Below are 225,589 nucleotides of genomic sequence, written 5' to 3' on the forward strand. Positions count from 1 at the left end.
GGGGTGTTGTGGGTGGCCACCGGGCCGTCCCGCCGGCCCCGGGGGGGGGGGCGCCCCCGTGGGGGGGGCGGGCCCGCGGGCCGCGGCCGCCGCCCACGGCTCGGGTTCCGCCGCCGGTCAGGGCACCCAGTGGTTGCCGGTCACCGTGATCATGACCTGGAGCTGGATGCTGGCCGAGTAGTAGCTGCTCGCGTCGATCGGGGTGCCGAGCATCTTGTTCCAGAGCGCGTCGAGCCAGGACTGGCTGCCGGAGTCCGTCATCGCCGCCACCGCGAACGGGGCGAAGAAGGCGGCCTCGCTGCCGCTGGAGATCTGCGTGCCGTTCAGCTTGTAGCCGATGGCGATCTTGCCCGGGTCGCCGCCGGTCTTGCTCCTGATCCAGGAGTTGAGCTTCCTGGCCGAGGCGAGCGACTTGGCGTCGCCGCTGGTCACGGCGTCGTCGGCGATGCGCCACGGGGTGCGGCAGGCGTTCCACCAGTACTGGCCGTCGTTCGGGTCCTCCAGCACCTGGCCGGGGGCCGGCTTGGCGGTGGTGTTGGTGTTGACCACGAAGTCCGGCAGCAGGCCGGTGGCCGAGGCGTAGTTGTTCTGGAGAGTGGTGATCAGGTTCTGGTGGGCGGTCCTGATCGTGTCCCAGGCGCTGTTGCCGGTCGCCTTCCTGAAGGCCCTGAAGTGGTCGACCATCCAGTCGGAGGTGCGGGTGATGTAGTAGTACTGGTCGCCCGAGCTGCTCCAGTCGCCCAGCTTGAGCAGGTTCGTGGACGGGTTGATCTCGTCCTTCTTGATGGCGTTGATGTGCTTGATCGCCAGGTCGAGGTAGTTGTACGTGCCCGCGCTGCCCCACTGCCGGTGGGCCAGGAGCAGGCCGTAGGCGACGTCCATGTCGCCGTCGGTGGCGCCGTCGCTGCCGTCGACGCTCTTGCAGGCGGTGTCCTGCTCGGCGGCCAGCAGGTCGGGGTTGATGGACGACGGGTGGGCGAGCATCCACTTGACCATGCCGTCGAAGATCTTCTTGGCGTCGGGGTCGGCCCCGGCCATGGTCGCGACGATCACCATGCCGTAGCCCTGGGCCTCGGCCACGTACGGGTGGTCGGCGTCCGGGGAGATGACCTCGTACCAGCCGTTCCCGCAGTTCTGCCGGACGAAGGCGGCCTTCCACCGCTTGTAGTAGTCGACCACCCGCGCGTCCAGCGTGGCCTGGTCGCCGGAGGGACGCAGCATGCCCGCCGCGTACGGGATGGTGTGGCTGCCGAAGGGCACCGCGGGACCGCCCCCGCTGCCGGGCTGGGTGGTCGCCGTGACGGCGCCGCCGGCCGCCGACTGGTTGCCCGCCGCGTCGCGCGCCTTGACCGTGTAGCTGTAGGCGGTGGCGGGGGTCAGGCCGGTGTCGGTGTACGTGGTGCCCGCCACGGTGGTCACCAGGGTCGAGCCCCGGTAGACGAGGTAGCCGGTGACGCCCACGTTGTCGGTGGCTGCGTCCCAGGCCAGGGAGACGCTGGTGGAGGTGGTGCCGGTCGCGCGCAGGTTGCCCGGGACGGAGGGCGGGGTGGTGTCGGTCCCGCCGCCGCCGCCGCTGCCGTAGACCTCCAGCTCGTAGAGCGAGTAGCCGTACGTCGTGCCGCGGGCGGTGCCGTACATGCGCACGTACCGGCCGCTGCCGCTGACCGTCAGGTCGTCGGTCGCGCCGTTGCCGGAGGTGGTGGAGTAGACGTCGGTCCAGGTGGCGCCGTCCGGCGAGGTCTGGATCTTGTACGACTTGCCGTAGGCCGCCTCCCAGCTCAGCTTCACCCTGGAGACGTTGTACGTGTCGCCGAGGTCGACCCTGATCCATTCGGGGTCGTGGCCCTCGACGCTGGCCCAGCGGGTGGAGGCGTTGCCGTCCACCGCCTTGGCCGCCTCGAAACCGCTGCCCTCGACCGAGGAGGCGGTGACCGGTTTGCCGCCCGACAGGAGCGTGTCGGCGCTGGAACCGGCCGCGGCGGTGGCCGGCGGCGCCAGGGGCGCGGCCGCCATCAGGGCCGCGACCAGGGCCGTGACGAGCAGCGACGACCGCCGGGGTCGCCGCTCAGGACGTCTGATCATGCGTTGATCCTTCGGATAGGGGGTGCCATAGGGCCATCCGCAGGTGGACCGTGATCGGTGAGCAGGCGTTAGGAAACTTTCCTAACGCTCATAGCGGACGGTAAACAAGAACACCCTCATCCGCAACCCTTCCCCTCAAACCAACCCAGCCGTTCACCTCCCCGACACGAACACACCACCAAAAACCAGACAAACCCCACACCTGGACGGGACCTGCCTTCAGAAACCGCGGGGGACGGCGGAGACGGGCCACTCCCGCCGGGTGGCGATCTCGGGGTAGCGGAACCCTTCCGCCAGCCCCTCAGCGACGCTCTGCGGGGCGGCCTGCCTCCGGACATCGCCCCCGCCCTGATGCACGCCGGCGTCGTCCTCCACACCCGAACGGCCGACGTCCCGGCCGCACCAGAGGCGGCGGGGGCCGGTATGACTCGCGCCCCGGCCGCACAAGGGCGGCAGGCGGCCCGGTACGACTCCCGACCCGGCCGCACAAGGAGCGGCGGGCGGGCCGGTACGGTTCGCGCGGCGGCCGTGACCGCCCGGACGCATGCGCCGCCCGGACGGCGCGTGCGTCCGGGCGGCGGTGGCGTCAGAGGCGTTCGAGGAGCTTGCGGAGCTGGGCCACCTCGGCCTGCTGCGTGCTCTCGATGGCCTTGGCCAGCTCCTTGGCCTGCGGGTTCACCCCGCTCGTCTGCTCGGTACGGGCCATCTCGATCGCCCCCTCGTGATGGGCGATCATCTGCTCGGCGAAGAGCCGGTCGAAGGCGGCCCCCTTGGCCCCGCCGAGCTTCTTCATGTCCTCGGCGGACATGATCCCGGGCATGTCATGCCCCATGCCCCCGGACGGGACGGGCTTGCCCCACTCGGTCAGCCAGCCCTTCATGGTCTGGATCTCCGGGTCCTGGGCGGCCTTGATGTCGGCCGCGAGCTTCTTGATCTCGGGGTCCTTCGCCCGCTGCGGGGCGAGGTCGGCCATCTCGACCGCCTGCTGGTGGTGCGGGATCATCATCTGGGCGAACATGACGTCCGCGTCGTTGAACGACTGCTGCGACGGCTGCGCACCGCCGCTCTCGGTGGCGCTCTCGGTGGCGCCGGCGGTCGCGGCCCCGGGCGCGGCGGCCGTGGAGGCGGTGTCGTTCGCGCCGCACGCGGTGAGCAGGACGAGCGCGCCTGCGGCGGCGGCGAGGCCGATCTTACGGTTGACGGACATGCTGATGTGCTCTCTCGTTCGCTGGAACTGCGGGTAGGCCGATGCGCGCGGATCGCCGTCGAGGGCGTCCGGGCGAAGGGCCGGCCTATATGCGCAGGATCGAGAGACGAGCCAGCCGCAGGGACGTCGGTCGCGGCGGCGGCCGTGCGACCGGCCGGAAGGCCGGGCCCGGACCGGCGCCGCCGACGGCCCGCCGCCGCACCCCGGCCCACAGGGCCAGCAGCACCACGACGAGCAGCGAGGTCAGGACGGCCAGGCACACCCCGGCCGGATCGAGCCCCGGCATCTCATGGCCGGGCGCGAGCCCCGCCAGGGCGGCGACCGGGGCGACCGGGGCGACGGGCAGCTCGTGAGCGACCGCCAGGCCGTGCCGGGCGTTCGCCATGTCGTGCCGGGCGTTCACATGGCCGAGCGTGTGCATCCCGCACACGCCGAGGGCGAGGACGACGAGCAGGAGTGCACGCGCACCCCGCCGCAGGATCCCCACCGGCCCTCCCCCGTCGCTCCGGCTCTTACGAACGTGCAGGATACGGGAGCCGCCCACCTCCAGCAACCTGAACCCGGTACGGGTATCGGAGGCCTAGGGGACCAAGACCGCCGTTCCCCAAGTGCCGGCGGCGGAGAGCTTCAGCGTGTCAGAAGAACTGGCCGAGGCGGAACGGACGTACCACGAGCGGGACCTCGGACCGGCTGATGACCTTGACCTTCCTGAAGCCGGTCAGCCAGTCGGCGGTCACCTTGACGCATTTCAGGCGCACCTCGTGCTCGCCCGGCGGCGCGTACCGGGAGATGACGACGCCCTTCTTGCCGAACCCCATCCCGCCCAGCCCGATCCCCACCTCGCGGAACATCCGCCACGACCCCTTGACGGGGAACGCCGTGGACCCGACGACGGCGTGGTTGGCCTGGCTGGGGCAGTGGATGAGCAGCCGGATGGCGTCGTTCTGGTGCGGCGCCGCCGGCGAGACCCGGAAGGACGTGAGCTTCTTCCAGGACGTGTCCCCGTCCGGCCCGGTGGCCGCCGCGGCGATGGCGGCGGGTCCCGCGGCGACGACCGCGACGGCGACCGCTGCCGCCCATGTGATCGACCGCATCGTTCCCCTCACGCTGAGTGACCAGATGCTTCCCATTCTGGCCACTTCGCCCCAGCGAGGAAGGACGCCACGCCGGGCACGGCGAACGGGCGGCTCGCCGTGCCGGGGGTCACCGCGCGGTACGGCCCGCGCCCCCCGAACCGACGGTCCGGGGGCGGGGCGCGGTCAGGAGCCCTGGTGCAGGCGGGCGATGCCGCGTTCGATGGCCTCGATGATCCGCGGACGCAGCTCGGCGGCGCTGATGATCGCGTCCACCGAGCCCACCTCGACCGCGCGCTGGATGTTGTGCACCCGGTCGAACTCCGCGGCCACTTCGCCCAGCTTCTCCGCCCGTACGGCCGGCTGGACCTCGGCCAGGCGGGCGTTGAGCGCGGCCCGCTCGGCGCCGCTGGCCGCCGCGACCTGCCGCTGCAGCTCGCTCACGCGCGGGTCGGTCGCGGTGCGGTTGTTCACCTCGCCGGAGAAGACCACCGCCGCGGCCGGGGCGCCGCCGAGCACCGAGGCGAACGAGCCCTCCAGCGCCAGCACGGTCATGTTCGGGTTGAGCGCCTTGGAGAACACCACGAACGCGCCGCCGTGGTAGCGGGAGATGACGCAGAACACGATCGGCCCGTCGAAGTTGACGATCGCCCGGCCGATCTCCGCGCCGTACTCCAGCTGGAGCTTGCGCATCGACTCGGGCGAGCCGTCGAAGCCGGACAGGTTCGCCAGCACCACCAGCGGCCGGTTGCCGGAGGCCGCGTTGATCGCCCGCGCGGTCTTCTTCGACGAGCGCGGGAACAACGTGCCGGCCGTGTACGAGTCGGGCCCGTCCGCGGGCGGGAAGCCGCGCCGCGGCACCGGCCGTGACTCGATGCCGATCAGGCAGACCGGCCGGCCGCCGATGTGCACGTCCTGGACGGCCGAGGTGTCGGCGTCGGCCATGCCCGCCCAGCGTTCCAGCACCGGGTGGTCCTGGTCGGACAGGGCCCGCATCACGGTGCGGATGTCGAACGGCTTCTTCCGGTCGGGGTTGTGCTCGGCGGAGAAGATCTGGCCGACGGTGGTGAAGTCGCTGCCCGCCACGGCGTGCGGGTAGTCGCGGACGTCCCGGTCGGCCGGGTCGGCGGTCGGGGCCCGCCGGGGGCCGTTCTCGCCGGGCACGACGTAGGTGTGGTCGTAGTGGGCCATCAGCACGTCGCGGGCGGCCGGCAGGTCGGGCGCCCAGTACTGGGCCTGGCCGTTGGGCCCCATGACGCGGTCGTAGCCGCCGATGCCGAAGTTGTCCTCGGCCGACACGCCGCCGGAGAAGTCGAGGGACTGCTTGCCGGTGAGCACCATCGCCGAGTCGGGGGTCATCACCAGGATGCCCTTGGTGTGCATGAGCATCGTCGCCTCGGCGTTCCAGTACGGCTGCGCCCCCACGGTGATCCCCGCGACCACGATGTTGATCTCGCCGCCGGCCTGGGTGAAGGTGACGATGCGCTTGAGCGCCGCCGCCACCCAGTCCATGTTCTCGGTGCCCGAGGTCATCGAGATCCGGGCGCCGGCCGACAGCGCGAACCACTCCAGGGGCACGCGCATGCGCTCGGCCAGGTCGAGCGCGGCGATCACCCGCGAGCACTCCGGCTCCGACAGCGCGCCCAGCGCCTTGGTCGGGTCGCCGAGCAGCACCACCCGGGTGACGCCTTCGGGGTGGCGGGCGGTCGGCGTGGTGACCACGCCGGCCACGATCGCCGCGGAGTTGTTGCCCTTGGGCCGGTCGACCGGGACGAGCACGCCGTCGGCGTCGAGGTCGTGCTCGACGAAGCGGCCCTGCGGGCCGGCGAGCAGGCCGGTCAGCTCGTAGGGGTAGGCGTTGCCGCGCCGGGCGGCGCGCAGCACCTTCTGGCGGTAGTCGTCGAGCGGCTGGACCGGCTCGTCGGACGGCTTGCCGACGTGCAGGCTGGCGCCGTGGCCGGGGCCGAGGGTGATGCGCACGGCGACCTCGCTCAGCTCGCCCGAGGGGGTGCGCTGGCGGGCCACGAACTGGACCTCCTCCAGCCCGGCGCCCGCCGTGGTCGGCAGGATGCGCTGGACCAGCATGTTGAGCTCGTCGGTGGTCAGCTCGGTCGAGGGCCAGACGTACATCATGATGCGGTTGGTGTCGAAGCGCTTGTTCTGGGGGCGCTGGGCCTGGATGTTGCGGATCGCGTCGAGGCCGGCGTTGAGTGCGTCCTCGACGGCGGGCAGCGCGACCAGGCGGCCGTCGGCCTCGCGCAGCGGCGTCAGGTCGCGGACCTGGCCCATGGCGATGAGCCGCTCGTCGGCCGGGTTGCTCTTGGCGACGGCCTTGAACAGGTAGAGCTCCTCGTCGACCGAGGGCAGCCGGGTGAGGTCGAACTCCTGGAGCCGGTGCAGTTGCAGGCGCTGGGCGATCTGCGGGTGCAGGCCGCGGATCAGACGGTCCTCGGCGAAGCCCGCGCCGTCGGGGCGGAAGGTGAAGTGGTGGTGCATGACCGCGCCGCTGGTGCCCAGGACGGTGGTGGTGATCCGCCGTACGCCCGCGATCTGCGGGCGCCCGGCCAGGACCTGCCCGAGCCGTACGGCCATCTCCTCGGCGTCGGGCTGGTCGTCCCAGGTGAGGTAGAGGTCGGCGACGAGCCCGCGCCCACCCACCCCCTCGGCCAGCGCGCCGACGGCGTCGATGGCGTCGGGCAGGGCGGCGATGTCGACGGCGGTGGTGACCAGGCGGGTCACGCCGCGCGGGCCGGAGTGCTCGGCGGTGACGAACCGGCAGCCCGCCCTGTCGAGGGTGGCGACCTGCGACAGCCCGCGGTTGCCGTAGTAGCGGCGGGTCAGGACCTCCAGCAGCGGCGCGAGGTCGCGTTCCGGCCGGCCGATGCGCTGGCCGAGCAGCCGGACGAGCGGCTCGGAGCTGGCCACCATGGCCTGGATGCGCTCGGCGCGGTCGGGCGCGTCGGGGTCGCGGTCGAGGTGGCGCAGCTCGTCGCGGACGGCGGCGTAGACCTTGGCGCGGTTGCGGCGCAGCAGCGGCTGGGCGAACCAGCGGAACACGACGCCGCGGGCCAGGTCGGCGACCACGGGGAAGCGCACCTGCGTGGCCTCGACCAGGTGCTCCAGGGCGAGCCCGGCCCGCTCGCCGAGCGGCTCGCGCGGCGGCGCCCCGGCCAGCCAGGCGCGCAGCAGCTCCGACACGACGGCGACGCCGGCGGTCATCCGCTGCTGGGCCAGGAAGATCCGGAAGACCGCGGCCTCCAGCTCCGGGGTGCGGTCGAGCTCCTCGACGCCGTAGTGCCTGAGCATGCGCCGCAGCTTGGCCTGGAACGCCTCCGGCAGGCCGGCGCGCTCGACGTCGAGGCTCTGCAGGTAGCTGTGGAAGTACTCGCGCGGGCTGTGCACCGGGCTGCCCGGCTCGACGTCGAGCTCGCCGCCCGGCTTGTTGCGGCTCAGCTCGGACAGGTCGGCGAAGACGGTGAGCAGGTCGAGCTCGCCCTCGATCACGCGGTCGTCCAGCTCGGCCCGCGCGGCCAGGTAGCCCGACAACATGCGGGCGCGCTCGTGGCGGTCGGCGTCGAAGCCGAGCAGCAGCTCGCGCAGGTCCTGGACGCCGCGCTCGGCCTGTTCGGCGGCGGAGGCCCGCGGCGGGGCGGCGGGCAGGTCGATCTCGGCGGCGCCCGTCGAGGCGGCGGCCTGCTCGGCCTCGGCGCCGGCGAGGGGTTCCAGGCGCATCAGCGGCGCGCCGGCCTCGACCTGGCTGCCGACCGAGACGCCGCACTCGCGGACGCGGGCGCGGAACGGCGCGCGCAGCACCGTCTCCATCTTCATGCTCTCCAGCACCAGGATCGGCGCGCCCGCCTCGACCTCGTCGCCGGCCGACAGGGGCGTCGCCACCACCAGCGCGGGGGCGGGCGAGCGGACGACGCCGCCCTCGTCACGGCTGATGCGGTGGGTGACGCCGTCGACCTCGACCAGGTGGATCGGGCCGTGGGTGGCCGACATCAGGCGGAAGCGGCGGCCGTTGACGGTGATGCGGCCGGCGTGCTCGTCGAAGCGGTCGATCTCGACGTCGAGCGGGTGGGAGCGGTCGCCGTCGGAGATGCCGACGCGGAAGCGCCGCTGCCCGGCCCTGGCCACCGTGAGCCGGTAGCCGGCGCCGCGGAGCTTGAGGGTCAGCGGGCGGCCGGTCTCGTGCTGCACCTGCGGGCGCCCGCCGTGGGCGGTGGCCAGCAGCCGGTTGCGGCTGACCTCCTCCTCGTCCTGGTACGCCTCGATCGCGGCGGCGGCCAGGGCGACCGCGGAGTGGCGGTGGCTGACCAGGCGGCCCTCGGCGCGTACGCGGTCGATCCAGCCGGTGTCGGCGACGGCGTCGATCACCTCGGGCTGGTCGAGCAGGTCGAGCACGAAGCTCTTGTTGGTGGCGCCGCCCTCGATGATCACGGTGGTGGCGGCCATCGCGCGGCGCAGGCGGGCCAGGGCCTGCTCGCGGTCGCGGCCGTAGGCGATGATCTTGGCGATCATCGAGTCGAAGTCGGCGGGGATGGTGTCGCCCTCGCTGACGCCGGTGTCGACGCGGATGCCGGGCCCGGCGGGCAGCACCAGGCGGGCGATCCGGCCCGGCGCGGGGGCGAAGTCGCGGTCGGGGTCCTCGGCGTTGAGCCGGGCCTCCACGGCGTGGCCGCTCTCGGCCGGCCGGGGGCCGTCCAGGCGACCGCCGGCGGCGACGTGCAGCTGCAGCCGGACCAGGTCGGTGCCGGTGGTCAGCTCGGTGATCGGGTGCTCGACCTGGAGCCGGGTGTTGACCTCCAGGAAGGCGAACATCTTGTCGCCTGGGTGGTAGAGGAACTCGACGGTGCAGGCGCCGCGGTAGCCGACGGCCACGGCGAGCCGGGCGGCCGACGCCTTCAGCTCGTCGGCCTGGTCGCCGGTCAGGACCGGGGAGGCGGACTCCTCGATGATCTTCTGGTTGCGCCGCTGCACCGAGCAGTCGCGCACGCCCAGCGCCCACGCGGTGCCCTGCCCGTCGGCGATGACCTGCACCTCGACGTGGCGGGCGCCGGTGACCAGGCGCTCCAGGAAGACCACGCCAGAGCCGAACGCGCGCTCGGCCTCCTGGCTGGTGCGCTCGTAGGCGTCGGCCAGCTCGTCGGCCGAGGCGACCATGCGGATGCCGCGCCCGCCGCCGCCCGCGGTCGCCTTGAGCATCAGGGGGTAGCCGATCTCGTCGCCGGCGCGCAGGGCGTCGGCGAGCGTGGCCACCTCGCCGCGGCTCCACGGCGCGACGGGGACGCCGACCTCCTCGGCGATGAGCTTGGCGCCGATCTTGTCGCCGAGCCGGCGCATCGCCTCCGCGCTCGGCCCGACGAAGGTGACGCCGATCTTCTCGCACAGCTCGGCGAAGGCCGGGTCCTCGGCGACGAAGCCCCAGCCGACCCACGCGGCGTCGGCCCCGGTCTCGATCAGCGCCCGCTCCAGCACGGCGTGGTCGAGGTACGGGCGCGCGGAGGCGGGCCCCAGCGGGTAGGCGACGTCCGCCTCGCGGACGAAGGTCGCGTCGCGGTCGGCGTCGGTGTAGAGCGCGATCGTCTCGATCCGCTTGCCGGTCTCCGCCGAAAGATCCCGGACGGCGTGGATGAGCCGCATCGCGGCCTCTCCGCGGTTGACGATGGCGACACGATTGAACACCGGTTGAGCCTCCCACGTACCCCGTACAAGTAGGCGAAGTCCGGGGTCGTCCCGGAGCCTCGCCTGTCACTGTCTCTACCGTGCTCGATCACCGCCGCGTGCACCAATGTCCGCATAGTGCACGCCGGGGCTCCTGCTTTGTGCAGATCCCACAAAAACGGGCCCCGCCACAGGGTTCGAGCGCCGGTTCCCGTGGCAGCCTGCCACAAGCCGTCACGGTACCGACGACTGTACCGGCGACCCGGGTCACGCCTGCGCAGCCCTCGCCCGCCGAGCCGCCGGCCCAGGACGGAACGTCCATGTATGTGGCAGAGTGCGGGCAACTACAAGATCGAAAGGTGCGTGCCTTGGCCGTCCCCCTCGCCGCCTCCCTCGCCGCCCTGACGCTGGCCTCCTCGCTCACCTCGCCGTCCGCGGCCCAGCCCGCCGCCCAGCCCGCCGCCCAGCCCGCCGCCCAGCCCGCCGCACTGCCCGCCTGCCCCCTGATCTTCGGGCACGGCGGCTACCCGACCGGCGCCAACGCCTGGGAGCGGGACCAGGTGCGCCAGCCCAACAACCCCACCGCCGTGAAGCGTTACAAGGGCTGGGGCGCCTCCGGCGTCGAGGCCGACCTCCAGCTCACCAAGGACGGCACCAAGGCCGTCATGTGGCACAACACCTCGACCTGGGGCCTGTCGGGCACGAAGAAGAACATCACCGAGATCTGGTGGGCGGCGGGCGACACCGCGCTCAAGGGCCGGACCATCGTGCGCGGCCTGTTCAAGGGCGAGACCGTCTACACCTTCCGCGAGTGGCTGGCCGCGATGAGGTCGGCCGGCATGATCGGGCTGGTCGAGATCAAGCCCGAGGCCCGCCAGTCGCTGCTCAGCTCGAACGCCACGATCAAGGCGCAGGCGTGGAACGAGGTGCTCGGGCCGGTCAAGGAGAACCACCAGTCGCAGGAGATCATCCTGTACTCCCACGACAGCGCGATCGCCGCCGAGCTCAGGAGCCGCGTGACCGCCGCGGGCCTGAGCCAGGTGCTGACCGGCGGCCCGATCTGGCCGGAGGTGACCAAGTGGGAGGAGCCGCCGCCCTCCTGGACCCTGAACGAGAACGCGTGGAAGTCGGCGCTGGCGAGCGGGGCCAAGCGGGTGGCCACCGACTACACGCCGGAGTTCAGCGCGTGGCTGAAGGGCAAGTGCCAGTGACCGCGTCCTGAGGACGCGGGCGAGGTTCGGGCCGGGCGGCGGCGCGCCCCCGAGGGACGCGTCCGCCGCCCACGCCGCCCCGGGCGCACCGTGGCGCCGGGTCAGTCCGTGGCGCCGGTCAGTCCGTGCAGCCGGTCAGTCCGTGGCGCCGGCCAGGCCGTGCAGCCGGGTCAGGCCGTGGTGCCGGTCAGTCCGTGGTGAGGGCGTCGAGCAGGTCGCCCACCTTGGCGTCGGGCACCGACCTGGCGACTTCGGCGAGCGCGACGATCCCGACGAGCCGGTGCCCGTCGATGACCGGCAGGCGCCGCACGCGGTGGCCGGCCATGGTGCGCAGGATCTCGCGGGCGTCGTCGTCGGCGCCGATGGTGACGGCCTCGCCCTGGGCCAGCTCGCCCGCCCGGCACTGAGCCGGGTCCTTGCCCGCGGCCAGCACCTTCACCACGATGTCGCGGTCGGTGAGCATGCCCTTCAGCCGGTCGTCGGAGCCGCAGATGGGCAGCGACCCGACGTCCATGCGGGCCATCTTCTCGGCGGCCACCAGCACGGACTCCTCGGCGCTCACGCACTCCGCGTGCGGGGTCATGATCTCTCGTGCGGTCGGCACGATGTTCCTCCTCGTCTCGGGGTTCCGCCCGACTGCCCGCCGCCCGGCGGCCGAAACCGGTCGCTAGCGCGGCTGGGCGTCCGGGCCGGGGGCGGGGAGCGGGAGGCGCAGGGCGAAGCAGGGGCCGTCCGGGGTGTCCTCGATCTCCAGGTCGCCCTGGTGGGCGCGGGCGATGGCGCGGGAGATGGCCAGGCCGAGCCCGCTGCCCCCGGGGTCGCGCCGGCGTCCCTCCGACAGGCGGACGAAGGGGTCGAACACCCGCTCGCGGTCGTCGGGCGCGACGCCCGCGCCGTCGTCGCGGACCGTGACCACCGCCTGGCCGTCTCTGCGCTCCACCCGGACCTCGACCACCGTGCGGGTGTGCCGCTGGGCGTTGACCAGCAGGTTCGTCAGCACCTCGCCGAGCTGCACGCGGTTGCCGAGCACCTGGAGGTCCTCCTCGACGTGCACGCGGATCAGCAGCCCCGCCCGCCGGCTCGCGACCTCCTCGCGGACCAGCTCGCCGAGCCGCACCGGCTCCCGGTCGTGCGGGGAGGCCGTGCGGACGCGGGCCAGCAGCAACATCTCCTCGATGATCGCCTGGAACCGGTCGGCGGTGGACAGGGCGTCGCTCAGGGCGGCGCGGGGGTCCACGTCGGGATAGGTCAGCGCCTCCTCCAGCCGGGCGCGCAGGCCGGTCAGCGGCGTGCGCAGCTCGTGGGAGACCATGGAGGAGAAGTTGCGCTGCTGCTCGACCGCCTCCTCCAGGCGGGCCAGCGTCCTGTTGGCGGTGCGCGCGAGCTCGGCGACCGCGTCGCCGCCGGGCGGCTCGGGCACCCGCTTGCTCAGGTCGGTGACGGTGATCTCGGCCATCCTGGCCCGCATCGCCTCGACCGGCCGCAGCGTGCGCCCGATGAGGAACGCGGCGATCCAGGTCAGCAACGCGCTGACGGCCAGGCCCCCGGCGACGATGATCAGCTCCAGGCGGTGGGTGGACAGCAGCGGCGGCTCCACCCGGGCGGCGTAGACGACGTGGGACGCGCCGTGCCACAGCAGCCGCTCCTCCTGCGGCGAGGGCCGGGTGGCGGTGAACATCAGGCACTCGTCCCCCCGGCAGGCCACGCCGTGCCGGATGCGGTCGTCGGAGGGCGGCCAGAGCGTGCTGATGGGCGGCCTGCCCCGCGCGGCCCGGTTGGCCGCGACCACCTGCCCGCGGGCGTCCACGAGCTGGATGAGGTCGACGTACGAGGTGGTGACCGGGGGCGGGAAGGTGGTGCCCATCGAGCCGATCCACTCGGTGGTGGCCCGCTGGGTGTCGGCGAAGACGTCCTGCCGCATCCTGTCGCGGATCAGCAGGTCGAGGGCGACGCCGATCGCCGCGCAGACGATGAGCGACAACACGGCGGTCGCCAGGATGAGACGCGCCTGGACCGAGAGCCGAAGCGGCCGCAGGGCCCCCACCCCCTCACCGGTCTCGCCCGGGACTCCTGCCGCCCACATGCTCTCAACCCGGCTCTCATGGCACGCCCAAGGAGCGGCAATGACCGCGTCGGCGGCGATACGCAGTTCAGCAATTGCTCCCACAATGGCCAGGGATATACGCCAATAACCGATTTACCGTGACTTATACCGACCGTCAGGGCCGTCAATACAAATGCCCGATTTGTTTCATGGCGGTGGCCGCGACTCCTGCTGTACGATCGCCATTCGTGGCAGCGGGGCTTTCCGGTGGCGCCGAACGGTTCGGGGGTTCGGGCGATTCGGGCCCGCGTCCGGCCGTGCGCGCGCCGCGATTCTGCCCTTGCCCGGCCGGGAATCGCGTCGCCCGGCCAAGGAATCGCGCCGGCCAGTCAGGAGAGAGCATCGTGAAGATCGCACACGCCGCCGCCGCGCTGGCCCTCGTCGCCGGCCTCGCGGCCTGCGGCGGCGGCGCCGCCCCCACCCCCACCAGCGGCTCCGGAGGCTCCGGCGGGCTGGAGAAGACACAGCTCCTCGTCGGCGTGGTGCCGGTGCCGTCGGCGGCGCCGCTGTTCATCGCCGAGAAACGCGGTTTCTTCAAGGCCGAGGGCCTGACGGTCAAGACCGAGATCATCCAAGCACCTCAGGCGGTCATGCCGAAAATACTCAACGGCAGCATGGACGCGTTCCTGACCTCCTACGTCTCGCTGCTGTCCATCAACGATTCCGGCGCGGCCAAGCTCAAACTGTTCCAGCACAGCCAGGAGTCGGCCCCCGGAATCGCGGGCGTCGTCGTGCCCAAGGGGTCGCCGGTCAGATCCGCCACCGACCTCAAGGGCAAGACGGTCGCGGTCAACGTGCTCAAGGCGCTCGGCCAGACGGTCACCAACGCCCACCTCCAGCAGGCCGGGCTCGCCCCCGACGCCGTCAAGTACGTGGCGATGCCGTTCAACGAGCAGCTCGGCGCGCTGGCCTCGGGCAAGGTCGACGCCGCCTGGCTGGTCGAGCCGTTCCTGACCGCCGCCAAGAAGGCGGGCGGCACCGAGGTGATCGACACCATGTCGGGCCCGACCGCGGGCATCCCGATCGACGGCTGGGGCGTGTCCGAGTCCTGGCTGGCCGCCAACCCCCGCACCGCCGCCGCCTTCCACCGCGCCCTGGCCAAGGCCCAGGCCGTCGCCGCCGCCGACCGCAAGGCGATCGACGAGGTCATCCCGACGTACACGCAGATCGACGCGGCGAGCGCGGCGGCCATGAAGCTCGGCGTCTTCTCGATGGAGCCGCCCCGGGACGGCTTCCAGAAGCTGGCCGACCTGCTCGTCGGCTACGGCTACCTGAAGAGCAGGCCCGACGTCGGCACGCAGATCGCGACCGGCCTGGAATGATCACGCGGGGCGGGCGGCTGGTCCTCGGGGCGGCGGGGGTCGCCGGGGCGCTGGTCCTGACCGAGGCCGCGGGCCGGGCCGGGCTGATCGACCCCGGGGTGCTGCCGTACGCCTCCGACGTCCTGGCCGCCGCGGCCGGGCTGGCGGCCGACGGCGCCTTCCACGCGCAGGTGCTGGCCACGCTGGGCGCCTGCGCGGCCGGCCTGCTGATCGCGATCGCGGTGGCGGTGCCGGCCGGGCTGCTGCTCGGCACGGTGCCGGTGGTGGAGCGCTCGGCGCGGCCGCTGGTGGAGTTCCTGCGGCCGATCCCGTCGGTGTCGCTGATCCCTCTGGCCATGTTCCTGTTCCCGGACAGCGCCGACGCCAAGACCTCGCTGATCGTCTACACCTGCTGCTGGCCGCTGCTCGTCAACACCATGTACGGCCTGTCCGACGTCGACCCGCAGGCCAAGGAGACGCTGCGCAGCTTCGGCTTCGGCCCGCTGGCGGTCGTGCTGCGGGTCTCGCTGCCGAGCGCCGCGCCGTTCGTCGCCACCGGCGTGCGCATCTCCGTCGGGGTCACCCTCATCGTCGCCGTCAGCGTGGAGCTGATCGCGGGCGGCGACGGCATCGGCACGTTCCTGCTCCAGGCCGGCAGCGCCAACCACGTCGACCGGGTGCTGGCCGGCACGCTGTGGGCGGGCCTGCTCGGGCTGGCGGCCAACCTGCTGGTCACCACGGCCGAGCGGCGGCTGTTCCGCTGGCACCACGCCCGCGCGCAGGTCGCGGCGTGACCCGGCCGGGGCCGGGTGGGGCCGCGACGACCGTCCGGCGGTGGGCGCGCCGCCACTGGCTGCTGCCCGTGGTGGCGGCGTCGTGGGAGCTGGTCGCCCGGCGGGCGGCGGCCGTCTACTTCCCGCCGCCCAGCACGATCCTGGCGCGGCTGCGCGAGATGTGGTTCTCCGGCTCGCCGGGCCGGCTGTTCCTGACCGACGAGGCGGTCGCCGACCTGCTGCCCAGCCTCGGGCGGCTGGTGGCGGGCTGGGCGCTGGCCGCGCTGGCGGGGGTGGCGCTGGGCCTGGCCCTGGGCCGCCTGGAGTGGCTGGCGGCGCTGGCCGAGCCGCTGCTGCACCTCGGCCGCTCGGTGCCGCCCGCGGCGCTGCTGCCGGTGTTCCTGCTGCTGTTCAAGATCGGCACTCCGATGCAGCTCGCCTCGATCGTGTACGGGGTCGTGTGGCCCGTGCTGATCAACTCGATGGACGGCGGCCGCCACGTCGACCGCGGCTACCTCGACACCGGCCGGGTCTTCCGCCTGTCGGCGGCCACCCGCCTGTTCCACGTCGTCCTGCCCGCGGCCGCGCCGAAGATCCTGGCCGGGCTGCGGCTCAGCGTGTCGCTGGCGCTGATCATGATGGTGATCTCCGAGCTGTACGGCAGCAGCGAGGGCATCGGCCACCGTCTGCTGGAGGCGCAGAGCCAGTTCGACATCCCGGCCATGTGGGCCGGGATCGTGCTGCTGGGCGTGCTCGGCGTGGCGCTCAACTCGATCTTCCTGGCGGCCGAGCGCAGGCTGCTGCGCCGCTACGCCCGCGCCTGACGTTCAGCCCCGGCCGTGCAGGCGTTCGATGATCTCGCGCTGCCGGGCGACGTGGAAGCCGCGGTCCGGGGCGGCGTCCAGGTCGGCGGGCCGTTCGACGTCGTGCGCGGCGTACTCGCGCGCCCACAGCCCGGTCTTGACCCGGCTGGGCAGGTTCGCCATGCCGGGCCGGCGGCGGGCGCGGCGCAGCGCGGCCAGGTCCAGCTCGGCGGCGGCGACCAGCGTCTCCCCCGGCCCGGCCTGGGCCAGCGCCCGGCCCTCGTGGTCGATCACCTCCGAGCCCCCGTTGACCGAGTCGCCCGGGATCGCGATGCCGGACAGCCCGGCGGTGTTGGCCGAGACGACGAAGGCCAGGTTCTCCAGCGCGCGGGCGCGGCGGGCGACGGCCTTGGGGGTCAGGGCGGGCGAGTACGCCTCGGAGGTCGGGTTGCAGAACACCTCCGCGCCGCGCAGCGCCAGCGCCCTGGCCAGCTCGGGCACCAGGATCTCCTCCGAGGCGAGCGCGGCCAGGTTGCCGATCTCGGTGCGCGCGACCGGCAGCACGCCGTCGAGGCCGTACCGGTCGAGGTAGCGTTCCCACACGTCGTACGGCGTGGGTGTGAACAGCGAGTGCAGCCGCCGGTAGCGCAGTACCGCCTCGCCCGCCGGGGAGAGGATCACGCACGCCTGGAAGTACAGGCCGGGGAAGTGCTCGTCGCGCTCGTAGGCGTTGACGCACAGGAACACGTCCTCGTCGGCGGCGATCGCGGCCAGCGCCCGGTACTCGGGCCCGTCCACGTCGAGGGCGGCCTTCTCGCGCCACTCGGCCGGGCCCTGCCCGGCGGGGAAGCCGGTCAGGACGTACTCCGGCAGCACCACCAGCCGCAGGGCGGGGCCGAGCCACGCCTTGCTGCCGCCGACGCGCTCCGCCACGCGCCCGACGGCGGCGGCCAGGTCGGCGCGGTCGGTGACGGCCCTCGCCGCCACCTGGAGCGCCAGCGCGGTGTAGGCGGTCATGTCAGGCGGTCCTGCGCTCGTCGATCAGCGTGCGCCGGACGCACTCGCCGTTCCTGATCCACTGCCAGGTGCGGCTGCGGGAGTCGCCGTCCGGGCTCAGCACGATCAGCTCGAACAGCCGAAGGTCGTCGCCTTCGGCCTTGAAGCGCCAGGTCAGGTAGATGGTGCTGTCGTCGAGCTCCCAGAACTGGCCGGTCAGCCGATCGGTGTCGAACGCGCACCGGCCGCCGCCCAGGTACGTGCCGGGGAACTCGTGCACCTCGGTGCGGCCGTCGTCCCAGCGGTAGCGGTTGGTCTGGTGGTAGCCGGTGTCGTCGACGATCGCGCAGGTCATCTCGACGTGGTGGCGGTCGATCACGGCGCCGTCCTTGTCGACGTGCACGTACTCGCCGGCCCACTCGCCCTCGTGGCGGGCCAGCAGCGGCATCTCGGCACGCAGTCCCATGCTCTATCCTTCCCTGGGGTGCCACCACGGGTCGGCGGCCCCGGACCGGTTGATCAGGTACGCCCTGCGGCGCAGGAACCGGCCGATCGAGGCGGCGCCCATGCGCGAGCCGCCGAGCCCCGACAGGCCGAAGGAGTTCTTCTCACCCTCGTGGACGAGCGCGGTCAGCGCGGCGTCGTTGACGCTGACCGCGCCGGCGTTCAGCCGGGCCGCGACGGCCAGCGCCTCCTTCTCGGTGGCGGCGAACACGGCGGCCGACAGCCCGTACGCGCTGTCGTTGGCCAGCTCCACCGCCTCCTCCGCCCCGGACACGGCCATGACCGGCAGCACCGGCCCGAACGTCTCCTCCGTCATGACCAGCATGTCGTGCCGCACCCGCGACAGCACGGTGGGACGGCACCACAACCCGCCGCCGTGCCGCTCGATCGCGCCGCCCGTGTGGGTCAGCGCGCCCTTGGCGGCGGCGTCGGCCAGGTGGGCCGCGATCACGCCGGCCTGCGCGGGGTCGATGATCGGCCCGATGGGGCCGCCCTCGCAGGTCAGCCGGGTCCGCGCGGCCCGGTCGGCGAGCAGGCCGAGGAACGTGTCGTACGCGCCGCGCTCGACGTAGACGCGTTCGACGGACTGGCAGGACTGCCCGGCGTTGGCCGTGCCGCCCCACAGGACAGCCTCGGCCGCCCGTTCCAGGTCGGCGCCCGCCAGCACGATCGCCGGATCCTTGCCGCCCAGCTCCAGGTGGGCGGGGACGAACGCGCGCGCCGCGGCCTCGGCCACCCGGCGGCCGGTCGGCACGCTGCCGGTGAACACGACGGTGTCCACCAGGCCGACGAGCCGTTCGCCGGTCTCGGCGGCCCCCTCGACCAGCCGCAGCGGCAGCTCGGCGGGGACCAGCCGCATCAGCGGCTCGATGAAGCGCGGCGTCACCTCGCTCGGCTTGACCAGCACCGCGCAGCCGGCCGCCAGCGCGGGCACCGCGTCGATCAGGGCGAGCAGCAGCGGGAAGTTCCAGGGGCTGATCACCCCGGCCAGCTCGTACGGCACCGCGTCGCCGCCCACCGCGATCCCCGGCAGCGCGGCCGGCCGTTCGGGCGGAGGCGCGAGCAGGGCGGGGGCCTGGCGCGCCCAGCGTTCGGCGAGCCCGGCGGTGAGCTGCCGTTCCAGCCTGGACTCGGCCTCCCGGCCCGTGTCGGCCATCAGCGCGGCCAGCAGCTCGTCGTCGGCCGCCAGCGCCCGGCCGAACGCGGCCAGCACCTCGCCCCGGTCGGCGGCCCGGTCGGGGGCCCGCCAGTCGGGGGCCATCGCGCGCAGCCCGGCCGCGATCTCCGCCAGCCGATCGGGGCCGACGGGCGCGAGCGGCCGCTCGGCGCGCCCGGTGAGCGGGTTCCTGACGACGTGCCCGGTCGAAGGCGTCACGAGGCCCATTCTGAACACGTTGACCGTCGCGGTGTCCAGCCGTACGCTACCCCGAATGATCTTCGATGCCGGGGAGCTGCTGCGGGTACGCGCGGCGCTGCGCGCGGCCGGCTGCGCGGTGTGGATCGCCGGCGGCTGGGGCGTCGACGCCCTCGTCGGCCGGGCCACCCGCGACCACCACGACCTCGATCTGCTGCACCGGGCCGAGCAGGAGCCGCGCGTGATCGGGGCGCTGGAGGCGCTCGGCTACACCGAGCGGGACGGCGCGGTGCCCGGCCGTCCGGCCCGTTTCGTCATGGCCGACGACCTCGGCCGCGAGCTCGACCTGCATCCGCTCCGCTTCGCCGCGGACGGCTCGGCCGTGCAGGACCTCGACGACCGGGGCGGCGCGCTCTTCTACCCGGCGGCCGCCTTCACCTCGGGCACCGTCGCCGGGCGGCGCGTGCCGTGCCTGTCGGCGGCCCAGCAGCTCGCCTTCCACCAGGGGTACGAGCCGAGGGAACGCGACCTGCACGACCTGGCGCTTCTGCGGTCGCTGCCCGAGGCCACCGGCGGCTGAGCCGGTCAGCCGGGCCGGTCAGCCGGACCGGTCAGCCCTGGAGCAGCGCCGCGATCGTGGCCAGCAGCGCGATCGGCCCCATGACGGCCACCGTCACCACGGTCGCGCTGCGGCCGGGCAGCAGGCGGGCCAGCACGCGCGCGGCCCTGCGCCGCGCGGGCCCCGCGCCGGGCAGCACGAACAGCCCCAGCGTGAACGCGCCGGCGGCCAGGGCCTCGGCGTGGCTGGTGCTCGATCCGGCCGCCTCCAGCAGGCCGGCCACGCCCAGGCCGCAGGCCAGCGACAGGAGCAGGTTGCCCATGGCCACGAGCGCGGCGCGGGCCGGCGTCGGCCGCTCCTCGGACAGGAAGTGGTCGGCGACGCGCAGCGCCAGCGAGAGCGCCACCGCCAGCAGGCCGCCGACGACCGGCGTGACGACGGTCGTGGCCGACAGCGTCACCAGCGCCAGCACGCCGACGAACGCGCTGCTGGTCACGAACCGCCGCAGGTCGAACGGCTCGGCGGGGGCGGCGGGCGCCGGGGCGGGCCGCGGGCGTTCCCACTGCCGGTCCGCGTGGACGGTGGGGGCGGGCGGCGCCGGCTGCTCGTGGTGGCCGCGCGGCGCGTACTCCACCGGCGGCAGCAGGGCGGAGACGGCGTCCATGGTGAGCGTGCTGGCGCCGGGCCGTTCGGGCGGGAGCGGACGGCCGCCGGGGTCGAGCGCCCCGGCCTGCCGCAGCAGCTCCCGGGCGACGGGCCGGGCCGCCGGATCGACGCGCAGCGCGCCGGCCAGCCAGCCGCGCAGCCACGCGGGCGCCTCGTCGAGCCGCGCCCGTCCCTCCATGGTGTTGAAGCAGACGGCCTCGAACGACCCGGTGCCGAACGGCGGCAGCCCGGTGGCGGCGAAGAACACCGTCGAGGCCAGCGCGTGCACGTCGGCCGCCGGGGTGACCTGCGAGGCCCGGATGATCTCCGGCGCCAGGTAGCCGGGCGTGCCGACGAACATGCCCGACTGCGTCAGCCGGGCCGCGTCGACCAGGTGGGCGATGCCGAAGTCGATGACCAGCGGCTCGCCGCCGACCAGCATGACGTTGGCCGGTTTGAGGTCGCGGTGGATCACCCCGGCCACGTGGATGTCGACCAGCGCCTGGCACAGCCCCTGCGCGAGCCTGACGACCGCGTGGGGCTCCAGGGGGCCGTCGGTCAGGACGGCCTGCTCCAGCGTGCGCCCGTCGGCGAAGCGCGTCACGACGTAGGGCCGGTGGGCGTCGAACTCGGCGTCGACGACCTCGGCGACGTACCGGCTGCGCACCCGGCGCATGGTCTCCACCTCGCGCACCAGGCGGTCGCGCGCCTTGAGGTCGGCGGCGACGTGCGGATGCAGCACCTTGATCGCGACCTGGCGACCCGCGCCGTCGAGACCGAGGTGGGCGACCCCCATGCCGCCCTCGCCGATCTTCCTGATCACCCGGTAAGGGCCGAGATGCTCCTGCGTCTGAGCACTCATCCTCGACGTCATCCTCCGTGTTCCCCCGTTGTTCCCCCGCTGGCCGTGCACCGGCGCGCGGCGAGGAACATTCTCCCGCAGCGCACCCCCCGAGATGCACAGTAAGCGAAGATCGACCGAAGTGCGGCGATATGGAAGGCGGTAGGGAATCAGAGCCAGCCGCGGGCGGCCGCCTCCGCGCCCGCCTGGAAGCGGCTGGTCACGCCGAGGCTCTCCACCACGGCGGCGATCTTGCGGGTGGCCGTCCTGGGGCTGACGCCGAGATGGCGGCCGATGGCCTCGTCCTTGAGCCCGGCGTTGAGCAGGCGCAGCACGAGCAGGTCCGCCTCCGCCGGGCGTTCCTGCGCCGCCTGCGGCAGCCCGGCCAGCGGCCGGCCGCGCTCCCAGTAGACGTCGAACAGCTCGACCAGGGCGTCCAGCAGCCGCGAGGGGTGCAGCAGGGCGATGTTGTCGTAGACGCCGTCCACCAGCGGGAACAGGCCGATCCTGCGGTCGGCGATGCGCAGCTTGAACGGCAGGTGCGCGACGAACCGGGACCGCTCGCCCTCCTCGGCCAGCCGGATCAACGTCTCCAGGCGGCCGGGCCGGTCCAGGGACTCGGCGCAGTAGACCACCCGGATGTCCACGCCGCGCGCCAGCAGTTGCCGGGTGCCCTCCAGCTCCGACTCGTTGGTGTCGTGGGAGTCGTCGGGGCGGCCCACGTACGGCGGGCGGTCGAAGCCGAGCAGTTCCACGCCGACCGTCCGCTGCAACTCGGTGATCACCCGCTTGACGGCCTCCTCGCCGGCCAGCACCTCCACGACGCCGGCGGGCCCGGAGCCCATCCGGCCGGAGTGGTAGAGCTGGGCGAAGTCCGACACGACCGTCCGGACCGCCGCGAGCCGCGCCTCGGTCTCCAGGCGCCGGCGGTCCACCAGCCACTCGATCGCCGCCTCCGGCGGCACGGCCTCGTACCGGCCGGGTCCGGTGCGGCGCAGCAGCCCGGCGTCGGCCAGGCGGGCCAGCCCGGCGCGCACCCGGGCGGGGCCGGTCTCCAGCGCGGCCGCGGCCTCGGCCGTGCGCAGGCCGGGTCCGCGCAGCAGCAGCCGGTAGAGCCGCTCGTCGAAGTCCGACAGGCCCACCGCGCCGAGCACAGAGCCGTCCGCCACAAAGCACCTTCCGAAAATGTCGTTTTTGGTCACGTGGCCGAAAATGTCAGCACTATATCTCGACACTGATCTCCACTGGACGCTTGACTCCAAGGCGGCCCTCCGGTGATCCTCCCCGGACGGGTGACCAGGCTCGTCCCCCTTGAGGAGCAATGTCCCGCAACACCCGCGTTCACCGCGCACTGGCACTGGCCGCCGCGCTGGCGGTCACCGCCGCCGTCCCGGCTTTGGCCGGGCCCGCAGTGGCCTCCACACTGGCAGCCGCCCCGCCCGCCGCCCCCTCCCCCTACGTCATCACCCTGACCGAGTCGCCTCTGGCCACCTACGACGGCGGCGTCACCGGCATCGCGCCCACCAAGGGCGGCAAGGGCAGGAAGGTGGACACCACCAGCCCCCACGCCAGGCGCTACCGCGACCGCCTGACCACCCGGCAGGACGAGGTGGCCCGCAGCGTCGGCGCGTCCGCCACCGCCCACCACGTGGTCGCCTCCAACAGCTTCACCGCCGACCTCACCCCCGCCCAGGCCCTGCGCCTGCACGCCACCCGGGGCGTGCTCTCGGTCACCCCGGACGTCCTGCACAAGGCCCTGGACGACCGGAACTCCACCGACTTCCTGCGCCTGTCCGGCGACCGCGGCCTGTGGGCCGCCCTCGGCGGCACGGGCAAGGCGGGCAAGGGCGTGGTCGTCGGCGTCGTCGACACCGGCATCTGGCCGGAGAACCCGTCCTTCGCCGGCCCCGCCCTCGGCACGGAGCCGCCCGCCGGCGCCGACCCGTACCGCCCCTATCTCAAGGACGGGGCCACGGTCATGCAAAAGGCCGACGGCTCCACGTTCACCGGTCTCTGCCAGACCGGCGAGCGCTTCACCGCCGACCTGTGCAACGGCAAGCTGATCAGCGCCCGCTACTTCGGCGAGCAGTGGCTGCGGCAGACCCCGCCGCAGCAGCGCGACGACTTCGCCTCGCCGCGCGACGCCCAGGGCCACGGCTCGCACACCGCCGGGACCGCGGCGGGCGACCACGGCGTCCCGGCCGCCGCGAACGGCATCGACTTCGGCACGGTCTCCGGCGTCGCGCCGGGCGCGGCGATCGCCGTCTACAAGGCGCTGTGGCAGGGCAAGGACGGCGGCACGACGGGCGGCTTCAGCTCCGACCTGATCGCGGCCATCGACCAGGCGGTGGCCGACGGCGTGGACGTGATCAACTACTCGATCGGCAGCGCGATGTCGGAATCGCCCGCCGACGACCCGATCCAGCTCGCCTTCCTGGCCGCCGCCCAGGCCGGCGTCTTCGTCGCCACCGCCGGCGGCAACTCCGGCCCCGACGCCTCCACGCTGGACAACACCGCGCCCTGGACGACGACCGTCGCCGCCGGCACGATCGCGCCCCGCCGGGGCGAGGTCCGGCTCGGCGACGGCGCCGCCTACCGGGGCATCAGCACCTCGGTCGTCGCGCCGCTCGGCCCCGTGCCGCTGGTGACCGCCGCGTCGGTGAAGGCGGGCCAGGCGGCCGACGCCGACGCCGAGGTGTGCGCGGCCGGCGCGCTCGACCCGGCCAAGGCCGCCGGGAAGATCGTCTACTGCGCGCGCGGGACGACGGCCCGCGTGGAGAAGTCGGCCGAGGTCAGGCGGGCCGGCGGCGTGGGCATGGTGCTGGGCAACCCGACCCCCCAGTCCACCGACGCCGACCTGCACGCCGTGCCGACCGTGCACGTGGACGCGCCCGACGCCGGGAGGATCGCGGCGTACGCGGCCACGCCGGGCGCGACGGCCACCCTGCTCCCCGCCCCCTCCGACGGCGTGGCCTACCCCGAGGTGACCAGCTTCTCCTCGCGCGGCCCCGCCCTGTCCGCCAAGGGCGACCTGCTGAAGCCGGACGTCACCGCCCCCGGCGCGGCGATCCTGGCCGCCGTGGCGCCGCCGGGCAACGACGGCAAGGACTTCGACTTCTACTCCGGCACCTCGATGGCCACCCCGCACATCGCCGGCCTGGCCGCCCTCTACCTCGGCCGGCATCCCCAGCTGTCGCCGATGGCGATCAAGTCGGCCATGATGACCACCGCCTACGACACCAGGACCCCGGACGTCTTCGCCCAGGGCGCCGGGCACGTGGACCCGTCCCGCATGTTCACCCCCGGCCTGGTCTACGACGCCGGGCCGAAGGACTGGTACGGGTTCCTGGAGGGCCTCGGCGTCGCCACCGGCACCGGCGTCGCGCCGCTGGCCGCCTCCGACCTGAACTACCCGACGATCGCGGTGGCCGAGCTGTTCGGCTCGCGCACGGTCACCCGCCGGGTGACGGCGCTCACGCCGGGCGTCTACCACGCCTCGATCGAGGTGCCCGGGTTCAGGGCGAAGGTCAAGCCGTCCACGCTGGTGTTCAAGGAGGCCGGCCAGGCCAAGGAGTTCACCGTCACGCTGGAGACGCTGCCCGAGGCCACCGGCGACACCGCCACCGGCCGGCTCACCTGGACCGGGGCGGGCATCAGCGTGCGCAGCGCGATCGTGGCCACGCCGCTGAGCGCCAAGGCGCCCGCCGAGGTGCGCGGCGCGGGCGCGGCCGGCTCCCTGTCCTTCGAGGTGACGCCGGGGCTGAAGAAGTTCCAGGTCACCCCGTACGGGCCGGTCTCGGGGGCCGAGACGCCCGGCACGGTCGGCCAGGACGAGGTGTGGGGCCGCGAGATCCCGATCACGGTGCCCGAGGGCGCCAGGGCCGCCGCCTTCCGGATCAAGGCGGTGAACCCGGAGGCCCAGGTGGGCGGCCTGCTCGTCTACGAGGGCCCCGGCGGCCGCGAGTTCGAGACATGGCTGTCCAGCCCGGACGGCGACCACCGCGCCGCGCTGTCCCGCCCGCGGCCCGGCAGGCACACCCTGATCGTGCTCAGCCTCGGTGACCTGCCGGGGACGACGTCCACGGCGTTCACCACCCAGGCCGACATCGTGGAGGCGGGCCACGCGCGCGGCGCGCTCACCGTGACGCCGGCCCGCCCGAAGGTGACCGCCGGCACGCCGGTCACGCTGACCGCGTCCTGGACGGGCGCGACGCAGCGCGTCAACACCGGCTACGTCGAGTACCCCAACGGCGCCGGGACGATCGTCACGATCAACTAGCCGCCCGCCGCTCCGGCCGCCACGGGAGAACCCGTCCGAACCGGACGAGTTCCCCGTAGTGGCCGGGGTCCACCGGGCCGAGGGCCAGGTCGAGCAGCGGGACGGCGGCCTGCTCCGGCGAAGGCGCGCCGCTGACGTCCCACCACAGGCCGGACGTCGGCGTGTTGATCATCCCGGGGCAGACGGCGGCCAGCAGGATCCCGCGGCGGGCGTCGTCCTCCCGCCGTTGTCCGGCCAGCGCCCGCACCGCGGCGACCTGCCAGACCTTGGACGGGATGTTGACGAAGCCCGGCCAGGACTGGGCGCGGGCGCTGCCGTCCCTGACCGCGTCGCGCCAGGCGGCCACCTGCGCGTCCACCTCCTCCAGGCTGGTCAGCCCGTCGAAGCGGTCGTGCAGGACGGGGGCCAGGTGGTGCAGCGTGCCCAGCGAGCTGCCGACCACCAGGAACCTGCCGCCGTCCCGGACCAGCGGGGCGAAGGCGCGCAGGAGCCGGGTGGTGCCGAAGTTGTTCACCTCGGTGTAGGCGTCGATGAGGGCGCGCATGTCGTCGTCCGGGCCGACGCGCATGACGGCGTTGCCCGCGACGACGTCCACGCCGCCGTGCCGCTCGCGCAGCAGGCCGGCGAGCTCGGCGGCGGCCCGCGGGTCGGCCACGTCGAGCAGCTCGCCGCGGACCCGGGCGCCGGTCGCCGGCATCGCCGCCGCGGCCTCGGCCACGCGGGCGGCGTCGCGCCCGGTGAGGTAGACGGTGTCGTCCGGCGTCATCCGGCGGGCCAGCCCTTCGACGAGGGCCAGCCCGAGCCCCTGCGTCGCGCCGGTCACCAGGGCGACCTTCGGGGTGGTGCTCATTGTCGCTCCTTCGAGAAGTGCTTGTGCGGGCCGGTGCGCGCTCCCGGCACCGGTCAGGTTAGGAGCGACCGGAGGCATTCGGGTAGCGAAAGTTCCTCAAGTCCGGTATGCGTGATCGTCATGGCCTTCACCGACGCGTCGCTCACCGCCCTGCGGGTCTTCCGGGAGGTCGCCGAGCGGGGCACGCTCACCGCGGCGGCCACCGCCCTCGGCTACACGCAGTCCGCCGTGTCCCGGCAGATCGCCGCGCTCGAACGCGCCGCCGGGGCCCGCCTGCTGGAGCGGCGGCACGACGGCGTGCGCCTGACCGCGGCCGGACGACTCGTGCTGCGCCGCGCCGCGGCCGTCGTGGACGAGGTCGACGCCGCGGCCAGGGAGCTGGCCGGGCTGCCCGGCGAGCCGGCGACCGTCCGGCTCGGCTGGTTCGCGGCGGCGGGGGCCGCGCTGGTGCCCCGCGCGCTGGCCGAGCTGCGCCGCACGCGTCCGTCCCTCGCGGTCACCGGGCGGGAGGACGGCAGCTCGGCCCTGGTCCGCGCGTTGCGGGCCGGCACGCTGGACCTGGCCCTGCTCAGCTCGGCCCCGCCGTTCCGCGCCCCGGACGCCGAGACGCCGCCGCTGGAGATCGAGATCCTCACCGAGCGTGGCCTGCGGGTGGCCGTCCCCGCCGGGCACCCGCTGGCCCGGGGCGAGTACGTGGACGTCGCCGACCTGCACGGCCGTCCCTGGATCGCCAGCCCGGCCGCCCCGGCGGGCGAGAGCCCCACCCTGGGCGTGTGGCCGGGCCTGGACGAGCGGCCGGAGACGGTGTTCGTCGTCCGCGACTGGCTGGCCAAGCTCGCCCTGGTGGCGGCCGGCTGCGGGCTGACCACGGTGCCGGCGTCGATGGGCCCGGCCGTGCCGGAGGGCGTACGGGTGCTGCCGGTGCGGGGCGGGCCGCGCGAGCAGCGGCGGCTGCTGCTGGCCCGCCTCCCCGGCCCCGTCCCCGGGCCGGTCGCGGACCTGGCGGGCGCGCTGCGCGCCGCCGCCGTCGGCTCCTGAGGCGGCCACCGGTTATGGTGTGGCCTGTGATCCGTGCCGTGGTGGTTGATGTCGACGACACCCTGTGCCTCACCGAGGCCGCGTGCTTCGAGCTGGAGAACGAGGTCCTGGGGCGGCTCGGCCACGGGCCCATGTCCAGGGCGGTGCACGTGGCGACCTGGGGCCGGTCGCTGCACGAGGCCATGCCGCTGCGCTCGCCCGGTCTCGACGTGGCCGCCTACCTGCCCCTGCATCACGCCGTGCTGCGCGAGTACGTGGCGGCCGGGCTGGTCGACGTCGTCCCGGGGGAGAACCTGCGCGCGATCGACGAGCTCAACGCGGCCGGGCGCGCGGTCATGCTGCTGACCTCGCGCGACGAGGCCGAGATGGAGCACCTGATGGCGCCGGGCCACGCGCTCGACGGCCGGATCGCGGCCGTCTACCACGCCGGCAACACCCGCTTCGGCAAGCCCGACCCGCGCGCCTTCGACGAACTGCTGGCCGCCACCGGCCTGGCCCCCGACGAGTGCCTCTACGTGGGCGACTCCCCCACCGACGCGGCGGCGGCCACCGGCGCGGGCCTGCGGTTCGTCGCCTGCATGCAGAGCGGGCTGCGCCGGCCCGCCGACTTCGCCCCGCACCCGGTCGACGCCTTCATCGACGCCTTCCCCGACCTGACCGGCACCGTCGCCCTGCTGGAGGAGGCCGCCCGCGGCCCGCTGACGACGGCCCTCGACTAGCGCGTCCCGGCGTCTGGACAAGGGGGCCGGGGTGGCGTAGAGCCGAGGGTATGAGCGCCTCGGAACTGCCGAACGACGAGCTGCGCGCCGCCGTCGCCGCGCGCCGGGAGCTGGGTCCCGACTACGAGCAGGCCCTGGTGGACTCGTTCCTGGAGCGGGTCGGCCACGAGATCGACCGGAAGGTCGAGGAGCGGCTCGCCCAGCGCGCCCCTCAGGACGGCGGCCACCGCGGGATGTCCGCGGGCCTGGCCTACTTCTCGGTGATCTTCGGTGTGGGCGGGACGATCGCGCTGGTGGGCCAGCCGGACGGGCTGATCGCCGCGATCGTCATGCTGGTCGCCCTCACCGTGATCAACGTGGCCGTCGCCCTGCGCGAGCGCCGCCGCTGAGCGCGCGGGTCAGCCGCGCCGCCGGATCCTCAGCACGTTGTCGACGCGGACGGCCGGCGTGCCGCCCGGGGCGGTCTGGGCGCGTTCGAACTCCTCGGCCCGCAGCACCTCCCACTCCCCCTCGGCCAGCTCCAGAGCGTCCAGCACCTGTTGCGGGGTGGGCAGCTCGACGCGGGCTTCGGGCTCCCACGGCGGGGGGCCGGCGTGCCCGAGCACCAGGAGCTGACCGCCGGGCGCGACGGCCGCGGCGGCGGCGCGCAGGACCTTCTCGCGCGACAGCTCGGCGGGCGAGTGCAGGTAGCTCGCGGTGACCAGGTCGTACTCGCCCTCGGGGAAGGACTCGGCCAGGTCGTGACGCTGCCAGTCGACGCGCTCGGCCACGCCCGCCTCCGCGGCATGGGCGGCGGCGCGGGCCAGGGCCACGCCGGAGATGTCGGCGGCGGTGACCCGCCAGCCGCGGCGGGCCAGCCACACGGCGTCGGCGCCCTCGCCGCAGCCCAGTTCCAGCGCGGTGCCGGGTGCCAGGTCCGCGACCTCCTCGACCAGGCGCGCGTTGGGGTTGCCGCTCCAGATCCGTTCGGACTGCCCGTAGCGGTCGTCCCAGAACTGTTCGCCGGAGACCGGCGCGCCGGCGGCGGCCGCCACCGCGCGGCGGGTCTCCTCCTCGATCAGGTCGGCGTTGATCGCCGCCGCCGCCTTCACTCCCGCGGCGGCGGCGCCGATGACGTTCTCGCCGAGGTTGGCCACGTTCCCGGCCACCCACACGCCGGGGACGCCGGTCGCGCCGGCCGGGTCGGCGGGCACGTGGACGCCCATGACGTGCCCGTTCATGAGCTGCTCGGCCGTCTCGACGCCGAGCCCGGCCAGCAGGGCCGAGCGGGCGGTGAAGCGCGGCGCGACCACGAAGGCCCGGCACGGGACGACGTCGCCGTTCTCCAGGGTGACGCCGGTGAGCGGGCCGGAGTCCGGCGACAGGCCGGCGACCCGCCCTTCGACGACGGTGACGCCGCGCGCGGCCAGCCTGGCCCGGTCCTCCTCGCCGAGCGGCGGGGCGGTGTGCGTGAAGAGCGTCACGTCGTCGCTCCACTGCCGCCACAGCAGCGCCTGGTGGGCGGCGATCGAGCCGGCGGCCAGCACGCCGATCGGCTGGTCGCGTACCTCCCACCCGTGGCAGTACGGGCAGTGCAGCACCTCCCGCCCCCACCGCTCGGCCACGCCGGGCAGGTCGGGCAGCTCGTCCACCAGGCCCGTGGTGACCAGCAGCCGGTCCGCCACGACCGCGGACCCGTCGGCCAGGCGCACGCGGAAACCGCCGGCGTCCAGGCGTTCGGCCGCCACGACGGAGCCGGTGACGAGCTCGCCGCCGTACCCGGTCACCTCGGCGCGGCCGGCGGCCAGCAGGTCGAGCGGCGGGGTGCCCTCCCGGCCCAGGTAGGTGTGCACGCCGCCGGCCGGGGCGTTGCGCGGCCGGCCCTCGTCGATCACCAGCACCCGGCGGCGGGCCCGGCTCAGGGTCAGGGCGCCGCTGAGCCCGGCGGCCCCGCCGCCGACGACCACCACGTCGTACTTGTCGTCCATCGCGTTCCTCCAGAGATGTGCCGATGGCACACTGTGCGTCCCGCGCGACGCGGTTGACAAATGTCGTTGCCGAAATGGCAAGCTGGACCGCATGGACGAGACACCGGATCTCGACGAGGTCCTGCGCGCGGTGGGGCCGCGGCTGCGGGCGTTGCGGCAGCGGCGGGGTGTGACGCTGGCCCAGCTCGCCGAGGCCACGGGCATCTCGGTCAGCACGCTGTCGCGGCTGGAGTCGGGCGGCCGCCGGCCCACGCTGGAGCTGCTGCTGTCGCTGGCGCGCGCCCACCAGGTGCCGCTGGACGAGCTCATCGACGTGCCGCCGACCGGCGATCCGCGGGTGCACCTGCGGCCGGTGTCGCGGCACGGCATGACGTACATCCCGCTGAGCCGGCGTCCGGGCGGGATCCAGGCGTACAAGCACATCTACCCGCCGGGCTGGCCGCACGGCGAGTACGAGCAGCGGGCCCACGAGGGCTACGAGTGGCTCTACGTCCTGTCCGGGCGGCTGCGCCTGCTGCTCGGCGAGCACGACGTGCTGCTGACGGCGGGCGAGGTGGCCGAGTTCGACACCCGCGTGCCGCACGCGTTCGCCAATCCCGGCCCCGAGCCCACGGAGGTGCTCGCCCTGTTCGGGCGGCAGGGCGAGCGCATGCACGTGCGCGCCCGCCCCACCGCCGGATGAGCCGCCGCCCGACGAGCCACCGCCCGACGAGCCGCCGCTCGGGACGTGCCGGTCAGGAGGTGCCGAAGCCGTCCAGCTGCTCGCGCTCCTCCGGGGTGGCGAGCTCCTGGAAGACGGTGATGTGCAGGCCGCCGGGCGCGTCGAGGCGGGCGTTGAGCGACTGCCAGGGGGTGAGCGTGGGCGGGGCCACCTCGTCCGCGCCGGCCGACACCAGGCGGGCGGTGGTCGCACGGGAGTCGTCCACCTCGAAGGCGACCCGGAGCTTGGGCGCCACCTGCCGGCCCACCTCGACGTCGTCGATCATCTTCTTCTGGGCGGGGTTCGCGATCTCCAGGGTGGCCCGGCCCGCGTCGAGGATGGCCACGCGGGCGCCGTCGCCGGAGGAGTAGGCGGCCTCCTCGGGCAGGCCGAGCACGTCGCGGTAGAAGGTCAGCGCCGCCTCGTAGTCCTCCGCCTCGACGACCAGCCGGAGCTGTCGGACGGCCGGGGCGTCGGGGTGGTCGTTCATGGGTTCTCCTCATCGGATGCGGACGATCACCCCCGCCAACCCGCGCCGCGGCCGGTACATTCCCTTTCCTGGCTCGTTCAGGCCGCGGTCAGGGCCTTGACCAGGTCGTCGAGGACGACGCCGGCGGCCAGCGGGGCGCCGCGGGTGCTCCAGACGGAGCCGTTCACCGGCACGACGTGCCCCGCCCTGACCGCTTTCAGCTCCTTGAACGCGGGCGTCCGCCGCACCTCGTCGAGCGTCTTCTCGCCGTCGGTGGTCAGCGTGGAGACGAACAGCCATTCGCCGTCGATGTCCGACAGCGCCTCCAGGCTGAGCGGCATGGAGTGGGCGGTGCCGTCCTTGTCCTGGGCGGCGGGACGGGTCAGGCCCAGGTCGGTGGCGACAAAACCGGCGAACTGCCGCTTCTCCATCCAGCTCGGGCCCTGCGGGTTCCAGCGCACGATGCTCACCTCGGCCGGCCTGATCCTGGCCTTGGCCGCGGCGACGCGGGCGTCGTAGTCGGCCATGACCTTCCTGGCCGCGTCCAGCTTGTTGAGCGCGTTGCCGACGCCCATGAACGACAGCTTCCAGTCGTCGGCGGGGGCCATCGTGACCACGGTGGCCGGGGTGACCTTGCGGAGCTGGTCGAGCACCTGCTGGTCCTGGAGGTCGCCGGCGAGGATGAGGTCCGGACGGGCCTCGACGACCTTGTCGATGACCGGCTGCAGCAGGTTGCCCACGACCGGGATGCCCTTCACCTTGTCGGCCAGGTAGGCCGGCGGCGTGTCGATGCCCTGGCCGTTGGTGATGCCCACCGGGGTCACGCCGAGGGCCAGGACGGCGTCCAGGTCCTCCTGGGTGAGGGTGACCACGCGCTTGGGCTCGGCCGGGACCTTGATCAGGGTGCCGGTGGCGTCCTTGACCTCCCGGACGGCCGGCGCCGCGGCGGCGGACGCGCCCGGCGCGGCGGGTGCGGAGGACGCGCCCGGCGCGGCGGGTGCGGAGGACGCGCCGCACGCCACGGCGGTCAGGACGGCGGCGGCGGCGACGAGCAGTCCGCCGACCCTGCGGAGAGGGGCCATACGAGCTCCCGAGCTAAGAAATGAGGTAAGCCTTACCTTTTTTAGGTTAGCCTTACCTTATGTTTACGCAAGTCCGGGCCTTCGGACTGGGCGCCGCCGCGCTGCTGGCCCTGTGCGCGGCGTCCATGCTCACCGGCGCGGGCCGGGTCGCCCCCGGGCAGGTCCTCGACCACCTGCTCGGCGGCGGCGGGGACGACCACCTGCGCATGGTGGTGGACACACTGCGCCTGCCCCGGACGCTGGCCGCCCTCGTCGTCGGCGCCGCGCTCGGGGTCTCGGGCATGCTGCTGCAGTCGGTCACCCGCAACCCGCTGGCCGAGACCGGGCTGCTCGGCGTGAACGCGGGCGCCGCCCTCGGCGTGGTGACCGGGATCGTCACCGCCGGGGCGCAGACCGGGGGCGCGTACCTGGGATGGGCGCTCGGCGGCGCGCTGCCGGCCACCGGGGTCGTGCTCGCGATCGGGGCCCGGCTCTCGCCGCTGAAGCTGGTGCTGGCCGGGGCCGCCCTGTCGGCCACGCTCACCGGGATCACCACGGCCGTGCTGGTGGCCGACCCGGTCACGTTCGACCAGTACCGGTTCTGGATCCTCGGCTCGCTGGCCGGGATCCCCATGGACCGGGTGCTGGCGATCGCGCCGGCGGTCGCGGCGGGGCTGGTCATGGCGGCCGTAGCGGCCCGGCCGCTGGCGGCGCTGGCGCTCGGCGACGACCTGGCCGTCGCGCTCGGGCACCGGCCGGGGCGCACGCGGCTGTGGGTGACGATGGCGGTGACGCTGCTCAGCGCCGCGGCGGTCGCGGTGGCCGGCCCGATCGGCTTCCTCGGCCTGCTGGCCGGTTACCTGTCCAGGTCCCTGGGCGGGGGGCGGGTGGGGCCGCGGATCGTGCTGTCCGGGCTGGCCGGGGCGGTGGTGCTGCTGGGGGCCGACGTGCTGGCCCGGGTGGTCATGCGGCCGTACGAGGCGCCCGTGGCGCTGCTGGTCGCCGTGCTGGGGGCGCCGGTGCTCGTCGTGGTGGCCCGGTCGCGGGCGGTGGCCGCCGGGCCCGGTGACCTGGTCCCGTCCCGCGCGCCGCGGCGGCGGCCCGCCCGCGGGGCAGCGCGGGCGGGTGGGCCTTCGCCTTCCGACGCGCGCGTCGTGCGGGGGCGGGGCTGGTCGGTGCTGGTGCCCGTACGGTCCTCCGTGGCGGCGGCGGTGTTGCTGGCGGTCACCGCGGTGGCCGTCGTGGCGGCGGTGGCGGCCGGGCAGTCGGGCATGACGGCCGGGCAGGCGCTGAGTGCCCTGGCGGGCGCGGGCGAGGGCGGGCACGTGCTGCTCGTCCAGGAGATCAGGCTGCCGCGGGTGGTGGCGGGGCTGGTGGCCGGGGCGGCGCTCGGGCTGTCCGGCTGCCTGACCCAGGCGCTGGCCCGCAACCGGCTGGCCACCCCCGACATGCTCGGCATCAACCAGGGCGCGGTCATCGCCATCATGGTCGCCGGGATGGCGTCCGCCTCGGGCACGCTGTTCGCCCACTGGTGGATCGGTCCCGTGGGCGCGCTGGCCGCCGCCGTGGCGGTGTTCGCCGTCTCGGGCGGCGTCGGCCGGCAGGGTTACCGGTTCATCGTGACGGGGCTGGCGCTGACCACGCTGGCCGGCGCGCTCACCCAGTCGCTGCTGGCCTGGCAGGGGCTCGGCTCGGCCACGGCCGTGCACTCCTGGAGCGTGGGCAGCCTGGCCGGGCGCGGCTACTCCGTCGCCCTGCCCGTGGCCGCCGGGCTGGCGGTGCTGGTCCCGGCCGCGCTCGCGCTGGCCCGCCGGGTGGCGGTGCTGCGCTTCGACGAGGACGTCAGCGCCGGGCTCGGCGTCGATCCGGGCCGGACCAGGATCGCCCTGCTGGCGCTCGCCGTCGTACTGGCCGGGCTGGCGGCGGGCGTGGCCGGGCCCGTCGCGTTCGTGGCCCTGGCCGCGCCCGTCGTCGCCGCCCGGCTGGCAGGACCGGCCCGGTTGCCCCTGGTCGGCGCGCCGCTCACCGGGGCGGCGCTGGTCGTGATCGCCGACACGGCCGGACGCGTGGCCGCCGACGGCGCCGAGATCCCCGTGGGCGTCGTGACCAGCATCCTGGGCGGCCCCTTCCTGCTGTGGACCCTGCTGTCGGACCGGAGGCCGTGACATGACACCCGTTACCACCCCGATCGTCGAGCCCGCCGGCACGTCCGGCCGGTGCAAGGTGACGTTCCTCTGGCGGCCCAGGTCGCGCCACGAGCAGGCGGTCGTGCTGATCAACACGATGACCGACCGCGACCGGCACGCGGGCGACATCAGCAGACATGTCATGACCCGCCGTCCGGGCAGCGACCTGCTCCACCTGACCTACGAGCTCGACGCCGACCTGCGGGCCGGCTACCAGATCCTGCCCTGCGACCGGCTGCCGGGCACCGACCGGGACTCCTGGCTCCAGGTCATGCGCACGGCCGTGCCGGATCCGGGCAACCCGCTCACCGTGCCCGGCCCGCCGGACCGGCGTCCCTCATCGTTGCTGGAGCTGCCGCAGGCGCCGCCGCAGCCGTACCGGGAGCGCCGGCCGGGCGTGCCGCGCGGCCGGGTCGGCCAGGCGCGGTCGGGCGGGCGGCGGGTGTGGGTCTACACGCCGCCCGGCCCGGCCGCCGGTCCCCTTCCCGTCGTGGTGCTGCTGGACGGCGAGGTGTGGGCCGGGCGCGTCGCGCCCACCCTGGACAATCTGGTGAACGAGGGCCGCCTCCCGCCGCTCGTCGTGCTGATGCCCGACTCGGTGGACCGGCCGGCCCGGCTGCGGGAGCTGGCCTGCCACGAGCCGTTCGTCCGCTACCTGGCCGACGACCTGCTGCCGTGGGCGGAGCGCACGTGGCGGGCGACCAGCGACCCGGGGCTGACCGTGATCGCGGGGCAGAGCCTCGGCGGGCTGACCGCCTCCTACGCCGCGCTCCTCGCGCCCGGACGGTTCGGCAACGTCCTGTCGCAGTCGGGGTCGTACTGGTGGCCCGACGAGGATCCGGAACGGCTGACCCGCCGGTACGCCGCCGTCCCGAGGCTGCCGGTGCGCTTCCACGTCGAGGCCGGCCGGCTGGAGTGGATGCTGCTGGAGGAGAACCGCCGCTTCGCCGGCACCCTCGCCGCCCAGGGGTACGAGGTGAGCTACACCGAGTACAACGGCGGCCACGACCCGGCCTGCTGGCTCGGCGGCCTGGCCGACGGCCTCACCGACCTCGCGGCGGGCTGGCTGTGAACGTCAGGGACGCGATCCGCCGCCGCGCCGAGGCCCACGCCCCCGAGCTGGTCGCGCTCAGCCACCGGATCCACGCCCACCCCGAGACCGCGTTCGAGGAGCACCGGGCGGCCTCCTGGACCGCGGGCCTGCTCGAAGCGGGCGGGTTCGCGGTGACGGCGGGCGCGGGCGGCCTGCCGACGGCCTTCTCCGCCTCTCTCGGCAGCGGCCCGCTGACCGTGGCCTTCTGCGCCGAGTACGACGCGCTGCCCGGCCTCGGCCACGCCTGCGGCCACAACGTGATCGCCGCCGCCTCGGCCGGCGCGGGCCTGGCGCTGGCCCCGTTCGCCGACGAGCTGGGGCTGACCGTGAAGGTCGTCGGCACCCCGGCCGAGGAACGCGGCGGCGGCAAGGCGCTGCTGCTGGAGGCGGGGGTGTTCGACGGCGTGGACGCCGCCATGATGGTGCATCCCGGGCCGTTCGAGACCGTCCGGTTCCGCTCGTTCGCGCTCGGCACCCTGGACGCCGAGTACACCGGACGGGCCGCGCACGCGACCCTCGCCCCGCACGAGGGCCGCAACGCGGCCGACGCGGTGACGCTGGCCCAGGTGGCGATCGGCCTGCTGCGCCAGCAGCTCCCGCGCGACCTGCGCGTGCACGGCGTGGTCACCTCGGCGGGCGAGGCCCCCAACGTCATCCCGGCCAGGTCCACGGCCTCCTACGAGATCAGGGCCGCCGCCGCGCGGGACCTGGCGGGGCTGCGGGCGCGGGTGGAGTCCTGCTTCCGCGGCGCGGCGACGGCGACCGGCTGCGAGCTGCGGCTGACCCGGCCGGAGCCCGACTACCTGGACTTCCGCGACGACGCCGCCCTGGCCCGTCTGTACGCGGCCAACGCCGCCGCGCTGGGCCGCCCGGGGCCGGTGGAGCGTGAGCCGTTCGCGGTGACGGACATGGGGAACGTGTCGCACGTCGTGCCCGCCGTCCACCCCATGCTGGACATCGGGGCGGGCGGGGCCGCGCCGCACGAGCCGGGGTTCGCGGCCGCGGCGGCGGCCCCGGCGGCCGACCGCGCGCTGGTGGAGGCGGCCGTCCTGCTCGCACTGACAGCCGCCGACCTGGCGCTCACCCCGTAGCCCCGGACGTCCCGCACGATCGCAGACCTGGCGCTCACCCGGTAGTCGCGCGGCACCCGCACGGTCGCCGACCTGGCGCTCACCCCGTAGCCCCGGCCGGCCGCCGGCTTGGTGCTCAGCCGGTGGGTTCGGCCTTGCGCGCGGTGACCGCGGCGGGCCGGAGCAGCGCCGCGGTGCCGCAGGCGGCCAGCAGGAACGCCGCGGCGGCCAGCAGTGCGGCGCGGTACCCGGCCAGGGCCGCGGCCGCGGCGCACACGCCGACGCCGAGCCCGCCGCCGAGCATGCGCAGCGACTGGAACAGGGTCATGGCCCGGCCCATCACCTGCGGCCCGACCGTCGTGAACGCCGACACCTGCACCGCCGTCACAGCCTGCCCGAGCACCAGGCCCACGGCGAACATGACGGCCCGCAGCGTCCAGGGGCCCGGCTCGGCCAGCGCGAGGAACGCGAACAGCGCCGCGCCGCCGAGCAGCCCGGCCGCCACCACCCGCCGCTCGCCCCAGCGGGCGCAGGCGCGGTCCACCAGGAACCCGGCGGCCATGAGCCCCAGCGCCTCGGGGAAGACGACGAGACCGGCGTCGGTGGCCGTGGCCGCCAGCGCGTCCTGGTACATCAGGGGGAAGGCGAACAGCATGCCGAGCAGCCCGGCGGCCGACAGCGTGGCGGTGGCCGCGCCGCGCAGGAAACCGCGGTCGGCCAGCAGCACGTCGCGCACGTCCAGCCATCCGCCCCCCGTGCTCCCGCCCGTGCCCTTGGACCTCCCGCCGCCCGTGCCCCCGCCCGTCCCGCCGCCCGTCCCGCCGCCCGTGCCGGGGGCGGGCCGCGGCGCGGCGGCGCCGGTGAGCAGGGCCGCCGCGCCGAGCGGCAGGTTGACCAGGAACGCCCAGCGCCACGAGAGCGTGTCGGCCAGCAGGCCGCCGAGCACCGGACCGAGCGCGGGCGCGAGCGCGGTCGGCACCACGATGTGCCGGGACAGCCGCATGCGCTCCTCGGGGGCGTAGGCGGCGAACAACATGGCCATCCCGGCGGGCGTCAGGACGCCGCCCGCCGCTCCCTGCAGCACCCGGAAGCACACCAGCGACCCCAGGTCCCACGACAGCGCGCACAGCCCGGAGGCCGCCGTGAACGCGGCGAGCGCGGCCAGGAAGACGCGCGACGCGCCGTACCGGTCGCACAGCCAGCCGGCGACCGGCATGGCGATCGCGAGGCTGGCCAGGAACGCCGACTCCACGGCGTTCGCCGCGGCGGGCGGCACGCCGAGGTCGGCCGCGACGGCGAACAGCGCCGGGTTGACGATCGTCGCGTCCAGGCCGCTCACGCACATCGCCGTGACGTAGGCGGCCAGTACGCGGCCCCTCACCGGCGCAGGCTGCGGGGGCGCAGGTCGGTCCAGGACGCCTGGACGTAGGCCAGGCAGGCGGCCCGGCCGTCCGGCCCGAAGCGCACCGACCAGCCGTCGGGGACGGCGGCGAAGGAGGGCCACAGGGAGTGCTGGTCCTCGTCGTTGGCCAGGACGAGGAACTGCCCGTCCGGGTCGTCGAAGGGGTTCACGGGGTGTGCTCCTGGGTCGCGGGGGCGGCGCCACGGGGGCCGGGGCCGCCTGGTCGGTCGATTCCGTCGAGGTGGTCGAGATGATCGAGGCGGTCGAGGTGGTCGAGGCGGGCGGCGACGATCGCGGCGATCTCGGCGATCGGGCCCGGCTGTGTCATGTCCTTGTGGCTGCAGGCCACGTCGTGCGTCTCGATCGTGCCGCCGACGTGCGGGCGCCAGGCGTCCGCGGTCAGGGTGTCGTCCACCGTGTCGACGGTGGCGCGGAAGAACAGCACGTCGCCGTCGAAGCGGCGGGTGTCGAGGGCGCGGACGAGGCGGTTGGTGTTGAGGTAGAGGTCCTTCAGCTCGGCCAGCGTCCCGGCCGGCAGCCCGGCCAGGGGGCTGGACTCGCGGCGCAGGATCTCCGCCACCCGCTCCAGCGTGAGGGCGGCGTCGGGGGCGAAGCCGGCCATCGTGAGCAGCGCCTCCAGCGCCTCGGCCTCGTCGGACGGCGGCAGGTCGCGCATGCCCTCGGCGGGGTAGGCGTCCAGGACGGCCAGCAGCGCGACCTCCTGCCCGGCCAGCCGGAGCTGCACGGCCATCTCCTGGGCGATGATCCCGCCGGTGGACCAGCCCAGCAGGTGGTAGGGGCCGCGCGGGCGCACCAGCCTGAGCTGGGCCACGTAGTCGGCGGCCAGGCGGCGCAGCGAGGTGGGCAGGTGGTCGCGGCGGGCCTGCAGCCCGTAGATCGGGCGGTCCCGGACGTGCCGGAGGAGGCCGCCGTAGCACCAGCTCAGCCCGCCCGCCGGGTGCACGCAGAACAGCGGCGGGCGGGAGCCGGACTCGCGCAGCGGCAGCAGCGTCCGCAGCGGGTCGGTGCGCGCGCCGCCCTGTGCCAGGGCGGTGAGCGCGGCGGCGGTCGGCGCCTCGAACAGCGCGCCGACGGACACCTCGGCGCCGAACACCTCCTTGACCCTGGCCACCAGCCGGACCGCGAGCAGGGAGTGGCCGCCGAGGTCGAAGAAGCCGTCGTCCACGCCGACCCGGGGCAGGCCGAGCACCTCGGCGAACAGCGCGCACATCGCCTCCTCGCGCGGCCCGTCCGGCAGCCGGCCGCCGCCGGTGGGGACCTCGGGGGCGGGCAGGGCGGCGCGGTCGAGCTTGCCGTTCACGGTGAGCGGCAGCGCGGGCACCCGGACGACGGCGGCCGGCACCATGTAGCCGGGCAGCACCCGCGCCACGAACGCCCGCACCTCCCCCACGTCGGCGTCCGCGGCGAAGGCGGGCCCCTCGGAAGCGGGCCCCTCGGAAGCGGGCCCCTCGGAGGTGAATCCCTCGGAGGCGGTTCCGGCGGGGGCGGTTCCGGCGGGGGCGGTTGCGGCGGGGGCGGTTGCGGCGGGGGCGGTTGCGGCGGGTGGGACGATGTAGGCGGTGAGGCGCTGGTCGCCGGGGCGGTCCTCGCGGACGATCACGGCGGCCTGGGCGACCGACGGGTGCCGCAGCAGGGCCGCCTCGACCTCGCCCGGCTCGATGCGGAAGCCGCGCACCTTGACCTGCTGGTCGGCGCGGCCCGCGTAGTCGAGCGTGCCGTCGGCGCGCCATCTGGCCAGGTCGCCGGAGCGGTACATGCGGGTGCCGGGCCGTCCGAAGGGGTCGGCGACGAACCGTTCGGCGGTAAGACCGGGCCGGCCGAGGTAGCCGCGGGCGAGGCCGTCCCCGGCGACGTACAGCTCGCCGACCACGCCGGGAGGCACCGGCCGCAGGCGGTCGTCCAGGACGTAGACCCGCAGGTCCGGGATGCCGCGCCCGATCGGGCTGCCGTGCTGCTCGCCGGGCGGCAGCACGTGATGGGTGACGTGCACGGTCGTCTCGGTGATGCCGTACATGTTGACCAGCCGCGGCCCGGCCGGGCGGCGGGCCCGCCAGGGGGCGAGGCGGGCGGGCTCCAGCGCCTCGCCGCCGAAGATCACGTACCGCAGGGCCAGGTCGCGGCCGTCGTCGGCGGCGATGAGCTGGTAGAACGCCGACGGCGTCTGGTTGAGCACGGTGACCCGCTCGCGTTCCAGCAGGGCGAGCAGGTCGCCCGGGGACCGGCTGGTCTCGTACGGCACCACGACCAGGCGGCCGCCGTACAGCAGGGCGCCCCACAACTCCCACACCGAGAAGTCGAAGGCGTAGGAGTGGAACAGCGTCCACACGTCGCCGGGGCCGAACCCGAACCACGCGTCGGTGGCCGACAGCAGCCGGACGACGTTGTGGTGGGTGACGACCACGCCCTTGGGCCGCCCGGTGGAGCCGCTGGTGTAGATGACGTACGCGGCGTCCCCCGGACGCAGGTCGCGCTCCGGGTCGTGGTCCAGCCAGTCGCCGAGGTCGCCCAGCCAGGACGCGTCCACGACGCACACCGGCCCGGCGTCGGCGATCATGTGGTCGGTCCTGGCGGCCGGGTGGGACGGGTCGAGCGGCAGGTAGGCCGCGCCCGTCTTGACCACCGCGAGCAGCGCCGCCACCAGGTCGGGCGAGCGGGGCAGCGACAGCGCGACGACGGCGCCGGGCCGGGCGCCGTGGGCGATGAGCTTGTGCGCCAGCCGGTTGGCGCGCGCGTTCAGCTCGGCGTACGTCCAGGTGTCCACGGCGACGGCGTCCGGGGTGCGGCGGGCCTGGGCCTCGAAGAGGCCGGGCAGGGTGCCGCCGGGCTCGCTGACCAGGTCGCCGTTCCACTCCTCGACCAGGGTGCGGCGTTCGGCGGCGTCGAGCAGGTCGTACGAGCCGAGCGGCCGGTCCGGATCGGCCACCGCCTGTTCCAGCAGGCGGGTCAGCCGGCCGGCGAGGGCGCGGGCGGTGGCCCGGTCGAACAGGTCGCGGTTGTACTCCAGGAACCCCGCGCCGGACGGGCCGACGTTCAGGGTCAGGTCGAACTTCGCCGTCCCGGTGTGGACGACCTCGACGCCGGGCGGTTCGGCGGCGTCCTGGTGGACGAGCATGACCTGGAACAGCGGGTGCCGGTCGCGCGACCTGGGCGGGTTGAGCGCCTCGACGAGCCGGTCGAAGGGCAGCTCGGCGTGGTCGAACGCGGTCAGGTCGGCGGCCTTGACCCGGTCCAGCAACTCGGCGAACGACGGGTCGCCCGAGGTGTCGGCGCGCAGCACGAGGGTGTTGACGTAGAAGCCGACGCTGCCGTCCAGGGCGCTGTGGCCGCGGCCGGCGACGGGCGTGCCGATCGGGATGTCGGTGCCCGCGCCGAGCCGGGTGAGCAGGGCGGCCAGGGCGGCGTGCAGCACCATGAAGACGCTGGCGCGGGCGCGGCGGGCCAGCGCCTCGACCTCGGCCATGAGGGCGGGCCGGAACGTCACGGGGACCGTGCCGCCCGCGCCGCCCAGCACGGCGGGCCGTGGCCGGTCGAAGGGCAGGTCGAGCCGGTCCGGCAGGCCGGCCAGCGTGGCCCGCCAGTGTTCCAGGCCGGTCAGGGGCAGGTCGCGCTGCCACAGCGTGTAGTCGGCGTACTGGACGGGCGGCGGCCCGAACGCCGGCGCCTGTCCGCTCCGGCGGGCCTCGTAGGCCGCCCTCAGGTCCCCGACCAGCGGCCCCGCCGACCAGCCGTCGCCCGCGATGTGGTGCAGGACGAGCATCAGCACGTGCTCGTCGCGCCCGAGCCGCAGCAGGTGGGCGCGGAAGGGCGGCTCGGCGGCCAGGTCGAAGCCGCGGCGGGCGATCCGGCGCATGGCCGCGGCGGGCTCGGCCGGCTGCCAGACGGGCATCGGGACGCTGTGCCGGTCCAGGACCCGCTGGCAGGGGACGCCGTCGCGTTCGGGGAAGACCGTGCGCAGGATCTCGTGCCGGGCCACGACGTCGTCGAGCGCGGCCCGCAGCGCGGCGCGGTCCACGTCGCCGCCGAGCCGCAGCGCCAGCGGGATGTTGTACGTCGGGCTGGGCCCCTCCATCCGGTACAGGAACCAGAGCCTGGCCTGCGCGGACGACAGCGGCACCGGGTCGGGCCGCATCGCCGCCGGCCCGGTCCGCGGGGACGGGAACAGGGGCGGCCGGGGGGCGGCGGTGACGCCGAGCCGGGCCGCGAGCCCGGCCGGGGTGGGGGCGTCGAACACGGTCCTGATCGGCACGGCGGCGCCGAAGGTCTCCCTGATGCGCACGGTGAGGCGGGCGGCCAGCAGCGAGTGGCCGCCCAGGTCGAAGAAGCCGTCCTCGGGGCCCGCCGCCGGGAGGTTCAGCACCTCGGCGAACAGCGCGCACATGGTCTCCTCGGCGGCGTTCGCGGGCCCGCGGCCGGTGGCGGCCCTGGCCTCGGGGGCGGGGAGGGCGGCCCGGTCGAGCTTGCCGTTGGGCGTACGGGGCAGCGCCTCCAGGGTGACGACCTGGGCGGGCGTCATCCCGGCAGGCAACCGCGCGGCCGCGAACCGCAGCAGCTCCGCGCCGGTCGGGAGGTCCGCGCCGGGTGGGCTGGGGATGACGTAGGCGACCAGGCGGCCGGAGTGGGCGGCGACCGCGGCCGCGGCCACCGACGGGTGCTCCTCCAGCACCGCCTCGACCTCGGCCGGCTCGATCCGCACGCCGCGTACCTTGACCTGGTCGTCGGCCCGGCCCAGCAGCTCCAGCCGTCCGGGGGAGGCCCAGCGGGCGCGGTCGCCCGTCCGGTACAGCCGTGACCCGCCGGGACCGGCGACGAACCGCTCGGCCGTCAGGTCGGGACGCCCGAGGTAGCCGCGGGCCAGCCCCTCCCCCGCCAGGTACAGCTCGCCGACGGCGCCCGGCGGCGCCGGTTGCAGCGCGTCGTCGAGCACGTGCGCCGACGAGCCCGCGGTGGGCCCTTCCGAGCCGTCGCCGAGCCAGGTGTAGGCGTCCACGGTGGCCTCGGTGGGGCCGTAGTGGTTGACGGCGAACGTGCGCTCGCGCAGCGCCCGCCACAGCGGGCCGGGCACGGCCTCGCCGCCGACCACGACGACGCGCGGCGGCTCGGCCAGCAGGCCGGGCAGCTCCTTCAGGTGGGAGGGGGTCAGGTCCAGGTAGTCGACGCCGTGCTCGCGGACGTAGGCGGTCAGGGCCTCGGGGTCGCGGTAGCGGTCGTCGCCGAGCAGGTGCAGCTCGTGGCCGCCGATCATCCACAGCAGCGGGTCCAGCGAGGCGTCGAACGAGAACGACGCGGTGTGCGCGACGCGCAGCCGCCCGCCGTCCGGGAACAGGCGCTCGCGGTGGGAGTCCAGGAGGGCGGCGAGCCCGCCGTGGGTGCCCACGACGCCCTTGGGCCGGCCGGTGGAGCCGGAGGTGTAGATGACGTACGCGGCGTCGCCCGGCCCGGGGAGAGGCAGCGGATCCGGCGTGCCGGAGGCGTCCCCGGCCCAGCCTGGGGCGTCCCCCGCCCAACCTGGGGCGTTCCCGGCCCAGCCGGGGGTGAGCACGACGGACGGGGCGGCGTCGGCCAGCATGAGGGCGCGCCGCTCCGCCGGGTAGGAGGGGTCCACCGGCAGGAAGGCCGCGCCGCTGCGCAGCACCGCCAGCAGCGCCACCACCAGCTCGGCCGAGCGCGGCAGGACGACGGCCACGACCCGCTCCGGGCCCGCGCCGCCGGCGGCCAGCCGCCGGGCCAGCCGGTCCACCCGCGCGCCCAGCTCCTCGTAGGTGAGCCTGTCGCCGTCGCACACCAGGGCCGTCTCGGCGGGCGTCAGCCGGACGCGTTCCAGGAAGGCGTCCACCACGGTCCGCCCAGCGGTCCGCCCAGCGGTCTGGCCGTCTGTCCGCCCGGCGGTCCGGCCGTCCGTGCGGCCGTCCGTGCGGCCGTCGGCCCGCCTGGTGGCGCGACCGGTGGCGGGGCCGGTGGCGCGACGGGTGGCGTGGCGGGTGGCGTGGCCGGTTCGTGGTGGGGCTTCGGGGGGAAGGGCCGCGCGGTCGTCGGCGGTGAGGAGGGGGAGGCGGCCGAGCGGGGTGTCCGGGGAGGCGCCGGTCAGGGTGGTGAGGAAGCCGGCCAGGCGTCGGGTGTGGGCGGCCAGCGCGGCCTGGTCGTAGCGGGCGGCGTTGCCGTCGAGTTCCAGGGTGAGGCGGTCGCCGTCGGGCAGCAGGGCCACGGCCAGGTCGTCCACCGGTCCGGCGGCCAGGTTGGTGACGGTGCCGGTCGCGTTGCCGAACTTCGTCTCGGCCGGGAACGGCTTGATGTTGAGCAGCGGGCCGAACAGGGCCCGCGACGTCCCGCCGAGTCCCAGGTCGCGGCGCAGGTCCTCGATGCGGTAGCGGCCGTGGCGGCGGGCCTCGGCGATCCGGCGGGCGGCCTGCCCGACCAGGTCGCCGACCGTGCGCGCGGGCCGTACGTCGAGCCGGACCGGCAGCACGTTGACCGTCAGGCACGGCACGCGGACGGCGGCCCCGGTGCGGTTCATCAGCGGCAGCCCGACCAGCACGTCGGTGCCGCCGGTGAGCCGTCCCACGTAGCAGGCCAGGCCGGCGGCGGCGACGTCGGCCCAGGTGGCGCGGGCGGCGCGGGCCAGGGCGTCCCACCGGGGCAGGGACGGCAGGACGGCGCGCCGCCGTACGACCTCACGGGCCGACAAGGGGGGCGTCCCGGCGAGCCCGGCGACCTCGCGGGCCGACAAGGCGGGCGTCCCGGCGAGCCCGGCGGGCTCGGGGGCGCCGGCCAGCCGCTCCAGCCAGTACGCCCGGTCGCCGGCCCGCCGTTCCGAGGCCAGGTACGCCTCCTCCTCGGCCAGCAGCGCCGCCATCGACCCGAACGGCCCCGCCCCCGGCGCCAGCCCGTCGGCCAGCGCCGTGTAGATGTCGGCGGTCCGGCCGACCAGCATCGACAGGGCGTAGGCGTCGATGAGGATGTGGTGGGCCCGCAGGTACCAGACGTGGTGGTCGCCGGCCAGGCGCAGCAGCGCGTGCCGCGACAGGGGGCCGGTGACGACGTCCACGGGCGCGGCCAGGTCGGCCCGCATCCAGGCGTCGGCCGCGGCCTCAGGGTCGGGCTCGCCGCGCAGGTCCAGCACGGTCAGGCAGCCGCGCAGCGAGTCGTAGTCGGGCAGGTACTGGGCCGGTTCGGCGGTGAAGCGCACGCGCAGCGGCTCGGCCTCGGCCAGGCAGCGTTCCAGCGCCCGCGCGAAGAGGGCCGGGTCGAGCGGGCCGCGCAGGTCGATGCGGTCCGCGGCGTTGTAGACGGGGTTGGCGGGGTCCAGGCGCTGGGCGAGCCAGATCCCGGCCTGGGCGCCCGTGAGCGGCATGGTCTGCAGGGTCACGCGGGCCGCTCCTCGGGAACGCGGGGACGGGTCGGGACGGCGGTCACGTGAGCAGCTCCGCCCAGGCCGCGATGGTGGGCCGGTCCACGAGGTCGGGGAAGCCGATGTCGCGGCCCTCCCGCTTCCACGCCTCGATGAGCGTCATCACCCTGATGGAGTCCAGGCCGGCGTCCAGCAGGTCGTCGTGCGGGCCGAGCTCGGCGGGCTCGACGTACAGCAGGCCGGCGATCTGGGCGCGCAGGCGCTCCTCGGCCTCAGACACCGGCCACCGCCCCCGACAGGGCGCGGCTGACGCGGGTGGTCGTGGTGGTGACGGCGCACCGCTCGGCGGCGTAAGTGAGGGCCATCTCGTGGTGCTGCCGGGAGAAGTCGGCGACGGCGTCGGCGACGACGAACGCCTGCACGTCCCGCATGAACGCCTCACAGGCGGTCATCAGCACGCCGATGTGGGCGTACACCCCGCAGATGACGAGCTGGTCGCGACCCTGCCCGGCCATCAGCTCGGCGAGCCCGGTGCGCTGGTAGGCGCTGTAGCGCCACTTGGTGAGCAGCACGTCGCCGTCGCCGGGCGCCAGTTCGTCGGCGATCGCGGCCTCGCGCGGGTCGGCGCCGATGCCGGTGCCCCAGAAGTCCAGCAGCAGGCCGCGCTGCTCGGCGCTCTGGGCGCCGGGCTGGGCGGAGTAGACGACGGGCACGCCCAGCTCGGCGCACCGCTCGCGCAGCGCCAGCACGTTGGCCATCAGCTCGACCATCGGCGAGCGGCCGGGGGTGAAGGCGCGCAGGAAGTAGTTCTGCATGTCGTGCACGAGCAGCACGGCCCGGCGCGGGTCGGGCCGCCAGTCCACCCGGTTGGCCGGGAGCTCGGACGGCATGGCGTACGGTTCGATCCTGGGGATCGGCATGTCATGTCCTTTCGCGGAGGTGGCGCTTGCTGACCTTGCCGACCGCGGTCTGCGGGAAGGCGTCGACGAACTCGAACCGGTCAGGGATCTTGAAGACGGCGATGCCGCGCCCGCGCAGGAACGCGCGCAGCTCGGCCCCGCTGGGCGGGTCGCCGCGGCAGATGACGTAGGCGCAGGCCCGCTCCCCCAGGTAGGGATCGGGCACGGCGACCACGCTGGCGTCGTGGACCGCCGGGTGGGCCAGCAGGTGGTTCTCGACCTCCTCGCCCGAGATCTTCTCGCCGCCCCGGTTGATCTGGTCCTTGGCGCGTCCCTCGACGACCAGGTGGCCGGTGGGGGTGCGGCGGACGATGTCGCCGGTGCGGTAGAAGCCGTCGTCGGTGAAGGCGGTCCTGTTGTGCTCCTCGGCCCGCCAGTAGCCGCGGATGGTGTACGGGCCGCGGGTCAGCAGGTGGCCCTGGTCGCTGTCGCGGCCGTCGTCGTCCAGGACGCGGATCTCGTCGTCGGGCGAGATGGGACGGCCCTGGGTGGCGACGATGGTCTCCTCGTCGTCGTCCAGGCGGGTGTAGTTGACCAGGCCCTCGGCCATGCCGAACACCTGCTGGAGCGTGCAGCCGAGCTCGGGCCGCACCCGCTTGGCCGCCTCCCGGCCGAACTTGGCGCCGCCGACCTGGAGCACCTCCAGGCTGGACAGGTCGTGGCCGGTGGTGGCGGCGGCGTCCAGCCAGACCAGGGCGAGCGGCGGGACGAGCGCCGCGATCGTGACGCGCTCGCGCTCGACGAGCGGGAAGCAGGTGCCGGGGCTGGGGTCGGGGGCCAGCACGGACGCGGCCCCGGCGCTCAGCGCCCCGAACACGCCGGGCGAGCTCATCGGGAAGTTGTGCGCGGCGGGCAGCGCGCACAGGTAGACGCTGTCCGGCCGCAGCGCGCAGATCTCGGCGCTGGCGCGGAAGCTGTAGATGTAGTCGTCGTGGGTGCGCGGGATGAGCTTGGGCAGGCCGGTGCTACCGCCGGACAGCTGCAAGAAGGCGACGTCGCCGGGCGCGGGGCGGTGTGGGCCGCTCTCGCTCGGGTCGCCTTCGTCCGGGTCGGTCTCGGGGAGCTCGCCGAGGACGTGCGCGGGCGTGCCGGGGGCGTAGGCCCGGTGCTCGTCGTCGGGGCAGATGTAGGCGGCGGCCTCGGTGAAGGAGCAGAAGTAGGAGATCTCGGCCGAGCGGTGGCCGGGCAGCGCGAACACCGGCCAGGCGCCGATCCGGAACAGCGCGAAGCACACCTGGTGGAACTCGGGCACGTTGGGGAGCTGGACCACGACGCGGTCGCCGCGGCGGATGCCGCTCGCGCGCAGCCCGGCGGCCAGGCGATCGGCGCGCTCGTCCAGGTCGCGGAAGGTCCAGCGGGCGGTGGGCGAGATCAGGGCGGGGCGGGGGCCGTACGCGGCGGCCAGGTCGCGCAGCAGGCCGCCGAACGTCTCGCCGCGCCAGTAGCCGGCCGCCCGGTACCGCGCGGCCTCCTCCTCAGGCCAGTGCATCGGAGACCCCCAGGGCGCGCAGCATGGTGCGGAACTTGGCGGCGGTCTCGGCCAGCTCGGCCTCGGGGTCGGAGCCGGTGACGATGCCGGCGCCGGCGTACAGGCGCAGGGTGTGCTCGGCCACCTCGGCGCAGCGGATCGCCACGGCCCATTCGCCGTCGCCGGCGGCGTCGGTCCAGCCGGCCAGCCCGGCGTAGAAGCCGCGGTCGAACGGCTCCAGCTCCTCGATCATCCGCCGCGCCCCGGACTCGGGCGTGCCGCAGACGGCGGGCGTCGGATGCAGGGCGGCGGCCAGCGCGAGCACGCGGGTGTCGGGGTCGCGCAGCGTGCCGGTGACGCGGGTGGACAGGTGCCACATGGTCTCGGTAGAGGTCAGCTCGGGTGTGACGGGCACCTGGAGGCCCGCGCAGTACGGCGCGAGCGCGTCCGCGACCGCCTCCACGACCAGCCGGTGCTCGCGCAGGTCCTTGGCGGAGGCGGCCAGCGCGGCGGCCCTGCGCCGGTCCTCGGCGGGGTCGGCGCAGCGGGCCGCCGAGCCGGCCAGCGGGTTGCTGACCACCGCGCGCCCATGGCGGGAGACCAGCAGCTCGGGGCTGGCGCCGGTGAGCGTGCGGCCGCCGGGCAGCGGCGCGGCGAAGGAGTAGCCGTGCCCGAGCAGCGGGCGCAGCAGCCCCGGCAGGTCGATCGGCTCGTCCGAGCGCAGCTCCACGGTCCTGGCGAGCACCACCTTGGCCAGGCCGCCGCGCTCCAGCTCGGCCAGCGCCCTGCGCACCGCGGCGGCGTACGCGGCCGGCTCGGGCACCCGCCTGCTCCACCAGCCGCCGCTGACCAGCGGGGCGGCGCCCGGCGGCAGCGGCGGCGACCAGGTCTCGGACTCGGGCAGGATCAGGTGGGCCGTGCCGTCGAAGCCGATGGCCCCGGCTGCCGGGCCGTCCACCCTGCCGGCCAGCGTGGCCAGGTCGCCGGCGGCGACGCCGCGCACCCCGCGGGTGAGCAGCGTGCCGCGGGCGGAGGCGAACAGCACCGACTCCGCGCGGTCGTAGCCCGCGAGCGGATCCGCCGCGGTTGTCAGCAGATGCAAGGGAGGTCCAATCTCGATCGGTCCAATCTCGGTCGGTCCATCGGGTTCGGCCCCATGCCGGGCGGTCCGGGCTCGGACGCCGCGGGCTCACGGGGGGGCGGGCTCGGGAGGGGTCAGGCGTGGAGGGTGGCGCCGCCGTCCACGAGGAGGTCGTGCATGGTGATGTGCCTGGCGCGGGCCGAGCAGAGAAACAGCACCGCGTCGGCCACGTCGGCCGGGTCGGCCACCCGGCCGAGCGGGATGCCGACGCGGAAGGCGGCCGGGTCGCCGTGCAGGGTGGCCGACAGCGCCTCGTCGGGGTCGGCGCCGTCCCACAGGGCGCGCAGCATGGCGGTGTCGGTCGAGCCGGGTGAGACGACATTGCACCTGATGCCGTGCCTGGCGACCTCCAGGCCGAGGCAGCGGGTGAACATCCGGGCCGCCGCCTTGGAGGCGGCGTAGGCGGCCATGCCGACGCGCGGCACGCCGGCCGCGTTGGAGCCGACGGTGACGATCACGCCCCGCCGCCGCGGCGTCATGCGGCGGGCGACGGCGCGGGAGACGTGGAAGACGCCGTCGGCGTTGACGGCGAAGCTCTGCCTCCAGTGGTCGTCGCCGGTGCCGTCCACCTCGCCGGGCAGCAGCACGCCGGCGGTGTTGACGAGGATCGCGATCGGGCCGAGGTCCCGCTCGACCGCCGCGACGACGCGCTCGACGTCGTGCGGGTCGCGCACGTCCACGCGGTACGGCCGCCCGTCGCCGCCGGTCACCGGTCGCAGGTCGGCCGCGGCGACCACGGCCCCGGCCCCGGCCAGGGCGGCGCAGACGGCCGCCCCGATGCCGCGGGCCGCGCCGGTCACCAAGGCGATCCCGCCGTCGATCCCGTCCATTGCGGCACGTCCTCCCCGAATGCTTTAGTTAGGTAAGCCTTGCCTAATTTGAAGGCAAAGAGACGGTCTGTCAAGACCGCCGTCCGGACCCGGCGAGGGCCGTCGGGAAAGCCGCGTGAGGAGCGAGATCGGGGATGTCACCGCAGGTCGGAGACGCGAAACGGCGGCGGGGGGGGGGGGGGGGGGGGGGGGCCCCCCCCCCCCGGGGGGGGGGGGGGGGGGGGGGCGGGCGGGGGGGGGGGGGGGGGGGGCCGGGGGGGGGGGGTGGGGGGGGGGTCCCCCCCCCCCCCCCCCCCCGCGCGGGGGGGGGGGGGGGGGGGGGGGCCCCCCCCCCCCCCCCCCGCCGGTGCGAGCAGGTGGTCTCAGGCCGGCGCAGGCTGGCGCAGGGTCGGGTAGTCGGTGTAGCCGGTGTGGTCGCCGCCGTACCAGTGCTCGATGCGGACGGGGTTGAGCGCGGCCCCGGCGGCCAGCCTCTCGGGCAGGTCGGGGTTGGCCAGGAAGGCCCGTCCGAGCGACACCAGGTCGGCGCCCGCGTCGAGCAGCCGTTCCGCCTCGCGCCGGCCGCCGTCGGCGGGCAGCGGGCCCGGCCAGGGCTGGGCCGGGTTGGCGATCAGCGCGCCCGGCCAGGCGGCGCGCAGCCGCCGGTAGAGCGGCTGGTCCGGCTTGGCCCACACCAGGTGCAGGTAGGCCAGCCCGAGGCCGGACAGCTCCTCGACGAGCGCCGGGTAGAGCACGTCGGTGTCGCTCTCGCTCATCCCCTGCCCGGGGAACCCGGGCGACAGCCGCAGGCCGACCCGTTCCGGCCCGACGGCGGCGGCGACCGCGCGCACCACCTCGACGACGAGACCCGCGAGCTGGTGGCCGAGCTCTGCCGCCGCCTCGACGGCCTGCCGCTCGCGCTCGAACTGGCCGCGACCCGGGTCCGCGGGCTCGGCGTACGGGAGCTGGCGGTGCGGCTGGAGGACAGGTTCGCGCTGCTCACCCGCGGACGCCGCGGCGCGCCGGAGCGGCAGCGGACGCTGCGCGCGGTGATCGACTGGAGCTGGGAGCTGCTCAGCACGCCCGAACGCGTCGTGCTGCGCCGCCTGGCCGTCCACCGCGACGGCTGCACGCTGGAGGCCGCCGAGGCGGTGTGCCCGGGTGACGGCGTGGTCGCCGAGGAGGTCCTCGACCTGGTCACCAGGCTGGTCGACCGCTCGCTCGCCGTGATGACCGACGGCCCCGCGGGCCCCCGGTACGGGTTGCTGGAGTCGGTCGCCGCGTACGCCGCCGAACGTCTGGGCGAGGCCGACGACCTCGGCGAGGCGCGCGGCCGGCACCTGCGCTACTACACGGACCTGGCCGAGCGCGCCGAGCCCGAGCTGCGCGGCCCCGGCCAGCGGGAGTGGCTGGCCCGGCTCGACGCCGAGGCCGCCAACCTGCGCGCGGCGCTGGAGACGGCGGTCGGGACCGGCGACGCCGTCCTGGCCGGGCGCCTGGCCGCCGCCCTGTCGTGGTGGTGGTTGCTGCGCGGCCGGCTGCACGAGGGCCGCCGCAGCCTGGCGCGGGTGTGCGCCCTGGCCCCCGGGTCGGCCGGCGCGCAGGTGGCCCACGCGGCGTTCCGGCTGCTGACCGGGGAGCGCCCCGGCCCGGCGTCCTGCGACGTTCCCGCCCCGGACGGCGCGGCCGTGCCGGGACATCTGGCCTGGCTGTACGCCTACGCCCTGTTCAACGCCGGCGACCCCGGCACGGGCGCGCTCGACGTGGCTGCCGCGTCCGGCGACCGGTGGACCACCGCCGCCACGCTGGCCCTGCGCGCCACGCACGCGATGCTCCGCGACGACCTGGCCGGAGCCGACCGGGACGCCCGCCGCGGCGCGGAGCTGTTCCGCGAGCTCGGCGACCGCTGGGGCGAGCTGCAGACCGTGCCGCCGCTGTCGTCCGTCGCCGAGATCAAGGGCGATCACGCCGAGGCGGCCCGGCTCCAGGAGGAGGGTCTGCGCATCGCCGAGGAGCTGGGCCTGGCGGGCGAGCTGTCGGTCCGCCACTCCGGGCTCGGCCGCCTGGCGCTGCTGGCCGGCGACTGGGACCGCGCCCGCGACCTGCACGAGCGCGCACGGGACCTGGCCGCGCGGCAGGGCCACCTCTACGGCGAGGTGCACGCGGTGATGGGCCTGGCCCTGGGCGCCCGGCGGTCCGGGGATCTCGACGCCGCCGAGTCCTTCCTGGCCCGCCTGCGCGACGTCTATCCCTCCTCACCCGCGGGCGCGCACCTGGTCCACGCCGAGCTGGGGTTCGTGGCCGAGCTGCGCGGCGATCACGAGTCGGCCGCGGCGAGCCACCGGCGCGGCCTGGAGATCGCCCGCTCGACCGGTGAGCCCCGGACCCTGGCGCTCTCCCTGGAGGGTCTGGCCGGAGCGGCGGCGCTGGCCGGGGCGGCGGAACGGGCCGCGCTGCTGCTCGGCGCGGCCGACGGGTTGCGCGGCAGCGTGGGCGCCCCGCTGCCGGCCGCCGAACGCGGCGACGTGGAGCGGATCACCGCGTCCGCCGTCGCCGTGCTGGGCCGGGACGCCTTCGCCGCGACGTTCCTGCACGGCACAAACAACTTTCTTGACATCGCCGAAAATGCCGGGTCGAACTTTTCATGAGTCCTGCTCGGGCCGATGCGATCTCATGTGCCGGAACATAACGCCAGGTCAGCAGCGCGCCTGAGGTGGCCGCGCCCCTTCCTTGAGCTATTACTCCCGGTCAAAAAATCAGTATGACAGCCCCTTGCCCTCCTTGGGGATTTTGTTCATATTTGCGGGCAAGTCACCCCACCCTCAGGAGGCTCCAGTGAGCATCCATGGCTTACGGATCCGGCGCGCCGCACTGATCGTCGCCACCGCCGGACTCCTCACCGGCGCGGTCACGGGCGTACCCGCCCAGGCATCGCCCGCGCCGGCCCAGCCCGCCGCCGACCCGGCCGCCGCCGCGGCCAGGCTGGAGGGGCAGCTCGGCGCCCGCACCGCCGGCTCCTACTTCGACCAGGCACAGGGCAAGATGGTGGTCACCACCACCGATCCGGCCGACGCCGAGGCCATCACCGCCTCGGGCGCCGTGCCGCGGGTCGTGTCCCGCAGCGGCCCCGCGCTCGACGCCATCATGTCCTTCCTCGACCGCACGGCCGCCGTCCCCGGCACCGCGTGGGCCGTCGACCCGGCCTCCAACCAGGTCGTCGTCTGGGTGGACAGCACCGTCGCGAGCAGCGCGCGCACCAAGGTCCAGATCGCGGTCCAGCAGGCCAACACCCAGGCGGCCGCCGCGCAGGGCCAGAGCGCCGAGGCGGCCACGCCCGCGGTGCGCGTCGAGAACGAGCCCGGCAGGTTCAGCCTCTTCATCCAGGGCGGCGACGCGATCTACGGCGGCCAGTACCGCTGCTCGCTGGGCTTCAACGTGGTCAGCGGTTCGACCTACTACTTCCTGACCGCCGGCCACTGCGGCAACATCGCCTCCACGTGGTACGCCAACTCCGCGAAGACCACGACCCTGGGCAACACGACGGGATCCAGCTTCCCGGGCAACGACTACGCCATCGTCAAGTACACCAACACCAGCATCGCCCACCCGGGCGGCGTGGACCTCTACAGCGGCTCGCGTGACATCACCAGCGCGGGCAACGCCTACGTCGGCCAGTCCGTGCAGCGCAGCGGCAGCACGACGCACGTGCACAGCGGCTCGGTGACGGCGCTCAACGCCACCGTGAACTACGCCGAGGGCACCGTACGCCAGATGATCAAGACCAACGTGTGCGCCGAGGGCGGCGACAGCGGCGGCGCGCTGTTCTCCGGCGGCGTCGCGCTCGGCCTGACCTCCGGCGGCAGCGGCAACTGCTCCAGCGGCGGGACGACGTTCTTCCAGCCGGTCACCGAGGCGCTGAGCGCCTACGGGGTGAACGTCTTCTGATCGGCCGCTGACAGCGGGTGAGCCGATCTCTGTGCGGGCCGCGTGCAGGCGCGGCCCGCACGTTCGCGTAAAAGAACCTATACAAAACAGACAAAACGCCCTAATGTGGGCATCGCCCCAGTCGGCAACGACTGGGGCGCCAAACTTCCTCCGCCGGCGCGCGCGACGACCGCCATGGCGCCCTCTTCCCGGACAATTCCCCCTCCGGCCGCCGTCCGACCCCCTCCATTACTGGTCGTAACGACTGTGTTACTGTCCGCGTTATGAACACATCGGCCACTGAGCGGCAGATCGAAATTCTCTGGCCCACCATCGGCGTATCGGTCACAGCAGACCTTGACGGACGCAACCGCGACCTCGCCGACGCGTTGTGGCGGACCCTGCCCTACCGCAGCCTGCAAGGCCACGCCCTCGTGGCGGGCCACCACCTCTACCATCTGGCCCCGATGCCCGAGTTGCTGCACGTCCCGGGCGTCCACAAGATCGACCGGCGGATCGCGCCCGACGGATCGGTGTTCTGCTCCCGTCTCCAGCACCTCGGCATCAAGTACGGCCCGCTGAGCGAGCCCATGCCCGCCACGCCCATCGGCACCGTCCGCGAGGAGGACCTCGACGCGCTCGCCGAGGCCGGGAAGGCGGTGTGGCAGTCGGTGTACTCCGGCGGCGAGCCCGTGATCGTCGAGGTGCGCAGGGCCGGCGACGGCGGCGGCCACCAGCTGCGCCGTCCGACGGCCCGGCACACCGAGGCCGAGCAGCTCCTCGCCGAGCTGCACGACGAGATCGAGCGCATCTGGCTCGACCCGCCCCAGGAGCTGGTCGACCTGCACGAGGGCCGGATCGCCTCGGGCGCGGGCAGCTTCGGCACCACGCTGACCACGATGCTGTTCGTCAACGGCGAGACCCGCCCGCTGGGCTACTGCTGCTACTCCGGCCTGGTCAGGGCCGCCCAGCAGCAGCAGCTCCCGCTGGAGTTCCTGCAGCAGATGGCGCGCATCATGGCCGCCACCCCGGCCGAGTTCCTCGGCTACTGCGGGCTGAACAAGCTGCACCAGTTCACCGAGCGCGCGCTGGAGGTCGCCGACCAGCTCCAGGACCGCGAGGACTTCGTCGCGCTCATGAGCCACATGGCCCTGTACGTCAACTGCCTGGGCGCCTGGAACCTCCAGCTCTTCCCGTGGCAGGTCGACGAGCACCTGCGCGCGGACGGCTCGGTGGCCCCGATCTCCCGCTCGATGCTGGCTCCCTTCCAGAGCGGGACGGTGGCCCCGGCATGAGCCAGGCCGACCGGGCCGAGGTGGTGGTCATCGGCGGCGGCGTGATCGGCCTGTCGATCGCGGCCCACCTGGCCGAGGCGGGGGTCGAGACCGTCGTCCTGGAACGCGACGACCTGGCCTCCGGCGCCTCGCGGGCCACCGCGGACGTGCTGCGCGCCTACTTCTCCGGCGACCCGGTCAGCTCCGCCATGGCGGTGCGCAGCCTGTCGGCCTACCAGTCGTTCCCGCGCTGGCCCGGCGCCGAGCTGCCGATGCGGCAGGTGGGCTACCTCGTGCTGTTCACCGAACGGGAGCAGGTGAACAGGTTCGAGGCCGAGCTGCCGGCGCAGCGGGCCGCGGGCGTGGACGTGTCACTGATCGGCGCGGAGGAGGCCCGGCGGCTCAACCCGCTGGTCGAGGAGCCGTCGCTGCTGGCGGCCGCGTGGTCGCCGCAGGCGTTCGTGAGCGACACGGCCGCCATCGTGGAGGCGTACGCGGAGGGCGCGGCGCGGGCGGGGGCCTCGCTGCGCACCGGCTGCCCGGTCACCGCCGTCGATCCGGCCACCGGACGGGTCGAGACCGCGGACGGCACGCTCACCGCGCAGGCGATCGTGTGCGCGGCCGGCGCCTGGTCGGGCTGGATCGCCTCGGCGGCGGGCGTGGACCTGCCGCTGACCGGGCCGGCGGTGCAGGAACTGCTCACCACCGGCCCGCTCCCCGACGTGCCGGACATGCCGGTCACCCTGCACGCCGCCAGCGGGCTGCTGATCCGCCGGCGCGGCGACCGGATCCTGATCGGCATGGGCAACCCCGGCACCGACCGGGACGCCTGGTTCGTCAAGGCCAGGGCCCAGCTCGCCACCACGTACCCGGACCTGGACCTGTCCGGGCTGGAGACGGCGGTGCGCGGCCCCAGGGACGCCAGCCCCGACCGGTCGGCCTTCATCGGCCGGCTGCCCGGATCGCCGGCGTTCCTGTACGCCACCGGGTTCTCCGGCCACGGGCTGTGCAACGCCCCGGCGGCCGGGGAGCTGGTCCGTGACCTGTACCTGGGCCACGACGCGGCGGACGCGTTCGGCTTCGACCCGATCGAGCTGTCGGCCGGGTCGCGGCGACGCTCGCGCTGACACCGCGCCCGGACTCGTGCCGCCCGCGCCGGCGCCGCATCCTTTCCGTGATCGAGGCGTGGCGTTGCCGCGGGTTGGCACGGCAGCGGGTACGACCGGCACCGGGGGAGGCAACGATGACCACGAATCCGTACGCCACGGCGCCCGTCGGCTACGCGGCCGAGCCGACGGCCGCGCCGTACTCGATCGTCGAGCTCATGCCCGGCGCCCGCAACCTGGTGCACTACCTGCGGGTGGCGCCGGGCGAGCGGGTGCTGGTGCTGGCCGAGCACACCGTCGACCCGGTGGTCGTCCAGGCCATCGCGGCCGCGGCGGCCTACCGGGACGCCGACGTGCACATCCTGTCGGTGGCGCCGTTCAGCCCGGGCGGCTGGGACAGCGGGGCCGGGCACCACGTCGAGCGGGCGGCGGTCGGGGCGTCCGACGTCGTCATCGCCTGCACCTGGTGGGGCGAGGTGCACACCGCGCCGCTGTTCTTCGACGAGATCGCGGCGCTGCCGGTCAGGTTCGCGTCCCTGCACATGAGCGCCACGGCGGGCGCGCTGCTCACCGGCGCGCGCCTGCCCAACGAGGTCTTCTACGCCCTGGCGCACCGCACGCTGGAGAAGCTGGCCGCGACCACCAGGATCCGGGTCACCTCGACGGCCGGCACGGACCTGACGCTGTCCGGGCTGACCCTCATGCCGGACGCCGAGCCGCCGGGCCCCGGCCAGTGGCGGCCCTTCCCGTACGGCGGCGTCAACTTCTGGCCCGCCGACACCGAGGGCGTGCTCGTCGTCGAGGACTGCACGGTGACCGGCGTGCCCGAGGAGCCGCTGAGCGTCCACCTGGCCGGCAACGTCGTGCAGAAGATCGAGGGCGGGACGGCCGCCGACCGGCTGCGCCGCTTCTCCCCCGGCGGCTTCTACCTGCGGCACGCCCTGATCGGGCTGAACCCGAAGGTGCGGGTGGCCGGCGGCAGCCAGTTCGAGCGGGAGAAGCACGCCGGCGCGTTCTACTGCGGGCTCGACGCGCTCACCGACGGCGTGGCCGTCACCACCGCGCCCGGCTTCGCCCACTGCGACTGCCAGGTCGACCGGCCCACCCTGTACGCCGACGACGAGCCGCTCGTCCTCGACGGCCGGCTGCTGCTGCTCGACGACCCCGAGATCCGCCGGGTGGCCGAACGCTTCGGGCCGCCGGACGTGATCCTCGACGACAACCCGGTCATGGTCCTCCCCCGCCGCTACAGCGGGGCGACGTCGAGCCGATGACCGCCCGACCGCACCAGACAGACAGGATGACCATGGAACCCGAGTTCGTCCTCGACCCGGCCACCCTCGACCTGCACGACAGCGACGAGCGGCTGCGCCGGGCCGGCCCGCTCGTCCCGGTCCGGGTGGAGGGGGTGCTGGCCTGGGCCGCCACCAGCCACGCCACGCTGGAGGCGGTGCTGTCGCACCCGGCGATGACGCGCGACATCCGCTACTGGGACCCGAAGGCCCGCGCCGCGGCCCCTCAGGGCACGTCGCTGATGCGGCTCGTCACCGACGCGTCCATGCTCAACGCCGACGGCGAGGACCACCGGCGGCTGCGCGGCCCGCTGGTCAAGCTGTTCAGCGCGCGCCAGGTGCAGCGGATGGAGCCGTGGATCACCTCCATCGTCGGCGACCTGCTGGAGGACCTGGCGGCCCGGCCCCCGGGCGAGCCGGTCGACCTGCGCGCCGAGTACGCCTACCCGCTGCCGTTGCGCGTCATCGTCGAGATGCTGGGCGTGCCCGACTCCCACCGCGAGCGCCTGCGCGCGCTCACCGACGAGGTGGTGCAGCTCGACCAGAGCCCGCCGGACAGCCCGGAGGGTCGCAGGGCGCTGTTCGAGCTGGTCGGGGAGATCATCGAGGTGCGGCGCGGCACGCCCGGCGAGGACCTGACGAGCGAGCTGATCGCGCTGCACGCCCAGGGCCGGCTGGACGACGCCGAGCTGCGGGACACCGTGCAGGTGCTGCTGATCGCCGGCCACGTCACGACGATCAACCTCATCGCGCACGCCGTGCGCGCCCTGCTGGGCCGGCCCGAGCAGCTCGAACTGCTGCGCTCGGGGGCCGTGCCGTGGAGCGCGGCGGTGGAGGAGGCGCTGCGCTGGGAGTCGCCCAACGCCTACTTCCCGATGCGCTACGCCATGGAGGACCTGGAGATCGAGGGCGTCCGGCTGCGGGCCGGCGAGGCGGTGCTGGCCTGCTTCTCCGCCGCCGGGCGCGACCCCGAGCGGTTCGGCGAGAACGCCGCCGACTTCGACGTGACCAGGCCGGCCGTGCCGCATCTGGCGTTCGGGCACGGGCCGCACTTCTGCCTGGGCGCGCCGCTGGCCCGGCTGCAGGCCGAGGTGGCGCTGCCGGCCCTGTTCGCGACGTTCCCCGGCATCCGGGCCGCCGGGCCGCTGGACGACCTGCCCCGGCTCACCTCGCTGCTGGACAACGGCGTGCGCGCGCTGCCGGTGCTGCTCGGCCCGCGCGCCACCGGCTGAGCTCCGCCGGTTTCTCCGTGCGTGCGGATCTTCATGGGCTGCCTTCTCGGAGATTGCCGCATGTGAACGGGTCCGTTGCGACGTCCGCGCCGGGCGTTCTTTGCTGAATATCCGGGTTCGGAAACCAGGATCGACCTCCAGGGGTATTCATGCAGACGCCCATCGCCCCCATCGGCGCGCACGGCATGCTCGTGTTCCTGTTGCAGATCGGAGTGCTGCTCGGCCTGGCCCTGGGGCTCGGGGCGCTGGCGGCCCGGTTCCGGCTGCCCGCCGTGGTGGGCGAGCTGTTCGCCGGGGTCGTGCTCGGGCCGTCGATCCTGGCGCACGTCGCGCCGGACCTCCAGCGCTGGCTCTTCCCCGCCGACCCCGGCCAGTTCCACCTGCTGGACGCCGTCGGGCAGGTAGGCGTGCTGCTGCTGGTCGGGCTGACCGGCATCCACATGGACCTGAACCTGGTGCGCCGGCGGGCGGCCACCGCGGCCGGGATCAGCGTGGGCGGCCTGGTCATCCCGCTCGGGCTCGGCATCGCCACCGGGTTCCTGCTGCCCCGGATGATCGTCCCCGACGGCACCGACGCGACCGTGTTCGCGCTGTTCATGGGCGTGGCGATGTGCGTGAGCGCGATCCCCGTGCTGGCCAAGACGCTGATGGACATGCGGCTGCTGCACCGCAACATCGGCCAGCTCACGCTCACCGCCGGCATGATCGACGACGCGTTCGGCTGGTTCATGCTCTCGATCGTCAGCGCCATGGCCGTCAACGCGGTCAGCACCGGCACCGTGCTCACCTCGCTGGCCTACCTGGTGGCCATCGTCGTGGTGGCCCTGACCGTCGGGCGTCCGCTGGTGCGCGGCGCGATGCGGCTGGCGGCCCGGTCGCCCGAGGCGGGCCCGACGGTCGGCATGGCGATCATGCTGATCGTGCTGGCCTCGGCGGGGACGCACGCGCTCGGCCTGGAGTCGGTCTTCGGCGCGTTCGTGATGGGCATGCTCATCGGCGGCGCGGGACGGGTGGACCCGGCCCGGCTGGCGCCGCTGCGCACGGTGACGCTGTACGGCTTCGCCCCTGTCTTCTTCGCCACCGCCGGGCTGCGGATGGACCTGACGGCGCTGACCCGCCCGCCGGTGCTGCTGGCCGGGCTCGCGGTGCTGGCCGTCGCGATCGTCGGCAAGTTCGTCGGCGCGTACGCCGGCGCCCGGCTGAGCCGGCTCAACCGCTGGGAGGCGCTGGCCCTGGGCGCCGGGCTCAACGCGCGCGGCGTGATCGAGGTCGTGGTGGCCATGGTCGGCCTGCGGCTGGGCATCCTCAGCGTCGAGGCGTACACGCTGGTGGTGCTGGTCGCGATCGTCACCTCGCTGATGACGCCGCCCATCCTGCGCGCGGCGATGGCCCGGGTCGAGCAGACCGCCGACGAGGAGATCCGCGAGACGGCCCACCGCGCCTGGACCACCACGGCGAGCTGACGGGGACGACGACTCGCACGGCACGCTCTAAGGTTGCCCCATGTCCGAAATGCCGTCGCGGGTGGAGCTGCACCCGCTCACCCCCTCCGACCAGGACGAGTTCTGCTCGCTCGTCCGGGCCAGCGCCGAACTGCACCGGCCGTGGATGCAACTGCCCTCGACCGCCGAGGAGTTCCGGACCTGGATGCGCCGCTTCGACGACGGCCTCAACCTGGGCTTCCTGATCCGCGTCCGGGAGAGCGGCGCCGCGGCGGGCACGGTCAACATCAACTCGATCATCCGGGGCCGCTACCAGGGAGCGTCCCTCGGCTACGCGGCCTTCGCCCCGTCCGCCGGGCGCGGCTACATGACCGACGGGCTCACCCTCGCCCTGCGGCACGCGTTCGGCGACCTGCGGCTGCACCGCCTGGAGGCCAACATCCAGCCGGCGAACAAGGCGTCCCTGGCCCTGGCCCGGCGGCTGGGCTTCCGTTACGAGGGGCTGTCGCCCGACTACCTCTACATCGACGGCGCCTGGCGCGACCACGAACGCTGGTCCGTCACCGCGCCGAGCCCCTGGCGGCCCGATCCCTCCCTGCCGGAGGTCTGATCGTCTCAAGCGGGCGTCAGGGCGACGGCACCACCCGCGTGGCCGTCACGAGGTCGTGCAGGGCGGCCCGGTCGCGGCGGGTCAGCACCAGCACGACCGAGGCCCCGGCCAGGGCGTACGCCGCGACCAGAAGGGGCATGGCGACGGCCGGCTCCGGCTCGCGGACCAGCCGGGAGACCGCCATGTGAGCGCACTGCCACGGAAGCAGCTTCACCAGGGCGCGCGCCACGATCCGCGCCACGCCGGGCCGCCCCCCGCCGGCCAGGGCCACGACGAGGCCCGCCCGCCGCTTGCCCCACGCGGCCTGCCGCCGCCCCGCCTCCCCCATGACCAGGTACGCCCCGACGGGCAGCACGCTCAGCGCGGTGATCAGCAGGTCGGTGCCCAGGGCGCCGAGCCCGCCGAACCCCGCTCCCGCGCGGCTCAGCGGGACGAACACCGCGGCCAGCGCCGTCAGCCAGGCGGCGATCACGAGATAGTCCCAGCCGGCCGCCACCAGCCTCGGACGTAACGCCGCCCGGCCGCCGCGCGTCCGCTCCCGCTCGTTCAGCAACGCGTCGCCTCCATGACCCGCACACACAAGGGAGCCTGATCCTCGCACGGCGGCGACCAGGCGGAGGACGAGGGGGGCACCCCTCGAATCTATGCCGACCGACACAGGCTCTATCGTTCAACATCGACACTGCCGACGGGCACAGGCCCGCGGGAAGGAGATGGTCAGCGGTGACGATGACGACCGCAGGCAGGGTACGCGGGACCGACGAGCACGGCATCGCCGTCTTCAGGGGCATCCCGTTCGCGAAGAGCCCCTTCGGATCGCTCAGGATGGCCGCCCCGGCGCCCGCCGACCCCTGGGACGGCACCCGTGACGCCACCGGTTTCGGCCCCCGGCCGCCGCAGCAGGCGGTGGCGCCCGGGATGCCGGCGTGGAGCTCCGCCGGCGGGCTCGACTGCCTCACCGTCAACGTGTGGTCGCCCGACCCCGGCGGGTCGGGCCTGCCGGTGATGGTGTGGATCTACGGCGGCGCGTACCTCACCGGCTCGTCCGACCTGCCGGAGTTCGACGGGCGGACGCTGGCGGGCGAGGGCGTGGTCGTGGTCTCGTTCAACTACCGGATCGGCATGGAGGGCTTCGGCCAGATCGACGGCGCGCCGCCGAACCGGGGGCTGCTCGACCAGGTCGCGGCGTTGCGCTGGGTCCAGGAGAACATCGCCGCGTTCGGCGGCGACCCGGGAAACGTCACGATCTTCGGCGAGTCGGCCGGCGCGGGCTCGGTCGCCTGCCTGCTGACGATGCCCTCGGCGGCCGGCCTGTTCCGGCGCGCGATCGCGCAGAGCGTGCCCGGCCTGTTCCTCACCCCCGAGCGGGCCGCCCGCGTCACGGCGGCCGTCGTCGAGCGGCTGGGGGGCGCGGCGCCGACCGAGAGCGCGCCGGAGGAGCTGCTCGCGGCGGGGAGCGCGGTGGCCGCCGAGGACTTCACGGCCTTCCCGGGACGATGGGGACGGCTGGCGTTCGCGTCGGTCCCGTTCATGCCGGTCGTGGACGGCGAGATCCTGCCCTCGCCGCCGTGGCCGGCCCTGGCCGGGGGCGCCGCCCGGGACGTCGACCTGATCGTGGGCTTCACCAGGGACGAGTTCGACCTCTTCCTGTCGATGGACCCGCGGCCGGAGGCCGAGCTGCCCGCCCGGCTCGACGCGGCCCTCGCGGCGCTCGCCCCGCCCGGCGCGGATGCGGCCTACCGCGCCGCCCTGCCCGGGGCGTCCGCGCGGCGGTTGTACGGCACGCTCATGTCCGACTGGCTGTTCAGGATGCCGAGCGCGCTGCTGGCCGACGCGCATCGCGGGCGGACCTTCGCCTACGAGCTGGCCTGGTCGCCCACCCCGCTGGGCGCCTGCCACGGCCTGGACGTGCCGCTGACCTTCGGCACCCTGGACACGCCGCTGGCCGCGATGCTGACCGGCGGCGTCCCGGAGGCCGAGGCGCTCTCGCGGCAGTTCCGCACCGCCTGGACCCGGTTCGCGGCCACGGGCGACCCCGGCTGGCCCGGCCACGAACCGGAGAAGGCCGTCACCCACGTCTTCGACGTGCGCTCCTCGGACGTGGCCGACCCCGAGGCGTCGTCCAGGGCGCTCTGGTCCGCCGCCGGCATCGCCGTCATCGACTGAACGACGCCCCGGCCCGGCGCCTCAGGCACTCCCGCCGGCGCCGGGCCCGCGGCCGTTCTCGCTGATGGCCGCGTTCACCAGGGCACGCGCGGCCCAGCGGACGGCCTCCTGTTCTGCCTCGGCGTCCAGGCCGCGGACGTCACGCAGGGCGATCTGCGCCTCCCAGCCGACCACGACGGTCAGGGCCGAGATCAGCCGCTGGAACGCCTCCTCGCTCAGGGTGGCGCGCAGCGGCGCGCAGGCCTGCTCCAGCCAGCCCACCCGCCGCTGGGTACGGCGCGGGGCAGGCGCCCCCGGCGAGCCGCCCCCCGGCAGGTCGACGGTCAGGCGGATCAGCCGCCGCCCGAGGGGCAGCGATTGCGGGGAGTGCTCCAGCAGCGTCCGGATGAGGGCGTCGACGCGGGCGGCGGGGTCGCCGGCCAGCGCGGGGTCGGCCAGCGCCTGCTCGACCGGCGGATCGTTGATCGCACCCGCGGTCGCGTCGATCAGCAGGTGGTCCAGGGTCGGGAAGTACATGTAGACCGTGCGGCGGGACACGTCGGCGGCGGCCGCGACCTCGTCGATGGACGGGGTCGCGCCCCCCGCGCTCAGCCGGATCGCCGCGTCGATGATCGCCTTACGGGTGCGGCGCCGCTGCGCTTCGCGTCCGCCGCCGCGGACCGGATCGTCACTGGTCATGATGCCGCCTGTCACTCCTTGGGCCGCCGGTCAGATTCGGCGTGCGGCCGTGTTGACGACCACTCGCGACCTGAGTATATCTATGTGCAGTCGCTGCACGGCAGTGCAATCAGTGCACAACAGGGAAAAGATTCCGGCGCGATGTCCCGTGCCCGGCAACCAGCAACGGAAGAACAGAAGGTCATCATGAGCAAGATCTGGTTCGTCACCGGCTCGTCCCGCGGCCTGGGCCGCGAGTTCGTCGAGGCCGCGCTCTCCCGCGGCGACAGGGTGGCCGCCACCGCGCGCCGCGTCGACGGCCTCCAGGACCTGGTGACGGCCTACGGCGAGGCGATACTCCCGCTGGCGATGGACGTCACGGACAGGGCAGCCGTCGCCGAGGCGGTGCGGCGGACCGTCGACCACTTCGGCCGCCTGGACGTCGTCGTCAACAACGCCGGGTACGCCCAGGTCGGCGCGGTCGAGGAGCTGACCGAGCAGGAACTGCGCGACCAACTGGAGACCAACCTGTTCGGCGCGGTGTGGGTGGTCCAGGCCGTCCTGCCCCACCTGCGCGCCCAGGGCAGCGGCCACATCATCCAGCTGTCCTCGGCCGCCGGGCTCATCGCCGTTCCGCTCGGCGGCGCCTACCACGCCTCCAAGTGGGCCCTGGAAGGGCTGAACGAGGCGCTCGCCGGCGAGGTCGCCGAGTTCGGCGTCAAGGTGACCATCGTCGAGCCCGGCGGCTTCGCCACCCGGAACGGCAAGAACCCCGACCCGCTCGCCAACGGTCACCTGGCCACGCCGGACCCGGCCTACGACGGCCTGCGCCGGCGCCTGGCCTCGATGACGGGCAAGCAGCCGGCCGGCGACCCCTCGGCCGCCGCCCGGGCTCTGCTCAAGCTCGTCGACGCCGAGAACCCGCCCCTGCGCGTGCTGTTCGGCCAGGGCTTCTACCCGATGGTCCGGCAGGCGTACGCCGACCGGCTCAGGCTGTGGGACGACTGGCAGGACCTGTCCGCCGAGGCCCACGGCCTGCCGGACGCCGCCGCGAGCGACGCCGGCGCGGTCCGGGCCGCGAGCTCCTGACCCGGTCCGCGCGGGCCGGGTCAGCCGGTGACGTACGTGATGGAGCCGGTCCAGCGGTTGGCCGCGTCCCGGTAGACCTGGAACAGCCCGGTGTCGAAGTACGGGGAGATGCCGGTGTCGTACCGCCCGTCGGCGTCGGTGTCGGCGACGCTGATCGTCAGGCCGGTCAGGTGGCCGGCGCGGGTCTCGGCGTCGTACCCGGTCACCCACGCCGCCCCGGGCGAGGCCGTGAACGGCGAGTCCACGCCGACGGGCCGGTCCGCGCGCAGGCCGGAGGGCTTGACCGCGAACGTCGGCCCGGTCGAGCGTTCGAGGCTCCGGCCCGTATATGGGCCGGAGCCGTCGGGGTGCGGCCCGGAGGGGTGGCCGAAGACGTCGGCCGCGGGCGGGAGCGGCTGGTTGGCCGCGACCCCGAGGCCGCCGACGTTGTCGCCGAGGCGGCCGACGGTGGTCAGCGTGTCCGGGGCGGACAGGACGACGCCGCTGTAGACGGTGGCGAAGGCGTAGTCGCGGTCGAAGTCGTGCAGGTCCTCGAAGTCGTAGTGGGTGATGCCCTGCTTGCCGACGTACAGGCCGTAGGGGGTGGCGCCGTCGGAGTAGGCGGGGACGAAGACCCACTTGCCGAGCGCGCCCATCGGGGCCTCGACGTCGAGCACGCAGTGGCCCGCGGTGGCCACCAGGTTGCGGTAGGCCGACTGCACCGAGGTGCCGGTGCACCAGTGGGGCAGGCCGTCGCTGCCGATGAAGAACACCTTGCCGGACGTCACGACCTCGTCGCCGGGCGGCGGGTTCTCGGCCCCGATCGGCGGGGTGCTGACCGCGGGCCCGTCCGGGACGACGCCGGTGGACAGGCGTTCGCCCCCCATCGCCGCGGCCAGCACGGTGTACGGCGTGGCGGCCCGCAGGTTGGCGGCGTCGTCGGCGAGCCAGAACCCGGCCACCTCCCTGGCCTTGTCCACGGCGGTGGCCAGCGGGACCGTCGCGACGGTGGCCGCCCGCGCGGGCCCGGCCACGACAACGGGGGTCAGCAGGCTCAGCGCGGCGGCTGACGCGATCATTGCACGCCTCAAGGACATCTCTCCGTCCGGTCTGGCCGGCCGGACGGCCCGGCCGGCGAACACCAAGATCGTAAGCACGGCCGACGACGGAAGCCCACAAGTTTTAGATCACATGTTCGAAACGGTGGGGCGGGCAGAAACACGCGTGGCCCACCACCCGGAGGTGATGGGCCACGTCGGAGGGAAGCCGCGCGGGTCAGGACCGCTTGCGGCCCACCGCGCACAGGTGGTAGTCGCCGTCGATCGGGGACGGGTCGGTGTCGGGGTCGGGACGCCACTCGCGGGTGTTGACGACGCCCGGCTCCAGGAGGTCGAAGCCGTCCAGCATGGAGGCGAACACCGACCGCCTGCGGGCCGTGAACGGCGAGGTCGCGTTGCGGTAGACGGCGCTGACGTCGTCGGCCTTGCTGGGCATGGTGTCGGGGGCGACGTGCGTCAGCACGATGTGGCTGCCCGCGGGCAGCAGGTCGCGGTACCGGTGGACGATGCCCACCGGGTCCTCGGCGTCGGTGACGAAGTGCAGCAGCGAGACCACCAGCAGCGCGATCGGCCGGGAGAAGTCCAGCACCTCCGCCGCCCGCTCCATGACGGCCTCCGGCCGCCGCAGGTCGCCCTCCTGGACGGTGACGTCGGGCGAGTGGCCGAGCAGGGCGCGGGAGTGGGTGAGCACGACCGAGTCGTTGTCCACGTAGACGATCTTCGCGCCCTCGATCACCTCGTGCACGTGGCCCGCGGTCGGCAGCCCCGACCCGATGTCGAGGAACTGGTCGACGCCCGCCTGCCGCAGGTGGCGCACGGCGCGCTGCAGGAAGGCCCGGCTGTTGCGGGCGTCGCCCCTGATCTCGGGGATGATCGACAGCACCTTCTCCGCGGCGGCCCGGTCGGACGCGAAGTTGTCCTTCCCGCCGAGGTAGTAGTCGTACATCCGCGCCACGTTGGGCACCGCGGCGCTGACGCCCGGCGGGACTCGGTCACTCATCATGTGCCAAACCTAGACGATCTAGGGCTGGCGTTGGGATGATCTCTGCCATGTTAGGTCTCGACCCCGCGACGGGGATCAGCAGGACCAACCTCTGGGCATGCATGGGGCTCGGGCTCCTCGGCACGGCGGTCATCACGTTCCTGCCGGCCGCCCAGCCGTACCTGCTCACCGACGCGCTGGGGCTGTCCGGCGACGACCTGGGCCGCACGACCGGCTACCTCCAGGTCGCCGCGGAGGCGGCGCTCATCCTGAGCCTGGCCTGGTACGGCGCGCTCGCCGACCGGATCGGCCGGCGACCGGTCGCCGTGGCGGGGCTGCTGCTGTGCGCCCTGGGCGCGGCGCTCTACCCGTTCGCGGGCAACGTCGCCGTCCTGGTCGCCCTGCGGGTCGTGTTCGCCCTGGGGATCGCCGCCCTGAACGTCACCATGTCGGCGATCACCGCCGACTACGTGCGCGACCGCGCGCGCGGCAAGGCCTACGGCTGGCTCGGCCTGTTCAGCGGCATCGGCGCGGTGATCGCGGTGCTGGTGCTGGTACGCCTGCCGAACATGCTGGAGGGCGGCGGCATGGCCCCGGCCACGGCGGCCAAGGTGGGCTTCCTGGTGGTCGCCGGGCTGGTGCTGCTGGGCGCGCTGGCCCTGCGCGGCACGCTGGCCCCCGGCCTGGCCACGTCCGTCGAGCCGCTCGCCGGGCACTCGGCCGGGCAGCGGGCCGGTGAGCGGGCCGGGCTGGGCCGGCTGGTCGTCGAGGGCGTGCGGCTGGCCCGCGACCCCGGCGTGGCGCTGTCGTACGCGGCGTCCTTCGTGGCCAGGGCCGACCTGGCGCTGGTGGCGAGCTTCCTGTCGTTGTGGATCGTGGACTACGCCAAGGCCGTGCGCGGCATGTCCGCCACCGAGTCCCTGGCCAAGAGCGGCGCGATCGTGGGCATCGCATACATGGTGATCGTGGTGGGCGCGCCGCTGTTCGGCTGGCTCGGCGACCGGATGCGGCGGCAGGACGTGGTGATCCTGGCCCAGGCGCTGGCCGGGGCCGCGTACCTGTCGACGCTGCTGGTCAGCGACCCGCTCGGGCCGGGGATGATGCTGGTGGCGGCGGCCGTCGGGCTGGGCGAGATCGGCGTCATCACCACGGCGGGCCCGCTGCTGGCCCAGCAGGTGCCGGCCCGCTACCGGGGCTCCAGCTTCGGCGTCCAGACGCTCTGCGGCGCGATCGGCATCTTCGTCATCTCCGGCGTCGGCGGCTGGCTCTACGACCTGTGGCGGCCCGCGGCCCCCTTCGCGCTGGCGGGCGCGTGCGGCCTGCTGGTCGCCCTGTTCGGCCTGGCCGTCCGCCACCGCGTGACCCCCGTCCCCGAGGCGGAACCCAGCCGTACGGCCTGACCGGAGAACGAGGGCGCCCCGTCAAGGAGGCGCCCTCGTCGCGGGTCAGGCGACCAGCCGGCGGTCGGCCGCCCGGACCGTCTCCCGGACGACGCGGCAGATGCCGGCGATGTGCCCGGCGTCCACCGTGGGACCGGTCGGCAGGGACAGGACGCGGGCGGCCAGGCCCTCGGCGCGGGGCAGGGGCAGCGGGAAGTGCCTGCCCGGGTCCGACCGGTACGGCTCCACCTGGTGGCAGATCGGGGAGAAGTAGCGGCGCGCGTGCACGTTCTCCACGAGCAGCGCCTCCAGCACCGCGTCCCGCGAGACGCCGGCGACGGCCTCGTCCACCTCGATGACGAGGTACTGGAAGTTGGCCCGTTCGCCGGGCGCCTGGCCGCGCACCACGACGCCCGGCAGCCCGGCGAGCAGCTCCTCGTAGACCCGCTGGTTGCGCCGGTTGGCCTCGACGATCGTGTCGATGGCCTCCAGCGAGGTCAGCCCCATGGCCGCGTGGAACTCGCTCATCCGGGCCACCGTGCCGGCCCCGGAGATCTGCCCGGCCGCGTCGATGCCCTGGTTGCGCAGCTCCCTGACCCGCGCGGCCAGGTCGTCGTCGTCGGTGACGATCGCGCCGCCCTCGACGCTGTTGACGAACTTGGTGGCGTGGAAGCTGAAGATCTCGGCGTCCCCGGACGTCCCGATCGGCCTGCCCCGGTAGGTGCAGCCGAGCGCGTGCGCCGCGTCGAACAGCAGGACGAGCCCGTGCGCGCGGGCCAGGCGCTCCAGGGCGTCCACGTCGCACGGGTAGCCGAAGACGTGCACGCCGAGGATGCCCCGGGTGCGCGGGCCGATCAGGCGCTCGACGTGGTCGGGGTCGGCGTTGCCGGTGATCTCGTCGGAGTCGCAGAAGACCGGGACGATGCCGATCCACTCCAGCGCGTGGGCGGTGGCCACCCACGTGAAGGAGGGGACGATCACCTCGTCGCCCGGCCGCAGCCCGGCGGCCCTGGCCGCGATCTGGATGCCGGTGGTGGCGTTGCAGGTCGCCACCGCGTGCCGCGCGCCGGTCAGGTCGGCCAGGCGCGCCTCGAACTCGCGCACCAGCGGGCCGTTGTTGGTCAGCCAGAGCCGGTCGAGCACGCCGCCGAGCCGTTCCAGCAGGCGCGCCCGCTCCCCCGCGTTCGGCCGCCCGACGACGAGGGGCTCACCGAAGGCCATCGCCGGCCTCCTCGCGCACGCCGACGAACAGCCCGGGGCTGTTGGGCCGGCCGTCGGCCAGCTTGAACGCGGGCCGGAACTCGGCCCGGCAGCCCGCCTTGGCGAACGCCTCCAGGTACTGGTCGCAGGTGAACAGGCTGGAGTACAGGACCTCGGCGAACTCCTTGAAACCCGAGGCGTCGGCGACCCTGAACCGCACCTCCAGCCGGCTCTTGCCGCCCTCCCTGCGCGAGTGCGTCATGCGGGAGATGACGAGCCCCTCCTCCACCAGCGTGTGGCCGCCGACGTGCCCGTCCAGGAAGTTCTCCGGGAAGTACCAGGGCTCGACGACGAGGACGCCGCCGGGCGCCAGGTGGGCCGCCATCCGGCCGACGGCCTCCACCAGCTCGTCGTAGGAGCCCAGCTCGCCGACGGCGTTGCCCATGCAGGTCACGGCGTCGAAGGTGCGTCCGAGGTCGAAGGTGCGCATGTCGCCGGCGTGCAGCGGCACGCCGGGCAGCCGCCGTCCGGCGACCTCCCGCATGTCGGGCGACAGCTCGACCCCCTCGACGTGGTCGAAGAGCTTGGCGAAGGTCTCCAGGTGCGCGCCGGTGCCGCAGGCGACGTCGAGCAGCGAGGCCGCGTGCGGCGACCGTTCCCTGATGATCCGGTCGAGCTCCCGGGCCTCGCCCTCGAAGCTCTTGCCGCGGCTGCGGAAGACGCGGTCGTAGTACTCGGCGTGGTCGGATCCGTATTCCATGCAGATCTCCTTCAGGCCACCGCCGGGACGGGCTCGGCCGTCACGACCCTCGGCTGCGGGATGGGGATGATGAACTTGCCGCCGCGGCGCAGGAAGTCCTGCTCCTTGGAGATGATCTCGTCGGCGTAGTTCCAGGCGAGCAGCAGGTAGTAGTCGGGCTGCTGGTCGCGGGCCTGCTCGGGCGAGCGGCACGGGATGCGGGTGCCGGGCAGCAGCCGTCCGTGCTTGAGGCTGGTGGTGTCGCTGCAGAAGCGCACCTCGGCCGGGCCGAGCTCGCAGAACTGCAGCAGGGTGGTGCCCTTGGACGGCGCGCCGTACCCGGCGACGGTCAGGCCGCGCCCGGCCAGGTCGCGCACGAGGTCGCCGATCTGCTTGATCACCTGGTGGGCGCGCTCGGCGAAGGCCAGGTAGGCCTCGTCGGAGTCGAGGCCGCTCTGCCGCTCCAGCGACAGCAGCCGGTTCACGGAGGGGCGGGCGGGGTGGGCCGAGCCCTCCCTGGCGGCGAAGACGACGATCGAGCCGCCGTGCACGGCCGCCCGCTCGACGTCCACGATGCGCAGGCCGTGCCGCGCGAACAGATGGCTCAGCGTGGTGACCGAGTAGTACGACAGGTGCTCGTGGTAGATCGTGTCGAACTGGTTCTCCTCCAGCAGGTCCAGCAGGTACGGGACCTCGATCGCGACCAGCCCGTCGGGGGCCAGCACGGCGGTGGCGCCGTCCAGCACGTTGTGCACGTCGTCGATGTGGGCGAAGCACTGGCGGCCGAGCACCAGCTTGGCCTCGCCCTGCTCGGCGTGGATGCGGCGGCCCTGGTCGGCGCCGAAGAACTCGGGCAGCGTGCGCACGCCGCGGGCGTTGGCGATCTCGGCCAGGTTCTCGGCCGGGTCCACGCCGACGACCCGCTGCCCCTGCTCCTGGAACAGCGCGAGCTGCAGGCCGACGTTGCTGCCCAGCTCGACGACCAGCTCGCCCGGCGCGAGCCCGGCCCGGCGGGTGCACCAGCCGACGATGCGCCGCATGTGGCCGGTCATCTGGTCGGACTCGGAGGTGACGTACACATAGTGCCGGAACAGCACGTCGGGCCTGATCACGTGCCGGATGGCCATCAGCCGGCAGTTGCGGCACACGATGACGTCCACGGGGTAGGCGGGCTCCTCGGCCGGGAGGTCGGCGGGGTCGAGGAAACCGTTGGCCAGCGGCACGGACCCGAAGGAGGTGACCTCCAGCCAGTCGTCGCGCCCGCAGACCCGGCACGTGTCAAGACGTCGGACAATGTCCTGCATGGCTTCTCCTCATGATCTTCAGTGGGCGGCCACGGCGAGCTCGCGGTGCTTGAGCGGTTCCCACCAGGACCGGTTGTCCCGGTACCAGGCGACGGTCGCGGCCAGCCCGGTCTCGAAGTCGACCGACGGCTCGTAGCCCAGCTCCCGCTCGATCTTGGAGATGTCGAGGGAGTAGCGCAGGTCGTGCCCCGGCCGGTCGGGGACGTGCTCGACCATGTCCCAGCCCGCGCCGCACGCCTCCAGCAGGCGGGCGGTCAGCTCCAGGTTGCTCAGCTCGCTGCCGCCGCCGATGTGGTAGACCTCGCCGGCCCGGCCGCGGTCGAGGACCATCCGGATGGCCCGGCAGTGGTCGGAGACGTGCAGCCAGTCGCGCCGGTTGCCGCCGTCGCCGTACAGGGGCACCCGGCGGCCTTCGAGCAGGTTGGTGACGAACAGCGGGATGACCTTCTCGGGGAACTGGTAGTGGCCGTAGTTGTTGGTGCAGCGGGTGATCACGACGTCCAGGCCGAGCGTGCGGTGGAAGGCCAGCGCGAGCAGGTCCGAGCCGGCCTTGGAGGCCGCGTACGGCACGTTCGGCGCGAGCGGCGTCTCCTCGGTCCACGAGCCCTCGGCGATGGAGCCGTACACCTCGTCGGTGGAGACGTGCACGAAGCGGCCGACGCCGTGCCGCAGGGCCGCCTCCAGCAGGGTCTGGGTGCCCAGCACGTTGGAGCGCACGAAGCCGGTCGCGCTGACGATCGACCGGTCGACGTGCGTCTCGGCGGCGAAGTGCACGATCGCGTCCTGCCCGGCCACCACCTCGTCGGCCACGAGCGGGTCGGCGGTGTCGCCCTGCACGAAGCGCAGCCCCGGGTGGCCGGCCACCGGGTCGAGGTTCTCCAGGTTGCCGGAATAGGTGAGCTTGTCCAGGACGGTGACCCGCGTGCCCGGCGAGTCGCGCAACGTGGCTCTGACGAACTCCGAGCCGATGAAACCGGCGCCGCCGGTGACCAGGATCCGCAACTGTCCGCCTCCTGTCTGAGGGGTCGACGGCTACCGGGCGGCGGCGGTCAGCCGCTCCAGCTCCGCGACGATGTCGGTCGGGCTCGGCGTGGCCAGCCAGTCCTCGTGGATGGCGGCCGCGCCCTTGGTGAACGAGGGGTCCTTCAGCACGCGCAGCAGCTCGTCGCGGATCTCGGCCGCGGACTGCGTCTGGTGGTTGATCCGCACGCCGGCGCCGCGCGTGGTGACGTACCGGGAGGTTCGGGTCGAGGTGAGCTGTTTCTGGCACTGGAGCTGCCAGTCGATGCCGCCCTCGACGGGGGTGCCGACGAGCCGGTTGTGCTCGTCGGTGTCGCAGACGACCTGCGGCACGTTCATGGCCGAGGCGGCCGCGAAGGTGCCGATCGAGCCGTGGTGGATGATCGCCGAGCAGGTCGGCAGGAGCTGGTCGAGCGGCACGTAGTCGAACACGCGCACGTTGGCGGGCAGCGGGCGGTCCAGGTCGAGCAGCTGGTTGGCGTCCAGGGTGGCGACGACCTCGGCGTCCAGGCCGTCCACGGCCTCCATCAGCTTGGCGGTGCGCCCCCAGTCGCCCTTGAAGAACGTGCGCATCGACACGCCCAGCGAGATCGCCACCCGCGGCCGCTCCGGCGGTCGGCGCAGCCACTCCGGGACGACGCTCGCCCCGGTGTAGGGGACGTACCGGACGGGCAGGCGGCGCACGCCGGGGGTGGGCAGGCTCATCCCGGGCGGGAACGGGTCCACCGTCCAGTCGCCGAGCAGCAGGTTGTCGTCGACGGTCACGCCGTACCTGTCGGCCAGCGGGCCGATCACCCCGGTCATGGGGTTCCGCTCGCCGCTGCCGGCGAACTTGTCCGCGGCCCAGGCGGTGTAGTCGGGGGCCAGCAGTGTACGGGCGTGGGCGGCGCCGCAGACCCGGGCCGCCACCGCGCCGCACGGGAACCACGGGTCCCACAGGACGAGGTCGGGCCGCCACTCGCGGGCGAACTCGACGACGGCCCGCACGTCCTGGCGGGGCTCCGGCGGATGGTAGTTGCGCATGGTCAGCAGCGCGAAGTGGTAGAAGACATCCCAGGGCGGGCGTTCCGCCTCGGTGATGCCGAGCGCGGCGACCAGGCGCTCCGACTCCTCGATCGTCGGGATCAGCCCGGCGAACCCGGGGTAGCCGCGGTCGTGCACCGACAGCGGCTCGGGCGCGCCGCAGGAGACCGCGGTCAGCCCGGCCGCGTTCACCGACCGGTGGAAGTCGGGCACCGAGACCCCGGTGTCGACGCCCGGCGGGGCCGCCACCACCACCTGGTGCCCGGCCGCCTGCAACGCCCAGGCGTAGGGCACGATCGGCAGGAAGTGCGCCGTCGCGGGGAAGACGGTGAACATCACGCGCATGGCGATCACTCCAGAGGCGAGTCGGGGGCGGCCAGGCCGGCGCGCAGGATCTCGCCGAAGTCGGCCACCATCGTCACGATCGTGCTCTCGGTGAACAGGTTGCTGTTGTAGGCGAAGTTGCCGAAGATCTCGCCGGAGGGGGCGATGTCGAAGGTGAGCAGCGCGCCGTCGGGGATGTCGGTGCCGTTGGGCTGGTCCAGCAGGCGTTCGCGGACCTCGGCGATCTCCAGGTCGCCGACGCGCTCGCCGTCCATGCCGGTGGCGAACTGCCAGACCTGGAGGGCGCACAGCGCCTTGCTCTCCAGCGCGGCGTCGGCCATCAGCTCGGGCGCCTCGGCCACGATCTGCAGGAACGGGATCTCGTTGGCGTAGGAGTCCATGCAGGTCCGGCGGGAGCGCTCGACGACCTGCCGGAAGGTGGCGCAGCCGTCGAGACCGGTGCGCAGCGGCAGGAAGTTGAAGAACGGCCCCACGGTCTCCTGGAACTCCGGCTGCCCGCGTCCGGAGCTGATCACCGGGACGACCAGGTCGGTGGCCCCGGTGATCCGGCTGAGCAGCACGTTGTAGGCGGCCAGCAGCACCATGAACGGCGAGCTGCGCATCGTCCTGGCGTAGCTGATCACCCGGGCGGAGACGTCCTTGGGCAGCGAGAACCGGTGGACCGGGCAGAGCTTGGCCAGCCCGGCCGACCTGGCGTGGTCGGTGGGGACGGCCAGCATGCGCGCCCCGCGCAGCCGCTCGGCCCAGAAGTCGCGGGCGGCCTGGGTCTCGGCGCTGCCGGCCTGCTCCTGCTGCCGGCCGGCGTACTCGTGGTAGGGCCGGGGCTCGGGCAGCGGCGGCACGGCGTGGCCGCGGCGCTCGGCGTAGCGGGTGACGATGTCGCGGATGAGCAGCTGCATGGACCAGCCGTCGCCCGCGGTGTGGTGCACGATCAGCGCCAGCACCGCGTCCTCGTCGTCGAACCGGCCGAGGATGGCGCGCAGGTGCGGCAGCTCCTGGAGGCTGTAGGAGCCGGCCTCGACCTCGGTGAGCAGCTCCTCGGCCCGCAGCGCGCGCTCCTCGGGGGCGGCGGCCGGCAGGTCGACCACGAGCAGCCGGGCCGGCGCGGACGGCTGCCGCACCTGGTACGCCTCCCCCTCCCCCCGGGTGATCGTCATGTTGAGCGCGTCGTGCCGGTCGGCGACGTCGTCCATGGCGAGCTGGAGGGTGTCGACGTCGATGCGGCCGCGCAGGCGCCAGCCGACGACGATGTTGTAGCGGGCGCTGAAGGGCCCCTGGGCGTCGCCCTGGTCGAACAGGCGCAGGAAGTGCTGGGTGTAGGACAGGGGGTACCGGATCGCCGGCGGGGAAATGGTCATGCTGCCGCCTCCGTGCGGGCATCGCGTCGGCCGCTGCGCTGGAGCTCCACGGCCCGGTAGAGGGCGCTGATGTTGCCGCTGCCGAAGCTGCGGGCGCCCAGTCGCTCGATGAGTTCGAAGAAGAAGGTGTCTCGGGGGTGGGTGGAGCGGGCGAAGATCTGGTAGAGCTGCCCGTCGTGGTCCTCGTCGACGAGGATGTCGAGCCGGGCCAGGTCCTCCAGCCGGTACTTCACCGGCCGGACCCGTTCGGCGAGCAGGCTGTAGTAGACGTCGGGGGCGGTCAGGAACTCCACCCCGCGGGCCGCGGTGCCCTCCACCGCGGTCACGATGTCGGCGGCGGCCAGCGCCAGGTGCTGCACGCCCGCGCCGCCGTGGTCGCGCAGGAACTCGTCGATGTGGCCGGGCGTCCTGGTCACGTCCGGCTCGATCAGCGTGAACGTCACCTCGCCGCGGCCGCGGCTGCGGACGACCTTGGTGGTCATGGCCTGCGCGCCGACGGCGATGCGCTCGGCGAAGGTGAGGTCGAAGCCGAGCACCCGCCGGTACCACTCGACGGTGGCGTCGAGCTCCCCGGCCGGGACGCACACGGCCAGGTGGTCCACCTCCTGCAGCCCGAGTGCGGAATCGGCCGGGCCGGTCGGTCGCTGCCCGGTGTCGCGGAAGCCGGGCAGCGCGCGCTCCCGCGCCCCGGCCGGGCGCTGCACGAACGTGTGCAGCACGTCGCCGAAGCCGTGGACGGCGGCCGTGACGAAGCCGTCGCGCCCGGCGGGGGCCGAGACCGGACGGGCGCCGCGCCGCACCGCCTCGTGGTAGGCGGCCGCGGCGTCGGGCACGCCCAGCGCGATGTCGGACACGCCGTCGCCGTGCCGGTCGAGGTAGCCGGCGGCGGGGTGGTCGGCGGACAGCGGCTGGGTGAGCGTGAACCTGATCCGGTTCGCGCCCAGGGCCGCCGAGCGGGCCCGGCCGTCCTGGGCGGTGGCGTAGGCCGCCAGGCCCAGGGAGCCGGTCAGCCGGGCGGTCTCGCGGTCCAGGTCGCCGACGTAGAAGCCGATGTGGTCCAGGCGCAGGTCGTCGAAGATCGTCGTGGTGGTCATGGGCTATCCGGCGTCCGTCCGGGCGGCGAGACCGCGCGGGCGCAGGTCCGTCCAGTGGGCGGTGACGTACTCGGTGCAGGCGTCGCGGACGGCGGGGCCGAAGGCGACCTCCCATCCCGCGGGCACGTCGGCGAAGGCGGGCCACAGGCAGTGCCGGCCCTCGTGGTTCACCAGCACGCGGAAGGCCGCGTCCCGGTCGTCGAATGGGTTGCTCATCTCGTCCCTCTCACTGGGTGCGCGCGCCGGCCTCTAGCCATTCGTCCAGGCCGGCCACGGTCGCCGCGTCGAACAGGTCGCCGATGGACAGGTTCACGCCCAGCGCCGCGCGGATCCGGCTGACCAGCCGCATCGCCAGCAGCGACTGGACGTCCAGGTCGAAGATGCTGTCGTCCACGCCGACCCGCTCGACGCCGAACACCTCGGCGAACACCGTGCACAGGACCTCCTGGCGGGGGTTCTGCGGCGCGCGGTAGGCCGAGCCGGGCTCGGTGTCGGGGTCGGGCAGGGCCGCGCGGTCCACCTTGCCGTTGGCGGTCAGGGGCAGCGCGTCCAGCACGACGAACGCGGTGGGCACCATGTAGTCCGGCAGCGACGTGCGCACGTGGGCGCGCAGCGCGGCGGGGTCGGGGGCCTCGGCGGCCGGCACGACGTAGGCGACCAGACGCTTGTCGCCCTGCCGCGACTGCCCGGCCACGACGGCGACGTGCGCCAGCCCGGGATAGCCGGCCAGCACGGCCTCCACCTCGGCCAGCTCCACCCGGAAGCCGAGGATCTTGACCTGGTCGCCGGCCCGCCCGATGAACTCGATCTGCCCGTCGTCGTTGCGCCGGACCAGGTCGCCGGTGCGGTACATGCGCTCGCCGGGCCCGCCGAACGGGTCGGCGACGAAGCGCTCGGCGGTCAGGTCGGGACGGCCGTAGTAGCCCCGGGCCACTCCCCTGCCCGCGATGTACAGCTCGCCCTCCAGGTCGCCGGGGACCGGGCTGAGGCGGTCGTCGAGCACGTAGAGCCGCACGTCCCGCATCGGGCCGCCGACCGGCACGGTGGTGCCCAGCTCGGTGCCGGCGGTCAGGGGCGCGTGGGTGGAGAACAGGGTCACCTCGGTCGCGCCGTACATGGCCCGCACGGTCGTCCCCGGGCAGGCGGCCAGCACCTGGCGGACGGCGGCGGGCACGATCACGTCGCCGCCGGTGAGCACCTCGCGGACGCCGGCCAGGCAGTCCGCCCCCTCCTCGGCCACGACGCGGAACAGGCCGGCGGTCAGGTGCAGCCCGGTGATCCGCTCCTCGCGGATCAGCCGGCGCAGGGTGTCGAGGTCCGGCTCGCCGGGCGGCGCCACGACGATCGTGCCGCCGTGCAGCAGCGGCACCCACAGCTCGTACGTCGAGACGTTGAAGGCGTACGGCGCGACCATCAGGACGCGCTCGTGGGCGCCGGTGTCCCAGCAGGGGTCGAGGGCCAGGCCGAGCACGTCCCAGTGGGTGACCGCGACGCCCTTGGGGTGCCCGGTCGAGCCCGAGGTGTAGATGACGTAGGCCAGGTCGTCCGGGCCGGCGGCGACGTCCGGCGCCGTGGCCGGTTGCTGCGCGGTGGCGGGGTCGTCGTCGGCCAGCAGGGTCGCGGGGGCCGACGGCAGGCCCGCGGCGGCCTTGGCGCGGTCGGCGACCAGGACGGGTGTCCCGGACGAGTCGACGATCCACTGCCGGCGGTCGGCCGGGTAGGCGCTGTGGACGGGCAGGTAGCAGCCGCCCGTCTTGAGGATCGCGAGGAGCGTGACGACCAGCTCGGCCGAGCGCTCCATCAGCACCGCGACCGGCGTCTCGGGGCCGGCGCCGAGCCCGCGCAGGCGGTGGGCGAGGCGGTTGGCCCGCTCGTCGAGCTCCCGGTAGGTCAGCCGCACCGGGCCCGCCGACACCGCGACCGCGTCGGGCGTGCGCCTGGCCTGCTCGGCGACGTGTCCGTGCACAGTTGTAGGCGACATCAACGGGTTCCTCAGTCGTCGTGGAAGATGGCGTGGATGCCGGAGACGCCCGAGAGCATCGTGGCGAAGTCGATCTTGCGGGGGCGGAGCTTGCTGGGGTCGAGGGTCTTCTGCGCCCTGTCCCAGTACTCCTCCTTGTGCTTGGTGCGGTCGTAGAAGAAGCGCACGAAGTCCAGCAGGGAGTTCAGGAACTCGCGGTAGTCCTTCTCGTAGCGGGCCAGCACGGCCTCCTCAGAGGCCGGGTCGGCGAGGATCTCGTCCACCGCGCCGGCCAGCCCGTGGGCGCCGCGCAGCGCCAGGCCGACGCCGGTGGACAGCAGCGGGTCGATGAAGGCCGCCGCGTCGCCCACCAGGGCCCAGCCGGGGCCGTGGAAGCGGGTGCAGGTGTAGGACCAGTCGCGGATGCTGCGGAAGCCGCTGACCCGGGTGGCGCCCTCGGTCAGGGCCCGCACCTCCTCGGCGGCGGCCAGCTCCGAGGCGTACAGGTCCTCCAGGCTCTTGCCGGACTTCTTGTACTCCTCGATGGGGGTGACGTAGCCGACGCTCACCGTGCCGTCGTGCAGGGGGATGAACCAGAACCAGCCCGCGGGGCGGTTCTCGGTGACGGTGTCGCCGAAGCGCGTGCCGCCGTAGCGCTTGCAGCCCTGCCAGTACGACCAGACCGCGATGTTGCGCAGGTCGTCGTGGTACTCGATGAGGTCGAAGCGGCGGGCCAGCAGGTGCTGCTGCCCGGTGGCGTCGATCAGCAGGCGGCAGCGGGCGGTGCGCTGCTCGGCGTCGCCCTTCACCGTGTACGTGACGCCGGTGACGCGGTCGCCGTCGAACACCAGGTCCTTGACGGTGGCCTCCTCGAACACCGTCGCGCCCAGCTCCCTGGCCCTGGCCAGCAGGAGGGCGTCGAAGTCGGCACGGCGCACCTGGTAGGCGTATTCATAGTTGGACGCCTCGGCGAAGCGGAAGTCCCAGGTGCCCTGGTTCCTGCCCCACAACAGGGTGCCGCCGTACTTCTTGACGAACCCCATCTGGTCGAGCCGGTCCTTCAGTCCCAGCTCCTCCAGCGTGGGCATGGACCCCGTGATCAGCGACTCGCCGATGTGGTAGCGCGGGAACTTCTCCCGCTCCAGCACCAGAACCCGGTGCCCGCGCTGGGCCAGCAGTCCCGCCGTACCCGAGCCGCCAGGGCCTCCGCCGATCACGACAACGTCGAACTCGTCATGAGTGTTGATCACCGTGCTCCTCCGTTTCGCCGCTCTGCGACTCGCAGTCAGGGTCACATTCACGTCGCGGGGCCCACATCCTTTGAATTGCTGTCTGAGCTCCCGAAACACCGCATTTCACAAGATGTGCGGCGGGGTGGCCGCGTTCATCATGAGGCGAATGAGAACGGTCATCAGCGTCTGGATCGCCGAGCATCCCCTGCCGGACTACCTGGGCCCGATCAGGAGGATGGCCGCCGACTTCGAGGCCGCGCACCCGGACCTCCGGATCGAGATCACCGGGCACGGCTTCCGTGAGCTGCCCGCCGAGGTGGCCCGCGCGGCCGGCCGGGGCGAGCCGCCGGACCTGGCGGAGTACTACGCCACGGCCACCCGGCTCGCGCTGGACACCCGGGCGCGTTCCGGCGCGCCGCTGTTCACGCCGATCGAGCGCGCCGTCGGGGGACGCGCGGAGATCCTCGGCGAGCCGGTCGTGCTCGCCGACCTCGAACCGGCCGTCCGCGGCCACTACACCTACCGCGGCGAGCTCGTCGCCGCGCCCGCGACGGCGACCACGGCGGTGCTGCTCAGCAACGCCACCCTGCTCCGCGCGGCCGGGATCGACGCGCCGCCGCGCACCTGGGAGGAGCTGGAGCGCGCCTGCGCCGCCGTGCGGGCGCTGCCCGGCGGCCCGCCGCACGGCGTCTCCTGGGCCAACCACGGCTGGCTGTTCCAGCAGGCCGTCGCCGGGCAGGGCGGCCTGCTGGCCGACCATGACAACGGCCGCGCCGGCCGCGCCGGACGGGTGGACCTGGCCTCCAAGGAGCTGCTGGCCTACGCCGCCTGGTGGCGGCGCCTGCACGCCGAGGGCCACTACCTGCGCGCGGGCGAGCCCGGTGACTGGGGTCCGGCGCTGGGGGCGTTCCTGGGGCAGCGGGTGGCGTTCACGATCGCGTCCTCGGTGGTGGCCGGCATGATCGCCGAGCGCGGGCGGGAGTCCGGGTTCGAGGTGACGGCGAGCCCGCTGCCGCACAACGAGAGCCTGCCGCGCGCCGGGCACCTGGTCTCCGGCCAGGCGCTCTGGCTGACCGACGGGCTGCCGCCGGAGCGGCGGGACGGCGCGCTGGCGTTCGTCCAGCACCTGCTCAGCGCGGGCAACGCGGCGCGGTGGCACCGGGAGGCCGGTTTCCTGCCGGTCACCAGGGCCGCGGCCGGCCTGCTGGAGGAGGAGGGCTGGTTCGACCGGCACCCGGTGCACCGGGCCGCGACCGCCCAGCTCCGCGCGGCCGACGGCTCCCCCGCCGCGCTGGGCGCGGTGCTCGGGGACTTCGCCGGGATCCAGGACCTGATGACGCAGGCCATGGCCCGGGTGCTGGACGGCGCCGACCCCGACGACTGCTTCGCCGAGGCGTCGCGGCGGGCTCAGGGCCTGCTCGACGCCTACAACGCCGACTGCCTGGACGGGCGCACCCCGCGCCGCCTGTCGGTGGGCTGAACCACCGCCGCCTTCCGGGCGGCGGCACCGCTCCCACGGCATCCGCCCGTGAAGTGAGCACTTCAGAAGAAGACCGTGCCGGCGGGCGATGCCACGCTCGGACATGGCGATGGGAGTTCCCGTATGTTAAGCCGACGGCGCTTGATCGTTCTCGGTGGCCTGGCAGGAGGCGCCGCGCTCACCCCGGTGTCCCGCGGGCTGTTCGGCGAGCCGGAACAGCAGGCGCAGCAACAGCACATGATGCGCATGCACGACCACGGGGGCCGGGTCCCCGCGGTCCGCACCGGCGCCACCGCGGCGCCCTTCAGCGTCGCGATGCCGGTGCCCCCGGTGCTGGCCCCCGTGGCCACCCTGCCGGGCATCGACTTCTACCGGCTGTCCATCCAGCAGGCGACCACCGAGATCCTGCCGGGCGTGAGCACGCCCGTGCTGACGTACGGCGGCCAGTTCACCGCCCCCACCATCCGCGCCCGGCAGGGCCGCAGGGCGCTGGTCACCTTCGACAACCGGCTCGGCCACGAGGCGAACGTGCACCTGCACGGCGGCCGCGTGCCGGCGGCCAGCGACGGGTACCCGATGGACCTGATCGCCAACGGCAGGTCGAAGACCTACGACTACCCGAACGCCCAGGCCGGCGCCACGCTGTGGTACCACGACCACACCCACCACATGGAGGCCGAGCACGTCTACCGCGGCATGCACGGCTTCTACCTGGTCGAGGGCGCCGACGAGCAGCAGCTCGGCCTGCCGTCCGGGGCCTACGACGTGCCCATCCTGCTGCGCGACGCGCTCTTCGACGACCAGGGCGGGCTCGTCTTCGACCCGGCCGACCCCTACAACCGGCCGACGCTGATCGCCAACGGCAAGGCCCAGCCGTACTTCAAGGTCGCGGCCCGCAAGTACCGGCTGCGCCTGCTCAACGGCTCCACGCACCGGATCTTCGAGCTGTCGCTGAGCAACGGCGCCCAGATGACGCAGATCGCCACCGACTGCGGCCTGCTGGCGGCGCCGGTGCCGACGTCCAAGCTGGTGCTCTCCTCGGGCGAGCGGGCCGAGGTCGTGATCGACTTCGGCGCGTTCCCGCTGGGCACGCAGATCACGCTGGAGGACGTCAGCGGGTCCGTGCTCCGCTTCGACGTCGTACGGCCGGCCGTCGACCGCAGCCGCGTGCCCAGCCAGTTGCGCGCGATGGTCCCGCTGGCCGCGGCCACGCAGACCCGGCAGCTCACCCTCAGCCTGGACCCGGTCAACATCCAGGCCCTGATCAACAATCAGGCGTTCGACGCCAACCGGGTGGACATGCAGGTCAAGCGGGGAACCAGCGAGGTCTGGGAGGTCACCAACTCCGACACCAACGTCGGGGGCTCGGGCTTCGGCGTCCCGCACAACTTCCACACCCACCTCGCCCAGTTCCGGATCCTGGACCGCGACGGCACGCCGCCACAGCCGGGCGAGGCGGGATGGAAGGACACGGTGCTCATCCAGCCGGGCGAGACCGTGCGCTTCCAGGCCAGCTTCGGCGACTACCTGGGGCGATACGTCTACCACTGTCACATGTTGGAGCACTCGGCCATCGGGATGATGGGCCAGATGGAGATCATCAACTAGTTCCTCAAGGAGGACTGCATGAGCACCACGAACAGCACGTCCGCCGTCGGCCGGTCCACCGGCCGCGGCGTCAACATCGCCCTCTGGGTCGCCCAGGTCCTTCTGGCGTTCCAGGTCGGCCTGGGCGGCGTGCTCAAGCTCGCCGGCGACCCGACCATGGTCGCCATGTTCGACGACATCGGCGCCGGCCAGTGGTTCCGCTACGTGGTCGGCGTGCTGGAGATCGCCGGCGCGATCGGGCTGCTGATCCCGCGTCTGACCGGCGTGGCCGCGCTGGCGCTGATCGGCCTGATGATCGGCGCGGCCGGCACCAACGCGATCGTGCTGGGCGGCGTCCCCGTGATCGAGGCCGTCCTGCTGGTCGTCCTGGCACTGGTCGTCTGGGGCCGCTGGTCCCGCGTCAAGGCGTTCTTCGGCGCCAAGTGAGCTCACCCCCGCCCGGTACGCGATCGGCGTACCGGGCATCGACCTGTCCCGTGGAGGGAACATGACAGAGACCGCCAACCCGCAGAACCAGCTGCCCACCCCCGACCCCTCGTTGCAGACCCTGCAGCCGCTGGTCGGCACGTGGGAGATGACGGGCAAGGACTTCGGCACCGGCGAGGCGACCGGCGGCCGGCTCGTCTTCGAGTGGATGGACGGCGGCTTCTTCCTCGTCCAGCGCGTCGAGATGAGCCACGGCGGCGGCACGATGACCGGCGTGGAGTACATCGGCCACGACCCGGAGAGCGGCGCGCTGCGCTCGCACTACTTCGACAGCACCGGCAACAACTTCGTCTACGTGTGGAAGCTGGACGGGCGCGACCTCAACATCTGGTTCGGCGCGGAAGGCTCGCCGGCCGGGTTCAGCGGCGCTTTCAGCGAGGACGGCCGGACCATCAGCGGCCGGTGGGAGTGGCCGGGCGGCGGCTACGAGGCCACCATGACCCGGGCGGGCTAGCCGGACCGATCTCGTGACGACCGGGACGGGCCCCCGCGGCCCGGCCACCGCCACCCGTCCCGGCTGACGCCGGTCGCCTGCTCACCCCAGGTCGTCGCCGGGGCCGGGGGCGGGGCGGGTGAGGCGGACCATGGCCCGGTACAGGGCGGTGGGCGCGGGGGTCGGCTCCAGCGGGGGCAGGTCGGCGCCGGGGGCGGCGTAGGCGCGCAGCATCTGGCCGACGAGGCGGCGCCAGGTGTCCGGGGCGGCGTCGCCGGTGGCGGCGATGACACCGGCGTTGGCCATCAGCAGGATGACCATGTCCTGGTCGGTGAAGTCCGCCCGCAGCCGGCCGGTGGCCTTGGCGCGCTCGATGAGGTCGAGGAACCCCTGGTAGGCCGCGGCCCGGCGCTTCTCCAGCGCCTTGGCCGCGGGGAAGGTCATGGCCAGCACGTCGGCGAAGCCGCGGTCGGCGGCCTGCATGGCGCACACGGCCCGGACGTAGCCGACGAAGCCGTGCCAGGGGTCGGGGTCGGCCAGCGCCTCGGCGACGGCGGCGGCGTAGGCGTCCATGCGGTCGGCGAAGACGGCGTTGATGAGCTCCTCGCGGGTGGCGAAGCGGCGCGACAGGGTGGCCTTGCCGACCCCGGCGGCGCGGGCGATGCAGGCCATGGAGACGCCGAGGCCGTGGCTGGCGTACAGGCGGCGGGCGGTGGCCACGATGCGTTCGCGGTTGCGTTCGGCGTCGGCGCGCAGGCCCGGCCCGGGCTGGGCGCCGGAGGGCGCGGAGGCGTCGGCGGGATGATCCATGCCTCCATCCTACCCAAGTGGAACGACCTACCCATTTTTCTTGTTACGCTGGGCAGCACGAAACGGGTAGCCCGTTCCACTTTTCTGAGAGGTGCAGCTCATGCGTGCTGTCATGCTGAACTCCGTCCCCGCCGACCCGGCCCTGGCCGACCTGCCCGTCCCGCGGCCGGAGGCCGGCGAGGTGCTGGTGAAGGTCACCGGCTCCGCGGTCAACGGCTTCGACCTGGCCGTGGCCGCCGGCTATCTGCAGCAGATGATGGAGCACCGGTTCCCGCTGGTGGTGGGCAAGGACTTCGCCGGCACCGTCGAGGCGCTCGGCGAAGGCGCCGAGGGCTTCGCCGTCGGGCAGCCGGTCTTCGGCGTGGTGATGAAGCCGTTCCTCGGCCCCGGCTCGATGGCCGAGTACGTGACCGTGTCCGCCGGTTACGGCATCGCCCCGCTCCCCGAGGGTCTGGCCGCCGCGGAGGCGGGCGCGCTGGGGCTGGCCGGCACCGCGGCGCTGGACAGCCTCGACGCCGTGGCCCTGACCGAGGGCGAGACGGTGCTGATCTCCGGCGCCACCGGCGGCGTGGGCGCGCTGGCCGTGCAGTTGGCCGCCGCCCGCGGCGCCCGGGTGATCGCCACCGCCCGTCCCGGCGCCGAGGCCGACTTCGTCACCGGGCTCACCGCCGCCGAGGTCGAGCTCGTCGACCACGGCGGCGACCTGCCCGCCCAGGTCCGCGCCCTGGCCCCGGCGGGCGTGGACGCCGTGCTGCACCTGGCGGGTGACGGCGCCGAGCTGGCTGGACTGCTGCGCGGCGGCGGCCGGCTCGCCTCGACCCTCGGCCTGACCCAGGACGCCGTCCAGGACGCTGTCCCGGGCGCCGCGATCACCGTGCACACCGTCATGGCCGACCCGAACCCGCGGACCCTGAGCGAGCTGGCCGCCCGGGTCGCGGCCGGTGCGCTGCGCGTGCCGGTCACCGCCACCTACCCGCTGGAGCAGGCCCCCGAGGCGTTCGCCGCCTTCCGCGCGGGCACCCTCGGCAAGATCGCCGTCACCTGCTCCTGACGTCCCCGGCCCTGAAGGCCCGGAACCGTCCTCACCCCTCGACCGGCCACGCCGGGGCCCCTCGCCCCGGCCACCCCCCTTCCGCGAAGGAACCCGTGATGAACATCGCCCTGTGGATCGTGCAGGCCGTGCTGGCCCTCCTGTTCGGGCTCGCCGGACTCACCAAGTCCACCCAGCCCAAGGAGAAGCTGGAGCCCAGACTGCCCTGGGCCGAGGACTTCTCCGCCGGCGCCGTCCGTCTCATCGGCCTCACCGAGCTGGCCGGCGCGCTCGGGCTGATCCTGCCCGCGGTCACCGGCGTCGCGCCCGCCCTGACCCCGCTGGCCGCGGCCGGCCTGGCCGTGGTGATGGTGCCGGCCGCGCTCGTGCACGTCCGCCGCAAGGAGCCCGGCGCGATCGCCGTCAACGCGATCCTGTTCCTGCTGGCCGCGTTCGTCGCCTGGGGGCGCTTCGGACCTCACCCCTTCTGAGCAGCCCTAGACCGGGACGCGCGGGCTCTCGGCCGGGCGGCGCGGCTCGGTCTCGGCGCGCCGGGCCACCAGGCGCTCGCGCAGCCGCATCGCGGGCAGCTCGACCAGGTAGTAGCTGACCGTCGCGACGGCGACCGTGCCCACGAGCACCACCGCCAGCAGCTCCCAGAAGCCGGACTTGCCCATCACCACCGGCATCGGCACCGGCGGCGCGCCGAAGACGCTGCCGTTCTGCAGCCAGAGGTACTGCAGGATGAAGTGCCACAGGTAGACGCCGTAAGAGATGCGGCCGAAGAAGCGCATCGGACGGTTGGTGAGCACCGCGTCGATGACCTTCGAGTGCACGCCGGGCACCACCACCGGGGCGATGACCAGCAGCGCGAAGATCAGGAACAGCACCATCTCGGCCATCGCCTCGGGCACGGTGGCGTAGTCGGCCATGCCCGGCTTGCCGAACGGCCGGATGCAGTTGATCACGTAGACGACGGCCGCGCCCAGCCAGAACAGCAGCGGCCGGCGGGCCACCAGGCGGTAGAAGGCGGGCGTGGTGTCCTTGGCCTCCGCGTACGCCGACAGGATGGCCAGGCCCATGCCGATGGCCAGGAAGCCGGTGAAGCCGATCACCCAGAAGTACTCGTACGGGAAGGGGCCCATCGACTCCAGGTGCGTGTACGCGGTCCAGGCCAGGCCGACGAGCACGAAGACGCCCAGCGGGACCAGCAGGCGGCGGGCCTTGGCGCCGGGGTCGGCGGCCTTCCTGGCGTACCGGTCGAAGATCCAGGCCAGGATGGGCAGCGCCAGGTAGAAGGTGACCTCGGCGGGCACGGTCCAGGTGGGCTCCAGCCCGGCGTAGCCCGCCTCGGGACCCGGCACGTAGTAGTGCATGAGCAGCAGGGGGCTGAGCACGTACCAGAGGCCGTCGACGCTCTTGAGGTTGAGCAGCAGCAGCGCCGCCACGGCCACCAGCCAGTACGCGGGCAGGATCCGCAGCATGCGCTTGATCAGGTAGCCCTTGAGCTCAGGACGCGGCGTGCCGACGATCGTCGCCCTGGCGAACGGCCGGTACAACAGCAGGCCGGACATCACGAAGAAGGGCGGCAGCAGCACGTTGAGACCCTGGATCAGCACGGGCCAGATGCCGACAGACGGTTTGTCGTAGAAGCCGATGACGCCGGCGGCGAAGGCGACGTGCACCACGATCACGCCCAGTGCCAGATATCCGCGCAGCCCGTCGAGCCGAGGGGCACGTTTGCCGGGGCCGCCCCTCTTGATGATCTCCGGTGAGGTCATGGCATGTTTCCTCGCAGTTCGCTCGCTGATGGGGCTCGGCGCCCCCTCGGCGCCATCGTCACGCGGGGCCGAGGGCGGCCGCATCTCGTGTCGTGCTGAATTCCCCGTGCCGCCGGACGGCCTTTTCCACATCTTCCGAAATGCGTTTCCGGTGAATTGCAGGAAGCGGTCCCGGCGAGGCAGGTAGCTGCCCTGAAATGGCCTGTCGCCCGTTCCCCGGGGCGCGCATCGTTGGGTCCATGAGAGAAGACACCGTTCTGACGTACTCGTCCTACCTGGCGCTGGAGGAGATCCTCACGGCGCAGCGACCGGTTTCCGAGAGCCATGACGAGACCCTGTTCATCATCGTCCACCAGGTGTACGAGCTGTGGTTCAAACAATTGCTGCACGAATTCGCCGAGCTGCAACTCGAACTCGCCGGCGGATTCACCGCGCACGCCATGCGGACTTTGCACCGGTCCTTGAAGCTGATGCGGCTCGCGGTCTCCCAGATGGACGTCATGGAGACGATGACGCCGTTCCAGTTCGCCGCCTTCCGCGGCAAGCTGGGCACCAGCAGCGGCTTCCAGTCGGCGCAGTTCCGCGAGATCGAGGCGGTGCTGGGCCGGCGCGACGAGCGCATGCTGCTCGGCCAGGCCGAGGGCACCCCGGCCCGCGCCCGGATCGAGGCGGCGATGGCCAGGCCCACGCTGTACGACTCGCTGCTGACGTACCTGTACCTGCGCGGCTACGAGGTGCCGCAGGACCGGTTGCACCGCGACGTACGGCTGCCGCTGGAGCCGTCGGAATCGGTGCAGGACCTGCTGCTGCGGGTCTACCGGGACGACACCGGCGCGGCCCAGCTCTGCGAGCGGCTGGTGGACCTGGACGAATGCCTCCAGGAGTGGCGGTACCGGCACCTGAAGATGGTCGAGCGCACCATCGGCGCCCGGCCGGGCACCGGCGGCTCCAGCGGCGGGGCGTACCTGCGGGCCTCGCTGACGCCGTCGTTCCCCGACCTGTGGGCGGTCAGGAGCATGGCATGAACGACATCTCGGGACGTCTGGCGCCGCACTACTCGGCCTTCCGCGCGGCGGACCGGCTGCTGCTCACCGGCCACTCCCACCAGGCCTGGCCGGATGTGGCGCTGGCCGGGCAGATCGAGGCGTTCGACGACGCCGCCAGGGACGTGGACGACAAGTGGGCCGCCGCGTTCAAGAAGGCCGACCGGGTCAGGGAGGGGTTCCGGCTCTTCCTCGGCGACCCGTACGCCGAGCTGGCCCTCGGGTCCAGCACGCACGAGCTGGTGCTGCGCTTTCTGTCGGCGCTGGACCTGCGCGGCCGGCCCCGGCTGGTCACCTCCGGCGGCGAGTTCCACACGCTGCGGCGCCAGCTCGCCCGGCTGGCCGAGGAGGGGGTGGAGGTGGTGGTCGTCCCGCCGGAGCCGGTGGGCACGCTGGCCGCGCGGCTGGCGGAGGCGGCCGACGGGCGCACGGCCGCCGTCCTGGTCTCGGCGGTGCTGTTCGAGACGGCCAGGATCGTGCCGGAGCTGGACGCGCTCGCCGCCGCCTGCCGCCTGCGGGGGGCCGAGCTGCTGGTGGACGCCTACCACGCGCTGGGCGTGGTGCCGTTCTCGACGGCGGGCCTGGACTCGGCCTGGGTGGTGGCGGGCGGGTACAAGTACCTGCAGCTCGGGGAGGGCAACTGCGTGCTGCGGCTGCCGGCGCACGCCGACCGGCTGCGGCCGGTGGTGACCGGGTGGTACTCGGAGTTCGCCGAGCTGGCCGAGGACCCGCGGGCGGGCGGCCGGGTCGGCTACCCGGCGGGGGCGGCCCGGTTCGCGGGGGCGACCTACGACCCGGTGAGCCACTACCGGGCGGCCCGGGTGTTCGACTTCTTCGCCGCGCAGGGGCTGACGCCGCAGGTGCTGCGGGCGGTGTCGCTGCGCCAGCGCGGGCTGCTGGCGGCGCGCTTCGACGAGATCGGCGCGCCCGCGCACGTGGTCAGCCGGGACCTGGACGCCGCGCCCGAGGAGTTCGGCGGGTTCCTGGCGCTGCGCTCGCCGTACGCGGGGCGGCTGCGGGCGGGGCTGGCGGCGCGGGGGGTGCAGGCCGACAGCCGGGGCGAGTACCTGCGGCTCGGGCCGGCGCCGTACCTGTCGGACGCGCTGCTGCACGCGGCCATGGACCGGCTCGCCGCGGAGATCCGCTCACTGCCGGCCGGCGCGACGGCCGGAACGAGGCGAGCGGCGTGAACCGGAGGGACGGCCGGGTGCGGCCGGCGCGAGGCGAGCGGCGTGAACCAGAGGGGGCGGCGGACCACAGCCGGGCAGCCGCCCCCGGCCCCGCCCGGCCTTGCACCCGCAGACGGTCAGGGGCGGAAGAGGGCCGGGTCCATGGGGACGAGCGACGGCGAGACGCGGACCGGGAAGCCGATCTGGTCGAGCACGTCGCGGCGCAGGTCCACGCCGGGCGCGAGCTCCACCAGCTCCAGGCCGCCGGCGGTGACGTCGAAGACGGCCCGCTCGGTGACGACGCGGGCCCACTGCCCGCGCCGCACCCCCTCGCCCAGCCGGTACGTGACGTGACCGGCCCGCGGCACCAGCTTGCGCACCCGCCCTTCGGCCAGGATCCGCAGCCCGCCGTCGGCGCAGCTCACCCGGAGGCCGTCGGTGGTCAGCGTGCCGGCGAAGACCAGCCGCGTGGCGTTGTGCGCGATGTCCACGAACCCGCCGGCGCCGGGGTTGGCCGCGCCGAACCGGCTGACGTTCACGTTGCCCTCGGCGTCGATCTGGGCGAAGGCGAGCGCGGCGAACGGGCAGCCGCCGCCGTCGATGAAGTCGAACTGCGAGGGCCCGTCGAGCAGCGCCCGCGGGGAGTAGTTCGCCGAGAACTGCCAGCCGCTCATCACGATGCCGCCGAAGGAGCCGTGCTCGGTGGTGAACAGGTGCTCGTCCAGGCGGCCGTCGTCCAGCAGGCCGTCCTCGGCCATGGCCAGGACGGCGTCGGAGGAGGCGCCGAACCCGAAGATCGAGGTCTCCCCCGGCCTGACCTCCCTGGCGACCCGGCGGGCGATCACCTTGTCCGGGCCGGACGGCAGCCGGGGCACCCGCGCGACGGCGTCGGGCACGTGCCGGAGGTAGCCGGGGTCGTGCCGTACGCCGGTGGTCATGGGCGCGTCCGCAACCACGACGACCCGGTCGACGAGCGCCCCGGGCACGCGCATCTCCCGCGCGGGCGACGAGCCGGCGGGCACGATCCGCGACACCTGCGCGATCACGGTGCCGCCGCACGCCTTCACCGCGAGGGCGATCGCCAGCGCGCTGGAGAACAGCGGCTGGTCCTCGAAGGACAGGTTGCCGTCGGGGTCGGCGGCGCTCGCCCGGACCAGTCCGGCGTGCAGCGGCCAGGACGGGTAGAACAGGTACTCCTCGCCGCCCAGCTCGACCAGCTCCACCAGGTCCTCCTGGGCCAGGCGGGTGAACCTGCCGCCGCCGTGCCGGGGGTCGGCGTACGTGCCGAGGCCGACCCGGGTCAGGTAGCCGGGGCCGCGCCGGGCCACCTCGCGCAGCCAGTGCATGGCGGCGCCCATCGGCCAGCTGTACGCCTCGACGAGGTCGTTCTGGATCAGCTCGGTCAGGGCGGGGCGGGCGCCGGTCACCGGGTGGCGGGGGTTGATGAACGAGGCGGACACGATACGGCGCATCAGGCCCTTCCTGGCCACGTGGTCCATGCCGCCGATGCCGACGGCGTCCCCGGTGGCGCAGGGGAAGTAGAAGGTCAGCTCGCGCGGGGCGCCGGTGGCGGCGAAGCGCTCGCCGAGCGCGGCCAGCAGGGCGTCGGGGGTGAGCCAGCCGATGACGCCGGTGCTGGCGACGGCCTGGTGGTCCTCGATGAGCGCGACGGCCTCGGCCGCCCCGCACACCTTGCCCGTCCGGCCGCCCGCGACCAGCTCAGGGCCCTGGTCAGGGGCCTGGTCAGGGCCCTGGTCAGGGCCCTGGTCCGGGCCCTGGTCCGGGGCCTGGTGCGGGGTCTGGTCAGGGGCGGTCATGGGCGGGCTCCGAAGCGGGCCAGGCTCTCGCGGGCCGCGGCGGAGGCGCAGTCGGCGCCGAACATCCAGGCCGTGCGCGCGTCGAGCGTCTCGGCGGGCCCGCTCACCGCGTCGGTCAGCGCCCGCTTGGCGGAGGCGACCGCGTGCGGGGGCAGCGCCGCGAGCCCCGCCGCCACCTCCAGCGCGCACGCCAGCGCCTGCCCCGGCGCGGCCAGCTCGTCGGCGCCGCCGATCCCGTGCAGCTCGCGGCCGGTCAGCGGGCGGTCGCCCCAGACCAGCCGCCGCGCGGCGACCGGCCCGACCCGGGCGGCCAGGCTCTGGATGCCCCAGGGCGGCACCCAGCCGAGCCGCACCTCAGGCAGGTGCCAGCGGGCGTCCTCGGCGGTGACCACCACGTCGCAGCCGGTGGCCAGCAGGAAGCCGCCGCCGAGCGCGAAGCCCTCGACGGCGGCCACCACGGGGATGCCGAGATGCTGGACGGCCCTGGCCACGCGCCCGGTGTCGGCCTCGTGCCGCACCATGCCCTCACGCGTCATCCCGGACAGCTCCTTCAGGTCCGAACCCGCGCAGAACCCCGGCGGCGCGCCCGTCAGCACGGCGGCGCGCACCCCCGGGTCGTCGTCCAGCTCGGCCAGCGCGGAGCCGAGCGCCGCGACCAGCCCGGACCCGAGCGCGTTGCGCACGCGGGGCCGGTCGAGCCGCAGGACGGCCACCGCCCCGCGGCGCTCGCACGCCAGGCCCCCGTCCGACGGCCGGTCCATCAGAACGGGGTGGGCCAGGGGGCCAGCCAGGCGACGTCCACGACGCCGGGACGCTGGTGCGGCCAGGCGGCCACCTCGCGCCAGCCGTGCGCCGTCATGTGCTCGGCGATGCTGTCGAGGGTCGAGCCGCCGCTGTAGCGGGCCGTCACGCTGCCCTCGATCACGGCGAGCCGCAGCCGGCTCAGGTCGGTCCCGGCGAGCACCTCCAGTTCGGCGCCCTGGGCGTCCACCACCAGCACGTTGCAGCCGTGCTGCACCTCGCTGACGGGGATCACCGGGACGACGTCCTGCCGGACGACGGCCATGGGCAGCAGCGGCGGCAGCATGCTGGACTGCTTGTCGTAGGGGGTGACGTTGAGCGTGGCCTGGCCGCGTTCCCGGCCGGCGCACGCCGCCACGACCTCGCGGGCCGGGTGGCCGTGCTCGGGCTCGGGCAGCCCGGCGGCCAGGTGGTGCAGCCGGAGCTGCTCGCGCAGCGCGGGCAGGTGGTCGCCGTTGGGCTCCATCATGACCAGGCGGCGGAACCCGCACCTGGTGAGCGCCTCCACCTCCTGGCCCCGGTGCGCGCCCACCTGGATCGCCCCTTCGGCCGGCAATCCCAGCTTGTCCAGCAGGTCGGGCAGGTGATCCTCCCATCGGGCGCTCACCCGCTCCGGTGCGACAGTCTGGTTGCGCATCTGGTCGTCTCCTCCCGGTGAACCGCTCAGGGCAGCGTCATCGTGGTCATCGTCGGTCGCGGCCGCGCGCCGCCGCATCTCGTGGATTGCGCGGTACGTCCGCCCGCCGCCCGATCCCCGCCCCGCAGCGTCACCTGAGGAGCAATCCGCGAGGTGCGGGACGGCCGCGCGGCGGACCACGATGGACGCGGCGACCGAAGGGAGGGCCCATGCGGCGAACTCGTGACCGTGACCTGAACGCCTACCTCGACCGGCTGGACGTCGGCGACCCCGGCGAGCCGTCGCTCCCGGCGCTGCGCGCCCTGCACCGCGCGCATGTGGAGCGGGTGCCGTACGAGACCTTGGAGGTTCAGCTCGGCCGGCGGATCACCGTGGACCCGCGCGAGTCGGTCGAGCGGGTGCTGCGCGGGCGCGGCGGCTACTGCGTGCAGCTCAACGGGGCGTTCGCCACGCTGCTGACCGCGCTCGGCTACGACGTCACCTGGCATCGGGCCGGGGTGCAGGCCGCCGTCCGGGCGCCCGCCTCGCCGGCGTCGTTCGCGCCGCACCTCGCGCTCACCGTCGCCCTCGACGGGCAGGACTGGCTGGTGGACATCGGGCTCGGCGACGGGCTGCACGAGCCGCTGCCGCTGCGGGCGGGGACGTACCGGCAGGGGCCGTTCGAGTTCCGGCTGTCCGCCTCGGACGTGGAGCCCGGCGGCTGGCGGTTCGACCACGACCCGCGCGGGTCGATCGCCGGGCTGGACGTCGAGCGGGCCCCCGCCGAGCCCGGGGACTTCGTGGAGTGGCATCCGTACCTGTGCACGTCGCCCGAGTCCCGGCTGGTGCGGGCCGCCGTCGTGCTGCGGCGCGACGCGACGGGCGCCGACTGCCTGGTGGGCTGCATGTTGCGCCGGATCGGCGCGGACGGCAGGACCGAGCGGGAGCTGTCCACCCGGCGGGAGTGGTTCGGGGCCCTGGAGGAGGTGTTCGGGCTGCGCCTCGACGACGTCAACGGCGCCGAACGCGAGGCCCTGTGGACCAAGGTCCGCGACGCCCACCTGTCCTGGCAGTCCCGCCGCCGCACCCCCGCCGCCTGACCTCGCCCGCTGGTTTTCCGATCAGCGGGCGGATCTCGCCACGGCGGCCGGGGTGACCGGGGTGAAGAAGTTGACGAGATTGCCGTCGGGGTCGCGGAACAGCAGCGACCGGTTGCCCCACGGCATCGTGGTGGGCTCGTTGACGAAGTCGGTGACGAAGCCGGTCAGGTTCTCGTACGCGCGGTCCACGTCGTCCACCAGGAACTCGACGATCACGCTGTGGTTGTCGGCCGGACGGGAGGAGCCCGGGGCGAACAGCGGGACGGTGCGGGTGCCCGCGATCGCCAGCGTGGCGGTGCCGGTCCTGATCTCGGCGAAGTCCTCGGTGGACCAGGTCGCCGGGGTCCCGGTGGCCTGCTCGTAGAACCCGGCGAGGCGGGCGACGTCATCGGTGATGATGCGGATCGATACGAAGTTCATGACGTTCCTTCAGTGTTCGTGCAGCTCTTGGCACCCCGCACGGTACGACTGATACTGGACGGATTCGGTCCACTATTCGCCATAGGCTCGTATTCATGTCGCCACCCACCGGTCGTGTGCTCACGCTCCTGGAGTTGTTGCAGTCGGGCGGCGTCCGGACGATGGCCGAACTGGCCGACCGGCTCGACGTGGACGGCCGTACCGTGCGGCGGTACGTCGGTCAGCTCGTCGACCTCGGGCTGCCGGTCGAGTCGGTGCGCGGCCGTTACGGCGGCTATCGTCTCGCCCGCGGCTACCGCCTGCCGCCGCTCATGCTCGACGACGACGAGGCGCTGGCCGTGCTGCTCGGCCTGATCGCCAACCGGCGCACGGCGAGCGACGCCGGCGACACCGCGAGCGAGACGGCGGCCGCGAAGATCCGCCGGGTGCTGCCAGAACGGCTCGTCCGCAGACTCGACGCGCTCATGGAATCCCTCGCCTTCACCGGCCCGTCCGGCGGGCCCGCCGGCCCCGACGCCGCCGTCCTGCTCACGATCGCCGACGCCGTGCGCCACCGCCGGCCCGTCTCCATCCGGTACGCCGACCGCACCGGCCGGCGCAGTGAGCGCACGCTGCACCCGTACGGGATCGTCAGCCACGCGGGCCGCTGGTACGTCACCGGCGAGGACCCCGGCCTCGGCGAGGACCGGACCTTCCGCTCGACCGCGTCGCGAACGCCCGCACCCTGCCCGGCTCGTTCGAGCCGCCTGCTGGACGCGCTGCGCCGGGTCCGGCGCAGCGCGTCCTGTCGGGGTTCGCCACCGCGTCCTACCGGCACGAGGTGACCCTGCGGATCCACGGGACGGCCGAGCGGATCCGCACCCGCCTGCCCGCCGCCGTCGCCACCATGGAGGAGATCACCGACGAGCCCGCCCTCGACACCGCTGACGACCCCGCTGAGGAGCCCGCCGGGGAGCCCGCCGGGGAGGCGGGCGAGCGCTGGTGGCGGGTCGAGCTGCGGGCCGAACGGCTCGACTGGCTGCCCGGCGTGCTCGCCGCGCTCGACCGCCCGTTCGTCATCGAGCGTCCCGATGAGCTGCGCGACCTCGTCCTCGCCGTCGCCGGCCGCCTCGCCGCCCGCGCCCGCCGATCCTGACCGCCCGGCGTCACACCCCGACGAAGCTCACCGTCTCGGCCAGGTCGGCCCGCCCGGTACGCAGCCGCGGCACGTCCTCCCTCTCGAAGCCCACCGCGACCCCACAGAGCAGGACAAGCCCGTCATGAGCGCCGACGGTCTGGCTGACGGTCTCGCGGTACATCGTCCACATCACCTGGGGGCAGCTGTGCACCCCTTCCGCCCTCAGCAGCAACATGACCGTCTGCAGGTACATCCCCGCGTCCGCCCACTGCCCGGGGCCCATCGCCCGGTCGAGGTAGCAGAACAGGACGACCGGCGCCCCGAACGCCGCCGAGTTCAAGGCGGCGATCCGCCGCGGCCGGTCGGGGGCGTCGCGCTCGATCCCCAGCGCCTTGTACCGCTGGTCGGCCGCGGCGGCGAACCGGTCCAGGTACGGCGAGGTCAGCTCGGCCGGGTACATCGGATACTCCCGCTCGTCACCCGGGTCTCCCGCCAGGGCCCTGGCCGTCGCCCGCCGTTTCAGCTCGGCCAGCGGCTCGCCGGCCACGACGTACAGCCGCCACGGCTGAAGGTTCCCGCTCGACGGGGCCCGCGTCGCGGCGGTCAGCACGCGTTCGAGCACCTCCCTGGGGACCGGCTCGTCGCTGAACGCCCGCACCGCCCGGCGGCTGTCCACGGCTTCGTACACGTCCATGCCTTCTCGCCCTCTCACGTCAACCTGCCCGTGCGGGCCGCGGCGAGCAGCCGTGCGGCCGTCACCGCCGTGCCCGCGACCGCGGCCGTCACCAACCAGATCATGAACGTCGGATACAGACAGACCACCTGGATCCACATGATGTCGCCACCCCGCAGGAGCACCCGCATGATCGGGACGATCATGACGCACAACGCGAGCGGGGCCAGATGTGGCAGCAGCCGCAACCGCCGCCACCCCCCGTACACGGCGGCCCAGCGCCGGGAGCGGGCCACGCCCCGTACGGCCAGCCCGGCGGTCGCGAGGGTCAGCAGGACGAACAGGATGTCGGTGACGAGGTAGGGCGGCGCGGAGGGGATCTCGGGTGTGCCTCCCTCGATCAGGGCGACCAGGCCGTCCATGAGGGCGCCGGCGTCGCCGAAGGCCGTCCCGGTGTTCGCCATGACCGCGACGCCGTATCCCCGCTCCGGCATCAGCAACTGGGCGGCCGTGGAGGTGAACAGGTCGCCGTCGTGCCGGACGACGGGGGTGCCGCGCGCGGTCTGGCCGATCTCCCAGCCGAGGGCGTACTCCCCGTCCTGCTCGGACGGCGTGCGCATCTCCTTGACGCTTCGCGGGGAGAGGATGCCGTCGTTCTGCGCGATCAGCCATCGGGCCATGTCGCCGGCGGTGCTGAGGACCCCGCCCGAGCCGTTGCCGAACCCGGGCGGCTCCGGCACGGCGACGGCCCGGCCGAGCACGACCAGATGGCCGCGGGCGCTGCCGGGCAGGTCGCGGTCGGTGTCGACCGTCCTGCTGTGGCGCATGCCGAGGGGCGTGAAGACGTTCTCGTGCAGGTACGCCGCGAACGGCTGCCCGCTCACCACCTCGACCAGCCGCGCGGCGACCTGGTAGTTGGTGTTGTGGTAGCTGAAGGCGGTGCCCGGCTCCGCGGCGAGCCGGGCCGTCCTCAGCCGGGCCACGGCGCCTTCGAGCGTGCGGGGCTGGGGCAGGCTCTTCTCGCGGAAGGCCGAGTCGGCCATGCCGGAGGTCTGGTTGAGCAACTGCCGCACGGTGATCCGGGCGGCCCTGGGATCGGCCATGGTGAACTCGGGCAGGTAGCCGCGCACCGGCCTGTCCAGCTCGACCTGGCCTTTCTCCACCAGTTGCAGGACGGCGAGCGAGGTGAACGACTTGCTGACCGACGCCACGGCCATGGGCGTGTCCGTCGTCACCGGCTCGCCGGAGGCGGTCCGGCCGTACCCGGCGGCGTGGACGACCTGCCCGCCCTTGGTGATCGCGACCGCGACCCCGGGGAGCCCGGTCGCCTCGCGGTACCTCGTGACGAAGGCGTCCACCGACGAGGGGGCGAGCTCCTGGGCCACGGCCGGGCCGGACGCGAGCGGCAGGGCGAGGCAGAACACGGCGACGATGTCTCTGAGCACCCGCCCAACGCTATGGATCACCCTCGTTCCGCCACCATGGCGAAGTCCCTCCGCTTTTCCTACGGAAAACCGCCACTCCTCGCGGAAGCCGGGCGGGCCCGCCTGGAACGCGCCTGCACCCCGCTGACCCGCGAGCAATTCGTCTATTTCGCCGGAAATGAAACCTGCGGTGCGCAGGTGTCCCTGATGGCTACCGTGGCGGAGTGCACACAGTGATCACGCGAGACGGCCGCGCCCTTGCCGTGGAGCAGTGGGGCGTCCCCGACGGGACACCCGTCTTCTACCTGCACGGCACCCCCGTGGGACGCCTGGCCCGCCACCCCGACGACTCCTTGTACACCAGGCTCGGCATCCGGCTGATCACCTTCGACCGCCCCGGCCTCGGCGGCTCGACGCCGCTGCCCGGGCGGCGCGTCGTGGACGGCGCGGACGACGTCGCCGCCGTGGCCGACGCGCTCGGCCTCGACGAGTTCGCCGTCTACGGGGTCTCCGGCGGCGGGCCGCACGCGCTGGCGTTCGCCGCCCGCCACCCCGGCCGGGCCGTCCGGGTCGCCTCGCTGGCGGCGCTGGCCCCGCGCGACGCCGAGGGGCTGGACTGGACGGCCGGGATGATGGAGGGCAACCGGCGCAGCGCCGCCGTCGCCCTCCAGGATCGCGACGCGATGATCGCCCACCTGGGGGCGGACTCGTCCGGGCCGCCGCAGTTGCCGCCGTTCGAGGCCGCCGTCCTGACGCGGCCCGAGGTGAGCGCCATGTTGTCGGCCGCCTACGCCGAGGCGGTCCGTCCCGGCCTCGGCGGCTGGGCCGACGACGTCATCGCCCTGTTCGGCAGGCCCTGGGGGGTGGACCCCGCCGCCATCACCGTCCCGGTCCGGCTGTGGCACGGCGAGCTGGACGGCGTCGTGCCGGTCGCGCACGCCCGCTGGCTCGCCGCCCGCATCCCCACCGCCACCCTCACCGTCCAGCCCGACGCCGGGCACGCCGGGCACTTCGACGCCACCCCCGCCACGCTGGAGTGGCTGCTGCACGGCGACGAACCCCTCCGCGACCAGGACGAGGTGGCGGCCGCCACGACATAGGCGGCCCGCCGTCAGTGGGGGATGGCGTCGATCAGTTCCCGGGCGCCCTGGCGGAGCAGCGCGACCGCGACGGAGGTGCCGAGCGTCGCCGGGTCGAGCGGGCCGGCCCACTCGTGCGCGTCGAGCACGCGCTTGCCGTCGGGGGAGAAGACCCGGGCGCGCAACGACAACCGGCCGTCGCGCTCGGCGCGGGCGTACCCGGCGATGGGCGAGTTGCAGTGGCCCTGGAGCACGTGCAGCAGCATGCGCTCGGCGGTGATCTCCCGCCACGTGTCGGCATGCCCCAGCCCGGCGACCGCGTCGACGGTCGCCGGGTCGTCCTCCCGGCACTGCAGGGCCAGCACGCCCGCGCCGATCGGCGGGCACATCGTCTCCAGCGACAGCGCCTCGGTGATCCGGTCCGGCCGGCCGATGCGCTCCAGCCCGGCCACCGCCAGCAGCAGCGCGTCGGCCTCGCCCGCGTCGAGCTTCTCCAGGCGCCGGTTGGCGTTGCCGCGCATCGGCACGCAGCGCAGCTGCGGATGGGACGCGGCGAGCTGGGCCACGCGCCGCACCGACGACGTGCCGATCCGGGTGCCCTCGGGCAGCGCGTCCAGCTTCAGGCCCCCGGGATGGACGAGCGCGTCGCGCAGGTCGTCACGCTTGAGGAAGGCCGCGAACACCGTGCCGGCCGGCAGCGGACGGTCGGCGGGCACGTCCTTCATGCAGTGGACCGCCAGGTCGGCCTGGCCGGCCAGGAGCGCCTCGTCGACCTCTTTGGTGAAGGCGCCCTTGCCGCCCAGCGCCGACAGCGCCCCCTGCCACCGGTCGCCGGACGTGGTGACCGGGACGACCTCGGTGCGGATGCCGGGATGCCGGTCGGCCAGCTCCCGCCGGACGCGCTCGACCTGGGCGAGCGCCATGGGAGACGAACGCGTCACGATGCGGATCAGCTCGGGGACGGCCATCCCCCGATCGTAGGGCGTCACCTCCGCGCCGCGCGGGCTGATCCCGGAGCTCGCCGTGGATGGCCCGCCGAGGGGATGGCGGCTTAGGGTACGGATCACCAATTGTCACGGGGGGGGAAGAGGACGGGGACGTACATGATGGCCAATGATCCGGGGCGGCCGACGCTGATGACGCGGATGGTCGCGGCGTACAAGGGCGAGGTGCGCGCGGACGAGCTGGAGGCGTACCGGCGGGCCGGGGGCCTGGTCTACACCGAGCTGGAGCGTGCCGAGGAGCTGCGGTTACGCCTGGTCCAGGACGGCGTCAACCTCTGGCACGGCCCGCAGTCCGCCTCCGGGCAGCTGCTGTGCACCTGGAACGCGTTCGTGCTGCAGACGATCGGCGAGCAGCTGCTCGACTCCGACTACAGCGCCGACCCGCGCACCGCGGGCTACGTGCCGCCGGTCACCAGCCGGCAGGTGGCCGCCTGCTTCGCGCAGGTGGAAGGCTGGGTGTCGCGCGCCCGGCAGGCGGCCGGCAACACCCGCTATCTGGTCGAGACAGAGCTCCAGCTGCCCGCCGACCTGCCCGAATGGGCCGAGGCGGACCCGTGCCCGCTGCCCCATCTGCACGGCATGCTGGCCGCCACCCGCGCGATCCGCCGGCACGCGGAGGTGGCCTTCGGGGTGTTCGAGCAGACCGTCGCCGACGACCACGACCACCAGGCCGACCTGCAGCGGCTGCGCCAGCTCGTGGCCGAGGCCGCCACCGCCGCCGACTACGCCGAGGGGCTGCTCAAGGCCGATCCGCAGCCGAGCCTGCACGAGGCGATCGAGCAACGGCTGCAGCGGTCCCTGGAGCTCTACTACCACGTGGGCCAGCTCATCGCCATGCCCAGGCACATCGCCACCTACCGGAGCACGGCCGCCAGGCCCGCGGCGACGTACCGGTCCCTTGAGGCGAACCTGCGCGACCTCGACCCCTGGTGCCTGACCGATCCGCAGCGGCGGGACTACTGGCAGGCCGACCCCAAGGCCCGGCAGGCCGTCAAGGAGATGTGGGAGTACGACCCCGACCCGGCCGCCACGCTGCACATCCAGGCGCAGATCGACGCCGCCTTCCGGGACGGCGCCATCGCCTACGCCGTCGACGCTGCGGGCAAGCCGCTCGGCAGCTACTACTGCTGCCCGTTCCCCGCCATCTATTCGGTGCGCAGGCCGGTGGTCATCGCGGGCAGGCTGCTGCGGCCCATGCAGCGCTTCACCTTCGAGGCGTCCGCGGAGGAGATGGAGAGCGGCGGGCCGTTCCGGCGCGAGATCATCGTGGCCGACTTCAAGCCGACGAACGAGATCGACTACTGCGACCCCGACGGGCTCCACGGCGACTAGTCATCGGACGGGCCACGGAGGACGTGCGGCGGAAATGCGGCGGAAACCGGGCCGGGCCGTCGGTATCCGAGGACATCCGGCCTCGGAGCTGCCTATATTTCAGGCAACGGAATTCTCCTGTTGGAGGTCTCGGTGTCCGATGTGTTCGCCAAGGATCTCAGCCGCCGGGTCGTGACCAGGATCGCTCCCGCCGAACTGCCGCTGTTCGACCAGACCTGGGACGCGCTCGGCGGCAGGACGAGGCCGCGGTCGCATCGGGATCCGCTCGGTTTCGGGTTGCCGGGGGTGGACGAGCTGCTGGTGACGGCGATCGTCTCCGGCGTCGTGACCACGGTGCTCGCGGACGTGGGCAAGGACGTCGGCTCGTGGACCGGCCGGCTGATCGGCCGGTTGCGCCGCCGTCCGCGGGAGCTGCCCGAGGCGCAGCCGGCGGGCCCGGCGCCGTTGCCGCCGGCCCGGCTGACGGAGATCCGCAAGGTCGCCTACCACAAGGCGCGCCGGATGGGCATGTCGCAGGCGCAGGCCGACGCGCTGGCCGACGCGGTGGTGAGCGAGCTGGCCCGCAACCCGTCATGAGAGGCCGTCTCCCGTCGGCCACCACGTCCGCGTTCGTCCTGCTGATCAGCCTGGCGTTCGCGACGACCGCGATCTACCGGCCGGGGATCTTCGACCTGCTGTCGGTGCAGGGGGCGGAGGTCCCGGCGAAGGTCAGGGAGGCGTGCCAGCTCGCGGCGCTGAAGGGCCTGGACGATCCCGCGTGCGACGTGATGAGCCGCGGGGCTCACCAGGATCTCCGGCTCGGCGTGTTGCTCTGTTTCGCGACGCTCGTCCTGCTCACCGCGCTGCAGTGCTGGTTCGGACCGGCCTGGCGGATCCGCCGCCGGCGGCTGCGTCCGGTCGGCGGCGAGGTCGGCGAGGAGTTGCGGCGGATGGCGGCGGAGGTGCTCGGCGGCCGCCGCGTCGTCTTCCTGCTCGACGTGCTCGACCCCGCGGTGGCCGGGCTGGCCTTCGGGCGGCCCGGGCGCCGGTACGTGGTGATCAGCCGGGGCACCTGGATGTCGTTCGAGCGCGACCGGCCGCTGTTCCGGGCGGTGGTGCTGCACGAGCTGGCGCACGTGCGCAACAGGGACCTGACCATCACGGCGGTCACGCTGGCGATGTGGCGGTCGTATGCCGCGGTGATCCTCGTGCCGGGCCTGCTCGCCGCCGTGAACGGGGTGGTGTCGGGGCAGGCGCCGTTCCTGCGGGCGGAGCTGATGCCGTTCGGGGCGCGCGCGGCGCTGTCGTGGTTGTTCGCCGCCCAGATCGCGGGGCTGGCGGTGTTGTCGTGGCTGACCCGTTCGGTGGTGCTGCAGTCGCGCGAGCTGATGGCCGACGCCCGCGTGTTGTCGTGGGAGCGGGACGCGACGCCGCTGCGCCGCGTGTTCGAGCAGGCGCCGGCGCCGCGCCGGTGGCCGGTGTCGCTGCGGGTGCGCACCCATCCGCACCTCGCCGTCCGGCGGGCCGCACTGGAGGACGAGGAGCCGCTGGTACGCCAGGGTTTCGTCTTCCCGCTGGCGCTGGGCGGCTGTTTCTCCCTGACCATGGATCCGGCCACGTCGCTGACCGCGCAGGGACGCACCAACACGCTGCCGTGGCCGGCGGAGGTGTTCGCCCTGCTGCTGGCCGTCGCGCTGGGGTTGCGGGCGTTACGGGCCGTGGGGGCGCGCGGCGACGCCGTGCACGTGCCGCTGGGCCTGGCCGTGGGGCTGGCGGGCGGCTGGGTGCTGGCCCCGAGCAGGATGACCGACCATGCGCTGGCGCCGTTCCCCGTGTCGGTGCAGCTCGCCGGGCTGGTGGTGCTGGCGGTGGCGGGCCTGCTGCTGGGGGTGTGGGTGCGGTGGGTGGCGCGGGTGTGGGCGCCGCGGGTGCACGGGCCGCGGTCGGCGCTCGGGCCGCTGCTGCTGATCGCGGCGGTCGTGACGCTGGGCGCCCGGGGGTTCTACGACGTCCAGGCCGACATCATCATCGCCCACGTCCAGAAATATCCCGCTGTTTCCGACCCGCTGGCGCAGGTCCTGATCACTGCGCAGATCATGCTGGACTCCCGCCTGTCGGCGGGCCTCCTCCTGCTGCTCGCCGTCGTCCTGCTCATGCTGGCCCCGATGGGGGTACGTTTCGTCACCCTCGGCGAACGCCGCCCGCCCGCGCCCCGGCGCACCGGCCGCCTCGCCCTGGCGGTGGGCTGCGCGGCCGCCGCGGCGCTGGTCACGGCCATGGTGTCGGGCACGGTCAACGGCTACGTCTTCCAGAGCTCCGGCACCGCGTTGTCGGGCGTCATCGCGACCGGAGCCGCCGCCGGCGCCGCCCTGGCGGCCTGCGTGGCCGGGTTGTCCGGGACGTCGCCGGTCGCGAAGGGCATGCTGACGGGGCTGGCCGCGGCGGTGCTCTACGCCCTCGCGCTGGAGCTGGTGTGGCTGCCCCTGCGGACGGCGCTGCCGTGGCTGATCCACATGATCATCCTGGAGCGCATGCTGGAGGCCGCGCTGATCGCCGCGCTGGCCACGGCCCTGCTGGCCCGCCTGCTGCCCGTCCGCGGGGAGCCGGCCCCGGTCGCCGGCGTGCCCGCGCCGGGGTGAGACCGGCCTTCCGGAGGCTACTGCGTTCTCATCAGGTCCCAGAAGGACCTGTGGCGGTCGGCGCCCGGCAGCCAGGGCGCGAGGAACCACGCCTCCCACTCGCCGTCGGCGGTCCTGACGTGGGGGTTGAGCAGGAACTCGCCGTCATCCCCGTAGCCGACCAGCAGGGTGTCGCGCACGTACTCCTCCCGCAGGTCGACGCAGTCCTGCTCGGCCCCGTAGACGAAGTAGAGCTCGTCGGGGACGCTCACGGAGACCGGTTCTCCGGGCGACGGCCACAGCGCGGCGGCCTCGGGTTCGAGGTCACGGAACCAGCCGACCCTGGCGGCCGGCAGCACGACATGGCCGGACTCGTCGTCGCCCCAGCCGTCGGCGAACAGCAGGAACTGCCGGTAGCTCGGCGGCAGGGCCGTGCCCAGCCGGTCTTCGAGCCGGCTGACCTCCGCCTCGCCGGCCGGGGGGTGCGGGCCGTCGCCCGGCGCGGGCGGCGGGCCTCCGGAGCTCCGGGGGGTCAGGCCCTTCGCCGCGAAGAGGGCGGACCAGCCGTACTGGGTGTTCATGGCAGGCGACCGTATCCGCCGGGGCCGACATTCCGTGCGGCCCGGCGGTTGGGATGATGAGCGCATGGACGCCCCCATCCCTGTCGACACCGATGCCTGGCCGCGCCGGCAGCACTTCGAGCACTACCGCCGGGCCGTCCCGTGCACGTATTCGATCACGGTGGAGATCGACGTCACCGCATGTACGGCGGCGCTCGGCCGGTCGCGGCGCAAGTCCTACCTCGCGCAGGTCTGGGCGATCGCCACGGTCGTCAACCGGCACGAGGAGTTCAGGATGTGCCTGACCGCCTCCGGCGAACCGGCCGTCTGGCCCGTCGTGCATCCGGCCTTCACGGTCTTCAACCCCGACCGCGAGACGTTCGCGTGCGTGTGGGCGCCCTACGACCCCGACTTCGCCGCCTTCCACGACGCCGCCGCTCCCCTGCTCGCCGAGCACGCCCGCGCCACCGACTTCTTCCCGCAGGGGGCGCCGCCGCCCAACACGTTCGACGTGTCGAGCCTGCCGTGGACGTCCTTCACCGGGTTCAACCTCAACATCGGCGACAACTGGGACCACCTCGCCCCCATCTTCACCCTCGGCCGGTACACCGAGCGCGACGGCCGGGTCCTGCTCCCCCTCGCACTCCAGGTGCACCACGCCGCCGCCGACGGGTTCCACTCCGCCCGGCTCGTGAACGAGCTGCGGACCCTCGTCGCGCACCCGTCCTGGGTCGACGGGAGCCCGGCCTCCTGAACCAGCGCTGACCTCCGCCCCCGCCCCGGCCCTTGCGGCCACGGGCCGGGGCGCGCTTCGCCACGCCCCGAAGCGATCGTTCGAAATTGCTACGTTCGTTTGTCATGCGATAGTTTTGCATGCGAAAGAGAGGTGGCGTTCATGACGAGCGAAGCCGGCCCGGCCGATGCCGGGCGACACGTCGACGTACTGATCATCGGTGCCGGCCTGTCCGGCATCGGCGCCGCATGGCATCTCCAGCGGCGCCCCGGCAGGACCTACGCGGTGCTGGAGGCCCGAGACCGTCTCGGCGGCACGTGGGACCTGTTCCGCTATCCGGGCGTGCGCTCGGACTCCGACATCTTCACCCTCAGCTACGCCTTCCAGCCCTGGCGCGGCCGCAAGTCCCTGGCCGACGGGGACGCCATCCGCCGCTACATCGAGGACACCGCCCGCGACCACGGCATCGACCGGCACGTCCGGCACCGGACCAAGGCCCTGTCCGCCGACTGGTCCTGGGAGCGGCGCCGGTGGACGGTGCGCACCACCCGCGGGACCTGGACGTGCTCGTTCCTGTACGTCTGCGCCGGTTACTACGACTACGACCACGGCCACCAGCCGGAGTTCAAGGGCGCCGAGGACTTCGGCGGCCGGTTCGTGCACCCGCAGTTCTGGCCGGACGACCTCGACGTGACCGGCAAGAGCACCGTGGTGATCGGCAGCGGGGCCACCGCGGTCACCCTGGTGCCGGCGCTGGCGAAACGGGCGGGGCACGTCACGATGCTGCAGCGCTCCCCGACCTACCTGACCTCCCTGCCCGACGTGGACCCGGCGGCGGGCCCGCTGCGCCGCCTGCTTCCCGCGCGTACGGCCCACCGGCTGCTCCGCGCCAAGAACGTCCTGAGCAGCCAGCTCACGTACTGGCTGAGCCGGCGCTACCCGGAGCAGACCAAGCGGCACCTGCGCATGGGCATCCAGCGGTACCTGCCCGACCCGGCCCTCCTCGACCGGCACTTCACCCCCCGGTACCAGCCGTGGGACCAGCGGCTGTGCGTCGTCCCCGACGGCGACCTGTTCCGCGAGGTGGCCGCCGGGCGCGTGTCGATGGTCACCGACCGGATCGCCCGTCTCACCGAGCGCGGGATCGAGCTGGAGTCCGGGCGCACGCTGGAGGCGGACGTGATCGTCTCCGCGACGGGCCTGTCGCTGATCCCCCTCGGCGGGATCGCCGTGTCGGTGCAGGGCCGCCCGGTCGACCTGGCCGAGACCACCGCCTACCGCGGGCTGATGCTGAGCGGCGTGCCCAACCTGGCCTTCTGCGTCGGTTACACCAACGCGTCGTGGACGCTGCGGGCGGAGCTGTCCTCCCGTTACGTCGTCCGGCTGCTCGACCACATGCGGCGGCACGGCCTGACCACCGCGATGCCCGCGCTGCCGCGCGACGTCGCCCGCCGTCCGCTGCTCGGCCTGACCTCCGCCTACGTCCAGCGCACGGCGCACCTGTTCCCGAAGCAGGGCGACCGCGCGCCGTGGACGGCCGGCCAGAACTACCTGACCGACCGGCTGCGGTCGGCGTTCCTCGACGTCCGCAAGGGGATGATCTTCGATGGGTGAGCAGTACCGGGTGGTGGCCCTGGGCGGCGCCGGCGCGATGGGCAGGCCCGTCGTAGAGGCGCTGGCCGGGCGGCCGGACATCGCCGACCTGGTGATCGCCGACCGCGACACCGCCGCCGCCGCGCGGCTGTCCGTCAAGTACGCGAACGCCTCGGCCGCGACGGTGGACGCCGCCGACCCGGTCCGGCTGCGCGAGCTGTTCCGCGACGCCGACCTGGTCGTCAACACCACCGGCCCGTTCTTCCGGCTCGGCGTGCCGATCCTGCGGGCGGCGATCGAGAGCCGTACCCACTACGCCGACATCTGCGACGACTGGGAACCGACCCTGGACATGCTCGCCATGGACGCCCAGGCGCGGGACGCGGGCGTGACGGCCGTGATCGGGGCCGGCGCGAGCCCGGGCACCAGCAACATGCTGGCCGCGCTGGCGACCCGTGAGCTGGACACCGTCGAGAGCGTCCACACCGCCTGGCCGGTGGACGTCCCGTTCGTCGGCGACGACCCCGCCGACGCCTCGGCGGGCGGGGAGTCGGCCGCCGTCGTCCACTGGATGCAGCAGCTGTCCGGCACGATCCGCGTCTGGGCCGGCGGCGCGCCCGCCGAACGGCCGCCGCTCGAACCGGTCAGGCTCGACTATCCGGGGCTGGGCCCCGGCACCGCCTACACCGTCGGCCATCCCGAGCCGCTGACGCTCCCGGCGACCTGCTCGATCACCGGCGACTCCGCCTGCGTCATGGTGGTCAGGCCGGAGACGGCCGCGTACCTGATGACCCTGCGCGAGGAGATCGACCGGGGCGGGCTCTCCCTGGAGCAGGCCGCGGCCGCGATCGAGCGTCCGACCGCGGGCCGCTTCGCCCGCTCCGCCGTGCGCTGGCTCTCGCTGCGCGGCCCCGGCCCGCTGCCGCCCTTCTTCGCGCTGGCCGCCGGCGTCCGGGACGGCCGGCCGTGCCGGATCGGCGCGCGGCTGATCGGCTCGCCGCGCGGGATGGCCAGGGCGACCGGGATCCCGCTGTCGCTGGCGGCGGCGCAGATCCTCGACGGCTCGGTGCGCGCCGCCGGCGTCCATCCCCCGGACGCCGTGCTCGACCCGGAGAGGTACTTCGCGGAGCTGGCCGTCCACTGCGACCCGCCGTGCGCCGGCCGCGACGAGGTGGTCACCGTGGACCGGACCCCGTGACCGGCGTCGATCGCCCGCTTCCCGGGGTCCGCGGCGACGTCGGGCCCGGGTGGGAGCCGGTCCGCCGCGCGTTCGCCGCGATCATGGGCAGGCCGGGCGAGCGCGGCGCGGGGCTGCACGTCATCCACCGCGGCCGGGCCGTCGTCGATCTGTACGCCGGGAGCGACGCGTCCGGGCCCTACGGTCCGGACACCCGGCAGGTGGTCTTCTCCGCCTCCAAGGGCGTCGCGGCCGCCTGCCTGGCGGTGCTCGCCGACCGCGGGCAGCTCGACTTCGACGCGCCCGTGGCCAGGTACTGGCCCGAGTTCGCCCGTCGTGGCAAGTCCGGGATCACGGTCGCGCACCTGCTGAGCCATCAGGCCGGGCTCATCGCCCCGGAAGGCGGCGCCACCCTCGCGGAGGTGCTGGAGGGACGTCCGCTGGCCGACGTCCTGGCCGCCGAGCCCGCGCGCTGGCCGCCGGGGCGGCCCGGGTACCACGCGGTCACCTGGGGGACGCTCGCCGACGAGCTCGTCCGCCGCGTCACCGGCGGACGGCTCGGCGAGGTGCTCGACGCGTGGGTGTGCCGGCCGCGCGGCCTGGCGATCGGCATCGGCGGCGGGCAGCCGGGCCCGCCACCCGCGCCCGTGCACGCCGCCACGCGCGTCCCGCTCCTGGTCCGGATGACCACCGCGGTCTTCGCCCGGCCCGGGACGCCCTTGTGGGCGGCGATGACGGTGGGGGGTGCGCTCACCGAGCCGCCCGACCGGTGGGTGGCCCGCCCGGAGACCCTCGCCGCCCACCTGCCGGCCGCCAACGCCGTGGCCACGGCCCGCTCCCTGGCCCGGCTCTACGCGCTGCTGCTGCCCGGCGCCGGATCCGCGCCCGGCGACGAGCCGCCGCTCATCGGCGCGCGGACCTGGCGGGCGGCCGTCCGGCCGCGCGCCGCCGGGCGCGACCGGGTGCTCGGCGTGCCGTCGGCCTTCGGGTGCGGGTTCGCGCTGCCCAGCCGCGCCTGGCGTCTGGGGTCGCCCACGGCCTTCGGCCATCCGGGCATCGGCGGCGCCCTCGGCCTCGGCGATCCACGCCGGGGTCTCGCCCTGGCCTTCCTGCCGCGGACGATGCCCGCCGACGCCCTGGCCGACCCCCGTCACCGCACCCTGCTGGACGCGGTGGCCCAGGTCATCGGCGCATAACGATCGGACTCGATACGATAGTCGGCATGGACGTCCATGTCCCCACCCGGATGCTCGTCGAGGCGCTCGTCCGCACCGATCTCACGGTCGACGCCGGCGAGCTCTACGCCACCGCCAACCTGCTGGACATGAACGACCAGCAGGTGCGCCTGTGCATCAAACGGCTGGTCGCCGAGGGGCGGTTCGTCCAGGAAGGGCGGGGGCGCAAGGCGATCCTGCGCGCCACCGGCAGCACCGGACGCGCGATGGGCCTCGACGTCGAGTTCGTCACCCACGCCTACCGCCAGGACGCCGGGCTCGCCCCCTGGGACGGCGCCTGGCATCTCGTCGCCTTCACCGTCCCGGAGAGCGCCCGGCCCGCGCGCGACGCGCTGCGCGCCGCGCTCACCCTGCTGGGCGGCGCCCCCGTCCACGGCGGCCTGTACGTCAGCGCCAATCCGTGGGAGCCCTACGTCGAGGAGCACGCCCGCCGCCTGGACGTCCTCGGCCACGTCACCTTCCTGACCACCCGGGACCTGCGCCGGGGCGAGGAGAGCGATCCCGTCGCGCTCGCCCGGGCCATGTGGCCGCTGGGCGAGATCGCCGAGCGTTACGAGCGGCTCGCCGCGGTGGCCGAGCCCCGGCTCCGGTTCCTCCAGGAGCACGCCGAGCCGTCGGGCAAGCCCGGATCGTCCGAGCCGCGGCGGCTGACCATCGCGGTGGAGCTGGCCGCGGAGTTCACCCGCGCGATGGAGGCCGACCCGCTGCTTCCCCCCGAGCTGCTGCCCCGGCCCTGGCCCGGCGCCCGGGCCCGGGCGCTGGCCGCGCGCTGCTGGTCGCTGCTGGAGGAGCAGACGGGCGAGGACGCCGGCGCCGTCCGCCTGTTCGGCCTCTACGGCGGCCTGAGCCGTCTGGCCGCGGGCGCCTGACGGGCCGTCACGCCGTCACGCCGTCTCCACGGCGACCTGCACCGAGCCGCCGGTCCACCGGGCCAGGTCGGCGAAGAACCGCTCATGGTCGATCGCCGCCTCCGGCGGGTGGACGCCGGGCCGCGCCCCGGGATCGTCGATCAGCTGCGCGAGGCCCAGCGCGGCCGGCACGCCCGTGGCCTCGGCCATGCCCTGGAGCAGCGGCGACGTACCCGTCAGATGGGCCAGGACGGTCGCCGGCCGCCCGTCCGCCACCCCTGTGGCGACGGCGAAGAACGCGGGCAGCGAGCCGGGCCCCTTGAAGCCGAAGGCCCGTACGGCGGCGCGCAGCGCCCGCCACATGGTGGGCCGGGTCAGCTCGGCGGCGGCCGTCGCGGGCGTGAGCCTGCCCCGGTCGATGTCGCGGCGCAGCACGTCCAGATAGGCCGCGGTCCCGGGGGTGACGACCATGAGACCGGCCGACTCCCCCGCCACCCGGTAGCTGCGGGCCAAGGTCACCGGCTCGGGGTGGCCCACGGTGTACGCGGTGCCCTCGCGGCCGCCCGGCAGCGCGAGCCCGACCGGCCGCAGGGGTGGCCGGCGTACCGGGCGGCCGCCGCCGATCTCCGCGATCGTGCCGCTGACGTGCCGCATCCAGTGCACCACGGCGGGGATCGGGCGGCCGTCGGACCCGCTCAGGCCGGCCCGGCCGGGGTCGGAGCCGGGCACGTCGACGGGCCAGGCGGTGTAGAGGTCGGTCACGGTGTCCAGGCGGGCCGCCGCCCTGGCCGCGAGCAGGTTGCTGATCCCCGGGCTGGCGCCCATGCCGATCACCGCGCGCACGCCCGCCGCGCGGGCTTCGGCGTCGAGGCCGAGCATCTCCGACGTGGCCTCCCAGTCGTCGCAGACGTCCAGGTAATGGGTACGGGCGGCGATCGCGGCCCGTAGCACCGGCGGCCCCGGCCGGTGGTGCGTCCCGAGCGTGTTGAGGACGACGTCGGCCTCGGCCAGCGCGGCCGCCAGGGCACGTCCGCCGGCGACGTCGCGGACGCCGAGCCTGGCCGGGACGCCCTTCAGCTCCCCGGCCAGGGCGCGGGCCGCGTCGAGGTCGTGGTCGGCGACGACGATCTCCCGGACCCCGCGCAGACCGGCCGCCACGCGCACCGCGACCCGCGCCACCGCTCCGGGGCCACCGAGGGCGAGCACTCTCATGGACTTCCCAAAGGATCGTGACTGAACCTATCGGATAATCTACGATAGTTGAGATGATGAGCATAACAGCCTCTCCCCTGTTCCGCGAGAGGCCGGCGACCCGGGTGATCGCAGTCGAGGCGCTCAGCACGGTGCCGTTCATCTCGACCGCCGTGCTGTACGGCTCGCCGGCCGGCCCTGACGCGTTCGAATGGGCGCAGCTGGCGGGGCTCGTGATGGTCGTCGCGCTCCATGTCACCGCGCTGCGCGCCTGGCGCCTGGCGATCGTCGGCGGCCTGCGCCCGGCGGCGGCGTCCGGCCACCGGCTCAAGGACGAGCGCCGGCTGCGCCTGCTGGTGCTCGGCCTGCCGATCGTGGTCGCGGCGCTGCTGCCGATCCCGGCCGCCTGGCGCTCCTTCTGGTTCTGGTTCACCCTGTTCAGCGCGGCCACGGGCGCGGTCTCGGCCGTCCGGTTGCTCGTCATGCTGCTCGGACGCCCCGGACGCCCCGGACGCCCGGACGCCTGGCCGCTGGGCCGCGCGCGGAGCTAGATCCAGCCCGCATTCTCGGGCCTCCAGACCCGCCTGGAAGCGAGTTACGGCGTTCAGGTCGCGCACGACGCGTGGATGCGGCGCTGCACGGTGCGCCCGAACAACGCCGTCGGCCACCCTGACGGCAGAGCACGCGCGTCCGGATGGGAGGCGAAGGGCCCGGGCGTTGACTTTGTCGCAAGGTATGACGCACGATGTTGCTACAAAGCTTGCGACAAAAGGAGGAGGCATGACGAACGCTTCCATGTCCGAGGCCGGACCGCCGTCGGCCGACGTCCGCTCCGCCGAGGCCTGGCTGCGGAGGCACGGCCTGGGCGACGGCCCGCCGACGCCATTGCTGGCCACGCGCCTGGCGGTGCGGCGGCGGGTGCGGCTGCTGGGCAGCGTCCTTCTGGCCGTGCTGATCATCGCGGCCTCCCTGGCGCAGGTCGCCGCCCTGCCAGGAGCCTCCGGCGGGTCCGGGCCGAATCGGCTGGCGCCGATGCCGGCGCTGAGCGGGTCGATCGTCGCGCTGCTGCTGACCCAGGCCCTGCTGGACGCCTGGGTGCGGCGCGTCGACCGGCGTGCCGGGGCCGCACTGCCGCGACGGGTGACCCATCCGGTGCGGCTCGGCTGGGCCGCCCTGCTCGGACGGCCCTACGCCGTCATGGCGGGCGCCACCTTCGCCTGCGCGTTCGCGCTGGGGGTGAGCGCGCTGGTCGTCACCGAGGGCACCGCCCGGCATGCCGCCGTCGTGCTGCTGGTCGCCGTGACCGGAGTCGCCCTCGGCGCCGTCCTGCAGCTGCGCGAGATGCTGGCCCGGCCCGTCGTGGCCGAGGACGAGGTCTCACTGACGGCCGACGTCGTCATGCGGATCGAGGACGCGCGCGAGAGCTCCGCGCCGCCTGTGTTGTGGACGCTGCCGGTGGTGCTGTTGTCCGGGTTCGCGCCCGGGTGGTGGAGCGCCGCCTCGGTGGGTTTCCTGGTGCTGGGGGTGCTCGCCCTGGTCGCCGTCCATGTCAGGACGCCGTCGTACGCGGCCACGGCGCGGCGCGCGGTGGGCCTGCGATGATCGTCATCGATGCGGGCTCGCCGGTCCCGCCGTTCGAGCAGTTGCGGGCCCAGCTCGCCCGGCAGATCCAGGACCGTACGCTGGCCGTGGGCGCCCGGCTGCCGACCATCCGCCATCTGGCGGCCGACCTCGGCCTGGCCGTCAACACGGTCGGCCGGGCGTACCGGGAGCTGGAGGAGGCGGGGCTGATCGAGACGCGCGGGCGGGCGGGCTCGTTCGTGTCGGCCGCCGGTGAGGAAGGCCGGGAACGGGCCCGCCGGGCCGCCGCCGACTACGCCGCCGTGATCGCCAGCGTCGGCCTCGACGCGGCCGAAGCGCTCCGCATCGTGCAGGCGGCCCTGACGTCCGGCGCGGTGGCACCTGCCTCGCCATGACCACAACCCGGCCGCGGGGTCACGTCACCAGGCACTGCGGTCGGCGGCCGCAGGGGGCCGCCGACAACGCGAGCGCTGCGCGGAGGACTGGGCCAGAATGGCGCTGAGCAGCATCATCGGCAAGAACGGGATGCCCACCGCCAGCGCCGACGGATCGGCTTGCGGGCCTGTCTCGAAGTCCCGGCGGATCAGATCTTGTGGCAGGATCGCGGGATGCTGCGACTCACCGACTTCATCATCGACTGCCCGGATGCGATGAAACTGGCGGCCTTCTACTCCGCGGTGACGGGTCGCCCGATCAGGGAGGGCAGCCACGAGAACTGGGCCGGCATCCGGTTCGGCGAGATCGAGCTGGCCTTCTACCCGGTGGAGGACTACCGCGCCCCGCAGTGGCCCGACGGCGAGCACCCCAAGCAGTTCCACCTCGACTTCGAAGTGGACGACATCGAGGCCGAACAGAGCCGCGTCCTGGCCCTCGGCGCGTCCCTGCAGCAGGACTTCATCGGCCCCAACGGCTACGGGTGGCGGGTCTACACCGACCCCGTCGGCCACCCCTTCTGTCTCTGCCGCAACAAGGGTGTCGTGTGGACCGACGAGGGCCCTGTCTGGCCCGAGCGCGCCTGATGGTGCTTCGTCAGGTCTGTCGGTGGCTGTTGCGGCGTGACGGTTTGAGCCTCTGACGGCAGGTGGGGGATCGGGGAACTGTCGGCGACAGTTCCCCGTAGCTGCGTCGAGCCGAGTGTGACCGGCTTGTCCGGCATGCGTACCCGCAGGTCGCGGGCCGGCGCGCGCCGGTCGGGCGCTGCGGCGCTTGCCGGGGTGCCACCGGGCATCCCGCCCGTGGTGAAGTCCCACCACACGCCCGGCACCTCGTGGGCGACGACGGTGTCGGCCGTGGCCGTGCCGCCGTCGTAGCCGAGGGTGTAGATCAGGCGCTGGTCGTCGTCGGTGATGAACGCCGTCACCGGCCACGACTGCCCCGGCGCGCCGCCCGCCAGATGGGTGACGCCGCCCCGGTAGCTGCGCAGGCTGCGCACGGAGTCGTCGTCGGTGTACTCGTAGGCCAGCGCGGTGCCCTTCTGGCTGAGGAACAGCGCCTTGCCGTGACCGTTGGCGTCCTCGGGGACCAGGCAGTTGCCCGCGCCCGGCGTGGCGCCGCCGATCCTGGCGACCATCAGGCACGAGGTCTGGGACGGATGCGCGGTGAACCGCAGGGCCACCACCTGCCCGTCGCCGGAGATGATCGGGTCGCCGACGTCGGTGCCCGGGAAGATCTCCGTCGTGCCGCCGGCGGTGGCGTCGTACAGCCAGGTGCGGTACTTCTGGGCGGTGGCGTCGTAGGTGGACCAGGTCACCCGGTTGCCGTCGCCGGACAGGATGCCCTCGCCCGTCGAGGTCGGGCAGTCGCCGTCGGTCTGGGAGTCGCACGAGGTCAGCTTCTGCGCCGCGCCGCCCTTGACCTGCCGGTAGAGGTTCCACCGGGAGGTGGCCGAGTTCACGTCCAGCTTCTTCCAGTAGACGACCGCGTGCCCGTCGTCGCTGACGGCGGAGACGTAGCCGTACTCCTCCAGCGTCCAGGAGGTCCTGGCGGCGATGTCGTGCACGACCGACCTCGGGGTCAGCACGCCGGTCCACTCCAGCGAGGTGAAGGCGACCACGTTGCCGTACCGGCTGGCCAGCGGGCCGCCGACGAAACCGGTGACCGGGGTGACGCCGTCGGCGCCCATCGACACCACCTGCGTGCCGCCGCCCTGCGTGTCCTTGCGCAGGATGAACGGCGCCGTGCTGGAGGGCGCGCGCCGGTCGTCCGGCATGAGGTTGCTGCGCGCCTTGGTCATGAAGAAGATGTAGCGGCCGTCGCCGGAGGCCGCGGCGCCGGTGGCGCCGCCGGCCGTGCCGGAGGAGTCGGGCCGGCCCTGCGTCTCGGTGCTGCCCGCGAGGTCGGCGCCGAGTGTGGAGGGCGGGCCGAAGAAGATCACGTCCGTCGGTGTCAGCTTCAGCGGCGCTGACGGCTCGCCGCTGCCCTGGGCGTTCTGCGCGATCACGGTGACGCTGTACGTCACCCCGGGCGTGAGCCCCTGGACGAGCTGGTGCGTCGCGTCGCCGCCGTAGGCGTACGCACGCGCGGTCTGGCTGCCGTCCTCGGCCGTCGCGGTCACCACGTAGCCGGAGATGTCGCTCGTGCCGGTGTCGGCCGGCGGCGACCAGCTCACGGTGGCCCCGCGCAGCGTCGGCGCGGTGTAGGTGTCGAGCTTGGGCGGGCCTGGTGTGCCGTACTGCGCGCCGACCTCGACTCCGCCGCGGGCCTGCAGCTGCGGATGCCCGCCGGTCGCCGGGCTGGTCACCTCGACCTCGGCCAAGCCCTCCTGCGAGGAGTTGAACAGGCCGTCCGCGGTGAGCGTGCCGGGGCCGCTGATCAGCTTCCACTGGGTGACGACGTCGTCGGGGTAGCCGGAGACGGTGACCTTGAACTGGTAGTTCTGGCCCGGTCCCACCTTGCCGCGCTGGGGGGTGACCTTGATGCCCTGGAACGCGCCCGGAGCGTGGGTGACCGTCCAGAACGAGCTGATGATGTCGTCCTTGCGCCAGACCGAGTAGTCCTTGCCGATCGCCCCCAGGTCGATGGCGGCCCCGAGCCGGGCCAGCACCCGCAGTTCCCACCACGGGTTCTGCGTGGTGTCGGCCTTGAGCTGCGCGCCCGGCACGTCCACCACCAGGGCGGGGCCCACCACGCCGTACAGCAGGAGCTCGACGTCGGTGGAGATGGCGGTGGTGACCGTGCCGTCGCCGTAGGCCCCGACGCCGCCGTCGCTGTAGAAGCCGGGGCCGCCGTCGTTCGGGGTGCAGGACGTGCCGCTCTTGCTGGTGTGGCAGCGCGTGCCGAACTGCTTGTCCCAGTGGACGGCGAAGCTCAGCCCGACCGAGGCGGACGCCTCGACCGACAGCGCGACCGAGAAGCGCACGCACACCACGACCGGCACCTTGCCCACCATGAACGAGAAGCACGGCCCGTTGACGTGCCCGAGGTGCGCCCGCTTCTCGAACTCGAACCCGAGGCCCTGCTTCACCCGCACCTCGGAGCTGATCTTCGTGGTGTTGCTGATGTCCACGCCGCGGCCGGCGGAGTCGGTGCTGGCGCCCATCTTGGTGTCCTGGTCGATCACCGCCCAGCCCTCGACCTTCGTGACCGAGCGGCCCTTCTGCTTGAACGACTCCTCGAACTCGATGACCAGGTTCCCGTCCCGCAGGCCGATCCGCGGCCCGGCCGCCCGGTTACTGGTGTTCTCGACGGGTTTGACGAGCCGCGCCCCCGGCACCGACGGCACGAACTCCACCTGGTCGCCGGTGTCCACGCGGCCGTCGGTGGCGAAGTTGGCGTCGGTGAAGGCGTCGCTCAGCGAGGCGGCCGTGGTCCAGACGACGAACCGCCCGTTCTGCAGCGCGGTGCCGGACACCTTGCCGAAGAACCCTTCGGGGGTGCGTCCGGTCTGGCCGATGACGAGCAGCGTGCCCGCGGTGAGCCCGGTGACCTCGGCCGGCGGGTTCTCGAACTCCAGGGCCCGCCCCCGTACGGCCCGCAACGTGGCCGCCGCCTGCGGGGACAGCACCCGCGGCTCGCTCTTGACCGTGAGCTTCGGCGTGATCGCCTCGGTCGGGGCGCTGGCCGTGCCGGTGCCCGCGGCGTTGGTGGCGCGCACGGTGAAGGTGTAGGCCGTGGCCGGGTCCAGTCCCGAGATCGTGGCGGTGGTGGCGGTGACCGTCGCGGTCTTTCCGCCGGGGCTGGCCGTCACCGTGTAGCCGGTGACGGGGCCGGTGCCGACGTCGGCGGGCGCGTCCCAGGAGACCTGGACGCTGCCGGAGGCCGGGAGCCCGGCCCGCAGGTGCGTCGGCGCGCCGGGCGGCCGGCTGGCCGCCGGGGTGACCGCCGCCGCGGTGCTCGGCGCGCTCGCGCCCACCGCGTTCCTGGCGACGACCGAGACCGTGTACGCGGTGCCGTTGGCCAGCCCGGTCACCGAGGTGACCGTCGTGTCGGGCGGAGTGTCGACGGTCCGGCCGCCGGGCTGGACGGTCACCGTGTACCCGATGATCGGCGAGCCGCCGTCCACCGCGGGCGCCCACTGCACGTCCACGCGCTGGTCGAGGGGGGTCACCAGCAGCGCGGGCGGGGACATGGGCACCTCGGCGGGCGCCGGGCGCACCGCGTCCGAGGGCGGCGACGGGTCTCCCGCGCCCGCCGCGCCGAGCGCGGTGACGGTGAAGGAGTAGTCGGTGCCGTTGGTCAGGCCGGTGACCGTGGCCTCCGTGGCCGTCGTGTTCACGGTGGCGCCGCCGGGGGCCGCCGTCACGACGTAGCCGGTCACGCCCGCGGCGCCGGTCTCGGGCGGGGCCCAGGTGACACGCACCGCGCCGTCCCTGCCGTACACGCCGGTGACGAACGGGCGGCCGGGCCTGCCCGGGACGCCGGGCGTGACCGGGTCGCCGGGCGCGGAGGCGTCGGACACCCCGTTCGCGTTGGCGGCCGTGACGGTGAAGGTGTACGCGGTGCCGTTGGTCAGGCCGGTGACCGTGGCCTGTAACTGGTCGCCGGCGACGGTCGCGGTCGCGCCGCCGGGGGCGGCCGTCACGACGTACCCGGTGATCGCCGAGCCGCCGTCGGAGGCGGGCGCGCGCCAGGTGACCTTGGCCGTACGGTCGCCCGGCGTCGCGGACACCCCGAGCGGCGGCGAGGGACGGGTGACCGCCCCGGCCGGCGTCACCGGCGCGGACGCCGCCGACTTGGCCGAACCGCCCACCGCGTTGGCGGCGGTCACGGTGAAGGTGTACGCGGTGCCGTTGGTCAGGCCGGTGACCGTGGCCGTCAACAGGTCGCCGGAGACCGTGGCGGTCCTGCCGCCGGGGCCGGCGGTGACCGTGTACCCGGTGATCGGCGCGCCGCCGTCCGCGGGACGCTGCCAGGAGACGGTCGCCGACGTGTCACCCGCCGTCGCGGAGACTCCGGCCGGGGCGGACGGCACGGACGCCGACCTGTAGTAGTCGAAGGTGTCGACGGTCACGCTGACGCTCGCGGTGCCGGTGTTCAGGATCACGAACGTGCCGCCGGTGCCCACCTTGACCGGCACCAGGCTCGACCAGAAGTCGTTCGGCTGGTACGCGATCGAGCCGCCGCCCGGGATGCTCGCCTGGCCCGTGGGGTGGACGCGCAGCAGGCCGTTCGCCGTGCCCTTGGCGGTGATGTTCACGCCGACCGCGCTCACCCCGGAGGCCGGCACGCCGCCCTTGCCCAGCGGGGCGACCGTGTACGAGGCGCCCGCCGCCACCGTCACGGAGGTGAGGGTCCGTGACGGGGCGACGGGCGCCAAGATCGAGGAGGCGACCGTGGCGGCGGGCGTCGCGAAGTAGCCCGCCACGTCGGCGTACACCGTCAGCGCGGCGGCCCCGTTGTTGTTGACGGCGATCTTGCCGTCCGCCCCGAGGGCGGCGATGACCAGGTTCGACTGGAAGTAGGAGGGCCGGTAGTCGATGTTCGACCCGACGGGCAGCGTGCCGCCGGACGGGTAGGCGATCATCTTGCCGGACCCGGTGCTCTTCACCGCGAACGTCAGCGCCACGTACGCCACCCCGGAGGCCGGCACGCCGCCCACCCCCGCCACCGCGAACGTGGCGGTCGAGTTGGCCGCGACGGTCTGGTTGCCGATGACCCGGCCGGTGTCCAGCGGCACGTACCGGGCTCCCGCCGTGGCGGCGGCCGTCGCGGTGTAGTACCCGTGCACGTCGGCGTAGACGCTGACGGCGGCCGTGCCGGTGTTCTTGACCTTGAGCGCGCCGTCCGGGCCGAGCTTGACCGTCACGAGCTGGTCGTCCCACACGCCGGACCGGTAGCGGGTGCCCGTCACCGCGGGTGCCGCGGCCAGGTCGGAGGGGAAGACGATGAGGCCGCCCGCCGCGCTCGCGCCCTTGGCCGCGAAGTTCACCGCGACGCTCGCGACCCCGCTCGCGGGCACCGCGCCCACGCCCGCCACCTTGACCGTGGTGGTGGCCCCCGCCGCGATCGACACGTTGCTCAGCACCCGGGCCCGGACCCCGTAGAACTGGCCCGGTCCCGGCTGGACCGACGCGGCGGCGGCCGGGGGCGCCCCCGTCACCACGAGGATCCCGGAGAAGACCAGGATGAGCGCTGACAACCATCGCACGACCACACCGGCCTCCTCGCTGAGGATCACTCCGTGTTGCGCGGCTGACGCTACCAACGGCCCTGAACTCGTGAAATACGGCAAAAAATAGAGATTTTTCGTCTATCAACCGCCGTACGGCGGTTCGTCCGCCTGCAACTTCGGCGGTAGCCGGCGTCCCCCTTCGGGGGGCGTCCGGGGGCGCCTCCTGCCGGAGGCCGGTCGGCAGGCGGCGCGTCCGGACTTATTCTCCGTAGTGGAGGTCGGGCTCTCTCGGTGACTCCAGCGCCTCTGCCGTCAGGTAATAAATGTCGCGATGTTGATGGATGAGATCGCCGTCTTCCATGGTGCAGGCGATGCCGAAGGGCTGCTCGGGCGATCTGTCCACGTCTTTCCCCAGCACCTCGTCCACTTCCAGAAACCACGTGATGCCCGCGATCGGCACCCCGGCAGGGAAGGGGCGTCGCGACCAGCACGATCACCGCGGCTTCCCCCACCGCGACCCCGAACGGGACCGTCACCAGGACAGCGTTCGATTGTGCGTCCGTCGGCTCGGCGATTTCTCAATGCCGTCTCCATGACTACCCTCGAAGATCATGCTGATTCGGTTGCTTGGGCCGGTGGAACTGGAACGCGAGGCACGGATCCGCCAGGTACGGCCTCCGCAGGTCGCGCTCGCACTGGCCGCCCTGGCGTGGGAGGTGGGCCGGGTCGTCCCCGTCGAGGCGCTGCAGGAGAGGATCTGGGGCGAGCAGGTGCCCGACGGCGCCAGGAGGACCCTCTACACGATCATCACGCAGCTCCGCCACGACGTGCTGGGCGACGACGGTGACGTGCTGCGCCGGCTCGGCGGCTACCGGCTCGACGTGGAGGAGACGGCGGTGGATCTCGTCCGGTTCCGCGGCCTGGCCGAGCGGGCGGCGTCCGTCCCGGAGCCGGAGGCGCCGCTGGGCGAGGCGCTCGGGCTGTGGCGCGGCGAGCCGCTCATGGGGCTGCCGGGCGAGTGGGCGGAGCGGGCGCGCCGCGCCCTTCGTGACGAGCACAAGGAGGTCCGCCTGCGCTGGGCGCGCGCCGTGACCCGCGCCGATCCGGGAGCGGCGGTGGCGGCGCTGTCGCCGCTGGCCGAGGAGTACCCGCTGGACGAGCCGGTGGCGGCAGCGCTGATCGAGGCGCTGCACGAGTGGGGCAGGACCGCCGAGGCGCTGACCCGCTTCGCGGACGTGCGCGCCCTCCTGGCCGAGGAGCTGGGCGTCGATCCGGGGCCCGAGCTGCACCGCGTCCACCAGCGGATGCTCCATCCCGATCGGGGCGCCCGCGCCGCCGAGCCCGTGGCGCCCGCCCAGCTCCCGCTCGACCTCGGCTGCTTCGTCGGCCGGGCCGCCGAGCTGGAGCGGCTGGACGGCGAGCGGGCCCCCGTCCGCGTGATCCACGGCCCTCCGGGGGTGGGCAAGTCGTCGCTGGCCCTGCGCTGGGCGCACCTGCGCCGGGAGCGCTACCCCGACGGCCAGCTGCACGCGGACCTCGACGCGAGTGACGCCGCCGCGGTGCTCCCCCGCTTCCTCGGCTCCCTCGGCGTGCCGGAGGGACGGGTGCCCGCGAGCCTCGACGCGCAGATCGGGCTGTTCCGCAGCCTGCTGTCCGGCCGCCGGGTGCTGGTCGTCCTGGACGACGCCCGCGACGCGGCCCAGGTGCGTCCCCTGCTGGCCGGCGCGCCGGGCTGCCTGACGCTGATCACCACCCGCTCCGACCTGTCCGGCCTGTCGGTGACCGCGGGCGCGTCGCTGCTGCGCCTGGACGTCCTGCCGGACGGCGACGCCCGCGGGCTGCTGTCGGCGCGGCTGGGCGCGGCACGCCTGTCGGCCGAGCCCGAGGCCGCCGCGCGGATCGTGCGCCGATGCGGCCACCTGCCGCTGGCGCTGGCGATCGTCGCGGCGCGCCTGTCCCGCAGGACGGAGCTGTCGCTGGCCGATGCCGCCGCCGATCTGGCGCGTCCGGGGCTGGAGCCGTTCGTCCACGCCGATCCGGCCATCGACCTGCGTCAGGTGCTCGGGCGTTCCTACCACGACCTGCCGGAACCGGCCGCCCGTCTCTTCCGGCTGCTCGGCCGCGAATCGGGCGTGCACCTGCCGCTCGCGGCGGTGGCGAGCCTGGCCGGGCTGCCGGTCGACCGCGCGCGGGAGACGGTCGACCGGCTCGACCACGCCAACCTGGTGGAGCTGCGCGCGGAAGGCCGCGTACGCCTGCACGACCTGCTCCGGGTCTACGCGGCCGAGCAGGGCCGCGCGACCGACGACCAGGAGGTGCGCCGGGCGGCGACGCACCGCCTCCTCGACCACTACGTGCACACCGCCCTGGCCGCGAGCGAGGTCTGCTATCCCCACCGGGAGCGGCTGCGTCCGCCACCGCCGGTCGCGGGCGTCGTGGTGCAGCGCTTCGCCGGCGGGGCGCAGGCGCTGCGCTGGTTCGCCGCGGAGTCGCTGCCCCTGCCCGCGCTGCTCGCCGAGGCTACCGGCGCCGGGCTGGACCGGCACGCCTGGCAGCTCGCCTGGGCGTTCACGGAGTTCATGCAGCGGCGCGGCCCGTGGGCCGAGATCCTCGGCGTCCAGGCGGTGGCGTTGTCGGCGGCCGAGCGCATCGACGAGGGGCTGGCCGCGGCGCGCTGCCACAACGCCATGGCCCGCGCCCACGTCAAGCTGGGACATGACCGGGAGGCGGTGGCGCACTACGAGCGGGCGCTGGAGCTGCACCGCCGGTTCACCGAGCCGGTCCTTGAGGCGCACGTCCACCTGGGGCTGACCGTCCCGCTGAGCCGGATCGGGCCGGGGCGGGAGCTGGGGCACGCCGTACGGGCGATGGAGCTGTTCAGGCAGGGCGGCGACGTCGTCGGCGAGGCGCGGGCGCTGAACAACGCGGGCTGGTGGCGCGCCCAGCGCGGCGAGTACGAGCAGGCGCTGGCCGACTGCCGCCGGGCGCAGCGCCTGCTGGCCGGCTTCGGATACCCGCAGGGCGAGGGGCACGCCTGGGACAGCGTCGCCTACGTCCTGGACGCCATGGGCCAGCACGCCGAGGCGGTGGCCTGCTACGAACGCGCCGCGGAGTTGCTGCGGAGCTGCGACGACCTGTATCCCGCGGCGGAGACGCTGGTCAGGCTGGGCGAGACGCACGCGCTGGCCGGTGAGGCCGAGGCGGCGCTCGACGCGTGGAAACGCGCGGCGGAGTGGTTCGACCAGCTCGGCGACGCCCGCGCGGAGCAGGTCAGGGAGCAGGCCAGAGCGTTGAGGAAGCGCTGAGACTTCGCTGAGACGGGCGGCGCACGCCGGCGTGCGGGCGGCGCCGCGGCGCGCTCCCACGACTCGCGCCGGGCGGGCTACCTGAGCGCCGACCGGCTGCTCGGCGTGGTCCTGCGCGAGATCCGCCGGCCGCCCGCCGGTGCCGGCCGCGCGGCGGCGGCGGCGTGGGCGCGGGCGGCGTCCTCGTCGCCGAGGCGGCGGTGTGTTCACCGGCCTGCGGCTCAGCGCGGTCCGGGCGCCGCGGGCTGTTCCGGGCGGCGTCCCCATGCCGAGATCAGCGGCGCGAGGGTGAGGTCGAGCTCGCCGGCCTCGACGGCGGCCAGGTGCGCGTCGATCTCGGCGTCGTCGGCCAGCCCGGCGGCGAGCAACTCGGCGCGGACCATGCGCACCGTCGCGGCCTCCAGCCGGTCGCAGGCCACCCCGCCGACCGGGAAGCAGCCGGCCGCCGCGACGTCGACCAGGCCGGCCGCGCGCAACGCCCGCGGCAGCGTCCGGCCGAAGCGCAGGTCGGCGCCACGGCGGGTCAGCAACTCCCGGACGGCGCGCCGCAGCCGGTTGGCGCGCCGCTGTGCCGGGCCGGCCTCGTCGAGGCAGGCCAGCGGCTGCAGCTCGGTGTCGGCATCCTCGATCAACAGCCGGCCGCCGGGGCGCAGCGCCGCCACCATCGTCGCCAGCGCCCGGGCACGGTCGGGCACGTGGACCAGCACGAGCCGGGCGTGCACCAGGTCGAACGTGCCCGGCTGCGGCGGCGGGTCCGCGACGACGTCGTGCCGGAGCACCTCGTACCCGGCGTGCGGGTCCAGCCAGGTGGGGTTGATGTCCGTGGCCAGCACGTGACCGGTCGGCCCGACGGCCGTGGCGAGCGCCTCGGGGATGCTGGGGCCTCCCGCGCCGACTTCCCAGCAACGCCAGCCCGCCTGCACGCCGAGCCGGTCGAGGTGCCCCCGCGTGACGCCGTCGAACAGCTCGGCCAGCCAGGTGAACCGCTCGCCCGCCTCCACCCGGGCGTTGTCGAGCAGGTAGCGGTGATCCGGGGCGGACCCGGGGCCGGCGAAGGGCTGCGATGAACTCATGCGTACATCTTCACGATCTTCCGCGTGCCGTGTCAGCATGACAGGCGATTCAGCCGCCGAGTGAGGCCAGGGCCCGGCGGGTGACGTCGGCCGGGGCCGCGGCGATGACGTCGTCGAGCGCGTCCATGGAGGTCTGGAGGTCGCTGATGGCCTGGGCGATGCGGGCGCGCTCCTGGTGGAGGTCGGCGACCAGGTCAGAGCAGGTGGGGACGAGGCGGTCGCCGGCGTCCCGCAGGCACGGCAGGACCGTCATGATCGTCGAGGTGTTCAGGCCGGCGGCCAGCAGGCTGCGGATGCGGCGGACGACGGCGACGTCCTCCTCGGCGTATTCCCGGTAGCCGCTGGGGCGCCGCTGCGGGTGGAGCAGCCCCTGTTCCCCGTAGTAGCGCAGCAGGTGCACGGCCACGCCGGTCCGCCGGGACAGCTCACCGATGCGCACGACGACCTCCTGATGGCGGGCCGGTCATCACCCTGCTCCTCTTGACTCTCATATCGATGTGAGACTTTAGCGTCTACGCCATGAAGATGGACAAGGGTTTCGCGACGCTCGCGGCATTGTGCTCGAGCGTCTTCGTCGTGGGCACCTCGGAGTACCTGATCGCCGGGTTGCTGCCCCAGGTCGGAGCTGATCTTGACGTCTCCGTGGGCACCGCCGGACAGGCGGTGACCGCGTATGCGCTCGGAGTGGTGGCCGGAGGGCCGCTCATGGCCCTGCTGACCTCGCGTCTGCCGCGCAAGGGGCTCGCCGTCGGGCTGATGCTGCTGTTCGCGGCGGGCAGCGCGATCAGCGCGGGGGCGCCGTCGTTCGGCCTGCTCCTGGTGGGCCGCGTGGTGTCCTCGCTCAGCCACGCCGCCTTCCTGGCTCTGGCGCTGGTGACGGCGACCCGGGTGGTCCCGGCCGAGCGGACGGGCTCGGCCATCGCCACCGTGGCCTCCGGCTTCACCGTGGCCACGCTCCTCGGGGTGCCCCTGGGCGCACTGCTCGGGGAGAGCGCCGGTTGGCGGGCTCCGTTCGCCGTGCTGACCGTTCTGTCCCTGGTGGGCGCCATGCTTCTGGCCGTCGTCCTGCCCCGGCAGGAGGCGCCGTCCACGCGCCTGCGTGACGAGGTACGCGTGGTGACGCGCCGGCCGGTCATGCTCGCCATCGCCACCACCGCGGTGGGCTTCTCCGGGGTCGCCACGGTGTTCACCTACATCGCCCCGCTGCTGATCCGCGTCTCCGGCTTCTCCGCCGCGGCGGTCTCCGGTCTGCTGCTCGCCTACGGCGCGGGCAGTTTCATCGGCAACCTCACCGCCGGACGGCTGACCGACAAGTCGATGAGCGCCACCGTACGCGGGGTCTTCGGCGGGCTGGCGGGGACGCTCCTGCTGGTCCCGTTCGCCGTGGTGTGGCAGCCTGCCGCCGTGGCCTCGGTCCTGGTGCTCGGCCTGCTGGCCACCGCGACCATCGCCCCGCTCCAGGGACTGATCCTGCACCACGCGGGCGCCGCCCCGAGCCTGGCGGTCTCCGCCAACGTCGGCGCCTTCAACCTCGGGGCCGCGGCCGGCTCGGTCATCGGCGGCACGATCGTCGCCGCCGGCGCCCTGCGGTGGACCGGCCTGGCGGGCGCGGCACTGAGCCTGATCGGACTGGCCCTCACCTACCTCGTCCTGCCCCGGCCACGGACGTCACCGAAGACCGCCGAACACCAAGCCCTGACCCCCGCCTGCGGCACCCCCGGTACTGTCGGACGGTGCTCATCGGCTCACCGGACACGGTTTTGATCGTCATTCGAGGCAATTCCGGATCCGGCAAGTCCCCCGTGGCCCGCACCGTGCGGGAAACGTATGACCAGCGCGGCATGGCCCTCATCGGTCAGGACGTCGTACGCCGGGAGATCCTCCGCGAGCGCGACAAGGCGGGCGGCGTGAACATCGGGCTGCTCGACGTGATGTGCCGCCACGCACTGAACGCCGGCTACCACGTCATCCTGGAAGGCATCCTCGCCTGGAGCCACTACGGAGAGATGCTGCAGGCGCTGTTCCGCGACCATCGAGGCACGAGCCACGGCTACTACCTGGACGTCTCCCTGGAGGAGACGCTCGCCAGGCACCGGACGCGGCCTCAGCGCACCCAGTTCAGCTTCGACGACATGCGGCGGTGGTACCTCGAACAGGACGTCCTGCCCGGCGCGACGGAGACGATCATCGACGAGAGCAGCACCCTGGCCCGGACCGTCGGGCTGATTCTCCGGAACGCGGGCCTCGTGACCGGCGAAGCGACACGCCTGTGAGCAGTTCGGCCAGGCGGTCCGCGAAGGCGGTGAGCCGGTCCAGGCGCGCTCCGCTCCGGGCGATGCGGAAGCCGTGGCGCGGCACCGGCAGCAACGGCGTTGGCCGGCCGCCGAGGGCGGCGGGTGGCTTTGTGCGGGTGGGGAGTTTGGCAGTCTTGGTGCCATGTATCCCGCTTCTGCACTTGGCGAGTTCCTGCGGTCCCGACGGGCCCGGCTGCGTCCCGAGGACGTGGGCCTGAGCTCAGGAGTCAGGCATCGGCGCGTCGCGGGGCTGCGCAGGGAGGAGCTGGCGCCGCTGGCCGGAGTCAGCGTCGGCTACTACACCCGCCTGGAGCAGGGACAGAGCCCCAACGTCTCGGACGACGTCCTGGACGCCGTGGCCCGTGTCCTGCGGCTGGACGACGACGAGCTGGCCCACCTGCACCGGCTGGCCAGGGCCGCCCGGGCCGGGGCGAGGGCGAAGCCCGAGCAGCTGCGTCCCGGCATCAGGCTGATGGTGGACGCCTTCACCGACCGGCCCGCGATCGCGGTCGGCCGGCGGGGCGACATCCTGGCCTGGAACCGTCCGGCGCACGCGCTGCTCGCCCCGCACTGGCCCTTCGAGGGGGCGGAGAAGCCGAACTTCGTCCGCCTCGACTTCCTGGAGCTGGACTTCTCCCGCGGGCTGTACGCCGACTGGACGCAGAAGGCCCGCGACGACATCGCCTACCTGGAGGGCTCGCTGAGCCGCTTCCCCACCGACGAAGGGCTGAACGCGCTGGTCGACGAGCTGCTGGCGCTCAGCCCCGAGTTCCGTGCGATGTGGACCGAGCACCCGGTGAGCAACTGCGCCTCCAGCTCGCGCGACTACCGGCATCCGGAGGTGGGCGTCATGACCCTCACCGCCGAGCTCCTGCGCACGCCCGACGACGAAGGGCAGGGCGTGACGGTCTTCCAGGCCGAGGCGGGTTCACCGTCGGAGGAACGGCTGCGGCGGCTGGCCGAGCTGGCCACCGCCGTCTCACCGTAGGGCCTCAGGGGCGGGTCACGCGGCCGGGGCGGGGCGGCGCAGGAGGGCGCCGCCGACGAGGGCGCCGGCCAGCGCCACCGCGCCGGCCACCAGGAAGGCGGCGTGCAGGCCGCCGAGGGTGGCCGACGCCTCGGTGGCGGCCGAGGCGAGCGCTTCCGTACGGACGGCGGCGATCGCGGTGAGCCCCGCCACGCCGACGGCGCCGACGAAGGTGGGCATCTGGGCGAGGCTGCCCGCCACGCCCTGGTCGGCCTCGCCCAGCCCGGACGTGATGGTCGTGACGGCGGCCACCACCGTCAGGACGTGCCCGAACCCCATCGTGGCCGACGTCGCCAGCAGCAGGACCAGGCCGCCCTGGGCCGGCAGGAACACCATGGCGGCGGTGCCGGCGGCCTGCACGGTCAGGCCGGTGACGATGGTCGCCGCCGTCCCCCGCGTGCTGATCATCTTGGCCGCGAAGCTGCCCGCGACCAGGGCCGCGACGCCCTCCCCGAGGAAGCCGAGCCCGGTCTGCAGCGGCGTGTAGCCCAGGACGTCCTGCATGTGGATGCTGAGCAGCAGGGTCGCGCCGCCGCACATCCCGAAGGTGACCAGCCCGACCGTCATGCCCCACTTGACCGTCCTGCGGCGCAGCAGCCGCAGCGGGACGAGCGGGGCCGCGTGCCGCGCCTCGACGGCCAGGAACGCGCCCAGCAGCAGGGCCGCCGCCGTCAAGGTCGCCAGCGTCGGCAGGCTGCCCCAGCCCGCCGCCCCGCCGGTCGAGATGCCGTAGACCAGGGCGAACAGGCCGCCGCTCGCCAGCAGCGCGCCGGGCACGTCGAGCCTGGCCCGGCCGCGTACGGCCGTCTCCCGCACGACCGTCACCGCGCCCGTCATGACCAGGACGCCGATGCCGAACAGGATGAGCATCGTCCAGCGCCAGTTCAGGCCGCTGGTGATGAGCCCGCCGCCGATCGTCCCGACGACGAAGCCCAGCGACAGCAGGGCGCCGTTGACGCCCAGCGCCCTGGTGCGCTGCGGCCCTTCGGGGAACGTGCCGGTCATCAGCGCCAGCGCGGTCGGGCCGATCATGGCCGCGGCCACGCCCTGTCCCGCGCGGGCCGTCACCAGCAGCCCCGGGGTCGGCGCCAGCCCGGCCAGCAGCGAGAACACCGAGAACGCCGCCACGCCGATGACGAACAACCGGCGCCTGCCCACCATGTCGGACGCGCGTCCGAACAAGGGCATCAACGCGGCCGTCGGCAGCAGGCAGGCGGTGGCCACCCACTGCAGCGCCGGGGCGGAGAAGAAGCCGAGGTCCCTGCCGATCTCCGGCAGCGCCACCGTGATGATCGAGTAGTCCAGCCCGGTCATCAACGTCGCGCCGCACAACGTGATGAGGACGAGCCAGCCGCGCAGCCCCCATCGCGGGGTCGTGTCAGCGGCGGTCAGGTCGTGTGTGTCCGTCGTCATGCGGCCAGAGTGCGGCCGGCCGCGAAGATCGACCAGAGCCCTGCTGAGGGTACATCTGTCAGGTGCAGGACGGGCGGACGCGGGGGCGATCCGTCGCGTCCGGCAATTCGCTAAGGACGCTGCAGAATCACCGAGTCGGAGAGCTGGGTGAGCAACTCCAGTTGATCGAAATAGAGGCGCAAACTCGTGATGAGCCCGTCTTCCACTGTGCAGACATAACAGCATCGCAAACGAACAGGGCGGCCCGTGGGGTGAAGCACCTGACCGTCGGGCATGGTGTATGGGCCTCGGTGAGTTCCGACCATGAGAAGCTCGTCGACGGTTGTGGCCTCACACTCGGAGGACTCCGTGATCACGGCCCGGACGTCGGGGAACGCCGTCCAGAACTCCTCCAGATAGGAGGCCAGCTCGCTGTGTCCCTGAGATACGCCTTCGGGGCTGATGGACACTCCGGCCGGGCTGAAAGTGCCGAGCAGTGCCGTCATGTCGTGGGCGTTGAACGCGTCCGTATAGCGGTCGCGCACCTCGCGGGAAACATTCATGGCACCGGGTCCTCCTATATTCGCTCGATGCCCAGCGTGGCTGTCGATATGCAGTCGAATGACCAACGCAGGCTAGATCCGCAGACTCGACGAGGTGAAATTCTGGGCCTTTCGCAAAGGCGCGCCGCGCAGCGGCAGGTGGCCCAGGGGCACCGGTCGCATGTTGACGCGAACGTGAGGAAAGGATACGTTCCGGTAGATTTCACGGTTGTCCAAGGGAAATCCGGTGAGATGCCGGTGCGGACGCGCCACTGTATCCGGGACGTAGATCCCGGGAGCCAGGTCGCTTGGCAGCCGTGACCTCGTGATATGGGACGCGTGACCCCTGAGGAGGCTTGACATGACCGGGTTGTCCACCCCGTCGACGATTCCCTTTCCCCGCCTGCGCCCTTGGCTGCTGCTGGCCGTGCCCGTGCTGCTGCTGGTCGCCTACCTGGTTCTGATGGACAACGGCGCCATCTCCCAGACCGGCACCTTCCTGCACGAGCTGATGCACGACGGGCGTCACCTGCTCGGCGTGCCCTGCCACTGAGGGCCCGTCATGGTACGCACCTTCCTGGCCAGAGGTCTGCTCGTCGGACTCCTGGCCGGACTGATCGCGGGCGCCTTCGCCTTCGCCTTCGGTGAACCTCGCGTGGACCACGCGATCGCCTTGGAGGAGGCCGCCGCCCAGGCCGAGGCGCCCGATCCGGACGCCGGGACGGCCGGGCACAGTCACGCCGAAGCGGCCGAGCACAGTCACGGCGAGGACGCCGTGGTCGGCAGGCCCGTGCAGAAGGCGGGGCTGTTCCTGGCCACCGGGCTCTACGGGCTGGCCGTGGGCGGGGTGTTCGCCCTGGTGTTCGCCGGACTGCGCGGGCGGGTCGGCCCGCGTTCCGACGCGCGGCTGGCGCTGGCCGCGGCCGGGACGGCGTTCGCCGCGATCATCCTCGTGCCCTTCGTGAAATATCCGGCAAACCCGCCTGCGGTGGGCGACCCGGACACCATCAACAGCCGCACGCTGCTTTACGTGGTGATGATCCTCGTCGGGCTGGCGGCGACGGCGATCGCGGTGGCGACGGCCCGCCGCGTCGACGGCGGCCCGTGGGCGCGCTGGACGGCGGCGGCGGTCGCGTTCCTGGTGCCCGTCGTCGCCGCGTGGTGGTTGCTGCCGGCGGTCGATGAGGTGCCCGAGGGGTTCCCCGCCACGCTGCTGTGGGAGTTCCGGCTCGCCTCGCTCGGCACGCAGCTCGTCTTCTGGGCGGCGTTCGGCGCGCTGTTCGGCTGGGCGAGCGACCGGGCGGAGCGGCGTACGGCGGCTCACCCGCTGGTCGCGGCGCCGAGCTGAGCAAGGTGCTGTTCGTCCGGCATGCCACGACACCGGGGATGCGGGCCGGGTGCTTTCCCGCCGACGAGGACGCCGACGCGGCGAGCCTGACCAGGGCCGCCGCGGCGGGGCCCGTCGAGGCGGCGGCGGCATGGGCCGCTCCCTGCAGGGCCGCGCGGCAGACGGCCGCCGCCATGGGGCTGGCGGCCCGCGAGGCTCCCGCCCTGGCGGAGGCGGACTGCGGCCGGTGGCGGGGCCTGCCGTACGGACGGGTCGCGCTGGCGGAGCCGGACGCGCTGGCGAGCTGGCTGGCCGACCCGCACGCCGCCCCGCACGGCGGCGAGTCACTGAGCGCGCTCGCCGCCAGGGTGGCGGGCTGGCTCGACTCGGTACGGGACGAGCCGCGGGCCGTCGTGGTCTGCGACGCGGGCGTCATCAGAGCGGCGCTCGGCCATGTCCTGGGGCTGGATCCGCTGCGCGCGGCCCGTTTCGACCTGGCTCCTCTGTCCACCACCGAGCTGACCGTCGCGCGGGACGGCTGGCGGGTGGTCCACGTCAACCGGAAGGCTGAGTCTTGATCGTCACCTATCCGTTCAGCGCCGTCGTCGGGCTCGGCGACCTGAAGCTGGCGCTGGTGCTGAACGCGGTGTCGCCCCGGGTGGGCGGGGTGCTCGTCCGCGGGGAGAAGGGAACGGCGAAGTCCACGATCGTGCGGGCGCTGGCGGCCCAGTTGCCCACGGTGTCCGTGGTGCCGGGGTGCCGGTTCGCCTGCGACCCCGCCGTACCCGACCCTGAGTGCCCGGACGGGCCGCACGAGCCCGACGCCGGGCGGGTGGAACGGCCGGCCGCCCTGGTGGAGCTGCCGGTCGGCGCGTCGGAGGACCGGCTGGCCGGCTCGCTCGACGTCGAGCGGGCGCTGACGGAAGGGGTGAAGGCGTTCGAGCCGGGGCTGCTGGCGGCCGCCCACCGCGGTGTCCTGTACGTGGACGAGGTGAACCTCCTGCACGACCACCTCGTGGACCTGCTGCTCGACGCGGCCGCGCTGGGCACCTGCTACGTCGAGCGCGAGTCGGTGTCGGTGCGCCATGCCGCCCGCTTCCTGCTGGTGGGCACCATGAACCCGGAGGAGGGCGAGCTGCGTCCGCAGCTTCTGGACCGGTTCGGGCTGACGGTCGAGGTCAGGGCGTCCCGCGACCCGGAGGAGCGCGCCGAGGTGGTGCGGCGGCGGCTGGCCTTCGAGGCGGACGCGGCGGCGTTCGCGCGTCGATGGACGGCAGCGGAATCGGCGTTGTCGGCCCGCATCGCCGCCGCCCGGTCCCGGGTTCCCGGCGTGCGGTTGCCGGACGCCCGGCTGCGGCAGATCGCGACGGTGTGCGCCGCCTTCGAGGTCGACGGCCTGCGTGCCGACCTGGTGACGGCGAACGCGGCCATCGCCCACGCCGCCTGGCAGGGCCGCGACACGGTGACGACCGAGGACGTGCGGGCCGCGGCCCGGCTGTCGCTGCCGCATCGCAGGCGGCGCGATCCGTTCGACGCTCCGGGCCTGGACGAGGCGCTGCTCGACGAGCTGCTGGAACGCACGTCGGGCGACGACACCCCGGACGGCGGCCCCGACGGCTCCGGTCCCGGCGGCGGCCACGACGGCTCAGGTCCCGACGGCGGTCCCGACGGCTCCGGGCCCGGCGGACCTGGCGGGACGCCGCCACCGGGCGACGGCACCGGACCCGGAACGCGGAACCACCCGACCGGCGAGCCCTCGGCGGACGGCCGGACGGCCGCCGCTGACCCGTCGGCGTCCGGGGCCGCCGGTGCGGACGCGCCGCCGATGGCCGGAGACCCCGCTCCGGACGCGTCGCCCGCCACGGGGACGGCGGCCTCCCGAGCCCCGGGGCCTCAGGCGGCCTCGCAGGCGGCCGCGCAGGTGGCGGGCGTGGCCGCGCCGTACCGGGTGCCGCTGCTGGAGGTGCCGGGGATCGGCGAGGGGGCGGTGGGCCGGCGGTCGCGCTCCCGGACCCGGCGCGGCCGGAGCGCCGGCGCACGCCGCCCGCCCGGCCCCGTACGCGACCTCCATGTGCCGGCGACGCTGCTGGCAGCGGCGCCCCACCAGCGGGAACGCGGCCGCCAGGGCCCCGGGCTGGCGCTGCGCGGCGACGACCTGCGCGAGGTGGTGCGCGAGGGCAGGGAGGGCAACCTCGTGCTCTTCGTGGTGGACGCGAGCGGCTCGATGGCGGCGCGCAAGCGCATGACCGCGGTCAAGACGGCCGTGCTCAGCCTGCTCCTCGACGCCTACCAGCGGCGGGACAAGATAGGACTGATCACTTTCCGAGGGGCCGGCGCGGAGGTGGCGCTGCCGCCCACCTCGTCGGTGGAGGCGGGCGCGGCCCGGCTGCGCTCCCTGCCCACCGGAGGGCGCACGCCGCTGGCGGCGGGGCTGGTGCGCGCGGCGGAGGTGCTGCGCGTGGAACGGCTGCGCGACCCCGCCAGGCGTCCGCTGCTGGTGCTGGTCACCGACGGACGGGCCACGGCCGGCGGCGACGTGGACCGGGCCGCCGCGCTGCTGGCCGGCACCGCGTCGGTGGTCGTGGACTGCGAGAGCGGGCCGGTCAGGCTCGGCCTGGCCGTCCGGCTGGCCGCACGGCTGCGGGCGCGGCTCGTGCCTCTCGACTCTCTGGCCGATCTCGGTTCGGTCGTCCGTGACCACAGGAAGGCGGTCTGAACATGCCTCAGGGAAAACCGGCTGTCGTGCCCGACGACGGCCTGACCACGCGCCAGCGCCGGACCCGTCCGCTGCTGATGGTGCACACCGGACCGGGCAAGGGCAAGTCCACGGCCGCCTTCGGGATGGCGTTGCGGGCCTGGAACCAGGGCTGGCCGGTCGGGGTGTTCCAGTTCGTGAAGTCGGCCAAGTGGCGCATCGGCGAGGAACGGGCGCTCAGGGTGCTCGGCGAGACGGGCGAGGGCGGCCCGGTGACCTGGCACAAGATGGGCGAGGGCTGGTCGTGGATCCAGCGGCCCGGCGCCGAGGAGGACCACGCGGCCGACGCCCGTGAGGGCTGGGAGCAGATCAAGCGCGACCTGGCGGCGCAGACGTACCGGTTCTACGTGCTGGACGAGTTCACCTACCCGCTGAAGTGGAGCTGGCTGGACCTGGACGACGTGCTGAAGACGCTGACGGACCGGCCGGGCAGCCAGCACGTCGTGATCACCGGCAGGGACGCGCCCGGACGGCTGATCGAGGTCGCCGACCTGGTGACGGAGATGGGCAAGGTACGCCACCCCATGGACGCCGGGCAGAAGGGGCAGAAGGGCATCGAGTGGTAGTCCCCCGGCTGGTGATCGCCGCGCCGTCGTCGGGCAGCGGCAAGACGACGGTGGCCACGGGGCTCATGGCGGCGTTGCGGGCGCGCGGGCTGCGGGTCTCGCCGCACAAGGTGGGGCCCGACTACATCGACCCGGGCTATCACGCGCTGGCCGCCGGCCGTCCCGGCCGCAATCTGGATCCGTGGCTCGTCGGGGAGGAGCTCGTCGCCCCGCTGTTCCTGCACGGCGCCGCCGGGTGCGACGTGGCGGTGGTCGAGGGCGTGATGGGCCTGTTCGACGGCAGGGGGGACACCGGCTTCGCCTCGACCGCGCACGTCGCGACGCTGCTGGACGCGCCGGTGGTGCTGGTCGTGGACGCGGCCCGGCAGAGCAGGTCGGTGGCGGCGGTGGTGCACGGGTTCGCCACCTTCGACCCGGACGTGCGGGTGGGCGGGGTGGTGCTCAACCGGGTGGGCTCCGACCGGCACGAGGAGCTGGGCCGGTCGGCGCTGGCGGCGGCGGGCGTGCCGGTGCTGGGGGCGATCCGCCGCGACGACGCCGTGGCCACGCCCTCCCGGCACCTGGGGCTGGTGCCGGCCGCCGAGCGCCGGACCGAGGCGGTCGCGGCCGTGGACCGGCTGGCCGCCCTGGTGGCGCGTTCGTGCGACCTGGACGCGTTGCTGCGGCTGGCGCGCTCCGCTCCCCCGCTGGGCGGCCCCTCCTGGACGCCGCCGACGCCCGCCGCGACGGGCGGCCGGCCAGAGGAGGCGGTGGCGGGTGCCGCGCGCGGCCAAGGGCCCGCCAGAGGCGGCCGGCCGGTGGTGGCCGTGGCCGGTGGGGCGGCGTTCACGTTCGGCTACGCCGAGCAGGTCGAGCTGCTGTGGGCGGCGGGGGCCGAGGTGGCCGTCTTCGACCCGCTGCGCGACACGCGGCTGCCGGACGGGACCGGCGCGATCGTGATCGGCGGCGGCTTCCCGGAGGTGTACGCCGCCGAGCTGGCCGCCAACGAGCCCCTGCGGCAGCAGGTCGCCGCCTTCCCCGGCCCGATCGCCGCCGAGTGCGCGGGGCTGCTGTACCTGTGCGACGAGCTGGACGGCCAGCGCATGTGCGGGCGCGTCCCGGGGCGGGCGCGGATGACGTCCCGGCTGACGCTCGGCTACCGGGACGCCGTCGCGCTGCGGCGCTCGCCGCTCACCAGGACGGGCGAGCGGCTGCGCGGGCACGAGTTCCACCGGACGGCCGTCACGTACGCGGGCGAGCCGCTGTTGCGCTGGGACGGCGGCCACGACGGGTACGGCGACCCCGGCGTGACCGCGTCCTACCTGCATCTGCACTGGGCGGGCGCGCCGCGCCTGGCTCAGCGGCTGGTGTCGTCCTCCAGGTCGCCCTCGGTCTTGAGGTAGACCTCCTGCAGGCCGCGCAGGACCTCCGGGTCCGGGTGCTGCCACATGCCGCGCTCGGCGGCCTCCAGGAGGCGTTCGGCGATGCCGTGCAGCGCCCAGGGGTTCGAGCGGGCCATGAACGCCTGGTTCTCGGGGTCGAGCACGTACGTCTCCGTGAGCTTGTCGTACATCCAGTCGGCCATCACGCCGGTGGTGGCGTCGTAGCCGAACAGGTAGTCGACGGTGGCGGCCAGCTCGAAGGCGCCCTTGTAGCCGTGCCGGCGCATGGCGGCCAGCCAGCGCGGGTTGACCACCCTGGCGCGGAAGATCCGTGAGGTCTCCTCCGACAGGGTGCGGGTGCGCACGGCGTCGGGGCGGGTGCTGTCGCCGACGTAGGCGGCCGGGGCCCTGCCGGTGAGCGCGCGCACGGTGGCGATCATGCCGCCGTGGTACTGGAAGTAGTCGTCGGAGTCGGCGATGTCGTGCTCGCGGGTGTCGACGTTCTTGGCGGCGACGGCGATGCGGCGGTAGGCGTCCTCCATCTGGGGGCGGGCGGCGACGCCGTCGAGGTCGCGGCCGTAGGCGTAGCCGCCCCACACGGCGTACACCTCGGCCAGGTCGGCGTCGTCGCGCCAGTTGCGGCTGTCGATGAGCGGCAGCAGCCCGGCCCCGTACGCGCCGGGCGCGGAGCCGAAGACGCGCATCGTGGCCAGCCTCTCGTCGCCGCCCGTCGCGGCCACGTGGGCGCGGACGTAGTTGTCCTCAGCGGGCTCCGCCAGCGACGCGACCAGCCGTACGGCGTCGTCGAGCATGCCGACCACGTAAGGGAAGGCGTCGCGGAAGAAGCCGCTGATGCGGACCGTCACGTCGATGCGCGGGCGGCCCAGCTCGGCGAGCGGGATCGGCTCCAGGCGGATGACGCGACGCGACGCCTCGTCCCATTCGGGGCGGACGCCGAGCAGGGCCAGCACCTCGGCGACGTCGTCGCCCGCCGTGCGCATGGCGCTGGTCCCCCACACCGACAGCCCGACCGAGCGCGGCCACTCGCCGGTGTCGGCGCGGTAGCGCTCCAGCAGCGACTCCGCCATCGCCTGGCCGGTCTCCCAGGCCAGGCGGCTGGGCACCGCCCGTGGGTCCACGGAGTAGAAGTTGCGGCCCGTCGGCAGCACGTTGACCAGGCCGCGCAGCGGGGAGCCGCTGGGGCCGGCGGGCACGTAGCCGCCGTCCAGGGCGTGCAGGACGTGGTCGAGCTCGTCGGTGGTGCGGGCCAGGCGCGGCACCATCTCGGTGGCGGCGAACGCCAGCACCCGCGCCACCAGCTCCTCCCGCCCCTCGGCCACGCCTTCCTCGGCCACGCCGCCCAATACCGCGCGAGTGACGGCGGGGGCTGCGCTCGGGGCCCAGGCGTGCTGCTCCATGGCCTCGACCAGGGCGCGGGCGGTCGTCTCGGCGCGGTCCACGTCGCCGAGCGCCGCCGTGCCGTCCTCGGCCAGGCCGAGCGCCTCGCGCAGGCCGGGCAGCGTCTCCCTGCCGGCCCACATCTGCCGGGCGCGCAACATGGCCAGCACCAGGTCCACCCGCACCTGGCCGGTGGGCGCCTGGCCGAGGACGTGCAGTCCGTCGCGGATCTGCGCGTCCTTCACCTCGCACAGCCAGCCGTCCACGTGCAGGATGAGGTCGTCGAACTCGCTGTCGTGCGGCCGGTCGGCCAGCCCGAGGTCGTGGTCGAGCCGGGCGGCCTGGATCAGCGTCCAGATCTGCGCCCGGATCGCGGGCAGCTTGGCGGGGTCCATGGCGGCGATCGTGGCGTGCTCGTCCAGGAGCTGCTCCAGCCGGGCGATGTCGCCGTAGGTGTCGGCGCGGGCCATCGGCGGCACCAGGTGGTCCACCAGCACGGCGTGCGCGCGCCGCTTGGCCTGCGTGCCCTCCCCCGGGTCGTTGACGAGGAAGGGGTAGACCAGCGGCAGGTCGCCGATGGCGGCGTCGGTGCCGCACGCGGCCGACATCCCCGCCGACTTGCCGGGCAGCCACTCCAGGTTGCCGTGCTTGCCGACGTGCACCATCGCGTGCGCGCCGAACTCGGCCGACAGCCAGCGGTAGGCGGCCAGGTAGTGGTGGCTGGGCGGCAGGTCGGGGTCGTGGTAGATGGCGATCGGGTTCTCCCCGAAGCCGCGCGGCGGCTGCACCATCACCACCAGGTTCCCGGCCCGCAGCGCGGCCAGCACGATGTCGGTCCCGCTGTCGCCCTCGTGCACGAACAGCTCTCCGGGCGGCGGCCCCCAGTGGCGTTCCATCTCCTCGCGCAGGGCCGCGGGCAGCGTCCGGTACCACTGCTCGTAGGAGGCGGCGGAGATGCGCACCGGGTTGCCCGCCAGGTGCTCCTCGGTCAGCCAGTCCTGGTCCTGGCCGCCGGCGGCGATCAGCGCGTGCACCAGCGCGTCGCCGTCCTGGTCGGCCACGCCGGGGAAGCCGTCGCCCAGGTCGTAACCCGCCTCGGCGAGACGGGCCAGCAGCCGGACGGTGCTCGCGGGGGTGTCCAGCCCGACCGCGTTGCCGACGCGGGAGTGCTTGGTCGGGTACGCCGACAACATCACCACCAGCCGCCGCTCTGCGGGAGGGGTGTGCCGCAGCAGGCCGTGGCGCACCGCGATGCCCGCCACCCGGGCGGCCCGCTCGGGGTCGGCGACGTAGACGGTCAGCCCGTCGGGGTCGATCTCCTTGAACGAGAACGGCACCGTGATGATCCGGCCGTCGAACTCCGGGATCGCCACCTGGGAGGCTGCGTCCAGCGGCGACAGCCCGTCGTCGTTCTCCTCCCATGCCTGCCGGGTGGTGGTCAGGCAGAGTCCTTGCAGGATCGGCACGTCCAGCCCGGCCAGCGCGCCGACGTCCCAGGCCTCGTCGTCGCCGCCCGCTCCCGCGGTGGCCGGACGGGAGCCGCCCGCCGCCAGCACCGTGACGACCAGGGCGTCCGCCGCGCGCAGCGTGTCCAGCAGCTCCGGCTCGGCCGCGCGCAGGGACGAGCAGAAGACCGGCAGCGCCTGCCCGCCCGCGTCCTCGACGGCGTCGCACAACGCCTCGACGAACGCGGTGTTGCCGGCCATGTGGTGGGCCCGGTAGTAGAGCACGCCCACCACGGGACCGCCGGTGGTCCTGGCAGGGCGGTCCAGCCGTCCCCAGGTGGGGGCGGGGACGGGCGGCTCGAACCCGTGCCCGGTCAGCAGGACGGTGTCGGACAGGAACGCGTGCAGCTCGGCCAGGTTGGCCGGGCCGCCATGGGCCAGGTAGGCGTGCGCCTCGGCGCACACCCCGCCGCTGACCGTGGACAGCTCCATCAGCTCGGCGTCGGGAGCCTGCTCCCCGCCCAGCACCACCACGGGGCGCGGCCCGGCCAGCAGCGCGTCGAGCCCGTCCGGCCAGGCCCGCCGCCCGCCCAGCAGGCGCACCACGACGAGGTCGGTCCCCTCCGTCAGGCCGGGGACGTCCTCGGCGGTCAGCCGGGCGGGATTGCCCAGGCGGTAGCCCGCCCCGCAGGCGCGAGCGCTCAGCAGGTCGGTGTCGGAGGTGGAGAGCAGCAGAACGGTACGGCTGTCGCCAGGCACGGCGCATTCCTCCCTCGGGGTCCTCGCCCCGGTCGCGGGTGACACGACGGCAGGAGTCTCCTGGCTCCCGGATCGACGCTCACCCCGGCCTTCCCGCCCGTCTCCGGACAGTGGCCTCGTGGTGGGGTTCGCTCCCCGGTCACAGTGGCGGGACCGCGCCGGATTCACACCGGCTTCCTCCCATTGCCATCGTCTACGCCGAAGCTTACGACAGGAGCGACCCGTCCCAGAAGTGGCGTTACGATCCCTTCGTGCCCGTAGGTGAATCTTCCGGACGTACGCGTCCCGATGCCTGTCCGGGGGCGCTCCAGGTGCACGAGGCCGCCGACGGCCCGCTCGCCCGCGTGCGCCTGCCCGGCGGCGCGGTGTCGGCCGCGCAGCTCCGCGCGCTCGCCGGGTGCGCGGCCGAGCTGGGAACGGGCGTGATCGAGCTGACGTCGCGGGCGAACGTCCAGGTGCGGGGGCTGCGCTCGCCCGAGGTCTTCGCCGGGCGGATCGCGGCGGCCGGGCTGCTGCCGTCGCCCGCGCACGAGCGGGTGCGCAACATCCTGGCCTCGCCGCTGGGCGGGCGCGGTCCCGACGGGCTGCTGGACGTGCTGGCGATGGCGGACGCCCTGGACCGGGCGCTGTGCGCGCGGCCCCGGCTGGCCGCGCTGCCGGGACGGTTCCTGTTCGCCCTGGACGACGGCACGCGGGACGTCGCCGGGCTCGGCGCGGACGTCACCTACGTGGCGACCGGACGGCTGCTGCTCGCCGGCGCCGACACGGGGCTGACCGTCGCCCCGGACGCGGCCGTCCCGCTCATGATCGACGCCGCCGAGGCGTTCCTGGACGAGCTGTCCCCCGACGGCCCGCGCGCCTGGCGCATCCGCGACCTCCCGGACGGCCCCGCCAGAATCGCCACCCGCCTGCGCGCCGGCGAACCAAGCCTGATCGACGCCCCGCACGCCACGAACGCCCCAGAGGCCCCGGAAGCCGCGGATGCCTCGGATGCCGCGCCCGCCCCCGTCTCCGCGCGCCGCCCGTCCGCGGGCCGGATCGCCCAGCGGGACGGTCGGATGGCGATCGAGGCGCTCGTGCCGCTCGGCCGCCTGACGTCCGACCAGGCCGGAGCCCTCGCGGACCTCGGACGGCCGGTGCGCCTGACCCCCTGGCGGACCGTCGTCCTGCCGGACCTCTCCCCCGGCGAGGCGGACCCGACCGAGCGGGCGCTGGCCGCCGCCGGGCTCGCCACCGACCCGGACTCCCCCTGGGCCGGGGTGACCGCCTGCACCGGCCGTCCCGGCTGCGCGAAGGCGCTCGCCGACGTGCGGGCCGATGCCCGGCAATGGGTGCGGGGCCTCGGCCGCGCACCCGCCACGCCCGTCCACTGGGCCGGTTGCGAGCGGCGCTGCGGCCTGCCACGCGGCCCGGTCCGCCAGCTGATCGCAACCATCAACGGATACGAGGAACGCCAGGAGTGAGCGACTACATCCGCGACGGCGCCGAGATCTACCGGCGCTCGTTCGCGACCATCCGCGCCGAGAGCGACCTCACGGGCCTGCCGCCCGAGGTCGCCCAGGTGGCGGTGCGCATGATCCACGCGTGCGGCATGACCGACCTCGTCACCGACCTGGCCTGGTCGCCGCAGGTGGTCGCGCGGGCCAGGGAGGCGCTGCGCGGCGGCGCGCCGGTGTTGTGCGACGCCATGATGGTCGCCTCCGGCGTGACCCGGCGCAGGCTGCCCGCGGGCAACGAGGTGCTGTGCACGCTGGGCGACCCGCGCGTGCCCGAGCTGGCCGAACGCCTCGGCACCACCCGCAGCGCCGCGGCCCTGGAGCTGTGGCGCGACCGCCTGGAGGGCGCGGTGGTGGCGATCGGGAACGCGCCGACCGCCCTGTTCCGGCTGCTGGAGCTGGTGGCCGAGGGCGCCGGACGCCCCGCGGCCGTGCTCGGCATCCCGGTCGGCTTCATCGGCGCGGCCGAGTCCAAGCAGGCGCTGGCCGGCAGCGACCTGGAGTACCTGGTGGTGCACGGCCGTCGCGGCGGCAGTGCGATGACGGCCGCCGCGATCAACGCCATCGCGAACGAGACGGAGTGACGACCATGTCAGGACGCCTGTACGGAGTCGGCCTGGGCCCCGGCGACCCCGAGCTGGTCACGGTCAGGACGGCCCGGCTGATCGGCGAGGCCGACGTGATCGCCTACCACGCCGCCCGGCACGGCCGCAGCATCGCCCGTTCGATCGCGCTGCCGTACATGCGCGAAGGCCAGATCGAGGAGCTGCTGCTCTACCCGCTGACCACGGAGACCACCGACCACCCCGGCGGCTACCAGGGAGCGCTCGACGACTTCTACGCCGACTGCGCCGAACGCCTGGCCGCCCACCTGGACGCGGGCCGCACCGTGGTCGTGCTGGCCGAGGGCGACCCGCTGTTCTACGGCTCCTACATGCACATGCACAAGCGGCTCGCCCACCGCTACCCGACCGAGGTGGTGCCCGGCGTGACCTCGGTCAGCGCCGCCGCCGCCGTGCTGGGACGGCCGCTGGTCGAGCGGGACGAGGTGCTGACCGTGCTGCCCGGCACGCTGCCCGCGCAGGTGCTGGCCGAGCGGCTGCGCGACACCGACTCGGCCGCCGTGCTCAAGCTGGGCCGCACGTTCGGGAAGGTGCGCGACGCGCTGGCCGAGGCGGGCCGCCTCGACGACGCCTGGTACGTCGAGCGCGCCACCATGGGCGCCGAGCGGGTCGCCCCGCTCAAGGACGTGGACCCGGACGGCGTCCCGTACTTCTCGCTGGCCCTGCTCGCCAGCCCGGCCGAGCGCACCTTCGTCCCCGAGCGCCCGGCGGACGAGGGGCGGGGCGAGGTGGCCGTGGTCGGTCTGGGACCGGCCGGGCGGCCGTGGCTGACGCCGGAGGCGCAGGAGGCGCTGGCCGCGGCCACCGACCTCGTCGGCTACGGCCCGTACGTGGACCGGGTGGCTCCGAACCCGCGCCAGCGCCGCCACCGCACCGACAACCGGGTGGAGGCCGAGCGCGCCAGGCACGCCCTGGAGCTGGCCCGCGACGGGGCCCGCGTGGCGGTCGTGTCGTCCGGCGACCCGGGCGTGTTCGCCATGGCCAGCGCCGTGCTCGAAGCCGCCGCCGACTTCCCGGACGTGCCGGTGCGGGTCGTGCCGGGACTGACCGCCGCCCAGGCGGTCGCCGCCAGGGCGGGCGCGCCGCTCGGCCACGACTACTGCGTGCTGTCGCTGTCCGACCTGCTCAAGCCGTGGGAGGTGGTGGCCGACCGGCTGTCCGCCGCCGCGCGGGCGGACCTGGTGCTGGCGATCTACAACCCGGCCTCGCGCAGCCGTACGTGGCAGGTCGCCGCCGCCCGGGACCTGCTGCTGGAGCACCGCGCGCCGGACACCCCCGTGGTGATCGGCCGCGACGTCGGCGGCCCGCAGGAGAGCGTCACGGTCACCACGCTCGGCGAGCTGGACCCCGGCCAGGTGGACATGCGCTGCCTGCTGATCATCGGCTCGTCCACGACCCGGGCCACCGAAGGCGGCGTCGTCTACACCCCGCGCCGCTACCCCTGAACCCAGGCTGCCGCCGCCGCCACGCTGTCCGTGGCCCGGACGCCCGCGGGCAGCGGCGGCCGGTCCACCATGATCACCGGCAGGCCGAGCTCACGCGCCGCGCCGAGCTTGGCCGTGGTCATGCCGCCGCCGCTGTCCTTGGTCACCAGCACGTCCAGGCGGTGCTCCCGGATCAGGGCGCGCTCGCCCTCGACGGTGTACGGCCCGCGGTCGAGCAGGACGCGCACGTTCGCCGGCACCGGCCCCTCCGGCGGGTCCACCGACCTGGCCAGCAGCCACACGCCGGGCAGCGGCGCGAACACCGGCAGGCTCCGGCGTCCGGTCGTGAGGAAGACCCGGGTGTCTCGGCCGGCCGCGCCCCACCGGGCCGTGGTCAGCAGCCCGGCCGCCTCCTGGAGGGAGCCGACCCGCAGCCACGCGTCGCCCGGCCCCTCCCGCCACCCCGGACGCCGCAGCACCAGCAGCGGCACCCCGGTCGCCGACGAGGCCGCGACCCCCGAGGCGGTCATCCGCTCCGCGAACGGATGCGTGGCGTCGACCAGCACGTCGATGCGCTCCTCCAGCAGCCACGCCGCCAGGCCGGACGGCCCGCCGAACCCGCCTTCCCGCACCTCGCCCACGGGAAGCCGCGGGTTGTTCACCCGCCCCGCCAGCGAGGACACCACGTGCAGCCCGGGATCGGCGGCCAGCTCGGCGGCCAGGGCCCGCGCCTCCGCGGTGCCGCCGAGGATCAGGACCCGCCGCACGCCCGCTCCCTGGCGTCGCTGTAGAGGTGGCTGTCGGGGAACTGCGTCGCCGCCAACACCCGGCCCACGACGATCACGGCCGTCCGCCGGATCCCGGCGTCGTGGACCTGTCCGGCGATGTCGGCCAGCGTCCCGCGCAGGATCACCTCGTCGGCCCGGCTCGCCCGCGCGACCACGGCCACCGGGCAGTCCGGGCCGTAGGAGGGCAGCAGCTCGGCGACCACCGCGTCGATCCGCTGCACGGCCAGGTGCAGCACCATCGTGGCCCGGCTCGCGCCGAGCGTGCCGAGGTCCTCGCCGTCCGGCATGGGGGTGGCGCGGGCGGAGGTGCGCGTCAGGATGACCGTCTGGCCCACGCCGGGCACGGTCAGCTCCCGGCCCAGCGCGGCCGCCGCCGCCGCGAACGCCGGAACCCCCGGCACCACCTCGTACGGCACGCCGAGGGCGTCCAGCCTGCGCATCTGCTCGGCCACGGCGCTGAACACCGACGGGTCGCCCGAGTGCAGCCGCGTCACGTCGAGACCGTCGCGGTGCGCGGCGGCCAGCTCGGCGACGATCTCGTCGAGCGTCAGGTCCGCCGTGTTCACCAGCCTGGCCCCGGGCGGGCAGGCGTCGAGCAGTTCGCGCGGCACCAGCGACCCGGCGTACAGGCAGACCGGCGACGCCTCCAGCCGGCGCAGGCCGCGCAAGGTGATCAGGTCGGCGGCGCCGGGACCGGCTCCGACGAAGTACACGGTCACGGCCGGTCCCCCTCCGTCATCGTTGATCCTTCCTCGTGATCGACCACACGGTCACCGGCATCGCCGCCCGCCAGCCGGTGAACCCGCCGACCGGCGAGGCCCGCTGGACGCCCAGGCGCACCAGGTCGCCCCCGAGCCTGCCGTACCAGTGGGCGAGGACGGCCTCGGACTCCAGGGTCACGGCGTTCACCACCAGCCGGCCGCCGGGGCGCAGAGCCGTCCAGCAGCGTTCCAGCAGGCCGGGGGCGGTCGCGCCGCCGCCGACGAACACCGCGTCCGGCTCGGGCAGCCCGTCCAGCGCCCCGGGGGCCTTCCCCTCGACCACGCGCATCGACGGCACGCCGAGCCGCTCGGCGTTGCGCCGGACGGCGGCGGCCCGGTCGGCCCGGCTCTCGATCGCCACGGCGGCGCACGACGGGTGGCTGCGCATCCACTCGACGGCGATGCTGCCCGCCCCCGCGCCCACGTCCCACAGCAGCTCGCCGGGCGTCGGGGCCAGGCGGGACAGGCTGACGGCGCGGACCTCCCGCTTGGTGAGCTGCCCGTCGTGCTCGTACGCGCCGTCGGGCAGCCCCGGCACCCTGGCCAGGGGCTCGGCGTCCCGGGCGAGGACGCACTCGACGGCGATCACGTGCAGCGGGGACTCCTGGCCCTCCGCCCAGCTCTCGGCCGTGCCCCGCCGTTCGGACTCCCCTGGGCCGCCCAGCTCCGACAGCACCGTCATCGGGCTGGGTCCGTACCCGTGCCGGACGAGCAGCCCGGCGACCACCGACGGCGAGCCGGGCCCCGCGCCCAGCACGACGACCCGGCGGCCCGGCTGGAGCGCGGCGGCCAGCGCCGCGGGCGGCCGGCCCACCAGGCTGACGACGTCCACCTGCTCGGCCGGCCAGCCCAGCCGGGCGCAGGCCAGCGTCAGCGACGACACGTGCGGCAGCACCGTTACGCGCTCCGCGCCCAGCAGCCGGACCAGCGTCGAGCCGATGCCGTAGAACATCGGATCGCCGCTGGCCAGCACGCAGACCTCGCGGCCGGCGTACCGGTCCATGAGGGCGGGCAGGGCGGGCAGCAGCGGCGACGGCCATGCCACGCGTTCGGCGGCCGTCGCGGGCACGAGGTCGAGCTGCCGCGCGCTGCCCATGAGCACGTCGGCGGCCTCCACCGCGCGGCGCGAGCCCGGGGTCAGCCCGTCCCAGCCGTCCGCGCCGATCCCGACGACCGTGATCACGCGTCGCGCCGTGTCAGCTGGATCTCCTCGGCAAGCCGCTCCTGACGGGACGCGGCGAAGGCGTCGCCCTGCTCGGCCAGGTTCACGATCCTCCTCGATGGCAAAGTGCGAGGGATATCGTATATCTGCCTATCTGGCAGACTTTGGCGGGTGAAACGGCTTCTCGTCATCGGGATCGGCGCCGGCGATCCGGACCACCTCACGCTGCAGGCGGTCAAGGCCATCGCCGCCACGGACGTGTTCTTCATCGTCGACAAGGGCGAGACCAAGCAGGAGTTGATCCAGCTCCGCCTCGACCTGATCGCCGAGCACGGTCGCAAGCCGTACCGGATCGCCGAGGCCCGCGACCCGGAACGGGACCGCACCGCCCCCGCCTACGCCGCCGCCGTCGAGGACTGGCGCTCGCGCCGCTCGCTCGCCTGCGAAGCGCTCATCCACGAGGAGCTGGGCGCCGGCGAGACCGGCGCGTTCCTGGTGTGGGGCGACCCGGCCGTCTACGACAGCACGCTCGCCATCCTCGACGAGATCCGGCGACGCGGGAACGTCACGTTCGACGTCGAGGTCGTCCCCGGCATCAGCAGCGTGGCCGCCCTCACCGCCCGCCACCGCATCGGCCTGACCCAGGTCGGCCGGCCCACGCACCTGACCACCGGCCGCCGCCTGGCGGAGCAGGGCCCCACCGCCGACGACGTGGTGGTCATGCTCGACGCCCACTGCTCCTTCACCGGTCTCGACGACTTCCACATCTACTGGGGCGCCTACCTCGGGACGCCGGACGAGATCCTGGTGTCGGGGCCGGTGCCGGAGGCCGGTGACCGCATCCGGCGGCTGCGTGCCGAGGCCCGCGACCGCAAGGGCTGGATCATGGACACGTACCTGCTGCGCCGCCTGTCACCGGGGGACCGCTGACCTGACGCCGTGGTCGCGCCGCCAGGTCGGCGGGCCCCCTCGCGTCATGCCAGCAGCCCCTGCCCGATCCAGCCGCCGGGCGGGCAGCCCGGCGGGATGGCGAACACCGCCGATCCGATCGGCGTGGTCCACTCGTTGAGCAGGTCGGCCTCGGCCAGCCGGCGTTGCATCGGCAGGAACTGCGCGCCGACGTCGGCCTGGTAGGAGGCGAAGAGCAGGCCGCTGTCGGAGTGTCCGGCCGCGGTGAGCCCTTCGTCGTAGTTGTAGGGGCGACGGAAGATCCCCTTGGCCGGGTCGGCGCTGTGCGCGCGCCTGATGTGGGCGTACTCGGAGATGACCGGGAACCCCACGGGCGTGAGCTCGGCGAAGTCGGGCGGGTCGTGCTCGGCGGTCCCGGTCAGCGGGGCGCCGGTGTCCAGGCGGCGTCCGATCGTGAACTCCTTGGCGACCCGGTCGGCGGCGTCCCAGGTCTCCAGTTCGACCCGGATCCGCCGCAGCACCAGCGTGGTGCCGCCGCGCAGCCAGGCGGGCGCGTCCGCGCCGGCCCACACCACCCGGTCGAAGACAGGGCTCCCGGGGACGGCGTTGGCCGTCCCGTCGAGCTGTCCCATGATGTTGTGCTGGGTCAGCCCGGACGCCTGCACCCCGGCGGCCCGCCGGAACCCGCGCTGGACCCATCGGACGCGGGTGAACGCGCGGGCGTCCTTGATGATCATGCGGAGGGCGTGGGCCACGGTCAGCGGGTCGTCGGCGCAGATCTGCACCAGCACGTCGCCGCCGTTCCACTGGTTCTGCAGCTTGTCGACGGAGAAGCGGGGCAGCGCCTTCAGCGAGGACGGGCGCGCGTCCGCCAGGCCCACCGCGTCGAACAGACCGGGCCCGAACCCGAAGGTGACGGTCAGCCGGGCGGGCAGCACCGCCAGCTCCGGTTCGGTGTCGGCCAGGGCGGGACCGCCCGCGCTCAGGCGGCGGGCGTCGTCGGTCAGCAGCCGCATCATCCGGGCCACCGCCTCGCGGCCGACGCCCGCGCGCAGGTCCAGGCCGACGAAGACGGCGTGGGCCTGCGGGACGGTGGCGATCCCCGCCTGGTGCGGGCCGTGGAAGGGCTCCACCGCCGAGCCCGGCGAAGCAGCCTGGGCCGGGCCCGCCGAAGCGGCCTGTGCCGCGAGCGCGCCGGCCGCGGCGGCCGCGGTCGAGGCCAGCAGGCCCCGCCGGGTCAGGCGGGACCTGCTGCCGGTGTGGGCGTCCATCAGTGCTTGCCCTCGCCCGGCTGGTAGTTCTCCTTGCCGCCGGCGAAGTCCTTGCCGATCGCGGTGAACTGGAGGGTGGAACCGTCGGCGAGAGTCAGGGTGAAGGGCACCTCGGCTCCGGGCTCCACCTTCCCGGTGACCCCCATCAGCATGATGTGATCGCCGCCGGGCGCCAGCTGGTGAGAACCGCGGGCAGGTATCACGAACCCGCCCTTCTTGGGGCGCATCACCATCTTGCCCCCGGAGTCCACCACTTCGTGCAGCTCGACCGTCGGAGACAGCGGCGAGGCGCCGGAGACGACCGTCAGCTCCGCGTCGGTGTTGTTGACCAGGGTGCCGAAGGCGGCCGTCATCCCCTTGCCGCCGGTCTTGATCCAGGGGTCGGTGATGGCCAGGGCGGGCGAAGGGGTGGCGGCGGCGGTGGCGGCCGCCGGTGACGCCGACGCGGTCGACGCGGTCGTGCTCTGGCCACCGCAGCCGGACACGAGCACGGCCACGGCCAGCGCCGCGGCGGGAAGAAGCGGAGAACGCGAACGGAGAGAGTGCATGGTGGGCCTTTCCAGGCAGGCCTCGGCGCGCGGTGGCGTTTCCACCGCGCCGGAGGCGGATCAGGCAGGGGCGCTCGACGCGGCCGCGAGGTCGGCGGCCACGCGAACCCGGACGGAGCCGGGCATGACGACGTGCTCCAGCCTCGCCATGAGGGTCAGCCGGAGAAAGCGATCACCTGCGTGAGCGGCGGACCGCGCGTGGGCGCGGCGTGTGCCAGCACCGCCGAGCGCAGCCGGCCCGGCTCGGGCGCCGTCACCACGACGACCGGCTCGTGCGGCGGACGCGGGAAGAGCGCCAGGAGGACCCGGCACAGCCGCACGGCCAGGCGGTGCAGCAGCCCCCACAGAGCGGCCTCGCCGCGGGCCAGCCACAGGGCGATCAGCCCGGTGGCACCGGCGTGCGTGACGAGCATGCCGACGCCGGGCACCAGTCCCGAATGGCCGTGGACGAGCGCGGCGTAGGCGTCCGCGGCATGGCTGAGGGAGAACAGCACATGCAGCACCACCTGCATGCCGGCCAGCAACGGCAGGATCACCGCCAGCGTGCGCTCACGCGCCGAGGCCACGACCCCGCCCCCGAACGCCAGCAGCAGCCCACCGGCCACCACCGGCCCCGTGACCGATCCCCCGCCGAACAGGTGCGCCAGCACGCCCAGCGCCACGCAGACCACGGCGAACACCGCGGCACGGGCGAGACGGAACGGCAAGGAGGCGGTCATAACGGGCCCATCATCCCATCGCACCCCCTCGCCCTGGCATCCGCCATCGTGCCTGACCTCCGGCACGCCGCCTGCTCACGCACCCGGCACCGCCTTCGCCCGTCGGAACGATCGCCGGTCGGCCGCCCAGGTGGCGTGTCCCGGCCCCGGGAGGGGCCGTCTACAGCCTGAAGCCCGCGGGCGGCGTCGGGCCGGCCGACGGCGGGCACGGGCTCAGCGGGCGAGCGGGAGCTTGCCGCCAAATGGCACTTCTCTGCGGTGTAGGGCGATCGCCACCCCCAAGGCGACGACGGCATATCCACAGGTCACGGTCAAACCCGCCCATGGTGGGAGCGGGTAGTAGCCCCCCAGCAGTGACGGGTCCACGTCCACATGCGCGAACGCCGGGATGCTCTGCGTGATCGCGAACCCGGCGGCAGGGGTGATCATCAGCAGCCATGGCGCCAGCCCCGCGGTCGCCAGCAGGTACGGCACGACGACCAGCACGATCGCCAGCCCGACGGCGACGACGGCCCGCCTGACCAGCGCGGCCAGGCCCAGAGCCAGCACGGCGGCGGCCGCGGTCAGCGCCGCGTGGCCGACGATCATCCGCAGTCCGGTGCCCAGGGTGATCGGCTGGATCGGGTTCCCATGGGCGCGCATCATCGCCAGCCCGGCAGGGATCACGAGCCCCGAGGCCACCAGCCCCGCCGCGAACCCGACCACGCCGACCACCCCGGCCCTGGCCGCCAGCAGCCACGCCGGACGCGCCCCGACCGCCGGGCCGGTTCCGGCCGGTTCGCGCCGGTGGCCGGCGGTGAGGAACGTGGCCGCCGCCACGAACATGGGGATCAGTCCCAGGGCTCCGCCGATCAGCATGAGGTCGGCGCGCAGGCCCCCCTCCACCGTGGCGGGCCCGATGTCGCCTCCCCCGGTCACGATGAGCTTCCCGCCGGACTCGACGACCCCGCCCGGATGGTGCGGCGTCTTCCCGTCCGACTCCATGGAGACGCCGACGTCGTCGCGGCGCCACGGACCGTCCGCCCCCTGCAGCTTGATCTGGTCGAAGGTGGCGGTGGCGTTGGCGAAGGCTCTCGCCATGTCCCACACGGCGCCTGGGGACGTGGCGAACAGCCCGATCTCGACCGTCTCCGGCAACCCGGCCAACCTGGCCGTGCCCACCTCGGTCCACGCCCTGCCGTCGTCCGACTCCTGGCCGGTGACGGTGTCGCCGGACCGGGTCAGCCGTAGCCACTGCGGACCGTTGTGCGGGCCGCCGGCCACGTCATGGACGTAGTTGTGCTGCATCCGCACCCCATGATCTCCGGTGAGCATGACGGCGGCGTACGGCGTGCCCTGCCTGAGGCTCGGCCTGACCAGGAGGCCGGCCTTCGCCCACGGCACCACCCCCTCCTTGACGTTGCGCACGCCCGGTACGGCGTCCGGCAGCCGGATCTGCCCGGTCATGTCCGACACGCGGGCGGTGATGCTGCCGTTCCCCTTGAGCGGCTGGTGCACGAAGTAGTACTTGTCCTTCACCGCCGTGCCGTCGGGGCCCACCAGGGGCGCGGGACAGGGGCCCTCGCCCTTCCCCGTCACGCAGGTGGTGCGGACGCCTCCGGCGACCAGCAGTCCGATCGACACGGTCACCAGCACGGAGGCCGCCACGGCGAGCACCCGGCCCCGCGCGGAACGGAACCCGGCCCACTCCGTGCGCAGCATCCGGAGGAAACCGTCCCGCCCGGACGACCGGCCGGATCGGTGAGGCATGGATGAATTCATGGCGACGGTTGTACGCGGAACCCGGTCCCAGCCGGGTCGCGGCCGCTGCGACCCGGCTGCGACCGGGGATCTGGCATCGTTGGCCCATGGCTTCTCGTCCCGGCGGCCGGTTCGGCCGCCACGTCCGCCCTCCCCGCACGGCCAGCGGCGGTGCGGGGCGGTGAGGGTGCTCGTCGTCGAGGACTTCGAGGTCCTCGCCCGCTCCGTCGGAACCGGGCTGCGCCGCGAGGGCATGGCCGTCGACGTCGTCCTGGACGGCACCGCCGCCCTCGACCGTCTGGCCGCCACCCGGTACGACGTGGTGATCCTCGACCGCGACCTGCCCGGCGTCCACGGCGACGAGATCTGCCTGCGACTCGCCGGCAGCCGCTGCGCGACCCGCGTCCTGATGCTCACCGCCTCCGGCACGATCGAGGACCGCGTCGACGGGCTGAGCCTCGGCGCCGACGACTACCTGCCCAAGCCGTTCGCGTTCGCCGAACTGGTCGCCCGCGTCCGCGCCCTGGGCCGGCGCGCCACCCCGCCGCTCCCGCCGACCCTGGCGTGCGGGGACATCACCCTCGATCCGGCCCGCCGTACCGCGTTCCGGGCCGGGCGGCGCCTTGAGCTGAGCCCCAGGGAGTTCGCCCTGCTCGAATGCCTGCTCGCCGTGCCCGGCCTGGTCATCTCCGCCGAGGAACTGCTCGAACGCGCCTGGGACGAGGCCGCCGACCCCTTCAGCAGCGCCGTCAAGCACACCATGCACCGGTTACGGGCCAAACTTGGCGACCCGCCCGTGATCGAGACCGTCCGCGAAGGCGGCTACCGCATCGGACCGTCATGACGCTCGCCGGAAGATCCCTGCAGACGCGGCTCGCGCTCGCCTACGCGGCGGGCTTCTACGCCGCCGGGGTGCTCGTGCTCGTCCTCGTCGCGGTCCCGCTCGCCGGCGTCGACGCGGCCACCCCCGTGGGCCGGCCCGCGGCGAAGGTGACCACCCAGTCCGGGATCGGCCTCCCCCAACTCCTCACGGGATCCGCCGTCGCCCTCGTCCTGCTGATTCCCGTCGCCCTGGCCCTCGGCCGGCTCGTCTCCGACCGGTTCCTGCGCCCGCTGCGCGCCATCACCGCCACCGCCAGAACCATGTCCACCGGAAGCCTCCACCGGCGCCTCGACCTCGGCGAGCCCACGGACGAGCTGACCGAGCTCGGCCGCACCCTCGACGACCTGTTCGCCCGCCTGCAGGCCTCCTTCGACAGCCAACGCCACTTCGTCGCCAACGCCTCCCACGAGCTGCGCACCCCGCTGGCCGGCCTGCGCACCCTGCTCGAAGTCGCCGTCGCCGACCCCGACGCCGACACCGGCAGCCTGCGCGCGGCCTGCGAGGAGGCCCTGGCTCTGAGCGGAGACCAGGAGCGGCTCGTCCAGGCCCTGCTCACCCTGGCCACCAGCGAGCGCGGCGTCACCCGCTGGGACACCCTCGACCTCGCCCACGTCGTCGGGACAGTGCTCGCCTCCCGCCGCCGACAGGCCGCGGAACGCGGCATCGACCTCGCCGGACACCTGACGCCCGCGGTGACGGCCGGGGACCCGAGACTGATCGAGAGCCTCGTCGCCAACCTCGTCGACAACGCCCTCCGCCACAACCACCCGGACGGGCACGTGGAGGTCACCACCCGGACCTCCGGCACGCAGGTGGCCCTCACGGTCACCAACAGCGGGCCGGTCGTCCCCGCCGACGATCTCCAGCGCCTCTGCCGGCCCTTCCAGAGACTGGCGCCCGACCGTCACGGCCGCGGCGACGGCCACGGCCTCGGCCTCGCCATCGTCGACGCCGTCACGCGAGCTCACCGCGCCACCCTCACCGCCGACGCACGCCCCGAAGGCGGCTTGTCGGTCATCGTACGGTTCGCACAGACATCGCAACCCTGACACCCGGTGCCGCCGGCCCCGGTGCTGGACGAGGCGTCCGGGTCATGATGCAGCCGGTGCACCCTGACGTGGTTGAGCAACCGGGCATGGGGGAAAGTCTCCGTCCTGCGGGCCGTCGACTGGAGTGGAGGCCCCTGCGACGCCGGCAGCCGCTGGTCGAAAGCGGGGGGAACTTCAGGGATGGGGTGGATGCATGGTGGAACGACGCATGTCGGTCGCGACACACTGGGGCAGTCTCATCGCAGTGGTCGATTCCGGGCGATTAGTACGAATTGAGCCGAGGGACGACGACCCCGTGCCGTCCCCCATCGGCCCCGGCATGGTGACGGCAGCCGACGACGGCGCTCGCGTGCTGCGCCCCGCGGTGCGCAAGGGCTGGCTCAACGGCCGGCCGCGCGTCCACGACGCCGCCAGAGGCGCGGACGCCTTCGTGGAAGTGAGCTGGGACGACGCGATCACGCTGGTGAGCGACGAACTTCGTCGAGTGCGTTCGCAGCACGGCGACAGCGCGGTGTTCGGCGGGTCGTACGGCTGGGCGAGCGCGGGCGTGTTCCACAACGCGCAGAGTCAACTCCACCGGTTCCTGGCGCTGGGCGGGGGCTTCACCGACTCGCGCAACACCTACAGCACCGCCGCGTTGGAGGTCATCCTTCCCCATGTGATCGGCGGGCATCCCTGGAGCTACCAGTCACGGATGCCGATGTGGGACGAGATAGCCGGCACCTGTGAGCTCGTGGTGGCGTTCGGCGGGCTGGCACTCAAGAACAGCCAGATCAACCCCGGCGGGCTGGCCAGGCACCAGACGCAGAACCTGCAACGACAGTGCCGTGCGGCCGGGGTGCGGTTCGTGAACGTCAGCCCCATCCGCAGCGACGTCGCCGGCTTCCTCGACGCCGAGTGGCTGCCCGTCATCCCCAACACCGACACCGCCGCGATGCTGGGCATCGCCCACACGATGCTGGTCAACGGGTGGCACGATGAGGACTTCCTCCGCCGGTGCTGCGTCGGGTTCGACCGCTTCGCCTCGTACGTGACCGGCGAGCTCGACGGCGTCCCCAAGGACGCCGCCTGGGCGGCGAGGATCACGGGGATCGGGCGCGAGGCGATCGTCGACCTCGCTCGCCGCCTGACCGAGCGACGTTCTCTCATCATGGTCAACTACGCGGTGCAGCGGGCGGACCATGGCGAACAGCCGATCTGGATGTCCGTCGTGCTGGCCGCCATGGCGGGCTCGATGGGCCGGCCCGGCTGTGGCTGGGGAGCAGGTTACGCCACGATGGACGCGACAGGCGTGGCCAGAGGCCGCCCCTCCGTGGCGGCGGTGCCCGGGGTCGCCAACCCCGTCCCGGACTTCATCCCGGTCGCGAGGATCGCCGACACCCTGCTGCATCCGGGCAGGACCATCGGCTACGACGGACGGCGCCTCACGTTGCCGGAGCTTCGCCTGATCTACTGGTGCGGCGGGAACCCGTTCCACCACCATCAGGATCTCCACCGGCTGGCCCGAGCCTGGCAGACCCCCGACACGGTGGTGGTGCACGAAGCCTGGTGGAACACCACGGCCAAGTTCGCGGACATCGTCCTGCCCGTCGCCACCAGCTTGGAGCGCGACGACTTCGCCGCCGGATTCTCCGATCCCCACCTCGTCGCGATGCCCAAGGTCCGCGAGCCGGCGGGAGAGTCACGCACCGACCATCACATCTTCGCCGCGCTGGCCTCCCGGCTCGGGTACGAGCAGGAGTTCACGCAGTCGCGCTCCGAGCTCGACTGGGTCCGGCACCTGTACGAGCAGACGCGGGCCGAGCTCGGCGACGATGCCGCGTTGCCGGACTTCGACGACTTCTGGCACAGCTCCACCGCCGAGCTGCCGGCGTTGACCGGACCCTTCCCCGGCAGCTTCGAGGCGCTCCGCGCAGATCCGCGGCGTTTCCCCCTGCCGACGCCGTCGGGCCGGATCGAGATCTTCTCCGAGGAGATCGACTCGTTCGGCTACGACGACTGTGCCGGGCATCCGAGGTGGTTCGAACCAGCGGAGTGGCTCGGCGCCGGCCTGTCGAGCCGGTTCCCGTTGCATCTGATCTCGAATCAGCCCGCCTCACGCCTGCACAGTCAGTACGACAACGGTGGCCACAGCCTCGATTCGAAGATCCGTGGCCGTGAGCCCGTGACGATGAATCCGTCGGATGCCGCGTCGCGCGGCATCGAGAACGGCATGATCGTACGCATCCACAACGACCGGGGCAGCTGCCTGGCGGGCGCGATCCTGTCCGACGACGTCATGCCAGGCGTCGTCCAGCTGTCCACCGGCGCGTGGTGGGATCCGGTCGAGCCAGGCGTGAACGGAACACTGGACCGCCACGGCAATCCCAACGTCCTCACGGCGGATCGGCCGTGCTCGCAGCTGTCCCAAGGGCCGAGTGCTCTCAGTGCGCTGGTCGACGTCGAGCCCTACGACGGCCCTCATCCCGACGTGCTCGCCTTCACCCCGCCCCGTCTCGAAGGTTGACGCCAAAGCCCTCCGACCGCTTGCTTTACCGTAATCGATCGAATACTTTGCGTAATCGTGACTCGACTGCGAAACCTCAAGTACGGCCAGTGGTTCAGGGGCGCCGATGTCGACGGCGACGGGTTCATCACCCAGCGGGACGTCCGGATGATGAGCGAGCGTTACATCGCCGTCCGCGGCGCCGCGCCTGACTCCGAGACCGCCCGCCTGCTCACCGAGAGGATGGACGCGTTCTGGACGCACGTGATCGCCCCGATGGATCGCGACGGTGACGGGAAGGTCGATCTGCGGGAGATGACCGAAGGGTTCAGGCAGGCCCTGACCGACCGCGCCCTGTACCCGGCACAGATCGAGCCGGTGACCAACTGCTTCTTCGACCTCGCCGATCTCAACGGAGACGGCTGGATCGACCAGGCGGAGTTCCAGCAGATGTTCGACTCGGTCGGCGGCGTCCCCGGCGAGGACTGCGCCGCGGTCTTCGCCGCCCTGGACCGAGACGGCTCCGGCGTGCTGGACCGCGCCGAGTTCCACCAGGCGGTCACCGAGTTCTTCTACGGCGACGACCCGGACGCTCCCGCCAACCACCTGTTCGGCAGGGTCGCCGGCTGACGGCCCCACGATGCCCCCGGGGCACCAACGTTGCGGTCTTCAGCAGTCCTGATCGCCCACGGCGGCAGCCGGATCGGCCTCGCCCGTGCTCCGGAGGCGCGATCCGCACGTCGGCGCGCTACTCGGTGAGATCCCGATGCCCTGCGACGGCGCCCCGAGTCTGCCGGATCAGCAGTCACTGCTCTCCCGGCACGTCTCGGGCGCCTCCGCCATGGTGACGGCGGTGATCGCCCGGGCGGCGTCGCCGAGTGCGGCGAGCTGCTCGGGCGTCAGCGCGTCGACCACGAGACGGCGTGCCTCTCGGACGTGACCGGGGGCGATCTCCTTGAGCTTGGCGAGGCCGGCGTCGGTGAGCCGCGCCTCCGTGTGACGGCCACCGCGGTTGGGCAAGCTGTGCCGCTCGACCCAGCCGGACCGCTCCAGCCGGGTGACCGCGTGGGAGATCCGCGAGAGCGACCCCCGCGCCAACGCGGCCAGGTCGCTGAGCACCAGCGTGCGGTTGGGCGCCTCGGAGAGAGCCGCGAGCACGTGGTACTCGAAGCTGTTCACGCCGGCGTCGCGCTTGAGCTGCGCGTCCAGCGCGGGCGGCAGGGTCATGATCAGCGCGATCACCGCTCGCCAGTCGCGCTGCTGGTCGGGCGACAACCATGGCACGTTGTGCTCGGAGGGGGTTCCGCGGGCGGGCTCGGTGCTCACAGATCAACTCTACCAGGCGATTTGAATATTCAAGTGGTGCCGGTGGTACGGCGTCATCTCGGCCAGGAGCCGCTGCCGGCGCACATCTGGGAGGCCGCGATCTCCAGCCGTCACATTCCGGAGGAGGGCCGCACCGCCGCGCAGCGCGAGGCACTCGCCACCGCGGAGCGGCTCGCCGCCGAGCTGCAGCGGGCGACGAGCGCCGTGCTCGCGATGCCGCTCTACAACTTCGGCGTCTCGCAGCACGCGAAGACCTGGATCGACCTCGCGATCGCCGGGACGCCTCAGGGCATCCGCCTGCTGGAGGGTACACCGACCGTCCTGGTCACCACTCGGGGCGGCGCCTACGGCCCTGGCACCCCGCGCGCGGGCTGGGACCACAACATCGACTACCTGCGCCGGATCCTCGTCGACATCTGGGGCGCCGACCTTACGGTGGTCGAGCGCGAGTTCACGCTCGTCGGCGTGAACCCCGCCCTGGACGAGTTCACCGAGATGGCGGCGATCATGCACAAGACCGCCGAGGAGGCGGCGGGCGAGGCCGGCCGAGCACTCGCCACCCGGTACGCCGCCTGACCTACCGCGACAGCGAGCGCACTGACCATCCCTGCCCGCGGCGACCGGCGGCCTTCGACGTGGCCCATCTGGACCTGGCCGCTGAAGTGTTTGTCCAGGCTTGTGGCCAGACCGACCTCGCGCGCCGGCACGACCGGCGGGACGCCGCGATCGAGCACCACAACGAGCCGTGGCAGCCGGCCGTCCCCGGCCCTTTGTCAGATCGCGGCCTTGTCCAGAATGGCGGCCACCTCATCGGCCCGGTACAGGAACCCCACATGTGACGTGTCCAGGGTGTGCACGTCGTACGGGTTGCCGGGTGTCAGGGCGTCCGCTTCGGCGATCAGCCTGTCCTGCATGGCCACCGGCAGGGATCGGTCGCCGGCCAGGCGGACGTAGGTGCGGGCGATCGTGCCCCAGGTGGCGGCGTCGACGCGGGCGTCGGCCGTCATCACCGCGATCGATTCGTCAGGCTGCAGGATGTTGAGGAAGGCACGGAACTGCTCGTCGCTGACGTCCGCCATGGTGGCGGCCTTGAGCGCGTCGAGCAGTTCCGTGTCCGCGGTGCGATAGTTGGCCCGGCCGACGCCGAGCCGGGCGGGGTCGCCGACGTTGAACGCCGCCAGCGGCCCCATCAGGTTGCCGGCGAACTCGGGCTCCTGCATGTACTCGATCGGGTTGGCACGCTGCACGCACGACCAGGCGGAGATGTAGACGAGCCGATCCACCAGGTCAGGGATGGCGTTGCCCACACCGCTGATGGTCAGGCCGCCGAGGCTGGCCGCCACCAGCACCACGGGCCCGTGCTCGGCCACCCGCCGGACCACGTGGACGACCGCGTCCACGTTGTCCTGCAGGGTGACGTCGGCCAGCGTGGACGGCTCGGCCGCCCACGCGTCGAGGTCCTGGGGGGCCTGGTAGGCGAGCGGGTACTGCGCGTCGAGGCCATGGCCCGGCAGATCGACGGCGTAGCTGCGGTGGCCGAGCAACGCCAGCTCGCGTTGGACGGGAGCCCACATGAAAGAGCTGCTGCCGGAGCCATGGACCAACACGAACGTGGGCGACGACGAGTGGTTGGAGTCGGAGCGCATGAAGAACAGTCCGTTTCGTGCGAAGGCATGGCGAACATGCCTGCGTTGCGGGAACGGCGTGCGGCTGCGGGCGTACCCATGCGGTGCGCGGCTTGCGCCACAGCACCTGTCTGCGGGATCGCCGCAGATTGCGCTGGTCGCTGATCGACCGGCGGGCAGCCGCTTCAGCTGTTATGAAGACGGATGAACTTCTCGATCATGTCTGAGAGCGTACCAGCGGTCGGTGCCGCGCATGCCTCCCGGAGCGACCTGGAGGAGTTGCCGCGCCGCCGACCTGACGCCGGGGCGTCCCCCCGCCGTCCGCCCGAAGAGCACCGCGACGAGACCACCACATGAGGGGTCGAATCTGTTGAAGTTGCTAGTTATTTCAGTCATGATTGAAATGACTAGCAACTACTAGGGAGCCGACATGGAACACGTGACCTTCAACAGCCTCGGCACCCGCTGCGCGGGCGATCTCTACCTGCCGGAGACGAGCGATCCGGTCCCCGGGCTGGTGCTCGGGCACAGCGGGGTGATGGTCAAGGAGGCGCTGGCGTTCTTCGCGCCGCACTTCGTCAAGGCCGGCTTCGCGGTGCTGGCCATCGACTACCGCACGGTCGGTTCCAGCGAGGGCGAGCCGCGCGGCCTGGATCACCCGGAGCGGCAGGTGGAGGACTTCCGCAGCGCCGTGTCCTACCTGCGGACCCGTCCCGAAGTGCAGCCGGAGCGGATCGGGGTGTGGGGGGTGAGCATCGGCGGCTCGGTGGCGGCCCAGGCCGCCGTGCTCGATCGGCGCATCAAGTGCGTAGTGGTGCAGAGCCCCAGCGTGTGGGACGGATGGCGGTACACCGAACGTCTCCTGGGCCGCGCCGGCGTTCACGCGCTGCGCGACCGGCTGGAGCAGGACTGGGAGCGGCGCTACGAGGGCGAGCCGAGCGCTCGCGTGCCGCACCTGACGCTGGAGGGCGACAATGTGAAGGACGCTCCGGACATCTCGACCCGCCTGTTTCCCGCCTACCGCAACGAGAAGACCCTCGACTCAGCCGAGCACCTGCTCACCTTCGCCCCGGAGAACCTCATCCACCGGCTCGCGCCGACGCCGCTGCTGATGATCGCCAACGGCGGCTGGGACCCGTACCACATGCTCGAAGAGGCGCAGAGCGCCTTCGCCAAGGCGGGCGAGCCCAAGCGGCTCGCGGTGCTGCCGTACGACGTGCTCGGCCTCTACACCGGGCCCGGCCTGCAGGAGGCGATGGCGCTCGCCATCGACTGGTTCGACCTCTACCTGCGCAGGACCGCGCTCGCCGGCCTCACGCCAGCACCCACCTACGAGTCGGTGGCCGCCATGACACAGTGAACCGGCACACGATCACCAAGGGAGGACGCGACGATGAGCGCTGAGGAACAGCAGGACCGGCTGCTTCGATGGGTGGAGCGGGTGTCCGCATTCTGCGTCGAGGAGTGGGGGCTGCCGCCCATCACCGGACGCATCCTCGGCTGGCTGATGATCTGTGACCCGGCCGAGCAGTCCGCCGGTCAGATCGCCGAGGCCATCCAGGCCAGCCGGGCCTCGCTCACCTCGAACATGCGCTTCCTCACGGCCATCGACCTGGTCGAGAAGGTGCGAAGGCCCGGGGATCGCACCTCCTACTACCGCATCGAGGACGACGCCTGGCAGAAGGTCATCCAGCGCAAGCTCGACAGCCTGAGCGCGTTCGGCGAGATCGCCGACGAAGGGCTCGACCTCGCGGGCGGCGAGGGGCGGCGCACCGAGCGCATCAAGGCCGCCCACGACTCCCTGACATGGCTGCAGAACCTCGCGGCCCACCATCCGCTACGCCGTTAAGGAATCTCCATGCACCGCTGGAAACCCGAGCTCGGGCTGATCCAGGAAACGCTGCTGCTCACCCTCCACGCAAGAGCCCTGGACGCCGGGCTCCCCCATCCGATCCTCGGCGACACGCTCTCCGCCGACCTGGCCGGCACCATCGACTACGACTTCGGCAGGCTGAAGGTCAAGCCCAGCCTCGTCCTCACCACGGCACTGCGCGCCAGGAAGCTCGACGACGTGGTCCGCGCCTACGTCGCCGCTCACCCCGGATGCGTGGTGCTCGACCTGGGCTGTGGCCTGGACACCAGGATGTCCCGTTGTGCTCCGCCGCCGGGCGTCGACTGGTACGACGTCGACTTCCCCGAAGTCGTGAACCTGCGAGCCGAACGCCTGCCCGGCCGTTCCCACCTGGTCGGAGCCGACCTCACCGGCTCCGACTGGCTCTCGGCCGTCCCCGGTGACCGGCCGGCGATGATCGTCGCCGAAGGGCTGCTCCCCTTCATGCCCGGCGACTCCTTCCAGGCGATGACCCGCGCGCTGACCGGCCATTTCCCCGCGGGTGAGCTCGCACTCAACGGCTACACCCGCTTCGCCGCCTGGGCCATGAAGTACCACCCGGCCATCAAGGCACTCGGCATCAAGGCCGCCCAGGGCTTCGACGACCCGCACGAACCCGAGTCCTGGGACGCCGGCCTCGAACTGATCGAGGAGCAGGTCCTCTCCCGCGCTCCGGAAGTGGCCCGGTTCCCGCAACCCCTGCGGGCGCTGACCCGTCTCACCGCCCGCAGCACGACCTTGTCCCGGCAAGGGGCACGCGTTCTCCGCTACCGGTTCTGAGCCTGGGCCGGGCCCCGTTCGTCGGGCAAGGGCCGGCGACTCGTCGTGCTCGTCCCGGACGCCGCAGGTCTTCACTCGGTGGCCTGGCGCCACGGGGTCCGCTCGGCGACGTGTCGGCGGAGGTCGCGGGCCTGCCGGGGCAGGTTCCAGCTCATGGCGCCGATGACGTGGCCGTCCCTGCCGTACAGGCCGGCGAACCGGCCGGTGGCGGGATCCCCGGCGACGAGCCGACGAGGGTCAGCGAGCCGGTGAATCCGTCGCGGCGCAGGGCCTCGGCGGCGGACAGACCCGCCGCCGAGGCGCCCACGACCACGATCCGGGAGGGACGGCTCACGACGCGCCCAGCGTGATCGCACGGGCCGGGCAGATCCGGGCGGCCTCGCCGACGCCCTCGCGCAACCCCGGTTCCGGGCTGTCCCGCAGCAGGACGACGATGCCGTCCTCCTCACGCTGGTCGAACACGTCAGGACAGACGAGGACACACTGCCCCGAGCCGGTGCAGGCATCCTGATCCACGGTGACCTTCATGTGCTTGACTCCCTCGCTCGATCACCAGGTGACGGGCAGTTCGCGGACGCCGTAGAAGACGACCTGCTGCTTGAACGCCAGCTCCTCCAGCGGCACGGCCGCCGCCAGCGTGGGGACGCGCCGGTGGAGCGTGCCGTGGACGACCTGCAGCTCCACCCGGGCCAGCGACTGCCCCAGGCACTGGTGGGCGCCGAACCCGAAGGCGACGTGATGGCGGACCGCGCGGCGGACGTCGAGGACGCCGGGGTCCGGGAAGGCCGCCGGGTCCCGGTTGGCGGTGCTCTTCACCACGACGATGCCCTCGCCCGCGCGGATCGTCGTGCCCCCGACCTGAAGGTCCTCGCGGGCGACGCGGCGGGCCTCGGTGTGGGTGATGGACAGGTAGCGCAGGAGCTCCTCGACGGCGTCGGCCACCAGCGCCGGGTCGCCGTCGCGCACCGCCGCGAGCTGGTCGGGGTGCGCCAGCAGGGCGGCCGTGCCGAGCGCGATCATGTTGGCGGTGGTGTCGTGCCCGGCCACCAGCAGGAGCTGGCCCATCGTGGAGATCTCGGTCAGGGTCATCGCGCCCGTCCGGTACTGCTCCACGGCCAGCCTGCTGAGGACGTCGTCGCCCGGGTCGTCGCTCTTGGCCGCCACCAGCGCCTCCAGGTAGCCGTTCAGCTCCTCGGCGGCGGCCAGGGCCCGCGCGGGGTCGCCCTCGTCCATGACGAGCTCGGCCGCCGCCCGCTGGAAGAAGGCCCGGTCCGCGTAGGGCACGCCGAGCAGTTCGCAGATCACCAGGGACGGGACGGGCAGCGCGACCGCCCGCACCAGGTCGGCCGGGTTGGGACCGGCGAGCAGGTCGTCGATGAGGTCGTCGACGATCCGCTGGATCCTGGGCCGCAGCGCCTCCATCTTCCTGATCACGAAGTCGGCGGTCAGCAGGCGCCGGTGCGCGGTGTGCTCGGGGGCGTCCATCTGCATCAGCGTCTTCATCCGCGCGTCGCGGGCCTTGCTCACCGCGTTGGTGTGCGGGAAGCCGGGCTCGGCCACAGGGCATCGGTCATGATCTCTCCTCACCTCGGTCGTGCGGTCCGCGCAGGGCCGAGGACGGCCGCCGGCGGGAACCGTCGTGGTCCGCAGCGCTCATACGTCAAGGCTGTCGTTGAACCAGCCCCGGAGACTTCGGCCCGGGAGCGCCGGAAGGACGGGCGGGAAAGCCTCAACCGGCGGTGGAAGCTGGGCGCACGGTCACGCAGATCGGGATCCTGTCCAGCGCGACGTCCATCGGCGGAGGTCGGGCACAGCCGCCGGCAGTACTCGCCGGCGGCTCAGCACGCCGTGACCGCAGTCGGCGTGATATACAACCAGGGCGAACGCTGGCCCGCTCTTCGACCTTCTGGGCACCATCCCGACGGCCAAGCACCTCATCCTCAGCCTGCCCAGCCACGAACCCGACACGTTGCCGGCGCACGCCGCCCTCTGCGAGATCGGTCCGAGAGGAAGGAAGGCATCATGACGACCACGGAAGAGCCGGAGCTCGTCGAGGTCCCGTTCTGGTTCGACCCGCTGTGCCCCTGGGCGTGGGTCACCTCGCGCTGGCTGCTGGAGGTCGAGAAGGTACGGCCGGTGCACGCCGACTGGCGGGTCATGTCGCTGGCCCACCTGAACCTCGTCCAGCGCAAGGGCGAGGGGATGAGCGAGGACTACCGGAACCAGATGGAGAAGGCCTGGGGGCCGGTGCGGGTCTGCGCGGCCGCCGCCGAGCACGCCGGCCGCGGCGTTCTCGGCCCGCTGTACACCGCGATCGGCACCCGCTTCCACAACCAGAAGCGTCGCGACGACCCCACCGTCATCACCGAAGCCCTCGCAGAGGTGGGCCTGCCCGCCGCGTTGGCGGCAGCCGCCGACAGCGACGAGCTGGATCAGCTCATCAGGGACTCCCACGATGAGGCCTTCAACGAGGTGGGGCTCGACGTCGGAACCCCCGTTCTCCGCGTCGGCGGCATGGCCCTGTTCGGCCCGGTGATCAGGCAGGCGCCGCGCGGCGAAGCGGCCGGCAGGCTCTGGGACGGCCTGGTCCTGGTCGCCGGGACGGAGGACTTCTTCGAGCTCAAGCGGAGCCGGGGGCGGGGCGTCAGACCGTCCTTCGACTGAGGGACGCCGCGGCTGACGGGTTCTGATCGCGGGCCGGCACGGCTCGCGCGATGCGCGGGCCGACGAGCCGCTCGGCCTCGCCGAGCGGGTACCAGGCCGCGCCCGTCACCTCTGACTCCTGGATCGGCCCCAGGTCCGCGTGCGTCACGAACGCGTACCCGATGTCTAGGTGATGGTGCGCCGGCTCGCCCTTCTGCGGTCGGGCCGGAACGCGGGCGTACTCGATGTAGACGGGGGTCTGCGACGCCGGCACGACCTGCGCGGGGTCGATTCCGGTCTCCTCCGCCAGCTCGCGCACCGCTGCGTCGATCAGTGAGGTGTCGTCCGGCTCCAGATGGCCGCCAGGCTGCAGCAGGATCCCGTAGGCGCGGTGCTCGACGAGCAGGACCTCGGTGCCGTCGCGGACCAGCAGCGCGCCGGCGGTCACGTGCATCGGGAAATTCCGCCGCGAGGCGAAATCGCGGCCCTCGGCCAGCAGGCGGAGCGGCTCGGACAGCAGCGCGGCCTCGTCCGGGAATCGCGAGAGGTGGTCCCGGACGGCGCTCGATATGTCCGCGTCAGTGATCGCCACAGGTCGCTCCCGCACCTGCCCGACGACGCAGCTCCTGGTGACGGACGGCTGAGACGAGATGAGCGATGAGGACGGACACAGTCTGCTCCTTGACCGAGAGGAGGCTTCGCACCGTACAGGTGCGACCGCTCGGCGCGCGCCTGCCACGCCGACCAGATGGGACGTCGGCCAGGTGAGACGCTGGACCGAGCAAGCGCGTGAGAGGTTCGGAGAAGGGGCCATGCACGAAGCTGCTGGATCACGGACTGGTCCTGCTCGGTCAGGCGAGCTGATCGCCTTGGCGTCGCCGGGGATCTCCGTCCCGAGCGCCACGGTCGCCCTCCAGCGGCATGTGTCGGCTGAACGGGGCCCGAAGCGGTGATGCGGGAGCGCCTCGGCGCCGCCGTGGAGCTGCTGCGCCGGAACCGGAACTTCCGTCGCTACGCCGTGGGGCGTACCGCTTCGGTCCTCGGCACCACCACGGCCCCCGCCGGGCTGGCCTTCGCACTCATCGACCAGGACGGCGGAGGCACCGCCATCGGCGTGGTGGCGACCGTCAGCATGCTGGTCTTCCTGACCGTCACCCCGGGCGCCGGGGTCCTGGCCGACCGGCTGCCCCGGGTGCGGATCATCGTGACGTGCCAGCTCGTCTGCGGCGTCAGCCAGTGCGTCTCGGCCGCGCTGTTCCTGAGCGGCTCGGCGACTGTCTGGTCCCTTGGCGGCCTGGCAGTGCTGACCGCCGCGGCCGCCGCGTTCTTCGCCCCCGCGGCGAAGGGTCTGATCGCCGGCGTTGTCGAACCCGGCGCCCTCGTCCCGGCCAACGCCCTGCTGCAGCTCGCCGGCAACCTCGTGGCGATCGTCGGGCCCACGATCGCCGGGCTGGTGATCGCCTTCGTCTCGCCGGGCTGGGTACTGGGCTGGGACGGAGTCGCCTACCTGCTGTCCGGCGCGGTGTTCCGCATGGTGCGCGTGCCGGCCGCGGCCGTCCGTCCCGCGCGGCGCGGGTTCGCCGGGGAGCTGATCGAGGGTCTGTCCGCGTTCGCCGGTCGCCGCTGGTTGTGGACGCTGACCGGCCTCCAGGCGCTGACGTCGGCATGCTGGGGAGCCGGGTTCACGGTCCTCGGGCCGCTGTACGCGGCACGCCACCTGGAGGGCGGCGCGGTCGGCTGGGGCATCGTCGGCTCCGCCCTCGGCATGGGGCTGGCCATCGGCTCGGTGACCGCGTTGACGCTGGCCCCCGTACGCGTGGGCCCGCTGCTGTGCGCCACGGCGCTTCCCGAGGCGCTGCTCCTGGCCGCCATGGCAGCCGCGGCACCCACGTGGTGGATCGCCGCCGCGGGCGCGCTCACCGGAGTCGCCGGCACGCTCCAGCTCATCTCGTACACCAGCCTGCAGCAGCGCGAGATCCCGCAGGAGCAGCTCAGCCGGGTCCTCGCCACATCGTCGGTCGCCGGCAGCGTCCTGGTCCCGCTGTTCTCGGCGTTCGCCGGTCCGCTCGCCGACGCCGTCGGGGTGCGAGTCGTGCTCGCCGGCTGCGCGGCGGTCGTCGTCGCCGGTGCGGCGGCCGCGTTCAGTGTGCGTGACGTACGCCGTCTCCGCAGCACCGCGGGCCCCGCGAGCGGTCGACGGTCTCACCCCTCCTGCTGACGCAGGGAGCTGTCGTGGTCGGCGTGCGGTCCCAGCCCGGCCTCGGCTCGCCGCTCATCGTTCGTCGGCGCCACTTCTGCGACCGGGGGTCAGCGTCACGGGCAGTTGGAGCACGTCGGTGCCGATGAAGGAGGGCAGCGGCTGGAGATCCTGCGGGCCGGTGGCCAGCCGTAGATCGGGAAAGCGGTCGAACAGCGCGGGCAGAGCGATGCGCGCCTCCAGCCGGGCCAGCGGCGCGCCCAGGCAGTAGTGCATGCCGTAGCCGAAGGCGAGGTGCGCCCGGTCGTGCCGGTCGATGTCGAAGCGGTCAGGATCGGCATTGACGGCAGGGTCACGCCCGTGAGCGCCGAAGCCGATGAGGATGAGGTCTCCGGCTCGGATGACGGTCTGCCCGTCCAAGGGGATGTCCGCGGTGGCGTAGCGCATCGGCAGATGCATGACGGGCGGGTGCCGGCGCAGACTCTCCTCGATGACGTCGTCCCAGCGTGCGGGGTCGCGGCGGGCGACAGCGAGCTGCTCGGGGTGGCTGAGCATGGCGATGACGGCATGGTCGAGCAGGGAAACGGTGGTCTCGCTGCCCGCGCCGATCATCAGGAGCAGCGTGCTGACGAGCTCGTCGTCGCTGAGCCGGTCGAGTCCGCTGTCCCTGGCGGCGATCAGCCGGCTGGTCATGTCGTCGCCGGGCCGAGCTCGTTTGGCCTCGATGAGACGGTGCATCGAGGCGATCATCTCTTGCTGGACGCGGGTCGTCTGCCCGGCCGACAGGCTGGTGTCCAGCACGGCGTCGATGGTGGCCAGCATGGCGGGCCTCTGGTCCAGCGGCACACCGAACAGGTCGCAGATGACCTGGGTGGGGACTTTGTAGGAGTAGCGCGCTCGCAGATCCAGCACGCTGCCCGGAGCTTCGGCGGCCAGGGCGTCCAGCAACGTGGTGACGATGGCGGTGATCGGCTGCTGCATCGCCTCCACGCGGCGGGGCGTGAACGCTTTGCCGACCAGGTTCTTCAACCGCTGGTGGTCGGGGTCGTCGGTGGTGAACATGCTCTTCACGTCCACCCAGGCGGTGAGCCAGCCGATCGCGTAGGGGCGGTAGCCGGGCCAGGACTTGCGCGCGTCCTTGGAGACGTGGGGATGCGTCAGCAGGTGCTTGACGACGTCCCCGTCGGTCACCGACCAGGCGGTGAGGTCACCGGGCAACCGGACGGGCACGGCCGGTCCGGCGGCTCGTAAGGAGTCGGCCTGCTCATGGATACGGCGTCCGCTGCTGTCGAGAACCACGGGCGTGGGGGTCACGGGTGCCTCCGGTGCGGGTGGGGGCTTCGGCGGGCTGATGGGACACGGCGAAGGGGTCGCCTTGTTGTGCGGCGAAGCTCACGCCGAGCGCTGCGCGGCAATTGCGGACAGGCCGGGCCGGTTGTGCCCGCCCTCTCTTCAAAATTCCACGCCTTGACGAGGATCGTTTCAAGGGCCATGTCCAAGTCCACCTGGGCCGGCCCCGGCTGGCCTCCCCTCCGGCCTGCGACCCGTCCTGGCGGGAGAGTTTGCATGGAGAGAGCCCCCGGCCCTCTCGCAGTTCGAGGGGCCGGGGGCTCGCGGCGGTGCTCGTTCAGGCGGAGGGGGTCAGCTTCACGTAGCTGACCTCGACGTTCAGATAGGTGGCGGCGCCGTAGTCATGGCCACGGATGGCCAGGAGGTTGCAGCGCTCCAGGTGCCTGGCGGGTAGGACGACGTTGATGGCGCCCGCGGCGCAGCGCCCGCTCCTGACGGTCTGGACGAGGCGGCCGTTGAAGTAGACCCGCGCATCGTTGTCGATCGTTCCCTGGATGCGGACCAGTCGTGCGTTGCGCGGGATGTGCACCCAGTGGCGTACCAGGATGTCGGTGTTCACCGCCCAGGACGTCTTGACGTTGGTGGAATTGTTCCACGCGCAGGTGCCGTTGGTGGTGCCGAATCCTTCTTGCCCGCTCGCCCAGTCGCTGTCGTCGAAGTCCGGCTCGTAGAAACGCGGGGCGTTGGCCCCGGACGGCACCTGGAGGTATTTCCAGTCGGTGCTGTTGTAGCCGAGTACGGTGACGACATTTTGCCGCGTTGCGGCCCGGGAGGCGGACGCCGACGCCGGAGCGGGCAGGGCCACGGTGGCCAGCAGCGAGCCGGCCGCGAGGCCGGCGGGAAGGAAACGCAGCAGTTTCTTGAACATGGCGATCTTCCTCCGTCGATTGTGCGAAATGTCGATTCTGCAGCCGCCGAAAGCGACATGTCTATCCATGTCGCAATTCTGCCGCCTAGCATCCCGGCCGGAATGGGTAAATCGAATCATAATTTGAGCACACGCCGACAGGTAAGGCAATGGCAAAGAAAGGCCGACGAGAGGAGACGGGCGCATTTATAAACAAAGAGGAATTTCCCGATATGCCGAATATGAGCGCCTACTCCGCGGACACAGCCGTCCGGTGGCACGGGCCGGTCGACGGCCGACATCGGCGTCCCGGCCGGCCGGGAGCCGGGGCACCGCACCGAACGAACTGCGCCGAACGGTGGTCAGGCGGGCACCAGGAGGGTGGTGAGCAGGTCGTCCAGGGTGACGAGGCCGATGACCGGGCCGGCGTCGTCGCGGATCAGGGCGATCTGGCTGTGCGCGGCGCGCAGCCGGGCGACCGCGTCGGCGACCGAGGTCTCCCGAGGCAGGTCCGGCACGCGGTAGGCGAGCTGGGCGGCGGTGGTGGCGGTGCCGCGCCGGCGGGCCAGGTAGGCGTCGCGCAGGTGCACGACCCCGCTCGGCCCGGCGTCGGACCACACGATCAGCCGGGTGAGCCCGGACCGGTTGCAGGCGTCGATGACGTCCTGGGCGGCGGCGGTGGCGGGGACGCCGACGATCTGCTCGGCCGGCGTGATCAGCGCGGTGATGCCGGACTGCGGCGCCCGCAGGGCCTGGCTGAGCACGACGTGGTCGTCCGGCTCGATCAGGCCGAGCCGGCGTGACTCCTCCACCAGGTGCCGGAGCTGGTCGGGGGTGCGCGCCTTGGCGCCCGCCTCGTCCGGACGGACGCCGAACAGCCGCAGCAGCCCGTTGGTGACGGCGTTCAACGCGCTGATCAGCGGACGGACCACCAGGGTGAAGCCGCGGAACGGCAGCGCGAGCAGGGTGGCCGAGCGCTCGGGGTGGGCGATGGCCCAGGACTTGGGCGCCATCTCGCCGAGCACCATGTGCAGGAACGTCACGACCGCCAGCGCGATGACGAACGCCACCGCGTGCGCGGCGGCCTCGGGCAGGCCGACGGCGTCGAAGAGCGGGACGAGGGTGCCGGCGATCAGCGGTTCGGACACCACGCCGAGCCCGAGCGAGCACAGCGTGATGCCGAGCTGCGCGCCGGCCAGCATGAGCGACAGCTCCTTGATCCCCGACAGGGCGGCGGAGGCGGCCTTGCTCCCCTGCGCGGCGGCCTTCTCCAGACGGTGCCGCTTGGCGGCGACCAGGGCGAACTCGGCGGCGACGAAGAAGCCGTTGCCGATCAGCAGCAGCAGGGTGAGCAGCAGTCCGACGGACAGGTTCATGCCTGCTCCTGCGATTCGTCGCGGTAGGGGGTCAGGCGGACGCGGTCGGGCACGTGCCGGTCCAGCGTCAGCACCTCGATGCGGGCGTGCGTGGGGGCATGGGGGTCGAGGGTGGCGGGCAGGTCGGCGGTGATGACGTCGCCGGGGACGGCGAAGCGGCCCAGCCGGTGCAGGATGAGCCCGGCCAGGGTGTCGTACTCGTCCTCGTCGGGCAGGTTCAGGTCCGTCTCCAGAGCGATCTCGTCGATGCGCAGGGCGGCGTCCAGTTCCCAGCCGTCGCCCTGGCGCACTGCCCGGGGGGTGTCGGCGTCGTTCTCGTCGGCGATCTCGCCGACCAGTTCCTCGGCGACGTCCTCCCAGGTGACCAGTCCGGCCAGGCCGCCGTGCTCGTCCACCACGCAGGCCACTTCCTCGCCGCGCGTGTGCATCTGGGCCACCAGGTCCGGCAGGCTGATCGAGAAGGGCACGATCAGCACGTCGCGGGCGAGGTCGGCGACGCGGGTGGTGGCGGCCTTCTCGACCGGGACGGCGGCCAGGTCGCCCAGGCTGACCAGGCCGATCACCTCATCCAGGGTGGCGCCGAGCACCGGGTAGTGGGTGTGGCCGTGGGCGGCGACGATCTCGTCCAGGTCGGGCACGGTGGCCGCGCCGGTCACGGCGACCACCTCCACGCGTGGCACCATCACTTCCTCGGCGGTGTGGTCGGAGAAGGCCAGGGCCCGTTCGAGCACGTCGGCGTGGCTGCCGGGCAGGTGGCCGTGGGCCTCGGACTCGCCGATGATGTGGCCCAGCTCCTCCAGGGTGGCGCCGTGGTGCAGTTCCTCGACCGGCTCGATGCCGACGGCGCGCAGCAGTCTGTTGGCGGCGGTGTCGAACAGCTTGATGACCGGTCCGGCGATGGCCAGGTAGACCAGGGTGGAGCCGGCCAGGGCGCGAGCCAGCGGCTCCGGACGGGCCAGCGCCAGGTTCTTGGGCGCCAGCTCGCCCAGCACCATCTGGATCACGGTGGCCAGCGCGAACCCGATGCCGAGCGCGATGCCGCCGATCGCCGCCTGCGGCACCCCGGCCGCCTCCAGCGCGGGGGCGATCAGCTCGGCCAGCGCGGGCCTGGCGATGAAGCCCACGATCAGAGCGGTGACGGTGATGCCGAGCTGCGCGCCGGACAACATGAACGACAGCCGTTCCATCACCTTGACCGCCTTGGCCGCCTTCTTGTCACCGGCGGCGGCCTGCTGGGACAGGGCGAGCCGGTCGGCGCTGACGTAGGCGAACTCCTGGGCGACGAAGTAGCCGGTGGCGAGGGTGAGCAGGACGATGGCCACCAGGCCGAGGGCGACACTCATCGCGGCTGTGCACCCCGCAGACGAAGGCCGTACCTGAGGCTGGGGCTACTGCTCGGGTCCGCTGACACGGACACCACCACCGATCCTTCCCGTTTCGTGTTCTCCGCCGCAGCGCGTCGGCTGCGGCTTCCTGGTCCGGACGTTACCGACCCCGGACAGGCCGGTCCTGACCGGGGCGTCTTCTCCCAGGTCAACGCATATGGATGAGCGTAGGTGCCGGATGTGATCCGCGTCTCAGCCGGGTTCGGTTGCATGGGGAGCCTCTCGTCGCCTCTACCATGATCAGCGATTTGTGATCTTCACTGTGAGGAGCGATCCAGTGTCGTCCGGGCAAGAACGCGTGCGGGCCGTGCTCGAACACCGGCTCACCCAGCGGGCCGTCATCGGCGTCATCGTGCTCAACGCGGCCACGATCGGCTGCGAGACCAGCGCCTACCTGATGGACCGGGCCGGTGGTCTCCTGCACGCCGTCGACCGGATCGCGCTGGCCGTCTTCACCGCGGAGATCGCCGCCCGGCTGTTCGCCTACCGCCGCGCGTTCTTCGCCGACCCGTGGAACTGGTTCGACACGGTCATCGTGGCGATCGCGCTCGTCCCTGCCTCCGGCCCGGCCTCGGTGCTGCGCGCGCTGCGCATCCTGAGGGCGCTGCGCCTGGTCTCGGCGGTGCCCAGCATGCGCCGCGTGGTCAGCGCGTTGTTGTCGGCGGTGCCCGGGATGGCCTCCATCATCGGCCTGCTCGTCCTGATGATCTACATCGCCGGGGTGATCGCGACCAAGCTGTTCGGCGAGATCATGCCCGAACGGTTCGACGAACTGCCCCGCTCGCTGTTCACCCTGTTCCAGATCATGACCGGCGACGACTGGGGCAACGTCGCCCAGGCGGTCATGGAGCACAAGCCGTGGGCGTGGGTCTTCTTCATCGCCTACATCCTGATGTCCACCTTCGTGGCGCTGAACCTGTTCATCGCGGTGGTGGTCAACGCCATGAACGACGCCGAGCCGTCCCCGGCGGAAGCGCGGACCCAGGCCGAGCTGGCGGAGGTGAGGCAGCAGCTGGCGGCGGTGAACGCCAAACTCGACCAGCTGCTGCCGTCGCGTGAGGCGGTCACGCCCGACGGCCGCGCCGACGCGAACTGACCGGGCTTCTGTGGCGATCGAAGGAGGCGACGAGCCCGCCTGACGGAACACGGCTCAGTCGACCCAGGCCCACAGGCAGAGGTCGAGCATGCACACCAGCGCCCACATGACGAGCGCGGCGACTTGTTGACGCTCCCCTGCGCGCATGTGTTCGCCCCAGCGGTTCGACGGCCATGACAGTTGCTACATTGCGCAACTCTACAACCTTCTGCGGCGGTTGAGGACGGCCAGCGCCCCGCCGTACAGAACGGCCACGAGCACCAGCCACAGACAGCTCGTGACGGGCAGGGCGGTCAGGCCCACGGGACCGGCCGGCGGCGAGAGCGGCAGCAGTAACCCGATCGCCGCGAGCGAGCCCGTGGCCAGCCACAACGGCGGGGAGACCGGGGCGACGGGCCGCAGGAGCAGCATGATGACGGCCTGGGTGAGCAGGTTCTCGATGAACCAGCCCGTGTGGAAGGAGCGCTCGTCGCCCGCGCCGACGACCTGGGTCAGGACGGTGAAGGTGGCCAGGTCGGCGACGGCGTTGAGCGCCCCGAAACGGGCGATGAACCCGAGGATGCCACGCGGGCGCAGCACGAACGGCCCCCGCAGGACGGCCGGCGCGGCCCGGTCGAAGGCGAAGGCGAGCTGGGCGACGTCGAAGCACACGTTCTGCAGGAGCACCTGGACCGGCAACATCGGCAGGAACGGCAGCGCCAGCCCGGCCACCAGCATCGCGATCACGTTCCCGAGATTGGACGACAGCGCGATGCGCAGATAGGTGACGATGTTGCCGGTGCTGCGCCGTCCGGCGACGATCGCCTGGTCGATCGCCGACAGGTCCTTGCCGGCCAGCACGACGTCGGCGGCCTCGCGGGTGACGTCCACGGCGGCGCGCGGGCAGATGCCGACGTCGGCGGCGCGCATGGCGGGCGAGTCGTTGACGCCGTCGCCGAGGAAGCCGACCGTGTGCCCGGCCTCGCGCAGCGCGCGGACGACGCGGGCCTTGTCGTCCGGGGTGCAGCGGGCGATCACCGTGGCCCGTTCGGCGGACGCGGCGGTGAGGTCGGCCGCCTCGATCACCGCCCCCACGTCGAGGCCCAGCTCCCGGCACGTACGGGCGGCGGTGGCCGGGTGGTCGCCGGTCAGCACCTTCAGGGTGATGCCCCTGCGGGCCAGCAGCGCCAGCGCGGCGGCGGCGTCCGGCCTCGGCTCGTCGACGAGGGTGAGGAAGCCGGCGAGCGTCAGCCCGCCCTCCGCGCCGGGACGGCCGGCGGAGCGGTCGGTCACGGCGACCGCGAGCACCCGCGCACCGGCCTCGGCGAGGGCCCGGGCGACCTCGCCGGCCCGGAGCCGCGCACCCGGGCCCATCGCGCACCGGTCGAGCACCGCCTCCACGGCGCCCTTGACCACGACGACGTCCGCGCCGCCGTCGCGGACCACCGCGCGGGACAGGCGCCGGGCGGGGTCGAAGGGGGTGGCCTCCAGCCCCTCGGTGTCGCCCAGGTCGGGCGCGCACTCCAGGATCGCCTCGTCGAGCGGGTCGGGGATCGGCGGATCGGTCAGGTGCAGTGTCCAGAAGCTGTTGACGGCCGCCCAGCGCAGCACCTCGGGATCCGGCTTGCCGTCAGGGCCGACGGATCCGCTGAGCACGGGCCGGTCGCGGGTCAGGGTGCCGGTCTTGTCCATGCACAGGACGTCGATCGCCCCCACGTCGTGCAGCGCGGGCAGCCGCTTGACGATCACGCCCTGGCGGGCCAGCAGCGCCGCTCCCCGGGCGAGCGCCGTGGTCACCACGACCGGCAGCATCTCGGGCGTCAGACCCACGGCCACCGCCACCGCGAACGGCAGCGCCTCCAGTCCCCTGTCGCGCAGGACGGCGCCGGCCACCAGCGCCACGGGCGGGACGACCAGCATGAGCCGGACCAGGATCCAGGAGATGCCGTTCACCGACTGGTCGAAGGCCGAGCGTCCGCGCGCCGGAGCATCGTGGGCGCCGGCGAACAGGGTGCCGCCGCCGGTGGCCGTCACCACGGCGAGCGCGCTGCCGGAGGCCACGCTGCTGCCCTGCCAGCACAGGTGGTCGTCGCCGTCGGGCAGGTCACGCGCCCGCTTGGGCACGGGCGCCGACTCCCCGGTCAGCGGCGCCTGATGGACGGTCAGGCCGGCGGCCCGCAGCAGCCGCACGTCGGCGGGGACCAGGTCGCCGGGCCCCAGCTTGAGCACGTCACCGGGGACGAGCTGGTCGACGGGGATCTCCCGCTCCCGCGGCTCGCCTCCCTCGGTCGCGCGCCGTCGCACGGTGGCCGTGGTGGCCACGAGCTCGCGCAGGGCCGCGGTCGAGCGGTCGGCCCGGAACTCCCCGTTGGAGCGCAGCAGGCAACTCGCCACGACCAGCAGGACGATGACGCCCGCCGTGCCCCAGGAGGTGATCGCGGCGGCGACGAGGCCCAGCGCGAGCAGCGTCATGGTGAACGGGTCACGCAGGCTGCGGGCCAGGCGGCGCGGCCAGGACACCGGCCGCCGGCCGGGGATCGTGTTCTCGCCGTGTTCCAGCAGGCGGGCCTCGGCCTGCTCCTCCGTCAGGCCGCGTGGCCCGGTGTCCAGCAGGCGCAGGGTCTGGAGCTGGCTCAGCGGGGCCGGACCGGAGCCGGGCGTGGTCGGCGCGTCAGGCGCCCAGACCATGGACGCGTCCTCCGGAGGCGCCGGCCCGTTGCGAGAGCCGTCCGACGAGCCCGCGCACGGTGGCCACGACGTCCTCGTCGTCGATCAGGTAGACGACCCTGCGGCCCTCCCGGCGGGAGCGGACCAGGCCGGCCAGCTTCAGCTTGGCCAGGTGCTGGCTGATCGCCGGCAGCGCGCCACCCACCCGCTCGGCCAGCCCGGACACGTCGCACTCGCCCTGCGCCAGCGCCCACACGATGTGCAGCCTGGGCGGCGAGGCCAGCAGCGCGAAGGCGGCCGCGGCCTCGGCCAGCACTTCGGCGGGCGGATCAGGGGTCTTTGCGCCGGCCACCTTCACTCCTTCTTCGGACAGGTGCCAAGTCTAGGCGCGCGGCGCGGCGGCTCCCGAGCGTCGCACCTGTTACTGGGCGTCCTGTCGCGCGCCGGCCCGCAACCTGGCCGCCTGCTCCTCCAGACGCCGGGCCTGCTCCTCCAGCGAGGGGGCCGGCTCGTCCGTCCTGGTGGTCTCGGCCTTGAAGATCCGCAACGAACGGCCGACCGCGCAGACTGCATCAAAATTGCTCAGATGCGCAAGTCAGACATTGTCCCGCAAGGGGCTTCGGACGCTCGACTGAACGCGGCCGCGCCGGTCATACGGTGAGGAGTTCCACGTCCGCCGGGCCGTTCTGCGCCTTGGCGGGGGCGGCGAGCGGCGTGAACAGCGCGCCCAGCCTGTTCACCACCTCGGGGATGATCCGGTAGTAGACCCAGGTGCCGCGGCGTTCGCCGTCGATCAGCCCGGCGGTGCGCAGCACCTTCAGGTGGTGGGAGATGGTGGGGGCGGTCAGGTCGAAGACGCCGGTCAGGTCGCACACGCACGCCTCGCCGCCGGGGTGGGAGCCGATCAGCGACAGCAGGCGCAGCCGTACCGGGTCGGCGACGGCCTTGAGAAGGGTGGCCAGTTCGGCCGCGTCGGCCTCGCCGAGCGGCTCGCGGGCGATCGGCGCACAGCACTGGGCGGTGGCGGGGGCGGCCATGGCGTGACTCCTTAATTCGATGCCGGTCTAAATCATAGGCGGTGGCAGGCGACCGGCGCGAACGCGGAGACGGCACACGCCACGGCCGTGGCGCGGCGCCCCTCTCAGCCGCAGCAGCCGCCGGACTCGGCACCGGCGCCGGCCGGGGCACTGACGGTGGCGAGCGGGAGCGGGGCCGACAGCAGGCCGCCGCCGATGCCCGTGGCCAGGCCGGCCCGCCGCTCCTGGTCCTCGGCCGGGCTGGACGAGCACACCCCGGTCTCGGGCAGGTCGAGCCGCACGTCGCGGGCCGCCTGCCAGTCGCCGGCCAGCGCGGCGACGACGGAGCGGGCCTGCTCGTACCCGGTGGCGAGCAGGAAGGTGGGAGCGCGGCCGTAGCTCTTGACGCCGATGGCGTAGTAGCCGGGCTCGGGGTGGGCCAGCTCGTCGACGCCGTGCGGCGGGACGGTGCCGCAGGAGTGCTGGTTGGGGTCGATGAGCGGAGCCAGGGCACGGGTGGAGCCGAGCACCGGGTCCAGGTCGAGACGCAGTTCCGTGGCGATGGAGTGGTCGGGGCGGTAGCCGGTCGCGCTGACGATCCGGTCCACGGTGATCGACTGCTCGGCGCCGGAGGGGGCGCGGCTGGTCACTTCGACGCCGTCGCCGGTAACGCGTACCTGGTGGGTGAAGAAGCCGGTCAGCAACGTGATGCGACCGGAGGCGACGTGGGCGCGCAGGCGGGTGCCGAGCGCGCCGCGGGCCGGGAGGGCGTCGGCGTCGCCGCCGCCGTAGGCGCGGCCGGCGTCGCCCGCGCGGATGGCCCAGGTGATCGGGGTGTCGTCCAGCTGGGCCAGGGCGAGCAGCGTGGTGGCGGCCGAGTGGCCGGCGCCGACGACCAGGACGCGCCTGCCCTCGTAGCGGTCGCGGTCGGCGCCGAGGACGTCGGGCAGGGCGTGGTCGACGGGCACGTCGTCCTCGCCGTGGGCGGGCAGGCCGGCGGCGCCCAGCACGTTCGGCGTGGTCCAGGTTCCGGAGGCGTCGATGATCGCGCCTGCCCGCAGCTCGCCGCCGTCGGCCAGGCGGATCAGGAAGGGGGCCTGCTCGCGGCCCGCCGTGCGTACCCGGTCATAGCCGAGGCGGCTGATGGCGGTCACTCGCGCGTTCGTGCGCACCCGGTCGCCGAGCAGCTCGGCCAGCGGGACGAGGTAGCCGGCGACGATCTCGGCGCCGGTCGGCAGCCGTTCGGGGTCGGGCGCGGTCCAGCCGTCGGCCTCCAGCAGGCGGCGGGCGGCGGCGTCGATGTCGTACTTCCAGGGGCTGAACACCCGTACGTGCCCCCACTGCGCGATCGACGCGGCGACCCGATCACCGGCCTCCAGGACCAGGAAGTCGATGCCGCGCTCGGTCAGGTGCGCGGCGGCGGCCAGGCCGACGGGGCCCGCGCCGATCACGACCACGGGCAGGTCGTCCCGCCACCCCGAGGTGGCCTGCCGAGGGGCCGTGAGCTGCTCGATCGCGATCGCGGCGGGGCCGCAGCAACTGTCACTCATGACTGTTCCGCCCTCTCGACGGACGGGCGGCGGCTGAACAGAGCGCGCATCACGCGACCTCCTGAATAGAAGTTTGTCTAAGCAGGAGTCATCATGTGCCACTGTTTCGACAGAAGTCAAATCAGCAACCCGTGCGCGGCGATGCCGCGGATCGGGTCAGGTCAGTTCCAGGGCCACCTCCAGGCGCAGGTAGGCGTCGACCCAGGTCTGCTCGGCCGCCTCGCCCGAGTCCTGCGCCCGCGCCGCCGCGAACGCCGTGACGCCCCGCGCGATGCGGTGGAGCCCGAGCGCGGTCAGCCGCCGCGCGGCGGTGCCGAGCCGGGCGTCGTAGGTCGGCGGCAGGTGGGACAGGCCGTGGTGGGCCGCTTCCGCGAGCAGCCCGCGCGTGTCGATCAGCACGGCGGTCAGCGGGTCGTGCCGGACGTCCTCCGCGGCCGCCGGCCGGCCGCCGCCTCCGGCGGGTCGCAGGTCGGGCACGACGACCCGGCCGCCGGCGGCCAGGCCGATGGGGTCGAGGACGACGCCGCCCGCGGTACGGCCGGCCACTCCGCTGACGAAACGCAGCTCGCCTTCCTCCCCGGCGAGCACGGCGGCCAGCGAGTCGAGGCGGCCGGGTGCGGCGCCGGTGTGGGTGGCGGTGACGGTGGCGAGGTTGCCCGCCTGGTCGGCGATGAGGGCGTCGAGGCGCTGGTCGCCGGGGGCATAGGTCATGGCCACCACCTGGGAGACGGCGACGACGCGGACCAGCTCCGCCTCGACGCGCGGGCGGACGGGCCGGAGCGTGAGGGCGTCGAGTTCGCGGCCGAGCGCGGCGAGGTCGGTCACCACCAGGGACGGCGAGAGCTCACCCCAGTCGCCCCGCGACGGGCTGACCGTCGTCCTGGCGATCCGCCCGGTCGCCAGCCGCACGGTACGGCTGGCGCTGCGGACGGCGGATTCCGTGACGAGGTTGCCGGTGGCCAGGGCGGCCAGCGTGGAGCCGGCGACGCGTCGCCGTGCCAGGGCGGCGCCGTCGCCGTCGCCTCCGTCCCGTTCGCCGTCCCATTCGCGGCGGAGCACCAGGACCATCGCGCTGTCGCCGTGGGCCAGGTAGATCTCGGCGATCCGCCGGTCGCCGAGGCTGCGGATCCGGCAGCCCAGGCTGTCCAGGCGGGCCCGGCGCAGCGGGGTCTCGGCGGCCTCGGCGGTGCCCAGCACGCTGCTGCGGAGGGTGGCGTCGGGGCGGGTCACGGCCCGGTGCCGGGCGTGCAGCTCGGCGAGGTGGCTCGCGAGCAGCTCGGGACGGTAGTGGGCGCCGCGGTCGCGGTAGGCGGCCAGCTGCTCGGCGAGGTCGCCGACGGCCAGCAGCGGCCAGCGCGATCCGGCGGCGTCCAGATGGCGTTGTACGTCGGCGATGGTCGCCGCCAGTCCCTGACCGAGGTGCGCCGCGCCTTCGCGCAGGACCGTGCCGGCCAGCCCCAGGGCCCGCTCCAGCCCGGATCCGGCGCCGGTCCCGGCTTCGCCGCCGACGTCGACCCGTGCCTCCGGCGTCCCGGGATGCAGCTCGTCGGCCACCCGGAACGCCCACACGGCGAGGGCGATGACGTCGTCGCGGCTGCCCGCGACGGCGTCGGTGTGCACGAAGCCGAGGTCGCCGGGGATCAGGAAACGCACGGTCGCGGTGGCGAGCTCGACCTGCGGCGCGGGATCGGCAGCGGTGGCGCGGCGCACGCGGGCGGTGTAACCGGCCCGTTCGGTACGGCGGGCGGCGGCCATCAGGCGGGCGCCGATCCTGGCGGTCAGCTCGTCGTCGCTCACCTGCCCCGGCGACCAGGCGGGGGGTTCCGGATCGGGGCCCTCACCCTGCGCATGTTCGACGGTCGCGGCGTGCCGGTGCTGGTATGCCAGCACCACCCCGACGACATGTCGGCAGACCCCGGTGGCGCCGCACGTGCAGCGGGCCGCGTCGAGGCCGCCGGGTGGCAGGCTCGCGGTCGGCCCGCCCGCGAAGTCGCCGTGCACGGTCCCGTCGGCGTCGGTACGCAGGTCCGGCGCGGCTTCCTTGCCCGCCCGCTTGACCAGGCCGCGGTTGGTGAGCGCGGCGAGGGAGTCGGTGGTGAGCCCGAGCAGATCCGTTCTCATCGGCCCACGTGCTCCGCGACGAAGGACGCCAGCTCGCCGGGGGTCATCGCGCCCACGTACGCCCCGGCGTCGGCCAGGCGTTGCGCGAGCTCCCGGTCGTAGTCGGGGTTGGCCTGCTCGTCGAGGGCGGCCAGGCCGAGGACCTTGCTGCCCTGCTCGACCAGGTCACGCGCGATGCGTACCAGCCGGTGACGATCGCCGCCCTCGTAGAAGTCGGAGATCAGCACGACGACGGCCCGCCGCGGCTGGTCCACCAGCCCGGCGCCGTACGCGGCCGCGCGGGCGATGTCGGTGCCGCCGCCGAGCTGGACCTTCATGAGCAGTTCCACGGGATCGTCCACGTCGGAGGTCAGGTCCACCACGTCGGTGTCGAAGGCGACCAGGTGGGTGCGCACGCCGGGCAGGCCCCACAGGCAGGCCGCGGTGACCGCCGAGTCCGTCATCGAGCCGGACTGGTCGACGAGCAGGATCACCTGCCACTGTTCGAGGTGGCGGCGGGTGCGGGAGAAGAACAGCGGGGTCTCGATCACGACCTTGCCGGCGCCGGGCTGGTAGCGGCCGAGGTTGGCGCGCAGGGTCCGGACCATGTCGAAGTTGCGGGCCTGCCGCAGCCGGCCCGGCCGGCGCGCTCTCGTGCCCGAGAAGGCGCTGCGCACCTCGGTGGCGAGCTTGTCCATGAGCTGCCGGACGACCTGCACCACGATGCGCCTGGCCAGCCGCAACACCTGCGGGTTCATCAGGTGTTTGGTGTGCAGGACCGCCTTGAGCAGCGCGGGGTTGGGCTCGATGCGGGCGAGCACGTCGGGGTCGGTGACGAGGTCGTGGATCTCGTAGCGTTCGACGGCGTCGCGTTGCAGGCGTTCGACGGTCTCCTTGGGGAACAGGCGGGTGATGTCGTCGAGCCAGTCGAACGTGGTCAGGTTCGACGGGCCGCCCCCGGCCTGCCGCCGTACGCCGCGCCTGCGCAGCTCCTCGTCGCGGCCGTACAGCTAGTCCATGGCGGCGTCGCGGCCGGCGGCCGCCTCGTCGAGCCGCCCGCCGCCGAGGCAGGCGCCGCCGGCCTCGCCGAGCAGCAGCCGCCACCGTACGAGGGTGGGGTCGGTCATGGCGTGATCAGTCCCTCCCGGCGCAGTGCCGCATCGACTCGTTCGTCCAGGGCCATGCCTGCGGCCACCAGTTCCGGCGCCGCCTCCAGCCGCATCAGGTCCCACGCGGACGCGCCCGCGCCGGAGCGCAGTTCGACCAGGCGGGTGGCGATGAGGTGCCGCTCGCGGGGCGGGAAGTAGCCGAACGCCTGGCGCAGCGCCGGCAGGGCCACCAGGAAGTCGTGGTCGCTCATCGCCGCGACCAGCTCGTCGAGCAGCTCAGCATGCCGCCGGTGTGCAGGACCTCCTCGCGGGCGAGCGCGAACAGCCCGGCCAGCCAGTCGCCGGCCGACGCGGGGACGAACGCGCCGCGTACCGCCCGCGCGGGGTCCGCGGCGGCGGCGCCGCGCAGTGACCAGCCCAGCCCGAGCGCCGCCCCGCGCAGGTCGGGCGGCGCGTCCTGGCAGGCGGCGACGCGGTCGGCGACGCCCAGCGCCGCGTCCAGGTCCAGGCCCAGCGGCGGCCCGGCATGCCTGAGCGCGTCGCGGACGGCGGCCATGGCGCCGATGCGGGGCGGATCGGCGGGGACCGGCCCGCCGCGCACGCCCTCGGCCAGCCACAACATCCGGAGGGCGGCGGCCCGGACCACGGTCCCCAAGGTGGTGCTGCCGCTGGTGGCGAACAGCTCGTCGTGGCGCCACATCGCCAGGGCGACGGTGAGCGTGCGGCCCAGCGAGCCCAGGTCGGCCGCCGCGGCGATCGCCCGCGCGAGGTCGTCGAGCACCTGCCCCGCCAGCTCGCCGATGCCGCACAGCGCGGCGTCGAACAGCACGTCGGCCAGCCGGTCCAGGTCGGCGCCCCTGATCCGCTCGGCGAGCACGGAGGCCGCCGCCTCCTGCGGGTCCACGCCGTACCCGCCTGCCTCGATCAGGGCGGGCAGGCGGGCGTCGGTCTCGGTCAACGTCCACTGTTCGACCAGCTCGGCGCCGCCCGCGGGGCGGGGTCCCGCGGTGCGGACGACGCCCGGGATGCCCAGCACGCGCAGCCTGTGCAGGAAGCGGCTGCGCGCGCGGCCGGCTTGCCCGCCGAGGTCGAGCCGTTCGTCGCCGGGGCCGCCCAGCTCGGCGAGCACCGCGTGGACCAGCGGCGGCAGCGGGGTCGAGGGGTGCAGGCGGCCTGCCCGGTCACCGCTGAGCGCCGCGATCATCTCCACGACGACCGGGTGGTGGCCCGCCTGGAGGGGCCCGCGGGACGCCCAGGGCAGCGGGATCTCGATCGCCTCGCCGACCAGCGCGGTGGCCAGGCCGTCGAGCACGTCGACGCGGGCCGGACACGGGTGGCCGCGCAGCAGCGCGATCCCGTCGGCGGTGGCGCGCGCGGCGATCAGATCGGCGGTGGAGACCTGCTGATGCCGGGCGCGCAGCCGGGCCGTCACCGCCTCGACGAGCCTGCGGGCGGCTCCGTCGGGGCCGTGCTCCCACAGGTCCTGGTAGTAGCCGGGCGACGGCATGCCCGACTGGTAGCCGTCGAAGGCGTCCAGCCGGCGGAACGAGTACGGCACCAGGTAGCTGCCGACCGCCGCCCCCTCCGGCGGCCGCGGCACCTCCGGCCAGCTCCGGTCGCCCTGCTCGGCCAGCCGGATCAGCGCGGGACGGTGGAAGCCGCCCGTGACCACGACCACCGGCCGCTCGCCCGCGTCGCCGGCGGCCGCCCGGATCCACTGCGCCATGTACGCCTCGCGGGCCGTGTCGCCAGGATCGGCCCCGGTGTCGCCGCGTACGAGGTCGAAGTAGGTGGCCAGCCGTTCGGCAAGCCCGTCGGCCGGTTCGATCTCGAACAGGTGGTCCCACAACGCGTCCATGTTGTCCACGGCGAAGGCGCGGCACAGCCGCCGGGTCGCCTCGGCGTGGCGGGCCTCGGCGTCGGCGTACCGGTTGCTGACGTCGGCCAGCGCGGGATGCCAGGCGGGCAGGTCGATGAAGCGCAGCTCGGCGCCGGCCGCGCGGCCCGCGGTCAGCGCCGCCCACTCCGGGGAGTAGTCGCACAGCGGCGTCCATGAACCGTGGCGCCGCTCGTGGTCGCGGTAGCCGGTGTGGACGGCGATCGGCAGCTCGTGGCCGAGCAGGAGCTCGTCCATCCGGTCGTTCATCTCCGCCGGGCCTTCGACCAGCACGTACGCGGGACGTACGGAACGGATGGTGTCGGCGACCAGCCGGGCGCAGGCGGGACTGTGGTGCCGCACGCCGAGGAAGATGACCGCCATCGGTCAGCCCGGCAGCAGGTGGCGGGCCTCGTACAGGGCCTGCCACTGGTCGCCGTGCCGCCTGCGCTCCAGGTACCTGCGGAGCTTGGCCAGGTCCTCCGGGTTGTCCTTGGCGGCCGTGCCGGCCCGACGGGTCGTACAGGCCCCACACCAGCCGCCGGACGATGTGCCGGAGCAGCGGGTGGCCGACGAACAGCCGGCCGAAGTCGCCGGCGCTCCAGCGACGCCGGTTCACCATGGCCTGCTCCAGGCGGCGGATGGCGTCCCCGGCCACCGAGCGCACGTCCTTCTTCAGCCCGGCGAAGCGCCGGTAGGCGGCGGTCGCGAGCTCCTGATCGTCGTTGGCGCCCGGCTTGGGCAGGTTCTTCAGCCGTTTGCCCGACGCGTCGGCCACGTACGGCCTGAGCTGCTCGTCGAAGCCCACCACGAACCGCCTGCGGCCGTAGTCGAGGGTCAGGCTGCCGTCGTCGGACAGGCCGAAGTCGGGCACCAGCCGGTCGGCCAGCTCCTGCGGCATCAGGCCGAGCTCGGCGGCGACCTCGTCCATCTTCTGCTTGGCCCGGTTCTTCAGCCCGCCGAACTTGACCTTCTCGGCGATGCCGTGCAGGTGCATCAGCGCCACCTCGGAGCCGATGGAGGCCAGCAGGTCCAGGCCGGTGACCGCGCGCGCGTGCCCGCCCTCGCCCGGCCAGGTCCTGATCAGCGGGGTCAGCCGCCGTACGGTCTCGTCGTCGCCGAGCAACGCCTGCGCGTCCATCACCCAGCTCTCCTTGGACGGGTAGCCGGCCGCCTGCCAGCACTGGAACAGCGCCCAGGCGAAGTCGGCGAGGCTGCGGCCGTCGCAGGCCTGCTTGGCCACGGCGAGACCGGCGTACGGGTCGCCCGGCTTGGAGATCGCCAGCATCGTCATCACGTGGCGGGCCGCCTCGGGGGGCAGCGCGCCCGCGTCGCCGCCCCATGTAGGGGCCACGCACATGGTCCGCGATCAGCTCGGCGTGCTCCGACCTGCTGCTGCGCACCCAGGTGGCGGCCCGTCCCGACGAACGTCACCCAGCCGACGCTCACGAAACAGATCCAGTCGCTGGAGGCGCAGGTGGGAGGCCGGCTGTTCGACCGCGGCCGGCACGGCGCCGTGCTGACCGGCCTGGGCGCCGTCCTGCTCCCGGACGCGCAGGCTCTCCTGCGGCGGGCGGACGCGCTCACCCGGCGGATGGCGAGAATGGCCACCGGCGAGATCGGAAGGCTGGCGGTCGGCTTCGGGCTGTCGAGCATCGACCTGGCCCCTCGGATCGTCGCCGCCTTCCGGCGCCGCCACCCCGACGCGCACGTCACTTTGGACGACATGTCGTCACAGGCCCAGCTTGACCGGATCGACGCGGGCGACCTGGACGTCGGTTTCGTCCGGCTGCCGCTCGACGGCGGATGGGGACGGCTGCCGCTGGCCGGCGACCGTCTCGCGCTCGCCTGGGCCGACCATGACGACCGGCCTCCGCACGACGTCGGAGATCTCGCGAGATGGGCGGCCCGCCACGACTTCCTCCAGCTGGCGCGGGAGAGAGGGCCCGGGCTGGTACGGCAGATCAACCACCTGTGCACCGCCGTCGCGGTCCGCCCTGCCGTCGTCCAGGAGGCTCAGGACCTGCAGACCGTGCTCGCGCTGGTGGCGGCCGGCGCGGGGGTCGCCCTCGTGCCGGCCAGCGCCCGCCGTATCGCGCCGTCCTCGGTCACGATCACGCCGATCCGCCATCCGGCGGCCGAATGGCAGATCGCCGTGGTGTGGAAGGACGGGCGGTCCGGCCCGTTGACGACCGGTTTCCTCGACCTCGTACGAGAACACGGTCTTCTGGAAGCCGGCGGCTCCTGAGCCGGCGCCTCAGTCGCGGCGCGTCCCCGCCGGTCACCCGCCTTGCGGAGACGTCAGGAGATGGTGAGCGTGCCGTCCGGATTACGGGCGCACGTGACGATCGCGCGGGGCGTCGCGGCGAGGGCGCCGGTCAGGCACTGGCCGAGGACCGTGTGGCCCGCGGCGTTGGGGTGCCACGACTCCTGACAGGTCTGGAAGTAGGTGACGCAGGTGTTCGCCGCCCGCTGGATACCGATCTTGTCCCAGCCGGACAGGCTGGTGATGAACGTGCCGGACGGCCCGTCCTGCACCCGGACCGGCGTCGCGAGCGCACCGGCCGGGCTGCCGGGGTTCTCGCAGAGCCTGGCCCCGTCGAAGGCCCTCTGGACGTCCAGGACACGCAGGTCGGCCGCCGGGCGTTCGGCTGCCAGCGTGGTGAAGGCGTTCTTGACCAGTTGGCCGAGGTTCTGGGAGAACACGTGCCCGGGGGCGAGGCTGGCGCGGTGGATCGGGCACCCGGCGGCGTAGCGCTCGGCGCCGAGGGCGCGGAACTTGTCGCGGGTGTCGGTGCGGCCGTCCTCGTCGTAGTACTGCGGGGCGACGTCGGGCGGCAGCGGGTTGGTGTAGGTCTGCAGAATCACCTGGTGGACGCCGTCGGCGTCGATCTGGTCGAGGGTGTCCAGGATCTGGCGCAGGGCCGCGGTGGTCTCGGCGGTGGCGGCGGCGACCTCGGTGTCGGTGGCCAGGTCCGAGGCGGTGCAGGGCCGCTGCGGCACCTCGCCCTTCAGGTACGCCCAGAACTCCCACCAGCCCGTCCAGGCGTCGGCGATGAAGCGGTTGGCGCACAGCGTGGCCACGTCGCCGAAGGTGAACTGGGTGTTGTTGGAGCCGAGGCCGACGAGGACGACGTCGATGTCGTGCGTCCGGGCGACGGCGCGCAGCTGGTCGAGTTGCGAGGCGACGGTGCGGCCCTCGGCCCGGGCGCTGGAGGGCGCGGCGATGTCGGCGGGCTGGGCGCCCGAGCACGCGAGGTTGAAACGCTGCTGGATGCCCGGGAGCGACGCCGCGAACACCGAGGCGTTCGCCGACCGGTGACAGAAGTAGGCGTTGCTGTTGGCCGCCGACCAGCCGGGGAAGGCCTGTGCCGTGCCGGAGGCGTCGACGACGGGCTGGTAGTTCCCCGCGCCCTCGCCGCTGATGAAGCTGTCGCCGAGCGCGACGGCGGCGGTGGGCAGAGCCGCCTGCGCCGGTCCGCTCCGCACGGTCTGGATGCCGGCCGCGCTCACCAGGAGCATGACAACCGCGGCCGCACTCTGGAGGAGCCTCATGACCACCTCATTTCATACTAATTAAGTACGAAATACGCCTGTGTGGATCACAACATGCGGCGCCAACAGCGTCAACATGCTGATGTGCAGGCCGCGCGCGCTTACCTGGGACGTAATTGTCGCCCTTACCTCTGACTGAAAAACTCAGGACATCGAACGACATAAGGAGTCTTGAGATGTTCTTCCAGACCACGGACGGCACCCGCCTCGCCTACGAGGACTACGGCCAGGGCAAGCCCATCGTCTTCGTCGCCAGCGTGATGCTCTCGGCGGACATGTGGGAGTACCAGATCCCGTACTTCGTTGAGCGCGGCTACCGTTGCGTCGCCCTCGACCGGCGGGCCCACGGCCGCTCGGACCGTCCCTCGACGGGCTACGACCTGGACACCGGCGCCGACGACCTGGCCGAGCTGATCGAGCTGCTCGACCTGCGTGACATCACCCTGGTCGGTCACTCGATGGGCGGCGCCGAGGTCGCCCGGTACCTGGCCCGTCACGGCGACGAGCGCGTCGCGCGGGTGGCGTTCGTCTCGGCCATGCTGCCGTTCCTGCTGCAGACCGACGACAACCCCGAGGGAGTGCCGGGCGCCGTGCTGGAGGCCTCGATGGCGGCCCTGGACGCCGACCGCCCCAAGTGGCTGGCCCAGCGGGCGCAGGCGTTCTTCGCCACGCACCTGGGCAACGAGATCTCCCCCGCACAGGTGGAGTTCACGCTGCGGCAGTGCCTTGAGGTCTCGCCGTGGGCGATCCGCCAGTACCAGCGGGCCGCCATGACCTTCGACCACCGGGCCTCGCTGGCCGAGATCGCCGTGCCCGCGCTGGTCGTGCACGGGGCCGCCGACGCCTCCATACCGGTGGCCGTCAGCGGGCGGCGCACCGCCAAGCTGGTTCCCGGGGCGACCTACCTGGAGTACCCGACCGGCGGGCACGGCCTGTTCGTCACCCACCGCGACCGGTTCAACGACGACCTGCACACCTTCATCAAGTCCACCTGACGACGGCCGCGGTCATGACCGCCAGGGGTCGGCGATCACTCGACCACCCGGCCTGTCGCCTTCTTGCCGTCCATGCGTACGGCCAGGCAGTACACGGTCCTGTCGCGAGGCCAGTCCTCCGGGGCCGGCCCGACCCACGCCATCCCGATGTCATCCCTTTTCGACTTCTTGATGCGCATTCTGGGAAGGCAGCCGTTCTGCGCCAGCCGCGTCATGTCCGCATCCGGGTACGGCCCCTCCGGGAGGACGTACGTGGTGGCGAACTCGGCCGAGTGCGGCACGTGGCAGGGGACGACGGTCACCAGGTACGTCTGGGGAAAGGGTTCGATGCAGTCGCCGGGGCGTAGTTCGGTGGCGTAATACCGTTGCGTGCCGGGAACGGTGCTCTGCTGCAGTGGAGTCTGCGGGGCGGCGGCGGGTTCCGGCTGAGCGGACCTGGACGGCTCAACCGGCACCGGGTCACCCGCGCAGCCGGTGAGCGAGATGGCTAAGCAGCATGCGGTCAGTGATGTGCGAACCATGGCACAAGGGTGGCAGCATCAGAGCGCTCCGGAGGATCTCCTGACGCCTCGGCGTCGCCGGTATATTGGGCGGATGCTGATCAGGGAAGCCACCGTGGACGACTGGTCGGCCATCTGGCCGTTCTTCCGCGAGATCGTCGCCGCCGGTGAGACCTTCACCTATCCGCTCGATCTCGGCCAGGAGGAGGGGCGCGGCTGGTGGTTGCTGCCCGCCCCGAACCGTACGGTCGTCGCGGTCGACGACGACGGGACGATCCTCGGCACCGCGAAGATGAACAACAACCAGATGGGCAACGGCTCGCACGTCGCGAGCGCCAGCTACATGGTCGATCCAGCCCATTCCGGGCGCGGTGTGGGCCGCGCGCTGTGCGAGTACACGATCGAGTGGGCCCGCACCTCGGGTTTCCGCTCGATGCAGTTCAACGCGGTCGTGGAGACCAACGAGACGGCGGTGCGGTTGTACCGGAAGCTCGGGTTCGAGGTGCTCTGCACCGTGCCGGAGGGCTTCCGGAGCCCGGCGAAGGGCTACGTCGGACTGCACATCATGTACCGCGCCCTCTGACGACCTCCCGGAAGGCGCACCGCGCGCCGGACCCGGCGCCCGTGGTGGAGTCCACGGACGCCGGGGGCTTCTGTCCTACCGGGTCGCTCCGGCCACCCACTTGGGGGCGCCGTACTGGTAGGCGCCGAGGCTGGGGAGCGGGTCCGTCGAGCCGTCGTTGACGCCGGGCAGCGGGATCGCCTGGTTGCGCGCCGGGGACGCCTCCGACAACCGGTAGTCGCGCCCGGCCGGGTCGACGAACAGCGGGTCGACGTCGGCCGGCAGGTTGTTGGACAGCACCATCCCGCCGTTCGTGGCGCCGTCGAGGCCGCGGATCGGGCCGATGTTGTTGTAGACCTTGGTGCCCGTCGAGTTGCCGGGCTCCTTGACGTAGAACATCGTCATGCCGCCGGTGTTGTTGTAGACGCCGTTGTTGTGCGAGCCGCCGCCGAGGCCGTTGAGCATGACGGTCCCCTCGGGGTTGCCCCAGCCCACGTTGGCGGCGATGGTGATGTTGCTCTGCCCGTTGTCGGCGTAGACGCCGGTGACCCCGAACTTGGTGGCGCCCCACCTCGGCGCCGGATCGTGCAGCACGTTGTGGTCGATCGAGGTCCCCAGCATGTCGGAGCCGCAGCAGGTGTAGACCGCGGCCACGTCCAGGCTCAGCCGGGCGTACTGGGAGATGTCGTTGTAGGCGATGCGGTCCGGCCCCGGCGTGCCGCCGGCGGCGTTGTCCCACTGCAGGTTCACGCCGCTGCGGCCGACCCGGTAGATGGTGTTGTGCGTGACCGTCTGGCTGTTGCCCTGCACGGCGACGCCGGCCGCGTAGGTGCCCAGGTAGTCCACGTCGTGGATGACGTTGTTCGTCGCGGTGTTCCGCATGCCGCGCAGCGCGATGCCGTTGCCGGCGCTGAGTGACAGGTCGCTGTTGACGACCTTGTTGTCCGTGCCGTTGAGCACGATGCCGGTGTCGGCGACGCCCCGGGTGACGGTGGAGCCGCAGTCGGTGGCGCCGCGGGTGATGTCGGTGTAGTGCGACAGGTACGTGCCGGTGATCCCGTCGATCACGACGTGGCTGCTGCCCGGCCCGGTCTCGACGGTGGAGGCGAACAGGCCGACGCCGGCGATCGTCGTATGGCTCGCGTTCCGCAGGTCGAAGGCCAGCGTGCGGGCCTTGGCCTCGACCACGTGCCGGTCGGGGTCGTCCTCGCTGTACAGGTAGAGCCGCTTGCCGGCCGGGTCGTAGAACCAGGTGCCGGGGTGGGCGAGTTCGCCGATCTTGCCGGTGAGCGCGTACCGGGTGTCCTTCGGGATCACCTTGTGGACGCACGGCGGCGCCACGTCGAGCACGACCGAGCCCACGTCGGAGCTCTTGATCGTGGAGGTCGCCGTGATGTACCAGTAGTTCGTCGTCACGCGGGCGCCGTTCCAGTAGCCGGCCGGGCGGGTCAGCGCGTCGTCGGCGACGGTGGCCTCCGCGCTGCCCGGGCCGGCGTACCGCACCGCGGGTTCGAGCAGGTCGAGGCCGGGGTAGGGCCACTGGGCCTCGACGTTCATCCGCTTGTCGGTGAAGGTCTGCACGGTCGTGACGTCGCGTCCGAGGTCGGCGCGGGCGCTGTAGACGTGGCCGTCGCGCACGGCCTGGGCGAAGGGCGAGCCCGGCGCGTACGGGTCCGACTGAGCGATGCGGGCCAGGTCCTGGCCGGTGACCGGGGACCAGCCCCTGATCCGCTTGGCGCCGCTCACCGTCACGCGCGCGCCGGGGGCCGCCCGGTAGGTGATGGGCAGTCCGGCGGCGCCCGACCGGGCGGGCACGACGGTCTCCTCGTACGTGCCCGACTGGATCAGGCAGGTGTCGCCGGGCGTCATGACGTCGGCGCACCGCTGGATGTGGCGGTAGGCCGTCGCGGCCGACCGGCCGTCGGCCGAGTCCCTGCCCCACGGCGCGACGTGGTAGGTGGTGCCGCCCGCGCTCGTGCCCTGCGCGGCCGCCGCCGGGACGGCCGCCGACACCGTCGCGACCACCGTCGCGAGCACCGTCGCGACCACCGTCGCGATCACCGTCGTGATCACCATGGCCGCGAGCGGCCGCCGAAGGCGTAACAAGGTCATGGTCCCTCTTTCCGTGACGGGCCGTTCAGCCCTTGACCGCGCCGACCGTGAGGCCGCTGATGATGTGGCGCTGCATGTAGACGAAGAAGATGACGACCGGTGCCACCGCCAGCAGCAGGTTGGGGAACACCCGCGTCAGGTCGGTCGAGTACTGGCTGATCCCGGCGTAGATGGCGGTCGTCACCGTGTACCGGCCGGAACCGGGGCTGAGCAGGATCTGCGGGCTGACGAAGTCGTTCCAGATCCCGATCGAGTTGAGGATCAGCACGGTGACCACCGCGGGCCGCATCAGCGGGAAGATGATCGTCCAGAACGTGCGCAGCCGCCCCGCGCCGTCGATCATCGCCGCCTGGTCGATGGAGGCAGGGATGGTACGGATGAAGCCGACGAACAGGAAGATGCTCACCGGAAGGGTCGAGGCCACGTCGTGGGCCACGAGGCCGGCCACGGTGTTGGCCAGGCCGACCGAGCGCAGCACGTAGATCACCGGGATCACCAGCGCGGCGCCCGGGATGAAGGTGCCCGCGAGGAAGTACAGCAGCAGCAGCTGGGAGCGGCGGCTGAGGCTGCGCGCGATCGCGTACGCCGCGGGCCCGGCCAGCAGGATGCACAGGACGTCCACGACGACGACGAGGAACAGCGTGAAGCCGTAGCTGCGGATCACGTTGTACTGGGGGCTGTTGACGGCGTTGGCGAGGTACTCGAAGGTGAGGTCGCCGAACGGGAGGGAGAAGGGGTTGCCGAGGATGTCGTCCTGGGACTTGAAGCTGTTGACCACGAGCAGGTAGACCGGCACGGTCATGGCCACCAGGAGCAGCGCCAGCATGACCGGGCGCACGAAGGAGCGGCGCCTGCCGTGGGCGGCTCGCGTTTGTTCGATCATCACCGTCCCCTAACTCGTCGTGGCGCGGTCTTGCCGGTTGCGCGCGGCGGTCACCAGCAGGGCGAGGCCGGCGCACACGACCATGAGGAAGACGGCCTGCGCGTTGGCGTAACCGACCTTCGTCCCCTCGAACGACCTGGCCAGGATGAGGAACGAGTACGTCTGCGTGGCGCCCGCGGGCCCGCCGTTGGTGAGGCTCACGACCAGGTCGTAGGTCTTGATCAGGCCGATGAGGTTCAGCACGGTGGCCACGGTCACCACCGGGGAGATCATCGGGATCACCACGCGCAGGTTGGCCTGGCGCCGGGTCGCGCCGTCGATCGCCGCGGCCTCCAGCAGCTCGGCGGGGACCGTCTGGAGCGCGGCGACGAACAGCACGACGTTGAACCCGAAGCCGGCCCACACGATCACCGCGATGAGCGAGACCAGGGCGAGGTTCTCCTCGAAGAGGAAGCCGACCGGCCCGATGCCGAAGTGCTGCAGCGTGCTGTTGACGGCGCCGTTCGTGCCGAGGATCGCGGCCCAGAGGAAGCCGAGGATCAGCGCGCTGATCACGTGCGGGTAGTAGGCGAGCGTGCGGAAGAACGAGTTCGTGCGCGAGCGCTCCTTGAGCAGCAGCGCGTACGCCAGGCCGCCGCCGATCATGAGCAGGGTGCCGGTGACGGCGACGAGGGCGGTCACGTACCAGGCGCTGGTCGAGCTCGGGTCGTCGAACAGGTGCAGGTAGTTCTCGAAGCCGACGAACACCGCGTCGGAGAAGCCGTTCCAGTCCGTCAGGCTGAGGTAGACCGCCACGCCCACCGGGACGACGGTCATCACCGTGTAGACCAGCACGGACGGCGCGACCAGCCCGAAGGTCACCGCCTTGGCCCGGTACCTGGCCGGCAGCCACTCGCGGCGCGGGCGCCGCGGCTCGGACGCCTGCCGCTCCGGCCGCCGGGTCAGCTCTGCGAGTTCCACCACTTGTCCAAACCGGCGGCGACCTGCTCGGCCGTGGCGCCCGTGTACAGCTTCTGCACCTGCGTGTTGAGCTCGGCCGGATAGCCCTCGACCGGCTGGCGCTCGCCCGACTTGACCAGCACGGACGGCGCCTCCTCAAGGATCTTCTGGACCTGCGTGCCGAGGCTGGACATCTTGTAGGTGAAGCCCTTGCGCAGGTTGCCGTCGGCGGCGAGCTGGCTCTCGATCGCGGCCGGGTCGGTGACCAGCCACTTCACGAAATCGATCGCGGCGGCCTTGTGCTTGGAGGCGTTGACGACCACGTACGGGCTGGCGATGTTGCCGTACTGGCCGGTGGGGTGGGAGCCGTCGGTCGGCATGGAGAAGACGCCGATCTCGTCGCTCTTCTTCGCCGCGTCGGCGGCCGGGACGAAGAAGGAGCCCATGACGTACATCGCGGACTTGCCGTCGAGGAAGGCCGTCTGCCCGTCGGCGTAGGTGAGGCCGAGCGCGCTCTTGTCGAGGTAGCCCTGGTCGATCCAGCTGCGGAAGCGCTGGAGGTACTTCAGGTAGTCGCCGGTGGCGAAGGAGACCTGGTTCTGCTTGCGCTTGACCGTCCAGTCGGGGTCGGCGGTGAGCACGCCGGAGTCGGCGATCAGGGAGAACTGCGCTCCCGGCACCCACTGCCCGGCGCTCTGCAGCGGCGTGTAGCCGGCGCTCTTCAGCTTGGCCATGGCGTCCTGGAACTGGTCGAGCGTCTTGATGGCGGTGGCGTCGAGACCGGCCTTGGCGAAGGCGGCCTTGTTGTAGAAGACCAGCGACTGGATCTGCTGGCCGACGCCGACCAGGTAGCGCTTGCCGTCCACGGCGTACTGGTCGGCCAGCGGGGTCTGGCCGGTCCACGCCTCGCCGGTGAGGTCGGCGAACAGGGCGGCGTTCTCCTTCGTCGGGGTGATCTGCTGGGCGATGTCCGGCGGGTCGCCGGCGGCGAGGTCCTGGGTGAGCTTGGCGGTCGCCGAGACGGTCCCGGTGAGCTCCAGGTTGACCTTCACCCCCGGGTGGCTCTGCTCGTACTTGGCGAACAGTCCCTTCCAGTACTGCTCGGTCAGGTTCGGGCTGATGTTGACGATGATCCGCAGAGCCGTGGCGCCGGCCTGCGCCGGGTCCTCGCCGCCGCAGGCGGTGGCCGCGGCCACCACGGTGGTGGCGGCGACCGCGACCGCGCACGCCCGGCGCAACTGTGTTCCCATATCCGCTGCACGCTCCAATTGCATAGTCATGACCGGTGGAAGGTCGGGGGTGGACTGGCCGCCTTCGGGAGCCGCCCGCCCGGGGGCCACCTGAGTGAGGGGGTCGGGCTGCGCGGGCCGGCGTGGCGGACGGCGTGACGGCTCGACACGATCGACGCGGCGACATCGACCACCATCAACGTCCATCGCCTATCGATAGGTGATGTTATGTGGCATACCTAACTTGTTCAAGAGTCATTTCGTGCGTGCCGGCGAAAGCTCACGGCGAACCGGCCGCCGCCCCCCGGGCCGGTGACGGCCAGCGTCAGCCGGGTCAGCCGGGAGCCCCAGCTGCGCGCGAGACGCGGGTCGTCGATGTCCCGGTGCTCGACGGACGCGGCGCCGACGGCGGGATCCCAGCGCAGTTCGAGCGGCGGTCCCCCGTCCGCCGTGACGACCGCCCGGCCCGGCCCGCACTCGACCTCGCCGGCGAGAACGTGCCGGAACAGCACGGTCCGGGGGCCCGTGGCCCATTCGTCCTCCACGCTGACGTACGGCTCCGGGCCGTCGCGCACCAGCCGGACGACGCGCTCCCAGCGGGTGAGCAGGCCCGCCGGATAGGCGGCGCTCAGGTCCGCCCGCAGGACGGCCTGGCCCTCGTCGAACCGGACGGCGACGTCCCGCGCGCCGTGCTCCGGCCCCGGGAGCTGCCCGTGCCCCGGTTCGGGCACGTTGTGCCAGGCGCTCTGGAACGGCCACTCCTCGTAGCGGCGCGGGCCGAACGTCGCGGCGGTGTAGGTCGGCTGGCCGACGTCCACGACGATCGGACGTCCGTCGAGCGCCACCCAGTAGGAGCCGACGTCGAGGTGGTTGTGGTGCTCGCCGTTGTGGCCGGCCTTCGCCGCCACGGTCAGCCCGTCCGCGCTCCCGGCCCGCTCGCGCGCGACCATGACCTGGATGCGCGGCAGCCAGCACTCGCGGGCCAGCCAGGGCGAGCCGTCCGGCGTCCCGCCGGCCGCGACCGCCCGGCGCCATCGCCGGTCGGCCAGCGCGGTCATGGCGCGCCCGAGCCCGGCCCTGGGCTGGACGACGCCGCCGGACGCGCGTGCGGCGGCCACCGCGTACGCCACGGTCTCCGGTCGCCCCAGGCGCTCGCCCCAGCGGAAGAGCACCTGCCACGGCCGCTCGCCGGAGAGCCGGGCCGGAGCGTCGCCGGTGTTGACGTACCAGTCCGCGCCGAGGTGCATGCGCGGCGGGTAGGCGAGCAGGGCGGGCAGCACCGGCGGGCCGGGGTCGTCCAGCAGGTCCAGCGCCTCCAGCAGCCGGCACGCCCCCTGCCACCAGTACGCGATGCCCTCGTCGATCCCGCCGTCGTCGGGGAGCCCGGTGACGTAGTGGTCCAGCCCCTCGGCGACCAGGCGTACCAGGCGCTCGCGCCGCCGGACGTCGTCGCAGAGCAGCAGCGCGGCCGCCAGGACGGCCCCGTGGATCCAGGGGTTCCAGTTGTTCGCCCGGCCGTCGCGGCCGATCCAGTGCCAGTCGCGCACCCGCTCGAACGGGGTGAGCACCCGCCGGTCGGCCTCGCGGCGCAACCTGCGGCGCAGCCCCGGGGCCCGGACGTCCAGATGCGGGCCCAGCGCGTGGTCGGCCCAGGCGAACAGCGCCGCGATCTCGGCCGCGCCCAGGTCGAGGAAGGGGTCGTCGGGATCGGGCACGACCTCGCCCCGGGCCGCGGCCCCCCGATCGTGCGGCGCCCAGCACCACGTGCTCGTCTCGGCGAGCGCCATCAGGCCGTCCACGACGGCGTCCAGGTGCGGGCACGCTCCGGGGGGCGCGGTCGCGGGGGCCACCTCGCCGGTGAGCACGGCGGCGAGGGCGAGGACGTCCACGCGCTCGCGCAGCCGCCGCGCCTTGTCCTCGTGCACGGCCCGCGCCCCGTCGCGGAACGTCCGGGCCCAGTCGTCCAGGGACAGGCGCGGGGCCGGCCGGGCCAGCTCTTCGGCGGCGGCGGCCAGGACGGCGTCGCGGGCCTCGGCGGGCACCGCGTCCCACACCGGCCGCGCGGTGACGTCAGGAACCATCGTCGTCGCGCAGCACGAGCTCGACGACCGGCAGCGGCACGTCCGGCGCGGCGATGGGCAGGGTCAGCGTGAGCGTGCCCGGCGGCTGGCCCGGCAGGGCGAGGTTGTTGTGCTCGTGCTGGTCTCCGTCCGCCCGGTGGAAGCGCACCTCGGAGCCGTCGTGGAGGAACTGCGCGTAGCGCACGCGTCCGGCGAGGCCGGGCAGATGGACGTGCTTGAGCGGCCAGGACAGCAGGTGCAGGTAGAGGCGGCCGGCCCGCTGGGTGTAGAGGGCGTTGGGCGGCGGGGTGAACGCGCTCGGCCCCGCGCCGTGCACGGCCCTGGCGTGCAGCGACATCCACTCCCCGATCGCGCCCAGCGTGTGCCGGGCCCGCGGGTCGAGCGCGCCCCGGCCGGTGGGCCCGACGTTGAGCAGCAGATTGCCGGCGCACGCGACGGACTGGACGAGCATCCGGATCAGCAGCGCCGGGTCCTTGTAGTCGTGGTTGTCGCGGTCGTAGCCCCAGGAGCCGTTGAGCGTGTGGCACGCCTCCCACCTGACCTGGCCGCCGTCGCGGGTGAGCGGCCGGTCGGGCTGGTACTGCTCGGGCGTCACGTAGTCGCCGGGTATGCCGAGGCGGTCGTTCACCACGATCTGCGGGTTCAGGGCGCGCGCGGTCGCCATCAGCTCCTCCGCGCCCCAGTCGGCGGGCCCCTTCGCCGGGTAGGTGAAGTCGAAGAAGAGCAGGTCGATCGGGCCGTACCCGGTCAGCAGCTCGCGTATCTGCCCGTTCATGTACGCCCGGTAGCGGGCCATGTCGCGGGTGGCGTTCGCGTCCGGCGGCGCGCTGTCGCGCAGCGGGTGGTACTGGTCGATGGTGAAGTCGGGGTGACGCCAGTCGAGCAGCGAGTAGTAGAGCCCCACGCGCAGGCCCTCGGCCCGCATGGCCGCGGCGAACTCGGCGACCAGGTCCCGGCCCGCCGCGCGGGCGCTGGTGTAGCCGGTGAGCTCGGAGTCGAACAGGCAGAACCCGTCGTGGTGCTTGGCGGTCAGCACCGCGTAGCGCATCCCGGCGGCGCGGGCGTTCCTGGCGAGCTCGGCCGCGTCGAACAGGTCGGGGTCGAACTGTTCCAGGTAGCGGTCGTAGTCCTCGTCGGACATCTTCTCCCGGCTGCGCACCCACTCGTGCCGGGCGGCGAGGCTGTAGAGCCCGAAGTGGACGAACATCCCGAACCGCGCTTCCTCGAACCACTCCGTCGGCCCCGCCGGCATCCCGGTCTCCTCTCACGGTTGACAGCCCTCATCGGTCGGCAGTTACATCTACCATCGATAGGCGATAATTGTCGATGTGTTGGGATGAGGCAGAAATGAGCACGAACGGGCATGTCGGGGCACCGGAGACGGGCGTCTACGAGACGATGCTGGGACCGGCGCACTCCTCGCCCTTCGTCCGGCCCGGCGCGGGCCTGGTGGACGCCCTCGCGGACGTGAGCGCCGCCACCGCGTGCGCCAAGCTCCACCAGATGGGCATAACCCGCACCTTCATCGACGGCCCCGTCCCCCTGCACCGGGAGCCGGGCGTACGGATCACCGGCGGCGCTGTGACCCTGCAGTTCCTGCCCCAGCGCGAGGACGTCTTCTCCGGCACCGGACAGGAGGACGCCGAGCGCAAGACCGCGCTGTGGGCGGTGCTGGAATCCATCCGGCCCGGCGACGTGCTGGTCGTCTCCGCGCAGGCCAGCCACTTCACCGGCTGCCTCGGCGACATGCTCGTCCGCTACTTCAAGCTGCGCGGCGGAGCCGGCATCGTCGTGGACGGGCGGGTGCGCGACGCCGAGCGGGTACGCGCGCTCGGCGTGCCGATCTGGTGCACGGGGGTGACGCCGCACTACGCCTCGCAGGCCGAGCTGTTCCCCTCGGCCTTCAACGTCCCGGTGGGGGTGGGCGGCACGCTGGTGACGCCCGGCGACCTGATCGTCGCCGACGAGGACGGAGCGGTGGTCGTCCCGCAGCGGAGCGCCCTGGCGGTGGCCGAGGACGCCCTCCTGCACCAGGACCGCGAGGAGTTCGCCCGCCGCCGCCTGGACGAGGGCGGCCGGCTGTCGGACTACTACCCGCTGACCGGAGCCGGCCTCGCCGAGTACCTGGCCGCTCGCGAGAACGACTGAGAAACGGGGGCGGGGCGGCGAACCCGCCCCGCCGGGGTCTTCCTCTATCCGTCCAGCAGCTCGTGCGGGACGAAGCCCTCCTCGGCGAGCCGGCGCCACAGCTCCGGCGGGATCTCCGTACGCCAGGCGGCCGCGTTCCCCTTCACCTCGGCCGCCGACCGGCAGCCCACCACGACCGACCGCACGGCGGGATGAAGGAAGGGGAACTGGACGGCCGCCGCGGCGAGCGGCACCCCGAACTCCGCGCAGACGGCGCGGCAGCGCTCGGCCCGCGCCAGCACTCCGTCCGGCACCGGCCGGTAGTCGAACATGGCCTCCGGACGCGGGTCGGCGAGCAGCCCGGTGTTGAAGACGCCGCCCACGACCACCGCCGTGCCGGTCTTCAGGCACAGCGGCAGCAGGGTCGTCAGCGCGTCGTGGTCGAGCAGCGAGAAACGCCCGGCGATGAGGACGACGTCCACGTCGAACTCGGCCACGTACGCGGCCAGCGGTTCGCTGTGGTTCATGCCGAAGCCGACGGCCCCGGCCAGCCCCTCCTCCCGCAGCCTGCGCACGGCCGGGTAGGCGGTACGGCGCACGTCCTCGGGGAAGTCGTCGGGGTCGTGCAGGTACAGGATGTCGACGGAGGGCCGCCGGAGCCGTTCCAGGCTGGACTCCAGCGACCGGCGGATGCCGCGTTCCGTCCAGTCGGTGACCACCTTCTGCCCGGGGCGCAGCAGCCAGCCCGCCTTGGTGGAGATCACCGGCTCGGCGGCCCCGCCACCGGTCGCGAGCGCGCGGCCGAGCCGGTCCTCGGCGACCCCGTGGCCGTAGCGGGGCGCGGTGTCGAAGTAGGTGACGCCCTCCTGGACTGCGGCGGCCACCGTGGCGGCCGCGTCCTGCTCGGAGACGTCCTGGAACAGGTTGCCGATGGGGGCGGTGCCGAGGCCCAGCCGCGGCAGCTCGGCCCTCATCGCCGCACCTCCATCGGCGGAGCCTCGTACGTGGGTGTCCCGCCGCGCAGCGTCATCGTCAGCGTGAGCCGTACGTGCGTCGAGCCCGGCAGCCGCACGTGGACATGCGGCCCCTCGACGGGCGCAGGCGGCTCGTCGTCGGCGCGGACCTCGTGGATGACGTGCTCGGCGAACGTGCCCGCCTGCACCACGAGCGAGCGCGGCGCCGCGCCGAGGTTGGCCAGCTCGACCACGGTGTGCTCGGCGTCGATGCTCGTGACCAGCGCGGCGACGTCGGCCGGCAGGCCCGGACGGCGCTCCTCGGCGTCGAAGTACCGCAGGTGCATCTGCGCCAGCGCGCCGTTGTAGAGCACCTGCGGGGATCCGGTGGTCAGCTGCAGCAGCGCCTCCGTGACGACCGGGTTGCGGTCCTGCCAGTCGTGGATGCCGAACGCGTCGGGGCCGACGGCGGGGTCCACCGGGTCGGCCGCGATGGACTCCAGCCGCTGGGCGCAGGTGTCGATGGCGCTGCGCAGCATCCGCTCGGGGAAGCCGGGGTTGCGGCCGGCGAGGTACTCGTACCAGGGCTCCTCGTGCCCGGACTCCTCCTTGGTGCGCTGGGTGTGCACCGCCGTCCAGTCCCAGCTCGCCTCCTCGCGGAGCCGGTCGACGCGCTCCCGGTCGGCGGCGGCCCGGCTGAACTGCCACAACGCCACGGGCAGCTGGGTCGGCATGATGTTGTGGTCGAACCACCCGGAGTCGTCGCGGCGCATGGGCGCCATGAGGGTCGGCTCGTGCTCCAGCCCGCGCAGGTGGGGCCGCCAGCGCTTGGTGATGGTGGAGACGTCGGCGGGGCGGCGCCGTTCGGCCCGGCCGAGCACGACGTCCAGCGGGTTCCTGGCCAGGTCCAGGTAGGAGGCGTCGCCCGTCAGCAGCGTCGCGTTGGACGCGCCGACGATCGCCGCCGTCCCGACGGGCGGCAGGCCGTGGGGCCAGGACCAGCCGTAGTGGCCGCCGTACCAGCGGCCGTCCAGGTGCTCGCCGACCACGCCGTGCAGGCCGGCGTTGTCGGGGACGACGTCGCGGCCGTCCAGCCGCCGCCGCCAGGCGTCGACGTACTCCACCACCCAGTCGGCGTGGCGGGACTCGCCGCCGAGCAGGTAGGCGTTGGTGACGAGGCTGGTCGCGCAGAGGTTGACGATCGTGTCGCCGCGGCCCATGCGCTCCCACATCACGCGGCCGTACGCGCGGGCCCGCGCCGGATCGGCGGCCAGGTCGTCGAAGGGCGCGGCCTCGTCGATCCAGTCCAGGGGCAGCCCGTAGGGGCGCAGGGCCAGGCTCCACGGGAAGTAGACGTCGTGGTCGCTGAAGCCCCAGCGGGGGCCGGCCGCGCCGTTGTGCGGCGCGCGGATGATCCGGTGCTCGGGGTCGTAGTTGGGGCCGCCGGGCAGGTAGAGGTCGGCGAAGCGCCCGGCCAGCTCCCTGAGCTCGCCGTCGCCGGGCGCGGCGAGGCAGAGCCCGTAGAACAGCAGCATGCCCTCGCCCTGGTGGAACCAGTCGTAGCCGCGCTCGAACCCGTCGACCAGCATGCCCATCCCGGCCAGCTGGGCGGTGACCCCCCGCCAGTGCCGTCGCGCCGCCGCCAGGACGTCCGCGCTGCCGCCGAGCAGGTACAACGTCGGCCAGTTGAAGAACGCCTCGTAGAAGTCGTCGACCCCGTCGCGGCCGTCGAGCCCCTCCCCCAGCCTGTCGCGGAAGACCAGCCGGCCGTCGTCCTCGGTGTAGCGGTCGGAGAAGATCCGCCACGCCTTGTCCTGGACGGCGAACAGCTCCCGCTCCAACACGGCCCACCGCGGCGGGGTCGTCAGTCCGCGGGAGGCCCGCACCTCCGGCACGCGCGAGGCGTCGAAGGCCGTCACCGCCTGCCACCCCGCTCCGCCGCGCCGCCGGGACGTCTTGCTGCCATGCGCATGAGAACACCTGTAATCGCTGATCGATAGCCGATGATTAGAATCATCATGAGCGCGGATCAACGTGTCAATACTGGCCGAACATACGGAGCACAGGTGATCGACTGCCACGCCCACCTCTGGGACCTCGACGGCGGCTATCCGTGGATCACGCCGGAGTCACCTCACCACCGGTCGTTCACGGCCGGCGACCTGGCCGCGGCGGGCGACGGCCTCGGCCTGACCGGGACGATCCTGGTCGAGGCGTCCAGGGGCGACCGCGGCGAGACCTGGCGGCTGCGCGACCTGCGCCTGCGTCACCCGGGCCTGATCGCCGGGCACGTCGGCAACCTCAACGTGTACGCCGGGATCGAGCCGTCCCGGTTCCGGGACCTCATGGACGAGGCCCGCCCCAACGGGATGCGGCTCGGCGGCCCCTCGTGGGCGGCCACGCCCGCCTCGGCCCGCGCGCTCGTCCCCGTGCTGGCCGAGCTCGGGGTGGCGCTCGAACTCAACCTGCACGACGCCGCCGTCGGCGTCGCGGCCGAGATCGCCGCGCGGCACCCGGAGCTGACCGTGGTCGTCGACCACCTCGGCAACCCCCCGAACCTGCTGGCGGCCGACCCGGGCGAGTGGCGCGAGCACGTGCGCCGGGCGGCCCGCACCCCGAACGTGATCATGAAGATCTCCGGCCTGCTCACCCAGCAGCACGGCGTGCCGCCGGAACGGGTGGCCGCGCTGGTCGCCCACGTGGTCGAGGCGTTCGGTCCGGGCCGGTGCGTCGTCGGGTCCGACTGGCCGATCTGCCTGCCCCGGGGGTCCCGTGCCGAGTCGTTGCGGCTTGCCACGCTCGGGCTCGCCGGGCTGACGGCCGCGGAGCGCGAACGGGTGCTGCGCACCACCGCCGAACGCGCGTACCGCCTGGCACCCCCGGTTGACAACGCTCCGGAGCCCCTGCTTCGATGCGACAGTTGATCGATAAGCGATGATTGGTTAATCGATGGCCCACTTTGATCTCCCCCAGGACCAGCTCGAACGGTACCTGCCGACCCTGCCGGAACCGGCGGACTTCGATGCGTTCTGGGCGAAGACGCTCGCCGGGACCAGCGGCATCGACCTCGCCGTGACGGCCGAGCCGGCGCCGAACGGGCTGGCCACGATCGACACCTTCGACGTCACGTTCGCGGGCTACGGCGGCCACCCCGTCAAGGGCTGGCTGCACCTGCCGGTGACCAGGACCGGCCCCCTGCCCGCCGTCGTGGAGTACCTCGGTTACGGCAGCGGCCGCGGCGTGGCCCACGAGAAGCGGCTGTGGGCGTGCGCCGGTTACGCGCACTTCGTCATGGACACCCGCGGCCAGGGCGCCGAGACGCCCGACCCCGATCCCGCGACCGGCGACGTCGCGGCCCCCGGCTTCCTGACCCGCGGCGTGCTCGACCCCGAGCGGTACTACTACCGCCGCCTGTACACCGACGCCGTGCGGGCCGTCGCGGCGGTGCGCACCCATCCGGAGGTGGACGCGTCCAGGATCGCGGTGACCGGGACCAGCCAGGGCGGCGGGATCGCCCTGGCCGTGGCCGGGCTCGTCCCCGATCTCGTGGCCGTCATGCCGGACGTGCCGTTCCTGTGCCACTTCGGGCGGGCGACGACCTTCACCGACCAGCCGCCGTACGTGGAGTTCACCCGGTTCGTGAAGCTGCACCGGGAACACGCCGAGACGGCGATGCGCACCCTGTCGTACTTCGACGGCGCGACGCTCGCCCGCCGGGCCAACGCGCCGACGCTCTTCTCCGTCGGCCTCATGGACCGCATCTGCCCGCCCTCGACGGTGTACGCGGCCTTCAACCACTACGGCGCGCTCCACGACCTGCCCGAGGCGCGCAAGCGGATCAGCGTCTACCCGTTCAACGACCACGAGGGCGGCGGCCCGGCGCACGAGGCCGTCAAGCTCGCCTGGCTGGCGGACCGGCTGCAATCGATACCTGCTAACCGATGATCGCGTATCATGACAGCGGGGATCGGGGACGCGCGAGATCGCATGATGAGGACTTCATGGCATCGACACGGCAAGCCAACAGTGACTTCGCCTCCAGACTGGCCACGAGCAAAGACTCGGTCCGTCCCACCTTGATCTCCGATCGGGTGTACGAGCTGCTCCGCCAGGCCATCGTCGAGGGCGACCTCGCGCCGAACGAGCGCGTGGTGGAGTCGGAGATCGCACGCCGTCTGGGCGTGAGTCAAGCGCCGGTTCGCGAGGCCGTCAAGCAGCTGGCCCGCGAGGGGCTGCTCGTGCACGTGCCACGCCGCGGCAACTTCGTCGTCGAGATCTCCACCGAGCACGCCGAGTACGCCCGCCAGGTGCGCGAGCCGCTCGAACGCCTCGCCGCCCAGCTCGCCGCCGGGCACGTCACCGACGACCAGCTCCGCGAGCTGGAGGAGCTGGTCGAGCAGATGCACCAGGCCGTGGCGATGAACGACGTCGGCAGGTTCCGCGACATCGACATCGCCTTCCACACCAGGGTCAGCCAGATCGCCGGGAACCCGTTCCTGACCCGGATGTGGGAGGTCCTCGAACCGAGCCTGCGCGCGCTGCGCGCCATCGCCGACCCGCTCTTCGACGGCGACTGGCACGCGATGGCCGACGAGCACGGCCGCCTGGTCTCGCTGCTGCGCGACGGCGACCCCGCCAAGGCGGCCGAGGCGTTCGCCGACCATTCCGCGGGCCGCTCCCCCGTCCCCGACCGCCGCGCCCGTAGGAAGAGCAAGCCCTCTTCTCGCTGACTCCAGGATGTTGTTGTTCCAGGTGGGATTCGCCGGATTCCACCCCCTGAATCCCGCTAACGTGGGGCACATGGCAGTTGATCAACACGGAGGTGCGGGGGTGGCCGGCGACAGGCGGGCGGGGGTCGATCTCAGGACGAACGTGCCGCACTCGGCGCGGGTCTACGACTACCTCCTGGGGGGCAAGGACAACTTCGCGGCCGACCGCACGGCGGCCGAGGAGGTCATCAAGATCGCCCCCTACATGCCGACGTCCGTACGCGCCAACCGCGACTTCATGGTCAGGGTGACCCGCCACCTGGCGGCCGAGCGCGGCGTCGACCAGTTCATCGACGTCGGCACCGGGCTGCCCACCTCGCCCAACCTGCACGAGGTGGCCCAGCAGGCCGACCCCGCCGCCCGGGTCGTCTACGTGGACAACGACCCGCTCGTCCTCGTCCACGCCCGCGCCCTGCTCACCAGCAGCCCGGAGGGCAGAACCCGCTACATCCAGGCCGACCTGAACGACCCGGACGCCATCATCGGCTCGGCCGAGGTCCGCGAAACCTTCGACTTCACCCGTCCCGTCGCGCTGTGCCTGATCGCCGTGGTGCACTTCATCCCCGACGACTCCGACGTGCGCTCGATCATCGAGCACCTGATGAAGCCGCTGCCGCCGGGCAGCTTCCTGGCCCTGTCCACCATCACGCTGGACAGCGCGCCGAGCCGGCTGGTCAGCGAGGCCGTCGCCCAGTACAACCGGCGCGGCATCATGTCCAAGGCCCGTACCAGGGCGCAGATCGAGGAGTTCTTCACCGGGTTCGAGCTCATCGAGCCGGGTGTGGTGCCGGTGCACCGGTGGCGGCCCGACGACCGGGCGCTGCTCGTGGAGGACTCCATGGTCTCGATGTACGGCGGCCTCGCCGTCAAGGCCTGACCGGCCACCGGAGGGCGGCGGTGAGGGCTCTGAACTCGGTGATGCGCAAGGCCCGCGCGGCCAGGGCGTAGAGGGCGGCGCCGATCGCGGCCGCGGTGCAGAGGGTGACGAGCGAGCCGGTCCAGTCCGTCCCGGGCCTGGCGCCGAGAACGCGGTTGACGACGGCCGCGGCCAGACCCGCGACGATCGCCGCGGCGAGCATCCGGGTGTGGGCGCCGAGAAGGCGGTGTCCGTCGACTCTGCCGATCCGGCGGCGCAGCAGCTGGGCCGTGAGGAGCATCCCCGCGGTGTAGGCGACGGCGGAGCAGGCGGCGAGGGCGATGACCACGTTCGGTCCGGGCGCGAGTCGTGCGGCGGTCAGGCCGGCGGCGACGGTGACGGCGGAGGCGCCGACGCTCAGCAGAGCCGGGGTGCGGGTGTCGCCGAGCGCGTAGAAGACCCGCACCATGATCTGGTAGCCGGCGAACGGGACGAGGGCGAGGCCGTGGACGGCGAGCACCGAGCCGGTGAGACGGGCGGCGGCGGGCGAGGCGTTGCCGTGGGCGAACAGCACGGTCGTCAACTGCGGGCCGAGCACGATCAGAGCCGCGGCGACGGGAACCAGGACCACGCCGGTGAGCCGCAGACTCCGGGACAGGTCGGCGGTCACCCGGGCGAGGTCACGATCGGCCGCCGCCCGGCTCATCCTGGGCAGGACCGCGGTGATGACGGTGACCGCGATGACCGCGTAGGGCAGCTGGAACAGGGTGTAGGCGTTGGACTGGACGGCGACGGCGCCGGGCCCGGCCTGCGAGGCGATCCGGGTGATCACGAGGAAGACGGCCTGGGCCGCGGCCACGGACGCGATGGTCCATCCGGCCAGGGCGACGATGCGCCGGACGCCGATGCCTCGCGGGTCGGCGCGCAGCCGCAGCCGGAACCCGGTTCGCCGGCTGACCACGAGGAGGACCGTCATCTGGGCGGCGACCCCCGCGCTGGTGCCGATCGACAGCAGCAGCACCTGGCCGCCGGTCAGCGACTCCAGCTTCCCGGTGCCGCCGATCAGCAGGAAGACCGAGGCGGTGGCGATGACGACGAGGTTGTTGGCCACCGGCGCCCACATGGGCGAGACGAAGCGGCTGCGCGCGTTGAGGATCGCGGCCAGGGTCGCGCTCACTCCGTAGAACAGGATCTGGGGCATGAAGTACCGGGTGAACACGACGGCCAGATGCCGCTGGTCAGGGCTGAACCCCGGAACGTAGAGGTCCACGACGAACGGCGCGGCGACGATCGTCACGATCACCACGGCTCCGAGGCCGTAGACCACCAGCGACAGCAGCCGCTGGGCGAACAGGTCGTCGTCGATGTCGCGGTCGGCGGCCGTGCGGACCAGCAGCGGGACGAGCACGCCGGCCAGCGCGCCGCCGAAGACGAGCTCGTAGACGGTGTTGGGGGTGACGTTCGCCGCGGTGTAGGCGTCCAGCAGCTTGGTTCCCAGCCCGAGCGCGGCGACCAGCGCCAGCGTGCGGACGAAGCCGGTGGCCCTTGAGACGAAGGTGGCGATCGCCATCGCCCGTCCCGTCCGCATGAGCCTGGGTTGATCAGGCATGGGTGATCTCCTCCGTCTGCGCTTCGGTGCCGGAACGACGGCGTCGGGACGAGGCCCCCCGTCGGAGGGGCCTCGGTGTTCTTCATGCCTCCTACGTTTGCGCGGCCCGCATCGCCACGTCGTCGATCCGGAACGCGGACCCGGTGGGGGCGCTCCAGACGAAGGTCCAGTCGACGCGGGTCGCGCCCGTGGGCGCGGTGAACGTGCCGGCCGCCTCGGTCCAGGCCGTCCTCTGAGGCAGGGGGACGGGGTCGGTACGCAGCACCGTGCCGTCCTCGTCGCGCCAGCGCACGTTCCAGGTGACGGTGGGCATCGTGGCCGCGGCCTCCCGGTACCACAGCGACACGCGGTAGCTCTTGCCGGCGATCACCCCGCTGTATCCGGGGTACTTGTCGAGCGCCACCGCGCTGCCCGACCCCTCGGTGCTGGTCAGCTGCAGCGAGCCCGTGCCGCCGTGCGCGTCGCCGGTCTGGTGCGCCAGGCTGGATCCGTACCAGGCGGAGTAGGGCGCCGTCGAGACGTCCTCGAAGGTCTGCTCGGTGATCGGCGGCACTTCGGGCGCCTTGCCGTCGAACGTGCTGCCGGCGTCCTGGCCGTACTGGGGGCCGACCCACTCCGCGGCCGTGACGCGTCTGCCCATGTCGTAGATCCTGAACTGCCACGGTCCCGTGTAGGTGTTGTCGTGCCAGGAGTTGTTCGACTGGAAGACGATCGACTTCTCGATCTTCTCCCCCAGGTACGGGGACCACTCCGGGTGCGCCGTTCCCCAGTTGGACAGCAGGCTCATCTGCCCGCAGTACTGCGTCGAGCAGCCGCCGCCGACGGCGCCGGGGTCGAAGGAGAAGGTGTTGTGGTGGATGTCGAGGTTCTTCGTCCACCAGCGGCAGTCGGTGTAGAGGGGCTCGTCCTTGATGGCGGGCGGCGCGCACTTCGAGGTGTTGGCCGGCCCGACGATCAGCGTGCAGTCGCTGGTGGTCGAGGCCGCGCTGCCGCAGAACCGGTCGGCGTTCGCCCACGCGGTGATGCCGCCCCAGTTGTTCTCCAGCAGGTTGCCGGTGACCTCGATCTTGCCGGTCCGCGCCGGGATGCGCGGCTCGCCGTCCGCCTCGGACAGGTAGATCGCCGCGTCGGGGAACGAGTCGCCCTTCGCCGCCCGCTCGGCACCCGCCTTCCAGGTGTTGCGGCGGAGGGTGTTGTTCCGGATCACGGCGTTGTAGCTGATCTCGTAGAAGATCCCGATCGACTCGTTGTCCTCGATGAGGTTGTTCTCGATGAGGAAGTCGTTGTTGTTGGTGTCCGCCCAGATCCCCGGGCCGTGGTTGTGGTGCACCCAGTTGCCGGTCACGTCGGCGCCGTTCACCGCCCAGAACTTCAGGCCGCCGGTGCATCCGCACCCTTGGCCCTGGTGCTCCCAGTCGTCGGTGTTGTTGCCGGTGACCTCGTTGTCCGCCACCACCAGGCCGGTGATGTGGTCGCCGTGCTGGGACGCGTTCAGGCCGAGCTGGCCGTTGTCCTTGATGCAGTTGCCGCGGATCTGGTTCCTGGCGCCGGCCATCAGCGCCGCGCCGGAGTTGTCGCGGAACGTGTTGTGCTCCACGACCCAGTCGTCGGCGGCGCTGTGGTTGACCACGGCCTCTTCCTGCGGCGCGACGAACCCGGTGACGGTCAGGTACCGGATGGTGACGCCGGTCGCCGTGTCACCGAACGCGTACTGGTTCACGCCGTTCCCGTCCAGCACCGCGCCGGGCGCGCCGATGAACGTCGCGTTCTCACCGGGCAGGATCTGGGCGTATTGGGCTTGTTCCAGCGTGTGCGTGCCTGTTTCGAAGTAGTACGTGGTGTTCGCCTTGCGTAAGTTCACGCCGCTGTTGTCGCCCGCGGGCACCACCTCCGCGCCGGCGGGCGGTGTGGTGGGGCCGTTCAGCGACGCGCTTCCGCAGACCGCGGCCTTCGCCGTCGCCGTGGCTGTTCTGGTTGCCGTCGTCGCCGTCGTCGCCTTGGTCGCCGGATCGCCGGCGTCGCCACTCGCCGGCGTCGCGCCGCCCATGACGACAGCGGCGAGCGCCACCAACGCCATTGGCCACGTTCTTCTCATTCATCTTCTCCTTGGGTTTCGGCCAGCCTTTACTGCCATTGACTGCTGGCCGTCGTCACTGTAGCCCGCGTCCGCTCACAAGATCGAAGCTTGGACAAATTGGACAAATTACGGCCCAACCGAGCCCCCACCCGCCTGCTCCTCATGCACGTGGTTGCATCTGGTCCGTGTTCCGGACGTGATCCGATCGCGGCAGGATCACCGTCATGAGACGGATGATCACAACTTTGGTGGCCTGTGCCGCCCTGCTGGCGGGCGCTGCCCCCGCGCAGGCAGTGAGCAAGGACCCCGTGCGGGCGCTGAAGGCCGTTCTGGGGGCCGGGCACGGCGTGCGTTTCACCGAGACGACCACCCTTTCGGGTGGCGCCGGCGAACGAGCCGAACGCCGGCGCGAGGGGGTCTTCGCATTCGACGCCCAGGGCCGCGTCAAGGCCCTGGACGTCACCACTACCGGAGGCGAGCACGGGCGCGAACGTGTCATCGGCTTCAACCACGACATCGGCGGCACCAGCTATCAGTCCGGCGGCTTCATGGGGAAGTGGCTGAAGAAGGGCAAGACCTGGTGGAAGGACAATCACCAGCTGCACCTCTGGCACACCGAATTGCTCGGCTACGACGAGCAACTCGTCAACCCGGCCGAGCCCGCGACCCTGGCCGCCCTGCTGAAGAACGGACGGCGGAGCGGGGACACCGTCACCGGCGCGATCACCTTCAAGCAGCTCACGCGGGTTTCCCGCTGGGCGGGACACTCGACCCACGCAGGATGGAGTCGGGACGGGAGGCTCGCCTACACCGTCACGCTGACCTCCGCGGGCCTGGTCGGCAGGGTGCAGAGCACGTTCACGTTCGCCGCCGGCCTCGACGAACTGGTGGGCAGGACCCTCCACGTCGACACCCGCTACAGCCGGTGGGGCGGCAAGGTGTCGATCACGGCGCCGGACCCCCGCGAGACGACCACCGAGCTGTGCATCGAGGGCATCTGCAATTGGCGCCTTCCAAGCTGACACCGAGGCCCTGGCGGTGCACCGCTCAGAAATCCTCCGCCACGTCGTCAGTACTGGCAGCCCCTCGCCACCCGCGGAAGGATTGACGACCATGACCGACGCCAGACTGGCAGGCGACGACGAAGCCACGTTCATCGCGGTGGCCCGCTCGCATGACGCGGCCCGGTTCGCGCTCATCACGGAGCCCTACCGGCGTGAGCTCCAGGTGCACTGCTACCGGATGCTCGCGAACTACGACGACGCGCAGGACATGACGCAGGAGACGTTCCTGCGGGCGTGGCACAAGCGGGAGTCGTTCAAGGGCCACGCCGCGCTGCGGACCTGGCTGTACCGGATCGCGACGAACGCCTGCCTCGACTTCCTGGACAAGCGCAACGACCGCACCCCCGTGCCGGCCGAGCTGCCGGGCACGGGCTCGGAAGTGCGCCACCTGCAGCCCTACCCGGACCGGATGCTCCCGGAGGATCCGCAGGAATCGGTGGTGGCGCGGGAGACGATCGAGCTGGCGTTCATCGTCGCCGTCCAGCACCTGCCGCCGCGGCAGCGAGCGGTGTTCATCTTGCGCGACGTCCTCGGCTGGCCGGCGTCGAAGGCCGCCGGCGCCCTGGAGCTGACCGTCGCATCGGTGACCAGCGCACTGCAGCGGGCCCGCGTGACGATGCGCGAGCAGCTGCCCGGCCGCCGCCTCGACTGGCGGAGCCCTGCCACGCACGAGCTGTCGCGTGACGAGCGCGGCGTGGTGAAGTCGTACATGGACGCCCATGAACGCAACGACCTCGACGGGCTGACGGCCCTGCTCCGCGACGACCTGCGCTTCACGATGCTGCCCGACCCCGGCACCCTGGTCGTCACGGCCGAGGACGCGGTGGACGGCTGGGTCTCCCATGGGCTCTTCCAGCGCGGCTACGACGACTGGCGCTGCCTCGCCACGACGGTCAACCTCATGCCCGCCGCCGCGCTGTACCTCCGCACCGCCGACGGCCCGGAACACCGTCTGTTCACCATCGCGGTCCTGCGCATCGCCGACGGGAGGATCGCCGAGCTGACCGGGTTCGACGCCGCCGACAAACCATGGCTGGGCCTGCCCGCGACGCTGTGATCGGACAGGGCCGGCGCACGGGCCGGCGGCACCGTCCTCCTCGTCCTCGGCGCGCCGGCCCTGTGCTCATCGCCGCGTCTCGTACCGGGTCAGCACCACGCCGCCGGGAAAGGCGCGCGTCTCGACCAGGTTCAGCTTCACCCAGCCGTCCAGCGCGGTGAAGAACGGCGTGCCGCCGCCCACCAGGACCGGATGGGTGACGATCGCGTACTCGTCGATCAGCCCGGCCCGCATGGCCGCCGCGGCGAGCGTCGCGCCGGCGATGTCCATCGGGCCGCCGTCCTCGGCCTTGAGCCTGGTGATCTCGGTGACCGCGTCGCCGGTGACCAGGCGGGTGTTCCAGTCGACCTTGTCGATCGTCGACGAGAACACCACCTTCGGCATGTCCCGCCAGAGGCGCGCGAACGCGATCTCCGCCGGGGTGGCGCCGGGCCGCTGGTCGGCGGTCGGCCAGTGGGGGCTCATCGCCTCCCACAACTTGCGGCCGTACAGCGTCAGCTCGCTCGCCCGCATCTGGTCGTACCACCACTGGAACAGCTCGGCGCTCGGCGACGAGTCCGGCCCCTCCCCCGCACTCCAGCCGATGTCGTCGCCGGGCGCGGCGATGTAGCCGTCCAGGGTCACGTTCATGCCGAAGATCAGTTTCCGCATCGTGCCGGCCTTCCGTGAGTCGATGTCACGTGTGTACAGACGGGCGCGGCGCGGAAACTTAATCGGCAGGATCAGAGCTGGATGCCCTTGATGATCTTCGTCAGCCCCGGCACGAGAGGCGGGGTCGCCATCACGGTGACGACGACTCCGGGGCGCTCGACCCAGCCCGAGTACACACCGGCCCCCAGCGCGCCGTCACCCCCCTGGCGAAGCACCTCGCGATCGCCGATCTTCGTGGTGGTCGTGTCACCGGAGAAGGTCCCGATGCGGAACGGCGCGTTCTTGAGCTGCGCCACCGAGGTCGCCTTCGGCCAGCACACCACCCTGACCCACAGCGACCGGTGCCGGCGGCTCATGTCGTCGCGGTCGTCCGACCACTGGTAGCTGTACTCGACCATGCCGTCGTGCTTGTTGACGAGGACCTGCCCGTAGGTGAAGCCCTTCGGGATGTGGTTGACGCGGACCCCCTTCATCGCCGCCGCGCCTCTCGCGGGCTTGTCCACCTTCGCGGCCGACGAGCGCCGGACGTCCGCCTTGGAGGGGGCGGGACAGCCGGGACGCTCCGCCGCCTGCGCGGGGAGGGCCACGAGAGCTGCGGCAACGGGGAGCACGGCCAGGGCGGCAAGGTTCTGAATCTTGTGCATGTCAGGGTTGGATGCGTCCGGATCAAGAAGGGTTCGGCACTCTTTTCGCGGCATTCTGGGCGGAACTTCATCCGTGATGAGCGCATCAAACCCAGCGTGTTGATCGAAGGAGACCCTCAGCGGCTCGGCCGCTACTGGCTGGCGGGGCGGCTCGGCGCCGGCGGCCAGGGCGTGGTGTACGAGGCCTACGCCGAGGACGGACGCCGCGTGGCGATCAAGGTGCTGCACGGCGATCAGGCGGCCCAGCTCGGCCGGGAGGCGGCGGCCGCCCAGCGGGTGGCCTCGTTCTGCACCGCGCCGATCATCGAGGCCAGGCTGGAGGGCCCGCGCCCCTACATCGTCAGCGAGTACGTGGAGGGCCCGAGCCTGCGCACGGCGGGCCGGATCTTCGCCGGCGACGACCTGCACCGCCTGGCCACCGCCATCGCGACGGCGCTGACCGCCATCCACGACGCCGGGGTGATCCACCGCGACCTCAAGCCCGACAACGTGCTGCTGGGCCCGGACGGTCCCCGCGTGATCGACTTCGGCATCGCCAGGACCGCCGAGATGTCGCTCACCGCGACCGGCGTGGTGAGCGGCACGCCCACCTACATGGCCCCTGAGGTGTTCATCGGCCAGCGTGCGGACGCCTCGGCGGACGTGTTCGCCTGGGGAGGCGTCATCGTCTTCGCCGCCACCGGCCGTGATCCGTTCCACGCCGAGAACCTGGGAAGCATCATGCACCAGGTGTTGTCGGCCACCCCCGACCTGTCCGCGCTGCCCAGGACGCTGCGCCGGCTGGTCGCCTCGGCGCTGTCCAAGGAGCCGGCCCAGCGGCCGACCGCCCGCGAGCTGCTGCTGGCGCTGGTCAGCGGCGACGGCGCCCTCGACACGGCCCGCCTGCTGGCCCAGGGCGGCCGGCGGGCCGCCGGGATCGGCGCGCAGGGGCACGATCCCGCGCTCGGCACGCTGGCCGAGCAGGCGTACACGATGCTCGATCCGGCCGAGCGCGAGCTGGTCCCCGAGGTGTTCCTGCGGCTGGTGACGGTGGACGAGGCGGGCGAGCTGTCGGCCCGGCACGCCGAGCTGGCCGAGCTCGTGGAGGGGCGGGCGCCGCGCGAGGCGGCCGCCGTGCGGCGGATCCTGGCCGTGTTCGGCTACCTCCTGGCCGACCAGGACGGCGGCGTACGGCTGGCCAGGCCGGCCCTGCCCCATGCCTGGCCGCGGTACCGCCGGTGGATCGAGTCCAACCTCGACGGCCTGGCCGTACACCGGCAGATCCTCACCGCGGCGCGGCGCTGGGAGGCGGCGGGACGCCGGGACGGCGACCTGTTCCAGGGCAGCAGCCTGGAGAACGCGATGCAGTGGGCGGCCACCGCCCGCCGCGACATCACCCTGTCGCCCACCGAACGCGACTTCCTGGCCGCGGCGGCCACCCTGGCCAGGCACCGGGCCAGGCGGGCCCGGCTGACCTCGCTGAGCCTGGGCGGGCTGCTGGTGATCGCGCTGGTGGCCGGCGGGCTGGCCGTGCAGCAGAGCGCGGTGGCCGACGACCGGGCCGAGCAGATCGCCGGGCAGCTGACCAGGTCGGAGGCGGCCAGGCTGGCGGCGGCGGCGACCACGACCCGCCGGAGCGACCCGCACCAGGCGATGCTGGCGAGCCTCGCGGCCTGGCGGCTGGACCACACGCCGGCCACCAGAGCGGCCCTGGTGGCCTCGCTGGCGCAACGCGAGACGGCGATGTTCGGCGACCCGTCCACCGCGGGCGACACGGTACGGACGCTCGGCGCCGACGGCCGCACGCTGATCAGCGCCGACTCCACCACGACGCGCGTCTGGGACGTGCGCAACGGCCGCCTCCTGCGGACGCTCGCCACCCGGGCGGCCGAGCCGCTGGACAGCGTGACGCTGAGCCCGTCGGGCAAGGTGCTGGTGACCGTGACGGCCAGTCGCGCCACCGCGGTGAACCTCGCCAGTGGCAGGCCGATCAGCGACTACGCCTTCCCCACCGCCAAGGACTTCACGAGCGAGTGGGTCGACGTGTCGTTCGAGCGGGACGACTCCGTCCTGCTCCTGGAGGCTGACCGGCGTACCCGCTGGGACCTGCGAACCGGCGCCGCCAAGGCGCTCGGGCCCGCCCCCGCGGGCACGTTCAGCCGGGACGGGGTCTGGCAGGCCGCACGGCGCGGTCGCCTGCTGGAGCTGACCAACCTGAGGACCGGGGCGAAGGACGTCATCGGCGACAAGGACGGCGCCGGCACCCAGGGCACCTGGAACGGCGGCGCGGCCGTGTTCGGCCCTGGCCTCATCGCGACGGTGGGACCGCGGTCCATCCAGTTCTGGCGCAGGTCGGACACGCATCTGCTCACCTCGGTCCAGGTACGTGGGGGCGAGGGGGCGGCGCAGGGGGCCTTCGACGGAAGCACCTTCCGCTACCTGCTGGGCGACCAGGTCTTCTCGGTGGACGTGGCCGACCTGGCCGTCGAGAACGACGATCACCTCGTGGGCATGGCGACGCTGAGCGGCGACGGGCGGCTCGTGGTTCGCGACGGCGAGCTGTCCGCCGTCGGCGGGCGGAAGATCGGCGCGTTGCCGGAGGCGGAGAACGCGGTGTTCAGCCCGGATGCCCGTTTCGTCGCCACGTACGGGCCCGAGGTGCGGATCGTGGACACCGCCTCGGCCGCCGTCCAGGGCACGCTGCGCACGTCCGCGGCGCAGGTGGCCTTCTCCCCCGACGGCGCCGGGCTGGCCGTGGTCACCGAGCAGGGCGGGGTCGAGCTGTGGGACCGGCGGACCAGGCGGCGGGTGTGGTCGGCCAAGGCGGGCGCGGCGACGTACGCGGCCTTCTCCGCCGACGGCCGGACGCTGGTGGTGGCGGGCGACCGCGTGCACCTGCTGGAGACGGCCGGCGGCAAGGCCGTGGGGCCGGCGTTCGGCGGCGGCGGCAGGAACGCCGAGGGGGTGCGCGCGTATTTCACCCGCTCCGGCAAGGCGGTCGTGGTGCTCGACGCGCGGCAACGGATGACGGTCTGGGACGTGGCCACGCGCCGCAGGCTGGCCACCGCGCGCGGGTTCGACGTCCCCGCCGCCTACTCGCCGCGCGAGGACCTGCTGGCCAGCCTCCAGGTGGGCGGCAGGGTGCGGCTCGTCGACGTGATGTCGGGCACGGACCTGGGCACGCTGCTCGACGAGGGCGGCGGTCAGGACCCGGAGATCGGGCAGCCGCTCGACGTGGCCTTCACTCCCGACGGGTCGGCGGTGCTGACCGTGGACGGCAACGGCCTCGTCAGGCGGCACGCCGTGGGCGGGGAGGCGATGGCGGCGGCGGTGTGCGCGAAGGCGGGCGGGCTGAGCGCGGCCCGGTGGCGGGTGATCGTGCACGCGCTGCCGTACAGAAAGGCGTGTCCCTAGCCGGCGACCGCCACCACGCCGAACCCGGTCGGTTGTGACGGTCGTCCCGTCGATAGGTAGATGGCCGGTATATATTGATCACATGAGACAGATGCAGGAGCCGACCTTCCTGATCTTGACCGCGCTGGCTGCCGGTCCACAACACGGATACGGCATCATCACCGACGTGGAGCGCATCTCGGACGGCCAGGTCCGCCTGCGCGCCGGCACCCTGTACGCCGCTTTCGACCGACTCCAGGAAGAGGGTCTGATCGCCGAGGACCGGGAGGAGATCGTCGACGGCCGGGTGCGCCGCTACTACCGGCTGACCGGCGACGGCGCCGCGAGACTGGCGGCGGAGGCCGAGCGGATGCGCAGGCACGCCAAGGCGGCCACCGAACGCCTGCGCGCGATCGGTTCGGGGGGCGCGGCATGAGCCTGCTCGAAGCCCGCTACCGCCGCCTCCTGGCCACCTACCCGCGAGACCACCGGGCGCGGCATGAGGAAGAGATGATCGGCGTGCTCCTCGCCGGAGCGCGGCCCGGCCAGACCCGCCCTCAACCGGCCGACGCGGCGGACTTACTGTGGGGCGCGCTGCGCGTCCACGGGCGGCGCGCCTTCGGCCCGGTGTCCTCGCCGGCCTGGCGCGCCGGGCTGGCGCTCGCCGTGGCGCTGTGGCCGTTCCTGATGCTGGCAGGTGAGCTGGCGACCGGACTGCTCCGGGGTGCCGAATCCGTGGGGAACCCGGGGGTCGCCGTAGCGCGGCCGACCTGGATCCTGTACCTGGCCGAGCCGATCGTCATCGCGGCCCTGCCGGTGCTGGCCGTGCTGCTCGGTCGGCGGTGGATCGCCGTGCTCGGCGTGGTCGCGTTCGTGCTGCATCAGGCAGGCGATCCATTTCCCGGTCTCCTGGATCTGGACACACTGTTGTTCCCCAACCACGGCCCGGTCCTGCTGGCCCAGCTCGCGTCCGTCGCCATCGCCTTCGCGCCCGCGGCGCATCGCGCGATCACGGCCGTTCCGCGGCGCGCGTTCCTGCTGTGGGGGCCGCTCGCCGTGGTCGAGCTGACCGCCAGCAAGGCCATCGTGCGCTGGGTGGACGTGATCACCCAGCAGGACGTCGTGAGCTGGAAACCCGTGCCGTGGCTCGTCGTGGTCGGGCTGGCGGCCGGGTACGCGTGCCGGTCGGCCGTGGGGCGGCGGGCGGCGCTGCTGCTGTTCGTGCCCGCGGCGGCCCTCGGCGACCTCGGGGACCTCCCGTCGGTGCCGACCTTCACGGCCCTTGCCCAGCTCGGGTGCGCGGCCCTGGCCTTCACCGCCGCGGCCGCCTTGACCCGGCGGCGGAGAAGCCTGGGACGAGCCCCGGCTTCTTGAGCAAGAACCCGCCACCGAGGCTCGCGCATGCGGTCGAGGTGGACGAACGTCACGTCGGCGTGGCAGCCGCCGTCCGGAAGTCAGTCGCCGTCCGGAAGTCAGTCGCCGTCCGGAAGTCAGTCGCCGACCGGGAGTCAGTCGCCGACCTGGCCGGTCGGCTCGGGGCCGCCGAATCCGGCGAGGAGTTCGCGCAGGAGGTCGGCGAGCTGCTCGCGGCGCTGGAGCGGCAGGTGGCCGACGAGGCGGTCCTCCGCGGTGAGCAGACCGGCGACGACGCGGTCGAGCAGGGCGTGACCGGCCTCGGTGAGGGTGACCGCGCGGGTGTGGTAGCCCGATCCGGCGGTGGTCCGTTCGACCAGACCCGCCGTGACGGCCCGCTCCACGCGCTGCGTGATCGCGCCGCGCGTCACCATGCACGCCTCGGCCAGCGCGCCGGGGCTCATCCGGTACGGCGGCCCGGCACGGCGCAGGGTGGACAGCAGGTCCAGCGTCGCGACGTCCACGCCGAGAGCGGCGAGCAGGCGGCGGCGCTCGTCGCCGAAGACCTTGGCGGCCCACCAGATGCGGGTGATGACCCCGATCGAGTCCACCGGGACGCCCGGCAGCTCACGCCGCCAGGCGTCCTGGATCGCGTCGGCTCCGTCGCGGGGCAGGTCAGCGGCCACGTTCGGCGCCGCCGTTGACCTGGACGACCTGGGCGGTGACATGGCTGCCGCCGGGCGAGGCGAGCCAGTGGACGGTCTCGGCGACGTCTCCCGGCGTCCCGGGGCGGCCGGTGCAGGTCTGGGCGACGAGGGTGGCGCGGCGGTCGTCGTCCAGGGCGCCGCCGAAGAACTCGGTGTCCTCGATGAACCCCGGCGCGACGACGTTCACCGTGATGCCGCGCGGCCCGAGGGCGGCGGCGAGGTCGTAGGCGTACGGGTGCAGGGCCGCCTTCATCGGCCCGTACGACGTGCCGCCCGAGCCCCGCAAGGCGGCGATCGAGCTGAGGAACACCACCCGTCCGGCCGGATTGAGCAGGTCGCGCAGCGCCTCGGTGGGCAGCACCGAGGTCAGCACGTTGGCCCGGAAGTTGGCCGTCCACCGCTCGGCGAGGTCGTCGATGCCGCCGCGCCCCTCGACGTTGCCGCCCGCGTTGTTGACCAGGACGTCGATCGCGCCGAACCGTTCGGCCAGCTCGCCGCGCATCCGTTCGACGTCGGCCGGGTCGCTGAGGTCGGCGGGCAGGGCGAGGGCGCCGATCTCGGCGGCCGTCTTCTCCAGCACGTCGGCGCGACGGCCGACGACCACCACCTGGTCCCCGTCGGCCGCGAAGCGGGCCGCCACCGCCCTGCCGATGCCGGTGCCGCCGCCGCTGACCACGATCGTGCGTGCCATGCTCACCCCTCCTTGAAGTTTAGCCCTAAAGTCAGGCTACCGGTCGCGCGTCCCCGCCGCGCCACCGGCCCGGCGGGGACGCCACCGCCGGGGGTGTTCCCTACTGCGGTTGGGGGGAGTTCGGGATGGGGAGGTGAGGGCCGCGCTGCCTACATTCGCCGCATGAATCATGTGACTCGCTGGGCAGCGCTCGCTGCCGGAACCGCCCTCTCGCTCGTGGCCGCGCACGGCCGATGGGAGGTGGCCGGGGCGGCGTGGATCTATCTGATCCTGCTGTTGCGCTTCTCCCGCACGAGCCGGACGCTTCCGGCGCTGGGCGGCATCGCACTCGCCACCGTGGTGTCCACCACGTTCTGGCTCTACGAGAGCGGGCTGCCGGTGTTCAGCCCGGTGCTGGCGCTCTCCCTGGTCATGGCGCTGACGGGCGTCGTGCCGTACGCCCTGGACCGTCTCGTCGCGGCGCGCTTACCCGGCGCGTGGGCCACGCTGGTCTTCCCCCTCGGGGTGGTCGGCGTGGAGTACGCGCTCGCGAACGTCAGTCCCGTCGGCAACATCCTGAGCTCGCTGGCCGCCACCCAGCACGACAACCTCCCGCTGCTCCAGCTCGTCTCGGTGACCGGCGGCTACGGCGTCAGCTTCCTCATCGCCTGGTTCGCCGCCGTCTGCAACCACCTCTGGCAGGACGGATTCACCTGGCGGCGGGTGGCGCCCATCGGGGCCGTGCTGACGCTGGTGCTCGTCGGCGGCAGCATGCGCCTGGCGCTCGCGGCGCCCGCCGGCGAGACCGTGCGGGTGGCCGGGGTCAGTCCCGCACGTTCGGTTCTGGAGGCGTCCGACAAGGCCCTGAACGGCTTCCCCTCGCCGGAACAGCTCGCCGGGGCCGATCCCGACGCGGTTCGGCGGGCGTTCGCCCCGGTCAACGACTCCCTGCTGACCGCCACCGAACGGGAGGCGAGCGCCGGAGCCAGGATCGTGGTCTGGCCGGAGGCGGGCGGCGCGGCACGCGAGGCCGACAAGCAGCGGCTGATCGACGCGATCGCCGCGGTCGCCGTCCGGACCGGCAGCTATGTGGACGCCGGATTGATCGTGATCACCGGCACGCCGCCGTACATGCGCAACGAGACGGTGCTCGTCGATCCGAACGGACGGGCCCGATGGACGTACGAGAAGGCGCGCCCGGTGCCGGGCATGGACCCGTTCGCCCCCGGGGACGGCAGGGTGCCGACCGCCGACACCCCGTTCGGCCGCCTGGCCAACGTCATCTGCTTCGACGCCGACTTCCCCGCCCTGATGAGGCAGGCCGCCGACGTGGACCTGATGCTGGTGCCGTCCAACGACTGGTACGGCTTCGGCGCCACGCACACCGAGAAGGCGGCCGTCCGGGCGGTGGAGAACGGCTACTCGCTGATCCGGCAGGCCACCAACGGCCTGGCCGCGGTCTTCGACCCGCAGGGCCGGACGCTCACCTCGGCCGACTACTTCACCACCAGGCAGCAGACGATGGCGGCGTATGTGCCTGTCGCCAGTGATCCGACGATATATGCGCGTATCGGCGACGTGTTCGCCTGGCTCTGTCTCGCGGCGCTGGCCGTCCTCGGGGCCGTGGCCATGCGCACCAGGCGGCTGCCCGTCACCCCACCGCCGGCCGGCCGGGAAGGCTCATGAGCCCGGCCGCCCGTACGGGCCGTGCGGGTCCCGCGGGGTGCTCCGGGCCTGGGAGCGGGCGGCCTGCACGCCGGCCTGGAAGCGGGTACGGGCGCCGAGCCTGGCCATGAGCTCGGCGATGCGCCGCTGGGCGGTGCGGTAGCCGATGCCGAGCTGGCGGGCGATGGCCTCGTCGGTCAGGCCGGTCAGCAGGAGGGCGATCAGCCGTTCGTCGTCCTGCGGCGCCTCGCGCGTACCGGTCAGCCGCATCGGCAGCGCCCGCGCCCAGATCCCCTCGAACAGCCCGCTCAGCGCCTCCAGCAGCCCGGAGGGGTGCACGAGGAGCGCCGCGGAGTCGGGTGACTCGTAGCGCAGCACCAGCAGCGCGAACCGGTCGTCGACCAGGTAGAGCTTCATCGGCAGGCTGGGCAGCACCCGCGCCAGCTGGCCCGCGCCGATCATCCCCTCGATCAGCCGCAGCGCGCCCGGCCGGTCGATGAAGTCGCGCTCGTAGATGACCCGGCTGGTGATGCCGCGCTCCAGCAGCTCGCGGTGGGCGGCCACGCTGGCGTGCCGGTCGAAGTACGGCGGCTGGGAGAAGGTCCGTACCTGGTGGCGGGCCGCGCGCTGGAGCTGGAGGAGGCGTTGCCGTACCGCGGCGGCGCCGGTGATCACCTCCACGACCAGCGGCGGCTGCTGCCCGGAGGCGCGCTGCCGGAAGGCGTCGTCCAGGTCGGCGGCGCGCTCCCTGGCTCGCGCGAGCCCCTCTTCGGCGACGGTGAGCAGCGCGTCGAGCGCGACGGCGGGGGCGACGGCGACGTACCGCGCCGGTTCGTCCGGCAGCCGGTCGACCAGGCCCTTGCTCTCCAGCCCGGCCAGCAGCGCGGGCAGGCCGGAGCCGGCGAAGCCCGCGGCGAGCCGGTCGAGGGTGGCCGGCGAGCACTCGACGAGCAGCTCGTAGAGCTCCTCCTCGGCCGGGCCCAGCCCGAGCGCTTCGAGCGTCACCGCAGCCAGCCGCGCAGGACGGCCTGGTAGCCGGCCTGGAACCGGGTCTGCGCGTCGAGCTGGACCATCATCGCCTGCACCCGCCTGCGCACCGTGCGCGCGCTCCAGCCGAGCTGCGCCCCGATGGCCGCGTCGGTCAGCCCGGAGATGAGCAGGGGCAGCAGGTCCGCGTGCGCGTCGGCGGGGCTGCGCTCCTCGGGCAGCCGGGCCTGCCCCTGCCGCACGCCCAGCGGGACGGCGCGCTGCCAGTTCATCTCGAACAGCGCGCCGAGCGCCTCCAGCAGCGTCGGGTCGTGCACCACCAGCGCGGATTCGACCAGGTGCCGGTCGTGCCGCAGCGGCACGATCGCCGTCGGCCGGTCGTTCAGGACGAGCTTCATCGGCACCTCGCCGACCCTGGCCTGCTCGCCGGCGGTGATGTAGTCGGTGACCACCGTCAGCGCCCCGGGCAGCTCCATCGCCTTCCTGTCGTACAGGACACGGTAGTTCACCCCCCTTGCCAGCAGGTCGAACTCGCACGCGTTCGCCCCGACCACCCCCACGTACGGCGGCGCGTCGAACACCCGGATCGAGCGGCGCGTCTCCCGCTGGAGCTGCTCGAAGCGGTCGTTCACCGCCTGCCTGCCGATCACCACCTCGACCAGCCCGGCGGCCTCGCGCTCGGTGCCCGCCCGGTGGAAGGCGGCGCTGAGCCCGGCGATGCGGCCCCGGGCGGCGGTCAGCGCCCTGGCCCTGGCGCTGATCAGCGCGTCGAGGCCCATGCTCGGGGCGACCGCGGCGTACCTGGGCGGGTCCTCCGGCAGCCGGGTGACCAGGCCGAGTTCCTGGAGCCTCGCGCAGAGCGCGGCCTGCGGGCCCGCCAGCCGCTCAAGGTCGGCGGCGGTGATCGGCGAGACCTCGATCAGCGTCTGGTACAGCGCCTCTTCGGCCGTCGACAGGCCCAGGGATTCGAGCATGCGCCCATCGTGTCCTCTTCCCGCCAACGGCGTGAAGAGGACGAAAGGTCATCTTTCCGGATATGGCGCGGAATGGGAGGTTTTGTGTGCTCGATCATGAACTACTCCGAGGAGAACCATGGCTCGCCGCCCGCTCGCCGGGCTGACCGCGTTGGGGTTGGTCCTGTCCATGGGGATGGCCACGCCCTCCCCTTCACCCGAGTCCGCCGACACCCCGGCCCCCGCCCCGGGCGCCTTACCCGCCACCACCCAGCTCACCCTGATCACCGGCGACGTGGTGACGTACGGCAAGGCCGCCGACGGCACCCCGCGCGCCGACGTGAAACCGGCCAGGCGCGCCGGAGGAGCGCCGGTGTCCTTCATGACCCTGCGCAAGGGCGGCTCCTTCTACGTCTTCCCCTCCGACGCGCTGGCCCCGGTGGCCTCGGGCCAGGTGGACAAGGGCCTGTTCGACGTGGCGTACCTGGCCGCCAACGGTTACACCGACGCCGAACGCCCGACCCTGCCGGTCATCGTCCAGTACGGCGCCGCCGAGCAGGCCGCCGCGACGCTGTCGGCACGGGCCGACGCGCTCCCGGCCACCGCCTCGCCCGTCGCCCTGGCCAGCGTGGGAGGCGCCGCGGTCAAGGTGGACAAGAAGGCGGCGCGGGAGTTCTGGGCCGCGACCGCCGTGTCCCCCACCGCGTCCCCCTCCGCGCGCGCGACCGCGCCGACGGCGATCTGGCTCGACCGCAAGTTGACGGCCGTGCTCGACAAGAGCGTGCCGCAGATCGGCGCGCCGCAGGCCTGGGCCGCCGGCTACAAGGGCAAGGGCGTCAAGGTCGCCGTGCTCGACACCGGCGTCGATCCCGACCACCCCGACCTGGTCGGCCGGATCGGGGCGACGGCCAACTTCACCGACGATCCCGACGCCCGCGACGGCCACGGCCACGGCACCCACGTCGCCTCCACGATCGCCGGCTCCGGACGGTACACGGGCGTGGCGCCCGAGGCCACGCTCCTGGTGGGCAAGGTGCTCAGCTCGTCGGGCACGGGCACCTCGTCGCAGGTCATCGCGGGCATGCAGTGGGCCGCCGCGCAGGCCAAGGTCGTCTCGATCAGCATCGGCGGCGAGTACGAGGACCAGAACGGCCCCGTCAACCAGGCGGTGAACACGCTCAGCGCCGAGACGGGCGCGCTGTTCGTCGTGGCCGCCGGCAACGACGGCGGCAGCCGTACCGTCAACGCGCCGGGATCCGCGGCGGCGGCGCTGACGGTCGGCGCGGTCGACCGTGAGGAGAGACTGGCCCCCTTCTCCAGCAGAGGCCCGGCCCCGTTCGACTACGGGCTCAAGCCCGACGTGGTCGCGCCCGGCGTCGGCATCGTCGCGGCCCGCGCGCGGGGGACGTCGATGGGCTCGCCCGTGGACGAGCTCCACACCGCCGCCTCCGGCACCTCGATGGCGACCCCGCACGTGTCGGGCGCGGCGGCCATCCTCGCCGGGCAACACCCCGACTGGACGGGCCCGCAGCTCAAGGCGGCGCTCATCGGCACCGCCAAGGACGACGGCCTGACCGCCTACCAGCAGGGCGCCGGGCGCATCGACGTGGCCAGGGCGGTCACCCAGCAGGTACGCGGCTCGGGCAACCTCGACTTCGGCTTCCTGAGCTCCCCGCGGAGCGGCCCGGCCACCAGGAAGATCACCTACACCAACGACGGCGACCAGCCGGTGACGCTGACCCTGCGCGCGAGCATCGCGGCGCACCGCGGCACCGCCCCCGAGCAGGCGCTCAAGCTGGACCGCGACACGGTGACCGTCCCCGCCCACGGCGCCGCGGACGTGGCCGTCGCCTTCGACCCGTCGGGACCGGCCACCTGGTACGAGGGGGCGGTGGCGGCCACCGGCGGCGACGTGGTCGTGCGCACGGCCGTGGGCGCGTTCGTCGAGCCGCGCAGGGTCAAGCTCAGGACCGAACTGATCATGCCGGACGGCGCGGCCGACGCGGTCTCCGTCCCGTGGCTGTTCCTGCGTACCGACGACCGCGACGACCTGGACTCCTTCTACCAGACGGCCGAGGGCGAGGCGAGCGTCTACCCGGGCACCTTCAGCGTCAACACCATCGCCGCCTGGCGGGGTGAGGACGGCGAGTGGCAGCAGTCGCTGCCGACCGCACCCGAGGTCAAGGTGGACCGGGACACCACGGTCACCCTCGACCTGCGCAAGGCCCGCGAGGTCCGCCTGGACACCCCCCGCACGACCGAGACCTACCTGTCCCACTACGCCCTGCGGCGCACCACCGCGAACGGCGTCGTGGCCGACTTCCTCTCCTCCTACCCGGCGTACGGGCTGCACCATTACTGGATGCTGCCCACCGAACCGGTCAAGCAGGGCGCCCTCGACCTCACCGGCCAGTTCTGGCAGGGCGCGCCGCTCGTCACGATGAAGGCCGGCGGACGCACGCTCGCCCCCCGCTACGCGGGCGTCACCCCCGACCTCCCCAAGCTGACCGGCAAGCAGACCCTCCCGCTGGTGGACGTGGGCCACGGCACCGACCTGTCCGGCCTGGACGTACGGGGCAAGCTCGCCCTGCTCGACCTGGGCGACCTCTGCCCGGACACGACCTGCTCCGGCGACGGGCTCGACCGCGTGCAGGCCCTGGCGGCCGCCGGCGCGGTGGGCGTGCTCGGCTACGGCGCGTCGGGACGGGCCTTCCTCGACCCGACCGGAAGCTGGGCCTTCTACCCGATCCCGACCATGAGCCTGCCCGCCGACCAGGGCAGGGCGCTGGCCCGCAAGCCGGTGGACGTCAAGGTCGAGGGCAGCCCGGCCACGCCGTACATGTACTCGCTGTTCTTCCCCGAGCGCGGCCGCATCCCCGCCGGCCTCGACTACCGGGTGACCAGGAAGAACCTCCAGGAGATCGACGACCGCTTCCACTCCGACCGCCCCGGCGCCGTGCGCATGAGCTGGACCCCCGTGCTGATCAACGGCTCCGAACCGTTCGCCGCGTGGGGTCTCGGCGGGGCCTGGCAGGCGCGGACCACCGTGACCGAGTACGTCGGGCCGGTCTCGCCCGACGTGACCTGGCAGCGCGAGGTCAGGATGCGGTACGACGAGGGCGACCTGTCCAGGACCGGCTACAACACGGTAGCGCTCGACGTCTTCACCAAGGCGGGACGCCGGACGGAGCGGTGGGGCATGCAGCCCAGGGTCCCCGGCGGCCCGCGCGACGGCGACCGCGTGATCGACTCGGGCACGGTCACCTGTTTCGCGTGCCGTACCGGCGACCTGTTCACGTCGGCGGTGCCCGTCATGGGCCCCGAACCCCACCACCAGGAGCCCTTCACCTGGAGCGCCAATTTCCAGGCGTGGGCCGGCGGCAAGGACGAGCTGCACCTCTACCGCGACGGCCGGGAGGTGCCCCTGGAGGAGAGGATCGGCGCGCTCGGGCCTGTCGCGATCAAGTTGCCGACCTTCACCCTTCCGCCCGATGAGGCCGAATACCGGCTCACCGACACCTTCCACACCCCGCAGCCGGGACAGCGGTTCGCGACCGACGTCGAAACGGCCTGGACGTTCCGCTCCAAGCGCCCCGAATCCGGGATGAAGGACCTCACCGACGGCCTGTGCGCGGGCTGGCTCGTCACCCAGGTCCTGGCTCCCTGCGCGCCGGTACGCCGGCTCAACCTCAGCTACGACCTGGACCTCGATCTGGACAACCAGGCCACGGCCGGGGTCGCCCGCCGCATCACCGTCACCGGCTACAACGGCTCCTTCGGGCAGCCCGACGCCAAGCTGACCGCGCTCCGGCTCTCGGCCACCTTCGACGGCGGCGCCCACTGGGTGCCCGTCCTCATGTCGGCCTCCGGCGACCGCGCCTTCACCGGCACCATCACCCACCCGCCCCTGTCCCGGACCGACGGCGCCGTCGGCCTCCGCGCCCAGGCCACCGACCAGGAGGGCAACACCGTGGACCAGACGATCCACAAGGCCTACGGGCTGAAGCAACCCTGACGAGCCGTCGTCGGATCCGGGGCGTTCAGCAGCGGCCGCGCGTGCGCCGGCCGCCGCTGGGCCAGCCACTTCTGAAGCTCGTCCTCACCGTGACCGGCTGAGAGCGCGCCGGGGCGGGACGTCGCCGGGCGAGGACCGGGCCGCGGGACGTCGCCCGTCCCGCGGCCCGGGCACGGTCAGCCGACCGCGTAGGCGCGGGTCACCGTCTGGGTGACGCCGTCACCGGCGGTGTCCTGGGCCGTCGCGCGCAGGGAGACGAACCCCGGGGAGGCCGGGTTGGCGACGGTCGCCGTCCAGCCGGAGTCGGCCGCCCGGGTCCTGACGGGCTGCCAGGTGGCGCCGTCGTCGGTGGAGAACTCCAGCTCGACCGTGCGCACCGCGGCGCCGCGGGCGCCGGGGTTGCGTTCGATCCAGATCGACAGCGGGGTTCGCGACCCGGGTCTGGCCCGGTTCGCGGTGTCGAGGCCCTTGGGCGCGTACCTGACCGCCATCAGCGGCAGGGGCGTGGCCTGCGTGGTACGGGCCGAACGGAACGTCCAGACGGCGTCGACGCCCGTGGACAGGGTGTTCGCGGACGTGTCCCGGCGCGAGGACGCGGCGAGGGTGTAGGTGCCGGCGTCCTGCGGCAGCGTGGCGGACAGCGCGCACTGGTCGCTGTCGCCCGGCGCGCAGCCGGCGATGCCGCTCGTGGCGATCTGCCTGCCGTCGCGGGAGAGGGTCAGGGTGCCGGTGGCGGTGGCGTCCATGCCGGTCAGCCCCGCGACGCCGTCGGTGTGGAGCCGGCCCGCGAAGAACTGGAGCGTGTCTCCGGTGCGGCTGCCGCCGGGCGTGGCGAACGACGGGCCCGCGACCGCCGCGTTCCAGACCTCGGAGAAGGCTCGCTTCCGCACCGGGCTCGTGCCGATCTGCCGGGAACCGCCTGTCTGGAACTCCGAGGACCAGGCGAGCCCGGGGCTGCGGTAGTGCGTCATGGCGGAGGGCAGCGGGATGTCCTTGGTGGGCAGGGTGAGCGCTCCGATGCCGGCCGGGTCCAGCGGTCCCGTCCACATGGTGCCGGTGCCGGCCGCGCCCGTGGAGCGGAACGTCTCGGACGCCTTGACCAGGTCCTTGGTCCGCGCGGAATAGGTGGGGTCGTCCGGGATGCCGCCGGTGCGGCGGTCGACGAGGTCGTAACGGTAGGGGCTGGGCGCGGCGTCCTTCTTGTGCCAGACGGTCCAGGACTCGTAGGTGAGCCCGGGTTGCCGGACCGGAATGACGTAGTAGCCCTCATTGGGGTCCGGACCGGAGGAGTACCAGCCGTACTGCCATGGGCCGTTGGCGAGGTAGAGGCCGAACTGCGGGTCGGCCGCGGCGGTCGGGTCGTCCACGGCGAACCGGACCTGCCTGCCCTCGCGTGCGTCGACCGTGACGCGCAGGTCGTCGGCACCGACCGCGAGGGGCCGGTGCCCGACCGTCAGGACGACGGGGTCGAAGTCGTAGATCTCGGTGTAGAGGTTCCAGGCGCCCTTCGGGAGCCGTGTCTTCGCCACCCCGTCGCGGAAGGTGAGCATCCGCTGGGCGCCGCGCGCCTGGTCGTAGACCATTCCGAACGCCACGCCGGGCGCGGCGCCCGACCTGGCGACAGTGGTGACGGTGACGTCGTGGGACTCCGGTTCCACGTACGCGCCCGCCGGCGTACGCAGGATCGTGTCGCCGGAGGTGGCGGTGAGCACGCCGGGGTAGTCGCCCGCGGGCTTGCCGGTGACGTCGAGAGCGAGGGTGAGGGACGCCTGCCCGCGCGCCGGGACCTCCAGCTTGTCCTGCGGCAGCTTCAGCACGTCGGTGTCGGTCGTGAGGTTCAGGGTGACGGGGGCGTCCCCGTCGTTGGTGTAGGTGATCGTCCGGGTGGCCTGGCCGCCGGTGTGCTGCCACGGGAAGGCGGCCCAGACGGTGGCGGGAGAGGCGACCACCTGCTGCGCCAGCGCGCGGGGCACGTCCACCCGCCCGGCGCCCTGCTCGTAGAGGCCGGTCCCGCTGGTGGGCTTGGCGCTGTCGACCAGCGCGGCCTTGAGCTGCTGCCCGGTCCAGCCGGGGTGTCGCTGGGCGAGGATCGCCGCCGCGCCGCTCACGTGCGGCGCCGCCATGGAGGTCCCGCTGTGCGCCACGTACGGCCCGTCGGCGGTGCCCTCGGCCGCGGCGGCGACGATGTCCACACCAGGGGCGGTGATCTCGGGCTTGATCGCGTGATCGCCCGTTCTGGGGCCCTGGTTGGAGAACCTGGACACCTGGTCCGACCGGTCGACGGCGCCCACGGAGAGCGCGGCGTCCGCGGTGGACGGGCTGGACACGGTCCCTTCGCCGCCGCCGTTGCCGGCCGCCACCACGAAGAGCGTGCCCGTCCGTTCCGACAGGGTGTTCACGGCCTGCTCGACGGGATTGTCGCTCGGTTCGTCCACCGTGCCGAGGCTCATGTTGACGACCTTGGCGCGGACCTCGGTGGCGGCCCACTCCATGCCCGCCAGCAACGCCGAGTCGGCGATGCCGTCGACGCCGCCCACCTTCCCCACGGCGATGCGGGCCCCCGGCGCGACGCCCCGGTACTTCGTCCCGGCCCCGGCGACGATCGAGGAGACATGCGTGCCGTGGCCGACGCGGTCGGTCATGTCCGGCTCGTCGGAGAAGTTGCGCTCCTGGGTGACGACGCCCTTGAGATCGGGATGACCGGCGTCGTAGCCGCTGTCGAGCACGGCCACCGTGACGCCCTGGCCGGTGAACCCCTGCTGCCACGCCTCGGGCGCGCCGATCTGCGCGGTGCTGCGGTCCAGCGAGAAGGACCGGCGCCCGTCGAGCCAGATCTTGCCCT

Annotated in this window: 192 protein-coding genes, 2 pseudogenes and 2 riboswitches (1 of these 196 cut by a window edge); of the genes and pseudogenes, 91 read left to right on the plus strand and 103 right to left on the minus strand. The window is 73.5% G+C overall.

The genetic code is table 11. From position 1 onward, the window contains the following. Window positions 1-117: 117 nt before the first annotated feature. The 5 genes from ACFYUV_RS28875 to ACFYUV_RS28895 all read right to left on the minus strand — a co-directional run bounded on the left by ACFYUV_RS28875 (window position 118) and on the right by ACFYUV_RS28895 (window position 10,047). Window positions 118-2,082, minus strand: coding sequence for a glycosyl hydrolase family 8 (locus ACFYUV_RS28875; protein WP_387673256.1), 1,965 nt, complete (start codon window positions 2,080-2,082; stop codon window positions 118-120). A 586-nt stretch (window positions 2,083-2,668) separates the two neighbouring features. Then, window positions 2,669-3,289, minus strand: coding sequence for a DUF305 domain-containing protein (locus ACFYUV_RS28880; RefSeq protein WP_387673259.1), 621 nt, complete (start codon window positions 3,287-3,289; stop codon window positions 2,669-2,671). An 85-nt stretch (window positions 3,290-3,374) separates the two neighbouring features. Next, a complete protein-coding gene (locus tag ACFYUV_RS28885; protein WP_387673262.1) occupies window positions 3,375-3,776 on the minus strand; it encodes a hypothetical protein in 402 nt (133 codons plus the stop codon). A 148-nt stretch (window positions 3,777-3,924) separates the two neighbouring features. After that, window positions 3,925-4,383 (minus strand): hypothetical protein, encoded by a 459-nt coding sequence (locus ACFYUV_RS28890; RefSeq protein ID WP_387673264.1) that lies wholly within the window; start codon window positions 4,381-4,383, stop codon window positions 3,925-3,927. Window positions 4,384-4,548: 165 nt separating this feature from the next. After that, entirely contained in the window at window positions 4,549-10,047 is a 5,499-nt protein-coding gene (locus tag ACFYUV_RS28895; protein WP_387673266.1) for a carboxyl transferase domain-containing protein, read from the minus strand. A 347-nt stretch (window positions 10,048-10,394) separates the two neighbouring features. Between ACFYUV_RS28895 and ACFYUV_RS28900 the strand changes: the two genes are divergently transcribed. Continuing rightward, window positions 10,395-11,237, plus strand: coding sequence for a glycerophosphodiester phosphodiesterase family protein (locus ACFYUV_RS28900; protein ID WP_387673269.1), 843 nt, complete (start codon window positions 10,395-10,397; stop codon window positions 11,235-11,237). 187 nt (window positions 11,238-11,424) lie between these two features. Here ACFYUV_RS28900 and ACFYUV_RS28905 read toward each other — a convergent pair whose 3' ends face one another. Next, window positions 11,425-11,841, minus strand: a complete 417-nt coding sequence (locus ACFYUV_RS28905) for a CBS domain-containing protein (RefSeq protein WP_357982139.1) — start codon at window positions 11,839-11,841, stop codon at window positions 11,425-11,427. 63 nt (window positions 11,842-11,904) lie between these two features. Beyond that, window positions 11,905-13,320 carry a sensor histidine kinase gene (locus ACFYUV_RS28910; RefSeq protein ID WP_387673273.1) on the minus strand — a complete coding sequence of 472 codons (1,416 nt, stop codon included), beginning with the start codon at window positions 13,318-13,320 and terminating at the stop codon, window positions 11,905-11,907. A 365-nt stretch (window positions 13,321-13,685) separates the two neighbouring features. Here ACFYUV_RS28910 and ACFYUV_RS28915 point away from each other — a divergent pair, with 365 nt between their 5' ends. The 3 genes from ACFYUV_RS28915 to ACFYUV_RS28925 are packed head-to-tail and all read left to right on the plus strand — an operon-like array spanning window position 13,686 to window position 16,239. Continuing rightward, a complete protein-coding gene (locus ACFYUV_RS28915; RefSeq protein ID WP_387673275.1) occupies window positions 13,686-14,663 on the plus strand; it encodes an ABC transporter substrate-binding protein in 978 nt (325 codons plus the stop codon). Further along, on the plus strand, window positions 14,660-15,436 hold the full coding sequence (locus ACFYUV_RS28920; RefSeq protein ID WP_352359971.1) for an ABC transporter permease: 777 nt from the start codon (window positions 14,660-14,662) through the stop codon (window positions 15,434-15,436). Before ACFYUV_RS28915 ends, ACFYUV_RS28920 begins: the two co-directional genes overlap by 4 nt. Further along, a complete protein-coding gene (locus ACFYUV_RS28925) occupies window positions 15,433-16,239 on the plus strand; it encodes an ABC transporter permease (RefSeq protein WP_387673279.1) in 807 nt (268 codons plus the stop codon). Before ACFYUV_RS28920 ends, ACFYUV_RS28925 begins: the two co-directional genes overlap by 4 nt. 3 nt (window positions 16,240-16,242) lie before the next feature. On the opposite strand, the gene ACFYUV_RS28930 is transcribed toward ACFYUV_RS28925, so the two are convergent. The 3 genes from ACFYUV_RS28930 to ACFYUV_RS28940 are packed head-to-tail and all read right to left on the minus strand — an operon-like array spanning window position 16,243 to window position 19,093. Next, entirely contained in the window at window positions 16,243-17,235 is a 993-nt protein-coding gene (locus ACFYUV_RS28930) for a nitrilase-related carbon-nitrogen hydrolase (RefSeq protein ID WP_387673280.1), read from the minus strand. A gap of 1 nt (window position 17,236) precedes the next feature. After that, entirely contained in the window at window positions 17,237-17,680 is a 444-nt protein-coding gene (locus tag ACFYUV_RS28935; protein WP_364335060.1) for a hypothetical protein, read from the minus strand. 3 nt (window positions 17,681-17,683) lie between these two features. Further along, window positions 17,684-19,093 carry an aldehyde dehydrogenase family protein gene (locus ACFYUV_RS28940; RefSeq protein WP_387673283.1) on the minus strand — a complete coding sequence of 470 codons (1,410 nt, stop codon included), beginning with the start codon at window positions 19,091-19,093 and terminating at the stop codon, window positions 17,684-17,686. 55 nt (window positions 19,094-19,148) lie between these two features. Between ACFYUV_RS28940 and ACFYUV_RS28945 the strand changes: the two genes are divergently transcribed. Next, the gene (locus tag ACFYUV_RS28945; RefSeq protein WP_387673286.1) at window positions 19,149-19,652 is read left to right on the plus strand and encodes a nucleotidyltransferase domain-containing protein; all 504 of its coding nucleotides are present in this window, start codon (window positions 19,149-19,151) and stop codon (window positions 19,650-19,652) included. Between the two features lie 31 nt (window positions 19,653-19,683). On the opposite strand, the gene ACFYUV_RS28950 is transcribed toward ACFYUV_RS28945, so the two are convergent. Together ACFYUV_RS28950 and ACFYUV_RS28955 are read right to left on the minus strand one after the other, a co-directional pair. Further along, window positions 19,684-21,138 carry a serine/threonine-protein kinase gene (locus ACFYUV_RS28950; RefSeq protein ID WP_387673289.1) on the minus strand — a complete coding sequence of 485 codons (1,455 nt, stop codon included), beginning with the start codon at window positions 21,136-21,138 and terminating at the stop codon, window positions 19,684-19,686. 149 nt (window positions 21,139-21,287) lie between these two features. Next, entirely contained in the window at window positions 21,288-22,286 is a 999-nt protein-coding gene (locus ACFYUV_RS28955; RefSeq protein ID WP_358297721.1) for a hypothetical protein, read from the minus strand. 152 nt (window positions 22,287-22,438) lie between these two features. On the opposite strand from ACFYUV_RS28955, the gene ACFYUV_RS28960 reads away from it, so the two are divergent. After that, window positions 22,439-25,396 (plus strand): S8 family serine peptidase, encoded by a 2,958-nt coding sequence (locus ACFYUV_RS28960; protein WP_387673296.1) that lies wholly within the window; start codon window positions 22,439-22,441, stop codon window positions 25,394-25,396. Here ACFYUV_RS28960 and ACFYUV_RS28965 read toward each other — a convergent pair. After that, window positions 25,389-26,246, minus strand: a complete 858-nt coding sequence (locus tag ACFYUV_RS28965) for an SDR family NAD(P)-dependent oxidoreductase (RefSeq protein WP_387673299.1) — start codon at window positions 26,244-26,246, stop codon at window positions 25,389-25,391. The genes ACFYUV_RS28960 and ACFYUV_RS28965 overlap by 8 nt on opposite strands. A gap of 120 nt (window positions 26,247-26,366) precedes the next feature. Here ACFYUV_RS28965 and ACFYUV_RS28970 point away from each other — a divergent pair, with 120 nt between their 5' ends. From ACFYUV_RS28970 to ACFYUV_RS28980, 3 genes are read left to right on the plus strand one after another with little or no spacing between them, the layout of a single operon-like run. Then, on the plus strand, window positions 26,367-27,284 hold the full coding sequence (locus tag ACFYUV_RS28970; RefSeq protein WP_387673302.1) for a LysR family transcriptional regulator: 918 nt from the start codon (window positions 26,367-26,369) through the stop codon (window positions 27,282-27,284). Between the two features lie 38 nt (window positions 27,285-27,322). Then, complete coding sequence (locus ACFYUV_RS28975) at window positions 27,323-28,003, plus strand: HAD family hydrolase (protein ID WP_387673305.1); 681 nt, start codon at window positions 27,323-27,325, stop codon at window positions 28,001-28,003. 50 nt (window positions 28,004-28,053) lie between these two features. Then, the gene (locus ACFYUV_RS28980; protein ID WP_387673308.1) at window positions 28,054-28,392 is read left to right on the plus strand and encodes a hypothetical protein; all 339 of its coding nucleotides are present in this window, start codon (window positions 28,054-28,056) and stop codon (window positions 28,390-28,392) included. A gap of 9 nt (window positions 28,393-28,401) precedes the next feature. On the opposite strand, the gene ACFYUV_RS28985 is transcribed toward ACFYUV_RS28980, so the two are convergent. Beyond that, the gene (locus tag ACFYUV_RS28985; RefSeq protein ID WP_387673310.1) at window positions 28,402-29,970 is read right to left on the minus strand and encodes an FAD-dependent oxidoreductase; all 1,569 of its coding nucleotides are present in this window, start codon (window positions 29,968-29,970) and stop codon (window positions 28,402-28,404) included. A gap of 91 nt (window positions 29,971-30,061) precedes the next feature. Between ACFYUV_RS28985 and ACFYUV_RS28990 the strand changes: the two genes are divergently transcribed. Continuing rightward, window positions 30,062-30,652, plus strand: a complete 591-nt coding sequence (locus tag ACFYUV_RS28990; RefSeq protein WP_387673313.1) for a helix-turn-helix domain-containing protein — start codon at window positions 30,062-30,064, stop codon at window positions 30,650-30,652. Window positions 30,653-30,704: 52 nt separating this feature from the next. On the opposite strand, the gene ACFYUV_RS28995 is transcribed toward ACFYUV_RS28990, so the two are convergent. Next, entirely contained in the window at window positions 30,705-31,160 is a 456-nt protein-coding gene (locus ACFYUV_RS28995) for a VOC family protein (RefSeq protein ID WP_358297736.1), read from the minus strand. Window positions 31,161-31,237: 77 nt separating this feature from the next. Then, entirely contained in the window at window positions 31,238-32,221 is a 984-nt protein-coding gene (locus tag ACFYUV_RS29000) for an ABC transporter substrate-binding protein (RefSeq protein WP_387673317.1), read from the minus strand. A gap of 59 nt (window positions 32,222-32,280) precedes the next feature. On the opposite strand from ACFYUV_RS29000, the gene ACFYUV_RS29005 reads away from it, so the two are divergent. From ACFYUV_RS29005 to ACFYUV_RS29015, 3 genes are read left to right on the plus strand one after another with little or no spacing between them, the layout of a single operon-like run. Beyond that, window positions 32,281-34,365, plus strand: a complete 2,085-nt coding sequence (locus ACFYUV_RS29005) for an iron chelate uptake ABC transporter family permease subunit (protein ID WP_387673320.1) — start codon at window positions 32,281-32,283, stop codon at window positions 34,363-34,365. Between the two features lies 1 nt (window position 34,366). After that, complete coding sequence (gene fes / locus ACFYUV_RS29010; protein ID WP_387673323.1) at window positions 34,367-35,458, plus strand: enterochelin esterase; 1,092 nt, start codon at window positions 34,367-34,369, stop codon at window positions 35,456-35,458. Beyond that, a complete protein-coding gene (locus ACFYUV_RS29015) occupies window positions 35,455-36,570 on the plus strand; it encodes an amidohydrolase (RefSeq protein ID WP_387673326.1) in 1,116 nt (371 codons plus the stop codon). Before fes ends, ACFYUV_RS29015 begins: the two co-directional genes overlap by 4 nt. Before the next feature lie 115 nt (window positions 36,571-36,685). Here ACFYUV_RS29015 and ACFYUV_RS29020 read toward each other — a convergent pair whose 3' ends face one another. From ACFYUV_RS29020 to ACFYUV_RS29060, 9 genes are all read right to left on the minus strand, one after another. After that, window positions 36,686-37,930: an MFS transporter gene (locus ACFYUV_RS29020; RefSeq protein WP_387673329.1), complete on the minus strand. Its 1,245-nt coding sequence runs from the start codon at window positions 37,928-37,930 to the stop codon at window positions 36,686-36,688. Continuing rightward, window positions 37,927-38,121 carry an MbtH family protein gene (locus tag ACFYUV_RS29025; RefSeq protein WP_358297748.1) on the minus strand — a complete coding sequence of 65 codons (195 nt, stop codon included), beginning with the start codon at window positions 38,119-38,121 and terminating at the stop codon, window positions 37,927-37,929. Before ACFYUV_RS29025 ends, ACFYUV_RS29020 begins: the two co-directional genes overlap by 4 nt. Continuing rightward, window positions 38,118-45,335 carry an amino acid adenylation domain-containing protein gene (locus ACFYUV_RS29030; RefSeq protein ID WP_387673332.1) on the minus strand — a complete coding sequence of 2,406 codons (7,218 nt, stop codon included), beginning with the start codon at window positions 45,333-45,335 and terminating at the stop codon, window positions 38,118-38,120. The genes ACFYUV_RS29025 and ACFYUV_RS29030 overlap by 4 nt, the downstream gene beginning before the upstream one ends. Window positions 45,336-45,378: 43 nt before the next feature. Then, the gene (locus ACFYUV_RS29035; protein ID WP_387673335.1) at window positions 45,379-45,597 is read right to left on the minus strand and encodes a phosphopantetheine-binding protein; all 219 of its coding nucleotides are present in this window, start codon (window positions 45,595-45,597) and stop codon (window positions 45,379-45,381) included. Continuing rightward, window positions 45,590-46,237, minus strand: a complete 648-nt coding sequence (locus ACFYUV_RS29040) for an isochorismatase family protein (protein WP_387673337.1) — start codon at window positions 46,235-46,237, stop codon at window positions 45,590-45,592. Before ACFYUV_RS29040 ends, ACFYUV_RS29035 begins: the two co-directional genes overlap by 8 nt. A gap of 1 nt (window position 46,238) precedes the next feature. Further along, window positions 46,239-47,765, minus strand: a complete 1,527-nt coding sequence (locus ACFYUV_RS29045; protein WP_387673340.1) for a (2,3-dihydroxybenzoyl)adenylate synthase — start codon at window positions 47,763-47,765, stop codon at window positions 46,239-46,241. Further along, the gene (locus ACFYUV_RS29050; protein ID WP_387673343.1) at window positions 47,752-48,846 is read right to left on the minus strand and encodes an isochorismate synthase; all 1,095 of its coding nucleotides are present in this window, start codon (window positions 48,844-48,846) and stop codon (window positions 47,752-47,754) included. The genes ACFYUV_RS29045 and ACFYUV_RS29050 overlap by 14 nt, the downstream gene beginning before the upstream one ends. A gap of 113 nt (window positions 48,847-48,959) precedes the next feature. Then, window positions 48,960-49,715, minus strand: a complete 756-nt coding sequence (locus ACFYUV_RS29055) for a 2,3-dihydro-2,3-dihydroxybenzoate dehydrogenase (RefSeq protein ID WP_387673346.1) — start codon at window positions 49,713-49,715, stop codon at window positions 48,960-48,962. A 362-nt stretch (window positions 49,716-50,077) separates the two neighbouring features. Beyond that, complete coding sequence (locus tag ACFYUV_RS29060; RefSeq protein ID WP_387673349.1) at window positions 50,078-50,548, minus strand: hypothetical protein; 471 nt, start codon at window positions 50,546-50,548, stop codon at window positions 50,078-50,080. Between the two features lie 24 nt (window positions 50,549-50,572). On the opposite strand from ACFYUV_RS29060, the gene ACFYUV_RS29065 reads away from it, so the two are divergent. The 8 genes from ACFYUV_RS29065 to ACFYUV_RS29100 all read left to right on the plus strand — a co-directional run bounded on the left by ACFYUV_RS29065 (window position 50,573) and on the right by ACFYUV_RS29100 (window position 60,574). Beyond that, complete coding sequence (locus ACFYUV_RS29065) at window positions 50,573-52,342, plus strand: ATP-binding protein (RefSeq protein ID WP_387673351.1); 1,770 nt, start codon at window positions 50,573-50,575, stop codon at window positions 52,340-52,342. A 187-nt stretch (window positions 52,343-52,529) separates the two neighbouring features. Beyond that, entirely contained in the window at window positions 52,530-53,639 is a 1,110-nt protein-coding gene (locus ACFYUV_RS29070) for a S1 family peptidase (RefSeq protein ID WP_387673354.1), read from the plus strand. 263 nt (window positions 53,640-53,902) lie between these two features. Further along, the gene (locus ACFYUV_RS29075) at window positions 53,903-54,913 is read left to right on the plus strand and encodes a hypothetical protein (RefSeq protein ID WP_387673356.1); all 1,011 of its coding nucleotides are present in this window, start codon (window positions 53,903-53,905) and stop codon (window positions 54,911-54,913) included. Continuing rightward, complete coding sequence (locus ACFYUV_RS29080) at window positions 54,910-56,019, plus strand: NAD(P)/FAD-dependent oxidoreductase (protein WP_387673359.1); 1,110 nt, start codon at window positions 54,910-54,912, stop codon at window positions 56,017-56,019. The genes ACFYUV_RS29075 and ACFYUV_RS29080 overlap by 4 nt, the downstream gene beginning before the upstream one ends. 116 nt (window positions 56,020-56,135) lie before the next feature. Further along, window positions 56,136-57,272 carry a hypothetical protein gene (locus ACFYUV_RS29085; protein WP_358295627.1) on the plus strand — a complete coding sequence of 379 codons (1,137 nt, stop codon included), beginning with the start codon at window positions 56,136-56,138 and terminating at the stop codon, window positions 57,270-57,272. 26 nt (window positions 57,273-57,298) lie between these two features. After that, window positions 57,299-58,522 (plus strand): cytochrome P450, encoded by a 1,224-nt coding sequence (locus ACFYUV_RS29090; protein WP_387673362.1) that lies wholly within the window; start codon window positions 57,299-57,301, stop codon window positions 58,520-58,522. Window positions 58,523-58,671: 149 nt separating this feature from the next. Further along, a complete protein-coding gene (locus ACFYUV_RS29095; protein WP_387673364.1) occupies window positions 58,672-59,985 on the plus strand; it encodes a cation:proton antiporter in 1,314 nt (437 codons plus the stop codon). Window positions 59,986-60,025: 40 nt separating this feature from the next. After that, complete coding sequence (locus tag ACFYUV_RS29100; protein ID WP_387673367.1) at window positions 60,026-60,574, plus strand: GNAT family N-acetyltransferase; 549 nt, start codon at window positions 60,026-60,028, stop codon at window positions 60,572-60,574. A gap of 16 nt (window positions 60,575-60,590) precedes the next feature. Here the strand turns inward: ACFYUV_RS29100 and ACFYUV_RS29105 are convergent, their stop codons facing one another. Continuing rightward, complete coding sequence (locus tag ACFYUV_RS29105; protein ID WP_387673369.1) at window positions 60,591-61,127, minus strand: RDD family protein; 537 nt, start codon at window positions 61,125-61,127, stop codon at window positions 60,591-60,593. Window positions 61,128-61,303: 176 nt separating this feature from the next. On the opposite strand from ACFYUV_RS29105, the gene ACFYUV_RS29110 reads away from it, so the two are divergent. Continuing rightward, on the plus strand, window positions 61,304-62,740 hold the full coding sequence (locus ACFYUV_RS29110; protein WP_387674344.1) for a carboxylesterase/lipase family protein: 1,437 nt from the start codon (window positions 61,304-61,306) through the stop codon (window positions 62,738-62,740). Window positions 62,741-62,761: 21 nt separating this feature from the next. Here ACFYUV_RS29110 and ACFYUV_RS29115 read toward each other — a convergent pair whose 3' ends face one another. Then, complete coding sequence (locus ACFYUV_RS29115; RefSeq protein WP_387673373.1) at window positions 62,762-63,418, minus strand: TetR/AcrR family transcriptional regulator; 657 nt, start codon at window positions 63,416-63,418, stop codon at window positions 62,762-62,764. 186 nt (window positions 63,419-63,604) lie between these two features. On the opposite strand from ACFYUV_RS29115, the gene ACFYUV_RS29120 reads away from it, so the two are divergent. Then, window positions 63,605-64,486 carry an SDR family NAD(P)-dependent oxidoreductase gene (locus ACFYUV_RS29120; RefSeq protein ID WP_387673375.1) on the plus strand — a complete coding sequence of 294 codons (882 nt, stop codon included), beginning with the start codon at window positions 63,605-63,607 and terminating at the stop codon, window positions 64,484-64,486. A 20-nt stretch (window positions 64,487-64,506) separates the two neighbouring features. Here ACFYUV_RS29120 and ACFYUV_RS29125 read toward each other — a convergent pair whose 3' ends face one another. Together ACFYUV_RS29125 and ACFYUV_RS29130 are read right to left on the minus strand one after the other, a co-directional pair. Then, on the minus strand, window positions 64,507-65,544 hold the full coding sequence (locus ACFYUV_RS29125) for a trypsin-like serine peptidase (RefSeq protein WP_387673378.1): 1,038 nt from the start codon (window positions 65,542-65,544) through the stop codon (window positions 64,507-64,509). A 196-nt stretch (window positions 65,545-65,740) separates the two neighbouring features. Then, window positions 65,741-66,526, minus strand: a complete 786-nt coding sequence (locus ACFYUV_RS29130; protein WP_387673381.1) for an SAM-dependent methyltransferase — start codon at window positions 66,524-66,526, stop codon at window positions 65,741-65,743. A 101-nt stretch (window positions 66,527-66,627) separates the two neighbouring features. Here ACFYUV_RS29130 and ACFYUV_RS29135 point away from each other — a divergent pair, with 101 nt between their 5' ends. After that, window positions 66,628-67,905: an MFS transporter gene (locus tag ACFYUV_RS29135; RefSeq protein WP_387673383.1), complete on the plus strand. Its 1,278-nt coding sequence runs from the start codon at window positions 66,628-66,630 to the stop codon at window positions 67,903-67,905. 45 nt (window positions 67,906-67,950) lie between these two features. On the opposite strand, the gene ACFYUV_RS29140 is transcribed toward ACFYUV_RS29135, so the two are convergent. The 10 genes from ACFYUV_RS29140 to ACFYUV_RS29185 are packed head-to-tail and all read right to left on the minus strand — an operon-like array spanning window position 67,951 to window position 79,177. Next, complete coding sequence (locus ACFYUV_RS29140) at window positions 67,951-69,105, minus strand: aminotransferase class I/II-fold pyridoxal phosphate-dependent enzyme (protein ID WP_387673386.1); 1,155 nt, start codon at window positions 69,103-69,105, stop codon at window positions 67,951-67,953. Beyond that, complete coding sequence (locus ACFYUV_RS29145; protein ID WP_352359922.1) at window positions 69,092-69,844, minus strand: class I SAM-dependent methyltransferase; 753 nt, start codon at window positions 69,842-69,844, stop codon at window positions 69,092-69,094. The genes ACFYUV_RS29140 and ACFYUV_RS29145 overlap by 14 nt, the downstream gene beginning before the upstream one ends. Before the next feature lie 11 nt (window positions 69,845-69,855). Beyond that, complete coding sequence (locus ACFYUV_RS29150) at window positions 69,856-71,127, minus strand: class I SAM-dependent methyltransferase (RefSeq protein WP_358295601.1); 1,272 nt, start codon at window positions 71,125-71,127, stop codon at window positions 69,856-69,858. A gap of 18 nt (window positions 71,128-71,145) precedes the next feature. Further along, window positions 71,146-72,129, minus strand: coding sequence for a dTDP-glucose 4,6-dehydratase (gene rfbB, locus ACFYUV_RS29155; RefSeq protein ID WP_387673389.1), 984 nt, complete (start codon window positions 72,127-72,129; stop codon window positions 71,146-71,148). Between the two features lie 30 nt (window positions 72,130-72,159). Continuing rightward, entirely contained in the window at window positions 72,160-73,515 is a 1,356-nt protein-coding gene (locus ACFYUV_RS29160; RefSeq protein WP_387673392.1) for a nucleotide disphospho-sugar-binding domain-containing protein, read from the minus strand. A gap of 5 nt (window positions 73,516-73,520) precedes the next feature. Next, entirely contained in the window at window positions 73,521-74,873 is a 1,353-nt protein-coding gene (locus tag ACFYUV_RS29165; protein ID WP_387673394.1) for a condensation domain-containing protein, read from the minus strand. Continuing rightward, window positions 74,870-75,967: a 4-hydroxyphenylpyruvate dioxygenase gene (gene hppD, locus ACFYUV_RS29170; protein ID WP_387673396.1), complete on the minus strand. Its 1,098-nt coding sequence runs from the start codon at window positions 75,965-75,967 to the stop codon at window positions 74,870-74,872. The genes ACFYUV_RS29165 and hppD overlap by 4 nt, the downstream gene beginning before the upstream one ends. Before the next feature lie 3 nt (window positions 75,968-75,970). After that, window positions 75,971-76,183 (minus strand): MbtH family protein, encoded by a 213-nt coding sequence (locus ACFYUV_RS29175; RefSeq protein ID WP_352359912.1) that lies wholly within the window; start codon window positions 76,181-76,183, stop codon window positions 75,971-75,973. Between the two features lie 10 nt (window positions 76,184-76,193). Continuing rightward, a complete protein-coding gene (locus ACFYUV_RS29180) occupies window positions 76,194-77,933 on the minus strand; it encodes an amino acid adenylation domain-containing protein (RefSeq protein ID WP_387673400.1) in 1,740 nt (579 codons plus the stop codon). Window positions 77,934-77,959: 26 nt separating this feature from the next. Next, window positions 77,960-79,177 (minus strand): NAD(P)/FAD-dependent oxidoreductase, encoded by a 1,218-nt coding sequence (locus ACFYUV_RS29185; protein ID WP_387673403.1) that lies wholly within the window; start codon window positions 79,175-79,177, stop codon window positions 77,960-77,962. Window positions 79,178-79,325: 148 nt separating this feature from the next. Between ACFYUV_RS29185 and ACFYUV_RS29190 the strand changes: the two genes are divergently transcribed. The 4 genes from ACFYUV_RS29190 to ACFYUV_RS29205 all read left to right on the plus strand — a co-directional run bounded on the left by ACFYUV_RS29190 (window position 79,326) and on the right by ACFYUV_RS29205 (window position 83,187). Then, window positions 79,326-80,639, plus strand: coding sequence for an extracellular solute-binding protein (locus ACFYUV_RS29190; protein ID WP_387673406.1), 1,314 nt, complete (start codon window positions 79,326-79,328; stop codon window positions 80,637-80,639). A 141-nt stretch (window positions 80,640-80,780) separates the two neighbouring features. Continuing rightward, window positions 80,781-82,247, plus strand: a complete 1,467-nt coding sequence (locus ACFYUV_RS29195; protein ID WP_387673409.1) for a multicopper oxidase family protein — start codon at window positions 80,781-80,783, stop codon at window positions 82,245-82,247. An 18-nt stretch (window positions 82,248-82,265) separates the two neighbouring features. Beyond that, window positions 82,266-82,673, plus strand: a complete 408-nt coding sequence (locus ACFYUV_RS29200) for a DoxX family protein (RefSeq protein ID WP_387673411.1) — start codon at window positions 82,266-82,268, stop codon at window positions 82,671-82,673. A 61-nt stretch (window positions 82,674-82,734) separates the two neighbouring features. Next, the gene (locus ACFYUV_RS29205; RefSeq protein WP_352359900.1) at window positions 82,735-83,187 is read left to right on the plus strand and encodes a DUF1579 family protein; all 453 of its coding nucleotides are present in this window, start codon (window positions 82,735-82,737) and stop codon (window positions 83,185-83,187) included. 81 nt (window positions 83,188-83,268) lie between these two features. Here ACFYUV_RS29205 and ACFYUV_RS29210 read toward each other — a convergent pair whose 3' ends face one another. Then, window positions 83,269-83,976 carry a TetR/AcrR family transcriptional regulator gene (locus ACFYUV_RS29210; RefSeq protein ID WP_387673413.1) on the minus strand — a complete coding sequence of 236 codons (708 nt, stop codon included), beginning with the start codon at window positions 83,974-83,976 and terminating at the stop codon, window positions 83,269-83,271. Between the two features lie 100 nt (window positions 83,977-84,076). Here ACFYUV_RS29210 and ACFYUV_RS29215 point away from each other — a divergent pair, with 100 nt between their 5' ends. Next, complete coding sequence (locus tag ACFYUV_RS29215; RefSeq protein ID WP_387673416.1) at window positions 84,077-85,027, plus strand: NADP-dependent oxidoreductase; 951 nt, start codon at window positions 84,077-84,079, stop codon at window positions 85,025-85,027. A gap of 98 nt (window positions 85,028-85,125) precedes the next feature. After that, on the plus strand, window positions 85,126-85,497 hold the full coding sequence (locus ACFYUV_RS29220; protein ID WP_387673419.1) for a DoxX family protein: 372 nt from the start codon (window positions 85,126-85,128) through the stop codon (window positions 85,495-85,497). A 6-nt stretch (window positions 85,498-85,503) separates the two neighbouring features. On the opposite strand, the gene ACFYUV_RS29225 is transcribed toward ACFYUV_RS29220, so the two are convergent. Continuing rightward, the gene (locus ACFYUV_RS29225; RefSeq protein ID WP_358295559.1) at window positions 85,504-86,787 is read right to left on the minus strand and encodes an acyltransferase; all 1,284 of its coding nucleotides are present in this window, start codon (window positions 86,785-86,787) and stop codon (window positions 85,504-85,506) included. A gap of 239 nt (window positions 86,788-87,026) precedes the next feature. On the opposite strand from ACFYUV_RS29225, the gene ACFYUV_RS29230 reads away from it, so the two are divergent. Further along, on the plus strand, window positions 87,027-87,812 hold the full coding sequence (locus tag ACFYUV_RS29230) for a tryptophan 2,3-dioxygenase family protein (protein ID WP_364335157.1): 786 nt from the start codon (window positions 87,027-87,029) through the stop codon (window positions 87,810-87,812). Then, entirely contained in the window at window positions 87,809-89,020 is a 1,212-nt protein-coding gene (locus ACFYUV_RS29235; RefSeq protein ID WP_387673422.1) for a kynureninase, read from the plus strand. The genes ACFYUV_RS29230 and ACFYUV_RS29235 overlap by 4 nt, the downstream gene beginning before the upstream one ends. Window positions 89,021-89,136: 116 nt before the next feature. Here the strand turns inward: ACFYUV_RS29235 and ACFYUV_RS29240 are convergent, their stop codons facing one another. From ACFYUV_RS29240 to ACFYUV_RS29250, 3 genes are read right to left on the minus strand one after another with little or no spacing between them, the layout of a single operon-like run. After that, the gene (locus ACFYUV_RS29240) at window positions 89,137-90,816 is read right to left on the minus strand and encodes a CoA-transferase (protein ID WP_387673425.1); all 1,680 of its coding nucleotides are present in this window, start codon (window positions 90,814-90,816) and stop codon (window positions 89,137-89,139) included. Beyond that, the gene (locus tag ACFYUV_RS29245) at window positions 90,813-91,577 is read right to left on the minus strand and encodes an enoyl-CoA hydratase/isomerase family protein (protein WP_358295548.1); all 765 of its coding nucleotides are present in this window, start codon (window positions 91,575-91,577) and stop codon (window positions 90,813-90,815) included. Before ACFYUV_RS29245 ends, ACFYUV_RS29240 begins: the two co-directional genes overlap by 4 nt. After that, window positions 91,577-92,254, minus strand: coding sequence for an FkbM family methyltransferase (locus ACFYUV_RS29250; protein ID WP_358295545.1), 678 nt, complete (start codon window positions 92,252-92,254; stop codon window positions 91,577-91,579). The genes ACFYUV_RS29245 and ACFYUV_RS29250 overlap by 1 nt, the downstream gene beginning before the upstream one ends. A gap of 209 nt (window positions 92,255-92,463) precedes the next feature. Here ACFYUV_RS29250 and ACFYUV_RS29255 point away from each other — a divergent pair, with 209 nt between their 5' ends. Continuing rightward, complete coding sequence (locus tag ACFYUV_RS29255) at window positions 92,464-93,333, plus strand: arylamine N-acetyltransferase (protein ID WP_364335167.1); 870 nt, start codon at window positions 92,464-92,466, stop codon at window positions 93,331-93,333. 21 nt (window positions 93,334-93,354) lie between these two features. Here the strand turns inward: ACFYUV_RS29255 and ACFYUV_RS29260 are convergent, their stop codons facing one another. After that, window positions 93,355-93,753 (minus strand): VOC family protein, encoded by a 399-nt coding sequence (locus ACFYUV_RS29260; RefSeq protein WP_387673429.1) that lies wholly within the window; start codon window positions 93,751-93,753, stop codon window positions 93,355-93,357. 161 nt (window positions 93,754-93,914) lie between these two features. On the opposite strand from ACFYUV_RS29260, the pseudogene ACFYUV_RS29265 reads away from it, so the two are divergent. Further along, window positions 93,915-94,888, plus strand: a pseudogene (locus ACFYUV_RS29265) (helix-turn-helix transcriptional regulator). 10 nt (window positions 94,889-94,898) lie between these two features. On the opposite strand, the gene ACFYUV_RS29270 reads toward ACFYUV_RS29265, so the two are convergent. Together ACFYUV_RS29270 and ACFYUV_RS29275 are read right to left on the minus strand one after the other, a co-directional pair. Further along, a complete protein-coding gene (locus tag ACFYUV_RS29270; RefSeq protein ID WP_387673432.1) occupies window positions 94,899-95,564 on the minus strand; it encodes a nitroreductase in 666 nt (221 codons plus the stop codon). 14 nt (window positions 95,565-95,578) lie between these two features. Beyond that, complete coding sequence (locus ACFYUV_RS29275) at window positions 95,579-96,988, minus strand: serine hydrolase domain-containing protein (RefSeq protein WP_387673435.1); 1,410 nt, start codon at window positions 96,986-96,988, stop codon at window positions 95,579-95,581. A gap of 36 nt (window positions 96,989-97,024) precedes the next feature. Between ACFYUV_RS29275 and ACFYUV_RS29280 the strand changes: the two genes are divergently transcribed. Next, window positions 97,025-97,204, plus strand: a complete 180-nt coding sequence (locus ACFYUV_RS29280; RefSeq protein ID WP_387673438.1) for a hypothetical protein — start codon at window positions 97,025-97,027, stop codon at window positions 97,202-97,204. After that, window positions 97,192-98,067: an alpha/beta fold hydrolase gene (locus tag ACFYUV_RS29285; protein ID WP_387673441.1), complete on the plus strand. Its 876-nt coding sequence runs from the start codon at window positions 97,192-97,194 to the stop codon at window positions 98,065-98,067. Before ACFYUV_RS29280 ends, ACFYUV_RS29285 begins: the two co-directional genes overlap by 13 nt. Before the next feature lie 11 nt (window positions 98,068-98,078). On the opposite strand, the gene hemC is transcribed toward ACFYUV_RS29285, so the two are convergent. Beyond that, window positions 98,079-99,014, minus strand: a complete 936-nt coding sequence (gene hemC, locus ACFYUV_RS29290) for a hydroxymethylbilane synthase (protein ID WP_387673444.1) — start codon at window positions 99,012-99,014, stop codon at window positions 98,079-98,081. A gap of 135 nt (window positions 99,015-99,149) precedes the next feature. Here hemC and ACFYUV_RS29295 point away from each other — a divergent pair, with 135 nt between their 5' ends. The 3 genes from ACFYUV_RS29295 to ACFYUV_RS29305 all read left to right on the plus strand — a co-directional run bounded on the left by ACFYUV_RS29295 (window position 99,150) and on the right by ACFYUV_RS29305 (window position 103,000). Then, on the plus strand, window positions 99,150-100,382 hold the full coding sequence (locus tag ACFYUV_RS29295; RefSeq protein WP_387673447.1) for a hypothetical protein: 1,233 nt from the start codon (window positions 99,150-99,152) through the stop codon (window positions 100,380-100,382). Window positions 100,383-100,514: 132 nt separating this feature from the next. After that, window positions 100,515-100,958 carry a hypothetical protein gene (locus ACFYUV_RS29300; protein WP_358295504.1) on the plus strand — a complete coding sequence of 148 codons (444 nt, stop codon included), beginning with the start codon at window positions 100,515-100,517 and terminating at the stop codon, window positions 100,956-100,958. Beyond that, the gene (locus tag ACFYUV_RS29305) at window positions 100,955-103,000 is read left to right on the plus strand and encodes a M48 family metalloprotease (RefSeq protein WP_387673450.1); all 2,046 of its coding nucleotides are present in this window, start codon (window positions 100,955-100,957) and stop codon (window positions 102,998-103,000) included. The genes ACFYUV_RS29300 and ACFYUV_RS29305 overlap by 4 nt, the downstream gene beginning before the upstream one ends. Before the next feature lie 17 nt (window positions 103,001-103,017). On the opposite strand, the gene ACFYUV_RS29310 is transcribed toward ACFYUV_RS29305, so the two are convergent. Then, complete coding sequence (locus ACFYUV_RS29310) at window positions 103,018-103,560, minus strand: SMI1/KNR4 family protein (protein WP_387673453.1); 543 nt, start codon at window positions 103,558-103,560, stop codon at window positions 103,018-103,020. A gap of 64 nt (window positions 103,561-103,624) precedes the next feature. On the opposite strand from ACFYUV_RS29310, the gene catA reads away from it, so the two are divergent. The 5 genes from catA (at window position 103,625) to ACFYUV_RS29335 (ending at window position 109,146) form a co-directional block, all read left to right on the plus strand. Further along, a complete protein-coding gene (gene catA / locus ACFYUV_RS29315; RefSeq protein WP_387673456.1) occupies window positions 103,625-104,293 on the plus strand; it encodes a type A chloramphenicol O-acetyltransferase in 669 nt (222 codons plus the stop codon). Between the two features lie 141 nt (window positions 104,294-104,434). Then, complete coding sequence (locus ACFYUV_RS29320) at window positions 104,435-105,886, plus strand: flavin-containing monooxygenase (protein ID WP_387673458.1); 1,452 nt, start codon at window positions 104,435-104,437, stop codon at window positions 105,884-105,886. After that, window positions 105,879-107,063 (plus strand): saccharopine dehydrogenase family protein, encoded by a 1,185-nt coding sequence (locus ACFYUV_RS29325; RefSeq protein WP_387673461.1) that lies wholly within the window; start codon window positions 105,879-105,881, stop codon window positions 107,061-107,063. Before ACFYUV_RS29320 ends, ACFYUV_RS29325 begins: the two co-directional genes overlap by 8 nt. Continuing rightward, window positions 107,060-108,238, plus strand: coding sequence for a serine hydrolase domain-containing protein (locus ACFYUV_RS29330; protein WP_387673464.1), 1,179 nt, complete (start codon window positions 107,060-107,062; stop codon window positions 108,236-108,238). Before ACFYUV_RS29325 ends, ACFYUV_RS29330 begins: the two co-directional genes overlap by 4 nt. A gap of 26 nt (window positions 108,239-108,264) precedes the next feature. Next, entirely contained in the window at window positions 108,265-109,146 is an 882-nt protein-coding gene (locus tag ACFYUV_RS29335; RefSeq protein WP_387673467.1) for a PaaX family transcriptional regulator C-terminal domain-containing protein, read from the plus strand. Between the two features lie 15 nt (window positions 109,147-109,161). On the opposite strand, the gene ACFYUV_RS29340 is transcribed toward ACFYUV_RS29335, so the two are convergent. After that, complete coding sequence (locus tag ACFYUV_RS29340) at window positions 109,162-110,337, minus strand: saccharopine dehydrogenase NADP-binding domain-containing protein (protein WP_387673470.1); 1,176 nt, start codon at window positions 110,335-110,337, stop codon at window positions 109,162-109,164. A gap of 53 nt (window positions 110,338-110,390) precedes the next feature. Between ACFYUV_RS29340 and ACFYUV_RS29345 the strand changes: the two genes are divergently transcribed. From ACFYUV_RS29345 to ACFYUV_RS29360, 4 genes are all read left to right on the plus strand, one after another. Then, window positions 110,391-110,867, plus strand: a complete 477-nt coding sequence (locus tag ACFYUV_RS29345; protein WP_387673473.1) for a hypothetical protein — start codon at window positions 110,391-110,393, stop codon at window positions 110,865-110,867. Window positions 110,868-111,096: 229 nt separating this feature from the next. Further along, window positions 111,097-111,918: a hypothetical protein gene (locus tag ACFYUV_RS29350; RefSeq protein ID WP_387673476.1), complete on the plus strand. Its 822-nt coding sequence runs from the start codon at window positions 111,097-111,099 to the stop codon at window positions 111,916-111,918. Continuing rightward, a complete protein-coding gene (locus tag ACFYUV_RS29355) occupies window positions 111,915-112,292 on the plus strand; it encodes a GntR family transcriptional regulator (protein WP_387673479.1) in 378 nt (125 codons plus the stop codon). Before ACFYUV_RS29350 ends, ACFYUV_RS29355 begins: the two co-directional genes overlap by 4 nt. 213 nt (window positions 112,293-112,505) lie before the next feature. Further along, window positions 112,506-112,916 carry a VOC family protein gene (locus tag ACFYUV_RS29360; RefSeq protein ID WP_387673482.1) on the plus strand — a complete coding sequence of 137 codons (411 nt, stop codon included), beginning with the start codon at window positions 112,506-112,508 and terminating at the stop codon, window positions 112,914-112,916. On the opposite strand, the gene ACFYUV_RS29365 is transcribed toward ACFYUV_RS29360, so the two are convergent. Together ACFYUV_RS29365 and ACFYUV_RS29370 are read right to left on the minus strand one after the other, a co-directional pair. Then, window positions 112,823-118,483 carry a fibronectin type III domain-containing protein gene (locus ACFYUV_RS29365; RefSeq protein WP_387673485.1) on the minus strand — a complete coding sequence of 1,887 codons (5,661 nt, stop codon included), beginning with the start codon at window positions 118,481-118,483 and terminating at the stop codon, window positions 112,823-112,825. The genes ACFYUV_RS29360 and ACFYUV_RS29365 overlap by 94 nt on opposite strands. Window positions 118,484-118,706: 223 nt before the next feature. After that, complete coding sequence (locus tag ACFYUV_RS29370) at window positions 118,707-118,907, minus strand: hypothetical protein (RefSeq protein ID WP_387673488.1); 201 nt, start codon at window positions 118,905-118,907, stop codon at window positions 118,707-118,709. Window positions 118,908-119,058: 151 nt separating this feature from the next. Between ACFYUV_RS29370 and ACFYUV_RS29375 the strand changes: the two genes are divergently transcribed. Further along, window positions 119,059-121,752: a BTAD domain-containing putative transcriptional regulator gene (locus ACFYUV_RS29375; RefSeq protein ID WP_387673490.1), complete on the plus strand. Its 2,694-nt coding sequence runs from the start codon at window positions 119,059-119,061 to the stop codon at window positions 121,750-121,752. A 221-nt stretch (window positions 121,753-121,973) separates the two neighbouring features. Here the strand turns inward: ACFYUV_RS29375 and ACFYUV_RS29380 are convergent, their stop codons facing one another. Continuing rightward, window positions 121,974-122,825, minus strand: a complete 852-nt coding sequence (locus ACFYUV_RS29380) for a methyltransferase (RefSeq protein WP_387673493.1) — start codon at window positions 122,823-122,825, stop codon at window positions 121,974-121,976. 49 nt (window positions 122,826-122,874) lie between these two features. Continuing rightward, window positions 122,875-123,264, minus strand: coding sequence for a MerR family transcriptional regulator (locus ACFYUV_RS29385; RefSeq protein ID WP_387673496.1), 390 nt, complete (start codon window positions 123,262-123,264; stop codon window positions 122,875-122,877). Window positions 123,265-123,344: 80 nt separating this feature from the next. On the opposite strand from ACFYUV_RS29385, the gene ACFYUV_RS29390 reads away from it, so the two are divergent. The 3 genes from ACFYUV_RS29390 to ACFYUV_RS29400 all read left to right on the plus strand — a co-directional run bounded on the left by ACFYUV_RS29390 (window position 123,345) and on the right by ACFYUV_RS29400 (window position 126,107). After that, complete coding sequence (locus tag ACFYUV_RS29390; protein WP_387673499.1) at window positions 123,345-124,589, plus strand: MFS transporter; 1,245 nt, start codon at window positions 123,345-123,347, stop codon at window positions 124,587-124,589. Beyond that, window positions 124,559-125,098 carry an AAA family ATPase gene (locus ACFYUV_RS29395; protein WP_387673502.1) on the plus strand — a complete coding sequence of 180 codons (540 nt, stop codon included), beginning with the start codon at window positions 124,559-124,561 and terminating at the stop codon, window positions 125,096-125,098. Before ACFYUV_RS29390 ends, ACFYUV_RS29395 begins: the two co-directional genes overlap by 31 nt. A gap of 163 nt (window positions 125,099-125,261) precedes the next feature. Next, on the plus strand, window positions 125,262-126,107 hold the full coding sequence (locus ACFYUV_RS29400) for a helix-turn-helix transcriptional regulator (RefSeq protein ID WP_387673505.1): 846 nt from the start codon (window positions 125,262-125,264) through the stop codon (window positions 126,105-126,107). 15 nt (window positions 126,108-126,122) lie between these two features. On the opposite strand, the gene ACFYUV_RS29405 is transcribed toward ACFYUV_RS29400, so the two are convergent. Together ACFYUV_RS29405 and ACFYUV_RS29410 are read right to left on the minus strand one after the other, a co-directional pair. After that, window positions 126,123-127,559 carry an MFS transporter gene (locus ACFYUV_RS29405; RefSeq protein ID WP_387673508.1) on the minus strand — a complete coding sequence of 479 codons (1,437 nt, stop codon included), beginning with the start codon at window positions 127,557-127,559 and terminating at the stop codon, window positions 126,123-126,125. Between the two features lie 110 nt (window positions 127,560-127,669). Then, window positions 127,670-128,101, minus strand: a complete 432-nt coding sequence (locus ACFYUV_RS29410; RefSeq protein ID WP_387673511.1) for a nuclear transport factor 2 family protein — start codon at window positions 128,099-128,101, stop codon at window positions 127,670-127,672. A gap of 176 nt (window positions 128,102-128,277) precedes the next feature. Beyond that, window positions 128,278-128,407: riboswitch (cobalamin riboswitch) on the plus strand. A 34-nt stretch (window positions 128,408-128,441) separates the two neighbouring features. Between ACFYUV_RS29410 and ACFYUV_RS29415 the strand changes: the two genes are divergently transcribed. Genes ACFYUV_RS29415 through ACFYUV_RS29440 form a run of 6 tightly spaced genes read left to right on the plus strand, consistent with a single transcriptional unit; the run spans window position 128,442 to window position 134,110 of the window. Continuing rightward, window positions 128,442-128,633: a CbtB domain-containing protein gene (locus tag ACFYUV_RS29415; protein WP_352320001.1), complete on the plus strand. Its 192-nt coding sequence runs from the start codon at window positions 128,442-128,444 to the stop codon at window positions 128,631-128,633. A 9-nt stretch (window positions 128,634-128,642) separates the two neighbouring features. Beyond that, a complete protein-coding gene (locus ACFYUV_RS29420) occupies window positions 128,643-129,428 on the plus strand; it encodes a CbtA family protein (RefSeq protein WP_387673514.1) in 786 nt (261 codons plus the stop codon). A 5-nt stretch (window positions 129,429-129,433) separates the two neighbouring features. Next, complete coding sequence (locus ACFYUV_RS29425) at window positions 129,434-129,985, plus strand: histidine phosphatase family protein (RefSeq protein ID WP_387673517.1); 552 nt, start codon at window positions 129,434-129,436, stop codon at window positions 129,983-129,985. Then, window positions 129,982-132,123 (plus strand): VWA domain-containing protein, encoded by a 2,142-nt coding sequence (locus ACFYUV_RS29430; protein ID WP_387673520.1) that lies wholly within the window; start codon window positions 129,982-129,984, stop codon window positions 132,121-132,123. Before ACFYUV_RS29425 ends, ACFYUV_RS29430 begins: the two co-directional genes overlap by 4 nt. Window positions 132,124-132,125: 2 nt before the next feature. Beyond that, a complete protein-coding gene (gene cobO, locus ACFYUV_RS29435) occupies window positions 132,126-132,728 on the plus strand; it encodes a cob(I)yrinic acid a,c-diamide adenosyltransferase (protein WP_387673523.1) in 603 nt (200 codons plus the stop codon). Between the two features lie 8 nt (window positions 132,729-132,736). Further along, window positions 132,737-134,110, plus strand: coding sequence for a cobyrinate a,c-diamide synthase (locus ACFYUV_RS29440; RefSeq protein ID WP_387674347.1), 1,374 nt, complete (start codon window positions 132,737-132,739; stop codon window positions 134,108-134,110). Here the strand turns inward: ACFYUV_RS29440 and cobN are convergent. Continuing rightward, window positions 134,065-137,691 (minus strand): cobaltochelatase subunit CobN, encoded by a 3,627-nt coding sequence (cobN, locus tag ACFYUV_RS29445; protein WP_387673526.1) that lies wholly within the window; start codon window positions 137,689-137,691, stop codon window positions 134,065-134,067. The two genes, ACFYUV_RS29440 and cobN, sit on opposite strands and share 46 nt — an antisense overlap. A gap of 30 nt (window positions 137,692-137,721) precedes the next feature. After that, window positions 137,722-137,932, minus strand: a riboswitch (cobalamin riboswitch). 10 nt (window positions 137,933-137,942) lie between these two features. Here cobN and cobG point away from each other — a divergent pair. Genes cobG through ACFYUV_RS29460 form a run of 3 tightly spaced genes read left to right on the plus strand, consistent with a single transcriptional unit; the run spans window position 137,943 to window position 141,255 of the window. Continuing rightward, the gene (cobG, locus tag ACFYUV_RS29450; protein WP_387673529.1) at window positions 137,943-139,154 is read left to right on the plus strand and encodes a precorrin-3B synthase; all 1,212 of its coding nucleotides are present in this window, start codon (window positions 137,943-137,945) and stop codon (window positions 139,152-139,154) included. After that, window positions 139,151-139,771, plus strand: a complete 621-nt coding sequence (locus ACFYUV_RS29455) for a precorrin-8X methylmutase (protein ID WP_387673532.1) — start codon at window positions 139,151-139,153, stop codon at window positions 139,769-139,771. Before cobG ends, ACFYUV_RS29455 begins: the two co-directional genes overlap by 4 nt. Before the next feature lie 5 nt (window positions 139,772-139,776). Beyond that, window positions 139,777-141,255, plus strand: a complete 1,479-nt coding sequence (locus ACFYUV_RS29460) for a precorrin-2 C(20)-methyltransferase (protein WP_358295399.1) — start codon at window positions 139,777-139,779, stop codon at window positions 141,253-141,255. Here ACFYUV_RS29460 and ACFYUV_RS29465 read toward each other — a convergent pair. Genes ACFYUV_RS29465 through cbiE form a run of 3 tightly spaced genes read right to left on the minus strand, consistent with a single transcriptional unit; the run spans window position 141,246 to window position 143,966 of the window. Continuing rightward, window positions 141,246-142,001 (minus strand): cobalt-precorrin-6A reductase, encoded by a 756-nt coding sequence (locus ACFYUV_RS29465; protein WP_387673535.1) that lies wholly within the window; start codon window positions 141,999-142,001, stop codon window positions 141,246-141,248. The genes ACFYUV_RS29460 and ACFYUV_RS29465 overlap by 10 nt on opposite strands. Further along, window positions 141,986-142,741 (minus strand): precorrin-4 C(11)-methyltransferase, encoded by a 756-nt coding sequence (gene cobM, locus ACFYUV_RS29470; RefSeq protein WP_387673538.1) that lies wholly within the window; start codon window positions 142,739-142,741, stop codon window positions 141,986-141,988. The genes ACFYUV_RS29465 and cobM overlap by 16 nt, the downstream gene beginning before the upstream one ends. A 16-nt stretch (window positions 142,742-142,757) precedes the next feature. Next, window positions 142,758-143,966: a precorrin-6y C5,15-methyltransferase (decarboxylating) subunit CbiE gene (cbiE, locus tag ACFYUV_RS29475; protein ID WP_387673541.1), complete on the minus strand. Its 1,209-nt coding sequence runs from the start codon at window positions 143,964-143,966 to the stop codon at window positions 142,758-142,760. Window positions 143,967-144,116: 150 nt separating this feature from the next. On the opposite strand from cbiE, the gene cobF reads away from it, so the two are divergent. After that, a complete protein-coding gene (gene cobF / locus ACFYUV_RS29480) occupies window positions 144,117-144,875 on the plus strand; it encodes a precorrin-6A synthase (deacetylating) (RefSeq protein ID WP_387673544.1) in 759 nt (252 codons plus the stop codon). 44 nt (window positions 144,876-144,919) lie between these two features. On the opposite strand, the gene ACFYUV_RS29485 is transcribed toward cobF, so the two are convergent. The 4 genes from ACFYUV_RS29485 to ACFYUV_RS29500 form a co-directional block, all read right to left on the minus strand. Next, a complete protein-coding gene (locus ACFYUV_RS29485) occupies window positions 144,920-146,125 on the minus strand; it encodes a Dyp-type peroxidase (protein ID WP_387673547.1) in 1,206 nt (401 codons plus the stop codon). Then, window positions 146,125-146,673, minus strand: coding sequence for a copper chaperone PCu(A)C (locus ACFYUV_RS29490; protein WP_387673550.1), 549 nt, complete (start codon window positions 146,671-146,673; stop codon window positions 146,125-146,127). The genes ACFYUV_RS29485 and ACFYUV_RS29490 overlap by 1 nt, the downstream gene beginning before the upstream one ends. A 155-nt stretch (window positions 146,674-146,828) precedes the next feature. Next, window positions 146,829-147,392, minus strand: coding sequence for an MFS transporter (locus ACFYUV_RS29495; protein WP_387673553.1), 564 nt, complete (start codon window positions 147,390-147,392; stop codon window positions 146,829-146,831). Between the two features lie 213 nt (window positions 147,393-147,605). Further along, entirely contained in the window at window positions 147,606-149,141 is a 1,536-nt protein-coding gene (locus ACFYUV_RS29500) for a hypothetical protein (RefSeq protein ID WP_387673556.1), read from the minus strand. A gap of 172 nt (window positions 149,142-149,313) precedes the next feature. On the opposite strand from ACFYUV_RS29500, the gene ACFYUV_RS29505 reads away from it, so the two are divergent. The 4 genes from ACFYUV_RS29505 to ACFYUV_RS29520 all read left to right on the plus strand — a co-directional run bounded on the left by ACFYUV_RS29505 (window position 149,314) and on the right by ACFYUV_RS29520 (window position 154,179). Then, window positions 149,314-149,976 carry a response regulator transcription factor gene (locus ACFYUV_RS29505; protein ID WP_387673559.1) on the plus strand — a complete coding sequence of 221 codons (663 nt, stop codon included), beginning with the start codon at window positions 149,314-149,316 and terminating at the stop codon, window positions 149,974-149,976. Further along, the gene (locus ACFYUV_RS29510; RefSeq protein ID WP_387673562.1) at window positions 149,973-151,064 is read left to right on the plus strand and encodes a sensor histidine kinase; all 1,092 of its coding nucleotides are present in this window, start codon (window positions 149,973-149,975) and stop codon (window positions 151,062-151,064) included. The genes ACFYUV_RS29505 and ACFYUV_RS29510 overlap by 4 nt, the downstream gene beginning before the upstream one ends. Window positions 151,065-151,272: 208 nt before the next feature. Further along, the gene (locus ACFYUV_RS29515) at window positions 151,273-153,570 is read left to right on the plus strand and encodes a molybdopterin-dependent oxidoreductase (RefSeq protein ID WP_387673565.1); all 2,298 of its coding nucleotides are present in this window, start codon (window positions 151,273-151,275) and stop codon (window positions 153,568-153,570) included. A 57-nt stretch (window positions 153,571-153,627) separates the two neighbouring features. Continuing rightward, complete coding sequence (locus tag ACFYUV_RS29520; RefSeq protein WP_387673568.1) at window positions 153,628-154,179, plus strand: EF-hand domain-containing protein; 552 nt, start codon at window positions 153,628-153,630, stop codon at window positions 154,177-154,179. A gap of 168 nt (window positions 154,180-154,347) precedes the next feature. Here ACFYUV_RS29520 and ACFYUV_RS29525 read toward each other — a convergent pair whose 3' ends face one another. After that, window positions 154,348-154,875 carry a MarR family winged helix-turn-helix transcriptional regulator gene (locus tag ACFYUV_RS29525; protein ID WP_387673571.1) on the minus strand — a complete coding sequence of 176 codons (528 nt, stop codon included), beginning with the start codon at window positions 154,873-154,875 and terminating at the stop codon, window positions 154,348-154,350. A 36-nt stretch (window positions 154,876-154,911) separates the two neighbouring features. Between ACFYUV_RS29525 and ACFYUV_RS29530 the strand changes: the two genes are divergently transcribed. Next, the gene (locus tag ACFYUV_RS29530; RefSeq protein WP_387673574.1) at window positions 154,912-155,451 is read left to right on the plus strand and encodes an NAD(P)H-dependent oxidoreductase; all 540 of its coding nucleotides are present in this window, start codon (window positions 154,912-154,914) and stop codon (window positions 155,449-155,451) included. A gap of 197 nt (window positions 155,452-155,648) precedes the next feature. On the opposite strand, the gene ACFYUV_RS29535 is transcribed toward ACFYUV_RS29530, so the two are convergent. Beyond that, a complete protein-coding gene (locus ACFYUV_RS29535; RefSeq protein ID WP_387673577.1) occupies window positions 155,649-156,449 on the minus strand; it encodes an alpha/beta fold hydrolase in 801 nt (266 codons plus the stop codon). Here ACFYUV_RS29535 and ACFYUV_RS29540 point away from each other — a divergent pair. From ACFYUV_RS29540 to ACFYUV_RS29555, 4 genes are all read left to right on the plus strand, one after another. Then, complete coding sequence (locus tag ACFYUV_RS29540; RefSeq protein ID WP_387673579.1) at window positions 156,448-156,708, plus strand: hypothetical protein; 261 nt, start codon at window positions 156,448-156,450, stop codon at window positions 156,706-156,708. The two genes, ACFYUV_RS29535 and ACFYUV_RS29540, sit on opposite strands and share 2 nt — an antisense overlap. 222 nt (window positions 156,709-156,930) lie before the next feature. Further along, window positions 156,931-157,860, plus strand: a complete 930-nt coding sequence (locus ACFYUV_RS29545) for an alpha/beta hydrolase (RefSeq protein WP_387673582.1) — start codon at window positions 156,931-156,933, stop codon at window positions 157,858-157,860. 33 nt (window positions 157,861-157,893) lie between these two features. Continuing rightward, window positions 157,894-158,349 (plus strand): GbsR/MarR family transcriptional regulator, encoded by a 456-nt coding sequence (locus ACFYUV_RS29550; RefSeq protein WP_387673585.1) that lies wholly within the window; start codon window positions 157,894-157,896, stop codon window positions 158,347-158,349. A gap of 9 nt (window positions 158,350-158,358) precedes the next feature. Then, window positions 158,359-159,171, plus strand: coding sequence for a class I SAM-dependent methyltransferase (locus ACFYUV_RS29555; RefSeq protein ID WP_387673588.1), 813 nt, complete (start codon window positions 158,359-158,361; stop codon window positions 159,169-159,171). A 151-nt stretch (window positions 159,172-159,322) separates the two neighbouring features. Here ACFYUV_RS29555 and ACFYUV_RS29560 read toward each other — a convergent pair whose 3' ends face one another. The 3 genes from ACFYUV_RS29560 to ACFYUV_RS29570 are packed head-to-tail and all read right to left on the minus strand — an operon-like array spanning window position 159,323 to window position 160,731. Next, complete coding sequence (locus ACFYUV_RS29560; RefSeq protein WP_387673591.1) at window positions 159,323-159,505, minus strand: hypothetical protein; 183 nt, start codon at window positions 159,503-159,505, stop codon at window positions 159,323-159,325. Next, entirely contained in the window at window positions 159,502-159,699 is a 198-nt protein-coding gene (locus ACFYUV_RS29565; RefSeq protein WP_387673594.1) for a ferredoxin, read from the minus strand. The genes ACFYUV_RS29560 and ACFYUV_RS29565 overlap by 4 nt, the downstream gene beginning before the upstream one ends. 21 nt (window positions 159,700-159,720) lie before the next feature. Next, a complete protein-coding gene (locus ACFYUV_RS29570; RefSeq protein ID WP_387673597.1) occupies window positions 159,721-160,731 on the minus strand; it encodes a cytochrome P450 in 1,011 nt (336 codons plus the stop codon). Window positions 160,732-161,193: 462 nt separating this feature from the next. Between ACFYUV_RS29570 and ACFYUV_RS29575 the strand changes: the two genes are divergently transcribed. Continuing rightward, window positions 161,194-161,835: a DsbA family protein gene (locus ACFYUV_RS29575; protein WP_387673600.1), complete on the plus strand. Its 642-nt coding sequence runs from the start codon at window positions 161,194-161,196 to the stop codon at window positions 161,833-161,835. Here the strand turns inward: ACFYUV_RS29575 and ACFYUV_RS29580 are convergent. Beyond that, window positions 161,816-162,406, minus strand: coding sequence for an NUDIX hydrolase (locus ACFYUV_RS29580; RefSeq protein WP_387673603.1), 591 nt, complete (start codon window positions 162,404-162,406; stop codon window positions 161,816-161,818). The two genes, ACFYUV_RS29575 and ACFYUV_RS29580, sit on opposite strands and share 20 nt — an antisense overlap. Before the next feature lie 360 nt (window positions 162,407-162,766). Here ACFYUV_RS29580 and ACFYUV_RS29585 point away from each other — a divergent pair, with 360 nt between their 5' ends. Further along, window positions 162,767-164,032: an MFS transporter gene (locus tag ACFYUV_RS29585; RefSeq protein WP_387673606.1), complete on the plus strand. Its 1,266-nt coding sequence runs from the start codon at window positions 162,767-162,769 to the stop codon at window positions 164,030-164,032. Between the two features lie 54 nt (window positions 164,033-164,086). Here the strand turns inward: ACFYUV_RS29585 and ACFYUV_RS29590 are convergent, their stop codons facing one another. From ACFYUV_RS29590 to ACFYUV_RS29605, 4 genes are all read right to left on the minus strand, one after another. Next, entirely contained in the window at window positions 164,087-165,325 is a 1,239-nt protein-coding gene (locus ACFYUV_RS29590) for a cytochrome P450 (RefSeq protein ID WP_387673609.1), read from the minus strand. Between the two features lie 313 nt (window positions 165,326-165,638). Next, entirely contained in the window at window positions 165,639-166,298 is a 660-nt protein-coding gene (locus tag ACFYUV_RS29595; protein WP_387673611.1) for a hypothetical protein, read from the minus strand. Window positions 166,299-166,570: 272 nt separating this feature from the next. Continuing rightward, a complete protein-coding gene (locus tag ACFYUV_RS29600; RefSeq protein ID WP_387673614.1) occupies window positions 166,571-167,584 on the minus strand; it encodes a hemolysin family protein in 1,014 nt (337 codons plus the stop codon). Next, window positions 167,581-168,927 (minus strand): hemolysin family protein, encoded by a 1,347-nt coding sequence (locus ACFYUV_RS29605; protein ID WP_387673617.1) that lies wholly within the window; start codon window positions 168,925-168,927, stop codon window positions 167,581-167,583. The genes ACFYUV_RS29600 and ACFYUV_RS29605 overlap by 4 nt, the downstream gene beginning before the upstream one ends. Window positions 168,928-169,246: 319 nt before the next feature. On the opposite strand from ACFYUV_RS29605, the gene ACFYUV_RS29610 reads away from it, so the two are divergent. Then, window positions 169,247-170,065: an ion transporter gene (locus ACFYUV_RS29610; RefSeq protein WP_387673620.1), complete on the plus strand. Its 819-nt coding sequence runs from the start codon at window positions 169,247-169,249 to the stop codon at window positions 170,063-170,065. Window positions 170,066-170,263: 198 nt separating this feature from the next. On the opposite strand, the gene mgtA is transcribed toward ACFYUV_RS29610, so the two are convergent. The 10 genes and pseudogenes from mgtA to ACFYUV_RS29660 form a co-directional block, all read right to left on the minus strand. After that, window positions 170,264-172,732 carry a magnesium-translocating P-type ATPase gene (gene mgtA / locus ACFYUV_RS29615; RefSeq protein WP_387673623.1) on the minus strand — a complete coding sequence of 823 codons (2,469 nt, stop codon included), beginning with the start codon at window positions 172,730-172,732 and terminating at the stop codon, window positions 170,264-170,266. After that, complete coding sequence (locus ACFYUV_RS29620) at window positions 172,716-173,063, minus strand: metalloregulator ArsR/SmtB family transcription factor (protein WP_352359749.1); 348 nt, start codon at window positions 173,061-173,063, stop codon at window positions 172,716-172,718. The genes mgtA and ACFYUV_RS29620 overlap by 17 nt, the downstream gene beginning before the upstream one ends. 69 nt (window positions 173,064-173,132) lie before the next feature. After that, entirely contained in the window at window positions 173,133-173,258 is a 126-nt protein-coding gene (locus ACFYUV_RS29625; protein WP_387673628.1) for a hypothetical protein, read from the minus strand. A gap of 103 nt (window positions 173,259-173,361) precedes the next feature. After that, on the minus strand, window positions 173,362-173,748 hold the full coding sequence (locus tag ACFYUV_RS29630; protein ID WP_387673631.1) for a metalloregulator ArsR/SmtB family transcription factor: 387 nt from the start codon (window positions 173,746-173,748) through the stop codon (window positions 173,362-173,364). Window positions 173,749-173,852: 104 nt separating this feature from the next. Further along, window positions 173,853-175,277, minus strand: a complete 1,425-nt coding sequence (locus tag ACFYUV_RS29635; protein WP_387673634.1) for an FAD-dependent oxidoreductase — start codon at window positions 175,275-175,277, stop codon at window positions 173,853-173,855. 156 nt (window positions 175,278-175,433) lie between these two features. After that, window positions 175,434-177,398 (minus strand): hypothetical protein, encoded by a 1,965-nt coding sequence (locus ACFYUV_RS29640; RefSeq protein ID WP_387673637.1) that lies wholly within the window; start codon window positions 177,396-177,398, stop codon window positions 175,434-175,436. Beyond that, window positions 177,395-178,198 carry a VWA domain-containing protein gene (locus ACFYUV_RS29645; RefSeq protein WP_387673640.1) on the minus strand — a complete coding sequence of 268 codons (804 nt, stop codon included), beginning with the start codon at window positions 178,196-178,198 and terminating at the stop codon, window positions 177,395-177,397. The genes ACFYUV_RS29640 and ACFYUV_RS29645 overlap by 4 nt, the downstream gene beginning before the upstream one ends. 302 nt (window positions 178,199-178,500) lie before the next feature. After that, window positions 178,501-178,737: a hypothetical protein gene (locus ACFYUV_RS29650; RefSeq protein ID WP_387673642.1), complete on the minus strand. Its 237-nt coding sequence runs from the start codon at window positions 178,735-178,737 to the stop codon at window positions 178,501-178,503. Next, entirely contained in the window at window positions 178,734-180,725 is a 1,992-nt protein-coding gene (locus ACFYUV_RS29655) for a DUF5682 family protein (protein ID WP_387673645.1), read from the minus strand. Before ACFYUV_RS29655 ends, ACFYUV_RS29650 begins: the two co-directional genes overlap by 4 nt. 163 nt (window positions 180,726-180,888) lie before the next feature. Then, window positions 180,889-181,359: pseudogene (locus ACFYUV_RS29660) on the minus strand (DUF4132 domain-containing protein); the annotation flags it as partial. Here ACFYUV_RS29660 and ACFYUV_RS29665 point away from each other — a divergent pair. Both ACFYUV_RS29665 and ACFYUV_RS29670 read left to right on the plus strand, forming a co-directional pair. Continuing rightward, window positions 181,343-181,528 carry a hypothetical protein gene (locus tag ACFYUV_RS29665; protein ID WP_387674370.1) on the plus strand — a complete coding sequence of 62 codons (186 nt, stop codon included), beginning with the start codon at window positions 181,343-181,345 and terminating at the stop codon, window positions 181,526-181,528. The pseudogene ACFYUV_RS29660 and the gene ACFYUV_RS29665 overlap by 17 nt on opposite strands. A gap of 131 nt (window positions 181,529-181,659) precedes the next feature. Then, a complete protein-coding gene (locus tag ACFYUV_RS29670; RefSeq protein WP_387674350.1) occupies window positions 181,660-182,610 on the plus strand; it encodes a LysR substrate-binding domain-containing protein in 951 nt (316 codons plus the stop codon). Window positions 182,611-182,663: 53 nt separating this feature from the next. Here the strand turns inward: ACFYUV_RS29670 and ACFYUV_RS29675 are convergent, their stop codons facing one another. After that, window positions 182,664-183,917: a hypothetical protein gene (locus ACFYUV_RS29675; RefSeq protein WP_387673648.1), complete on the minus strand. Its 1,254-nt coding sequence runs from the start codon at window positions 183,915-183,917 to the stop codon at window positions 182,664-182,666. 176 nt (window positions 183,918-184,093) lie between these two features. On the opposite strand from ACFYUV_RS29675, the gene ACFYUV_RS29680 reads away from it, so the two are divergent. After that, window positions 184,094-184,912 carry an alpha/beta hydrolase gene (locus ACFYUV_RS29680; protein ID WP_358295301.1) on the plus strand — a complete coding sequence of 273 codons (819 nt, stop codon included), beginning with the start codon at window positions 184,094-184,096 and terminating at the stop codon, window positions 184,910-184,912. 35 nt (window positions 184,913-184,947) lie between these two features. On the opposite strand, the gene ACFYUV_RS29685 is transcribed toward ACFYUV_RS29680, so the two are convergent. Further along, the gene (locus tag ACFYUV_RS29685) at window positions 184,948-185,433 is read right to left on the minus strand and encodes a hypothetical protein (RefSeq protein ID WP_387673651.1); all 486 of its coding nucleotides are present in this window, start codon (window positions 185,431-185,433) and stop codon (window positions 184,948-184,950) included. A 73-nt stretch (window positions 185,434-185,506) separates the two neighbouring features. Between ACFYUV_RS29685 and ACFYUV_RS29690 the strand changes: the two genes are divergently transcribed. Continuing rightward, entirely contained in the window at window positions 185,507-185,995 is a 489-nt protein-coding gene (locus ACFYUV_RS29690) for a GNAT family N-acetyltransferase (protein WP_358295296.1), read from the plus strand. A 75-nt stretch (window positions 185,996-186,070) separates the two neighbouring features. On the opposite strand, the gene ACFYUV_RS29695 is transcribed toward ACFYUV_RS29690, so the two are convergent. The 6 genes from ACFYUV_RS29695 to ACFYUV_RS29720 all read right to left on the minus strand — a co-directional run bounded on the left by ACFYUV_RS29695 (window position 186,071) and on the right by ACFYUV_RS29720 (window position 194,470). Then, window positions 186,071-188,086 (minus strand): right-handed parallel beta-helix repeat-containing protein, encoded by a 2,016-nt coding sequence (locus tag ACFYUV_RS29695; protein ID WP_387673654.1) that lies wholly within the window; start codon window positions 188,084-188,086, stop codon window positions 186,071-186,073. A 25-nt stretch (window positions 188,087-188,111) separates the two neighbouring features. Beyond that, window positions 188,112-188,969 (minus strand): carbohydrate ABC transporter permease, encoded by an 858-nt coding sequence (locus ACFYUV_RS29700; RefSeq protein WP_387673657.1) that lies wholly within the window; start codon window positions 188,967-188,969, stop codon window positions 188,112-188,114. Window positions 188,970-188,978: 9 nt separating this feature from the next. Continuing rightward, window positions 188,979-189,929, minus strand: coding sequence for a carbohydrate ABC transporter permease (locus ACFYUV_RS29705; RefSeq protein WP_387673660.1), 951 nt, complete (start codon window positions 189,927-189,929; stop codon window positions 188,979-188,981). After that, window positions 189,911-191,158 carry an ABC transporter substrate-binding protein gene (locus ACFYUV_RS29710; protein WP_387673663.1) on the minus strand — a complete coding sequence of 416 codons (1,248 nt, stop codon included), beginning with the start codon at window positions 191,156-191,158 and terminating at the stop codon, window positions 189,911-189,913. The genes ACFYUV_RS29705 and ACFYUV_RS29710 overlap by 19 nt, the downstream gene beginning before the upstream one ends. A 227-nt stretch (window positions 191,159-191,385) precedes the next feature. Continuing rightward, window positions 191,386-193,218, minus strand: a complete 1,833-nt coding sequence (locus ACFYUV_RS29715) for a heparinase II/III family protein (RefSeq protein ID WP_387673666.1) — start codon at window positions 193,216-193,218, stop codon at window positions 191,386-191,388. Further along, on the minus strand, window positions 193,208-194,470 hold the full coding sequence (locus tag ACFYUV_RS29720) for an alpha-L-fucosidase (RefSeq protein WP_387673669.1): 1,263 nt from the start codon (window positions 194,468-194,470) through the stop codon (window positions 193,208-193,210). The genes ACFYUV_RS29715 and ACFYUV_RS29720 overlap by 11 nt, the downstream gene beginning before the upstream one ends. Before the next feature lie 95 nt (window positions 194,471-194,565). Here ACFYUV_RS29720 and ACFYUV_RS29725 point away from each other — a divergent pair, with 95 nt between their 5' ends. Continuing rightward, a complete protein-coding gene (locus ACFYUV_RS29725) occupies window positions 194,566-195,366 on the plus strand; it encodes a hypothetical protein (RefSeq protein ID WP_387673672.1) in 801 nt (266 codons plus the stop codon). A 44-nt stretch (window positions 195,367-195,410) separates the two neighbouring features. On the opposite strand, the gene ACFYUV_RS29730 is transcribed toward ACFYUV_RS29725, so the two are convergent. Together ACFYUV_RS29730 and ACFYUV_RS29735 are read right to left on the minus strand one after the other, a co-directional pair. After that, the gene (locus tag ACFYUV_RS29730) at window positions 195,411-196,319 is read right to left on the minus strand and encodes an aldo/keto reductase (protein ID WP_387673675.1); all 909 of its coding nucleotides are present in this window, start codon (window positions 196,317-196,319) and stop codon (window positions 195,411-195,413) included. Beyond that, the gene (locus ACFYUV_RS29735) at window positions 196,316-198,217 is read right to left on the minus strand and encodes a hypothetical protein (RefSeq protein WP_387673677.1); all 1,902 of its coding nucleotides are present in this window, start codon (window positions 198,215-198,217) and stop codon (window positions 196,316-196,318) included. Before ACFYUV_RS29735 ends, ACFYUV_RS29730 begins: the two co-directional genes overlap by 4 nt. A 147-nt stretch (window positions 198,218-198,364) precedes the next feature. Here ACFYUV_RS29735 and ACFYUV_RS29740 point away from each other — a divergent pair, with 147 nt between their 5' ends. The 4 genes from ACFYUV_RS29740 (at window position 198,365) to ACFYUV_RS29755 (ending at window position 201,944) form a co-directional block, all read left to right on the plus strand. Beyond that, window positions 198,365-199,222 (plus strand): amidohydrolase family protein, encoded by an 858-nt coding sequence (locus tag ACFYUV_RS29740; protein WP_387673680.1) that lies wholly within the window; start codon window positions 198,365-198,367, stop codon window positions 199,220-199,222. Between the two features lie 25 nt (window positions 199,223-199,247). Next, a complete protein-coding gene (locus ACFYUV_RS29745; protein ID WP_387673683.1) occupies window positions 199,248-200,243 on the plus strand; it encodes an acetylxylan esterase in 996 nt (331 codons plus the stop codon). 56 nt (window positions 200,244-200,299) lie between these two features. Continuing rightward, on the plus strand, window positions 200,300-201,028 hold the full coding sequence (locus ACFYUV_RS29750) for a GntR family transcriptional regulator (RefSeq protein ID WP_387673686.1): 729 nt from the start codon (window positions 200,300-200,302) through the stop codon (window positions 201,026-201,028). 70 nt (window positions 201,029-201,098) lie between these two features. Beyond that, window positions 201,099-201,944 carry an SAM-dependent methyltransferase gene (locus ACFYUV_RS29755; protein WP_387673688.1) on the plus strand — a complete coding sequence of 282 codons (846 nt, stop codon included), beginning with the start codon at window positions 201,099-201,101 and terminating at the stop codon, window positions 201,942-201,944. Here the strand turns inward: ACFYUV_RS29755 and murJ are convergent. Further along, window positions 201,934-203,532 (minus strand): murein biosynthesis integral membrane protein MurJ, encoded by a 1,599-nt coding sequence (murJ, locus tag ACFYUV_RS29760; protein WP_387673691.1) that lies wholly within the window; start codon window positions 203,530-203,532, stop codon window positions 201,934-201,936. The genes ACFYUV_RS29755 and murJ overlap by 11 nt on opposite strands. A gap of 91 nt (window positions 203,533-203,623) precedes the next feature. Further along, window positions 203,624-205,393 (minus strand): right-handed parallel beta-helix repeat-containing protein, encoded by a 1,770-nt coding sequence (locus ACFYUV_RS29765; protein ID WP_387673694.1) that lies wholly within the window; start codon window positions 205,391-205,393, stop codon window positions 203,624-203,626. Here ACFYUV_RS29765 and ACFYUV_RS29770 point away from each other — a divergent pair. The 3 genes from ACFYUV_RS29770 (at window position 205,380) to ACFYUV_RS29780 (ending at window position 207,730) form a co-directional block, all read left to right on the plus strand. Then, window positions 205,380-205,691: a hypothetical protein gene (locus ACFYUV_RS29770; RefSeq protein ID WP_387673697.1), complete on the plus strand. Its 312-nt coding sequence runs from the start codon at window positions 205,380-205,382 to the stop codon at window positions 205,689-205,691. The two genes, ACFYUV_RS29765 and ACFYUV_RS29770, sit on opposite strands and share 14 nt — an antisense overlap. Window positions 205,692-205,833: 142 nt before the next feature. After that, window positions 205,834-206,631, plus strand: coding sequence for a hypothetical protein (locus ACFYUV_RS29775; protein ID WP_387673700.1), 798 nt, complete (start codon window positions 205,834-205,836; stop codon window positions 206,629-206,631). Between the two features lie 91 nt (window positions 206,632-206,722). Beyond that, the gene (locus ACFYUV_RS29780; RefSeq protein ID WP_387673703.1) at window positions 206,723-207,730 is read left to right on the plus strand and encodes an RNA polymerase subunit sigma-70; all 1,008 of its coding nucleotides are present in this window, start codon (window positions 206,723-206,725) and stop codon (window positions 207,728-207,730) included. A 66-nt stretch (window positions 207,731-207,796) separates the two neighbouring features. Here the strand turns inward: ACFYUV_RS29780 and ACFYUV_RS29785 are convergent, their stop codons facing one another. Further along, on the minus strand, window positions 207,797-208,381 hold the full coding sequence (locus tag ACFYUV_RS29785; protein ID WP_387673706.1) for a dihydrofolate reductase family protein: 585 nt from the start codon (window positions 208,379-208,381) through the stop codon (window positions 207,797-207,799). A gap of 71 nt (window positions 208,382-208,452) precedes the next feature. Beyond that, complete coding sequence (locus tag ACFYUV_RS29790) at window positions 208,453-209,025, minus strand: hypothetical protein (RefSeq protein ID WP_387673709.1); 573 nt, start codon at window positions 209,023-209,025, stop codon at window positions 208,453-208,455. A gap of 96 nt (window positions 209,026-209,121) precedes the next feature. Between ACFYUV_RS29790 and ACFYUV_RS29795 the strand changes: the two genes are divergently transcribed. The 3 genes from ACFYUV_RS29795 (at window position 209,122) to ACFYUV_RS29805 (ending at window position 213,771) form a co-directional block, all read left to right on the plus strand. Beyond that, on the plus strand, window positions 209,122-212,418 hold the full coding sequence (locus ACFYUV_RS29795) for a WD40 repeat domain-containing serine/threonine protein kinase (protein WP_387673712.1): 3,297 nt from the start codon (window positions 209,122-209,124) through the stop codon (window positions 212,416-212,418). An 82-nt stretch (window positions 212,419-212,500) separates the two neighbouring features. Beyond that, the gene (locus ACFYUV_RS29800; protein ID WP_387673715.1) at window positions 212,501-212,833 is read left to right on the plus strand and encodes a PadR family transcriptional regulator; all 333 of its coding nucleotides are present in this window, start codon (window positions 212,501-212,503) and stop codon (window positions 212,831-212,833) included. Beyond that, window positions 212,830-213,771, plus strand: coding sequence for a hypothetical protein (locus ACFYUV_RS29805; protein WP_387673718.1), 942 nt, complete (start codon window positions 212,830-212,832; stop codon window positions 213,769-213,771). The genes ACFYUV_RS29800 and ACFYUV_RS29805 overlap by 4 nt, the downstream gene beginning before the upstream one ends. A 134-nt stretch (window positions 213,772-213,905) precedes the next feature. Here the strand turns inward: ACFYUV_RS29805 and ACFYUV_RS29810 are convergent, their stop codons facing one another. Both ACFYUV_RS29810 and ACFYUV_RS29815 read right to left on the minus strand, forming a co-directional pair. Beyond that, window positions 213,906-214,436, minus strand: coding sequence for a MarR family winged helix-turn-helix transcriptional regulator (locus tag ACFYUV_RS29810; protein ID WP_387673722.1), 531 nt, complete (start codon window positions 214,434-214,436; stop codon window positions 213,906-213,908). Then, window positions 214,426-215,148 carry an SDR family NAD(P)-dependent oxidoreductase gene (locus tag ACFYUV_RS29815; RefSeq protein WP_387673725.1) on the minus strand — a complete coding sequence of 241 codons (723 nt, stop codon included), beginning with the start codon at window positions 215,146-215,148 and terminating at the stop codon, window positions 214,426-214,428. Before ACFYUV_RS29815 ends, ACFYUV_RS29810 begins: the two co-directional genes overlap by 11 nt. 162 nt (window positions 215,149-215,310) lie before the next feature. Here ACFYUV_RS29815 and ACFYUV_RS29820 point away from each other — a divergent pair, with 162 nt between their 5' ends. Further along, the gene (locus ACFYUV_RS29820) at window positions 215,311-216,813 is read left to right on the plus strand and encodes an apolipoprotein N-acyltransferase (RefSeq protein ID WP_387673728.1); all 1,503 of its coding nucleotides are present in this window, start codon (window positions 215,311-215,313) and stop codon (window positions 216,811-216,813) included. Here the strand turns inward: ACFYUV_RS29820 and ACFYUV_RS29825 are convergent. Both ACFYUV_RS29825 and ACFYUV_RS29830 read right to left on the minus strand, forming a co-directional pair. Then, entirely contained in the window at window positions 216,808-217,797 is a 990-nt protein-coding gene (locus tag ACFYUV_RS29825) for a transcriptional regulator (RefSeq protein WP_387673731.1), read from the minus strand. The genes ACFYUV_RS29820 and ACFYUV_RS29825 overlap by 6 nt on opposite strands. After that, entirely contained in the window at window positions 217,794-218,753 is a 960-nt protein-coding gene (locus ACFYUV_RS29830; RefSeq protein WP_387673734.1) for a transcriptional regulator, read from the minus strand. Before ACFYUV_RS29830 ends, ACFYUV_RS29825 begins: the two co-directional genes overlap by 4 nt. A gap of 118 nt (window positions 218,754-218,871) precedes the next feature. Here ACFYUV_RS29830 and ACFYUV_RS29835 point away from each other — a divergent pair, with 118 nt between their 5' ends. Next, window positions 218,872-222,747 (plus strand): S8 family serine peptidase, encoded by a 3,876-nt coding sequence (locus tag ACFYUV_RS29835; RefSeq protein ID WP_387673737.1) that lies wholly within the window; start codon window positions 218,872-218,874, stop codon window positions 222,745-222,747. A gap of 176 nt (window positions 222,748-222,923) precedes the next feature. Here ACFYUV_RS29835 and ACFYUV_RS29840 read toward each other — a convergent pair whose 3' ends face one another. After that, window positions 222,924-225,589 carry the 3' portion of a S8 family serine peptidase gene (locus ACFYUV_RS29840; protein WP_387673740.1) on the minus strand. Its footprint extends 409 nt past the window's final position, so 2,666 of the gene's 3,075 nt are visible here — the last part of the coding sequence; the start codon falls outside the window, past its right edge — the gene reads right to left on this strand; the stop codon is at window positions 222,924-222,926.

This window comes from Nonomuraea sp. NPDC003560 (assembly GCF_042878785.1).
GTDB lineage: Bacteria > Actinomycetota > Actinomycetes > Streptosporangiales > Streptosporangiaceae > Nonomuraea.

What these genes read in the sequence shown, in the direction of transcription:
- ACFYUV_RS28875 (WP_387673256.1), bottom strand. Translation starts at nt 2,082, where the DNA reads ATGATCAGACGTCCTGAGCGGCGACCCCGGCGGTCGTCGCTGCTCGTC.
- ACFYUV_RS28880 (WP_387673259.1), bottom strand. Translation starts at nt 3,289, where the DNA reads ATGTCCGTCAACCGTAAGATCGGCCTCGCCGCCGCCGCAGGCGCGCTC.
- ACFYUV_RS28890 (WP_387673264.1), bottom strand. Translation starts at nt 4,383, where the DNA reads ATGCGGTCGATCACATGGGCGGCAGCGGTCGCCGTCGCGGTCGTCGCC.
- ACFYUV_RS28910 (WP_387673273.1), bottom strand. Translation starts at nt 13,320, where the DNA reads ATGTGGGCGGCAGGAGTCCCGGGCGAGACCGGTGAGGGGGTGGGGGCC.
- ACFYUV_RS28920 (WP_352359971.1), top strand. Translation starts at nt 14,660, where the DNA reads ATGATCACGCGGGGCGGGCGGCTGGTCCTCGGGGCGGCGGGGGTCGCC.
- ACFYUV_RS28930 (WP_387673280.1), bottom strand. Translation starts at nt 17,235, where the DNA reads ATGACCGCCTACACCGCGCTGGCGCTCCAGGTGGCGGCGAGGGCCGTC.
- ACFYUV_RS28935 (WP_364335060.1), bottom strand. Translation starts at nt 17,680, where the DNA reads ATGGGACTGCGTGCCGAGATGCCGCTGCTGGCCCGCCACGAGGGCGAG.
- ACFYUV_RS28945 (WP_387673286.1), top strand. Translation starts at nt 19,149, where the DNA reads ATGATCTTCGATGCCGGGGAGCTGCTGCGGGTACGCGCGGCGCTGCGC.
- ACFYUV_RS28950 (WP_387673289.1), bottom strand. Translation starts at nt 21,138, where the DNA reads ATGAGTGCTCAGACGCAGGAGCATCTCGGCCCTTACCGGGTGATCAGG.
- ACFYUV_RS28960 (WP_387673296.1), top strand. Translation starts at nt 22,439, where the DNA reads ATGTCCCGCAACACCCGCGTTCACCGCGCACTGGCACTGGCCGCCGCG.
- ACFYUV_RS28965 (WP_387673299.1), bottom strand. Translation starts at nt 26,246, where the DNA reads ATGAGCACCACCCCGAAGGTCGCCCTGGTGACCGGCGCGACGCAGGGG.
- ACFYUV_RS28970 (WP_387673302.1), top strand. Translation starts at nt 26,367, where the DNA reads ATGGCCTTCACCGACGCGTCGCTCACCGCCCTGCGGGTCTTCCGGGAG.
- ACFYUV_RS28980 (WP_387673308.1), top strand. Translation starts at nt 28,054, where the DNA reads ATGAGCGCCTCGGAACTGCCGAACGACGAGCTGCGCGCCGCCGTCGCC.
- ACFYUV_RS28985 (WP_387673310.1), bottom strand. Translation starts at nt 29,970, where the DNA reads ATGGACGACAAGTACGACGTGGTGGTCGTCGGCGGCGGGGCCGCCGGG.
- ACFYUV_RS28990 (WP_387673313.1), top strand. Translation starts at nt 30,062, where the DNA reads ATGGACGAGACACCGGATCTCGACGAGGTCCTGCGCGCGGTGGGGCCG.
- ACFYUV_RS28995 (WP_358297736.1), bottom strand. Translation starts at nt 31,160, where the DNA reads ATGAACGACCACCCCGACGCCCCGGCCGTCCGACAGCTCCGGCTGGTC.
- ACFYUV_RS29000 (WP_387673317.1), bottom strand. Translation starts at nt 32,221, where the DNA reads ATGGCCCCTCTCCGCAGGGTCGGCGGACTGCTCGTCGCCGCCGCCGCC.
- ACFYUV_RS29005 (WP_387673320.1), top strand. Translation starts at nt 32,281, where the DNA reads ATGTTTACGCAAGTCCGGGCCTTCGGACTGGGCGCCGCCGCGCTGCTG.
- fes (WP_387673323.1), top strand. Translation starts at nt 34,367, where the DNA reads ATGACACCCGTTACCACCCCGATCGTCGAGCCCGCCGGCACGTCCGGC.
- ACFYUV_RS29040 (WP_387673337.1), bottom strand. Translation starts at nt 46,237, where the DNA reads ATGCCGATCCCCAGGATCGAACCGTACGCCATGCCGTCCGAGCTCCCG.
- ACFYUV_RS29045 (WP_387673340.1), bottom strand. Translation starts at nt 47,765, where the DNA reads ATGCACTGGCCTGAGGAGGAGGCCGCGCGGTACCGGGCGGCCGGCTAC.
- ACFYUV_RS29055 (WP_387673346.1), bottom strand. Translation starts at nt 49,715, where the DNA reads ATGGACGGGATCGACGGCGGGATCGCCTTGGTGACCGGCGCGGCCCGC.
- ACFYUV_RS29075 (WP_387673356.1), top strand. Translation starts at nt 53,903, where the DNA reads ATGAACACATCGGCCACTGAGCGGCAGATCGAAATTCTCTGGCCCACC.
- ACFYUV_RS29080 (WP_387673359.1), top strand. Translation starts at nt 54,910, where the DNA reads ATGAGCCAGGCCGACCGGGCCGAGGTGGTGGTCATCGGCGGCGGCGTG.
- ACFYUV_RS29085 (WP_358295627.1), top strand. Translation starts at nt 56,136, where the DNA reads ATGACCACGAATCCGTACGCCACGGCGCCCGTCGGCTACGCGGCCGAG.
- ACFYUV_RS29090 (WP_387673362.1), top strand. Translation starts at nt 57,299, where the DNA reads ATGACCATGGAACCCGAGTTCGTCCTCGACCCGGCCACCCTCGACCTG.
- ACFYUV_RS29095 (WP_387673364.1), top strand. Translation starts at nt 58,672, where the DNA reads ATGCAGACGCCCATCGCCCCCATCGGCGCGCACGGCATGCTCGTGTTC.
- ACFYUV_RS29100 (WP_387673367.1), top strand. Translation starts at nt 60,026, where the DNA reads ATGTCCGAAATGCCGTCGCGGGTGGAGCTGCACCCGCTCACCCCCTCC.
- ACFYUV_RS29110 (WP_387674344.1), top strand. Translation starts at nt 61,304, where the DNA reads ATGACGACCGCAGGCAGGGTACGCGGGACCGACGAGCACGGCATCGCC.
- ACFYUV_RS29115 (WP_387673373.1), bottom strand. Translation starts at nt 63,418, where the DNA reads ATGACCAGTGACGATCCGGTCCGCGGCGGCGGACGCGAAGCGCAGCGG.
- ACFYUV_RS29120 (WP_387673375.1), top strand. Translation starts at nt 63,605, where the DNA reads ATGAGCAAGATCTGGTTCGTCACCGGCTCGTCCCGCGGCCTGGGCCGC.
- ACFYUV_RS29125 (WP_387673378.1), bottom strand. Translation starts at nt 65,544, where the DNA reads ATGATCGCGTCAGCCGCCGCGCTGAGCCTGCTGACCCCCGTTGTCGTG.
- ACFYUV_RS29130 (WP_387673381.1), bottom strand. Translation starts at nt 66,526, where the DNA reads ATGATGAGTGACCGAGTCCCGCCGGGCGTCAGCGCCGCGGTGCCCAAC.
- ACFYUV_RS29135 (WP_387673383.1), top strand. Translation starts at nt 66,628, where the DNA reads ATGGGGCTCGGGCTCCTCGGCACGGCGGTCATCACGTTCCTGCCGGCC.
- ACFYUV_RS29140 (WP_387673386.1), bottom strand. Translation starts at nt 69,105, where the DNA reads ATGGCCTTCGGTGAGCCCCTCGTCGTCGGGCGGCCGAACGCGGGGGAG.
- ACFYUV_RS29145 (WP_352359922.1), bottom strand. Translation starts at nt 69,844, where the DNA reads ATGGAATACGGATCCGACCACGCCGAGTACTACGACCGCGTCTTCCGC.
- ACFYUV_RS29150 (WP_358295601.1), bottom strand. Translation starts at nt 71,127, where the DNA reads ATGCAGGACATTGTCCGACGTCTTGACACGTGCCGGGTCTGCGGGCGC.
- ACFYUV_RS29160 (WP_387673392.1), bottom strand. Translation starts at nt 73,515, where the DNA reads ATGCGCGTGATGTTCACCGTCTTCCCCGCGACGGCGCACTTCCTGCCG.
- ACFYUV_RS29165 (WP_387673394.1), bottom strand. Translation starts at nt 74,873, where the DNA reads ATGACCATTTCCCCGCCGGCGATCCGGTACCCCCTGTCCTACACCCAG.
- hppD (WP_387673396.1), bottom strand. Translation starts at nt 75,967, where the DNA reads ATGACCACCACGACGATCTTCGACGACCTGCGCCTGGACCACATCGGC.
- ACFYUV_RS29175 (WP_352359912.1), bottom strand. Translation starts at nt 76,183, where the DNA reads ATGAGCAACCCATTCGACGACCGGGACGCGGCCTTCCGCGTGCTGGTG.
- ACFYUV_RS29190 (WP_387673406.1), top strand. Translation starts at nt 79,326, where the DNA reads ATGAGAACGGTCATCAGCGTCTGGATCGCCGAGCATCCCCTGCCGGAC.
- ACFYUV_RS29200 (WP_387673411.1), top strand. Translation starts at nt 82,266, where the DNA reads ATGAGCACCACGAACAGCACGTCCGCCGTCGGCCGGTCCACCGGCCGC.
- ACFYUV_RS29205 (WP_352359900.1), top strand. Translation starts at nt 82,735, where the DNA reads ATGACAGAGACCGCCAACCCGCAGAACCAGCTGCCCACCCCCGACCCC.
- ACFYUV_RS29210 (WP_387673413.1), bottom strand. Translation starts at nt 83,976, where the DNA reads ATGGATCATCCCGCCGACGCCTCCGCGCCCTCCGGCGCCCAGCCCGGG.
- ACFYUV_RS29215 (WP_387673416.1), top strand. Translation starts at nt 84,077, where the DNA reads ATGCGTGCTGTCATGCTGAACTCCGTCCCCGCCGACCCGGCCCTGGCC.
- ACFYUV_RS29220 (WP_387673419.1), top strand. Translation starts at nt 85,126, where the DNA reads ATGAACATCGCCCTGTGGATCGTGCAGGCCGTGCTGGCCCTCCTGTTC.
- ACFYUV_RS29225 (WP_358295559.1), bottom strand. Translation starts at nt 86,787, where the DNA reads ATGACCTCACCGGAGATCATCAAGAGGGGCGGCCCCGGCAAACGTGCC.
- ACFYUV_RS29230 (WP_364335157.1), top strand. Translation starts at nt 87,027, where the DNA reads ATGAGAGAAGACACCGTTCTGACGTACTCGTCCTACCTGGCGCTGGAG.
- ACFYUV_RS29235 (WP_387673422.1), top strand. Translation starts at nt 87,809, where the DNA reads ATGAACGACATCTCGGGACGTCTGGCGCCGCACTACTCGGCCTTCCGC.
- ACFYUV_RS29240 (WP_387673425.1), bottom strand. Translation starts at nt 90,816, where the DNA reads ATGACCGCCCCTGACCAGACCCCGCACCAGGCCCCGGACCAGGGCCCG.
- ACFYUV_RS29245 (WP_358295548.1), bottom strand. Translation starts at nt 91,577, where the DNA reads ATGGACCGGCCGTCGGACGGGGGCCTGGCGTGCGAGCGCCGCGGGGCG.
- ACFYUV_RS29250 (WP_358295545.1), bottom strand. Translation starts at nt 92,254, where the DNA reads ATGCGCAACCAGACTGTCGCACCGGAGCGGGTGAGCGCCCGATGGGAG.
- ACFYUV_RS29255 (WP_364335167.1), top strand. Translation starts at nt 92,464, where the DNA reads ATGCGGCGAACTCGTGACCGTGACCTGAACGCCTACCTCGACCGGCTG.
- ACFYUV_RS29260 (WP_387673429.1), bottom strand. Translation starts at nt 93,753, where the DNA reads ATGAACTTCGTATCGATCCGCATCATCACCGATGACGTCGCCCGCCTC.
- ACFYUV_RS29270 (WP_387673432.1), bottom strand. Translation starts at nt 95,564, where the DNA reads ATGGACGTGTACGAAGCCGTGGACAGCCGCCGGGCGGTGCGGGCGTTC.
- ACFYUV_RS29280 (WP_387673438.1), top strand. Translation starts at nt 97,025, where the DNA reads ATGGCGAAGTCCCTCCGCTTTTCCTACGGAAAACCGCCACTCCTCGCG.
- hemC (WP_387673444.1), bottom strand. Translation starts at nt 99,014, where the DNA reads ATGGCCGTCCCCGAGCTGATCCGCATCGTGACGCGTTCGTCTCCCATG.
- ACFYUV_RS29295 (WP_387673447.1), top strand. Translation starts at nt 99,150, where the DNA reads ATGATGGCCAATGATCCGGGGCGGCCGACGCTGATGACGCGGATGGTC.
- ACFYUV_RS29305 (WP_387673450.1), top strand. Translation starts at nt 100,955, where the DNA reads ATGAGAGGCCGTCTCCCGTCGGCCACCACGTCCGCGTTCGTCCTGCTG.
- ACFYUV_RS29310 (WP_387673453.1), bottom strand. Translation starts at nt 103,560, where the DNA reads ATGAACACCCAGTACGGCTGGTCCGCCCTCTTCGCGGCGAAGGGCCTG.
- catA (WP_387673456.1), top strand. Translation starts at nt 103,625, where the DNA reads ATGGACGCCCCCATCCCTGTCGACACCGATGCCTGGCCGCGCCGGCAG.
- ACFYUV_RS29320 (WP_387673458.1), top strand. Translation starts at nt 104,435, where the DNA reads ATGACGAGCGAAGCCGGCCCGGCCGATGCCGGGCGACACGTCGACGTA.
- ACFYUV_RS29325 (WP_387673461.1), top strand. Translation starts at nt 105,879, where the DNA reads ATGGGTGAGCAGTACCGGGTGGTGGCCCTGGGCGGCGCCGGCGCGATG.
- ACFYUV_RS29335 (WP_387673467.1), top strand. Translation starts at nt 108,265, where the DNA reads ATGGACGTCCATGTCCCCACCCGGATGCTCGTCGAGGCGCTCGTCCGC.
- ACFYUV_RS29340 (WP_387673470.1), bottom strand. Translation starts at nt 110,337, where the DNA reads ATGAGAGTGCTCGCCCTCGGTGGCCCCGGAGCGGTGGCGCGGGTCGCG.
- ACFYUV_RS29345 (WP_387673473.1), top strand. Translation starts at nt 110,391, where the DNA reads ATGATGAGCATAACAGCCTCTCCCCTGTTCCGCGAGAGGCCGGCGACC.
- ACFYUV_RS29350 (WP_387673476.1), top strand. Translation starts at nt 111,097, where the DNA reads ATGACGAACGCTTCCATGTCCGAGGCCGGACCGCCGTCGGCCGACGTC.
- ACFYUV_RS29355 (WP_387673479.1), top strand. Translation starts at nt 111,915, where the DNA reads ATGATCGTCATCGATGCGGGCTCGCCGGTCCCGCCGTTCGAGCAGTTG.
- ACFYUV_RS29360 (WP_387673482.1), top strand. Translation starts at nt 112,506, where the DNA reads ATGCTGCGACTCACCGACTTCATCATCGACTGCCCGGATGCGATGAAA.
- ACFYUV_RS29375 (WP_387673490.1), top strand. Translation starts at nt 119,059, where the DNA reads ATGCTGATTCGGTTGCTTGGGCCGGTGGAACTGGAACGCGAGGCACGG.
- ACFYUV_RS29380 (WP_387673493.1), bottom strand. Translation starts at nt 122,825, where the DNA reads ATGAGTTCATCGCAGCCCTTCGCCGGCCCCGGGTCCGCCCCGGATCAC.
- ACFYUV_RS29390 (WP_387673499.1), top strand. Translation starts at nt 123,345, where the DNA reads ATGAAGATGGACAAGGGTTTCGCGACGCTCGCGGCATTGTGCTCGAGC.
- ACFYUV_RS29400 (WP_387673505.1), top strand. Translation starts at nt 125,262, where the DNA reads ATGTATCCCGCTTCTGCACTTGGCGAGTTCCTGCGGTCCCGACGGGCC.
- ACFYUV_RS29405 (WP_387673508.1), bottom strand. Translation starts at nt 127,559, where the DNA reads ATGACGACGGACACACACGACCTGACCGCCGCTGACACGACCCCGCGA.
- ACFYUV_RS29410 (WP_387673511.1), bottom strand. Translation starts at nt 128,101, where the DNA reads ATGAATGTTTCCCGCGAGGTGCGCGACCGCTATACGGACGCGTTCAAC.
- ACFYUV_RS29415 (WP_352320001.1), top strand. Translation starts at nt 128,442, where the DNA reads ATGACCGGGTTGTCCACCCCGTCGACGATTCCCTTTCCCCGCCTGCGC.
- ACFYUV_RS29420 (WP_387673514.1), top strand. Translation starts at nt 128,643, where the DNA reads ATGGTACGCACCTTCCTGGCCAGAGGTCTGCTCGTCGGACTCCTGGCC.
- cobO (WP_387673523.1), top strand. Translation starts at nt 132,126, where the DNA reads ATGCCTCAGGGAAAACCGGCTGTCGTGCCCGACGACGGCCTGACCACG.
- ACFYUV_RS29460 (WP_358295399.1), top strand. Translation starts at nt 139,777, where the DNA reads ATGTCAGGACGCCTGTACGGAGTCGGCCTGGGCCCCGGCGACCCCGAG.
- ACFYUV_RS29485 (WP_387673547.1), bottom strand. Translation starts at nt 146,125, where the DNA reads ATGGACGCCCACACCGGCAGCAGGTCCCGCCTGACCCGGCGGGGCCTG.
- ACFYUV_RS29490 (WP_387673550.1), bottom strand. Translation starts at nt 146,673, where the DNA reads ATGCACTCTCTCCGTTCGCGTTCTCCGCTTCTTCCCGCCGCGGCGCTG.
- ACFYUV_RS29495 (WP_387673553.1), bottom strand. Translation starts at nt 147,392, where the DNA reads ATGACCGCCTCCTTGCCGTTCCGTCTCGCCCGTGCCGCGGTGTTCGCC.
- ACFYUV_RS29500 (WP_387673556.1), bottom strand. Translation starts at nt 149,141, where the DNA reads ATGCCTCACCGATCCGGCCGGTCGTCCGGGCGGGACGGTTTCCTCCGG.
- ACFYUV_RS29510 (WP_387673562.1), top strand. Translation starts at nt 149,973, where the DNA reads ATGACGCTCGCCGGAAGATCCCTGCAGACGCGGCTCGCGCTCGCCTAC.
- ACFYUV_RS29515 (WP_387673565.1), top strand. Translation starts at nt 151,273, where the DNA reads ATGTCGGTCGCGACACACTGGGGCAGTCTCATCGCAGTGGTCGATTCC.
- ACFYUV_RS29540 (WP_387673579.1), top strand. Translation starts at nt 156,448, where the DNA reads ATGAAAGAGCTGCTGCCGGAGCCATGGACCAACACGAACGTGGGCGAC.
- ACFYUV_RS29535 (WP_387673577.1), bottom strand. Translation starts at nt 156,449, where the DNA reads ATGTGGGCTCCCGTCCAACGCGAGCTGGCGTTGCTCGGCCACCGCAGC.
- ACFYUV_RS29545 (WP_387673582.1), top strand. Translation starts at nt 156,931, where the DNA reads ATGGAACACGTGACCTTCAACAGCCTCGGCACCCGCTGCGCGGGCGAT.
- ACFYUV_RS29550 (WP_387673585.1), top strand. Translation starts at nt 157,894, where the DNA reads ATGAGCGCTGAGGAACAGCAGGACCGGCTGCTTCGATGGGTGGAGCGG.
- ACFYUV_RS29555 (WP_387673588.1), top strand. Translation starts at nt 158,359, where the DNA reads ATGCACCGCTGGAAACCCGAGCTCGGGCTGATCCAGGAAACGCTGCTG.
- ACFYUV_RS29565 (WP_387673594.1), bottom strand. Translation starts at nt 159,699, where the DNA reads ATGAAGGTCACCGTGGATCAGGATGCCTGCACCGGCTCGGGGCAGTGT.
- ACFYUV_RS29575 (WP_387673600.1), top strand. Translation starts at nt 161,194, where the DNA reads ATGACGACCACGGAAGAGCCGGAGCTCGTCGAGGTCCCGTTCTGGTTC.
- ACFYUV_RS29585 (WP_387673606.1), top strand. Translation starts at nt 162,767, where the DNA reads ATGCGGGAGCGCCTCGGCGCCGCCGTGGAGCTGCTGCGCCGGAACCGG.
- ACFYUV_RS29595 (WP_387673611.1), bottom strand. Translation starts at nt 166,298, where the DNA reads ATGGATAGACATGTCGCTTTCGGCGGCTGCAGAATCGACATTTCGCAC.
- ACFYUV_RS29600 (WP_387673614.1), bottom strand. Translation starts at nt 167,584, where the DNA reads ATGAACCTGTCCGTCGGACTGCTGCTCACCCTGCTGCTGCTGATCGGC.
- ACFYUV_RS29605 (WP_387673617.1), bottom strand. Translation starts at nt 168,927, where the DNA reads ATGAGTGTCGCCCTCGGCCTGGTGGCCATCGTCCTGCTCACCCTCGCC.
- mgtA (WP_387673623.1), bottom strand. Translation starts at nt 172,732, where the DNA reads ATGGTCTGGGCGCCTGACGCGCCGACCACGCCCGGCTCCGGTCCGGCC.
- ACFYUV_RS29630 (WP_387673631.1), bottom strand. Translation starts at nt 173,748, where the DNA reads ATGGCCGCCCCCGCCACCGCCCAGTGCTGTGCGCCGATCGCCCGCGAG.
- ACFYUV_RS29635 (WP_387673634.1), bottom strand. Translation starts at nt 175,277, where the DNA reads ATGAGTGACAGTTGCTGCGGCCCCGCCGCGATCGCGATCGAGCAGCTC.
- ACFYUV_RS29640 (WP_387673637.1), bottom strand. Translation starts at nt 177,398, where the DNA reads ATGAGAACGGATCTGCTCGGGCTCACCACCGACTCCCTCGCCGCGCTC.
- ACFYUV_RS29650 (WP_387673642.1), bottom strand. Translation starts at nt 178,737, where the DNA reads ATGAGCGACCACGACTTCCTGGTGGCCCTGCCGGCGCTGCGCCAGGCG.
- ACFYUV_RS29665 (WP_387674370.1), top strand. Translation starts at nt 181,343, where the DNA reads ATGCCGTGCAGGTGCATCAGCGCCACCTCGGAGCCGATGGAGGCCAGC.
- ACFYUV_RS29675 (WP_387673648.1), bottom strand. Translation starts at nt 183,917, where the DNA reads ATGAGGCTCCTCCAGAGTGCGGCCGCGGTTGTCATGCTCCTGGTGAGC.
- ACFYUV_RS29680 (WP_358295301.1), top strand. Translation starts at nt 184,094, where the DNA reads ATGTTCTTCCAGACCACGGACGGCACCCGCCTCGCCTACGAGGACTAC.
- ACFYUV_RS29685 (WP_387673651.1), bottom strand. Translation starts at nt 185,433, where the DNA reads ATGGTTCGCACATCACTGACCGCATGCTGCTTAGCCATCTCGCTCACC.
- ACFYUV_RS29690 (WP_358295296.1), top strand. Translation starts at nt 185,507, where the DNA reads ATGCTGATCAGGGAAGCCACCGTGGACGACTGGTCGGCCATCTGGCCG.
- ACFYUV_RS29695 (WP_387673654.1), bottom strand. Translation starts at nt 188,086, where the DNA reads ATGACCTTGTTACGCCTTCGGCGGCCGCTCGCGGCCATGGTGATCACG.
- ACFYUV_RS29700 (WP_387673657.1), bottom strand. Translation starts at nt 188,969, where the DNA reads ATGATCGAACAAACGCGAGCCGCCCACGGCAGGCGCCGCTCCTTCGTG.
- ACFYUV_RS29710 (WP_387673663.1), bottom strand. Translation starts at nt 191,158, where the DNA reads ATGGGAACACAGTTGCGCCGGGCGTGCGCGGTCGCGGTCGCCGCCACC.
- ACFYUV_RS29715 (WP_387673666.1), bottom strand. Translation starts at nt 193,218, where the DNA reads ATGGTTCCTGACGTCACCGCGCGGCCGGTGTGGGACGCGGTGCCCGCC.
- ACFYUV_RS29720 (WP_387673669.1), bottom strand. Translation starts at nt 194,470, where the DNA reads ATGCCGGCGGGGCCGACGGAGTGGTTCGAGGAAGCGCGGTTCGGGATG.
- ACFYUV_RS29725 (WP_387673672.1), top strand. Translation starts at nt 194,566, where the DNA reads ATGAGCACGAACGGGCATGTCGGGGCACCGGAGACGGGCGTCTACGAG.
- ACFYUV_RS29730 (WP_387673675.1), bottom strand. Translation starts at nt 196,319, where the DNA reads ATGAGGGCCGAGCTGCCGCGGCTGGGCCTCGGCACCGCCCCCATCGGC.
- ACFYUV_RS29745 (WP_387673683.1), top strand. Translation starts at nt 199,248, where the DNA reads ATGGCCCACTTTGATCTCCCCCAGGACCAGCTCGAACGGTACCTGCCG.
- ACFYUV_RS29750 (WP_387673686.1), top strand. Translation starts at nt 200,300, where the DNA reads ATGGCATCGACACGGCAAGCCAACAGTGACTTCGCCTCCAGACTGGCC.
- ACFYUV_RS29755 (WP_387673688.1), top strand. Translation starts at nt 201,099, where the DNA reads ATGGCAGTTGATCAACACGGAGGTGCGGGGGTGGCCGGCGACAGGCGG.
- murJ (WP_387673691.1), bottom strand. Translation starts at nt 203,532, where the DNA reads ATGCCTGATCAACCCAGGCTCATGCGGACGGGACGGGCGATGGCGATC.
- ACFYUV_RS29775 (WP_387673700.1), top strand. Translation starts at nt 205,834, where the DNA reads ATGAGACGGATGATCACAACTTTGGTGGCCTGTGCCGCCCTGCTGGCG.
- ACFYUV_RS29780 (WP_387673703.1), top strand. Translation starts at nt 206,723, where the DNA reads ATGACCGACGCCAGACTGGCAGGCGACGACGAAGCCACGTTCATCGCG.
- ACFYUV_RS29785 (WP_387673706.1), bottom strand. Translation starts at nt 208,381, where the DNA reads ATGCGGAAACTGATCTTCGGCATGAACGTGACCCTGGACGGCTACATC.
- ACFYUV_RS29790 (WP_387673709.1), bottom strand. Translation starts at nt 209,025, where the DNA reads ATGCACAAGATTCAGAACCTTGCCGCCCTGGCCGTGCTCCCCGTTGCC.
- ACFYUV_RS29800 (WP_387673715.1), top strand. Translation starts at nt 212,501, where the DNA reads ATGAGACAGATGCAGGAGCCGACCTTCCTGATCTTGACCGCGCTGGCT.
- ACFYUV_RS29805 (WP_387673718.1), top strand. Translation starts at nt 212,830, where the DNA reads ATGAGCCTGCTCGAAGCCCGCTACCGCCGCCTCCTGGCCACCTACCCG.
- ACFYUV_RS29815 (WP_387673725.1), bottom strand. Translation starts at nt 215,148, where the DNA reads ATGGCACGCACGATCGTGGTCAGCGGCGGCGGCACCGGCATCGGCAGG.
- ACFYUV_RS29820 (WP_387673728.1), top strand. Translation starts at nt 215,311, where the DNA reads ATGAATCATGTGACTCGCTGGGCAGCGCTCGCTGCCGGAACCGCCCTC.
- ACFYUV_RS29830 (WP_387673734.1), bottom strand. Translation starts at nt 218,753, where the DNA reads ATGCTCGAATCCCTGGGCCTGTCGACGGCCGAAGAGGCGCTGTACCAG.
- ACFYUV_RS29835 (WP_387673737.1), top strand. Translation starts at nt 218,872, where the DNA reads ATGGCTCGCCGCCCGCTCGCCGGGCTGACCGCGTTGGGGTTGGTCCTG.